Origin of the sequence: Cupriavidus agavae (assembly GCF_004217045.1) — a bacterium.
Classification (GTDB): Bacteria; Pseudomonadota; Gammaproteobacteria; order Burkholderiales; family Burkholderiaceae; genus Cupriavidus; species Cupriavidus agavae.
In genome coordinates, this window is the sequence record NZ_SGXM01000001.1 from 224108 (window position 1) to 449038 (window position 224931).

The 224931-nt window shown below is 66.9% G+C and carries 207 protein-coding genes, 3 tRNA genes, 1 other RNA gene and 2 riboswitches (2 of these 213 only partly in view); of the genes, 116 read left to right on the forward strand and 95 right to left on the reverse strand.

The window, feature by feature from the left end; genetic code table 11:
- The 4 genes from EV147_RS01050 to nadC all read left to right on the forward strand — a co-directional run.
- A protein-coding gene (locus EV147_RS01050) for a mechanosensitive ion channel family protein (protein ID WP_130389283.1) crosses the window boundary here: on the forward strand, positions 1-425 show its 3' portion. 928 nt of this gene lie to the left of the window's left edge; the window shows 425 of its 1353 coding nt (coding positions 929-1353); its start codon lies beyond the left edge, outside the window; its stop codon occupies positions 423-425.
- Between the two features lie 304 nt (positions 426-729).
- The gene (locus tag EV147_RS01055) at positions 730-1920 is read left to right on the forward strand and encodes a DesA family fatty acid desaturase (protein WP_130389284.1); all 1191 of its coding nucleotides are present in this window, start codon (positions 730-732) and stop codon (positions 1918-1920) included.
- Positions 1921-2067: 147 nt separating this feature from the next.
- A complete protein-coding gene (nadA, locus tag EV147_RS01060) occupies positions 2068-3222 on the forward strand; it encodes a quinolinate synthase NadA (RefSeq protein WP_130389285.1) in 1155 nt (384 codons plus the stop codon).
- Positions 3219-4082, forward strand: coding sequence for a carboxylating nicotinate-nucleotide diphosphorylase (gene nadC / locus EV147_RS01065; protein ID WP_130389286.1), 864 nt, complete (start codon positions 3219-3221; stop codon positions 4080-4082). The genes nadA and nadC overlap by 4 nt, the downstream gene beginning before the upstream one ends.
- A 13-nt stretch (positions 4083-4095) precedes the next feature.
- Here nadC and nadB read toward each other — a convergent pair whose 3' ends face one another.
- From nadB to rpmB, 3 genes are all read right to left on the reverse strand, one after another.
- Positions 4096-5685: an L-aspartate oxidase gene (gene nadB, locus EV147_RS01070; protein ID WP_130389287.1), complete on the reverse strand. Its 1590-nt coding sequence runs from the start codon at positions 5683-5685 to the stop codon at positions 4096-4098.
- A gap of 181 nt (positions 5686-5866) precedes the next feature.
- The gene (gene rpmG, locus EV147_RS01075) at positions 5867-6037 is read right to left on the reverse strand and encodes a 50S ribosomal protein L33 (RefSeq protein WP_008644909.1); all 171 of its coding nucleotides are present in this window, start codon (positions 6035-6037) and stop codon (positions 5867-5869) included.
- A gap of 13 nt (positions 6038-6050) precedes the next feature.
- A complete protein-coding gene (rpmB, locus tag EV147_RS01080) occupies positions 6051-6284 on the reverse strand; it encodes a 50S ribosomal protein L28 (RefSeq protein ID WP_006575661.1) in 234 nt (77 codons plus the stop codon).
- A 329-nt stretch (positions 6285-6613) separates the two neighbouring features.
- Between rpmB and EV147_RS01085 the strand changes: the two genes are divergently transcribed.
- The 7 genes from EV147_RS01085 (at position 6614) to EV147_RS01115 (ending at position 13776) form a co-directional block, all read left to right on the forward strand.
- Positions 6614-7090 carry an FKBP-type peptidyl-prolyl cis-trans isomerase gene (locus EV147_RS01085; RefSeq protein ID WP_130389288.1) on the forward strand — a complete coding sequence of 159 codons (477 nt, stop codon included), beginning with the start codon at positions 6614-6616 and terminating at the stop codon, positions 7088-7090.
- A complete protein-coding gene (gene ispH / locus EV147_RS01090) occupies positions 7090-8076 on the forward strand; it encodes a 4-hydroxy-3-methylbut-2-enyl diphosphate reductase (RefSeq protein WP_130389289.1) in 987 nt (328 codons plus the stop codon). Before EV147_RS01085 ends, ispH begins: the two co-directional genes overlap by 1 nt.
- 641 nt (positions 8077-8717) lie before the next feature.
- The gene (locus EV147_RS01095; protein ID WP_130389290.1) at positions 8718-9920 is read left to right on the forward strand and encodes a branched-chain amino acid ABC transporter substrate-binding protein; all 1203 of its coding nucleotides are present in this window, start codon (positions 8718-8720) and stop codon (positions 9918-9920) included.
- A gap of 216 nt (positions 9921-10136) precedes the next feature.
- Complete coding sequence (locus EV147_RS01100) at positions 10137-11072, forward strand: branched-chain amino acid ABC transporter permease (RefSeq protein ID WP_130389291.1); 936 nt, start codon at positions 10137-10139, stop codon at positions 11070-11072.
- A 17-nt stretch (positions 11073-11089) separates the two neighbouring features.
- Entirely contained in the window at positions 11090-12244 is a 1155-nt protein-coding gene (locus EV147_RS01105) for an ABC transporter permease subunit (protein WP_130389292.1), read from the forward strand.
- Positions 12245-12257: 13 nt separating this feature from the next.
- Entirely contained in the window at positions 12258-13034 is a 777-nt protein-coding gene (locus EV147_RS01110; protein ID WP_130389293.1) for an ABC transporter ATP-binding protein, read from the forward strand.
- 25 nt (positions 13035-13059) lie between these two features.
- Positions 13060-13776, forward strand: coding sequence for an ABC transporter ATP-binding protein (locus tag EV147_RS01115; RefSeq protein WP_130389294.1), 717 nt, complete (start codon positions 13060-13062; stop codon positions 13774-13776).
- 112 nt (positions 13777-13888) lie between these two features.
- On the opposite strand, the gene EV147_RS01120 is transcribed toward EV147_RS01115, so the two are convergent.
- Both EV147_RS01120 and EV147_RS01125 read right to left on the reverse strand, forming a co-directional pair.
- On the reverse strand, positions 13889-15076 hold the full coding sequence (locus EV147_RS01120) for an acetylornithine transaminase (protein ID WP_130389295.1): 1188 nt from the start codon (positions 15074-15076) through the stop codon (positions 13889-13891).
- A 274-nt stretch (positions 15077-15350) separates the two neighbouring features.
- Positions 15351-16406, reverse strand: coding sequence for a CDP-6-deoxy-delta-3,4-glucoseen reductase (locus tag EV147_RS01125; protein ID WP_130389296.1), 1056 nt, complete (start codon positions 16404-16406; stop codon positions 15351-15353).
- Positions 16407-16416: 10 nt separating this feature from the next.
- Here EV147_RS01125 and EV147_RS01130 point away from each other — a divergent pair, with 10 nt between their 5' ends.
- The 11 genes from EV147_RS01130 (at position 16417) to hutG (ending at position 28612) form a co-directional block, all read left to right on the forward strand.
- Positions 16417-17451: an NAD-dependent epimerase/dehydratase family protein gene (locus EV147_RS01130; RefSeq protein WP_130389297.1), complete on the forward strand. Its 1035-nt coding sequence runs from the start codon at positions 16417-16419 to the stop codon at positions 17449-17451.
- 273 nt (positions 17452-17724) lie between these two features.
- Entirely contained in the window at positions 17725-18672 is a 948-nt protein-coding gene (locus EV147_RS01135; RefSeq protein ID WP_130389298.1) for an ABC transporter substrate-binding protein, read from the forward strand.
- Positions 18673-18685: 13 nt separating this feature from the next.
- Positions 18686-19564: an ABC transporter permease gene (locus EV147_RS01140; protein WP_130389299.1), complete on the forward strand. Its 879-nt coding sequence runs from the start codon at positions 18686-18688 to the stop codon at positions 19562-19564.
- Positions 19561-20340 (forward strand): ABC transporter ATP-binding protein, encoded by a 780-nt coding sequence (locus tag EV147_RS01145; protein ID WP_130389300.1) that lies wholly within the window; start codon positions 19561-19563, stop codon positions 20338-20340. Before EV147_RS01140 ends, EV147_RS01145 begins: the two co-directional genes overlap by 4 nt.
- Before the next feature lie 20 nt (positions 20341-20360).
- Positions 20361-21122: a histidine utilization repressor gene (gene hutC, locus EV147_RS01150; RefSeq protein ID WP_130389301.1), complete on the forward strand. Its 762-nt coding sequence runs from the start codon at positions 20361-20363 to the stop codon at positions 21120-21122.
- A gap of 86 nt (positions 21123-21208) precedes the next feature.
- On the forward strand, positions 21209-22771 hold the full coding sequence (gene hutH / locus EV147_RS01155) for a histidine ammonia-lyase (RefSeq protein WP_130389302.1): 1563 nt from the start codon (positions 21209-21211) through the stop codon (positions 22769-22771).
- 85 nt (positions 22772-22856) lie between these two features.
- On the forward strand, positions 22857-24554 hold the full coding sequence (hutU, locus tag EV147_RS01160; protein ID WP_130389303.1) for a urocanate hydratase: 1698 nt from the start codon (positions 22857-22859) through the stop codon (positions 24552-24554).
- A complete protein-coding gene (locus EV147_RS01165; protein WP_130389304.1) occupies positions 24551-25129 on the forward strand; it encodes a HutD/Ves family protein in 579 nt (192 codons plus the stop codon). Before hutU ends, EV147_RS01165 begins: the two co-directional genes overlap by 4 nt.
- Positions 25126-26352 carry an imidazolonepropionase gene (gene hutI / locus EV147_RS01170; RefSeq protein ID WP_130389305.1) on the forward strand — a complete coding sequence of 409 codons (1227 nt, stop codon included), beginning with the start codon at positions 25126-25128 and terminating at the stop codon, positions 26350-26352. Before EV147_RS01165 ends, hutI begins: the two co-directional genes overlap by 4 nt.
- On the forward strand, positions 26349-27764 hold the full coding sequence (locus EV147_RS01175) for a formimidoylglutamate deiminase (RefSeq protein WP_130389306.1): 1416 nt from the start codon (positions 26349-26351) through the stop codon (positions 27762-27764). The genes hutI and EV147_RS01175 overlap by 4 nt, the downstream gene beginning before the upstream one ends.
- A 29-nt stretch (positions 27765-27793) precedes the next feature.
- Positions 27794-28612, forward strand: coding sequence for an N-formylglutamate deformylase (gene hutG / locus EV147_RS01180; protein WP_130389307.1), 819 nt, complete (start codon positions 27794-27796; stop codon positions 28610-28612).
- Between the two features lie 10 nt (positions 28613-28622).
- Here the strand turns inward: hutG and EV147_RS01185 are convergent, their stop codons facing one another.
- The 7 genes from EV147_RS01185 to loiP form a co-directional block, all read right to left on the reverse strand.
- On the reverse strand, positions 28623-29642 hold the full coding sequence (locus tag EV147_RS01185; protein ID WP_130389308.1) for a fimbrial protein: 1020 nt from the start codon (positions 29640-29642) through the stop codon (positions 28623-28625).
- Between the two features lie 71 nt (positions 29643-29713).
- On the reverse strand, positions 29714-32284 hold the full coding sequence (locus tag EV147_RS01190; protein ID WP_130389309.1) for a fimbria/pilus outer membrane usher protein: 2571 nt from the start codon (positions 32282-32284) through the stop codon (positions 29714-29716).
- A gap of 4 nt (positions 32285-32288) precedes the next feature.
- On the reverse strand, positions 32289-33056 hold the full coding sequence (locus tag EV147_RS01195; protein WP_130389310.1) for a fimbrial biogenesis chaperone: 768 nt from the start codon (positions 33054-33056) through the stop codon (positions 32289-32291).
- Between the two features lie 75 nt (positions 33057-33131).
- Positions 33132-33683 (reverse strand): fimbrial protein, encoded by a 552-nt coding sequence (locus tag EV147_RS01200; protein ID WP_130389311.1) that lies wholly within the window; start codon positions 33681-33683, stop codon positions 33132-33134.
- Positions 33684-34178: 495 nt separating this feature from the next.
- Positions 34179-35807, reverse strand: coding sequence for a bifunctional aspartate transaminase/aspartate 4-decarboxylase (locus EV147_RS01205; RefSeq protein WP_130389312.1), 1629 nt, complete (start codon positions 35805-35807; stop codon positions 34179-34181).
- A 46-nt stretch (positions 35808-35853) separates the two neighbouring features.
- On the reverse strand, positions 35854-37539 hold the full coding sequence (gene aspT, locus EV147_RS01210) for an aspartate-alanine antiporter (RefSeq protein WP_130389313.1): 1686 nt from the start codon (positions 37537-37539) through the stop codon (positions 35854-35856).
- 449 nt (positions 37540-37988) lie between these two features.
- Positions 37989-38738 carry a metalloprotease LoiP gene (loiP, locus tag EV147_RS01215; protein ID WP_130389314.1) on the reverse strand — a complete coding sequence of 250 codons (750 nt, stop codon included), beginning with the start codon at positions 38736-38738 and terminating at the stop codon, positions 37989-37991.
- 206 nt (positions 38739-38944) lie between these two features.
- On the opposite strand from loiP, the gene EV147_RS01220 reads away from it, so the two are divergent.
- Both EV147_RS01220 and EV147_RS01225 read left to right on the forward strand, forming a co-directional pair.
- Positions 38945-39259: a hypothetical protein gene (locus EV147_RS01220; protein WP_130389315.1), complete on the forward strand. Its 315-nt coding sequence runs from the start codon at positions 38945-38947 to the stop codon at positions 39257-39259.
- 332 nt (positions 39260-39591) lie between these two features.
- On the forward strand, positions 39592-40362 hold the full coding sequence (locus EV147_RS01225) for a ChbG/HpnK family deacetylase (RefSeq protein WP_130389316.1): 771 nt from the start codon (positions 39592-39594) through the stop codon (positions 40360-40362).
- A 67-nt stretch (positions 40363-40429) separates the two neighbouring features.
- Here the strand turns inward: EV147_RS01225 and EV147_RS01230 are convergent.
- Positions 40430-40514 (reverse strand) — tRNA-Leu (locus EV147_RS01230).
- 197 nt (positions 40515-40711) lie between these two features.
- Between EV147_RS01230 and EV147_RS01235 the strand changes: the two genes are divergently transcribed.
- Positions 40712-41638 carry an alpha/beta hydrolase gene (locus tag EV147_RS01235; protein ID WP_130389317.1) on the forward strand — a complete coding sequence of 309 codons (927 nt, stop codon included), beginning with the start codon at positions 40712-40714 and terminating at the stop codon, positions 41636-41638.
- Positions 41639-41721: 83 nt separating this feature from the next.
- Here EV147_RS01235 and EV147_RS01240 read toward each other — a convergent pair whose 3' ends face one another.
- The 3 genes from EV147_RS01240 to EV147_RS01250 are packed head-to-tail and all read right to left on the reverse strand — an operon-like array spanning position 41722 to position 44740.
- Positions 41722-42591 carry an NAD(P)-dependent oxidoreductase gene (locus EV147_RS01240; RefSeq protein ID WP_130389318.1) on the reverse strand — a complete coding sequence of 290 codons (870 nt, stop codon included), beginning with the start codon at positions 42589-42591 and terminating at the stop codon, positions 41722-41724.
- 29 nt (positions 42592-42620) lie between these two features.
- Positions 42621-43772 (reverse strand): methyltransferase, encoded by a 1152-nt coding sequence (locus tag EV147_RS01245; RefSeq protein WP_130389319.1) that lies wholly within the window; start codon positions 43770-43772, stop codon positions 42621-42623.
- Between the two features lie 26 nt (positions 43773-43798).
- The gene (locus EV147_RS01250) at positions 43799-44740 is read right to left on the reverse strand and encodes a CysB family HTH-type transcriptional regulator (RefSeq protein WP_130389320.1); all 942 of its coding nucleotides are present in this window, start codon (positions 44738-44740) and stop codon (positions 43799-43801) included.
- 171 nt (positions 44741-44911) lie between these two features.
- On the opposite strand from EV147_RS01250, the gene EV147_RS01255 reads away from it, so the two are divergent.
- The 7 genes from EV147_RS01255 to cobA are packed head-to-tail and all read left to right on the forward strand — an operon-like array spanning position 44912 to position 51935.
- Positions 44912-45685, forward strand: coding sequence for a sulfite exporter TauE/SafE family protein (locus tag EV147_RS01255; RefSeq protein ID WP_130389321.1), 774 nt, complete (start codon positions 44912-44914; stop codon positions 45683-45685).
- A 31-nt stretch (positions 45686-45716) separates the two neighbouring features.
- Entirely contained in the window at positions 45717-47399 is a 1683-nt protein-coding gene (locus EV147_RS01260) for a nitrite/sulfite reductase (protein ID WP_130389322.1), read from the forward strand.
- Between the two features lie 19 nt (positions 47400-47418).
- Positions 47419-47997 carry a DUF934 domain-containing protein gene (locus EV147_RS01265; protein WP_130389323.1) on the forward strand — a complete coding sequence of 193 codons (579 nt, stop codon included), beginning with the start codon at positions 47419-47421 and terminating at the stop codon, positions 47995-47997.
- Positions 47994-48803: a phosphoadenylyl-sulfate reductase gene (locus EV147_RS01270; protein WP_130389324.1), complete on the forward strand. Its 810-nt coding sequence runs from the start codon at positions 47994-47996 to the stop codon at positions 48801-48803. The genes EV147_RS01265 and EV147_RS01270 overlap by 4 nt, the downstream gene beginning before the upstream one ends.
- A gap of 26 nt (positions 48804-48829) precedes the next feature.
- Positions 48830-49801 carry a sulfate adenylyltransferase subunit CysD gene (gene cysD, locus EV147_RS01275; protein WP_130391148.1) on the forward strand — a complete coding sequence of 324 codons (972 nt, stop codon included), beginning with the start codon at positions 48830-48832 and terminating at the stop codon, positions 49799-49801.
- Between the two features lie 25 nt (positions 49802-49826).
- A complete protein-coding gene (locus EV147_RS01280; RefSeq protein ID WP_130389325.1) occupies positions 49827-51131 on the forward strand; it encodes a sulfate adenylyltransferase subunit 1 in 1305 nt (434 codons plus the stop codon).
- Positions 51132-51170: 39 nt separating this feature from the next.
- Positions 51171-51935: a uroporphyrinogen-III C-methyltransferase gene (cobA, locus tag EV147_RS01285; RefSeq protein WP_130389326.1), complete on the forward strand. Its 765-nt coding sequence runs from the start codon at positions 51171-51173 to the stop codon at positions 51933-51935.
- A gap of 52 nt (positions 51936-51987) precedes the next feature.
- Here cobA and EV147_RS01290 read toward each other — a convergent pair whose 3' ends face one another.
- Genes EV147_RS01290 through lptF form a run of 3 tightly spaced genes read right to left on the reverse strand, consistent with a single transcriptional unit; the run spans position 51988 to position 54652 of the window.
- Entirely contained in the window at positions 51988-52371 is a 384-nt protein-coding gene (locus EV147_RS01290; RefSeq protein ID WP_130389327.1) for a sirohydrochlorin chelatase, read from the reverse strand.
- A complete protein-coding gene (lptG, locus tag EV147_RS01295; protein WP_130389328.1) occupies positions 52371-53534 on the reverse strand; it encodes an LPS export ABC transporter permease LptG in 1164 nt (387 codons plus the stop codon). Before lptG ends, EV147_RS01290 begins: the two co-directional genes overlap by 1 nt.
- Entirely contained in the window at positions 53531-54652 is a 1122-nt protein-coding gene (gene lptF / locus EV147_RS01300) for an LPS export ABC transporter permease LptF (protein ID WP_130389329.1), read from the reverse strand. The genes lptG and lptF overlap by 4 nt, the downstream gene beginning before the upstream one ends.
- Before the next feature lie 164 nt (positions 54653-54816).
- Here lptF and EV147_RS01305 point away from each other — a divergent pair, with 164 nt between their 5' ends.
- From EV147_RS01305 to EV147_RS01315, 3 genes are read left to right on the forward strand one after another with little or no spacing between them, the layout of a single operon-like run.
- On the forward strand, positions 54817-56343 hold the full coding sequence (locus EV147_RS01305; RefSeq protein WP_130389330.1) for a leucyl aminopeptidase: 1527 nt from the start codon (positions 54817-54819) through the stop codon (positions 56341-56343).
- A gap of 34 nt (positions 56344-56377) precedes the next feature.
- Complete coding sequence (locus EV147_RS01310) at positions 56378-56812, forward strand: DNA polymerase III subunit chi (protein WP_130389331.1); 435 nt, start codon at positions 56378-56380, stop codon at positions 56810-56812.
- The gene (locus tag EV147_RS01315; protein ID WP_130389332.1) at positions 56809-57306 is read left to right on the forward strand and encodes a DUF2486 family protein; all 498 of its coding nucleotides are present in this window, start codon (positions 56809-56811) and stop codon (positions 57304-57306) included. Before EV147_RS01310 ends, EV147_RS01315 begins: the two co-directional genes overlap by 4 nt.
- Before the next feature lie 63 nt (positions 57307-57369).
- On the opposite strand, the gene ilvD is transcribed toward EV147_RS01315, so the two are convergent.
- Complete coding sequence (gene ilvD / locus EV147_RS01320; RefSeq protein WP_130389333.1) at positions 57370-59043, reverse strand: dihydroxy-acid dehydratase; 1674 nt, start codon at positions 59041-59043, stop codon at positions 57370-57372.
- Positions 59044-59227: 184 nt separating this feature from the next.
- On the opposite strand from ilvD, the gene lgt reads away from it, so the two are divergent.
- Complete coding sequence (gene lgt, locus EV147_RS01325) at positions 59228-60043, forward strand: prolipoprotein diacylglyceryl transferase (protein ID WP_130391149.1); 816 nt, start codon at positions 59228-59230, stop codon at positions 60041-60043.
- A gap of 92 nt (positions 60044-60135) precedes the next feature.
- Here lgt and EV147_RS01330 read toward each other — a convergent pair whose 3' ends face one another.
- Both EV147_RS01330 and EV147_RS01335 read right to left on the reverse strand, forming a co-directional pair.
- Positions 60136-61185, reverse strand: coding sequence for a M48 family metallopeptidase (locus tag EV147_RS01330; protein WP_130389334.1), 1050 nt, complete (start codon positions 61183-61185; stop codon positions 60136-60138).
- 2 nt (positions 61186-61187) lie between these two features.
- On the reverse strand, positions 61188-62288 hold the full coding sequence (locus EV147_RS01335; RefSeq protein WP_130389335.1) for a YjgN family protein: 1101 nt from the start codon (positions 62286-62288) through the stop codon (positions 61188-61190).
- 746 nt (positions 62289-63034) lie between these two features.
- On the opposite strand from EV147_RS01335, the gene EV147_RS01340 reads away from it, so the two are divergent.
- The 5 genes from EV147_RS01340 (at position 63035) to EV147_RS01360 (ending at position 68684) form a co-directional block, all read left to right on the forward strand.
- Positions 63035-63712 (forward strand): GntR family transcriptional regulator, encoded by a 678-nt coding sequence (locus tag EV147_RS01340; protein ID WP_130389336.1) that lies wholly within the window; start codon positions 63035-63037, stop codon positions 63710-63712.
- Between the two features lie 39 nt (positions 63713-63751).
- Positions 63752-65170, forward strand: a complete 1419-nt coding sequence (locus tag EV147_RS01345) for a malonyl-CoA decarboxylase domain-containing protein (protein ID WP_130389337.1) — start codon at positions 63752-63754, stop codon at positions 65168-65170.
- 123 nt (positions 65171-65293) lie between these two features.
- On the forward strand, positions 65294-66304 hold the full coding sequence (locus tag EV147_RS01350; RefSeq protein ID WP_130389338.1) for a Bug family tripartite tricarboxylate transporter substrate binding protein: 1011 nt from the start codon (positions 65294-65296) through the stop codon (positions 66302-66304).
- Entirely contained in the window at positions 66304-67086 is a 783-nt protein-coding gene (locus EV147_RS01355) for an enoyl-CoA hydratase/isomerase family protein (RefSeq protein WP_130389339.1), read from the forward strand. The genes EV147_RS01350 and EV147_RS01355 overlap by 1 nt, the downstream gene beginning before the upstream one ends.
- Positions 67087-67142: 56 nt before the next feature.
- Positions 67143-68684 (forward strand): malonate--CoA ligase, encoded by a 1542-nt coding sequence (locus EV147_RS01360; protein ID WP_130389340.1) that lies wholly within the window; start codon positions 67143-67145, stop codon positions 68682-68684.
- A gap of 48 nt (positions 68685-68732) precedes the next feature.
- On the opposite strand, the gene EV147_RS01365 is transcribed toward EV147_RS01360, so the two are convergent.
- The 5 genes from EV147_RS01365 to EV147_RS01380 all read right to left on the reverse strand — a co-directional run bounded on the left by EV147_RS01365 (position 68733) and on the right by EV147_RS01380 (position 71239).
- The gene (locus EV147_RS01365) at positions 68733-69425 is read right to left on the reverse strand and encodes an SIMPL domain-containing protein (protein ID WP_130389341.1); all 693 of its coding nucleotides are present in this window, start codon (positions 69423-69425) and stop codon (positions 68733-68735) included.
- A 68-nt stretch (positions 69426-69493) separates the two neighbouring features.
- Entirely contained in the window at positions 69494-69967 is a 474-nt protein-coding gene (locus EV147_RS01370) for an EVE domain-containing protein (RefSeq protein WP_130389342.1), read from the reverse strand.
- Positions 69968-70038: 71 nt separating this feature from the next.
- Positions 70039-70257, reverse strand: a non-coding RNA gene (gene ssrS / locus EV147_RS26535) — 6S RNA.
- A 338-nt stretch (positions 70258-70595) separates the two neighbouring features.
- On the reverse strand, positions 70596-70919 hold the full coding sequence (locus tag EV147_RS01375; protein WP_130389343.1) for a cell division protein ZapA: 324 nt from the start codon (positions 70917-70919) through the stop codon (positions 70596-70598).
- Positions 70916-71239 (reverse strand): hypothetical protein, encoded by a 324-nt coding sequence (locus EV147_RS01380; RefSeq protein WP_130389344.1) that lies wholly within the window; start codon positions 71237-71239, stop codon positions 70916-70918. Before EV147_RS01380 ends, EV147_RS01375 begins: the two co-directional genes overlap by 4 nt.
- Positions 71240-71514: 275 nt before the next feature.
- Positions 71515-71725: riboswitch (cobalamin riboswitch) on the forward strand.
- Positions 71726-71818: 93 nt separating this feature from the next.
- Here EV147_RS01380 and EV147_RS01385 point away from each other — a divergent pair.
- Genes EV147_RS01385 through EV147_RS01415 form a run of 7 tightly spaced genes read left to right on the forward strand, consistent with a single transcriptional unit; the run spans position 71819 to position 78630 of the window.
- Positions 71819-73741, forward strand: a complete 1923-nt coding sequence (locus tag EV147_RS01385; protein WP_130389345.1) for a TonB-dependent receptor domain-containing protein — start codon at positions 71819-71821, stop codon at positions 73739-73741.
- Positions 73742-73744: 3 nt separating this feature from the next.
- Positions 73745-74752, forward strand: a complete 1008-nt coding sequence (locus tag EV147_RS01390) for a FecCD family ABC transporter permease (RefSeq protein ID WP_130389346.1) — start codon at positions 73745-73747, stop codon at positions 74750-74752.
- A complete protein-coding gene (locus EV147_RS01395) occupies positions 74749-75576 on the forward strand; it encodes an ABC transporter ATP-binding protein (RefSeq protein ID WP_130389347.1) in 828 nt (275 codons plus the stop codon). The genes EV147_RS01390 and EV147_RS01395 overlap by 4 nt, the downstream gene beginning before the upstream one ends.
- Positions 75563-76198 (forward strand): cob(I)yrinic acid a,c-diamide adenosyltransferase, encoded by a 636-nt coding sequence (gene cobO, locus EV147_RS01400; RefSeq protein ID WP_130389348.1) that lies wholly within the window; start codon positions 75563-75565, stop codon positions 76196-76198. Before EV147_RS01395 ends, cobO begins: the two co-directional genes overlap by 14 nt.
- A 20-nt stretch (positions 76199-76218) precedes the next feature.
- Positions 76219-77283 carry a nicotinate-nucleotide--dimethylbenzimidazole phosphoribosyltransferase gene (gene cobT / locus EV147_RS01405; RefSeq protein WP_130389349.1) on the forward strand — a complete coding sequence of 355 codons (1065 nt, stop codon included), beginning with the start codon at positions 76219-76221 and terminating at the stop codon, positions 77281-77283.
- A gap of 4 nt (positions 77284-77287) precedes the next feature.
- Positions 77288-78064 carry an adenosylcobinamide-GDP ribazoletransferase gene (locus tag EV147_RS01410; protein WP_130389350.1) on the forward strand — a complete coding sequence of 259 codons (777 nt, stop codon included), beginning with the start codon at positions 77288-77290 and terminating at the stop codon, positions 78062-78064.
- A complete protein-coding gene (locus EV147_RS01415) occupies positions 78049-78630 on the forward strand; it encodes a histidine phosphatase family protein (RefSeq protein ID WP_130389351.1) in 582 nt (193 codons plus the stop codon). Before EV147_RS01410 ends, EV147_RS01415 begins: the two co-directional genes overlap by 16 nt.
- 11 nt (positions 78631-78641) lie before the next feature.
- Here the strand turns inward: EV147_RS01415 and EV147_RS01420 are convergent, their stop codons facing one another.
- From EV147_RS01420 to cobU, 4 genes are read right to left on the reverse strand one after another with little or no spacing between them, the layout of a single operon-like run.
- Positions 78642-79532 (reverse strand): cobalamin-binding protein, encoded by an 891-nt coding sequence (locus EV147_RS01420; RefSeq protein ID WP_130389352.1) that lies wholly within the window; start codon positions 79530-79532, stop codon positions 78642-78644.
- Positions 79529-80563, reverse strand: coding sequence for a threonine-phosphate decarboxylase CobD (gene cobD / locus EV147_RS01425; protein ID WP_130389353.1), 1035 nt, complete (start codon positions 80561-80563; stop codon positions 79529-79531). Before cobD ends, EV147_RS01420 begins: the two co-directional genes overlap by 4 nt.
- On the reverse strand, positions 80560-81519 hold the full coding sequence (cbiB, locus tag EV147_RS01430) for an adenosylcobinamide-phosphate synthase CbiB (protein ID WP_130389354.1): 960 nt from the start codon (positions 81517-81519) through the stop codon (positions 80560-80562). The genes cobD and cbiB overlap by 4 nt, the downstream gene beginning before the upstream one ends.
- Entirely contained in the window at positions 81516-82265 is a 750-nt protein-coding gene (gene cobU, locus EV147_RS01435) for a bifunctional adenosylcobinamide kinase/adenosylcobinamide-phosphate guanylyltransferase (RefSeq protein WP_130389355.1), read from the reverse strand. Before cobU ends, cbiB begins: the two co-directional genes overlap by 4 nt.
- Positions 82266-82435: 170 nt before the next feature.
- Here cobU and EV147_RS01440 point away from each other — a divergent pair, with 170 nt between their 5' ends.
- Positions 82436-83917: a cobyric acid synthase gene (locus tag EV147_RS01440; protein WP_130391150.1), complete on the forward strand. Its 1482-nt coding sequence runs from the start codon at positions 82436-82438 to the stop codon at positions 83915-83917.
- A 1-nt stretch (position 83918) separates the two neighbouring features.
- On the opposite strand, the gene EV147_RS01445 is transcribed toward EV147_RS01440, so the two are convergent.
- Positions 83919-84473 carry a GNAT family N-acetyltransferase gene (locus EV147_RS01445; RefSeq protein ID WP_130389356.1) on the reverse strand — a complete coding sequence of 185 codons (555 nt, stop codon included), beginning with the start codon at positions 84471-84473 and terminating at the stop codon, positions 83919-83921.
- Between the two features lie 189 nt (positions 84474-84662).
- Here EV147_RS01445 and EV147_RS01450 point away from each other — a divergent pair, with 189 nt between their 5' ends.
- Entirely contained in the window at positions 84663-85892 is a 1230-nt protein-coding gene (locus EV147_RS01450; RefSeq protein ID WP_130389357.1) for a PepSY-associated TM helix domain-containing protein, read from the forward strand.
- Here the strand turns inward: EV147_RS01450 and panC are convergent.
- The 3 genes from panC to EV147_RS01465 all read right to left on the reverse strand — a co-directional run bounded on the left by panC (position 85889) and on the right by EV147_RS01465 (position 88036).
- Entirely contained in the window at positions 85889-86731 is an 843-nt protein-coding gene (panC, locus tag EV147_RS01455) for a pantoate--beta-alanine ligase (RefSeq protein ID WP_130389358.1), read from the reverse strand. The genes EV147_RS01450 and panC overlap by 4 nt on opposite strands.
- Positions 86732-86902: 171 nt before the next feature.
- Positions 86903-87799, reverse strand: coding sequence for a segregation and condensation protein A (locus tag EV147_RS01460; protein ID WP_130389359.1), 897 nt, complete (start codon positions 87797-87799; stop codon positions 86903-86905).
- Between the two features lie 45 nt (positions 87800-87844).
- Positions 87845-88036: a DUF3460 family protein gene (locus tag EV147_RS01465; RefSeq protein WP_130391151.1), complete on the reverse strand. Its 192-nt coding sequence runs from the start codon at positions 88034-88036 to the stop codon at positions 87845-87847.
- Positions 88037-88211: 175 nt separating this feature from the next.
- Between EV147_RS01465 and EV147_RS01470 the strand changes: the two genes are divergently transcribed.
- Genes EV147_RS01470 through bamE form a run of 3 tightly spaced genes read left to right on the forward strand, consistent with a single transcriptional unit; the run spans position 88212 to position 94827 of the window.
- On the forward strand, positions 88212-90074 hold the full coding sequence (locus EV147_RS01470) for an autotransporter assembly complex protein TamA (protein WP_130389360.1): 1863 nt from the start codon (positions 88212-88214) through the stop codon (positions 90072-90074).
- Positions 90074-94222, forward strand: a complete 4149-nt coding sequence (locus tag EV147_RS01475) for a translocation/assembly module TamB domain-containing protein (protein ID WP_130389361.1) — start codon at positions 90074-90076, stop codon at positions 94220-94222. The genes EV147_RS01470 and EV147_RS01475 overlap by 1 nt, the downstream gene beginning before the upstream one ends.
- A gap of 56 nt (positions 94223-94278) precedes the next feature.
- Positions 94279-94827 (forward strand): outer membrane protein assembly factor BamE domain-containing protein, encoded by a 549-nt coding sequence (bamE, locus tag EV147_RS01480; protein ID WP_130391152.1) that lies wholly within the window; start codon positions 94279-94281, stop codon positions 94825-94827.
- Between the two features lie 79 nt (positions 94828-94906).
- Here the strand turns inward: bamE and metG are convergent, their stop codons facing one another.
- Together metG and EV147_RS01490 are read right to left on the reverse strand one after the other, a co-directional pair.
- A complete protein-coding gene (metG, locus tag EV147_RS01485; protein ID WP_130389362.1) occupies positions 94907-96976 on the reverse strand; it encodes a methionine--tRNA ligase in 2070 nt (689 codons plus the stop codon).
- Positions 96977-97284: 308 nt separating this feature from the next.
- Positions 97285-97920, reverse strand: a complete 636-nt coding sequence (locus EV147_RS01490; protein WP_130389363.1) for an OmpA family protein — start codon at positions 97918-97920, stop codon at positions 97285-97287.
- Between the two features lie 373 nt (positions 97921-98293).
- Here EV147_RS01490 and apbC point away from each other — a divergent pair, with 373 nt between their 5' ends.
- From apbC to EV147_RS01510, 4 genes are all read left to right on the forward strand, one after another.
- Positions 98294-99382 (forward strand): iron-sulfur cluster carrier protein ApbC, encoded by a 1089-nt coding sequence (gene apbC / locus EV147_RS01495; RefSeq protein WP_130389364.1) that lies wholly within the window; start codon positions 98294-98296, stop codon positions 99380-99382.
- 95 nt (positions 99383-99477) lie between these two features.
- Entirely contained in the window at positions 99478-100053 is a 576-nt protein-coding gene (locus EV147_RS01500) for a superoxide dismutase family protein (RefSeq protein WP_130389365.1), read from the forward strand.
- A gap of 129 nt (positions 100054-100182) precedes the next feature.
- Positions 100183-100749 carry a dCTP deaminase gene (gene dcd / locus EV147_RS01505; RefSeq protein ID WP_130389366.1) on the forward strand — a complete coding sequence of 189 codons (567 nt, stop codon included), beginning with the start codon at positions 100183-100185 and terminating at the stop codon, positions 100747-100749.
- Positions 100750-100929: 180 nt separating this feature from the next.
- A complete protein-coding gene (locus EV147_RS01510; RefSeq protein ID WP_130389367.1) occupies positions 100930-103194 on the forward strand; it encodes an arginine/lysine/ornithine decarboxylase in 2265 nt (754 codons plus the stop codon).
- Positions 103195-103268: 74 nt separating this feature from the next.
- Here the strand turns inward: EV147_RS01510 and EV147_RS01515 are convergent, their stop codons facing one another.
- From EV147_RS01515 to ppc, 4 genes are all read right to left on the reverse strand, one after another.
- Complete coding sequence (locus tag EV147_RS01515; protein WP_130389368.1) at positions 103269-104999, reverse strand: TRAP transporter large permease; 1731 nt, start codon at positions 104997-104999, stop codon at positions 103269-103271.
- Positions 104999-105541 carry a TRAP transporter small permease subunit gene (locus EV147_RS01520; RefSeq protein WP_130389369.1) on the reverse strand — a complete coding sequence of 181 codons (543 nt, stop codon included), beginning with the start codon at positions 105539-105541 and terminating at the stop codon, positions 104999-105001. Before EV147_RS01520 ends, EV147_RS01515 begins: the two co-directional genes overlap by 1 nt.
- 222 nt (positions 105542-105763) lie before the next feature.
- Positions 105764-107173 (reverse strand): argininosuccinate lyase, encoded by a 1410-nt coding sequence (gene argH / locus EV147_RS01525; RefSeq protein WP_130389370.1) that lies wholly within the window; start codon positions 107171-107173, stop codon positions 105764-105766.
- A 130-nt stretch (positions 107174-107303) separates the two neighbouring features.
- Entirely contained in the window at positions 107304-110339 is a 3036-nt protein-coding gene (gene ppc, locus EV147_RS01530) for a phosphoenolpyruvate carboxylase (protein WP_130389371.1), read from the reverse strand.
- 164 nt (positions 110340-110503) lie between these two features.
- Between ppc and hemC the strand changes: the two genes are divergently transcribed.
- Genes hemC through EV147_RS01545 form a run of 3 tightly spaced genes read left to right on the forward strand, consistent with a single transcriptional unit; the run spans position 110504 to position 114831 of the window.
- A complete protein-coding gene (gene hemC / locus EV147_RS01535; RefSeq protein ID WP_130389372.1) occupies positions 110504-111517 on the forward strand; it encodes a hydroxymethylbilane synthase in 1014 nt (337 codons plus the stop codon).
- Between the two features lie 10 nt (positions 111518-111527).
- A complete protein-coding gene (gene hemDX, locus EV147_RS01540) occupies positions 111528-113636 on the forward strand; it encodes a fused uroporphyrinogen-III synthase HemD/membrane protein HemX (RefSeq protein ID WP_130389373.1) in 2109 nt (702 codons plus the stop codon).
- Between the two features lie 4 nt (positions 113637-113640).
- Complete coding sequence (locus tag EV147_RS01545; RefSeq protein WP_130389374.1) at positions 113641-114831, forward strand: heme biosynthesis protein HemY; 1191 nt, start codon at positions 113641-113643, stop codon at positions 114829-114831.
- A gap of 7 nt (positions 114832-114838) precedes the next feature.
- Here the strand turns inward: EV147_RS01545 and EV147_RS01550 are convergent, their stop codons facing one another.
- Positions 114839-116395, reverse strand: a complete 1557-nt coding sequence (locus EV147_RS01550; RefSeq protein ID WP_130389375.1) for a cryptochrome/photolyase family protein — start codon at positions 116393-116395, stop codon at positions 114839-114841.
- Between the two features lie 58 nt (positions 116396-116453).
- Between EV147_RS01550 and EV147_RS01555 the strand changes: the two genes are divergently transcribed.
- From EV147_RS01555 to EV147_RS01585, 7 genes are all read left to right on the forward strand, one after another.
- The gene (locus EV147_RS01555) at positions 116454-117170 is read left to right on the forward strand and encodes a pseudouridine synthase (protein ID WP_130389376.1); all 717 of its coding nucleotides are present in this window, start codon (positions 116454-116456) and stop codon (positions 117168-117170) included.
- Positions 117171-117268: 98 nt separating this feature from the next.
- Positions 117269-117841: a YqgE/AlgH family protein gene (locus EV147_RS01560; RefSeq protein ID WP_130389377.1), complete on the forward strand. Its 573-nt coding sequence runs from the start codon at positions 117269-117271 to the stop codon at positions 117839-117841.
- Positions 117834-118271: a Holliday junction resolvase RuvX gene (gene ruvX, locus EV147_RS01565; protein ID WP_130389378.1), complete on the forward strand. Its 438-nt coding sequence runs from the start codon at positions 117834-117836 to the stop codon at positions 118269-118271. The genes EV147_RS01560 and ruvX overlap by 8 nt, the downstream gene beginning before the upstream one ends.
- Positions 118268-118792: a bifunctional pyr operon transcriptional regulator/uracil phosphoribosyltransferase PyrR gene (gene pyrR, locus EV147_RS01570; protein ID WP_130389379.1), complete on the forward strand. Its 525-nt coding sequence runs from the start codon at positions 118268-118270 to the stop codon at positions 118790-118792. Before ruvX ends, pyrR begins: the two co-directional genes overlap by 4 nt.
- Positions 118793-118881: 89 nt before the next feature.
- Positions 118882-119853: an aspartate carbamoyltransferase catalytic subunit gene (locus tag EV147_RS01575; RefSeq protein ID WP_130389380.1), complete on the forward strand. Its 972-nt coding sequence runs from the start codon at positions 118882-118884 to the stop codon at positions 119851-119853.
- 142 nt (positions 119854-119995) lie between these two features.
- Positions 119996-121270 carry a dihydroorotase gene (locus tag EV147_RS01580; RefSeq protein ID WP_130389381.1) on the forward strand — a complete coding sequence of 425 codons (1275 nt, stop codon included), beginning with the start codon at positions 119996-119998 and terminating at the stop codon, positions 121268-121270.
- A 26-nt stretch (positions 121271-121296) separates the two neighbouring features.
- Positions 121297-122112, forward strand: coding sequence for a lysophospholipid acyltransferase family protein (locus tag EV147_RS01585; RefSeq protein ID WP_130389382.1), 816 nt, complete (start codon positions 121297-121299; stop codon positions 122110-122112).
- 37 nt (positions 122113-122149) lie between these two features.
- On the opposite strand, the gene EV147_RS01590 is transcribed toward EV147_RS01585, so the two are convergent.
- Entirely contained in the window at positions 122150-122998 is an 849-nt protein-coding gene (locus tag EV147_RS01590; protein WP_130391153.1) for a symmetrical bis(5'-nucleosyl)-tetraphosphatase, read from the reverse strand.
- Between the two features lie 256 nt (positions 122999-123254).
- Between EV147_RS01590 and rfbB the strand changes: the two genes are divergently transcribed.
- The 20 genes from rfbB to EV147_RS01690 all read left to right on the forward strand — a co-directional run bounded on the left by rfbB (position 123255) and on the right by EV147_RS01690 (position 145462).
- Positions 123255-124319 carry a dTDP-glucose 4,6-dehydratase gene (rfbB, locus tag EV147_RS01595; RefSeq protein ID WP_130389383.1) on the forward strand — a complete coding sequence of 355 codons (1065 nt, stop codon included), beginning with the start codon at positions 123255-123257 and terminating at the stop codon, positions 124317-124319.
- A complete protein-coding gene (rfbD, locus tag EV147_RS01600; RefSeq protein WP_130389384.1) occupies positions 124309-125226 on the forward strand; it encodes a dTDP-4-dehydrorhamnose reductase in 918 nt (305 codons plus the stop codon). Before rfbB ends, rfbD begins: the two co-directional genes overlap by 11 nt.
- Before the next feature lie 8 nt (positions 125227-125234).
- Positions 125235-126113, forward strand: coding sequence for a glucose-1-phosphate thymidylyltransferase RfbA (rfbA, locus tag EV147_RS01605; protein WP_130389385.1), 879 nt, complete (start codon positions 125235-125237; stop codon positions 126111-126113).
- Positions 126110-126655: a dTDP-4-dehydrorhamnose 3,5-epimerase gene (gene rfbC, locus EV147_RS01610; protein ID WP_268907401.1), complete on the forward strand. Its 546-nt coding sequence runs from the start codon at positions 126110-126112 to the stop codon at positions 126653-126655. The genes rfbA and rfbC overlap by 4 nt, the downstream gene beginning before the upstream one ends.
- A gap of 11 nt (positions 126656-126666) precedes the next feature.
- Positions 126667-127482 (forward strand): ABC transporter permease, encoded by an 816-nt coding sequence (locus tag EV147_RS01615; RefSeq protein ID WP_130391154.1) that lies wholly within the window; start codon positions 126667-126669, stop codon positions 127480-127482.
- Positions 127483-127486: 4 nt separating this feature from the next.
- Positions 127487-128764 carry an ABC transporter ATP-binding protein gene (locus tag EV147_RS01620; RefSeq protein ID WP_235844573.1) on the forward strand — a complete coding sequence of 426 codons (1278 nt, stop codon included), beginning with the start codon at positions 127487-127489 and terminating at the stop codon, positions 128762-128764.
- Positions 128765-128883: 119 nt separating this feature from the next.
- The gene (locus tag EV147_RS01625; protein WP_198680156.1) at positions 128884-131826 is read left to right on the forward strand and encodes a glycosyltransferase; all 2943 of its coding nucleotides are present in this window, start codon (positions 128884-128886) and stop codon (positions 131824-131826) included.
- A gap of 28 nt (positions 131827-131854) precedes the next feature.
- Positions 131855-132229 (forward strand): GtrA family protein, encoded by a 375-nt coding sequence (locus EV147_RS01630; protein ID WP_130389388.1) that lies wholly within the window; start codon positions 131855-131857, stop codon positions 132227-132229.
- 34 nt (positions 132230-132263) lie between these two features.
- The gene (locus EV147_RS01635) at positions 132264-134522 is read left to right on the forward strand and encodes a YfhO family protein (RefSeq protein ID WP_130389389.1); all 2259 of its coding nucleotides are present in this window, start codon (positions 132264-132266) and stop codon (positions 134520-134522) included.
- Positions 134523-134554: 32 nt separating this feature from the next.
- Positions 134555-135655: a non-hydrolyzing UDP-N-acetylglucosamine 2-epimerase gene (wecB, locus tag EV147_RS01640; protein WP_130389390.1), complete on the forward strand. Its 1101-nt coding sequence runs from the start codon at positions 134555-134557 to the stop codon at positions 135653-135655.
- Positions 135652-136788: a glycosyltransferase gene (locus EV147_RS01645; protein WP_130389391.1), complete on the forward strand. Its 1137-nt coding sequence runs from the start codon at positions 135652-135654 to the stop codon at positions 136786-136788. Before wecB ends, EV147_RS01645 begins: the two co-directional genes overlap by 4 nt.
- A complete protein-coding gene (locus EV147_RS01650) occupies positions 136785-137549 on the forward strand; it encodes a glycosyltransferase (protein ID WP_235844574.1) in 765 nt (254 codons plus the stop codon). The genes EV147_RS01645 and EV147_RS01650 overlap by 4 nt, the downstream gene beginning before the upstream one ends.
- 12 nt (positions 137550-137561) lie before the next feature.
- The gene (locus EV147_RS01655; RefSeq protein ID WP_130389392.1) at positions 137562-138635 is read left to right on the forward strand and encodes an MraY family glycosyltransferase; all 1074 of its coding nucleotides are present in this window, start codon (positions 137562-137564) and stop codon (positions 138633-138635) included.
- Positions 138636-138767: 132 nt separating this feature from the next.
- Positions 138768-139151, forward strand: coding sequence for a GtrA family protein (locus tag EV147_RS01660; protein ID WP_130389393.1), 384 nt, complete (start codon positions 138768-138770; stop codon positions 139149-139151).
- Between the two features lie 39 nt (positions 139152-139190).
- Positions 139191-140225: a glycosyltransferase family 2 protein gene (locus EV147_RS01665; RefSeq protein WP_130391157.1), complete on the forward strand. Its 1035-nt coding sequence runs from the start codon at positions 139191-139193 to the stop codon at positions 140223-140225.
- Complete coding sequence (locus EV147_RS01670; protein ID WP_130389394.1) at positions 140218-141078, forward strand: GNAT family N-acetyltransferase; 861 nt, start codon at positions 140218-140220, stop codon at positions 141076-141078. The genes EV147_RS01665 and EV147_RS01670 overlap by 8 nt, the downstream gene beginning before the upstream one ends.
- Before the next feature lie 22 nt (positions 141079-141100).
- On the forward strand, positions 141101-141850 hold the full coding sequence (locus EV147_RS01675; protein ID WP_235844575.1) for a PIG-L deacetylase family protein: 750 nt from the start codon (positions 141101-141103) through the stop codon (positions 141848-141850).
- A gap of 58 nt (positions 141851-141908) precedes the next feature.
- Positions 141909-144011, forward strand: a complete 2103-nt coding sequence (locus EV147_RS01680; protein WP_130389396.1) for a hypothetical protein — start codon at positions 141909-141911, stop codon at positions 144009-144011.
- Positions 144008-144457 carry a hypothetical protein gene (locus tag EV147_RS01685; protein WP_130389397.1) on the forward strand — a complete coding sequence of 150 codons (450 nt, stop codon included), beginning with the start codon at positions 144008-144010 and terminating at the stop codon, positions 144455-144457. The genes EV147_RS01680 and EV147_RS01685 overlap by 4 nt, the downstream gene beginning before the upstream one ends.
- A gap of 54 nt (positions 144458-144511) precedes the next feature.
- The gene (locus EV147_RS01690) at positions 144512-145462 is read left to right on the forward strand and encodes a glycosyltransferase family 2 protein (protein ID WP_130389398.1); all 951 of its coding nucleotides are present in this window, start codon (positions 144512-144514) and stop codon (positions 145460-145462) included.
- Between the two features lie 26 nt (positions 145463-145488).
- Here the strand turns inward: EV147_RS01690 and EV147_RS01695 are convergent, their stop codons facing one another.
- From EV147_RS01695 to EV147_RS01720, 6 genes are all read right to left on the reverse strand, one after another.
- Positions 145489-146313 carry a class I SAM-dependent methyltransferase gene (locus EV147_RS01695; protein WP_130389399.1) on the reverse strand — a complete coding sequence of 275 codons (825 nt, stop codon included), beginning with the start codon at positions 146311-146313 and terminating at the stop codon, positions 145489-145491.
- Between the two features lie 134 nt (positions 146314-146447).
- Complete coding sequence (locus tag EV147_RS01700; protein WP_130389400.1) at positions 146448-147527, reverse strand: glycosyltransferase family 4 protein; 1080 nt, start codon at positions 147525-147527, stop codon at positions 146448-146450.
- Positions 147524-148777, reverse strand: coding sequence for a lipopolysaccharide biosynthesis protein (locus EV147_RS01705; protein ID WP_130389401.1), 1254 nt, complete (start codon positions 148775-148777; stop codon positions 147524-147526). The genes EV147_RS01700 and EV147_RS01705 overlap by 4 nt, the downstream gene beginning before the upstream one ends.
- A complete protein-coding gene (locus EV147_RS01710) occupies positions 148777-149937 on the reverse strand; it encodes a glycosyltransferase (RefSeq protein WP_130389402.1) in 1161 nt (386 codons plus the stop codon). The genes EV147_RS01705 and EV147_RS01710 overlap by 1 nt, the downstream gene beginning before the upstream one ends.
- A complete protein-coding gene (locus EV147_RS01715; RefSeq protein WP_235844576.1) occupies positions 149934-151253 on the reverse strand; it encodes an exopolysaccharide biosynthesis polyprenyl glycosylphosphotransferase in 1320 nt (439 codons plus the stop codon). The genes EV147_RS01710 and EV147_RS01715 overlap by 4 nt, the downstream gene beginning before the upstream one ends.
- A complete protein-coding gene (locus tag EV147_RS01720) occupies positions 151250-152422 on the reverse strand; it encodes a glycosyltransferase family 4 protein (RefSeq protein WP_130389403.1) in 1173 nt (390 codons plus the stop codon). Before EV147_RS01720 ends, EV147_RS01715 begins: the two co-directional genes overlap by 4 nt.
- A gap of 245 nt (positions 152423-152667) precedes the next feature.
- Between EV147_RS01720 and EV147_RS01725 the strand changes: the two genes are divergently transcribed.
- The 5 genes from EV147_RS01725 (at position 152668) to EV147_RS01745 (ending at position 158769) form a co-directional block, all read left to right on the forward strand.
- A complete protein-coding gene (locus tag EV147_RS01725) occupies positions 152668-154053 on the forward strand; it encodes a phosphomannomutase/phosphoglucomutase (protein WP_130389404.1) in 1386 nt (461 codons plus the stop codon).
- Positions 154034-155125, forward strand: coding sequence for a lipopolysaccharide heptosyltransferase I (waaC, locus tag EV147_RS01730; RefSeq protein ID WP_130389405.1), 1092 nt, complete (start codon positions 154034-154036; stop codon positions 155123-155125). Before EV147_RS01725 ends, waaC begins: the two co-directional genes overlap by 20 nt.
- Positions 155125-156399, forward strand: coding sequence for a lipid IV(A) 3-deoxy-D-manno-octulosonic acid transferase (gene waaA, locus EV147_RS01735; protein WP_130389406.1), 1275 nt, complete (start codon positions 155125-155127; stop codon positions 156397-156399). The genes waaC and waaA overlap by 1 nt, the downstream gene beginning before the upstream one ends.
- Before the next feature lie 125 nt (positions 156400-156524).
- Positions 156525-157355, forward strand: coding sequence for an META and DUF4377 domain-containing protein (locus EV147_RS01740; RefSeq protein WP_130389407.1), 831 nt, complete (start codon positions 156525-156527; stop codon positions 157353-157355).
- A gap of 121 nt (positions 157356-157476) precedes the next feature.
- Positions 157477-158769, forward strand: a complete 1293-nt coding sequence (locus tag EV147_RS01745) for an O-antigen ligase family protein (protein ID WP_130389408.1) — start codon at positions 157477-157479, stop codon at positions 158767-158769.
- Positions 158770-158793: 24 nt separating this feature from the next.
- Here the strand turns inward: EV147_RS01745 and EV147_RS01750 are convergent, their stop codons facing one another.
- The 4 genes from EV147_RS01750 to EV147_RS01765 form a co-directional block, all read right to left on the reverse strand.
- Positions 158794-160251, reverse strand: a complete 1458-nt coding sequence (locus tag EV147_RS01750) for a TolC family outer membrane protein (RefSeq protein ID WP_130389409.1) — start codon at positions 160249-160251, stop codon at positions 158794-158796.
- A gap of 110 nt (positions 160252-160361) precedes the next feature.
- Positions 160362-160685, reverse strand: coding sequence for a rhodanese-like domain-containing protein (locus EV147_RS01755; protein ID WP_130389410.1), 324 nt, complete (start codon positions 160683-160685; stop codon positions 160362-160364).
- Positions 160686-160698: 13 nt separating this feature from the next.
- Entirely contained in the window at positions 160699-161352 is a 654-nt protein-coding gene (locus EV147_RS01760) for a protein-L-isoaspartate O-methyltransferase family protein (protein ID WP_130389411.1), read from the reverse strand.
- 238 nt (positions 161353-161590) lie between these two features.
- Positions 161591-162361, reverse strand: coding sequence for a TetR/AcrR family transcriptional regulator (locus tag EV147_RS01765; protein WP_130389412.1), 771 nt, complete (start codon positions 162359-162361; stop codon positions 161591-161593).
- Positions 162362-162617: 256 nt separating this feature from the next.
- Here EV147_RS01765 and EV147_RS01770 point away from each other — a divergent pair, with 256 nt between their 5' ends.
- The 3 genes from EV147_RS01770 to EV147_RS01780 all read left to right on the forward strand — a co-directional run bounded on the left by EV147_RS01770 (position 162618) and on the right by EV147_RS01780 (position 164453).
- The gene (locus tag EV147_RS01770; RefSeq protein WP_130391159.1) at positions 162618-162902 is read left to right on the forward strand and encodes a YkgJ family cysteine cluster protein; all 285 of its coding nucleotides are present in this window, start codon (positions 162618-162620) and stop codon (positions 162900-162902) included.
- Positions 162903-162915: 13 nt separating this feature from the next.
- Positions 162916-163482, forward strand: a complete 567-nt coding sequence (locus tag EV147_RS01775) for a DUF1439 domain-containing protein (RefSeq protein ID WP_130389413.1) — start codon at positions 162916-162918, stop codon at positions 163480-163482.
- Between the two features lie 89 nt (positions 163483-163571).
- The gene (locus EV147_RS01780) at positions 163572-164453 is read left to right on the forward strand and encodes an undecaprenyl-diphosphate phosphatase (RefSeq protein ID WP_130389414.1); all 882 of its coding nucleotides are present in this window, start codon (positions 163572-163574) and stop codon (positions 164451-164453) included.
- Positions 164454-164498: 45 nt separating this feature from the next.
- Here the strand turns inward: EV147_RS01780 and trmB are convergent, their stop codons facing one another.
- From trmB to EV147_RS01795, 3 genes are all read right to left on the reverse strand, one after another.
- Positions 164499-165287, reverse strand: coding sequence for a tRNA (guanosine(46)-N7)-methyltransferase TrmB (gene trmB, locus EV147_RS01785; protein WP_130389415.1), 789 nt, complete (start codon positions 165285-165287; stop codon positions 164499-164501).
- 83 nt (positions 165288-165370) lie between these two features.
- A tRNA-Gly gene (locus EV147_RS01790) sits at positions 165371-165445 on the reverse strand.
- A 57-nt stretch (positions 165446-165502) separates the two neighbouring features.
- Positions 165503-165913 carry a hypothetical protein gene (locus tag EV147_RS01795; RefSeq protein WP_130389416.1) on the reverse strand — a complete coding sequence of 137 codons (411 nt, stop codon included), beginning with the start codon at positions 165911-165913 and terminating at the stop codon, positions 165503-165505.
- Positions 165914-165993: 80 nt separating this feature from the next.
- On the opposite strand from EV147_RS01795, the gene EV147_RS01800 reads away from it, so the two are divergent.
- Positions 165994-166383 (forward strand): DUF5594 family protein, encoded by a 390-nt coding sequence (locus EV147_RS01800; protein ID WP_130389417.1) that lies wholly within the window; start codon positions 165994-165996, stop codon positions 166381-166383.
- A gap of 37 nt (positions 166384-166420) precedes the next feature.
- Here EV147_RS01800 and EV147_RS01805 read toward each other — a convergent pair whose 3' ends face one another.
- Positions 166421-167317 (reverse strand): aldose epimerase family protein, encoded by an 897-nt coding sequence (locus EV147_RS01805; protein ID WP_235844578.1) that lies wholly within the window; start codon positions 167315-167317, stop codon positions 166421-166423.
- A 269-nt stretch (positions 167318-167586) separates the two neighbouring features.
- Here EV147_RS01805 and EV147_RS01810 point away from each other — a divergent pair, with 269 nt between their 5' ends.
- Positions 167587-168243 (forward strand): glutathione S-transferase family protein, encoded by a 657-nt coding sequence (locus EV147_RS01810; protein WP_130389418.1) that lies wholly within the window; start codon positions 167587-167589, stop codon positions 168241-168243.
- An 11-nt stretch (positions 168244-168254) separates the two neighbouring features.
- On the opposite strand, the gene EV147_RS01815 is transcribed toward EV147_RS01810, so the two are convergent.
- On the reverse strand, positions 168255-170261 hold the full coding sequence (locus EV147_RS01815; RefSeq protein ID WP_130389419.1) for an acetoacetate--CoA ligase: 2007 nt from the start codon (positions 170259-170261) through the stop codon (positions 168255-168257).
- Between the two features lie 93 nt (positions 170262-170354).
- Complete coding sequence (ubiD, locus tag EV147_RS01820) at positions 170355-171872, reverse strand: 4-hydroxy-3-polyprenylbenzoate decarboxylase (RefSeq protein ID WP_130389420.1); 1518 nt, start codon at positions 171870-171872, stop codon at positions 170355-170357.
- A 639-nt stretch (positions 171873-172511) separates the two neighbouring features.
- Between ubiD and EV147_RS01825 the strand changes: the two genes are divergently transcribed.
- On the forward strand, positions 172512-173594 hold the full coding sequence (locus tag EV147_RS01825; protein WP_130389421.1) for a transglycosylase SLT domain-containing protein: 1083 nt from the start codon (positions 172512-172514) through the stop codon (positions 173592-173594).
- 81 nt (positions 173595-173675) lie between these two features.
- Here EV147_RS01825 and EV147_RS01830 read toward each other — a convergent pair whose 3' ends face one another.
- The 4 genes from EV147_RS01830 to ribBA form a co-directional block, all read right to left on the reverse strand.
- A complete protein-coding gene (locus EV147_RS01830; protein WP_130389422.1) occupies positions 173676-174857 on the reverse strand; it encodes a pyridoxal phosphate-dependent aminotransferase in 1182 nt (393 codons plus the stop codon).
- A gap of 131 nt (positions 174858-174988) precedes the next feature.
- On the reverse strand, positions 174989-175510 hold the full coding sequence (nusB, locus tag EV147_RS01835; RefSeq protein ID WP_130391161.1) for a transcription antitermination factor NusB: 522 nt from the start codon (positions 175508-175510) through the stop codon (positions 174989-174991).
- Entirely contained in the window at positions 175503-176006 is a 504-nt protein-coding gene (ribH, locus tag EV147_RS01840; RefSeq protein ID WP_130389423.1) for a 6,7-dimethyl-8-ribityllumazine synthase, read from the reverse strand. Before ribH ends, nusB begins: the two co-directional genes overlap by 8 nt.
- 82 nt (positions 176007-176088) lie before the next feature.
- Entirely contained in the window at positions 176089-177204 is a 1116-nt protein-coding gene (gene ribBA / locus EV147_RS01845) for a bifunctional 3,4-dihydroxy-2-butanone-4-phosphate synthase/GTP cyclohydrolase II (RefSeq protein WP_130389424.1), read from the reverse strand.
- 210 nt (positions 177205-177414) lie between these two features.
- Between ribBA and EV147_RS01850 the strand changes: the two genes are divergently transcribed.
- Positions 177415-178440 carry a CaiB/BaiF CoA transferase family protein gene (locus EV147_RS01850; RefSeq protein ID WP_130389425.1) on the forward strand — a complete coding sequence of 342 codons (1026 nt, stop codon included), beginning with the start codon at positions 177415-177417 and terminating at the stop codon, positions 178438-178440.
- On the opposite strand, the gene EV147_RS01855 is transcribed toward EV147_RS01850, so the two are convergent.
- From EV147_RS01855 to glyA, 16 genes are all read right to left on the reverse strand, one after another.
- The gene (locus EV147_RS01855) at positions 178437-179057 is read right to left on the reverse strand and encodes a riboflavin synthase (protein ID WP_130389426.1); all 621 of its coding nucleotides are present in this window, start codon (positions 179055-179057) and stop codon (positions 178437-178439) included. The two genes, EV147_RS01850 and EV147_RS01855, sit on opposite strands and share 4 nt — an antisense overlap.
- A 51-nt stretch (positions 179058-179108) precedes the next feature.
- On the reverse strand, positions 179109-180230 hold the full coding sequence (ribD, locus tag EV147_RS01860) for a bifunctional diaminohydroxyphosphoribosylaminopyrimidine deaminase/5-amino-6-(5-phosphoribosylamino)uracil reductase RibD (RefSeq protein ID WP_130389427.1): 1122 nt from the start codon (positions 180228-180230) through the stop codon (positions 179109-179111).
- Positions 180231-180263: 33 nt separating this feature from the next.
- A complete protein-coding gene (locus EV147_RS01865) occupies positions 180264-180857 on the reverse strand; it encodes a GspH/FimT family pseudopilin (protein WP_130389428.1) in 594 nt (197 codons plus the stop codon).
- Between the two features lies 1 nt (position 180858).
- On the reverse strand, positions 180859-181323 hold the full coding sequence (locus tag EV147_RS01870; protein WP_130389429.1) for a type IV pilin protein: 465 nt from the start codon (positions 181321-181323) through the stop codon (positions 180859-180861).
- Complete coding sequence (locus tag EV147_RS01875; RefSeq protein WP_157994657.1) at positions 181320-183176, reverse strand: pilus assembly protein; 1857 nt, start codon at positions 183174-183176, stop codon at positions 181320-181322. Before EV147_RS01875 ends, EV147_RS01870 begins: the two co-directional genes overlap by 4 nt.
- Positions 183173-183727: a pilus assembly PilX family protein gene (locus tag EV147_RS01880; RefSeq protein WP_130389430.1), complete on the reverse strand. Its 555-nt coding sequence runs from the start codon at positions 183725-183727 to the stop codon at positions 183173-183175. Before EV147_RS01880 ends, EV147_RS01875 begins: the two co-directional genes overlap by 4 nt.
- Entirely contained in the window at positions 183721-184665 is a 945-nt protein-coding gene (locus EV147_RS01885; RefSeq protein ID WP_235844579.1) for a PilW family protein, read from the reverse strand. Before EV147_RS01885 ends, EV147_RS01880 begins: the two co-directional genes overlap by 7 nt.
- Positions 184662-185069: a hypothetical protein gene (locus tag EV147_RS01890; protein ID WP_130389431.1), complete on the reverse strand. Its 408-nt coding sequence runs from the start codon at positions 185067-185069 to the stop codon at positions 184662-184664. The genes EV147_RS01885 and EV147_RS01890 overlap by 4 nt, the downstream gene beginning before the upstream one ends.
- A gap of 141 nt (positions 185070-185210) precedes the next feature.
- Positions 185211-185777: a GspH/FimT family pseudopilin gene (locus EV147_RS01895; RefSeq protein WP_130389432.1), complete on the reverse strand. Its 567-nt coding sequence runs from the start codon at positions 185775-185777 to the stop codon at positions 185211-185213.
- 5 nt (positions 185778-185782) lie between these two features.
- Positions 185783-186238, reverse strand: a complete 456-nt coding sequence (locus tag EV147_RS01900; RefSeq protein WP_130389433.1) for a type IV pilin protein — start codon at positions 186236-186238, stop codon at positions 185783-185785.
- A gap of 14 nt (positions 186239-186252) precedes the next feature.
- Positions 186253-190128 (reverse strand): pilus assembly protein, encoded by a 3876-nt coding sequence (locus EV147_RS01905; RefSeq protein ID WP_130389434.1) that lies wholly within the window; start codon positions 190126-190128, stop codon positions 186253-186255.
- A 61-nt stretch (positions 190129-190189) separates the two neighbouring features.
- A complete protein-coding gene (locus EV147_RS01910; RefSeq protein ID WP_130389435.1) occupies positions 190190-190831 on the reverse strand; it encodes a pilus assembly PilX family protein in 642 nt (213 codons plus the stop codon).
- Positions 190819-191784, reverse strand: a complete 966-nt coding sequence (locus EV147_RS01915) for a PilW family protein (protein WP_130389436.1) — start codon at positions 191782-191784, stop codon at positions 190819-190821. Before EV147_RS01915 ends, EV147_RS01910 begins: the two co-directional genes overlap by 13 nt.
- Complete coding sequence (pilV, locus tag EV147_RS01920) at positions 191784-192395, reverse strand: type IV pilus modification protein PilV (RefSeq protein WP_130389437.1); 612 nt, start codon at positions 192393-192395, stop codon at positions 191784-191786. Before pilV ends, EV147_RS01915 begins: the two co-directional genes overlap by 1 nt.
- A 201-nt stretch (positions 192396-192596) precedes the next feature.
- Positions 192597-193064: a transcriptional regulator NrdR gene (nrdR, locus tag EV147_RS01925; RefSeq protein WP_130389438.1), complete on the reverse strand. Its 468-nt coding sequence runs from the start codon at positions 193062-193064 to the stop codon at positions 192597-192599.
- 153 nt (positions 193065-193217) lie between these two features.
- Positions 193218-194465, reverse strand: a complete 1248-nt coding sequence (gene glyA, locus EV147_RS01930; RefSeq protein ID WP_130389439.1) for a serine hydroxymethyltransferase — start codon at positions 194463-194465, stop codon at positions 193218-193220.
- A gap of 190 nt (positions 194466-194655) precedes the next feature.
- Positions 194656-194759, reverse strand: a riboswitch (ZMP/ZTP riboswitch).
- Positions 194760-194928: 169 nt separating this feature from the next.
- On the opposite strand from glyA, the gene ybgC reads away from it, so the two are divergent.
- From ybgC to EV147_RS01980, 10 genes are all read left to right on the forward strand, one after another.
- Positions 194929-195333 carry a tol-pal system-associated acyl-CoA thioesterase gene (ybgC, locus tag EV147_RS01935; RefSeq protein WP_130389440.1) on the forward strand — a complete coding sequence of 135 codons (405 nt, stop codon included), beginning with the start codon at positions 194929-194931 and terminating at the stop codon, positions 195331-195333.
- The gene (gene tolQ / locus EV147_RS01940) at positions 195330-196013 is read left to right on the forward strand and encodes a protein TolQ (protein ID WP_198680157.1); all 684 of its coding nucleotides are present in this window, start codon (positions 195330-195332) and stop codon (positions 196011-196013) included. Before ybgC ends, tolQ begins: the two co-directional genes overlap by 4 nt.
- Positions 196014-196033: 20 nt before the next feature.
- A complete protein-coding gene (gene tolR, locus EV147_RS01945) occupies positions 196034-196471 on the forward strand; it encodes a protein TolR (RefSeq protein ID WP_130389441.1) in 438 nt (145 codons plus the stop codon).
- A 26-nt stretch (positions 196472-196497) separates the two neighbouring features.
- Entirely contained in the window at positions 196498-197565 is a 1068-nt protein-coding gene (gene tolA, locus EV147_RS01950) for a cell envelope integrity protein TolA (RefSeq protein WP_130389442.1), read from the forward strand.
- Positions 197566-197780: 215 nt separating this feature from the next.
- On the forward strand, positions 197781-199121 hold the full coding sequence (tolB, locus tag EV147_RS01955) for a Tol-Pal system beta propeller repeat protein TolB (protein ID WP_130389443.1): 1341 nt from the start codon (positions 197781-197783) through the stop codon (positions 199119-199121).
- A gap of 35 nt (positions 199122-199156) precedes the next feature.
- The gene (gene pal, locus EV147_RS01960) at positions 199157-199666 is read left to right on the forward strand and encodes a peptidoglycan-associated lipoprotein Pal (RefSeq protein ID WP_198680158.1); all 510 of its coding nucleotides are present in this window, start codon (positions 199157-199159) and stop codon (positions 199664-199666) included.
- A 29-nt stretch (positions 199667-199695) separates the two neighbouring features.
- Positions 199696-200454 (forward strand): tol-pal system protein YbgF, encoded by a 759-nt coding sequence (gene ybgF, locus EV147_RS01965; RefSeq protein WP_130389444.1) that lies wholly within the window; start codon positions 199696-199698, stop codon positions 200452-200454.
- A gap of 126 nt (positions 200455-200580) precedes the next feature.
- Positions 200581-201264, forward strand: a complete 684-nt coding sequence (gene queC, locus EV147_RS01970) for a 7-cyano-7-deazaguanine synthase QueC (protein WP_130389445.1) — start codon at positions 200581-200583, stop codon at positions 201262-201264.
- 54 nt (positions 201265-201318) lie between these two features.
- Positions 201319-202434 (forward strand): YeeE/YedE family protein, encoded by a 1116-nt coding sequence (locus tag EV147_RS01975; RefSeq protein WP_130389446.1) that lies wholly within the window; start codon positions 201319-201321, stop codon positions 202432-202434.
- A gap of 61 nt (positions 202435-202495) precedes the next feature.
- A tRNA-Lys gene (locus EV147_RS01980) sits at positions 202496-202571 on the forward strand.
- A gap of 65 nt (positions 202572-202636) precedes the next feature.
- Here the strand turns inward: EV147_RS01980 and EV147_RS01985 are convergent.
- The 3 genes from EV147_RS01985 to EV147_RS01995 form a co-directional block, all read right to left on the reverse strand.
- Positions 202637-203164, reverse strand: a complete 528-nt coding sequence (locus tag EV147_RS01985; protein ID WP_130389447.1) for a DUF3318 domain-containing protein — start codon at positions 203162-203164, stop codon at positions 202637-202639.
- On the reverse strand, positions 203161-203538 hold the full coding sequence (locus EV147_RS01990) for a phage holin family protein (protein ID WP_130389448.1): 378 nt from the start codon (positions 203536-203538) through the stop codon (positions 203161-203163). Before EV147_RS01990 ends, EV147_RS01985 begins: the two co-directional genes overlap by 4 nt.
- 152 nt (positions 203539-203690) lie before the next feature.
- Positions 203691-204008 carry a DUF883 family protein gene (locus tag EV147_RS01995; RefSeq protein WP_315594863.1) on the reverse strand — a complete coding sequence of 106 codons (318 nt, stop codon included), beginning with the start codon at positions 204006-204008 and terminating at the stop codon, positions 203691-203693.
- Between the two features lie 257 nt (positions 204009-204265).
- Between EV147_RS01995 and EV147_RS02000 the strand changes: the two genes are divergently transcribed.
- Positions 204266-204904: a peroxiredoxin gene (locus EV147_RS02000; RefSeq protein WP_130389449.1), complete on the forward strand. Its 639-nt coding sequence runs from the start codon at positions 204266-204268 to the stop codon at positions 204902-204904.
- 164 nt (positions 204905-205068) lie between these two features.
- Here EV147_RS02000 and EV147_RS02005 read toward each other — a convergent pair whose 3' ends face one another.
- Positions 205069-206262 (reverse strand): acyl-CoA dehydrogenase, encoded by a 1194-nt coding sequence (locus tag EV147_RS02005; RefSeq protein ID WP_130389450.1) that lies wholly within the window; start codon positions 206260-206262, stop codon positions 205069-205071.
- A gap of 222 nt (positions 206263-206484) precedes the next feature.
- On the opposite strand from EV147_RS02005, the gene EV147_RS02010 reads away from it, so the two are divergent.
- Positions 206485-207309, forward strand: coding sequence for an IclR family transcriptional regulator (locus EV147_RS02010; RefSeq protein ID WP_130389451.1), 825 nt, complete (start codon positions 206485-206487; stop codon positions 207307-207309).
- 55 nt (positions 207310-207364) lie between these two features.
- Here the strand turns inward: EV147_RS02010 and kynA are convergent, their stop codons facing one another.
- Genes kynA through kynB form a run of 3 tightly spaced genes read right to left on the reverse strand, consistent with a single transcriptional unit; the run spans position 207365 to position 210190 of the window.
- Positions 207365-208240, reverse strand: coding sequence for a tryptophan 2,3-dioxygenase (kynA, locus tag EV147_RS02015; protein ID WP_130389452.1), 876 nt, complete (start codon positions 208238-208240; stop codon positions 207365-207367).
- Positions 208241-208252: 12 nt separating this feature from the next.
- Complete coding sequence (gene kynU / locus EV147_RS02020) at positions 208253-209509, reverse strand: kynureninase (RefSeq protein ID WP_130389453.1); 1257 nt, start codon at positions 209507-209509, stop codon at positions 208253-208255.
- A 33-nt stretch (positions 209510-209542) separates the two neighbouring features.
- The gene (gene kynB / locus EV147_RS02025; RefSeq protein ID WP_130389454.1) at positions 209543-210190 is read right to left on the reverse strand and encodes an arylformamidase; all 648 of its coding nucleotides are present in this window, start codon (positions 210188-210190) and stop codon (positions 209543-209545) included.
- Between the two features lie 153 nt (positions 210191-210343).
- Here kynB and EV147_RS02030 point away from each other — a divergent pair, with 153 nt between their 5' ends.
- Positions 210344-210826: an Lrp/AsnC family transcriptional regulator gene (locus EV147_RS02030; RefSeq protein ID WP_130389455.1), complete on the forward strand. Its 483-nt coding sequence runs from the start codon at positions 210344-210346 to the stop codon at positions 210824-210826.
- Here EV147_RS02030 and EV147_RS02035 read toward each other — a convergent pair.
- The 5 genes from EV147_RS02035 to EV147_RS02055 all read right to left on the reverse strand — a co-directional run bounded on the left by EV147_RS02035 (position 210823) and on the right by EV147_RS02055 (position 217742).
- On the reverse strand, positions 210823-211392 hold the full coding sequence (locus EV147_RS02035) for a flavin reductase family protein (RefSeq protein WP_198680159.1): 570 nt from the start codon (positions 211390-211392) through the stop codon (positions 210823-210825). The genes EV147_RS02030 and EV147_RS02035 overlap by 4 nt on opposite strands.
- Positions 211393-211639: 247 nt before the next feature.
- The gene (locus EV147_RS02040) at positions 211640-212881 is read right to left on the reverse strand and encodes an SAM-dependent methyltransferase (RefSeq protein WP_130389457.1); all 1242 of its coding nucleotides are present in this window, start codon (positions 212879-212881) and stop codon (positions 211640-211642) included.
- Between the two features lie 259 nt (positions 212882-213140).
- Positions 213141-213779, reverse strand: coding sequence for a pyridoxamine 5'-phosphate oxidase (gene pdxH, locus EV147_RS02045; RefSeq protein ID WP_130389458.1), 639 nt, complete (start codon positions 213777-213779; stop codon positions 213141-213143).
- Positions 213780-213900: 121 nt separating this feature from the next.
- Positions 213901-215112, reverse strand: a complete 1212-nt coding sequence (locus tag EV147_RS02050) for an MFS transporter (protein ID WP_130389459.1) — start codon at positions 215110-215112, stop codon at positions 213901-213903.
- Positions 215113-215402: 290 nt separating this feature from the next.
- Complete coding sequence (locus EV147_RS02055) at positions 215403-217742, reverse strand: AsmA family protein (RefSeq protein ID WP_130389460.1); 2340 nt, start codon at positions 217740-217742, stop codon at positions 215403-215405.
- A gap of 205 nt (positions 217743-217947) precedes the next feature.
- Here EV147_RS02055 and tcdA point away from each other — a divergent pair, with 205 nt between their 5' ends.
- Positions 217948-218808 carry a tRNA cyclic N6-threonylcarbamoyladenosine(37) synthase TcdA gene (gene tcdA, locus EV147_RS02060; RefSeq protein ID WP_235844581.1) on the forward strand — a complete coding sequence of 287 codons (861 nt, stop codon included), beginning with the start codon at positions 217948-217950 and terminating at the stop codon, positions 218806-218808.
- Positions 218809-218811: 3 nt separating this feature from the next.
- On the opposite strand, the gene EV147_RS02065 is transcribed toward tcdA, so the two are convergent.
- Positions 218812-219390, reverse strand: coding sequence for an AAA family ATPase (locus EV147_RS02065; protein ID WP_130389461.1), 579 nt, complete (start codon positions 219388-219390; stop codon positions 218812-218814).
- 120 nt (positions 219391-219510) lie between these two features.
- On the opposite strand from EV147_RS02065, the gene EV147_RS02070 reads away from it, so the two are divergent.
- Positions 219511-219984: a bacteriohemerythrin gene (locus EV147_RS02070; protein ID WP_130389462.1), complete on the forward strand. Its 474-nt coding sequence runs from the start codon at positions 219511-219513 to the stop codon at positions 219982-219984.
- 26 nt (positions 219985-220010) lie between these two features.
- On the opposite strand, the gene trxA is transcribed toward EV147_RS02070, so the two are convergent.
- Positions 220011-220865 (reverse strand): thioredoxin, encoded by an 855-nt coding sequence (gene trxA / locus EV147_RS02075; RefSeq protein ID WP_130389463.1) that lies wholly within the window; start codon positions 220863-220865, stop codon positions 220011-220013.
- A 236-nt stretch (positions 220866-221101) separates the two neighbouring features.
- Between trxA and EV147_RS02080 the strand changes: the two genes are divergently transcribed.
- Complete coding sequence (locus EV147_RS02080) at positions 221102-222805, forward strand: long-chain fatty acid--CoA ligase (protein WP_130389464.1); 1704 nt, start codon at positions 221102-221104, stop codon at positions 222803-222805.
- A gap of 81 nt (positions 222806-222886) precedes the next feature.
- Here EV147_RS02080 and EV147_RS02085 read toward each other — a convergent pair whose 3' ends face one another.
- Positions 222887-223696 carry an ankyrin repeat domain-containing protein gene (locus EV147_RS02085; protein ID WP_130389465.1) on the reverse strand — a complete coding sequence of 270 codons (810 nt, stop codon included), beginning with the start codon at positions 223694-223696 and terminating at the stop codon, positions 222887-222889.
- Positions 223697-223717: 21 nt separating this feature from the next.
- A complete protein-coding gene (locus EV147_RS02090) occupies positions 223718-224515 on the reverse strand; it encodes a gamma-glutamylcyclotransferase (RefSeq protein WP_130389466.1) in 798 nt (265 codons plus the stop codon).
- A 188-nt stretch (positions 224516-224703) separates the two neighbouring features.
- On the opposite strand from EV147_RS02090, the gene EV147_RS02095 reads away from it, so the two are divergent.
- On the forward strand, positions 224704-224931 hold the 5' portion of the coding sequence (locus EV147_RS02095) for a hypothetical protein (protein ID WP_130389467.1). It continues 93 nt past the right edge of the window; 228 of the gene's 321 nt are visible here — the first part of the coding sequence; it begins with the start codon at positions 224704-224706; the stop codon falls past the right edge of the window.

The window sequence follows — 224931 nt, forward strand, 5'->3', positions numbered from 1 at the left end:
TGGTGCGCAACGGCGACGGCGAGACACTGGTGCCGAACGAGCAGCTCGTGGCGCAGGCGGTGCAGAACCATTCGTTCTCGGGTACCAACGTGCGCGTGGCGGTGCGGGTGCAGGCCGACTACGCTGCCGACCCGGAGACGGTGATCGAACTGCTGCAGCGCTGTGTGCGCGATATTCCACGTGTGCTGGCCGATCCGGTGCCAACGGCGTTCCTGGTGGCGTTCGCGGACAGCGGCATCGAGTACGAAGTGGCCGTCAACATCGCCGATCCCCAGAATGGCAAGCTCGGCGTCCAGTCGGCGATGAACCGGGCGATCTGGCGCACGTTCCAGGAACATGGCATCTCGATCCCGTATCCGCAGCGCGAACTGCGTGTGCTGAACGCCGCTTCGGTGCCGGCCGGCGCCGTGGCGGCCCCCGACTAGATGGCGTTGGCGGCACCTCGGGAACGTTTGCTCCGGCAGACAATCAGAGTCGGGGAAATAGCGGATGTCCCTTCCGCGCCGATCCGGTAGAATGACGGGTTGTCGCGGGTAACGCTACCCGCCGTCCCACACCAGACAACCGCCAGATTGCAGCGGTTCGTGCCTCGGCCAGGCGCCCCTCAGGGTCAAGCCCGCGCCAGAAAGCTATCGCAATCGACTTCTTTGCAGTCTTTTTTCTGCGCGACAGGTGCGCCGCACGGTGGTGCCGCGCTGCAAACACTCGTTTTACGACGGAGAACATAGTTTGTTCGACTCAATTCTTGACTGGGCCGCCAACGGCCTTGCCAACTGGTCCTGGTGGGAGATCGTGATCTACACGCTCGTGATGACGCACATCACGATCGCGGGCGTGACCATCTTCCTGCACCGCTGCATGGCGCACCGGTCGCTGGACCTCCATCCGATCGCCCAGCACTTCTTCCGCTTCTGGCTCTGGATGACCACGGGCATGGTGACCAAGGAATGGACCGCCATCCACCGCAAGCACCACGCCAAGTGCGAGACCGAGGACGATCCGCACAGCCCGCAGACCCGCGGCATCCGCAAGGTGCTGCTGGAAGGCGCCGAGCTGTACCGCGCGGAGTCCAAGAACAAGGAAACCATCGCCAAGTTCGGCCATGGCACACCCAATGACTGGGTCGAGCGCAATGTGTACTCGCGCTTCGGCTGGCAGGGCGTGGGCCTGATGCTGATCATCGACCTGGCACTGTTCGGCGTGATCGGCATGACCGTGTGGGCCGTGCAGATGCTGTGGATTCCGATCCATGCCGCCGGCATCATCAATGGCCTGGGCCACTGGTGGGGGTATCGCAACTACGATTGCGAGGATGCTTCGACCAATGTCTCGCCGTGGGGCTTCATCATCGGTGGCGAGGAACTGCACAACAACCACCACACGTATCCGACGTCGGCCAAGTTCTCGATCAAGTGGTACGAGATCGACGTGGGCTGGTGGTACATCCGCGCCATGCAGGCGGTAGGCCTGGCCAAGGTCAAGAAGACCCCGCCCAAGGCACGCCTGGTGGAAGCCCGCGAGGTCGACCACAACACGCTGGAAGCGATCATCGCCAACCGGTATGACGTGATGGCCCGCTACGCCAAGGCGCTGAAGGCCGCGTACCGCGAGGAAATGCTCAAGCACAAGGAAGGCGGCTCGCCGGAATACACGCACTACAAGCCGGCGCGCAAGTGGTTCCACCGCGAGGAAATGAAGCTGGGCGCGCCGCAGCGCCAACAGCTCGCCACGATCACCGAGCAGAACAAGATGCTGCACACGTTCGTGGAAATGCGCCGCGAGCTGGCCGTGATCTGGGGCCGCTCGAACATGACGCGCGAGCAACTGCTGGCCCAGTTGCAGGCATGGTGCCATCGCGCCGAAGCCAGTGGCATCCAGGCGCTGCAGGAGTTTTCGCTGCGCCTGCGCCGGTACGCCTGATACAATCGGCGACACGCCCGTCATGGCTACAAAGCCCCGCCCCGTGCGGGGCTTTTTGTTGTTGGCTTTCGCTCCCCATGTTGCTGGCAATAGACCGCGTGAGGCAAAGCGCGGCGGCACTGGGTGCCCCGAGGAGTACGTGAAGAGATGACCCCACAGACCATCAAGACCGTCGAGTTCGAGAAGCCGAACCTGACGGATGCCCAGAGCGCCGCCGGCGGAAGCTGCGTGGCGCATGCGTGGGCCAAGGTGCCCCCGGCACTGACCCCCGACGAACGATCGGCGCTCAAGGATCGCATCCGCAGGCTGCTCAAGGAGCGCAACGCGGTGCTGGTGGCGCACTACTACGTCGATGCCGACCTGCAGGACCTGGCCGAGGAAACGGGCGGATGCGTGTCCGACTCGCTCGAAATGGCCCGCTTTGGCCGCGATCACGCGGCGCAGACGCTGGTGGTGGCCGGGGTGCGCTTCATGGGCGAGACCGCCAAGATCCTGAGCCCCGAGAAGACGATCCTGATGCCCGATCTCGACGCGACCTGCTCGCTCGACCTGGGCTGCCCGGCTGACGACTTCTCGGCATTCTGCGATGCCCACCCGGACCGCACCGTGGTGGTCTACGCCAATACCAGCGCCGCCGTGAAGGCACGCGCGGACTGGATGGTGACATCGAGCATCGGCCTGAAGATCGTCCAGCACCTGCACGCGCAGGGCAAGAAGATCCTGTGGGCGCCGGACAAACACCTTGGCAGCTACATCCAGAAGGAAACCGGCGCCGACATGCTGCTGTGGCAGGGCTCCTGCCTGGTGCACGACGAGTTCAAGGGCATCGAACTCGACCTGCTGCGCCGCGAGCATCCGAAGGCGAAAATCCTGGTGCATCCGGAATCGCCCGCCAACGTGGTGGAGCAGGCCGACGTGATCGGCTCGACCAGCCAGCTGATCGCCGCCGCCCAGGAACTGGACGCCAACGAATTCATCGTGGCCACCGACAACGGCATCCTGCACAAGATGCGGATGGCCGCGCCGGGCAAGGTATTCATTGAGGCGCCTACCGCCGGCAACAGCGCCACCTGCAAGAGCTGCGCGCACTGCCCGTGGATGGCCATGAACGCGCTGACCAACCTGGCCGAAGTGCTGGAGACGGGCCGCAACGAAATCCACGTCGATCCCGTCATCGGCCGGCAGGCCGTGGTCTGCATCGACCGCATGCTTGACTTCGCCGCGCAGCAGAAAGCCAGGGTGCGCCCCGCCGCCGACCTCGCCGCCGAGGGCGCGCTGTTCCAGGGAGTGGGTCCGGCATGAGCGTGAACGCGATTTTCGACAGCTACGGCCCCGCGCTGGCGGCAGCGCTGGAAGCGAACGTCAAGGCGGCGATTGCCGAGGATGTGGGCACCGGCGACCTGACCGGCCTGCTGGTGCCGGCCGACAAGCCGGTGCAGGCGCGCGTGATCGTGCGCGAGTCGGCGGTGCTGTGCGGGCGGCCATGGTTCGAGGCCTCGATGCGCGCCGTGGACGAACAGCTACGTGTGACGTGGCGCCAGCAAGAAGGCGCGCGGATACAGGCCGACGACGTGGTGTGCGAGATCGCCGGCCCGGCGCGCGCACTGCTGACGGCGGAGCGGCCGTCGCTGAACTTCCTGCAGTTGCTCTCGGGCGTGGCCACGGCCACGCGCCGCTACGCCGACCTGATCGCCGACACCCGGGCGCGCGTGCTCGATACGCGCAAGACGCTGCCCGGTCTGCGGCTGGCGCAGAAGTACGCGGTCAGGGTGGGCGGCGGCGAGAACCAGCGGCTGGCGCTCTATGACGGCATCCTGATCAAGGAAAACCATATCGCCGCCGCGGGCAGCATCACCGCCGCCGTGCAGGCGGCGCTGGCGCTGGGCACCGACGCGTCGATCCAGGTCGAGGTCGAGTCGATCGCCGAGTTGCGCGAAGCGCTGGAGGCGGGTGCAAAGTCCATCCTGATCGATAACTTCACCGTGCCGATGATGCGCGAAGCCGTGGCGGTCAACGCCGGGCGCGCGCTGCTGGAGGTATCGGGCGGCGTGAACTCCGAGACGATCCGCGAGTTCGCCGAGACCGGTGTGGACCGGATCTCGGTGGGCGCGCTGACGAAGGATGTCAGGGCGACCGATTATTCGCTGCGGGTGATCGGGTAGGGGGCTGCGGCGCCTACCGCCTGGCGCGGGCCGGCCGCAGCACGGTCGGCAGCGCCTTCGGCAGTGTTTCCGGATAGTCGCGGCTGAAATGCAGTCCGCGGCTCTCATGCCTGGAATAGGCGCTTTCCACGATCATCGACGCCACTTCCACGAGGTTGCGCAGTTCCAACAGGTCGCGCGTGACACGGAAGTTCGCGTAGTACTCGGCGATTTCCTCGCGTAGCAGGCCGATTCGATGCTGGGCGCGTTCCAGCCGCTTGTCGGTGCGTACGATCCCGACGTAATTCCACATCATCCGGCGCAACTCGTCCCAGTTGTGCGACACCACCACTTCCTCGTCGGCATCGGACACGCGGCTTTCGTCCCACGCGGGCAGGCGGATGTCTGGCGCGCCGGCCTTGCCATGGGCAGCGATGTCGGCGGCGGCCGCCTGGCCGATCACCATGCATTCGAGCAGCGAGTTCGACGCCAGCCGGTTGGCGCCGTGCAGGCCCGTGCAGCCGGTCTCGCCCACCGCATACAGGTTGCCGATGTCGGTGCGTCCGGCCGTGTCGGTGACCACGCCGCCGCAGGTGTAGTGCGCGGCCGGTACCACCGGAATTGGCTGTTTTGTGATGTCGATGCCGAGTTCCAGGCAGCGCGCATGGATTGTCGGGAAGTGTTCCCTGAGGAAGGCTTCGGGCTGGTGCGTGATGTCGAGATAGACGCAGTCGAGGCCGCGCTTCTTCATCTCGAAATCGATTGCACGTGCCACCACATCGCGCGGCGCCAGCTCGGCGCGCTCGTCGTGGGCCGGCATGAAACGCGTGCCGTCCGGCAGCTTGAGCAGGCCGCCTTCGCCGCGCACGGCTTCGGAAATCAGGAAAGACTTGGCGTAGGGGTGGTAGAGGCAGGTCGGGTGGAACTGGATGAATTCCATGTTGGCCACCCGGCAGCCGGCGCGCCACGCCATGGCGATGCCGTCGCCGGTGGCCGTGTCGGGGTTGGTCGTATACAGGTAGACCTTGCCGGCGCCGCCAGCGGCAAGCACGGTCTGCGTGGCCGTCATCGTGCGGACTTCGTCGGTGGCGGCGTCGAGCACGTAGAGGCCGTAGCAACGGTGGCCGGGCAGCCCCAGCTTGGCCGACGTGATCAGGTCGATGGCGAACTGGTCTTCAAGGATCGTGATGTTCGGATGCTGGCGTGCCTGCTCGGCCAGCGTGGTCACCACGGCATGGCCCGTCGCGTCGGCGGCATGGATGATGCGCCGGCGGCTGTGGCCACCTTCGCGGGTCAGGTGGAAGCCCAGTTCGGCCTCGGCGTCGCGGGTAAATGGCACGCCCCGGTCGATCAGCCACTGGATCGCCTCGCGGCCGTGCTCGACAATGTAGCGCGTGGCTTCCTCGTCACAGAGCCCGGCGCCGGCAACCAGGGTGTCCTGCGTGTGTTCGTCGTGGCTGTCGCCCGAGTCGAGCACCGCTGCGATGCCGCCCTGTGCCCAGTCGCTCGCCCCGGCGGTCATGCTGCGTTTGCTGAGGATGACCACCTTGTGGGTATCGGCCAACTGCAGCGCGACGGTAAGGCCGGCCAGACCGCTGCCGACGATCGCGACATCGAAGTTCATGGTGCAGGGGGTCGCCAGAAGGCGAGGGGGCGTGTGGGGACCGGGAAGTCTACACCCGACTGCCACAATCCTGACATCTTTCCCTTGTACGACAAGGGTCTGCGGGGCGGAAGACCTGCGGGCGCCCCAAAAGCAAAAAGCCTCGCAAAGGCGAGGCTTTCGGCTGAAATCCAGGGATCAATTACTTGATCTTGGTTTCCTTGTAAGGCACGTGCTTGCGGGCGACGGGATCGAACTTCGAGATCTCCATCTTTTCCGGCATGGTGCGCTTGTTCTTGGTGGTCGTGTAGAAATGACCCGTACCTGCGGTCGATTCCAGCTTGATCTTGTCGCGTCCGCCTTTGCTGGCCATAACGTACTCCTAATTAGACTTCGCCACGTGCGCGCAGGTCTGCGAGCACGGAGTCGATGCCTTTCTTGTCGATCAGGCGCAGACCGGCGTTCGAGACGCGCAGGCTCACCCAGCGGTTTTCCGATTCAACGAAGAAGCGGCGGTTCTGCAGATTGGGCAGAAAGCGGCGCTTGGTCTTGTTGTTTGCGTGGGAAACGTTGTTGCCGACCATCGGCGCTTTCCCGGTCACTTGACAGACGCGTGCCATGAAGCACTCCTAAATCTTATTCGTGGACAATGTTCGCAACAGATCAACAAAAGGCGCGCGGGCCCGGACTGCAGCGGATTGGTATTTCAGCAAGACGAACATTATAGACCGGAAACGAGCGGCGAATCAATGCCTTCCGAGAGGATCGGAAGGGTGATGTTGCGCGGTGCCGCCTGCGTCACGTGGTATTGACGCGTCGGAAGCCGGTCCTGCTCAGGCTTGTCGCGGATGCTGCGATGCGGGCCACACTGTAATGGGGCGGACGGCCGATGTCCAGCGCGGGGTCACCGGAGTCGCATACAATGGCGGCTGTTGACCGGTTGACTCACATGACTCTGCAAACTTCTGCGCCCGCCTTGACCGGGCGCAAGACCGTCCAGGCCGATTCCTTCCTGACGCTTCATTACAGCATCGCCCTCGAGAACGGCACCGAGGTCGTCAGTACCTTCGAGGAGAAGCCGGCCACGCTGCTGCTGGGCCAGGGCCAGATGGCGCCCACGCTCGAACAGGCGCTGCTCGGCATGCCCGAGGGCGAGCGCATGACCTACCGCCTGGCGCCGGAACTGGCGTTCGGCCCGCGCAATCCCGAACTGCTGCAGTGGGTCTCGCTGGCCACGCTGCGCGAGAACAGCTCGTTCGAAGAGGAATACACGCCCGGCGATCTCGTCGAATTCAATGCGCCCGGCGGCGGCAAGTACGCCGGCGTGCTCAAGGAATACGGCGACACCGCGGCACTCTTCGACTTCAACCACCCCCTGGCCGGACAGACAATCCTGTTCGACGTCCAGTTGATCGGAATTCTCTGATGTCCGCCGTGGCGATGGAACGCAGCATGACCGATATCACTACCTCCGCCGACGCGGAGATCCTGATGGCCCAGCCGCGCGGGTTCTGCGCGGGCGTGGATCGCGCCATCGAGATCGTCGAGCGGGCGCTGACGCTGTTCGGCGCGCCGATCTACGTGCGCCACGAGATCGTGCACAACGCCTACGTGGTGGCCGACCTGCGCAAGAAGGGTGCGATCTTCATCGACGAGCTCGAGGAAGTGCCCGCCGGCTCGACCGTCATCTTCAGCGCGCACGGCGTGTCGAAGGAGGTGCGCGCCGATGCGACGCAGCGCGGCCTGACCGTGTTCGACGCCACCTGCCCGCTGGTGACCAAGGTGCACGTCGAGGTGGGCAAGATGCGCGCCGAAGGCTGCGAGATCATCATGATCGGCCACAAGGGCCACCCCGAGGTGGAAGGCACCATGGGGCAGTCCGAAGCCGGCATGCTGCTGGTGGAATCGGTCGAGGATGTGCAGACGCTGGTCGTGGCCGATCCGGCCCAGCTGGCCTATGTCACGCAGACCACGCTGTCGGTGGACGAGACCGCCGAGATCGTGGCCGCGCTCAAGGCGCGCTTCCCGCTGATCCGCGAGCCCAAGAAGCAGGACATCTGCTATGCCACGCAGAACCGCCAGGATGCCGTGAAGTTCATGGTGCCGCAGGTGGAGGTGGTGATCGTGGTGGGCAGCCCGAACAGTTCGAACTCGAACCGGCTGCGCGAACTGGCGGACCGCCTGGGCGTGCCGGCCTACATGGTCGACGATCCGGACCAGCTCAAGCCCGAGTGGGTGGCCGGCAAGCGCCGCATCGGCCTGACGGCTGGCGCGTCGGCGCCCGAGGCGCTGGCGCAGGCCATCGTCGAGCGGCTGCGCACCTTCGGCGTGAAGTCGGTGCGCGCGCTCGAAGGCGTCGAGGAGAACATGTCGTTCCCGCTGCCGCGCGGCCTGGCCAACGTGACGGCCTGACGCCTGCCACCCTCGGCAGGACCCCGAACGCCGCTGGCTCGCCCCAGCGGCGTTTTTCTTTGGTGCCGCACCGCCCTGGTGCGCGGCCGGAATACCCCTTCAGCAAGTATGGCCGTGCGTTGGAAACGTGCGTCCGACCCTCCCGCTGCCCGCCAACCCGCATGCCAATGCGAGGCTTTCCAGATAATCAAGGGAATTACCATGTGCTACGCCGGAGAAAATCAGGGTAATCCCGGAGAGTGGGGTTTTCCCTATTATGGTGCGGCGTAACATTCTGCACATTAGAGTTAGTGCTCGGGATTTGAAATGAAATGCCTAATTAATAGCGTGGCATTAAGGGTGGCGCCGGAGAGCCTTATGCCGTGGCGTAAGCGCCTCTGCAGGCGCTGCGGGCACGATTCTTGAAAGGGAAGGAGACGGGTCCGCCAATTGGGCTTTGATTGCCCCAATCTGTGCATTGGGGAAATTCCCTAGCTCAATTGGTGGGTAAAAGGTTCAGGTTGTTGCGTCGCGTATTGCATCCGCAAAGAAAGGGGATACAATGCGCGCGTTTCAAATTGAAACTAAACAAAGGCGGTCCAGGGATTACGTCCGGGAGGCGTAACTAAAACCCTGTTTTTGTGAATCCTAGGAGATCACTCATGCAATTCACGTTTGCCAAGATTCTGCCGATCGCGGCCGCTGTGGCGCTGGTCGCTGCATGTGGCAAGAAAGAAGAAAAGCCGGCGGATACGGCAGCATCCGCACCGGCAGCCGCGGCGCCCGCCGCCGCCGGTGGTGACGTCGTCGTCAAGATCGGCCACGCTGCGCCGCTGACCGGCGGCATCGCCCACCTTGGCAAGGACAACGAGAACGGCGCTCGCCTGGCCGTCGAGGAAGTGAACAAGGCCGGCCTTGAGGTCGGTGGCAAGAAGATCAAGCTGGAACTGGTTGGCGAAGACGACGCCGCCGATCCGAAGACGGGTACCGCCGTGGCCCAGAAGCTCGTGGACGCCAAGGTCGTGGCCGTGGTGGGTCACCTGAACTCGGGCGTCTCGATCCCGGCCTCGAAGATCTACAGCGATGCCGGCATCGTGCAGATCTCGCCGTCGTCGACCAACCCCGACTACACGAAGCAGGGCTTCAAGACCACGTACCGCGTGGTGGCCACCGACGCCCAGCAGGGTCCGGCACTGGCCAACTACGCCGCCAAGAGCCTGAACGCCAAGAGCGTGGCCATCGTCGACGATGCCACCGCCTACGGCAAGGGCCTGGCCGACGAGTTCGAGAAGACCGCCAAGGCGGCCGGCGTGAACGTGGTGGCGCGTGAAGCCACCAACGACAAGGCCACCGACTTCAAGGCCATTCTGACCAAGATCAAGGGCAAGAAGCCGGACGTCATCATGTTCGGCGGCATGGACGCCACTGGCGGCCCGTTCACCAAGCAGGCCAAGGAACTGGGCATCGGCTCGAAGATCGTGGGCGGCGACGGCGTCTGCACGGACAAGGTGGCCGAACTGGCCGGCGACGCCGTGACGAACCTGATCTGCTCGGAAGCAGGCCTGGCCCTGTCGAAGATGGAGAACGGCGCCGACTTCCAGAAGCGCTACCAGGCTCGCTTCAACGCCCCGGTGCAGATCTACGCACCGTTCACCTATGACGCCGTCATGGTGATCGTGGATGCCATGAAGCGCGCCAACTCGGCCGAACCGGCAGCCATCCTGGCCGAAATGCCCAAGACGAACTACAAGGGCGTGATCGGCAACATCGCCTTCGACGAGAAGGGCGACATGAAGGAAGGCACCATCACGCTGTACGAGTACAAGGACAAGAAGAAGTCCGTCCTCGACGTCGTGAAGATGTAATCCGGGCTTACCGGCCCACCTGAACGGCACCGTGATGACATTGCGGTGCCGTTCTTTTTAGTCTCGCCAACGTGTCATCGGCATCCTTACCATGGATGGAACAGGGCGGGCAGCACACCAGCAACTGACTACCAACCTACCCTTACCATTCACATTACGTCCCTTCCACGGCATCCACACCATGCCGGCCGGACTGGGGCCGAAGCAGGAGTTTTCATGGATATCTTTATCCAGCAGATCGTGAACGGTCTGGTGCTCGGCAGCATCTACGCGCTGATCGCACTGGGCTACACCATGGTCTACGGCATTCTGGGCATCATCAACTTCGCCCACGGCGACGTGCTGATGATTGGCGCGCTGACCGCCCTGTCGGCAATCCTTGGGCTGCAGAAATTCGCGCCCGGCCTGCCCGAATGGCTGACGCTGGTGATCGCCACGCTGATCGCCATGCCCGTCTGCGCAGTGCTCTCGTACACCATCGAACGCGTCGCCTACCGGCCGTTGCGCAATGCGCCGCGCCTGGCGCCGCTGATTACCGCGATCGGCGTCTCGATCATCCTCCAGACCGTGGGGATGCTGATCTGGTCGCGCAACCCGCTGACGTTCCCGCAACTGCTGCCCTCGGAGCCGATCGACATCGGCACCACCGGCGCCACCATCACCGGCAAGGAAATGGTCATCATCGGCATGGCCGTGATGGTCATGGCCGGCCTGCTGGCCCTGGTGAACCGCACCAAGCTCGGCCGCGCCATGCGCGCCACCGCCGAGAACCAGAAGGTGGCGGGCCTGATGGGCGTGAACCCCAACTTCGTGATCTCGGCCACGTTCATGATCGGCGCCGCGCTGGCGGCGCTGGCAGGCGTGATGATGGCCACGAACTACGGTAACGCCCACTTCTACATGGGCTTCATCCCGGGCCTGAAGGCGTTCACCGCCGCAGTGCTGGGCGGCATCGGCAACCTGGCGGGCGCCATGGTGGGCGGCATGCTGCTGGGGCTGATCGAGGCGCTCGGCGCCGGCTATATCGGCGACCTGACCAATGGCGTGTTCGGCTCGAACTACCAGGACGTCTTCGCGTTCATCGTGCTGATCATCGTGCTCGTCTTCCGTCCGTCCGGCATCATGGGCGAACGCGTGGCCGACCGCGCCTGAGGAAGGAGACTGCAATCATGAACGCTCCGATCCAAACCGCAGCCGTGACCGCGCCGTCGCGCGTGCCGGCCAAGACCCTGGCGGCCCTGCTGGGCTTCCTCGTCATCGCGCTCTGCGCACCGTTCTTCGTCCAGAGCTTTGGCGGCAACTACTGGGTGCGCGTGCTGGACTTCGCGCTGCTCTACATCATGCTGGCGCTGGGCCTGAACATCGTGGTGGGCTTTGCCGGCCTGCTCGACCTGGGCTACATCGCGTTCTACGCGGTGGGCGCCTACTGCATGGCGCTGCTCGGCTCGCCGCACCTGGCAAACCAGTTCGAGTGGATCCAGCAGATCTTCCCGAACGGCATCCACCTCACAATGTGGCTGGTACTGCCCATAGCGATCCTCGTGGCGGCCACCTTCGGCGTGTTGCTGGGGGCGCCGACGCTGAAACTGCGCGGCGACTACCTGGCCATCGTGACGCTGGGCTTCGGCGAAATCATCCGTATCTTCATGAACAACCTGGACCGTCCGGTGAACATCACCAACGGGCCCAAGGGCATCACGGCGGTGGACCCGGTGCACATCTTCGGCTTCGATTTCTCGAAGTCGCACGAGATCTTCGGGATGAAGTTCACGCCGGTGTTCATGTATTACTACCTGCTGGTGTTCCTGGTCATCGTGATCGTGTTCATCTGCCTGCGCCTGCAGAACTCGCGGATCGGACGCGCCTGGGTGGCCATCCGTGAAGACGAGATCGCGGCCAAGGCCATGGGCATCAACACCCGCAACATGAAGCTGCTGGCGTTTGCCATGGGCGCTTCGTTCGGAGGTGCTTCGGGTGCTGTATTCGGCGCTTTTCAGGGCTTCGTATCGCCGGAATCGTTCACGCTGTGGGAATCGATCTACATCCTCGCCATCGTGGTGCTGGGCGGCATGGGCCATATCCCGGGCGTGATTCTGGGCGGCATCCTGCTGGTGGGCTTCCAGGAACTGCTGCGCGTGGTGGCGGAGCCGATGCAGACCGGCCTGTTCGGCCATGTGATCGTCGATGCCGAAGTGCTGCGCCAGCTGCTGTTCGGCCTGGCGCTGGTGGGCGTGATGCTGTATCGCCCGGCCGGTATCTGGCCGTCGCCGCGCAAGGAAGACCGTCCGGTGGTACGCCGCGCGGGTTCCGTGGGCCGTTTCTGAACAGGGGGATAACATGAGCAATTCCGATTTCCTCCTGTCCGTACAGGGGGTCAACAAGCGTTTCGGCGGCCTGCAGGCGCTGTCCGATGTGGGCCTGCAGATCAAGCCCGGCGAGATCTACGGCCTGATCGGTCCGAACGGCGCCGGCAAGACCACGTTCTTCAACGTGATCACGGGCCTCTACACGCCCGATTCGGGCGAGTTCGTGCTGGGCGGCAAGCCGTACCAGCCCACGGCCGTGCACGAGGTGGCCAAGACCGGCATCGCGCGCACGTTCCAGAACATCCGCCTGTTCGGCGACATGACCGCGCTGGAGAACGTGATGGTGGGTCGCCACGTGCGGACCAAGGCCGGCATTTTCGGCGCCGTCTTCCGTCCGCCCTCGGTGCGCCGCGAAGAAGAGGGCATCGAGGACATGGCCCACGACCTGCTGGACTACGTGGGCATTGGCAAGTACGCCAATTTCACGTCGCGCAACCTGTCGTACGGCCACCAGCGCCGCCTGGAGATCGCCCGTGCGCTGGCCACCGAGCCGAAGCTGCTGGCGCTGGACGAGCCCGCCGCCGGCATGAACGCCACCGAGAAGGTGGAGCTGCGCGGCCTGCTGGAGAAGATCAAGAACGATGGCAAGACCATCCTGCTGATCGAGCACGACGTGAAGCTCGTGATGGGCCTGTGCAACCGGCTGACCGTGCTCGACTACGGCAAGGTCATCGCCCAGGGCCTGCCGCACGAAGTCCAGAACAATCCTGCCGTGATCGAGGCTTACCTCGGCGCGTCGGCGCACTAAGGCCAGAAAGGCGGGAGCGAAGCAAATGACACAGACGATCCTGAAGATTTCCGGCCTGAAGGTGGCCTACGGCGGCATCCAGGCCGTCAAGGGCGTGGACCTGGAAATCCATGATGGCGAACTGGTGACGCTGATCGGCGCCAATGGTGCCGGCAAGACCACGACCATGAAGGCCATCACCGGCCTGCAGGGCTGGGCGGCCGGCGACGTGGAGTACATGGGCAAGTCCATCAAGGGCGTGCCCAGCTACAAGCTGCTCAAGCAGGGGCTGGCGATGGTGCCGGAAGGCCGCGGCGTGTTCGCGCGCATGACGATCACCGAGAACCTGCAGATGGGTGCGTACACGCGCAACGACGAGGCCGGCATCAAGGCCGACATCGATCGCATGTTCGAGACCTTCCCGCGCCTGAAGGAGCGCGCCAACCAGCTGGCCGGCACGATGTCGGGCGGCGAGCAGCAGATGCTGGCCATGGCGCGCGCGCTGATGAGCCAGCCCAAGCTGCTGCTGCTGGACGAGCCGTCGATGGGTCTCTCGCCGATCATGGTCGAGAAGATCTTCGAGGTGGTGCGCACGGTGTCGGGGCAGGGCGTGACGGTGCTGCTGGTGGAGCAGAACGCGCGCCTGGCGCTGCAGGCCGCGCACCGCGGCTACGTGATGGAATCGGGGCTGATCACCATGAGCGGCGACGCGAAGGCGATGCTGGACGACCCGAAGGTGCGGGCGGCGTATCTGGGGGAGTGAGCTCCCTGCCGCTGGGTTTCTCCCCTCTCCCACAAAGTGCGAGAGGGGAGCCAACAATCGGTCGGCCGCTCAGCAAAGAAAAAACCCGCTTCGCAGCGGGTTTTTTTCCTTCTTACCCCAGCTTCTTCAGCAGCTCGCGCAGCATCCCGATCATCTGGTCGATCTCCTCGCGCGTGACGTTCAGGGCCGGCATGAAGCGCAGCAGGTTGGGGCGCGGGGCGTTCAGCAGCAGGCCGGTGGGGTTCATCTCGCGGGCTTCTTCCACGATCTGCGGGCCGATGTCCTTGCCCAGCACCAGCGCGCGCAGCAGCCCTTCGCCACGCTCGCCGCCCAGGCCGAATTCCTCCGACAGTTTCAGCAGTTGCTCGCGCAGGTACTGGCCCTTGGCCTTGACGTCGTCCAGGAAGCCCGGTGCCGTGAGCTGCGCGATCACCGAGCTGCCCACGGCGGTCATCAGCGGGTTGCCGTTGTAGGTGCCGCCCTGGTCGCCGGCCTCGAAGCTGGCCACGTCGGCCTTGCACAGCAGCGCGGAGAGCGGCACACCGCCGCCGATGCCCTTGCCCAGCGTCATGATGTCCGGCTCCACGCCCGACAGCTCGTAGGCGAACAGCGTGCCGCAGCGGCCGCAGCCGGTCTGCACCTCGTCCACGATGAACAGCAGCTTGTGCTTGTCGGCCAGCGCACGCAGGCCCTGCATGAACTCGCGCGTGGCGGGAATCACGCCGCCTTCACCCTGCACCGGCTCCAGCATGATGCCCACGGTCTTGTCCGTGATCAACTTCTCGACCGAAGCCAGGTTGTTCAGCTCGGCCTTCGGGAAGCCCGGCACCTGCGGCGCGAAAATCGTGTCCCAGCCGGCCTTGCCCGACGCGCTCATGGTCGCCAGCGTGCGGCCGTGGAAGCTGTGGTCCATCGTGATGATCTCGAACGCGCCGTTCTTGTGCTTGCGGCCCCACTTGCGCGCCAGCTTGATGGCGCCTTCGTTGGCCTCGGCGCCGCTGTTGGCGAAGAAGACCTTGTCGAAGCAGCTGTTGTCGGTCAGTTGCCGGGCCAGCTTCAGCATCGGCTCGTTGTAGAACGCCGGGCTCGGGTTCAGCAGCTTGCGCGCCTGCTTCTCCAGCGCCTCGATCATGCCCTCGTTCGAGTGGCCCAGCGAATTGACCGCCCAGCCCTGGACGAAGTCCAGGTAGCGCTTGCCGTTATGGTCCGTCAGCCACGAGCCCCTGCCTTCGGTGAAGACCAGCTCGGGACGGTTGGTGATGTACATCAGGGACTGGACGGGAAACTCAGCAAATGCCATGGCGGACTCCTGGGATCGGCATGAAACGATGGACGGAAAAACTGGCTGGAAAAAGCAAAAAGCCACGGGGGTTGCCCGTGGCTTGTCGACCTGAACAGACGCAATCTGCGGTCAGCCGCGCGGCACCCCGGAAGGGAGCAACGTACGTGCGCGGCGTCGGATGATGGCGGTGTTCATGGGGGCCAATATAAGGCGCATGCGCCGGGCTGTCAAAGCGAAATATGGCAGGCCCGGGTGGCATTGTTGTGTCGGCGGAACGCGCAGCGGGCCTGGATCAGGCCGCGCCGGCCGGGTGCAGGTCGGCCTCTGATGTGAACGAATCGGCGAAGAAGGCGTCCTCGTGGAGCCGGCACTGCGCCGTGAAATCGGTGCGGGCCGCGTTGACCATGACCGGCGCGCCGCAGGCGTAGACCTCGTGGTTCGACAGGTCGGGGTGGTCGGCCATCACGGCCTGGTGCACGAAGCCGGTACGGCCGGCCCAGTTGTCAGCGTCCTGCGCGTTGGAGACCACGGGCACGTACTTGAAGTTAGGCAGCTCGCGCGCCCACTGCTCGCACAGCGCGTGCATGTAGAGGTCCTGCGGGCGGCGGCCGCCCCAGTACAGCGTCATCGGGCGCGTGATGCCGGTGTAGGCCGCGTGCTCGACGATGGCCTTGATCGGCGCGAAGCCGGTGCCCGACGCCAGCAGCACGATTGGCTTGTCCGAATCCTCGCGCAGGAAGAAGCTGCCCAGCGGGCCCTCGAAACGCAGGATGTCGCGCTCCTTCATGGCCGGCATGCCTTCCCGGGCGCCGAACACGTAGTCCGTGAACGCGCCGCCGGGCATGTGGCGGATGTGCAGTTCGATCGGGCCTTCCTCGTGCGGCGGCGTGGCGATCGAGTAGCTGCGGCGCTTGCCGTCGCGCAGCAGGAATTCCACGTACTGGCCGGCCAGGAACTGCATGCGCTCGGTGGCGGGCAACTGCAGCTTGATGGCGATGACGTCGTCCGCCAGGCGTTCCATGGTGCTCACGCGGCAGGGCACCTTCTTGATGGGGATGTCGCCGGCGCCGTGCACTTCGCGGCACTCGATGGTGATGTCCGAGGTGGCGTTGGCGCAGCAGAACAGTGCGCGGCCTTCGGTCTTTTCCTGCGCCGTCAGCGCCGAGGCGGCATGGTCGCCCTGTTGGATCGTGCCCTCGGTGACGCGGCCCTTGCAGGAGCCGCAGGCGCCGTTCTTGCAGCCATAGGGCAGGCCGATGCTATGGCGCAGCGCGGCGCCAAGGATGGTTTCGTCCGCGGCCACTTCGAACTTGTGGCCACTCGGCATGACGGTAACTTGATAAGCCATAATCGGGTCTATGAACCAAATCCTGTCGCCGCAAGCGGCGTTGTCTTCCCCTGGTGGCATCCGGCAGGGACGCCGGCTGGGCCGCCCGCGCCTGCTGATCGTGGGCTGCGGCGACGTCGGGTCGCGCGTCCTTCGGCTGCTGGCGTCGCGCCTGCGCGTCTTTGCCGTCACTTCCCAGCCATCGCGCCGCGACGAGCTGCGCGCGGCCGGGGCCGTGCCGCTGGTGGCCGATCTCGACCGGCCCGGCTCGCTGGCGCGGCTGGCCCACCTCGCCGATCGCGTGATGGACCTCGCGCCGCCGCCCGGCCTGGGCGATGGCGATCCACGTACGCGCGCCTTGCTGGGGACGTTGCGACGCGCGGCATGGCGCCGGGCGCGGACCATGCGTTTCGGCGCCAGTCCCGGCGAGGCCGCCATTCTACCCGAGCGGGGCTGGCACCGCGCGTTTGAGGCGTCGGCCCGGTACCGTGCCAACGGTGCGTTCATCTACGCCAGCACCACCGGCGTCTATGGCGACCGGGGCGGCGCGCGCGTGCGGGAATTCGATAGCGTGCGCCCGCAGACCGCCCGAGCCCGGCGGCGCGTGGCGGCGGAGTCGGCGGTGCGCCAGTTCGGACGCGACGCCGGCTGGCGCGCCAGCATCGTCCGCATTCCCGGCATCTATGCCGAAGACCGCCTGCCGGTGGCCCGGCTGAACAAGGGCACGCCGGCGCTGGCGCCGCAGGACGATGTCTACACCAGCCACATCCACGCCGACGACCTGGCCCGCGCGATGATCGCCTCGCTCTGGCGCGGCCGGCCCCAGCGCGTGGTCCATGCCAGCGACGACACCGAACTGCGCATGGCCGATTACTTCGACCTCGTGGCCGACCGCAAGGGTCTGCCACGCCCGCCCCGCATCAGCCGCCAGCAGGCGCGCGAGACGATCGACGCCAACCTGCTGAGCTTCATGAGCGAATCGCGCCGGCTGGACAACGGGCGGTTGAAGCGCGAGCTGCGGGTACGGCTCAGATATCCGACTGTGGCGGCGTTTTTTGATCGGTAGGCGCTAACACTCGGGTCGGTTTTCTCCTCTCTCCCTCTCTCCCGTGGCGGGAGAGGGGAGAAAGCCGCCGAGAAGGCATGGCTCTTGCAGCGTAGTGCGCCCAGCTTCCCTGTCTATACAACCGTGGTGCATCCGGTGCCGAAATGTCCATTTTCAGTGCACCGCTAAGGTAAACCCCGGGTTTGACTTGTCTATACAGGCTGGCTACATTGCCCGTCAGGTCCAGGAGACGGGACCCTCAAACCAGAACGACGCCCACAGGGAGCCGACAGCATGAAGCTGCACCGCCGCGCCGCATTGACCCTCATTTCCACCGTGCTGGCCACCGCGGCCCACGCCCAGAACACGCCGGTGACCATCGGCATGAGCGGCTGGACCGGCTTTGCGCCGCTGACGCTGGCCGACAAGGCCGGCATCTTCAAGAAGAACGGCGTCGATGTGGAGATCAAGATGATTCCGCAGAAGGACCGGCACCTGGCGCTGGCGTCGGGCGCGATCCAGTGCGCGGCCACCACCGTGGAGACCCACGTCGCCTGGAACGCCAACGGCGTGCCCATCACGCAGATCGTGCAGCTCGACAAGAGCTATGGCGCGGACGGGCTGGCCGTGCGGGCCGACGTCAAGTCGTTCGCGGACCTCAAGGGCAAGACCATCGGCGTCGATGCGCCGGGCACCGCGCCGTACTTCGGCCTGGCCTGGATGCTCAAGAAGAACGGCATGACGCTCAAGGACGTGAAACTGACCACGCTGTCGCCGCAGGCCGCCGCGCAGGCGTTCGTGGCGGGGCAGAACGATGGGGCGATGACCTACGAGCCGTACCTGTCGACGGTGCGCGCCAACCCAGACAAGGGCAAGATCCTGGCCACCACGCTCGACTACCCGATGGTGACCGATACCCTGGGCTGCGCTCCGAAATGGCTCAAGGACAACCCCAAGGCCGCGCAGGCGCTGGTGGACAGCTACTTCGAGGCGCTGGAGATGATCCGCAAGGACCCGGCGAAGTCGAACGAGATCATGGGCGCCGCCGTGAAGCAGACCGGCGAGCAGTTCGCCAAGTCGTCGGCCTACCTGCGCTGGCAGGACAAGGCGGCCAACAAGGCGTTCTTTGCCGGCGAGCTGGCCAGCTTCAGCAAGGAGGCCGCCGACGTGCTCAAGGATATCGGCGTTATCCGCCAGGTGCCCGACGTGACGGCGCTCTATGACGCCCGCTTCCTCAAGTAAGCCGGAGGCCGGCATGTCGCAAGCCACCACCTCCGCCGCGCCGGGCGCCGCCGCCCGCGCCCCGGCGCCGATCCAGCAGGCTCCCGGCCACGCCACGCGCGCGCGCCACCCGTGGCTGTCGCCGCTGGTGCCGGTCTCGGCGCGGGCCCGCTGGGTGCTGGGCCTGGCGTTCTTCGTGCTGTTCTTCGCGGTCTGGGCCGCGGCCACGCTGGGCGGCTTCGTGTCGCGCACGTTCCTGGCCGATCCGCTGACGATGGCGCGCGAAGGCTGGGCGCTGTTTGCCGAGTACGGCTTCATCGGCGATATCGGCATGACGGTCTGGCGCGTGCTGGGCGGCTTCATCCTGGCCGCCGTGCTGGCCGTGCCGCTGGGCATCCTCATGGGCGCGTACAAGGCGGCCGAGGCGTTCTTCGAGCCGTTCGTGTCGTTCTGCCGCTACCTGCCGGCCTCGGCGTTCATCCCGCTGCTGATCCTGTGGGCCGGCATCGGCGAGACGCAGAAGCTGCTGGTCATCTTCATCGGCTCGTTCTTCCAGATCGTGCTGATGGTGGCCGTGACCGTGGGCGGCGCCCGCAAGGACCTGGTGGAGGCCGCCTACACGCTGGGCGCCACGCCGCGCGGCATCGTGCGGCGTGTGCTGATTCCGGGCGCGGCGCCGGAAATCGCCGAGATCCTGCGCCTGGTGCTGGGCTGGGCGTGGACCTACGTGATCGTGGCCGAGCTGATCGGCTCGTCGTCGGGTATCGGGCACATGATCACGGACAGCCAGGCGCTGCTCAACACCGGGCAGATCATCTTCGGCATCATCGTCATCGGCTGCATCGGGCTGGTGTCGGACCTCGTGTTCAAGCTGGCCAACCAGCGGCTGTTTCCGTGGAGTTCGATCAAATGAGCGCGCTGTCGATCCAGCAGGTATCTCGTACTTTCGCCAATCCGAACGGTGGCAGCACGCAGGCGCTGCTGCCTGTGGACTTCGAGGTGCGCGACAACGATTTCGTGACGATCCTGGGGCCTTCGGGCTGCGGCAAGTCCACGCTGCTGCGCATCGTGGCCGGCCTCGACACGCCGAGCGGTGGCCGGGTGCTGCTCGACGGACAAGCCGTGGCCGGCCCCGGCGCCGATCGCGGCATGGTGTTCCAGTCGTACACGCTCTTTCCGTGGCTGACGATCGAGCAGAACGTGCGTTTCGGGCTGCGCGAACGCGGCATGAGCGTCGCCGAGCAGAAGGAACGTAGCGATTTCTTTATTTCTCGCGTCGGGCTGCGTGGCTTCGAGCAGCATTTCCCGAAGCAGTTGTCGGGCGGCATGCAGCAGCGCACCGCCATTGCCCGGGCGCTGGCCAACGATCCCAAGATCCTGCTGCTCGACGAACCGTTCGGCGCGCTCGACAACCAGACCCGCGTGCTGATGCAGGAACTGCTGCTCGGCATCTGGGAGTCGCACCGCAAGACGGTATTATTCGTCACGCACGATATCGACGAGGCCATCTTCATGGCCAACCGCGTGGCGGTGTTCTCCGCGCGGCCCGGTCGGATCAAGAGCGAGATCGCGGTGGAGTTTCCCCATCCGCGCCATTACACGATCAAGACGTCGCCCGAATTCTCCGTGCTCAAGGCGCGGCTGACCGAAGAGATCCGCGCCGAGGCGATGGCCTCGGCCGAGCATTGACGGGCACCTTCCAACGCATCATGAACGCACCGGCCGCACCTGCCCCTTCGTCGTCCACCACGCCTGCCGCGCTCTACCAGCAGGTCAAGGCATATATCGCGCGCCAGATCCAGAGCGGCGCGTGGCAGCCCGGCGACCGCGTGCCGTCCGAGCAGGAGCTGGTGAACCGCTTCTCGGTGTCGCGCATGACGGTCAACCGGGCGCTGCGCGAGTTGTCGGAGCAGGGCCGCGTGGTGCGCGTGGCCGGCGTGGGCACGTTCGTGGCCGAGCACAAGCCGCAGTCCACGCTGCTGTCGGTGGTGAACCTGCAGGACGAGATCCGGCTGCGCGGCCATGACTATGCGTGCGACGTGATACTCGTGGAGCGCGTGTCGGCGTCGATCGAGGTGGCGGCCGCGCTGGAGCTGCGCACCGGGGAGTCGGTCTACCACTCGCTGTGCATCCACCGCGAGGACGGCGTGCCGGTGCAACTGGAAGACCGCTACGTGAACCCGCGCGCCGCGCCCGACTTCATCACCCAGGATTTTTCGGACACCCAGCCGGGCGAGTACCTGCTGCGCAACGTGCCGTTCGACCAGGTGGAACACGTGGTGGACGCCATTGCCGCCACGCCCGAGCAGGCCACGCAACTGGAAATGCCGCCGAGCCAGCCTTGTCTGCTGCTGACGCGCCGCACCTGGACGCACGGCATGCCCGTGACGTTCGTGCGTTGCCTGCACCCGGGCAACCGCTACCGGCTGGGCAGCCGCTTTCGCGCCGACGGCAATCCCGCCTTCGGCTAGGAATCTGTCCCGGGGGCTGACCAAAAGCCAGCCCGCGGGCAATATTTTCGACTAACCTGTATAGACAGGCGCATACAAGGATATCCATGACCGACGATTCCCAACCTCTCCTCACACTGACCCCCGGCGAAGTGACGCTCGACCAGCTTCGCCAGATCCACCGTGGCGCGGTCCGGCTGGCGATGGCTGACGCCGCCTGGGCCGGCGTGCGGGCGGCGCAGGTCACGGTGCAGGACATCATCGACGCCGACGCCGTGGTCTACGGCATCAATACCGGCTTCGGCAAGCTGGCCCAGTCCCGCATTCCCCACGACAAGCTGGCCGAGCTGCAGCGCAACCTGGTGCTGTCGCACAGCGTAGGCACCGGCCCGGACCTCGCCGCCGACACCGTGCGGCTGATCCTGGCGATCAAGGCGGTGAGCCTGGCGCGCGGGCACTCGGGCGTGCGGCCGGAACTGATCGAGGCATTGCTGGCGCTGGCCAACCATGGCGTGACGCCGTGCATCCCGGCCAAGGGCTCGGTGGGTGCCTCGGGCGATCTGGCGCCGCTGGCGCACATGTCGTGCACGCTGCTCGGCGTGGGCGAGGTCATGATCGACGGCCAGCGCCGCAGCGCCGCCGAGGGGCTGGAATACGCCGGGCTCAAGCCATTCACGCTGGGTCCCAAAGAGGGGCTGGCGCTGCTCAACGGCACGCAGGTGTCCACGGCGCTGGCACTGGCCGGACTGTTCGCCGCCGAGGACGCGTTCGCGGCCGGGCTGGTGGCGGGCGCGCTGTCGCTCGAAGCGATCAAGGGTTCGGTCAGGCCGTTCGACGCCCGCATCCATGCGGCACGCGGCCAGGCCGGGCAGATCGCCGTGGCCGGCGCGGTGCGGGCGATGCTCGACGGCAGCGAGATCGTCGATTCGCACAAGTCGTGCGGCCGGGTGCAGGACCCGTACTCAATCCGCTGCCAGCCGCAGGTGATGGGCGCCTGCCTCGACAACCTGACGCACGCTGCGCGCATCCTGCGCATCGAGGCCAACGCCGCGTCAGACAATCCGCTGGTCTTCTCCGAAGCCGGCGACGTGGTGTCGGGCGGCAACTTCCACGCCGAGCCGGTGGCGTTTGCCGCCGACATCCTGGCGCTGGCCGTTGCCGAGATCGGCGCGATCTCCGAGCGCCGGCTGGCGCTGCTGCTCGATACGGGGCTCTCTGGCCTGCCGCCGTTCCTGGTGCGCGACGGCGGGCTGAACTCGGGCTTCATGATCGCGCAGGTCACGGCGGCGGCGCTGGCGTCCGAGAACAAGTGCCTGGCGCACCCGTCGAGCGTGGACAGCCTGCCGACTTCGGCCAACCAGGAGGATCACGTGTCCATGGCCACCTACGGCGCGCGGCGCCTGGGCGAGATGGCGGCCAACACGGCCGTGATCGTCGGCATCGAGGCCATGGCCGCCGCGCAGGGTATCGAGTTCCAGCGCCCGCTGGAGTCGTCGCCGCTGATCGAGCAGGAACTGGCGCGCATCCGCAGCCGCGTGGCATTCGTCGATACCGACCGCTACCTTGCCCCCGATATCGAGGCGATGAAGCAGTGGGTGGTGCAGGGCGACGCTGGCGCGGGCTGGCCGGCGGCGGTGCGCGCGATCCTGCCGACGAATACCGGCGTCTGATGCGCTGGCCCTCTCCCCCGGCCCCTCTCCCGCCTGCGGGGGAGGGGAGCAAGCCGAACCAGACATAATCGAGAACGAGACAACCATGAACGCCAACGAAACCCAATTCACCGCCCGCGGCCAGCGTGAGATCCGTGCCCCGCGCGGCACCCAGCTCCATTGCAAGAACTGGTTGATCGAAGCGGCCTACCGCATGATCCAGAACAACCTGGACCCCGATGTGGCGGAACGTCCGCAGGATCTGGTGGTCTACGGCGGCATCGGCAAGGCCGCGCGCAACTGGGAGTGCTTCGACGCCATCCTCGACAGCCTGCGCCGGCTGGGCGAGGAAGAATCGCTGCTGGTGCAGTCGGGCAAGCCGGTGGGCGTGTTCCGCACCCATGCCGACGCGCCGCGCGTGCTGATCGCCAACTCGAACCTCGTGCCGCACTGGGCCAACTGGGACCATTTCAGCGAACTCGACCGCGCCGGGTTGATGATGTACGGCCAGATGACGGCGGGTTCCTGGATCTATATCGGCACGCAGGGCATCGTGCAGGGCACGTTCGAGACCTTTGTCGAGGCCGGCAACCAGCACTTTGGCGGCGACCTGACCGGCAAGTGGATTCTCACGGCCGGGCTGGGCGGCATGGGCGGCGCGCAGCCGCTGGCCGGCGTGCTGGCCGGGGCGTGCGTGCTGGCGATCGAGTGCCAGGAGTCGCGCATCGACTTCCGCATCCGCACGCGCTATCTCGACAAGAAGGCGACCACGCTGGACGAGGCGCTGGCGATGATCGACACCGCCACGAAGGCTGGCGAGGCGATTTCCGTGGGCCTGCTCGGCAACGCGGCCGAGATCGTGCCGGAACTGGTGCGCCGCGCGCAGGCCGGCGGCATTCGTCCGGACATCGTCACCGACCAGACCTCGGCGCACGACCTCGTCAACGGCTACCTGCCCGAGGGCTGGACCGTGGCGCAGTGGGAAGACCTGCGCCAGCGCGACCCCAAGGCGGTCGAGGCGGCGGCGCGCAGCTCGATCGTCAGGCACGTCAACGCCATGCTGGCGTTCCAGCAGATGGGCGTGCCGACGCTCGACTACGGCAACAACATCCGCCAGGTGGCGTTCGACGAAGGCGTGGAAAACGCGTTCGACTTCCCGGGCTTCGTGCCGGCGTACATCCGCCCGCTGTTCTGCCGGGGCAAGGGGCCGTTCCGCTGGGTGGCGCTGTCGGGCGACCCCGAGGATATCTACAAGACCGATGCCAAGATGAAGGAGCTGTTCCCCGAGGACAAGCACCTGCACCGCTGGCTCGACATGGCGCGCGACCGTATCGCGTTCCAGGGGCTGCCGGCGCGCATCTGCTGGGTGGGGCTGGACGAGCGCCACCGCGCCGGGCTGGCGTTCAACGAGATGGTGAAGTCCGGCGAACTGAAGGCGCCGGTCGTGATCGGCCGCGACCACCTGGACTGCGGCTCGGTGGCGTCGCCGAACCGCGAGACCGAGGCGATGCGCGATGGCTCCGATGCCGTGTCCGACTGGCCGCTGCTCAACGCGCTGCTGAACACGGCCGGCGGCGCCACGTGGGTCAGCCTGCACCACGGCGGCGGCGTGGGCATGGGCTTCTCGCAGCATGCCGGCGTGGTGATCGTCTGCGACGGCACCGACGCGGCCGCTAAGCGCATCGAGCGCGTGCTCTGGAATGACCCCGCCACCGGCGTGATGCGCCATGCCGACGCGGGCTACGAGACCGCCATCGACTGCGCGAAGGAGAAGGGCCTCGACCTGCCGATGGTGAAACGATGACCCGCAGGTTTGCCCTGGCCGAGATCGCCGCCACGCCGTGGAAGAACGGCGGCGGCACCACGCGCGAAATTGCCGTCTGGCCGCCCGGCGCGGGCATGGACGCCTTCGCGTGGCGCGTGAGCGTGGCCGATATCGCGACCGATGGCCCGTTCTCGGCGTTTCCGGGCATCGACCGCCAGATCGTGCTGCTGGACGGCGCCGGCGTGCATCTGCAGGCTCACGACGATTCGTTCTGCCACAAGCTGCTGAAGGTGGGCGAGCCGTTTGCGTTTTCCGGCGACACCGCCGTGCATGCCACGCTGGTCGATGGCGCCACGCGCGACTTCAACGTGATGACGCGGCGGGGCGTGTGCCGCGCCGAGGTGCGGCCGATGCGCGAGCCATTCGACGCCGGTTCCGACGAGGCCACCGTGCTGCTGCTGGCCGTGCGCGGCGCATGGCAGGGCGACGGCGCGCGGCTGGCCGAAGGCGAGGGCGTGGTGCTGGAAGCCGGTGTGCCGGCCGTCACGCTGCGCCCCGCCGATCCCGACGCGCTCTGCCTGCGCGTGACCCTGAACCTGGAGCCCGAACGATGACACCCCACGACGCGCCGTCCGCCGATGGCATCTGGCACCACTGCCACCTGCTGCCCGATGCCGATCCCGAACGGGCCATCCGCGACGGCGCCCTGGTGGTCGTGGATGGCCGCATCGCGTGGCTCGGGCCGCTCGCGTCGCTGCCGGAGTCGTTCGCCACGCTGCCGCGCCATGACGCCGGCGGGCTGTGGATCACGCCAGGACTGGTCGATTGCCATACGCACCTGGTCTACGGCGGCCAGCGCGCCGACGAGTTCGCCATGCGGCTGGCCGGGGCCAGCTACGAGGAGATCGCCCGCGCCGGCGGCGGCATCGTGTCGACCGTGCGCGCCACGCGCGAGGCCGACGAAGCCACCCTGTTCGCGCAGGCCGCGCCCCGGCTCGAAGCCTTGCTGGCCGAGGGCGTCACGGCCATCGAGATCAAGTCCGGCTACGGGCTCTCGCTCGATGCCGAGCGCAAGCAGTTGCGGGTGGCACGGCGACTGGGCGAGACCTGCCGCGTGGCGGTCCACACCACCTTCCTCGGCGCCCACGCGCTCCCGCCCGAGTACGCCGGGCGGGCCGACGACTATATCGATCTGGTGTGCGGCACGATGCTGCCGGCGCTGGCCGAGGAGAAACTGGTCGATGCCGTCGATGCGTTCTGCGAAGGCATCGGATTTTCTCCAGAACAGACCGCCCGCGTGTTCGACGCCGCCGCACGCCATGGCCTGCCGGTCAAGCTGCACGCCGAACAGTTGAGCAACCTCGGCGGCGCGGCACTGGCGGCGCGGCACGGGGCGCTGTCCGCCGACCACCTCGAACACCTCGACGAGGCCGGCGTGGCGGCGATGGCCGAGGCCGGCACGGTGGCGGTGCTGCTGCCGGGCGCCTACTATTTCCTGAGGGATACGCACCTGCCGCCGCTTGCGCTGCTGCGCCAGTACGGCGTGCCGGTGGCGATCTCGACCGACCACAATCCGGGCACGTCGCCCACCACCTCGCTGCTGCTGATGATGAACATGGCCTGTACGCTGTTCCGCATGACCGTGCCCGAAGTGCTGGCCGGCGTGACCACCCATGCGGCGCGCGCGCTCGGCGCGGCGCAACGCCACGGCACGCTGGCGGTGGGACGCGCCGCCGACTTCGCGTTGTGGCGGGTGCAGTCGCCGGCCGAGCTGGCTTACTGGTTCGGCCGCAACCCGTGTGCCGGCGTGGTGCGGCAGGGCAGGGTGATCCGATGAGCGCCGGGCAACTGTTCGCGCCCTGGGCGCTGCTGCCCGAAGGCTGGGCGAAGGACGTGCGGCTGGCGTGGGACGCGCAGGGGGTGTTCACGGCGGTCGAGGCCGGCGTGGCCCCCGATCCTGCCCATGCCGGGATATCGCACGCGGCCGGCCCGGTGCTGCCCGGCATGCCGAACCTGCACTCCCACGCGTTCCAGCGCGGGTTTGCCGGGCTGACCGAGTATCGCAGCGTGGCGCCCGGCGACGATCCGGCCGGTGGCGATTCGTTCTGGAGCTGGCGCACGCTGATGTACCGCTTCGCGCTGCGGCTCTCGCCCGACACGCTCGAAGCCATCGCCACGCAGCTCTATATCGAGATGCTGCGCGCCGGCTACACCAGCGTCTGCGAGTTCCACTACGTCCATCACGATACCGACGGCACGCCGTACGCGGACCGCGCCGAGATGTCGCTGCGGCTGCTGCGCGCGGCGCAGGCCGCCGGCATCGGCATGACGCTGCTGCCGGTGCTCTACCAGACCGCCGGCTTCGGCGACAAGCCGGCGCAGGCCGACCAGCGCCGTTTTCTCAACGACGTGGACGCCATGCACGCGCTGCTGGAGCGGCTGGCCCCGCACTGCGCGGCGTTTGGCGCCCGGCTCGGGTTGGCGCCGCACTCGCTGCGCGCGGTGCCGCCGCACAGCCTGGCGCACGCCGTGGCGGCGCTGTACGCGGTGGACGCCACCGCGCCGGTGCACATCCATATCGCCGAGCAGCAGAAGGAGGTGGACGACTGCCTGGCGTGGTGCGGCGTGCGCCCGGTGCAATGGCTGCTCGACCACCTGCCCGTGGATGCGCGCTGGTGCCTGGTGCACGCCACCCACATGGACTGGGACGAGCGCCGCCGGCTGGCCCAGAGCGGCGCCGTGGCCGGGATCTGCCCGACCACGGAGGCCAACCTTGGCGATGGCGTGTTCGAGGCGGCGCCGTACCTGGCGCTCGGCGGGGCGTGGGGCGTGGGCTCGGACAGCCACGCGAGCGTGAGCGCGGCCGAGGAACTGCGCACCTTCGAGTATGGGCAGCGGCTGGGCCTGCAGCGCCGCAACGTACTGGCCTCGGAGCGCCATGCGCAGGTGGCGGACCGGCTCTGGCTCGATGCCGTGGCCGGCGGCGCCCGCGCGGCGGCGCGCGACGTGGCCGGACTGGCCACCGGGCAGCGGGCCGATTTTCTCGTGCTCGACGGCCGGCATCCGACGCTGGCGGGGCTGGACGGCCCCCGCGCGCTGGCCAGCCACGTGTTCGCCAGCCACGGGCATGAGACACTTGCGGAAGTCCGCACGGCCGGCGTGTGCCGCGTGCAGCATGGCGCGCATCCGCTGCAGGCCGACGCCGGCCAGCGGTTTGCCGCTGCGCGCGCCCACCTGCTGGCCGATTGACACCCTCCCGAAGCCGCCCCTGAAATACGATGTCCCAGTTCCAGACCGAAATTCCCGCTTTCACCCTGCACCGTGGCACGCGCCCGCTGCTGGTGTCGATGCCGCACGTCGGCACCCATGTTCCGGCCGGCCTGGCCGCGCGCCTGACGCCCGAGGCCCGCACCGTGCCCGACACCGACTGGCACATGGACCGGCTCTACGATTTCGCACGCGAACTCGGCGCCTCGATCCTGATGGCCACGCACTCGCGCTACGTGGTGGACCTGAACCGCCCGCCCGACAACGCCAATCTCTACCCCGGCCAGGACACCACGGGCCTGTGCCCGGTTGACACGTTCGACAAGACCCCGGTCTACGGCGATGGCACGACTGGCCCGGACGACGCCGAGATTGCGCTGCGCCGCGACGCCGTCTGGCACCCGTACCACAACGCGCTGCAGGGAGAACTGCAGCGCCTGCGCGCCGCGCACGGCACGATCGCGCTGTGGGACGCCCATTCGATCCGCTCGGTGCTGCCGCGCTTTTTCGAAGGCAAGCTGCCCGATTTCAACCTCGGCACCGCCGATGGCAAGAGCTGCGATGCCGGACTGGCCGCGCGCCTGTTCGAGATCGCCGGCGGCGTGCCGGCGCACACGGCGGCGCTGAACGGCCGCTTCAAGGGCGGCTATATCACGCGCCAGTACGGCAACCCGGCCGACGGCGTCCACGCCATCCAGCTGGAGCAGACGCAGTCCTCGTACATGGAAGAGGTGCATCCGTTCGCCTACGACGAGGGCAAGGCCGCCAACATCCGCCCGGCAATCCGCCAGATGCTGGAGACGGTGCTGGCCTTCGTCGAGGCGCGCTGAGCGCCGGCCGCTACTGGTAGCTCATCGTGAAGGTGGCCAGCGCGTTGACCGTGCCGGGCGTGACCTCGCCCGTGGAGATGTAGCGCACGCGCAGCGGGATGGCGCTGGTGCTGTCCGAGGGACCGACCAGGATCTGGTTCACGGTTCCGGCGAGGGCCGAGTCGGGGCCGAAGCTGATCGATTCGCCGGTGGGACGCGTGATGCGCAGTTGCACGCCGCGCGCGGTGGAGCCGCTGGTCAGCGTGAGCTGGTCGGTGCGGTTGCCGGGCGTGGTGGCGTCGCTCAGCGTGACATAGACCGTGGCGCCCACATCGCAGGTCAGGCCGATCTGGAAGCCGGTCTCGCCGGCCGTGGCGCCGACCGGCGACAGCAGCGACCGGACCACGGTGGGCAGCGTCACGGCGATGCTCGGCGTGCTGACGCTGCAGGACCTGGCCGTGACGGTGGTGTTGCCGATGCCGACCTGCGACAACGGAGGCGAGGTGACGTTGGCCGGCACGTTGTGGCTCACCAGGGTGAACATGTGGGGGACCACCACCGTGCCGGTGGTGGTGGCCTGCCCGGTCTTGATCAGTTGGTAGGTGAAGGTGTAGCTGCCGGTGAAGGGGGACGCCGAGGTGATGTCGGGCGCGAAGGCGCCCCAGCTGCCGGAGCCGACCCTCGACAGATCCCGGTTGTTGTAGTCCACGTTCAGCACCCGCACGCCAATGCCCGGCAGCCCGGTCTCCCAGACGTCCGGCACGACCGACGAAACCGGCACGGCGGGATAGTACTGGAGCAGGAAGCCGTTGTTGGTTGGCCCGGGATTGGCGGGACAGTTGACCGAGGTGGAGGTACTGACTACCTCGCTGAGCGGCGTGCCCGCCGCGACATCGCGTGCCACGGAAACGTCGTTGAACCAGATCGTGGCGGGCGAGGTCTGCATCGTGCACTGGAGCGTCGTCTGCCCCTGCACCGCCGGGGCCAGCGCCAGGCAGGCCATGGCGAGCGCTGCCGCCCGGATGCGGTGAATCCAATCGAAGCGTGTCATCGTCATGTCGTCATGGTCCGGGCTTGGCGTTCAGGGATGCCATTCAGGGATGGGCGTGCGGGGATGGGCATTCAGTTCACGGCACGGCGTGCCGCGCTGCCCGATACGGTGGCGTCGAGCGGTTCGCAGGGCGCCTCCACGAGGACATGGCGCTTGAGCACGGTGTCATGCGGCGGCAGTGCGTAGGAGATCTGGCACTGGCGCAACCCCGGCGCACCCCAGCGGACCACCAGCCGGCCGCTGTCTTCCACACCCCGCACGAAGATCCGGCCGCCCTGGCCGACGATTCCCACATCCACGCCGGCCTCGTTGGACACGGTGGCGCCGAACGGCAGCGCCGAGCCATCGGGCGCCCGGCTCACCACGATGGCCGAGCGGCCAGTCAGCGTTTCGAAGCGCACCTTTACCACCGAATTCGCGCGTGGCACCACCTGGGTGCTGGTGGCGCGGAACTCCATGTCGGCCGGCATGCCGCGCGGATCGATCTCGATCGTGTTCAACCCGTAGGGCACCAGATAGGGCACCACGGCGTAGCCGAAGCGGTCCACGCGCACGCCCGGCACGTTGAGGATGTGCGCGCCGCGCGCCGACTTGGCCTCGACCACGGCCACCGTGTCGGCCACGTAGTTTGCCAGGGTCACGCCGCCGCTGTGCGCCACCAGCGCGCCCTGCAGGCCCACCGAGAACTGCGAGGTGTGCTCGCCGGCGGAGGCCGAGGCGGAGAGCGTGGCGTAGGGGCTGCGGTACTGGACGTTGCCGCTCCCGGTAGCGGTGTCGTTGGAGCGGGTGCCGCCGATCCCGTAGCTGAGCGAACTGTCGGCCAGCGCCGTGCCGGTGACCAGCAGTTGCTGCGAATCGCCGTTGGCGCTGTCCTCGGTGTAGCCGAACGACAGCATCGGGGCGCGCGGGCTGCGGCCCAGCGGCACGGTAAAGCCCGCAAACACCTGCGTGCTGAGCCGGCCCGTGGTGCCGTCTATCAGGCGCGAGGCGGCCAGGTTGTAGGTGAACGGCAGCCGGAAGAGGCGGGCCACGTTGTTGTAGCCGATCTGGAACTGGTTCGCGGTGCCCTCGCGGTCCCAGTAGCTCAGCGAACTGCCCGTGGCATATAGGCTGCCCCAGCCGTCGGGCAGCCGCTGGTTGACCGTGAGCTGGAACTGGTTGCGCCGGCGCAGCACGACCGGGCCGTTCTCGGCGTTGGCGTAGGAGCGCGCCAGGAACGCGTCGCCCATCTGCCAGAAGCCGCTCGACGCATAGCGGTAGGCCGCCACGGTGATGTTGGTGCGGGTGGACGGCACCACGTTGCTGTAGCTGGCGCGATAGCTCTGGCCCGTGTTGTCGGCGGAGCCGGGCACGTCGGCATGGGCCTGCGTGATGTCCAGCGCGAAGGCGCCCACGGGCGAGTTCAGCGCCATGCCGACCAGCCCGGCCTGGTAGCTGTTGGCGTAGACCAGCCCGCCGTAGCCCGTGATCAGGTTCGAGAGGCCGTGCTGGAACGTGGCCTGCATGAGCTTCTCGCTCTGCGTCACGCGCGAGTTGCGGTATTCGCCGGCCGTGAACGAGTAGCGCGATATGCCGGGCCGCAGCAGTTGCACCACCGACGCATACGGCACCGTGAACGTGTGCGACGAGCCATCGGCCTCGGTCACGGTCACCAGCAGCTCGCCGCCGTAGCCGGTGGCGTAGAGATCGTTGATCTCGAACGGGCCCGGCGCCACGGTGGTCTCGCGCAGCCGGTTGCCGTTCTGGGTGATCGTGACCCGCGCGTTGCTGCGCGCCACGCCGCGCACCACCGGCGCATAGCCACGGTACGAATCGGGCAGCATGCGGTCGTCGCTGGACAGGTTCAGGCCGCGGATCGAGTAGCTGTCGAAAATCGCCCCGTCGGTGAAGGCATCGCCCAGCGTCAGCTGGCTGCGCCACGACGGGATGTCGTGCTGCAGGTAGGTGGCGATGTTCTGGTAGTCGTAGCCGCCGCGGTCGGCGGGCATCCAGGTCATCGACGAGCGCTGGCGCAGGTGCCACGAGCCGACGTTCACGCCGGCGTCGATGCCGAGAAAGCTTGTCGTGCCGCCATAGCTGCCCGTGGTGTGGTACGAGTTGAAGGTGTAGCCGGCCGTGGCAGACGGGATGCCGGCATCCCAGAATTCGGGCGGTACGTAGCCCTGGGGCGTGCGGCGCAGCAGCGCCTGGGGCACGCTCAGGTTCAGGCGCAGGTCGTTGACGTTGAACGACCAGCCGGCGTCGCTGGCCACGGCGGCCAGCGGTGTGCAGGTGCCGTCGCCGGTGCCGGCCAGCACAGCGCGACCCTGCGGCGACAGTGCCTCGAGGTCGAGCTTCATGCGGGTGGCCAGCGAGCGCGTGATGCACGGCGCCACGCCGGCGCTGCCGGCCTCGAAACGCACGGTCTCGCGGCCAGACCACTCGCCATTCACGAAGATGTCGGTGACGTAGTCACCCGGAACGATGGCGTTGGCGCGCGAGAAGGGCGTCACGTCGATGCGGTTGCCGCCAGAGCGGCGCAGCAGTTCCTCGTGGAACTGGATTTCGGCGTTGTCCTGGGCCAGGGCCGTGGCGGCCGGCAGCAGGCTGGCAAGGGCCCACCAGAGGCGGGCGCGGCGGGGCCGCGTGTCCAGTGGCGTCATGTCGTCAGTGCCCGGTCGTGGCGCGCGTGTCCACGAACCCATCCGTGGCGCCGCCGTAGTCGTTCACGAAACTGAAATCCACGCGGTCGGGCGTGGCGGCAGGCACGCTGGCGGGCTTGCCGATGTCGAGTTCGAGCGTGCCGCCCGGCGCCACCATGCCGCCGTCGCCGTTGGCGTATGTCCGGCTGCCTACCCTGGGCTTCACGCGCACGAACGTGATGTGGTACGGAGTGGGATTGCTGCCTTCCAGCGCATAGCCGCCGTCCTTCCTGACGAAGCGCCAGGCCACCTTGCCGGCCGCCTGCGAGGCGCCGTCGGCGTCGAGCGGGGCCGGGCGGTAGAACAGCTTGATACGGGTGCGGAACGCGAACTGCAGGGTGTTGGGCGGCCCCTCGCCCGGTGCCGCGGTGGGTGGCACTTCCAGGACGTTGAGCCAGTACAGGGTCTCCCGCTCGCCCGGCGGCGGCTCGCCGGCCAGGATGATCCGCATCGTCTGCCCGTTGCCGGGATCGATCCGGAACAGCGGTGGCGTGAGCAGGAAGGGCACGTTGGCGTCGTCGGGCGGCGCGTCCGGGTTGCCAGCGTCGATCCAGGCCTGCACCAGTGACGGCGTGGTGCCGTCATTCGTGGCCCGCAGGGCCACCTCGCGCTGCGGCTCCTGGTAGACCACGCGCGTGCCGTTGAGCACCACCGAGGCCAGGGCGGGGCTGATTCCGGCCAGCAGGCACAACACCGCCGCAATGGCGCGGCAGGCGGGCTGGATGTTCGACATAGGCACTCCCCAGGCAATGTGGAACAACCGGAGAGCGGCAGCCGGCTCTCCGTGACGCAACCAGCGTGCGGCCGGTCAGGGGTAGACGATCGAGTAGACGACGGAGGTGGAGACGTTGCCTGAGGCTGGCGTGCCGGTGGCCACGTATTCCGCGTTGTAGTTCAGCGTCGCGGCGCCGGCAGCCAGTGCCACCTGCTGCGAGTTCTGCGAATCGAAACCGGCGCCGAGCATGATCGGCGACATGTCGGCGTTGAGAATGCCCACCTGGACATTGCTGGCCGGCGAGGCGGTGGCTACGTTGATCAGGCGTCCGGTGGCGGCGTCGATGGTGGCGCCCGGTTCGAAGTAGACGGCCGCATTGCCCGAATCCGTGGTGCAGCCCGTCAGGCGGATGCTGAAGGGCGTGCGCCCGGCCGTGGTACCGGCCGTGGCCAGCGCGGAGGTGGATACCGATGGCAGCGTCACCGTGAACGTGCTGGAGCCGCCGCCGTTGCCGCCGATCGTGCAGGTCTGCGACGAGATCTGGCCCGTGAAGGTAATGGTGCCGTCCGAGGCCGAGGCGGCAAGCGGCAGCGCGGCGGCAACGGCAATCAGGCCGAACAACAGGGTTTGGCGAATGGGTTTCATTTGGACTTCTCTCTTCGGTTAGTGGATGAAACCGCCATCAAGAATGACGGGGGCGGGCAGATCGACATGGGCCGGTCGGTATCCATAATGAAGTTCGCGGCTTTGTATCAATCTGTTACGCCTGAAGTCTATGAATTCGAGCAATGCCTGTTTAATAGCTGTTTTACGAATTTGAGAAATTTGAGAGTGTCGCACCGCACCCAGTGGCGGTAATGTCCGCCTTTTCCGCCATGCGGCGTGTAAGGCGAAATAGCATTTTCTTTAGAAATATTGTGGTGAATGGGGCGACATGCCGCATCGCCCGAATGGGTGCGGCGTGTGGATATTATGCGGATGGCGTTGCGCCTATTATCTGGATCGGATAAATCGCCGATTATCTAAATGACAAACGGAGAATGATCGTTTGCAGAATGGGAGCGCAGGGGGAGGAAGTCGGAGGGAGGGCAAGGCGGGGGTGGTGCGGAGCGTGCGCCCCGCACCGTACTGCGCAGGAGATTACTTCTTCGTTACCTTGGTGTTGGCCTTGCTGCCCGTGGCCTTGTTGTACTGCTCGACGTATTCCTCGAACAGCTTGCGGATCGACTTGCCGATCTTCTGGTAGTCCGACTCGTTGAGATTTGCCAGCGAGACCCGGCCCGACGGATGGCGCGTGCCGAAGCCGCGGCCCGGCAGCAGCACCACGCCGGCTTCCTCGGCCAGCCGGAACAGCAGTTCGGCGGGCTCGGCCGACGCCAGCACCCATTTCACGAACTCGGGCCCCACGGCCTTGCCGCCGAGCTGTTCGATATCGAGCAGCGTGTAGTAGTCCACCACGTTCGGATCTTCCGCACCGTCGGGCGCGATGCCGATCTCGCGGTACAGCGCCGCCTTGCGGCTGCGGATCAGCCGCTTCATCGCCTGCTTGTAGGCGTCGGGCGTGTCCATCAGCGAGAACAGCGAGAACAGCACCATCTGTACCTGCTGGGGCGTGGACAGGCCCGCCGTGTGGTTCAGCGCCACGGTGCGGCTGTCGGCCACGATGCGGTCGATGAACGGGAGCTGGTCCGGCGTGGTGGTGATCGAGTGGTAGCGCTTGTGCAGTTGCTGGCGCTGGTCGTCCGGCAGCTTTGCGAGCTTCTCGTCGAAGATGTTCTCGCGGTGCGTGGCAATCACGCCCAGCCGCCAGCCCGTGGCGCCGAAGTACTTCGAGAACGAATAGACCAGGATGGTGTTGCGCGGGCAGAGGGCGAACAGCGAGACGAAGTTGTCGGCGAAGGTGCCGTAGACGTCGTCGGTCAGGATGATCAGGTCCGGGCGCTCCTCGATGATCGACGCCAGGTACTCCAGGCTCTCGTCGCTCATCCGCACCGACGGCGGGTTGCTCGGATTGACCAGGAAGAACGCCTTGACCGAAGGATCGCGTAGTTTGTCCAGTTCCTTGTTCGAATACTGCCAGCGCGATTCGGGGTCGGCGTCGATCGACAGTTCCACGAGCTGGTAGTCGTTCAGTTCCGGGATCTCGATGTAGGGCGTGAAGATCGGCATGCCCAGCGCGATCTTGTCGCCGGCCTTGAGCAGGTGGTTCTCGCGCATCGAGTTGAACAGGTAGGTCATGGCGGCCGTGCCGCCCTCCACCGCGAACAGGTCGAACTCGCCGATGAACGGATGGCTGCCGATCATCTCGCGGCGGATGTACTGCCCCACGATGACCTCGCTGAGCTTCAGCATGCGGTCCGGCACCGGGTAGTTGCACGCCAGGATGCCCTCGCACATCTCGTACAGGAAATCGCTGGCGTCGAGGCCGAGTTGATCGCGCACATACGAGACCGCGCCGGCCAGGAACTTCACGCCCGGCACCTCGTGGAACTCCCGGGCGAACAGGTCGAAGCGCTCTTCGATGCCCTCGCGGCGCGGAAAGCCGCCCACGCCCTCGGGCATGTACTGGAACGAGCGCTCCGACTCGCGCATCGCAAAAAGTCCAAGTTGCCAGAAGCCGTGGCGCGGCACCGTGGCGAGGAAGTTGGGGTTGCCGCGCCCGGCGTTGAGCATCAGGCGGTTGGCGTCGCTGCTGGCCAGCTTGATCAGTTCGTCCTTGAGTTCGAACGGCGACAGGCTCGACAGCTTGGAGAGATCCGGTTTGCTCATGGTGTAGCTCCTCCTGGGAATCCGATCGGTGGGTGGGGCGGGGCGGTCAGACGAAGCCGACCACCAGCGGGCCAAGCAGTGTCAGCAGCACGTTGGCCAGGGCATAGGTAATGGCGAAGGGCACGGTCGGCACGGGGCTTTCGGCCTTGTCGAGAATGCCGCCGAAGGCCGGGTTGGCGCTGCGCGAGCCCGACAGCGCGCCGGCCAGCAGCGCGGCGTTGTCGTACCTGAGCACGTAGCGGCCGAACAGCATCGTCAGGAACAGCGGCAGCAGCGTGACCACGGCGCCCAGCAGGAAGATCGTCAGCCCGCTCTGGCGCAGCGTGTCCACCGCCTGCAGCCCCGAGTTCAGGCCCACGATGGCCACGAACGCGGCAAGTCCGAAATCCTTGAGCAACTGGCAGGCCGGGGTGGGCATCGCGCCGTACATCGGATGCTTGGACCGCATCCAGCCGAACACCAGCCCCGAGAGCAGTGCGCCGCCGCCCGAACCCAGCGTGAGCGGGATCGAGCCGATACGTACCACCAGCAGGCCGATCAGCAGGCCCACCAGCACGCCCGTCCCGAAGTAGACGAAATCGGTCTTCTCGCTCGGCACCAGCTCGTAGCCGGCCAGCTTGGCGGCGCGCTTGGTGTCCTCGGGGGTGCCGTAGAAGGTCAGGATGTCGCCGTGCTGCAGTTTCACGTCGGGCAGGATCGGCAGCGGGTGGTCGTAGCGCTCGATCCGTTCCAGATAGACGCCGTGGCGCATCTCGCGGCCCACCTCGGCGACGATCTCGGTGACGGACTTGTTGTTCATGCCCTTGAGCGTGAACACCGCGCGGCGGGTCTGCATGACCATGCCCATGCCTTCGGCGTCGGCCACTTCCTCGCCGATCACGAGCGCCGTGGGCACCATGGCGTCGCGCCGGCCCACGAGCAGCACCAGATCGCCGGCTTCGAGCGCGGTGTCCTGGTCGAAGGCGAACGGCTTGCCGCCGCGCTGGATCTTCTCCACCGTGATCAGGTCCTCGCCGCCTACCTCGATGTCCTTGACAGACTTGCCCGCGCCAGTGGTAACGCGGAACAGCCGCCCCACCAGCCGCGGCAGCGCGCCCGCCTGGCCCGGCCCGAACTGCGGCAGGCCGCCATGCATCGCCGCCTCCACCTTCTTGGCATCGGTCTTGAGGTCCGAGCCCATGAAGCGCGGCAGGATATTCACGCAGACGATGATCGCGCCCAGCGAACCGAACACGTAGGTCACGGCATAGCCGATGGCCACGTTGGCCTGCATGGTCTTGACCACGTCAGGCGGCAGGCCGAGCTTGGTGATGGCGTCGCCGGCGGTGCCGATGATGGCCGACTGCGTCATGCCACCCGCTGCCAGCCCGGCGGCCAGGCCCTTGTCGAGGTGGAACAGCTTGGCCAGCACCACCACGGTGACCAGCCCTGCCACGGCCATGAACACGGCCATGGCGATCTCGCGCAGCGAACTGCGGTTCAGCGAGTTGAAGAACTGCGGCCCGCTCTCGTAGCCCACGGCGTAGATGAAGACCGCGAACATCACGGCCTTCACGCCATTGTCGATCTCCACGCCCACCTGGCTGATGACCACGGCCGCCAGCAGCGACCCGGCCACCCCGCCCAGCTGGAACTTGCCGAACGTGATCTTGCCGAGGGCGTAGCCGACGGCCAGCGACAGGAACAGCGCCGATTCGGGCGACTTCTGGAAAATGGTGTGCAACCAATCCATGGAACCTCCTTTGAAGCGTCACGCGATGAGAGGCGCATGTCCCGGCAGCTTGGCGCCGGGACACGCCGGACAGCGACTGCGGCGCCATGGCAGGGCGCCTGCCACGGCGGCGGCCGTCAGCGCCGGTCGCAGTGGCGAAAGGCAGGGGAGTTGGACTTGGGAGGCATTCGGCCGCACGCCGGCGGAACCGGTGCACGGGGCGGTGTTGGTGCCATGACGCGGCGCGGGCCTCCCTGGCGCATGGCAAGCCCGCGCGGCCAGGCCGCGGGGCGTGAGGCATTATCAGCGTCGGGCCGGGCGGCGCGTACTGAAAGGTTTTGGCACCGTATTAAACGGGATCGTAAAACCTTTAGATTCTTGGGATGTGCGATATGCGATATCGGCGCACCAAAGCAGACGCCCCGCGCGGGGCGGGGCGTCCGAGGATCAGGCGGGCAGGGTGCCGGCGCTTACTTGCCGCTGTTGAGACGGTCCTGGATGTGCTTGGCGCGCGCCTCCGAGCCCGGGTGCGAACTCAGCATGCTCGACTTGCCGCCGTCGAGCTTGGCCAGTTTCTGGAACGCGGTGACCAGCGCCTGGCGATTCGCGCCGTTCCTGGTCAGCAGGTCGAACGAATAATCGTCGGCCGCCGATTCCTGGCGCTGCGAGAACTGTGCGTTGACGAAGGTCTCGCCCAGCTCGCCGATCTGCGATGACGACAGCGCCGTCAGCGTGGCATTGCCCGTGGCACCCAGCAGGCCGCGCGCGGCCGCCGTGGTGTACGCCACCTGCATGGCAGCCTTGGTGTGCCCCAGCGCCACGTGGCCGATCTCGTGGCCCAGCACGCCGCGCACCTCGTCGTCGGTCATCAGGTCCATCAGCCCGCTGTAGACGCGCACGCACCCGTTGGCCATGGCCCAGGCGTTGATGTCCTTGGTCATGTAGACCTTGGCGTCGAGCGGCAGGCCGGTGTTCTTGAGGCCGCCCATGATGTTGACGAGCCGTTTGGCATAGGTGCTGTCGGCCGGGGCGACCGTGTTCTTCTTGTCCATCTCCGCGCAGGACTGGTCGGAGAGCTGCTTGACGCTGGCATCGCTGAGCGTGGCGGCCGTGAACAGGCTGCCGCCGGCCTGGCTCAGGCTGTCCATGTTCGCGCCGGCGCAGCCGGCAAGCAGGGCGGCGCAGCCGAAGGCCGCGGCGGTGGCGGAAAAACGCTTCATAGTCGGGTTCCCTGGGTCGATGTCGAGTGATTGGCAGGCCGGACGGGCGCCGCGCGGCGGGCCGTCCGGTTGCAGCCTGCAAGCTTATGCAACCGGCCGGGCACACGCCAGCGGATTGTGTCTGACATGCCGGCTGTTTGACTTGACCCCGCTATTTTGCGAATCGTCTCATTGAGTGGGCGCCCGGAATACGGCGCAATGGTGGGATGCGACACGATCCCTTGCCCTTCGACCTGGCCATGGTCGACGACAGCCACACCCTCGACGCGCGCGCCATGCTGGCGGGGCGCCTTTGCGCCCTGCTCGACGAGCGCCATGCCGCCGCGCTGCCGGCGGCCGTGCCACGCGCGCTGCCCTACGCGATGTCGCTGGTGCGCCGCTACCGGCTGCGCCGGCTGCCCATCGACATCCTGATCCGTGCGCTGGCCGCGCTGGACCAGCGCGTCGACATCGTCGTCCGGCCCCGCGAGCCGGGCGGCACTTGCCTGGTGACGGCCGCCGCCGACCCGCCCGTGCCTTAGCGTGGGATGGACCACATACCGGGTGCGCCGGCTGTGCCATGGTCTGTGAAAAGCGTTCCCGTACGGGACGCTGCAACGAGCGGAACCGCACATAGGCGGCAACCCTTACGGGGCATGATGCAGTCATGGCAGCGGCTGAATGTCTGCCACATAAAACAAAGAACAAAAGCATTGTCGACACTGGAACGGGGCTTAGTGCGGGCGCAGGACAGCGGTCTGGCTTGGATGTGCTTCACGCTCCATTTCTTCGAGTTGATCACCGTGCAGGCTGCGGCAGGTTTGCCGTGGCCGGAACGATTCGAACCAGCAAGTGGACGACCGGAGTCTCTGACATGCGAAGCCTGATCATCAATGCCGACGATTTCGGTTTCGATACCGAAACCTGCAACACCACCGTGGACTGCTTTGAAGCGGGCCTGTTGACCAGCGCCACGATCATGGTCGGCTGCGAAGCCTCGCAGCAGGCCTACGAGTACGCGCGCGCCAACGCCAGGCGTTTCTCGTTCGGACTCCATTTCAATATCGTCGACGGCTTTGCGCCCGCCGCCGAGGAATGCCCGAAATCGCTGTGCGACGAAACCGGCAGCTTCCGCGAAAGCGACGACCAGCGCATGGCCGCCATGCTCGGCAAGCTGACCGTGGCCGACATCCGCCGCGAATTCCGCGTGCAACTGGAGGAACTGCGCGACAACCACGTGCAGGTGACCCATATCGACAGCCACGGCCACCTGCACAAGTTCCCGACCATCATCTATTCGCTGCGCTCGGAAATGCGCCGCGCCGGCGTGAGCTGGGTGCGCCGGCCGCAGAACGTGTTCCTGCGCCCCAACGGCAAACGCCGTGTGATCAACAACGTGTTCTCGATCCCGTTCTGGGGCCTGATGCGCACCGACTACTACTGCGCCGTGGACAGCGGCGACGAGATGTGGGCCAAGCGCCTGCCCGAGATGGTGCCCGAGGGCCTGACCGAGGTCTCGGTCCACCCGGGCCGCAAGGAGTCATGGCGCTTCAACGAGGCCCGCCCGCTGCTGGCGCCCGAGGAGTTCCGCAAGGCACTGACGGCGGCCGGGATCGAGCTGACCCGGTATGGGGCGGAGGGGTGAAGAACCTGGCTTGAGCTGGCCTGAGGCGGAGTGAAGCGGGGGGAAGGGAAGAAGGGAAGAGGAATTCTGGTGCCCGGGGTCGGACTCGAACCGACACGCCTTGCGGCGGGGGATTTTGAGTCCCCTGCGTCTACCTGTTTCACCACCCGGGCCTGGGTTCGGCAACGGACCAGAATGGCCGTCGCGCGACGATGAAACGCGGATTATGCCGGATTTCGGGGGCTGTAACAACCGGCGGGGCGCTGGGGCGGTGCGGGTGCCCGGCAGGGTGTCCGTGGCAGTTGCGGTAGGATAGCGCGCAACCGCGCCACGCGGTGCCGCCGCGCTTTTCCCACCGGAGCCGAGAGCCATGTCCGCCGAGCCGACCCTCGACCTGTCTGCCGCCGCCAGCCTTGCGTCGCTGGCCGCCCTGCCATCGCAGGAGCCTGCGTTTTACGCCCAGGCCTACGACAATCGCGCCAACGTGCCGGACAACGCCGTGCACATGGCGCGCTGGGCCGCGGATTCGGCGCTGGTGCGCGCCGGGGCGGTCACCTATTTCGAGAACCTGGCGTATGGGGAAGCCGCCAGCGAGACGCTCGACTATTTCCCGGCCAGTTCCATTGACGATGACACCCCGCCGCCGCTGCTGGTATTCGTGCACGGCGGCTACTTCCGGGCGCTCGACAAGCGCGACCACAGCTTCGTGGCCAGCGTGCCGACGCGGCGCGGGGTCTCGGTGGCCGTCATCAACTACGCGCTGTGTCCCGCCGTCAGCGTGGAGACGATCGTGCGTCAGGTGTTGCAGTCGGTGGCCTGGCTCTACCGGGAGTCCGAGCGGCTGGGGCACGACCGCCGGCGCATCTTCGTAGCCGGCCACTCGGTAGGCGGCCATCTGGTGGCGATGCTGCTGGCGGCGCAATGGCCGAAACTCGATCCCGATCTGCCGGCGGACGTCATCAAGGGCGGCCTGTCGATCAGCGGGCTGTATGACCTCGAACCGCTGCGCCGTACCGGCTTCCTGCAGTCCGACCTGCAACTGACCGAGGCCGATGTGGCGCGCCTGTCGCCGGCCTACATGCCACCGGCCACGCGCGCGCCGCTGATCACGGCCGTGGGTGAACTGGAATCGTCCGAATACCACCGCCACAACGCGCTGATCCGCGCCGCCTGGCCCGACAACGTGCGCGAGGACATCGCGCTGCCGGGCCGGCACCATTTCAATGTCATGGATGATCTGATGCGGGACGACAGCGCGCTGTCACGCGCGCTGTTGGGGATGATTGCGGGGGTGTGAATCCTCGACTCCCCCGGATGGTTTGTTCCCCTCTCCCGCTCGCGGGAGAGAGGAGAAAGACACAGCGGGAAGGGCGCGGATAACTACCCTTTCAACTCCAGCACCTTCAACAACGACGACGTATCGTCTCGTCCCCAGTCCTGCCGCATCAACTCGACCAGTTGCGCCGAAGTCGCGCGCATCGCCGGCAGGTCGATACCCAGCTCTCCGGCCAGATCCGCTGCCAGCCCGAAGTCCTTGGCATGCAGCCGTGACTCGATGCCGGCCGCGAAGTCGCGGGCGACCATTTTCGGGCCCATCATGTCGAGCATGCGGCTGCCGGCCAGGCCGGTGGACATGGCCTGGAAGACCTTGCCGGTGTCCACGCCCTGCGCGCCGGCAAAGCGCATCGCCTCGGCAATACCTTCGATGTTCACCACCTGCGCAATCTGGTTGCAGAGCTTGGCCACCTGACCGGCGCCGTTCTCGCCGATGTGCGTGATGGTCTTGCCGAGACACTCCAGCAGCGGCCGCACTTTTTCAAGATTTTCCGATTTACCGCCGACCATGATGGTCAGCGTGGCGGCCTGCGCGCCCACGGTGCCGCCCGAGACCGGGCAGTCGAGCGCCTCGATGCCCTTTGCCGCCAGCGCCTGGGCGATCTCGCGCGTGACGATTGGCGAGATCGTGCTGTGGTCGATGCAGATGGTGCCCGGCGCGGCGCCTTCCACCACGCCGTCCCGGCCCAGCAGCACCTCGCGCACATCGTCGGACGAGGTCACGTTGGTGAACACCACGGCGGCGCCGCGTGCGGCCTCGGCGGGTGTGAAGAACGGTTCGGCGCCGAGTTGGCGCGCGGCGTCGGCTGCCTCGGGGCGGCGTACGTAGGCGCGCACCGTGTGGCCGGCGCGGATCAGGTGGCCGACCATCGGGGCGCCCATCGCGCCCAGGCCGATAAATGCAACGGTGGTCATCGGAATTCTCTCAATGGATCGGAAAAACGCTACTTCGCGGCGAGTCGCCACAGCGACGTGACTTCGGCCTTGCGCGCGGCGTGCAGCGGATCGTCGGCGTCGGCCGCCTTGGGATGGCGCGGGCGGATGTCCAGGCGGCCCAGCACCTTCAGGCCCGCCGCCTCGATCCAGCCCAGCAGTTCGTCGCGCGAACGCAGGCCCAGGTGCTCGGCAAAGTCCGACAGGATCAGCCAGCCTTCGCCGCCCGGCTCCAGATGCGCCGCCAGCCCGCTCAGGAAGCCGCGCAGCATGCGGCTGTCGGGGTCGAACACCGCGTGCTCGATCGGCGAACTGGGCCGGCCCGGCACCCAGGGCGGGTTGCAGACGATCAGCGGCGCGCGGCCTTTGGGGAACAGGTTGGCGTCCACGATCTCCACGTCGCCGTCCAGGCCCAGCCGCTCGATGTTCTCACGCGCGCAGCCCAGTGCGCGCACGTCCTGGTCGGTGCCCACCACGCGGCGCACGCCGCGCTGGGCCAGCAGGGCGGCCAGCACGCCGGTGCCGGTGCCGATGTCGAAGGCCAGCGTGTCGGACGGCAGCGGCGCCTTGGCGACCAGTTCCAGATACTCGCCGCGCACCGGCGAGAACACGCCGTACCACGCGTGGATGCGCTCGCCGAGCATCGGGATCTCGACGCCCTTCTTGCGCCACTCGTAGGCGCCGATCAGGCCGAGCAGCTCGCGCATCGACGCCACATAGGGCGCGTCGGCCGTGCCGTAGACCTGTTCGCAGGCCTCGCTCACGTCCGGTGCGCGCCGCAGCGGCACCACGTGGCCAGCCTCGAACGGCAGCAGCAGCATGCCGAGCGTGCGCGCGCGCTGCGACTGGGCCAGCCGGTGCTTGTGGAACGCCTCGGTCAGGCTGGCCGGGGCCTTGTCCGCGCCGCGCGCCTTGCGTTGTGGCTTCTTGTCCACGCGTCGCGCCATGGCCTGCAGCAGTTGCCGGGCATTCTGGAAATCGCCGCGCCAGAGCAGGGCGGTGCCTTCGCTGGCAAGCCGGTAGGCGGTGTCGGCCGGCGTCTGGTCATCGGCAATCACCACGCGCCGGGGCGGCGGCACGCCGGCCTCGGAGCGCCAGACGGCGCTGTGGTCGGCGCCGTCTTCGGTCCAGTGGATCGTCGGGAGGGGTTGGGCAGGTGACATCTATATATATATATGTGTGGTGTGGCTTACAACTCGTACGCTTCGTGGTCGCCGGACATGGCTTGTTCGACGAGCTTGCGGTTCAGCGTGGGCGAGAACAGTTCGATGAAGGTGTAGACGAAGCTGCGCAGGTAGGCGCCCTGCTTGACCGCCAGATGGGTGACATTGGTGCCGAACAGGTGGCCCACCGGGATCGCGCGCAGGTTGCGGTCACGTTCGGGGTCGAAGGCCAGCCCCGCGACGATGCCGATGCCGAGCCCGATCTCGACATAGGTCTTGATCACGTCGGCGTCGATCGCTTCGAGGATGATGTCCGGCTCAAGCTGGCGCAGTTCGAATGCCTTGTCGATCTTGGGCCGCCCGGCAAAGTTCACGTCATAGGTGATCAGCGGGTAAGCAGCCAGATCGTCCAGCGTCAGGTGTTTCTTCTCCAGCAGCGGATGGTCGGCTGGCGTAATCGCCACATGTTGCCATTGGTAGCCGGGCAGGGACACCAGCGCCTTGTCGCGCGAAATACCCTCGGTGGCAATGCCGATGTCGGCCTGGTCGTGCAGGATCATGTCGGCGATCTGCGTCGGCGTGCCCTGCTGGATCGACAGCCGCACCTTCGGATAGCGCTTGGTGAACTCGGCGATCACCCTGGGCAGGGCGTAGCGGGCCTGCGTGTGGGTCGTGGCGATCGTGAAGTTGCCCTGATCCTGCGCGGCGTAGTCCTTGCCGACGCGCTTCAGGCTCTCAACCTCCTGCAGGATCTTCTCGACCGATACCAGAATGCGCCGGCCGGGCTCCGTCAGGCTGCGAATGCGCTTGCCGTGGCGAGTGAAGATATCGACACCCAGCTCTTCTTCCAGCTCGATGATCGCCTTGGACACGCCGGGTTGTGATGTATAGAGCGCTTTAGCGGCTTCGGTCAGGTTGTAGTTCTGCCGGACGGCCTCGCGCACGAAGCGAAACTGGTGGAGATTCATATAACTTCGCTCGTATAAACAAACAACTTCTTATTAGTTTGAGATATGAGGCGAGTTTATTACGATTCTCGAACTTTGTTAAACGCCCGCCTGCCCGAATTGCGTCCGCCGTCTGCCTGATCCAGGTGCAGCGGGCGCCGCCGGCGGGCCCAAGTCGAGAATAACGCCCCGATGTCCCTTGCCTTCACCGTCTCCGGTCTGCTGGTAGGTATCCTGGTCGGCCTGACCGGGGTAGGCGGGGGCTCGCTCATGACGCCGCTGCTGACGCTGCTGTTCGGCTTTTCGCCGGCCACCGCCGTGGGCACCGACCTGGCTTTCGCGGCCATCACCAAGGGTTTCGGCACGATTGCCCACCGCGCGCACGGCCATGTGCAGTGGGCGGTGGTGCGGCGCCTCTGCCTCGGCAGCCTGCCCACCGCCGTCATCGCCATCCTGGTGCTCAAGAGCGCGGGTGAGCTGAACGCCCAGTGGCTGCATGCGATCCGGCTGACGATTGGCGTCTCGGTGCTGCTGACCGTGGCGTCGCTGCTGTTCCGCAAGCAGATGCTGGCCTGGCTCGAACGCAACCCGCGCTACCAGCTCGAAGGCCGCCGGCAGGTGGTGGCAACCGTGGCCGTGGGCGCCGTGATCGGCGTGCTGGTCACGGTGTCGTCGATCGGTGCCGGCGCCGTGGGCGCGACGCTGATCCTGCTGCTGTACCCCCATATGAAGCCGGCCGAAGTGGCGGGCACCGATATCGCTTACGCCGTGCCGCTCACGGCCGTGGCCGGGCTGGGCCACGTGTGGCTTGGCACCGTGGACTGGAATTTGTTGCTGGCGCTGCTGGTGGGCTCGATCCCCGGCATCTGGCTCGGCGCGCAACTCTCGCGCAAGCTGCCCGAGCGGCTCGTGCGCGCCGCACTGGCGACCACGCTGACGCTGGTCGCCATCAAGCTCGTTTCCTAAGCATTCAACGAATACTGAACGGACCCACACCATGTATCAGTACGATCAATACGACCAGCGCATTGTCCAGGAACGTGTCGCCCAGTTCCGCGACCAGGTTCGCCGCCGCGTGGCGGGTGAGCTGCCTGAAGAGGAATTCCTGCCGCTGCGCCTGCAGAATGGCCTGTACATGCAGCGCCATGCCTACATGCTGCGCGTGGCCATTCCGTACGGCCTGCTGGCGTCGAAGCAACTGCGCATGCTGGCCCATATCGCCCGCGAGTACGACCGCGGCTATGGCCATTTCTCCACGCGCCAGAACATCCAGTACAACTGGATGGAACTGGAACGCGTGCCCGACGTGCTGGCTGACCTGGCCAGCGTGGAAATGCACGGCATCCAGACCTCGGGCAACTGCGTGCGCAACATCACGACCGACCAGTTCGCCGGCGTGACCCCGGACGAGTCGGTGGACCCGCGCGTGCTGGCCGAACTGCTGCGCCAGTGGAGCACGTTCCAGCCCGAGTTCGCCTTCCTGCCGCGCAAGTTCAAGATTGCGATCTCGGCCACCAAGGACGACCGCGCCGTGGTGCAGATGCATGACATCGGCATCTACGCCTACCAGAACGAGCAGGGCGAGACGCGCCTGCGCATCCTGGCCGGCGGCGGCCTGGGCCGCACGCCGATCCTGGGCACGATCATCAAGGAAGACCTGCCGTGGCAGCACATGCTGACCTACGTGGAATCCGCGATCCGCGTGTACAACCGCTATGGCCGCCGCGACAACAAGTACAAGGCCCGCATCAAGATCCTGGTGAAGGCCATCGGCGCCGAGAAGTTCGCCGCCGAGGTCGAGGAAGAGTGGCAGTTCAGCAAGGACGGCCCCGGCACGCTGACGCAGGCCGAGTTCGACCGCGTGGCGCAGTACTTCCAGCCGCCCGCCTATGAAAAGCTGGCCGACACCGATGCCTCGTACGAAAAGCACCTGCTGGAGAGCAAGGCGTTCGCGCGCTGGGTAAGCCGCAACGTGCGCGCCCACAAGGTGCCGGGCTACGCCTCGGTCACGCTGTCGACCAAGCCGGGTCCGGTCTCGCCTCCGGGCGACGCCACCGATGCCCAGATGGATACCGTGGCCGACCTGGCCGACCGCTACGGGTTTGGCGAGCTGCGCGTGGCGCACGAGCAGAACCTGGTGCTGCCGGACGTGCGCAAGAAAGACTTGTTCGCGCTGTGGGAAGAAGCGAAGCTGGCTGGCCTGGCCACGGCCAACATCGGCCTGCTGACCGACATCATCGCCTGCCCGGGCGGCGATTTCTGCTCGCTGGCCAACGCCAAGTCGATTCCGATCGCGCTGGCGATCCAGGAGCGCTTCGACGACCTCGACTACGTCTACGACCTGGGCGAGGTTTCGCTGAACATCTCGGGCTGCATCAACGCCTGCGGCCACCACCACGTCGGCAACATCGGCGTGCTGGGCGTCGACAAGGACGGTTCCGAGTGGTACCAGGTCACGCTGGGCGGCGCCCAGGGCAATGACTCGGCCATCGGCAAGGTGATCGGACCTTCGTTCAGCGCCGAGGAAATGCCCGAAGTGGTGGCGCGCATCATCGACACGTTCGTGGCGCACCGCGCCGGCGACGAGCGCTTCATCGACACGTTCGCCCGCATCGGCATTGCGCCGTTCAAGGAGCGCGTGTACGCCGACAAGCAGCGCGAAGAGCGCGCCACGGCCTGACGAACGGGAGAGACTGAACATGGCAAAGATCATTCAACTGCAACGCGACGACGCGGGCCAATTCCGTCCGGTCATCGTGGAAGACCATTGGACCGTGCTGCGCGGCACCGAAGAGCATCCGCTGGACGAGGCCCGCATCGCCGCCGCGGCGCAGGGCGGCAATGCCGTGCTGTTCCCGCTGGCCGTCTGGAAGGCCAACGAGGCCCTGCTGGCCGGCCGCGAGGCCGCCATCACCGGCGTCTGGCTGGCCCCGGAAGACGAACCGGGCGATGCCGAGGCGTTCTTCGGCCGCGTCTCGCTGGTGGCGGTGGACTTCCCGGTGTTCCGCGATGGCCGCGGCTTCTCGTCGGCCTACCTGCTGCGCACGCGCTACCACTGGGCCGGCCAGCTGCGCGCCATCGGCGACGTGCTGCGCGACCAGCTGAACTTCATGAAACGCTGCGGTTTCGACGCGTTCGCCGTGCGGGCAGACCGCAACATCGACGACGCGATCAAGGGCTTCACCGAGTTCACGGTGGCGTACCAGGCATCCGTGGACGAGCCGCTGCCGCTGTTCCGCCGTGCCCGCGCCGATGTGACCGCGCAAGGTTCCGCATGAGCACGATTTCCGAGATCCCTGTCATCGAGGCCGAGGCTGTGCCCCAGGTGTCGCCACTGCGCCCCCCAGCGCTGTGGACGATGCCGCTCTATACGGGCTCGATCGAGGCGCTCGAAGCCAAGGAGCGCGCGCTGGCCGAACGGCTGGCGGGCATCGCCGCGCGGTTCTACCGGGCGCGCTTTGCCACCAGCCTGGCGGCCGAAGACATGGTGCTGACCGACGCGATCCTGCGCGGCGGCGACGCCGTACGGGCCGGCATCCGCGTTTTCACGCTGAACACGGGCCGCCTGCACGCCGAGACGCTGGCCGTGCTGGACGACGTGCAGGCCCACTACGGCTACACCGTCGAGCAATTCACGCCGGACGCCGAGGCGGTGGAGAACTACCTCCACAACCACGGCCTGAACGCGATGTACGACAGCGTGGACCTGCGCAAGAGCTGCTGCGGCATCCGCAAGGTGGAGCCGCTGAACCGCGCGCTCTCGCACGCCGACGCCTGGATGACCGGCCAGCGCCGCGAGCAGGCCGTGACGCGCGCCGAGCTGCCGTTCGAAGAGCTGGACGAGGCGCGCGGCATCCCCAAGTTCAATCCGCTGGCGGACTGGACCGAGCCCGAGGTGTGGGCCTACCTGACGCGCCACAACGTGCCGGTCAATGCGCTGCACGCCAAGGGCTACCCGAGCATCGGCTGCGAGCCGTGCACGCGGGCAGTCAAAGCCGGTGAGGACGTGCGAGCCGGCAGATGGTGGTGGGAGAGCAAGGATTCGAAAGAGTGCGGGCTCCACGAGCAGAACATCAAGCATTGAACGAAATACCAGAGGCCGATAACGACATGGGCATCATGAACGACATCGCAGACGCAGGCGTGGCCGCCAACGTGGAACACCTGCTGCAGGTCCAGAACGACCACCTCGACCGGCTCGAAGCCGAATCGATCTACATCATCCGCGAGGTGGTGGCCGAGTGCCGCAACCCGGCGCTGCTGTTCTCGGGCGGCAAGGACTCGATCGTCATGCTGCACCTGGCGCTGAAGGCGTTCCGCCTGGGCGAGCGCAAGGTTGAGCTGCCGTTCCCGCTGGTCCATATCGACACCGGCCACAACTACCCCGAGGTGATCGCCTTCCGCGACCAGCGCGTGGCCGAACTGGGCGCGCGCCTGGTGGTGGGCCACGTGGAGGATTCGATCAAGCGCGGCACGGTGCGCCTGCGCAAGGAAACCGATTCGCGCAACGCCGCGCAGGCCGTGACGCTGCTGGAGACCATCGAGGCGCACAAGTACGACGCGCTGATGGGCGGTGCCCGCCGCGACGAAGAGAAGGCCCGCGCCAAGGAGCGCATCTTCTCGTTCCGCGACGAGTTCGGCCAGTGGGACCCGAAGGCCCAGCGCCCGGAACTGTGGAGCCTCTATAACGCCCGCATGGCCCCCGGCGAGCAGATGCGCGTGTTCCCGATCTCGAACTGGACCGAGCTCGACGTGTGGCAGTACATCGCCCGCGAGAACCTGGCCCTGCCGCCGATCTACTACGCCCACCAGCGCGAAGTGGTGCGCAAGAACGGCCTGCTGGTGCCGGTCACGCCGATCACGCCGAAGCAGGACGGCGATGTCAGCGAAGTGATGTCGGTCCGCTTCCGTACCGTGGGTGACATCAGCTGCACCTGCCCGGTGGCCAGCGTTGCCGCGTCGCCGGTGGAAATCATCGCCGAGACGGCCGTGACCGAGATTACCGAGCGCGGTGCCACGCGCATGGACGACCAGACGTCCGAGGCGTCGATGGAACGCCGCAAGAAGGAAGGCTATTTCTGAGCCGCCGCAGCCAAGGAAACCGAACATGACACACCAATCCGCACACCAGGGCCTGCTGCGTTTCATCACCGCCGGGTCCGTCGATGACGGCAAGAGCACGCTGATCGGCCGCCTGCTGTTCGACAGCAAGGCCGTGCTGTCCGACCAACTGACCGCGCTGGCCAACGCCAAGAACAAGCGCACCGCCGGCGAGCAGATCGACTTCTCGCTGCTGACCGACGGCCTGGAGGCCGAGCGCGAGCAGGGCATCACGATCGACGTGGCGTATCGCTATTTCTCCACGGCGAGCCGCAAGTTCATCATTGCCGACACGCCGGGCCACGAGCAGTACACGCGCAACATGGTCACGGGCGCCTCCACGGCCCACGCGGCCATCGTGCTGGTGGACGCCACGCGCGTCACGGTCACCAACGGCCGTGCCGAACTGCTGGCCCAGACCAAGCGCCACTCGGCGATCCTGAAGCTGCTGGAGATCCAGCACGTGATCGTCGCCGTGAACAAGATGGACCTGGTCGACTACAGCGAGCAGCGTTTCAACGAGATCCGCACCGCCTACGCAGAACTGGCCGCGCAGCTGGGCCTCAAGGACGTGCTGTACGTGCCGGTGTCGGCGCTGCGTGGCGACAATATCGTGCATGCCAGCGACGCCATGCCGTGGTACCAGGGTGAGTCTTTGCTGCCGGTGCTCGAAGCGCTGCCGGTCGAAGACCTGGCCCCCGAGGGCGATGCCGCGCTGCGCTTCCCGGTGCAGCTCGTGGTGCGCCAGGACGGCGCTGCGGCCGACGATTTCCGTGGCTATGCCGGCCGCCTGGAAGCGGGCACGGTGCGCGTGGGCCAGAAGCTGCGCGTGCTGCCGGCCAACCGCGAAGCCGTGGTGGCCGAGGTGCTCACGCCGAACGGCTCGGCCGAGTCGGCCAACGCGGGCGATACGGTCACGGTGCGGTTGTCGGAAGACGTGGATGTGTCACGCGGTGACATGTTCGTGGCGGCAGACGCCACGGCGGCGTCGGCGAAGAAGCTGACGGCTGACCTGTGCTGGTTCGACGACGAATCGCTGAACCCGGCGCGCAAGTACGTGCTCAAGCACACCACGGCCAGCGTGTTCGCCAAGGTGGCGGCCGTGGATCGCGTGCTCGACGTGCACACGCTGTCGCAGGAGACCGGCCGCCACGAGATCCGCCTGAACGATATCGGCTCGGTGCAGATCTCGCTGCAGAAGCCGATCGTCTGCGACACCTACGGCGATAACCCCGCGACGGGCGCGTTCGTGCTGATCGACGAAGCCACCAACCACACGGTGGCGGCGGGCATGATCCGTGCGTATGCCTGATATCGTCCGGAACGGACAGCGAGCGTGATGGTGATGGACATGGACAGGCAGCAGGGCAGGTCGGCGGGCAAGGTGTACCTGATTGGTGCAGGCCCCGGTGCGGCGGACCTCATTACGGTGCGCGGTGCACGGTTGCTGGGCGAAGCCCAGGTCGTGCTGCACGACGCGCTGGTGTCGCCCGAGATGCTCGCCTGGTGCCCCCAGGCCGAGCTGATCGAGGTGGGCAAGCGCTGCGGCCAGCGCTCCACGGCGCAACTGTTCATCAACCGCCAGATCGTGGATCTGGCGACCAAGCACGAACGGGTGGTGCGCCTGAAGGGCGGCGATCCGATGCTGTTCGGCCGCGCCGACGAAGAACTGCAGGCGCTGGAAGCGGCCGGTATCGAGTACGAGGTGGTGCCGGGCATCACGGCGGCGCTCGCCGCCGCCAGCGCCATCGGCCGCCCGCTGACCAAGCGCGGCGTGTCGCGCAGCGTGGCGTTTGCCACGCAGGCCAAGGCCGCCGACGCCATCGACGTGGAAGCCGACGTGAAGGCGGACACGATCGTCTATTACATGGGCCGCGACCAGGCCGCCAATATCGCCGCGCAACTGATCGCACGCGGCAAACCGGCCTCGACGCCCGCGTGGGTGGTGGAAGCCGCCACGACAGCGAAGCAACGCAGCCACCAGTTCACATTGAGCCAGATGGCCGCAGGCGAGGCGGCGCGTTGGATGGACCCGGTGCAACCGAGCCTGCTGATGATCGGGGAAGCGCTGGGGACAAGGGCGACGGAATTGGTGGAGTCGGAACGGGCGGCTTGATGGTTTGCTCCCCTCTCCCGCAAGGTGGGAGAGGGGAGCAGACCGCAGCAGTTCAAGCGTGACGGCTCATCGCCCCCACACAAAACCCCGCAATCGCATCCAGCACGCTATCCACCTCGCCGACCGCGCCAGTCGCCTGAATCTCGACGCCCGGATGCTTCGCCCGGCAATCCTCCACCAGTACCGGAAAATCGCGCCGCAGATGGCCGCCGACGCCGAAGAACACCGGCACCACGGTGATCCGCTGCGCCCCGGCGCTCGCCAGCTCATCCACCGCCTCGGCCAGCGACGGCGCCATCAGTTCCAGGAACGCCACCCGCACCGCCACATCAGGCTGCAGCGCCACCAGCCGCGCCTGGAGCCGGTCGAACGGCTCACGCCAGCGTGCATCGCGCGCGCCGTGGCCGAACAGGACGATGGCCCGGGCGGCGCCCATCAGTGACGATCCACCCAGCGCAGCGCCACCAGCGCCAGCGTCAGGTACAGCGTGCCGGGGACCAGCGCCGAGACGATCGGCGGCCACGTGTGCAGCAGGCCCACGTGCGAGAACAGCGTGTTCGACAGGTGGAACGACAGGCCCAGCATGATGCCGCCAAACACCTTCACACCCACCGCACCGGCGCGGGCGTGCAGGTAGGCGAACGGCAGCGCCAGCGCCACCATCACGAACAGCGTCAGCGGATAGACCACCTTCTTCCAGAACGCGATCTCGTAGCGCTGCGTGTCCTGCTTGTTGTCGCGCAGATGGCGGATATAGCGGAACAGGTCGAGCGTGGACATGCGCTCCGGCGTCACCAGCAGCACCGACAGGATCTGCGGCGTCAGTTCCGAGTGCATCACCATGTTCGGGAACAGCGCCTGCTCGGCGCGGAAGTCTGGCGCCAGCGCGTCGGGCTGCTTCGTTGCCTGGCCGTCGCGCAGCTCGATGAAACGGGTCTCGTTCACGTCATTGAGCTGCCACGCCTGGCCGCCCTGGTAGCGGCCTTCCTTGGCCACGCGGATCACGCGCAGGCGGTAGTCCTTGTCGAATTCGTAGATCGTGATGCCGTTGATCGACTGGTCCGGCTTCAGGCCCTGAACGTTGATGAAGCGCGTGATCTCGCCGGCGCCGCCGGGTGTGTTGTCGCGGTCGCGGTCCTTGACCCAGACGCCCGAACGGAAGCCCGACGACACCGTGGCCCCCACCGCCTCCAGCTTGATCTTCTGGGCGTACTGCTCGCCGGCCGGGCTGATGAACTCCCCGAACAGGAACGTGACGATCACCAGCGGGATGGCCAGCTTGAACAGCGAGAACAGCGCCTGCCGGGTGTTGAGGCCCGCCACGCGGAAGATCGTGTACTCGGACTGGCTGGCCAGTTGCGAGAACACGTAGATCGCACTGATCAGCAGCGCGATCGGCAGCACCTCGTAGATCCGTGTGGGTGCCTGTAGCATCACATGGATAAAGGCGATCAGCGACGTGTAGCCACCCTGCACGCTCTCCAGCTCGTTGAGCATGTCGAAGAATACGAACAGCGCCAGCACCGCGAACAAGATGAACGCGAACACGCCATAGATCAGCCGCGCGAAATAGCGCTCGTAGACGGCCAGTATCCTCATGCCTGGCCCCCGTTGCCGCCCTTGCGCTTGAGGCCGAACACGGCGCGCCAGCCGCCCAGGCTGCGGTTCTGGCGGTAGCGGAACAGCATCAGCGCGCACAGGAACACGAAGACGTGCAGCGGTACCAGGGCCGTCCAGAACGAGATCGAGCCCGAACGCACCCACGCCTGCGCCAGATTGATGGTGTTGCTATAGGTCAGGTAGATCAGCACGGCAAAGACCAGCGGCGTGTAGCGGCCCAGGCGCGGATTCACATACGCCAGCGGGATCGCGATCATCACGAAATTGAAGGCCAGGATTGGCAGCGACACCCGCCATAGCAATTCGGCCAGATTGTCGCGCGTGGGATTGCGCAGCAGTTCGATCGTGTCGCGGCTCTTGGCAGGCAGGTTGGCTTCGGCTTCAGGTGGAGAGTTATCCACTTTGACGGCGTACTTATCGAATTCGAGAATCCGATAGTCGAGCTGGCCCGGCACCCCGGCGTAGCGGCGGCCGTTTTCCATGATCACGAGCCGGTCGCCGTTGGGCTGGGTCTCGAACTGGCCCTGGTGCGACAGCGCCACGCCGATCTTGCCGGCCTCGGCATTGGCCACGAACACGTTGCGGGCGTGCTTCATGTCGGCGTCGATGCCTTCGATGAACAGCACGTAGTTGCCGTTGGCCGGCTCGATGAAGCGCCCCGAGGCGATCATCGACAGTACGCCGCGCTGCTGGAAGCGGTCGCGGAACGCCGCGCTCTGCTGGTTGGCCCACGGCCAGGCGAACATGCCCAGCAGCAGCGCCATGACGAAGAACGGCGTGGCGAACTGGAGTACCGGCTTGACGAGGTCGCGCAGCGAGATGCCGGCCGAGAACCACACCACCATCTCCGAATCCTTGTACCAGCGGGTCAGGACGATCAGCGTGGAAATGAACAGCGTGGCCGACAGCAGGATCGACAAGTAGCCAATGGTGGCCAGGCCGATCAGCATCAGCACGTCGTTGGGGCTGGCCTTGCCGTTGGCGGCCATGCCCAGGATGCGGATCACGAGCGACGTGAGCATGAACGTCAGCATCACCAGGAACACCGCACCGGCGGTGTAGGCGAGTTCGCGTCGCAGGGCTTGTTGAAAGATCATGCGGAATCGCTTCCGGCTTCCGGCCGGAACGGGCGATGTACCGGGGGCCGAGGGACTGGCAGGACCGCGTGCTGTCAGCTTGCAGGATCGGCGGCGGCAGATCGCGGATGAAAATCGCGGATAATGGGGGCTTTCTTTTCGACGAGCCCCTGGAAGGAAGCGCGATGGAATTTAGCACAAAAGCCCTGGATCTGAGCAAAGCCGGCCAAAATGGTTTCCTGGCCACGAAGTCCGACTGCCTCGTGGTGGGTCTGTTCGAGGGGCAGAACCTGGCCGGCGTGGCCAAGGCGCTGGATGTCGCCACCAAGGGGCTGGTGGCCCGCCTGGTCAAGCTGGGCGACTTCGAAGGCAAGCGCGGCACCCACCTGATGCTGCACGAGGTGGCCGGCATCGGCGCCGCCCGCGTGCTGCTGGTGGGCCTGGGCAAGGAAGCCGAGTTCGGCGACCGCGCCTTTGCCGAATCGGTGCGCACGGCCATGCGTGCCCTGGGCGGCACGCGTGCCGCCTCGGCCCTGTGGTGCCTGACCCAGCCGCCGGCCCAGCGCGACATGGCCTGGGCCGTGATCACCACGATCACCCTCGTGCGCGACGCCGGCTACCGCCTGCTGGAACGCCATCCCGAGCTCAAGCGCGCCCCGCGCGGCCCGGCGGCCGAGAAGCCCGCGCTGCGCAAGATCGTGCTGGCCGTGGAATCGAGCGACGCCAAGGCCGCCACGCAAGGCGTGGTGCGCGGCATCGCCATCGCCAACGGCATGGAACTGTCGCGCGACCTGGGCAACCTGCCGTCGAACATCTGCACCCCGACCTACCTGGCCAACGCCGCGCGCGGCATTGCCAAGCGCCACAAGCTCAAGGTGGAGATCCTGGGCCGCAAGCAGATCGAGGCGCTGAACATGGGCGCCTTCCTGGCCGTGACCCAGGGCAGCGTCGAGCCGCCGCAGTTCATCGTGCTGCGCTACGACGGCGCCGCCGCCAAGGCCGCGCCCGTGGTGCTGGTGGGCAAGGGCATCACCTTCGATACGGGCGGCATCTCGCTGAAGCCGGGCGAGGGCATGGACGAGATGAAGTACGACATGTGCGGCGCCGCCTCGGTGCTCGGCACCATCCAGGCAGTGGCCGAAATGGGCCTGAAGCTCAACGTGGTGGCCGTGGTGCCCACCTGCGAGAACATGCCGGCCGGCAACGCCACCAAGCCGGGCGACGTGGTGGTCAGCATGTCCGGCCAGACCATCGAGATCCTGAATACCGACGCCGAGGGCCGCCTGATCCTGTGCGACGCGCTGACTTACGTGGAGCGCTTCAAGCCGGCCGCCGTGGTGGACGTGGCGACGCTGACCGGCGCCTGCATCATCGCGCTGGGCCACGTGAACTCGGGCCTCTACGCGCGCAGCGACGTGCTGGCGGACCAGTTGCTCGACGCCGGCCGCAAGGCCATGGATACCGCCTGGCGCATGCCGCTGGACGAGGATTACCAGGACCAGCTCAAGTCGAACTTCGCCGACATGGCCAACATCGGCGGCCGTCCGGCGGGCAGCGTCACGGCGGCCTGCTTCCTGGCGCGCTACACCGAGAAGTACGACTGGGCCCACCTGGACATCGCCGGCACGGCCTGGAAGAGCGGCGCGGCCAAGGGCGCCACGGGCCGTCCGGTGCCGCTGCTGACGCAGTTCCTGATGGACCGCGCGGCGTAAGCCGCGAGGCCCGTTGCAAGCAAGGCAGCCCGGAATGACGCGCATCGATTTTCACAGCAACGTGCCGGACACCCTGGCCTACGTCTGCCGCCTGGTCCGCAAGGCCTACGGGGCAGGGCAGAAGGTGGTGGTGTATGGCGCGCCGCAGCAGTTGTCGCAGCTCGATGCGCGGCTGTGGTCATTCTCGCCGCTCGACTTCCTGCCGCATTGCGGGCTCGACAACCCCAATGCGGCGGTGACGCCGATCATCCTGGCCGCCTCGCTGGAACGCGTGCCGCACCACCAGCTGCTGGTCAACCTGACGCCCGAGGCGCCGGCGCAGTTCGCCAGTTTCGAGCGCATGATCGAGGTGATCGGCGCCTCGGCCGAGGCGCTGGAGGCGGGGCGCGAACGGTATCGCTTCTACCGCGAACGCGGCTATCCGCTTTCGCATCACGACATCGGGCAGGCCAAAGGAGAATCGGCATGAGCGAACGCACCACTTCGCGGGTCATTCCGCGGCTGGGCCCCCACGACAGCGTGCCGCTGCTGACCGAAGTGGTGGACCTGCCAGACGAGGTCTTCACGCCGCCTGCCGAGGCGCCGCGCCCGGAAGCGCCGGTCATCGACACGGCCGGCATGCCCGACTCGGGGCTGGTGACCAACGTGGGCGATACCGGTCCGGAGCCAATCCTGGATCTGCCGGAATCCGAACCGCCGGGGCTGTCCGAGGTGGAGCCTTACCTGGCCGGCGACGACGACATGCGCGCCATGCGCACCGAGCTGCTGACGCGCGTGATGATGCGCTTTCGCACCGAATGGCCGCAGGTGGTTGAGGCACACACCGAAGCCACGCTGCAAGCGCGCCTGGCGCCTTTGACGGCCCAGTTGGCAAGCGAGCTGACCCAGGCGCTGGAGGCCCGGCTGGTGGAATGGCTGGATGCGACGCTCGAAGAGATTGAAAGGGATCCGGGCGGGGTTTGATCTTTCCGTTTCCCTATGGTTTTGCTCCCCGCTCCCGCTTTGCGGGAGCGGGGAGAAACCCCCCTAATCCGTCACCGCTCCCTTGCTCGCCGTTGACGCCAGCCTGGCAAACTTTGCCAGCACTCCACGCGTGTAGCGCGGCCCGGGCTGCTTCCAGCCGGCGCGGCGGCGTGCCAGCTCGTCTTCCGGCACGTTCAGCTGCAGCAGCAGCTGCAATGCGTCGATCGTGATCGAATCGCCTTCCTGCACCAGCGCGATCGTGCCGCCCACGTACGCTTCGGGCGCGACGTGGCCGACCACCATGCCCCAGGTGCCACCCGAGAACCGCCCGTCGGTGATGAAGCCGACCGATTCCCCCAGACCCTTGCCGATGATCGCCGAGGTGGGTGCGAGCATTTCCGGCATGCCCGGGCCACCCTTCGGCCCCAGATAGCGCAGCACCAGCACGTCGCCGGGGCGGATGCGGTCCGCCAGGATGGCTTCCATCGCGCTGGCCTCGTCCTCGAACACGCGCGCGGGGCCGGTGATGACCGGGTTCTTGAGGCCGGTGATCTTGGCCACGGCGCCTTCCTCGGCCAGGTTGCCCTTGAGGATGGCCAGGTGGCCCTGCTTGTAGAGGGCGCGGTCCAGCGGCATGATCACGTCCTGGTCGGCGCGCGGCTGGTCGGCCACGTGCTCCAGTTCCTCGGCCAGCGTGCGGCCGGTGATGGTCATGCAGTCGCCGTGCAGCAGGCCGGCGTTCAGCAGGATCTTCATGACCTGCGGGATGCCGCCCGCGCGGTGCAGGTCGGTCGCCACGTATTCGCCAGACGGTTTGAGGTTGCAGATCACCGGCACGCGGCGGCGGATGCGCTCGAAATCGTCGATGGTCCATTCCACCTCGGCCGAGTGGGCGATGGCCAGGTAGTGCAGCACCGCGTTGGTGGAGCCCCCTGTGGCCATGATCAGCGACACGGCGTTCTCGATCGACTTGCGCGTGATGATGTCGCGCGGCTTGAGGTCCTTCTTGATGGCTTCCACGAGCACGCGGGCCGATTCGGCGGCACTGTCCACCTTCTCCTGGTCCGGGTTGGCCATGGTCGAGGAGTACAGCAGCGACATGCCGAGCGCCTCGAACGACGAACTCATCGTGTTGGCCGTGTACATGCCGCCGCACGAGCCGGTGCTGGGGCAGGCGTTGCGCTCCACGCCCTCGAAGTCTTCCTCGCTCATGCGCCCGGCCGTGAACTCGCCCACGGCCTCGAACGACGAGACGATGGTCAGGTCCTTGCCCTTCCAGTTGCCGGGCCGGATCGTGCCGCCATAGACATAGATGCCCGGCACGTTGATGCGGGCCAGCGCGATCATGCCGCCCGGCATGTTCTTGTCGCAGCCGCCGATCACGACCACCCCGTCCATCCACTGGCCCTGGGCGGCGGTCTCGATGCAGTCGGCAATCACCTCGCGCGAGATCAGCGAGTATTTCATGCCCTCGGTGCCCATCGACATGCCGTCCGAGATGGTGGGCGTGCCGAAAATCTGCGGATTGGCGTCGGCCGCGCGGATGGCGTCCACGGCGGCGTCGGCCAGGCGCTGCAGGCCGGCGTTGCAGGGCGTGATCGTCGAGTGGCCGTTGGCGACGCCCACCATCGGCTTGTCGAAGTCTTCCTTGCGATAGCCGAGCGCGTAATACATGGAGCGGTTGGGGGAGCGCGCCACGCCTTGGGTGATGTGCCGCGAACGCTTGTTGAACGCCATGGGACTGTCTCCGGGGGGTCGTTGTTGTGCCGGAAAGCATGCGCCCGGCGTCCGGGGGTGTCAAATGGTTCGCGGGACGGGGCCGGGGCGATTTGTGACATCATTACGCATCATCCGGCGCGCACAATGCCGGCGCGCGGCCCGTCCGCGCATGCCAACGATCTCAATCTCTTTCGTCTCGCCCATGCTCGTTCATCCGCAGTTCGACCCGATCGCCCTCCACCTCGGGCCGCTGGCCATCCGCTGGTACGGCCTGATGTACCTGGCCGGTTTCATCATGTTCCTGTGGTTCGGCCGGCTGCGGATCAAACAGCCGCATATCGCCGCGCGCGGCTGGGTCACGCGCGACCTCGACGACATGCTGTTCTACGGCGTGCTGGGCGTGATCCTGGGCGGCCGGCTCGGCTACGTGCTGTTCTACAAGCCGAGCTACTACCTGTTGCACCCGCTGGAGATCTTCAAGGTCTGGGAAGGCGGCATGGCCTTCCACGGCGGCTTCCTGGGCGTGCTGGTGGCGATGTGGGTGTTCGCCAAGGTACGGCGCCGGCACTGGATGGAAGTGACCGATTTCATCGCGCCGATGATTCCCTGCGGGCTGGCCGCCGGCCGGATCGGCAACTTCATCAACGGCGAACTGTGGGGCCGCCCGACCGACCTGCCGTGGGGCATGATCTTCCCGCAGGCCGGCGACAACATCCCGCGCCACCCGTCGCAGCTGTACCAGTTTGCGGGCGAAGGCGTGGCGCTGTTCATCATCCTGTGGCTGTTCTCGCGCAAGCCCCGCCCGATGGGTGCGGTGTCGGGCGTCTTCCTGATCGGCTACGGCTTCTTCCGCTTCATCGTCGAGTTCGCCCGCGAGCCCGATACCTTCCTGGGCCTGCTGGCGCTCAAGCTGTCGATGGGCCAGTGGCTGAGCCTGCCGATGATCCTGGCTGGCGTGCTGATGCTGGTCTGGGCCTACCGCCGCCAGGCCAACGGCGCCGCGGCTGGCGCCCGGTAAGTCTGCTTTGGTTTGCTCCCCTCTCCCTCCTGGAGAGGGGCCGGGGGAGAGGGCGGGCAGTTCAAATAGCCCCAGACGCCTGCCCCTACGCTTCAGCCGCCACCCCGGATCGCCTCGATCCGCTCCTTCGTCAGCGGATGGGTCGAGAAGAATCCCGCCTCCTCGTCGCCGGCAGCGTCCGCCGCCTGCCCGCCGCGCTTCGGGCCGTGCGCATCTTCCAGCGCCTGCAGCGCATCGGCCAGCGCGCCCACCGGCAGCCGGTTGTCCCGCATCACCTCCACTGCAAACGCGTCTGCTTCGCGTTCGTGTTCGCGCGAGTAATGCATCGACAGCACCGCCGCCGGCACCGTGGCGAGCAGCGCCGAGACATCGCCAAGCAGGTAGGTGGCCATGGCGCCCACCACGGAAGCCTGGAATACCTGCTGCAGCCCGTGCCGCTGGGACACGTGGCCGGCTTCGTGAGCCAGCACCCCCATCATCCCGGCGCCCGTGCCCACCAGCCTGACCAGTTCATCGGTCACGACGATGGTGCCGCCGGGCAGCGCCAGCGCGTTGGGGCCGATAGGCCCGCCCTGGCGGAACAGGATGCGGTAGTCGTGCGCGGGATCGTCGGGCCGGCGCAGCGCCGCGAAGTTGTCGCGGATACGCTGCTGATCGGCGGGCGGCAGCGCGCTGGGCTTGACCAGTCCTTCGTCGAGACTTTTCAGCGTGGCCTCGCCGAGCCGGGCTTCCAGCGAGGACGGTATCGTCCGTGCAACCAAAGCGGCGGTCCAGGGCAGCAGGTAGAAATAGGCAAGGACGACGAACGTGCCAATCCCGGCCAGCGACAGCAGCGCCAGCCGCCAGCTGTTCTGGGCGCGCGACACCAGCCCCTCGCGGTAGCCCGTGGCGGCCAGCATGGCGTCGAAGGGGGCGTGATCGGTGATTTCGCAGTACGCGCCGTCGTCGAACGTGACCAGCCGGGGGCCGCGCCGGATGCGCTCGGACACCCGCAGCGAGGCCAGTGCCGCGCGGCGCAGGACCGCGCCATCGGCGCCGCGCAGTTCGGCGTGGCCGTCGCCCACCGACACGGTCACCGGATGGGCACGCGACGAGTGCCCGTCGAAATAGCGCGCCGCCACGCCGGTTTGTGCCGAATCCATGGTCACAGTGCGATGTCGATGTCGTACCAGTCCACGGCGGCGTCGCCGAGCGCGCCAACCTGCTGCTGCTCGCCGGCCACGAACGCGTCGAGCGGGCCCGCGGCCAGCATGGTCATCGATTCCACGCGATAGCGGGCGGTCCGGACGCGGGCAAAGGGGTAGAAGAGGCCGAGCGTCAGGGCGGTCAGGATCAGGTTGGTCAGCACGATGCCGAACAGCCGGCCCACGCCCACGCTGCTCCGGAAGCGGTGCGGCGCCAGCGTGGTGTGATTCCAGACCAGGTTCTGCATCAGCGCCTGGAAGACCGGCGCCACCAGCAGCAGGCCGGCGTAGAGGCCAATCGTGATCGCGGCAAGGATCAGCACGATCACGCTGCCCGAAGTGCCGGTGGCGACCGAAGCAAATACGCTCACCAGCACGCTGCTTCCCAGCAGGCACAGCAGCGACAGGCCGGCGGTGACCAGATAAACCTGATAGAACTGTCCCACCCTGGCCTCGAACGCGAACGGCGCCGTGCCGAAGCGCGTGTTGTCGTGCTGGTACTGCTTGAGCCGCTGGTGTGCAAGCGGCCCGAGCAGCATCAGCGTCAGGCCGGTCAGGATCGGCCAGACCAGAAACACCATGTAGCCGCCCTTGTCGTCGCCCGTGAAGGCGAAGCGCAGGCCGCGATAGCTCGAATTGGCCATGCGGAAGCGCAGCGAGCGGACCAGCAGGAACGGGAACACCAGCGCGAGCGCCAGGGCCAGCAGCGCGCTCAGCCCCGCAGACACGGCGGCCACCGCCTGGTAGCCGATGAACAGGCCAAACACGATGGCGCGGCCCTTGAGGATCGCCGACGGCTTGCCGTGATAGTCAAACGTCGCGCCGTCGAGCCGCGTGCTGCGGTAGAAGTATTGCAGCGTGCGCACCTTGGCCCAGGCCGAATAGACGCCGAGCGTCACCACGGTCAGCAGCGTGTTGACGATCCAGATCCGGAAGAACTCCGAGCCCGATCCGGTGAAGGAGAACCGCAGCGGCTGCGGTTGGGGTTGCCGCGCGGCCGGTGTGGCGAAGCCGTTGTCGAACGTGTCGGCCGGCGTGGCGAAGGGATCTTCCGAATGCATGGACTTGACCTTTTACTGGTTAGGCGCGCTCTTGGATGACTGGACTGGCGCGTGTTTCAGATTTGCAACCGATTGGTCCGGCAATTTTATGCTTCCTGCCGCACATAAAAGCGTCGGAAAGTGTTGCAAGCGGCATAAATAACGGCAGTGTGGCTTGCAGACACTGTTCACCGCAGAAACTGTCTCGTAACGGATGAGAAACATCCTGTTACATGCGCTGCCAACTGTAACAAGTTCCTGTTCGTCCGCCTCAATGAAATCAACAGCTTAGCTGCCATGGCACGGTCCTCGCTATTAAGCCTGTTACAAGAATGGTCGGGACGCGCAAAGAGCGTCCGGCGAGCGGCAGACTGGGGAGGATGCCGCCGCACGACCGAAACAGGCCGAACGGGAAAGGCACGGGAAGATCCGCATCCTGAGATGGGTGCTTCAACGGGGTAGGCGCTGGGTCCGGCGCCGGCATCGACTACCGACCCACGCGTGCCAGGCACATCTTGCCGGGCACCGATGACCAGCGCCACTGTGGTTTCTTTCATGCGCGGGCAATCTTCTGCAGGGGAGGCAGGAGTTTGCCCGCCGCACCTCTTGGCTCCAATCGCCGAATCTCCAGAATCACCATACCAAGGCACCGCGCGAGGGGTTAACCCCGCTTGTGGTGGACGCGGCCTTCTCCATAATTATGAATTATTGAGGCGTATGCGCCTCTCCCCCAGATCCAGGTGGCAGCAGGCGGCCAGGAGTCGTTGATGCGTATCGTGCGGCAGGCGATGTACCTAGAAGTGGCCGATCGGCTTCGCGCCATGATCGACGACCGCACGCTCTCGCCGGGCGCGTGGATCGACGAGGTGGCGCTCGCCGGGTCGCTTGGCACCTCGCGTACGCCGCTGCGCGAGGCCCTGAAACTGCTGGCGGCCGAAGGGCTGGTACGGCTGGAACCGCGCCGGGGGTGCTTCGTCAACGCGCTGACCGAGCAGGATCTGGACGAGATCTTCCCGCTGATGGCGCTGCTCGAAGGCCGCTGCGCCTTCGAGGCCGCGCGCAACGCCTCGCAGGCCGATCTCGACGCCCTCGAAGGGCTGCATGCCCAGCTGGCGCGCTTTGCCCAGGCTGGCGACATCGACGCGTACTACGAAACCAACTACCAGATCCACGAGGCGATCCAGCGGCTGGCCGGCAACCGTTGGCTGTCGGGCGTGGTCAGCGACTTGCGCAAGGTGCTGCGGCTGTCGCGCCACAAGAGCCTCAAGCTGCCGGGCCGGATCCATGAATCGTGCGCCGAGCACCTGTCGGTGTTTTCGGCGCTCAAGGCTCACGATTCCGAAGGCGCCGAAGCGCTGATGAAGACCCACGTCCTGCGCCAGCGCGGCGCGCTGCGCACGCTGGACCGCGCCGAGACTGTGCCCCCCATCCCGAAGTTCGGATAAATCCCTGAAGACCCGACGATCCCGCGCCAGGAACGACCCATGACCGCCCTCGATCCCGCAGACCAGAAGACTGTCAGTGCGCCGCTGGAAGCCAGCGAGCCGGTCAGCGATACGCTGTTCACGCGCTTCGGCCGGTGGTGGGGCCGCAAGGGCGACGACAACCCGGCCCCGGCCGCCACGGCGCCGCAGCTCGAGCCGACGTTGTCGACGCGCGCCATCAAGCGCCAGCGCGACCAGTTGCGCCAGTGTTTCGATGCCCGGCTGACCGACGGCGCCGCCAACAGCGCCGCGCAGGCGTGGCAGGACGAGTACCAGGCCGCTTCCGAGCCGCTGCGCCAGGCCATGCTCGGCGTGCTGGCCGAAGTGGCGGCCGGGCGCGATGCCGCCGGCGTGCCGCCGGCCAGCGCCTCGGGCCTCTCGGCCGCGCTCTCGAACGCGCGCATCCGCTTCTTCAAGCGCTTTGCCGCGCAGCACGGCCAGCGCGGGACCAGTGCCTGCGGGCTGCACTTCCTGATCCAGTTGCGCGCCGACATGCTGCGCTGGCACAAGCGCATTCCGGGCCTGCGCGAACTCGACGAAGACCTTGAGGCGCTGTTCTCGAACTGGTTCGACGTGGGCCTGCTGGAACTGCAGCCGATCACGTGGGATTCGCCGGCCTCGCTGCTCGAAAAGCTGATCCGCTACGAGGCGGTGCACGAGATCTCGTCGTGGACCGACATGCGCAACCGGCTCGATTCAGACCGCCGCTGCTACGCGTTCTTCCACCCGCGCATTCCGCGCGAGCCGCTGATCTTCGTCGAGGTGGCGTTCGTGCCCGAAATGGCCGCCAACGTGCAGGCGCTGCTCGACGAGGCCGCGCCGCTCGAAGACCTGCGCCGCGTGAAGTGGGCCATCTTCTATTCGATCTCGAACACGCAGGCCGGGCTGCGCGGCGTCAGCTTCGGCAACTTCCTGCTCAAGCGCGTGATCGAGGAACTGCAGCGCGAGTTCCCCAAGCTCAAGCAGTTCGCCACGCTGTCGCCCATCCCCGGCTTTGCCGACTGGCTGCGCAAGCAGGACGGCGACGCGGTGGCACGCATCCTGGGTGACAAGCGGCTGGCCCGCTGGCGTGAACGCCACGGCGACGTGCCGGCCGACGGTGCCGCGTGGCTTGGCGCGCTGCCGGCCGACTCGGGCGACGCCGTGGTGCGCGACAGCGCGCTGACGCTGGCCGCGCACTTCCTGGTCAAAGCCGGCGCGAAGGGCGCGCCGGCCGACCCCGTGGCGCGCTTCCACCTCGGCAACGGCGCGTGTGTCGAACGTGTGAACTGGGGCGCCGACCTGTCGCGAAAAGGCCGCGCCCAGGCGTGCGGGATGATGGTGAATTATCTTTACGTGCCCGAGGCGCTGGATGACAATCTGGCTCGCCTCGGCGACGGCAACCCGCGCATCAGCCGCGCGGTGGCCAAGCTGTTGTGAGCCTTGGGTCGGGCACGAGGAATGCGCCAGGCAACGGTTTTTGTCGGGTGTTGTGCAGTGGTGTTGGGTAGCAGTACTTCGATTGACTTTCCGCAGTAAGTAGAGAGAAAGAGGAGACAGTACATGTATCGTCAGCGCAGCCTGACCGCGTTCGCACGCGTGTTGGCACTCACCGGCCTCATGGCCGGCATCGGGGCGGCAAGCCTCCACGCCTCCGTTGCCCATGCGGCGGACCCCTGGCCGGCCAAGCCCGTGACCGTGATCGTGCCGTTCCCGGCCGGCGGCGGCACCGACGCGTTTGCCCGCCCGTTGACCGCGCAGCTGTCCAAGCAGCTCGGCAAGCAGTTCGTGATCGACAACCGCGGCGGCGCCGGCGGCACCGTGGGCGCCAGCCTGGCCGCCAAGGCCACGCCGGACGGCTACACGATCTTCATCGGCGGCGCGCACCACGCCATTGCCCCGTCGTTCTACAAGAAGCTCGACTACGACATCGAGAAGGACTTCATTCCCATCACCGTGATCGCCCAGCCGCCGCAGGTGATCGTGGTCAACCCGACCAAGGTGCAGGCCAACACGGTCAAGGAACTGATTGCCTACGCCAAGCAGCACCCGGGGCAACTGAACTACGCCTCGGCGGGCAACGGCTCGGCGCACCACCTGGCGGGCGAACTGTTCAAGCTGGAAACGAAGACCGACCTCGCGCACGTGCCGTACAAGGGCGCCGGCCCGGCCCTGAGCGACCTGATCGCCGGGCAGGTGGACCTGATGTTCGACGGCCTGGGCTCGTCGGCGCAGCATATCCGCGCCGGCCGCATCAAGGCGCTGGCGGTGGCGGCCAAGACCCGCTCGGCGGCGTTCCCGAACGTGCCGACCGCGGCCGAGGCGGGCGTGCCGAACTACGAGGTGTCCACCTGGTACGCCCTGTGGGCGCCCAAGGGCACGCCGAAGGATGTGGTCGACAAGCTCTACGCCGAGACCGCCAAGGCGCTGAACAGCCCCGAGATGAAGGCGATCTGGCTGCAGAACGGCTCGGACATCCCGCAGTTCACGCCGGAGCAGTTCGCGCAGTTCCAGCGCGCCGAGATCAAGCGCTGGGCCGAAGTGGTGCAGCGCTCGGGCGCGAAGATCGACTGATGGGCGGCGCCGTCACGTTTGCGCGCGACGGGGCCGTGGCCCTGGTCACGCTGTCGCATCCGGGCAAGCTCAACGCGATCTCGGCCGGCATGTGGCAGGCGCTGGCGCAGGGGTTTGCCGGGCTGGCCGCCGATACGTCGCTGCGCTGCGTGGTGGTGCGCGGCGCCGACGGCAACTTTGCCGCCGGCGCCGATATCGCTGAATTCCCCACCGTGCGGGGCGATGCGGCGGCCGTGCGGCACTACCACACGCAGACCATCGCACCGGCGCTGCAGGCCATCGCCAACTGCCCCCATCCGACGCTGGCCGCCATCGAGGGCGTCTGCGTGGGCGGCGGGCTGGAAATCGCCTGCCATTGCGACCTGCGCATCGCCGCCACGGGCAGCCGCTTCGGCGTGCCGATCAACCGGCTGGGCTTTCCGATGGCGCCGGGCGAGCTGGGCGGGCTGCTGGCGCTGGCCGGGCGTGCCGTGGCGCTGGAAATCCTGCTCGAAGGACGCGTCTTCGATGCCGACGAGGCGGCCCGCAAGGGCCTGCTGACGCGCGTGGTGCCCGAGGCGGCGCTGCACGACGAGGTGGCCGCCACGGTGCAGCGCCTGTGCGCGGGCGCGCCGCTGGCCGCGCGCATCAACAAGGCCACGATCCGCCGGCTCTCGCCGGCGCCCGCGCCGCTGACGGCGGCCGAGCTCGACGCGCATTTCTCCTACGCCACCAGCCGCGACCATGCCGAAGGCGTGGCCGCGTTCCTGGCGCACCGTCCTCCGGATTTCACCGGGGAGTAATATGTCGGCCGGCCGGCTATCATGGCCGGCTGCACGCCATATTCCTTCTAGCATCCATGAACGCCAATCTGTTCGCCCTGTTCGAATCCCGCTTTCCCGCCGACCGCACCGCCTGCTGCATCGAGACGCACGACGGGCTCTACTACACGTGGGACGACCTGGACCGCGCCACGGCGAAGATCGCCAACCTGCTGACCGCGCTGACGCTGCCCGCCGGCGCCCGCGTGGCGGTGCAGGTCGAGAAGTCGGTCGAGGCGCTGTGCCTGTACCTGGCCACGCTGCGCGCCGGACTGGTCTACCTGCCGCTGAACACGGCCTACCAGGAAGCCGAGATCGACTATTTCGTCGGCGACGCCGAGCCGGCCGTGGTGGTCTGCAGCAGCGCGAACTTCGGCTGGGTGTCGAAGGTGGCGTTCAAGCACAACACGCACCATGTGTTCACGCTCGACGAGAACCGCACCGGCTCGCTGCTGCAACGCGCCGCCATGCAGCCGGACCAGTTCACGACCGTGGCGCGCCAGGACGACGATCTCGCCGCCATCCTGTACACCTCGGGCACCACGGGCCGCAGCAAGGGCGCGATGCTGACGCACCGCAACCTGGCGTCGAACGCGCAGACGCTGCACGAGGCCTGGGGCTGGCGCAGCGACGACGTGCTGCTGCACATGCTGCCGATCTTCCACGTGCACGGCCTGTTCGTGGCGTCGCACGGCGCGCTGCTGGCCGGCGCCAAGATGATCTGGGCGCCGAAGCTCGACATGGCGCAGATCCTGAAATTCATCCCGCGCGCCACGGTCATGATGGGCGTGCCGACGTACTACGTGCGCATGGTGCAGGAGCCGCGCTTCGACCGCGAGGTCTGCGCCAACATGCGGCTGTTCGTGTCGGGCTCGGCGCCGCTGCTGCTGGAGACGTTCGACGCCTTCCGCGAACGTACCGGCCACACGATCCTGGAACGCTATGGCATGAGCGAGACCGTGATGCTGGTCTCGAACCCGTACGATCCGGCGCAGGGCGAGCGCATCGGCGGCACGGTGGGCCTGCCGCTGCCGGGTGTGTCGGTTCGGGTGATGGATGGCGAGGGCCGCGCCTGCGAGCCGGGCGTGATCGGCAACGTCGAGGTCAAGGGCCCGAACGTGTTCAAGGGCTACTGGCGCATGCCGGAGAAGACCGCCCAGGAATTTACCGCTGACGGCTGGTTCCGCACCGGCGACGTGGGCCGCTTTGGCGCAGAGGTGGCGGGCCGCGCCGTGCCGGACAGCTACCTGACAATCGTCGGCCGCAGCAAGGACCTGATCATCTCGGGCGGCTACAACGTCTACCCGAAGGAAATCGAGAGCTTTATCGACGAAATGCCGGGCGTGGCGGAATCGGCCGTGATTGGCGTGCCCCACGCGGATTTCGGCGAGGCCGTGGTGGCCGTGGTGGTCCGCAAGCCCGGCGCCGAGATCGACGAAGCCGGCCTGATCGGCACGCTCAAGGGCCGCATCGCCAACTTCAAGGTGCCCAAGCGCGTTCACGTGGTGGAAGAACTGCCGCGCAACACGATGGGGAAGGTACAGAAGAATGTGTTGCGGGAGCAGTACAACACGCTCTGATGTTGTTTTCTCCCCTCTCCCATGAAGCGGGAGAGGGGAGAAACCCTTTTACTTCACCATCTGCACGGCCCCATTCACCGACACCGTCACCTGCGTCTTGCCGCCCTCGACCGGGATTGGCGCGCCGGCGTCGGCGGACATGGCCTTCGCGGCGTACATGCGCGGCATCGGCGGCACCATGCCGCCGCCTTCATTGACCGAGACCTCGCGGATCGTGTAGCCCGTGTAGCCGAACAGCTTCGCGGTGGCCTGGGCCTTGTCGCGGAACGCGGCCACTGCCTGATCGGTCAGTTTCTGCTGCACGGCCTGGCGCGCCTCGCGCGAGAGCGAGAACGACACGTTCTGCACCTGCATCTGGTTCGACAACTCGCCGGCCAGCTTCGAGATCGCCGCGAAATCCTTCGACTTCAGGATCACCTCCGAGCGGCCGCGCCAGGCGCTGATCTTGCCGTTGCGGTCGGTGGTCGGGTGAATCGTAAAACCGCCAGATTGGGCTTCCACGCCCGAGGTGCGCTTGGCCTGCGCCAGCACGGCCTGGGTGCGGGTCGACAGCGCGTTGGAGATGGCCGACGGCTCCTGGCCTTCCTGCTCCACTGCCAGCGTCAGCTGCACGACATCGGTCGGCACTTCGGTCACCGCCTCGGCGTTCAGCGACAGCACGCCCGAAGGCGGCGGCACGGTCTGGGCGGTGGCCATGGCGGCCGTGGTCGTCAGCAGCGAAGCAAGCAAGAGTTTCTTCATATTGTTCTCCACGAATGTGATGCCCTTCAGACGCGCGCGCCGCGAAAATGTTCCGGCGTGCCGATGGTTCACTTCATCAGCTTGCCGGTGATGAAACGCCACTCCGCGGCGGTGACCGGCGTGATCGACAGCCGGTTGCCGCGCCGGAGCACCACCATGTCGGCCAGCGCCTCATGCTCGCGCAGCGCCGGCAACGCAATCAGTGCCGACTTGCCGACGAAGCGCACGTCCACCAGCGACCAGCGGGGGTCTTCGGGCTTCGATGCCTTGTCGAAATAGTCGCTTTCAGGGTCGAACTGGGTGGGGTCGGGGTAGGGCTGCGAGCAGACTTCGGCCAGCCCGGCAATGCCCGGCTCGGGGCAGGACGAGTGGTAGAACAGCACGCCGTCGCCAATGCGCATCTGGTCGCGCATGAAGTTGCGCGCCTGGTAGTTGCGCACGCCGGTCCAGGGCAGGGTGCCCTTTTCGGCAAGGTCGTCGATGCTGGCTTCGTCCGGTTCGGACTTCATGAGCCAGTACTGGCGCGCGCGCGTAGTGGACATGGGATGTCGGCGGAAGCCGCAAATGAAAAAGGCGGTGGTTCATCAAACCACCGCCTCTTCATCACTTGAAGGGGGTCCCCGCCTCGGCCGCTGGATCGGCATCCTGAACCCAAGTGAGGTTCAGAGTGGCTGCGGAAGTCGCATTTCGGGTACATCACCCACTCAGGGAGTCCAGGGCAGAACCCAGAACTTTGAGTGCGGTGACGCGCTCGCCCACACGACATAATCCCGCACCATGCAATGCATATCGGTTCAAGGAGTTATGATCCTCACGAACCAGGCAGGGAAACTGTCAAACGTCTGACTTTGCTTTCCTTCGCGCAAACTGCAACTGCGTGCGCTGGGGATGTCAGACGTTTGCCGTTTCAATTGGGATGGGTGGAAACGGCGGCCAGGCACGATAACCCGGCCATTTTGCTGCATCGGACGCTGGGCGCCGCGCAGTGGCTCCACTATACACCGCGCATTGGCGCATACCAAGCCGGACGTGTCGCGTCGTTACATTTTCCACCACACCATCCATCCCGCGCCGCCGACGCGCCGCGCAGGGCGCGGCACCGGCTTCACATGCACGTCATATTGTGGCCCCGCCGCGCAATTCAAGCGTAGCCGGCAGGGTTTTTTCACCCTACCGCGTGCCCACGTGCGCGTACTGGCGCAGTGCCTCGTCGGCGCGGTCGTTCAGTTCGCGGATGCGCGCGCGCACGGCCTCCACGGGAATCGCGCCTTCCTCCTCCTGCTTGTGGCGCATGGCCAGCAGGTCCGAGGCCAGGCTGATCGCGGCCATTACGGCCACGCGCTCGACCCCCTTCGTGGAAACGGTGCCCTTGAGCTTGTTCATCTTGTCGTCGACCAGGGCCACGGCTTCGAGCAGCGCGGCCTCGTTGTCGGGGGCGATGGCGAAGCGATAGGGCTGGCCGGCGATGTTCACTTCCACTTGCTTGTTGCTCATGCGTGTTCTCCGGGGGCTTGCTGCGAACCTTCCGAGGCGTTGCGCGGGGTGCCGTCGCCGAGCAGGTCGAGCTGGCGTGCGTCGCTGGCGGTGGGCAGCTTGTCCAGGATCGACTGGATGCGCAGCTGCGCTTCCTCGATCTTGATATTGAGCAGTTCGCGGTCGGCCGCCATGGCTTCGCGGTCCGCGCGCAACTGGTTGGCCTCGGCCTGCAGGCGGTCGATTTCCGCGCGCAACCGCTGGTTTTCCGCCGCCAGGGTGTCTGCATGATGCAGCACGCGCCCGATCTTGGCGGCCAGTTGTTCGAGTTCGTTGAGCATAGTGCCTGTCGTGTCCGGTAGGAGTAGTGGTCAGGTTTCGGAATTCTAGCCGATGCACGCGCGGGGGCTACCGCACAACGCGCCCGATCAGACCGGCGTGCCGCTCCGAAGTTGCAGCGAACGGCCGTACGAGGGACCACATACGGGTCCGGGCCGGGCGCCATCGGGGGCATCGCACCATGGTTAACGGCAGCTTGATCCATCGCATTGACGCCCGGATTGAAACTCCCTACACTCGCGCCGTTCCAGGTGCTCGCGGCACCCGCGCACGTCGGGGTCGCAGTTCAACGGGAAACAGGGAGCGGGGCGCCGACGCCATGTCGGAACCGGCCAACCTGTGCTGCCCCCGCAACGGTAAGCGACCGCGAACCCAGTGTCCTCGCTGTTTTACGAGTTCCAGAGTCCTTCGCAGGGCTGGCCAAGCGCCACTGACCCATACCGGTCGGGAAGGCGGCCTGCCTGATGTCGCCAGCCCGGATACCGGCCTGCCGAACGCGGGCGTCCGCCTCCACGCGGCACGCCTCATCGCCACATGGTCCGCGGGGGAACGGACCTGGCCGTTCTCTTCCACCCTGACTCATGCGTTTCACGCCATCCAGGTCGACCGCCGCGGCTCATCCGCCGGTTCGTCCTTGCGCGCCTGCCATCCTGGCGGCCGCAGCCGTTGTTTCCACATCGTCCCTTCCCGCCTTCGCGCAGTCTGCTGCCGAGGGGCAGAGTCTTGCCCCGGTGGTCGTCACTGCCTCGCGCACCGCGCAGAGCGTGACCGAGGCGCTGCCGCACACCACCGTGGTCACCCATGACGACATCGTCAACTCCCAGGCGCCGGACCTGCGCACGCTGCTGCGCGGCCAGGCCGGGGTCGAGTTTTCCGCCAACGGCGGCATGGGCGCCAATACCACGCTGTTCCTGCGCGGCGCCAACTCGAACCAGGTGCTGATCCTGATCGATGGCGTGCGCGTGGCCGGCGTGAGCGGCGGCACGGCCCAGCTGGCCAATATCCTGCCCGACCAGATCGAGCGGATCGAGGTGGTGCGCGGCAATGTCTCGGCGCTGTACGGATCGGACGCGATCGGCGGCGTGGTGCAGATCTTCACCAGGAATGGCGCCGGCAAGCCGCCCGCGGCCAACGCGCAGGTGGAGTACGGCAGCAACAACACGCGCCAGGGCACGGTGGGCTACGGCGGGCAGGTGGGCGACACCTCGTTCAACGTGACCGGTTCCATCTTCAAGACCGACGGTTTCTCGTCGGTCAACTACCAGCAGTGGGCCGCCGCCAACCCGGCGGCGGTGCGGCGCGGCACGGGCCCGAACCCGGCCGACAACCCGTACGAGAACAAGAGCGTCTCGGGCCAGGTGCGCCACCAGTTCACGCAGGACTGGGACGCCGGGTTCGCGGCGTACTACTCGAACAGCCAGCTGTCGTACGACAGCACCAGCGGCCGCCCGACCGACGACTACCGCATGGACAGCGAGCTGTACACGCTGTCGGCGTTCGTCAACGGCAAGGTGACGCGCGACTGGACCACGCATTTCAAGCTGGCGCAGAGCGAGGACCGCGCCGAGACCACGAAGAACCGCCTGTTCGACAGCCTGTTCAGCACCCGCTCCCGCCAGTTCAACTGGCAGAACGAGTACGCGCTGACGGCAGACCACAAGCTGCTGTTCGGCACAGACTGGCTGCAGCAGGAACTGGCATCCAGCTCCTACGCGGCGCCCACGCGCAACGTGTTCTCGGTCTATGGCGGCTACGAGGGGCGTATCGGCCGCCATCAGCTGCAGCTGAACGCGCGCAACGACCACTATTCCGATTTTGGCAACCAGGGCAGCTTCTTCGCGGGCTATGGCTTCAACGTGACCGGGCAGGTCAAGCTGATCGCCAACCTCAGCAACGCGTTCCGCGCGCCCACGTTCAACGAGCTGTACTACCCGAACTACGGCCAGCCGAACCTGAGCCCCGAGCGCGCCAAGTCCGCCGAGGTGGGCGTGCAGGTGGATACGGCCAGCGCCGGCCTGCTGCGCGTGACGGCGTTCGAGACGCGCTACAACGACCTGATCGTCTCCACGCTGCAGCCGGGCGGCCTGTACCTGGCGCAGAACGTGGCCAAGGCCAAGGTGCAGGGCATCGAGGCGTCGTGGCGCGCCACGGTCTACGGCACGGACCTGGGCGCCAGCGTCACGTTCCAGAATCCGGTCGACGAGGAGAGCAACACGCAGCTGATCCGCCGCGCCCGCCGGCATGCATCGTTCGACGTGGGCCGCAACTTCGGCAGCTGGCGCCTTGGTGGCGAGTGGCTGGTGTCGTCGTCGCGGCTCGACAACGGCTCGCGCACGCTGGGCGGATACGGTATCGTCAGCCTCAACGCCCGCTACAACATCGACAAGCAATGGTTCGTGGCCGCCCGAGTGGAAAACCTGTTCGACAAGCAATACATGCTCGCCTTCCCGTACAACACGCAGGGCCGGGCCGGGTTTGTCACGCTGGGCTGGCGCCAGAAGTAAGCCATGGCTGAGCTGCGCCGCGCGCTGACCGTCTGGAGTGTCCTGGCCGTGGCCGGGGCGGCGGTGTTCGCGCTGTCGCTGGCCGTGGGCAGCGTGGCGCTGGACGCCGGCCAGCTCTGGCAGGCGCTGACCGGGGCCGATACCGGCACCGCCGGCGCCATCGTGCGCGAACTGCGCCTGCCGCGCGCCGCCGCGGCGTTTGCCTGCGGCGGCCTGCTGGCGCTGTCTGGCGCGCTGATGCAGGTGCTGCTGCGCAACCCGCTGGCCGAGCCGTACGTGCTGGGTGTCTCCGGCGGGGCCTCCACCGGCGCGCTGCTGGCCATGCTGCTGACGCTGCCGCTCTGGACCATCCAGGCCGGCGCGGCGGCCGGCGCGCTGTGCTCGATGCTGCTGGTGGCCACGCTGGCCCGGCGCGACCTGCTGCATCCGCAGGTGCAGGGCGGCCATCACGAGGCCGGCGCGCGGCTGCTGCTGACCGGGGTCATCCTGGCGGCGGGGTGGGGCGCGCTGATCACGCTGATCCTGGCCGTGGCGCCGGAATCGCGGCTGCGCGGCATGCTGTTCTGGCTGACCGGCGATCTCGGCGGCACGTCGAGCTACGGCTGGGCGCTCGGCATGCTCGGCGCCGCGCTGGCGCTGACACTGCCCATGGCCCGGGCGCTGAACGTGATGCTGCTCGGCGAGACCGTGGCGCAGGCGCTGGGCGTGCGCGTGGGCCGGGTGCGGCTGGCCACCTTCCTGATTGCGTCGTTCTCGATCGCGGCGGCGATCACCACGGCGGGGTCGATCGGCTTTGTCGGCCTGGTGGTGCCGCACATGGTGCGGCTGGCCTGGGGCAACGACCAGCGCCTGCTGCTGCCGGCCGCCGTGCTGCTGGGGGGCACGCTGCTGATGGCGGCCGACCTGATCGCCCGCACGGTGATTGCCCCGGCGCAACTGCCGGTGGGCGTGATCACGGCGCTGCTGGGCGTGCCGACCTTCCTCTACCTGCTGCTGCGGAGGCCGCGATGACAGTGCCGAGCCATTGGTCCGAACCGCTGGCGGCCTGCCCCGAGCTGGCGCTGCGCGACGTCGGCCTGCGCGCCGGGCCGCGCGTGTTGCTCGAACGGCTGTCGATGTCGATTGGCGCCGGGCAGCTATGGTGCATCGTCGGGCCCAACGGCGTGGGCAAGTCTACGCTGATGGGCGTGCTGGCCGGCCTGCGCGCGCCTGATGGCGGCGGCATCGTGATCGATGGCGCCGACCTTGCCCAGGTGCCGCCGGCCATGCTGGCGCGGCAGCGCGCGTACCTGCCGCAGGCGGTGCATGACACGTTCTCGATGCGCGTCGAGGACGCCGTGCGCATCGGCCGCCACCCGCACCTGAGCGGCTGGGGCTGGGGCCGGCGCGACGACGACGGCGTGGTGCGCGACGTGATGGCCGCGCTCGACCTCGATCCGCTGGCCGGCCGCGACGTGCTGACGCTGTCCGGCGGCGAGCGCCAGCGCGTGTCGCTGGCCGCCGCGCTGGCGCAGCAGGCGCCGCTGCTGCTGCTCGACGAACCCGTGGCGCACCTCGACCTGCGCCACCAGATCCAGGTGCTGGACCTGCTCCAGCGCCTGACCCGCGCCGGGCGGCACGCCGCCGTGGTCATCGTCCACGACCTGACGCTGGCGCAGCGCTACGCGAGCCATGCGCTGCTGATGTCCGAAGACGGCCAGGCGCTGCACGGCCCGGCGCCGGACGTGCTGACTCCCGCGCAGTGCTCCCGGGCGCTGCGCACCCCGATTATCCGCATCAGCGACGGCACGCACGCCGCGCTGATCCCCGATGGAAACCGCAATGAGCGACACTGAAAACACCGTCCCGGACGGCAGCGAAGGCCGCGACGAGCGCCACAAGGCGCGCATGGTCCGCAAGAAGGAAGTCGTGGACGCCAAGATCGCCTCGGCGCAGGCCGAGCGCGGCGTGATCGTGATCACCACCGGCAACGGCAAGGGCAAATCAAGTTCCGGCTTCGGCATGGTGGTGCGCGCGATGGGGCACGGCATGCGCACCGGCGTGGTCCAGTTCATCAAGGGCGCCATCCCGAGCGGCGAGGAGATGTTCCTGCAGCGCTTTCCGGAGCAGTGCGAGTTCCACGTGATGGGCGAGGGCTATACCTGGGAGACCCAGGACCGCGCCCGCGACGTGGCCAAGGCCGAAGCCGCCTGGGAAGTGGCGCGCCGCATGCTGCGCGACCCCGGGATCGGGCTGGTGCTGTTCGACGAACTGAACATTGCGCTGAAGCTGCACTATCTGGACGTGGAAACGGTGATCGCCGACCTGCGCGCCCGCCCGCCGATGCAGCACGTGGTCATCACGGGCCGTGGCGCGCCCCCGGCGCTGGTGGAGGCGGCCGATACGGTGACGGACATGACGCCGGTCAAGCACGCCTTCCAGCAGGGGATCAAGGCCCAACGCGGCGTTGAAATGTGACACGAGGACCGACTGACAGCATGACCCATTACTCCGACTACGCCCTGACCCTCCCGCCGATCGACGCGCCCGACGAGGCGCTGCGCGCCGCGCTGCAGGCGGCGATCGACGACAAGACCAAGCCGCTGGGCTCGCTGGGCCGGCTCGAATCGCTGGCGCTGCGGATCGGCATGATCCGGGGCGAGACGGTGCCCGAACTGAACCGCCCGGCGATTATCGTGTTCGCGGGCGACCACGGCGTGGCCGACGCCGGCGTCAGTGCCTTTCCGGCCGAAGTGACGGCGCAGATGGTGCTGAACTTCCTGAACGGCGGTGCGGCGATCAACGTGTTCACGCGGCTGCACGGCATGGCGCTCGAAGTGGTGGACGTGGGCGTGCGCGCGCCGCTGCCGGCCTCGGCCGGGCTGGTCAACTGCCGGGTGGCCAACGGGACGCGCAACTTCGTCGAACAGGCCGCAATGACGCCGGCCGAAACCGGCGCGGCCATCAATGTCGGCATCGCCCGCGTGCTGCGCCACGCGCAGCAGGGCACCAACGTGATCGGCTTCGGCGAGATGGGCATTGCCAATACCTCGGCGGCGGCCTGCGTGATGAGCCGGCTGACCGGCCTGCCGCTGGATGCCTGCACGGGGCGCGGCACGGGGCTCGACGATGCCGGCGTGGCGCGCAAGCGCGACATCCTGGCCCGTGCGCTGGCGGCACATCCCGGCGCCAGCGCGCCGCTCGACGTGCTGGCCACGTTCGGCGGCTTCGAGATTGCGGCCATGACGGGCGCCTTCCTGGCTGCGGCCGCCAGCCGCATGGTGATCCTGGTCGATGGTTTCATCGCCTCGGCGGCGCTGCTGGTGGCCGCGCGCATCGACCCGAACGTGCTGCATTACTGCGTGTACTCGCACTGCTCGCACGAACAGGGCCACCGCGCGCTGCTGGCCGAGTTCGGCGGCGAGCCGCTGCTGGCCCTGGACCTGCGCCTGGGCGAGGGCACCGGCGCCGCGCTGGCCTGGCCGCTGGTGGCGTCGGCGGCCGCGTTCCTGCGGGAGATGGCCACGTTCAGCGGCGCGGGCGTGACCAACGCCTCCGCCTAGCGCCATGGCCAACGAACTCCGATTCTTCCTGACCGCCCTCGGCTACTTCACGCGCGTGCCGCTGCCGCAGCGGCTGGCCGGGTGGGTGGGGTTCGAACCGCACTACCTGAACGCCGCCGCGCGCTACTTTGCACTGGTGGGCCTGCTGGTCGGCGCGGTGGCGGCGCTGGTGACCTGGGGTGCGTGGCAGCTCTGGACCCCTTCGGTGGCGATCGTGCTCGGCATGGCGGCCACGCTGCTGCTGACCGGCGCGTTCCACGAGGATGGGCTGGCCGATTGCGTCGATGCGTTCGGCGGCGGCTACCGCCGTGAGGACGTGCTGGCGATCATGCATGACTCGCGCGTGGGGGCGTTTGGCGCCATTGCCATCGTCGTGGCGCTGCTGCTCAAGTGGCAGTTGCTGGTAGCCGTGGGCGAGGCAGGCGGGCTGGCGTTGCTGCTCGCCACGCTGGTAGCGGCGCACGGCGCGAGCCGGGCGATGGCGATCACGTTTCTGGCCACGCACGAGTACGTGCGGCCCGAGGGCAAGGCCAAACCGGTGGCGCAGCGGCTGGCCGGCGCGGGGCTGCTGTTCGCGCTGGCGTGCGGCGTGCTGCCGCTGCTGTGGCTGTCGCCCTGGTTTGCGGCGGCGGCCATCGTCGCGCTGGCCGGGCTGCGGACGGCGCTCGGCGCCTACTTCGTGCGGCGGCTCGGTGGCTATACCGGCGACTGCCTCGGCATGGCGCAGCAGCTTGCCGAACTGACCCTCTACCTCGTGGCGGCCGCATGGAAGTGGTCCTGATCCGCCACGCGCAGCCCGCGGTCGAGGCCGGTATCTGCTACGGCAGCCTGGAACTGGCGCTGGCCCTGCCGATGCAGCCGGCGGCCGCGGCGATCGCGGCCGGCATCGGTGCGCCGGACCGCATCGTCACCAGCCCGGCGGCGCGGGCGCGCGATACGGCGGCGGCGCTGGCCGGCTGTCTCGACGCACCCCCTGCCTGCGAGATCGAGCCGCGCCTGCGCGAGATGGATTTCGGCAACTGGGAAGGGCGGCGCTGGGACGATATTCCGCGCGACGCGCTCGACGGGTGGGCGGCCAACCTGATGGATGGGCGCCCCCACGGCGGCGAGAGCCCGGCACAGGTCATGGCGCGCATCGGCGCCTGGGTAGAGACGCTCGACGTGGCCTCGGACGAACGGATCTGGGTGGTCACCCACGCGGGCCCGATGCGGATGCTGGCTGCGCGATGGCTCGGGCTGCCGCTGGCGCAGACGCTGGAATGGTCGCTGGGATTCGGGGCGACGTGCCGGTTCCGGGTGGGAGCGGGCGGGGTGAGCCTGGGGTGGTGGAACCGGGTGGTGGTATAGCGCCGGCGTGCCTACCGCCGTGACCTTGCCACCTCCAGATCCTTGCAGATCTGCGCCGCCCCCTTCACCACCCTCGGGCCCGCGCGGTTCACCAGGTCGCCGTCGATGATGAACAGGTTGTTGCGGGCCACCGCCGTGACCTGTTTCCACTTCGCCCATGTCGAGAAATCCGCGAGCGGCTTGTCCGGGCGGGTGGCGCCCATGCCGGCGGTGAACATTGCCTCGGGGTTGCCGGCCACCACGGCTTCGACCGAGACCGTGGGCACCAGCGGGGTCTCCTTCTCGAACATGTTGCGGCCGCCGCACAGGGCCAGCAGGTCGCTGACCAGATGCTGGCCGTTCAGCGTCATCAGCGGCTGCTGCCAGACCTGATAGAACACCGGGACGGGCGGCCGCGCCGCGTAGGTCTTGCGCAGCGTCTCCACCTGCTGGCGGAAATCGGTGGCGGCGCGGCTGGCCACCGGCTCGGTGCCGAGCAGCGTGCCGAGCTTCTCGATGTTCTCGGGGATCGATTCGAGCCGGCGCGGTTCGCTGAAGAACAGCGGCATGCCGAGCGCGCGCAGGCGGTCGGTCTGTTTCTGGGCGTTGCCGTGGCGCCAGACCACGATCAGGTCGGGCTTGAGCGCGGCGATACGTTCGAGGTCCAGCGCCTTGTTGTCGCCCACGCGCGGGATGTCGCGGGCCTGCGGCGGATAATCGCTGTAGCTGACCGTGCCGACGATGCGGTCACCGCCGCCGGCCGCGAAGATCAGCTCGGTCACGTGCGGCGCCAGCGACACGATACGGCGCGCGGGCTGGTTCAGCGTGACGGGCTGGCCGCTGTCGTCGGTGACGGTGATGGCGGCGTGGGCGGAAAATGTTGTCGCGGCGAGCGCGGCAAGCGGCAGGAAGCGTGACTTCATCGCGTCTTGTCGGTATCGGTATCGGTGTCGGTGAGGGCGTGGCCCAGCGCGGCATCGAGCCGCTGCCAGGCCGGTTCGTGATCGGGCGGCAGCCCGAGCCGCAGGCTGGCCGGACAACCGCCCGCCGCGTCGAACAGCCGCGTCCAGACGCCTTGCCGCGCCAGCGCTTCATGCAGTGCCGGGGCGCGGGCGTCGGGCACCCAGTGGAACAGTGGCTGCGAGGCCGGCGCCAGGCCATGGGCGCATAGCAATTTCGCCAATCGCTGGCCTTGCCGGACCAGGGCGGTACGCGTGGCGTCCTGCCATGCGGTGTCGGCCAGGGCACGGCGCGCCACGGCGCGGGCTGGCCCCGAGACGGTCCAGTGGCCGAGCCGGTCCGCCAGGGTGTCGAGCAATGCCGGCGCGGCCAGTACGAATCCGCAGCGGATGCCGGCCAGCCCGTAGAACTTGCCGATCGAGCGCAGCACGACGAGTCCCGGCGTGCCCGTGTGCGGCGCCAGCGACGACGCTGCCATGCTGTCGAGGAACGCCTCGTCGACGATCAGCGTATCCAGCGCCGCGCGCCAGTGGAGCAGCGTGTCGGCGGACAACAGTCGGGCAGTGGGATTGTTCGGATTCACCACCACCAGGTGGTCGAGGCCATCCGCAAGATCGCGCCGCGCGAAATCGGCTTCGTCGAGCGGCACCACGGTATGGCCGGCGCCGGCGAAGGCCGGGGCGTACTCGCTGTAGCCCAGCGCGGCGATGCCCACGCGCCCGGGGCGCAGCAGTGCCGGCAGCGTGCGGATGGCGGCCTGCGAGCCGGCCACGGGCAGCGCGTGCGGTGCGCCGTAGGCTTGCGCGGCCATCTCGGCAAGGCCGTCGTCGTCCTGCGGCAGCCGTTGCCAGATATCGGCGGGCAGTGCCGGGACCGGATAGCCGGCCGGATTGATGCCGGTGGACAGGTCGAGCCAGTCTTCGACGGGCCGCGCGTAGCGGCGCACCGCGGCCAGCAGATTGCCGCCGTGCCGGATCGGGGCGATGGCCGTCATGACAGCAGCGTGAACACGGGCACGCTCAGCATGGCGACCCCCAGCCACAGCCACAGCGTGCGGTGCACCAGCCGCAGGCACGCCTGCACATGGGCGGCGGCCGGCGCGGCGCCGGTGCCGAGCGGCGGGCGCTCCTCCCACTCGCCGTGATAGCGCGCACCGCCGCCAAGCGCCACGCCCACCGCACCGGCGCCGGCGGCCATCACCGGGCCGGCGTTCGGGCTCGACCACGCACCCGCCTGCGTGCGCCAGCAGCGCAGCGCCTGTCCGGTGGCGCCGAGCAGCGCGTACGACAGCGCGGTGAGCCGGGCGGGAACCAGGTTCAGCAGATCGTCGATGCGGGCGGCGGCCCAGCCGAACATTTCCCAGCGCGGCGTGCGGTAGCCCCACATCGCGTCCAGCGTATTGGCCAGCCGGAAGGCGATCACGGCCGGCGCGCCGCCGATCAGGAACCAGAACAACGCGCCGAAGATCGCGTCGTTGCCGTTTTCGAGCGCCGATTCGCAGGCCGCCCGCGCCAGCGCTTCGGCATCGGCATCGGCGGTGTCGCGCGAGACGATGCGCGCGGTCAGCGTGCGTGCCAGCGCCAGGTCATGCCGGCGCAGCGCCTCGGCGATCGGGGCAATGTGCTGGCTCAGGCTGCGCGCGCCCAGCGCAAAGTACAGCGCCACCGCGTGCAGCGCCCAGCCGAGCAGCGGGTGAACGGTGGTGGCCAGCGTGACGAGCCACCACGCAAGGGCGGCGGGGCCAAGCACGACCAGCGCCCACGCCAGCAGCCCGGCCGCGCGCTGGCGCGGCGCGCTGCGCCCGGGGCGGTTCAGGGCATTGGCGACGAGCGTGGCGATCCGGCCGAAGCCGACCAGCGGATGCCACCGGCGCGGCTCGCCGAGCCAGCGGTCCAGCAGCACGCCGGCAAGTGCGGCCGCCACGCAGGCGGCCCAGGACAGCATGATCATCGCGCGGGGTGGGACGTCGACGGGGACGAGGCAGGGTCCTTGATGGCCACCGGGATGCCGGCCACCAGCAGCCGCACGCGGTCGGCGGCGGCCGCGAGCTTCTGGTTCAGGCGGCCCAGTTCGTCGACGTAGAAGCGCGTGATGGCGCCCATCGGCACCACGCCGAAGCCGATCTCGTTGGAGACCAGGATCACGTGGCCGGGCAGCATCGGCAGCGCGGTCATCAGCGCGTCGATTTCCTCGGTGAACGGGGGTGGCGGGGTGATGACGCCGTGGTCGGGGTAGTCGCGGTTGTCGCCAAAGATCAGGTTGTTGAGCCACAGCGTGGCGCAGTCCACCAGGATGCAGCCGTCATGGCGCGCGTGCGCGTAGAGGGCGTCGGCCAGGTGCACGGGTTCCTCGACCAGCGTCCAGTCCGCCGGCCGGCGCGCCCGGTGCAGCGCGATGCGCACCTCCATCTCCTCGTCGGCCGGTTCGGCGTCATGGCGCGCCGTGGCGATGTAGGTGACCGGCCCGCCCGTCAGCGCGGCGTGGTCGGTGGCAAGCTGCTCGGCGAAGTGGCTCTTGCCCGAGCGCGCCCCGCCCAGCACCAGCGTAAGCTGGCGCGCCGGCGCGGGGCCGGCCGGCTTCGGTTGCACGGCGGTCTCCGGCTCGGGCGCGGCGGCCTGCGCCGCGCCGGCCGCGGCCGGTTCGGCAGCGGCGGCCAGGTTCAGCGCCTGCGGTTGGGGGGTGGCCTCGGTCTTCATCCGGCGTATTGTAGCCGCCGCATCCGGCGGCCGTATGCACGGATCTTGCAGGCCGGCGCGTATTTTGGCGCGCCCTGGGGCGGGGCTGCTGCGATAATCTCGCGATGCGAAACGAACCCGCCGCCAACTTCCCGATTCCCGATGCCGCGCGTGCCCTGCGCGGCACGCTGATGGTCCAGGGCACCACGTCCGACGCCGGCAAGAGCACGGTGGTGGCGGGGCTGTGCCGCGTGCTGCTGCGGGCCGGCGTGGCCGTGGCGCCGTTCAAGCCGCAGAACATGGCGCTCAACAGCGCGGTGACGGCCGATGGCGGCGAAATCGGCCGTGCGCAGGCGCTGCAGGCGCAGGCGGCGGGGCTGGTGCCGCATACCGACATGAACCCCGTGCTGCTCAAGCCCAGCAGTGACATTGGCGCGCAGGTCATCATCCACGGCCGCGCCCGCATGGACCTCGATGCGCGCGCCTATCACGCCTACAAGCCGCAGGCGATGGCGGCCGTGCTCGACAGCCACGCGCGGCTGGCGGCGGCCTACGGCGTGGTGCTGGTGGAGGGCGCGGGCAGCCCGGCCGAAGTCAACCTGCGGGATCGTGATATCGCCAACATGGGTTTTGCCGAGCGCGTGGACTGCCCGGTGGTAATCGTGGCCGATATCGACCGGGGCGGCGTCTTCGCCCATCTGGTGGGTACGCTCGACTGCCTGTCGGCGTCGGAACGGGCGCGCGTGGCCGGCTTCATCATCAACCGTTTCCGGGGCGATATCGGCCTGCTGCAACCGGGGCTGGACTGGCTCACGGCGCGCACGGGCAAGCCGGTGTTCGGCGTGCTGCCCTACCTGCACGGCCTGCACCTCGACGCCGAGGATGCGATTGCCAGCGGACAGGTGGCGCGCGGCGCCGATGGTGACATCCTGCGCGTGATCGTGCCGGTGCTGCCGCGCATCTCGAACCATACCGATTTCGATGCCCTGCGCGCCCATCCGCAGGTAGACCTGCGCTTTATCGGGCCCGGCATGCCGATACCGCCGGCGGACCTCGTGATCCTGCCCGGCAGCAAGAGCGTGCGTGCCGACCTGGCCTTCCTGCGCGCCAACGGCTGGGACGATGCATTGCGGCGCCACCTGCGCTACGGCGGCAAGCTGGCCGGCATCTGCGGCGGCATGCAGATGCTGGGGCGACGGATTCACGATCCGGACGGCCGGGAAGGGCTGGCCGGCAGCAGCGCGGGGCTTGGCCTGCTCGATTTCGAGACCACGCTGGCGTCTGACAAGCAGTTGCGGCGCGTGAGCGGGCGGCTGGCGCTGGACGAAGCAGGCGGACCGGGGAATGGCGCGGCCGTGGAAGGCTACGAGATCCACCTCGGCGTGACCGCTGGCGCCGCGCTCGACCGTCCGGCGCTCTGGCTCGACGATGGCGCGGGCGGCAGCCGCCCCGACGGCGCGGTGTCCGATGACGGCCAGGTGCTGGCCACCTATGTCCACGGCCTGTTCGACCAGCCGGACGGCTGCGGCGCGCTGCTGCGCTGGGCCGGGCTGGCGGGGGCCGCGGGCGTGGATCTCGATGCGCTGCGCGAGGCGTCGATCGACCGGCTGGCCGACAGCATGGCCGCCAGCCTGGACCTTGCGGCGATGTTCGCGCCGCTGGCGCAGCGGTAGCTCAGGGGCCCGGTGCGAGGCGCGCCACCAGCGCGTCGACGTCGTGCCAGGTCACGCGCCGCACGGCCATCATCAGGTCGGTGCCGGGGAAGGGGTCATGGAACGGATCGGATTCCTCGCCGCCGAGCCGCCTGTAGAACTCGCGCGCCTGCACGTTGCCATCGAGCACATAGAGGAACAGCGCCTTGCCCGGCCACTGGCTGGCCGCGCGGCAGGCGCAATGAGACATCAGTGTCTTGCCATACCCCCGGCCGTGATACTGCTGCATCACATGTAGGTTGTCGACGTAGACCCCGTAGCCCGGCTCGGCCAGCGGCATCAGGCACGAGAAGCCGGCCGGCTGGCCGTCCACGCGCAGAATCGTCGCTTCGAGTGGCGCCTCGGACCCTTCGAGCATGCGGGCGCGCCACGTGGCCAGGCGCTCGTCGAGGGCGTGGACGTCGAGGTATTCGGCGGGCACCAGGCCGGCGTAGGCATGGCGCCAGCTTTCGACATGGAGGTGGGCAAGCAGGTCGGCGTCGGCCGCGGTGGCAGGAATCAGTTCAATCAGGGGCATGGCGGGGCAATGGACAGCGGGGGTGCGCAGCCATCTTAACGTCGCACTGTTAGAATCGCGAATTCTTCGCATTTGCATTTGCGCGCTGCCGCACAGATGCGACGCCGGATGCACCCGCTGGAGTCAAGGCGGGCTCGCCTGATCGCGCCGCGCCGCCAGAACACGCTTTTTCAAAAACGCCCTCGCCCCATGGTTTCCGGCCGCCTCCGCATCGTTCTCGTCAAGCTCCACCTCTATCTGGGCCTGGTCTTCGGCCTGCTGTTCGTCATGCTGGGCCTGACCGGAACGGTATTGTCGTGGCGCGACGAGATCGACAAGTGGCTGAATCCAGACTTGTTGCAGGCCACCTCGGCGACGCGGGTTCCGGTGGGCGCGGCAACGGTCGAGACGGTCACGGCGAAGCTGCTCGCCGACCCGCAGTACGGCAAGCCGAACCTGCTGATGCTGCCCATCGAGGAGCATGACGTCTTCATCGCCTACTACCCGATCAAGGGCCCGCAGGCGTCGGCGGGGCGCTCGCGGCAGGTGATGGTCGACCCGATCACGCTGGCGGTGAAGGGCGAGCGGCTGTGGGGCGTGCCGGGCCTGTCGCGCCAGCAGTTGATCCCGACGCTGTTCCATCTGCACCGCTACCTGCTGTCGGGCGATACCGGCAAGACCATCATCGGCGTGACCGGCATGACGCTGCTGCTGACGGTGCTGCTGGGCGTCGGGCTGTGGTGGCCCAAGTCGAACCGGCGCGCCTGGAAGCAGTCGGTGCGAATCACCCACGGCGGCTCGTGGCCGCGCTTCAACTACTCGTTCCATCGTGCGGCCGGCATCTTCGTGGCGCCGGTGCTGGCCGTGACCGCGTTCTCGGGCTGGTACCTGAACCTGCCGAAATGGGTCACGCCGATCATCGCCAGCGTGGCGACGGTCAGCCCGGCCGTGAAGCACCAGTCAGACCCGCCGCCTGCCGGCACCCACGCGATCACGCCCGCGCAGGCCATGACGGCGGCGCAACGCCAGTATCCCGGTGCGCTGGTGACGCGTGTGGGCCTGCCGCGCAAGCCCGGCGACGCCTACGAAATCCGGCTGCGCCAGGAAGGCGAGATCCGTGGCGGCAGCGGGGCCACGCGGCTCTGGCTCGACGCCTATTCCGGGCGCCCGCTCGGTGCGCGCGACCCGCTCGATGCGGCGCCGGGCGACACCATCATCAACTGGCTGTTCCCGCTCCACACCGGCGAGGCGTTCGGCACGTACGGACGCGTGTTCATCACCGTCTTCGGCCTGGCGCCGCTGGCGTTCGCGATGACTGGGGTACTGATCTGGTGGAAACGCCGCAGCGGACACCGGCGGCATGTGGAGAGGGAGAGGGGGAGGATCGTTCCCCTCTCCCGCCTTGCGGGAGAGGGAAGAAAACAATCGGATAAACCTTAAATTTCGAGGTTATCGATCAACCGCGTGTTCCCGAGCTTGGCCGCCGTCAGTATTACCAGCGGTTCGCCGGCTGCCAGTTCCTCGCGGGTCGGGGCCTGCAGGTTCTCGCGCTTGCGGATCGCCACATAGTCGGGCTGCCAGCCGCGGCCCTGCAGGCGGGCCAGCGCGTCGGCCTCGACCTTGAGCAGGTCCACGCTGCCATCGCCCAGCACGGTGTCGCGCACCTCGTGCAGCGTCTTGTAGAGCATCGGCGCCTCGGCGCGCTCGGCCTCGGCCAGATAGCGGTTGCGCGACGACAGCGCCAGGCCGTCTTCGGCGCGGATCGTCTCGGCGGGGATGATGTCCACCGGCAACGCGAATTGCTTGGCCATGCGGCGCACGATCATCAACTGCTGGTAGTCCTTCTTGCCGAACACGGCCACGCGCGGCTGCACGCAGCAGAACAGCTTCATGACCACGGTGCAGACGCCCTTGAAGAAGCCGGGGCGGAACTCGCCTTCGAGGATATCGCCCAGGTCGTGCGGCGGCTCGACGCGGTATTCCTGCGGCACCGGGTACATGTCGCTCTCGGTCGGCGCGAACAGCACGTACACGCCTTCGCTCTGCAGCTTCTCGATATCGTCCTGCAGCGTACGCGGGTACTTGTCGAAATCCTCGTTCGGGCCGAACTGCAGGCGGTTGACGAAGATCGATGCCACCACCGGGTCGCCATGCTGGCGCGCCAGCCGCATCAGCGACAGGTGGCCTTCATGCAGGTTGCCCATGGTGGGGACGAAGGCCACGCGGTTCTGGCCGCGCAACTGGTCCCGCAGCGCCTGGATCGAAGAAATGACTTTCATGAATATGGTGAGCGGTCGTGGTAGGAGCGTCCCGGCTGCCGTGCTTCGGGGCGGCGCCGGCGCGTGCCGGTCTCTCTGTGACATGCTTGGGCCGGCTGTCGGCGGATTGTAGAGCATCCGCGCCGGTTCGGGCCCGGGGATGGGCCGGATGGGTCTGCCTGGCGGTGGCGCTCAGGCCGGCGTGTACGCCAATCGCACATAAACGGGTGCGAATGGCTCGGCCTGGGTGATCTCCACGAGCGCCTCGCGCGACAGTTCGAGCATGGCGATGAAGTTCACCACCACCACCGGTACGCCCTTGCCGGAGCGGATGGCGTCCTCGAACAACTCGCTGAACTCCATGAAGCGGGCGTGCTGCAGCCGCCGCAGGATCTGGCTCATGTGCTCGCGCACGGACAGTTCCTCGCGCGAAATCTTGTGATGCTGGTTCAGCTTGGCGCGCTTGAGCACGTCGGCCCAGGCGGATTGCAGGTCCACCGTCTCCACGTCCGGGAAGCGCGGCGCCAGGCTCTGCTCGATATAGACCTGCGAGCGCAGGAAATCGCGGCCCAGTTGGGGAACCGTGTCCAGCCGCTGCGCGGCCAGCTTCATCTGCTCGTATTCCAGCAGGCGGCGTACCAGTTCGGCGCGCGGATCCTCGGCTTCCTCGTCGCTGTCGGCCTTCTTGACCGGCAGCAGCATGCGCGACTTGATCTCGATCAGCATCGCGGCCATCAGCAGGTATTCGGCCGCCAGTTCCAGATTGGTGCGGCGGATCTGGTCTACGTACGAAAGGTACTGGCGCGTCACCTGGGCCATCGGAATGTCCAGGACGTTGAAGTTCTGCTTGCGGATCAGGTACAGCAGCAGGTCCAGCGGCCCTTCGAATGCTTCCAGGAAGACTTCGAGCGCGTCCGGCGGGATGTAGAGGTCCTGCGGCAGCTTGAACAGCGGCTCGCCGTACAGGCGCGCGAACGCCATGCCGTCGACCATGTCGGCGGGATTGGCGGCGCCGGCCACGCTGGGCAGCTCCACGGGCAGGCTCAGTTTGTCCTGCGGATTGGGTGCCAGCGGGTCGCCAGGTTGCATCGGGGAATCTGAACGGTCAGACAGTGCTGAGCGGCGCGCGGCCGATCAGTTGTCCGACGAGTAGACGTACGGGCGCTGGGCCACGCGCGATTCGTTGGCGCGGGCGCGTTCTTCCAGGTCGATCGGCGCCTTGTCCCACAGCAGGTTGCGGCCTTCGCGCTGCTCGGCTTCGAGCGCGGGGCGCTCCTGCTTGAGCGTCTTCAGGAACTGGGTGATATCCGATTCGTACATGGCCATGGCGAAACCTGAGCCCTTCAGGGGCAGCATTGGGGGTGACGGGGCGAGATTTTACCGTATCGGCACGGGCCGCTGCCGGCGCGGGCCCGGATTCTTTATCTTTGGCTCGGGGAAATGCCATGAACCCGCCGGCGGTGTGGTCAAATAGCGACTTGTTTCTGGACCCCATGGACGGATGAGCCTGGTTTTTGGCCGGATGGCCGGACTGATCGCCGCACGCAGGACGCGACACCCGGTCACAGGTGGCGGTGCCATCACGCGCGTGGCCTGCCGGCTGGCGGCCACCGTGGCGCTGCTGGGCGCCGCCTGGCTGCCCGATGCCGTGGCGGCCAAGGACGTCTACAAGGTCGAGATCGACGCTCCCGGTCCGCTCGAGGACATCCTCAAGGAACACCTCGACCTCTCGCGCTACCGCACCCGCACCGATATTTCCGACGACCAGTTCCGCTACATGGTGGAGACCGTGGGCGACCAGGTGCGCCAGTTTGCCTCGACCGAGGGCTGGTTCGACCCCGAGACCACGGCCACCGTGGAGGGCGAGGGCGACCACCGCGTGGTGAAGATCAAGGTCGACCCGGGCGCCCGCACCGAGATCCGCCGCGTGGACCTTGATGTGACCGGCCCGGCCGCCACGCGCTCTCCGGTGCAGGTGGCCGAGATGCGCCGCAAGTGGGGCCTGCCCGTGGGCGATCCGTTCCGCCAGGCAGACTGGGACAAGGCCAAGGAGGACGCGCTGGTCCAGTTGCAGAGCCACACGTACTACGGCGCGAAGATGACGGCATCCGAGGCGCGCGTGGAGCCCGAGGAGCATGCCGCCGACCTGTCGGCCAGGTTCGAGAGCGGCCCCGAATACCTGCTCGGCCCGCTTGAGATCGAAGGCACGCGCCGCTACCCGGCCCAGATCATCCGCAACGTCAATCCGCTGGTCGAGGGCGAGCCGTATCGCGTGGAGCGCCTGCTCGAATTCCAGCGCGCCGTGCAGAACCAGCCGTATTTCTCGAACGTGCAGGTCGACCTGGAGGAACCGCCGGCCGTGACCTCGGCCGAGGCCGCCGCGCAGCAGGCCACCGTGACGGCGCCGGTGCGCGTGCGGGTGCGCGAGTATCCGACCCACCGGCTCAGCTCCGGCGTGGGCTACACCACCGATACCGGCGCCCAGGTGGAAGGCCGCTACTCGTACTACAACCTGTTCAATCGCGCGTGGGTGTTCGATTCGCAGGCGCGCATCGAGCAGAAGCGCCAGTACGCGTTCCTGGAAACGGCCATGCCGCCGGATTCGCGCACCTACCGCAACAGCATCTATGGCAGCTACGAGCGCACCATCGACATCGAGAGCACCGACCTGACCAGCTGGCGCGGCGGCCTGAAGCGGTCCCGCTCGCGCGAGAAGTACGACACCACGGTGTCGCTCGATTTCTACTACGACAACCTGACCCCGTACGGTCAGCCGTCGCAGATCTCCAAGGCGCTGGTGCCGGCCTTCGCCTGGACCCGCCGCGACGTGGACAACCCCGTCTTCCCGCGCCGGGGCAACGTGATCAACACCCAGATTGGCGTGGCGGCCAAGGGCGTGCTCAGCGATGCCACGTTCCTGCGCATGTACGGCCGCATCCGGCAATACGTGCCGGTGGGCAACCGTGACCTGTTCATCGCGCGGCTGGAACTGGGCGCCAACCTGACCTCGAACGATCCGGCCCTGATCCCGGCCTCGCTGCGCTTCCGCGCGGGCGGCACCGACTCGATCCGCGGCTATACGTACCAGTCGATCGGCACGCCCAACGGCGCCAGCGTGCTGCCGGCGCGCTACCTGGGCACGGGCAGCCTCGAATACCAGTACTGGTTCAAGCCCGACTGGGGCGCGGCGGTGTTCTGGGACATGGGCACGGCCACCAACAACCTGTCCGGCGTGAAGATCTATCACGGCGTGGGCGTGGGCGCGCGCTGGCGCAGCCCGGTGGGACCGGTGCAGCTCGATATCGGCTACGGCATCCAGGAAAAGCAGTTCCGGCCGCATATCTCGCTCGGGGTGGCGTTCTGATGAACATGCCGGACATGCCCTCGGTGCCGCACGACGACGGCAACACCCCGCGCCCGCCCCGGCCGCGCCGGCGCCGCGTCTGGCGCGTGCTGGCGTGGCTGGCGGGCCTGCTGGTGCTGCTGCTGGTGGCGCTGGGGGTGACGGTGGTGGCCGCGCTGCGCACCGAGGCCGGCACGCGCCATGTGTGGAACCTTGCCACGCGGCTGTCGGCGGGCATGCTGGCGGGCCAGTTCGATGGCGGCACCGTGGCCAGCGGCCTGCGGCTGCACGACGTGGTGTTCGCCAGCGGCGGCACGCGCGTGGCCATCGACCGCATCGACGGCAAGTGGCAGACGTCGTGGTCGCCCCGGCGCCTGCATGTGGCATGGCTCAAGCTCGGCAAGATCGACGCCCGGCTGGAGCCGTCGCCGCCGAGTACCGAGCCGGCCAGGATGCCGGAATCGCTGGAACTGCCGCTGGCCGTGGACATCGACACGCTGACGGTGGACGAATTGTCGCTGCTGCAGGGGCCGCCGGCCACGTCAAGCCCGCTCGTGCTGTCGGATCTCTCCGGCGCGGTACACAGCGACGGCCAGCGGCACCGCGTGACCATCGACCGGCTGGGCACGCCGTACGGCAAGCTGCAGGCCAACGCCCAGATCGCCGGCCAGAAGCCGTTCGCGCTGTCGGCCGAGGCGCTGCTCGAAGGCAAGTGGAAGGAAGAAGCCTACGCGGTGTCCGCCACGGCCAATGGTTCGCTCGACCAACTGCGCGCGGATCTCGACGCCACCGGCGACCGTATCCGTGCGCGGGCCAATGCCGACCTGACACCGTTCGGCCGCGTGCCGTTCACGCACCTGCTGATCGATGGCGAGCGGATCAACCCGCGCCTGTTCAGCCCCACGGCACCGCAGGCCAACCTGACCGTCCACGCCGAACTGCGTCCGGTGGAGTCCGTGGCGCCGCCGCCACGCGTGGCCGCGCGGAAGCCCGGCGAATCGACGGCGAGCGCGGTGGAAGCGGCGTCGGCCGCGTCGGCCTCGGCGCCGGTGCCGGTGCCGGTGCCGGTGCCCGCCGCGCCCACCGCCAACCCGCTGGCCGTGGCTGGCGAAATCACCATCCGCAACCTCGACCCGGGACCGCTCGACCGCGAGCGGCTGCCGGTCCACGGCGTGCAGGCGCGCGTGGAGCTGAGCGAGAAGACCCAGACGCTGCGCGACCTGCGCATTGCGCTGCCGGGGCGGGCCGAGATCGTCGGGCAGGGCGCGCTGCAGGAGGGCCGGGGCGGTTTCGATCTGGACGTGCGGCGGCTCGACGTGGCCGCGCTGCACACCTCGCTGGTGCGGACCAACCTGTCAGGGCCGGTGATCCTGCGGCTCGAACCGGGGCGCCAGAGCGTGGCGCTCGATGTGGCCGGGGGCGAGATCAAGCTGTTCGCCGATGCGAAGATCGACGAGGACGCCGTGACGGTATCGGCGCTGCGCGCCGGACTGGGCAGCGGCACGCTGACCGCCGACGGCAAGCTGGGCCTCAAGGACGAGCAGGCGTTCGAGTTCAAGGGCAAGCTGGCCAACTTCGACCCGTCGCGGCTGGCCAAGGTGGCGCCGGGCCGCATCAACGCCGATTTCTCCACGCGGGGCTCGCTGGCCAACGTGCTGCGCGTGGCGCTCGACTTCGCGCTGGGCGAGAGCGAGTACGCCGGGCTGCCGATGACCGGCAAGGGCCGCGTGCGGCTGGAAGGCGAGCGGCTGCTGCCGAGCGAGGCGTCGCTGCTGATGGCCGGCAACCAGGTGAACCTGAGCGGCAGCTTCGGCGCGCGGGGCGACCGGCTCAAGGTCAACGTCGATGCGCCGCAGCTCGACCGCCTCAAGTTCGGCGTGGCCGGCAAGGCGAAGCTCGACGCCGAGATCACCGGCACGCTGAAAAAGCCCGAGATCGTCGGCGACTACAGCGCGCAGTCGCTCGTGGTTGGTCCGCACAAGGTGGCAACCGCCAGCGGCCACGCCGAGCTGCGCGGCGGGCTCGACGGCACCGTGAACGTGCAGCTGGCCGTGCGCGACTACCAGGGCCCGCAGGCCACGGTCCGTACGCTCGACGCCAGCCTCAGGGGCACGCAGGCCAGCCACGGCTTCGATGCGAAGGCCGCTGGGTCGATGAACGGCCGGCCGCTGCAGGTGACGCTGGCCGGGCAGGGCGCGTGGCAGGGCGACAAGGGCTGGAACGGCACGATCCAGACACTCGACGAGCGCGGCACGGTCAATGTCCGGCTGGCCGCCCCGGCGCAACTGCTGGTGGCAGACCAGCGTATCCGGCTCGGCCAGACCCGCCTGTTGTTGGACCGCGCGACGATGAATATCGAGGGGTTCGAGTTCGACCATGGCCGCATTCGCACGCAGGGGCGCTTCGACGGCGTGGAAGTGGCCAATGTGCTCAAGCTGCTGGAAGCGGCCACGGGCGAGGCACCGCCGCTGCGCTCGGACCTCGTGCTCGATGCCAACTGGAACCTGAATCTGGCGGAGGCCGCCACCGGGTTTGCCGAAATCCGGCGCCGCAGCGGCGACGCGTCGATCAACGCGGGCCGGGGCTGGACGTCGCTGGGACTCGGCGAAACCGCGCTGCGCGCCGATTTCTCGGGCAACCGCGTGACGCTGCGCGGCGGCACCACGGCCGAGCGGCTTGGCAAGCTCGTGGTCGATGCCTCGGCGGGGCTCGTCAGCCAGGCCGGCCTGCTGACCGTGGGCCCGGCCTCGACGCTCGGCGGGACGGTCACGGCCGACATGCCGCGCCTGAAATCGCTCGAAGCACTGGCCGGGCCGCAGTACGCGCTCGACGGGCGCCTGGCGGCGGCGCTGCAACTGGCCGGCACCGTGGGCAGCCCGCTGCTGACCGGCTCGGTCGATGGCAGCGGCATCGGCATCACGCTCTATGACCTGGGTATCCGGCTGACCGACGGCGTGGTGCAGGTGGTGCTGGACCAGAACACGGTGGAACTGAAGCGGGTGCACTTCCGCGGCGGCGACGGCACGCTGACGGCCACCGGCGCGGTCAAGCTCGGCGAGACCGATCCCAACCTGACCGGCAAGATCATCGCGGACAAGCTGCAGTTGTTCGCCAGCCCCGAGCGCACGCTGATCGTGTCGGGCGAGGCCGGCATTGCCAACGAGAACCGCCAGATTGCGATCCGGGGCAAGTTCCGCGTGGACCGGGGGCTGTTCGACCTGCCCAAGGCCGGCGCGCCGGTGCTCGGCGACGACGTGGTGGTGGTGCGCCGGAAAGACCAGCGCGAGGTCAAGACCGCCGCCACGCCGGTGGTGCCCGAGTCGAAGCCGGCCAGCCGCTTCAGCCCGGTGATCGACGTGGCCATCGACCTCGGCAACAACTTCCGCTTCCGGGGCGCGGGCGCCGACATCCTGCTGGCCGGCACGCTGGGCATCAAGAGCGAGCCGCTGTCGCCGATGCGCGCCACGGGCACGGTGCGCGTGGTGGATGGCACGTACGAGGCGTTCGGGCGCAAGCTCGACATCGAACGCGGCATCATCAATTTCAACGGTCCGGTGGACAACCCGAACCTGAACATCCGCGCGCTGCGCCGCAACCAGGAGGTGGAGGCCGGCGTGGAAGTGACCGGCACGGTGCGGATTCCGCGCGTGCGGCTGGTGTCCGAGCCCAACGTGCCCGACGAGGACAAGCTGTCATGGCTGATGTTCGGCTACGGCGCCGAAAGCGCGGGGTCGAGCCAGCAGCGGCAGTTGAGCGGCGGCGCGCTGGGCGGCGCGGCGCTGGGCATGATCGGCGGCAAGGCGGGCAAGAGCGTGGTGTCGCACTTCGGCATCGATGAATTCTCGATCGGGCCCAGCACGGCGGGCCTGAACGACCAGCAGGTGGTCAGCATCGGCAAGGCGGTCTCCGAGCAGATCTCGGTGGGCTATGAACAGAGTCTGACTTCGGCGTCGAACGTGGTGAAACTGACCTGGGCGTTCTCGCGGCGCTGGTCATTGATCGCCAAGGGGGGTTCGATCAATGGCCTGTCGGTTTTGTTCAACCGCCGGTTCAACAACTGGAGTACGCTGTTCGCGGGCGGCTCGGGCCGGCGCGCCGCCGACACCGATCCGGCCGCGCAGGGCGCCAGCGCCCCGGCCGGCGATCCGGTCGAAGCGATCAAACGGTAGAGGCAGGACCGATGACAAACCGATTCACTGATGCGTCCGCGCGACGCCTGGCCGCCATGGGACTGATTGCCAGTGTTCTCGCCCTGTTCGGCTGCGACCAGCAGAAGGTCGACGAAGCGATGAAGAAGGCCGGCGACGTGGCCCGCAACACCTGGGACAGCGTCAAGCCGGACAGCCAGCTGTTCAAAGGCATCGAGATCGGCAAATCCACCGAGGACGACGTACGGCGCCAGGCCGGCAAGCCGGAAATCGTCTGGGAGGAGCCGGACGGCGGGCGCCGCCTGGAATACCCGCGCGGGCCGGAAGGCACCACGACGTGGATGGTGACGACCAACGCCGACGGCACCGTGCGTTCGATCGAACAGGCGCTGACGGCCGAGAATTTCGCCAGGGTGCGGCCCGGCATGACCAAGGACGAAATCCGCCGCATGCTCGGCAAGCCGACCAAGGTGGAGGCGTTCCGGCTGAAACAGGAAGAGGTCTGGGGCTATCGCTGGATGGAAACGAGCATCGACCGGGCGTTTTTCAACGTGCACTTCCACCCCGATGGCACGGTGAGCACGACATCGAGGAGCGATGATCCGTCGAGGCGGCAGGGGGGGTAAGCGTCAGATGATTTGCTGAGGGTTTTCTCCCCTCTCCCGCACGCGGGAGAGGGGAACAAGACAGTGAGGGGAAAGCAAATCAACGAATCCGCATCCCCGGCACGGCGCCGCTGTGCGGTTCCAGAATCCACAGTCCCGGATTGGCCTTCTCGTCGGCAGCCGAGGCCGCCAGCACCATCCCCTCCGACATCCCGAACTTCATCTTGCGCGGGGCCAGGTTGGCCACCACGACCGTGAGCTTGCCCTTGAGCTGCTCCGGCGTGTAGGCCGACTGGATGCCCGAGAACACGTTGCGGGTCTGGGCTTCGCCGACGTCCAGCGTCAGTTGCAGCAGCTTGTTCGAACCTTCCACCTTCACGCAATCGACGATCTTCGCCACGCGCAGGTCGATCCGGGCGAAATCGTCGATCGTGATCGTGTCCGCGACCGGCTCGATCGCGGCGGGGCCAGCCGGGGCGGCCACGGCCGGCGCGGCGGCCTGCAGCGAATCGCGGTTGGCGGCCAGCAGCGCGTCGATCTGCTTGGCGTCCACGCGGGTCATCAGGTGCTGGTAGGGCTGGATCGGGCGGTCGGCCGACAACTGGGTGTCGATCGCGCGCCAGTCCATCGGCTCGACGTTCAGGAAGCGCTCCACGCCGGCGGCCATGGTCGGCACGACCGGCTTCAGGTAGACCGTCAGCAGGCGGAACGCTTCGAGCGACACCGAGCAGGCGGCGTGCAGCGCCTCGCGCTTGCTCTCGTCCTTGGCCAGTTCCCACGGCTTGTTGGTATCGACGAACGCGTTGACGGCGTCGGTCAGTTCCATCACCAGGCGCAGCGCCTTGCTGTACTCGCGGCCCTCGTAGTAGGCGGCGACCTGCGGCGCGGCCTGGCGCAGCTGTTCCAGCAGCGGGTTGGCCAGCGCGGCCTCGCTGACCTTGCCGTCGAAGCGCTTGACCAGGAAACCGGCCGCGCGGCTGGCAATGTTGACGTACTTGCCCACCAGGTCGCTGTTCACCCGGGCGATGAAGTCGTCCAGGTTCAGGTCCAGGTCTTCCATGCTGGCATTGAGCTTGGCGGCGAAGTAGTAACGCAGCCACTCCGGGTTCATGCCGGTGTCGATATAGCTCTGCGCGGTGATGAACGTGCCGCGCGACTTGCTCATCTTGGCACCATCGACGGTCAGGAAGCCGTGCGCGAACACGTTGGTCGGCGTGCGGTGCCCCGAGAACCTGAGCATCGCCGGCCAGAACAGCGTGTGGAAGTACAGGATGTCCTTGCCGATGAAATGGTACTGCTCGGCGGTCGAATGCGGGCCGACCCAGGCGTCGAAATCGATGCCCCGCCTGGCGGCCAGGTTCTTGAAGCTGGCGTAGTAGCCGATCGGGGCGTCCAGCCAGACGTAGAAATACTTGCCCGGCGCGCCGGGGATTTCGAAGCCGAAGTAGGGCGCGTCGCGCGAAATGTCCCAATCGGACAGCGTCGAGGCCTCGCCTTCGGCGCCGAGCCATTCCTGCATCTTGTTGGTGGCTTCGGGCTGGGCCAGGTCGCCGACCCACTCGCGCAGGAAGGTCTCGCAGCGCGGATCGGACAGGCGGAAGAAGAAGTGCGTCGACGATTTGCGCACCGGCGTGGCGCCGGACACCACCGAATACGGGTTCTTCAGGTCGGTCGGCACGTAAGTTGTGCCGCATACTTCACATGAGTCGCCGTACTGGTCCTTGGCGTGGCACTTCGGGCACTCGCCCTTGATGAAGCGGTCCGGCAGGAACATTTCCTTGACCGGGTCATAGAACTGCTCGACATCGCGCTCGGCGATCAGGTCCTGGTCCTTCAGCGACAGGTAGATCTTCTCGCACAGCTCGCGGTTTTCGTCGGCGTCGGTGCTGTAATAGTTGTCGAACGACACCAGGAAGCTGTCGAAATCGCGCTTGTGCTCGGTCCAGACGCGGTCGATCAGCTGCTTGGGCGTGATGCCTTCCTTCTCGGCCCGCAGCATGACCGGCGTGCCGTGGGTATCGTCAGCGCCGACGTAGTAGACCTCGTTGCCCATCATTCGCTGGAAGCGCACCCAGATGTCGGTCTGGATGTACTCCACCAGGTGGCCGATATGGATCTGGCCGTTGGCGTAAGGCAGGGCAGAAGTAACGAGGATGCGGCGTGCGGTCATGAAAAGGCCGTTGGAGTGGGGTGGGAATGCAGGACCGGCTATTTTAGCAACTGCGCGGGGGGCGTGCGCCGGTTGTGGGCCAGTTGTGGGCCGGAAGGGGACGGATCTGGCCGGAATTCCGTCCAGAAGCGGCAGGAAGGCCCCGTAAACGGGGGATCGCGCGGCGCTCGGCCAAAAAAAAGCGCCGGTTAGTCACCGGCGCAGCTTTCCACAACGGAAAAGGAGGAGAAATCAGGTACCGCCCGGGAGGTCAGCCACCCATCGCGAGCCAGCAACGGTGGCAAGCGGTACCTGAACTCTATGACTGCTTACCCCGAAATTGGTTTCAAGAAAATTTCGACTCGACGATTTTGTGCACGTCCCTGCTCGGTGGCGTTGTCCGCCACGGGCTGGCTCTGGCCCCGGCCTTCGGCCGTCAGGCGGTTGCGCGCCACGCCGCGGTCGCCCAGATAGGCGGCCACGCTCTGGGCGCGGCGCTGCGACAGCTGCATGTTGTAGCTCGGGTTGCCGGTGCTGTCGGTGTGGCCCACGACATTGGCCACCACGTCCTGGTGCTGGCCCAGCGTCTGGGAGACCTGGTCGAGCACGCTGCGGAACGACGGCTTGATGGTCGAGCTGTCGGTATCGAACGTCACCTGGCTCGGGATATTGACCTTGAGCGAGCCGTCCGGCTGCTCGGTGATCGTCGTGCCCGTGCCGGCCGTGTCCTTGTTCAGCTTGCCGCGGATGGCATTCCAGTTGTAGCCGGTGGCGCCCCCGACGGTGCCGCCCACGGCCGCGCCGATCAGCGTGCCGGTGGTGTTGCCGCCGATCAGGTTGCCGAGCCCGGCGCCCACGGCCGCGCCCACGCCGGTGCCGACAGCGGTGTTGGTGCCCTGTTCGGTGGCGCAGCCGGCCAGTGCCGCGGCGGCGATGATCGAGACGGTGACGAGCTTGAAGTTCATGCGTTCTCCTTCTGGAAATTCCCGTAAAAGTTCTGCCAACGGCATCTCGCATGGTACCGCCTGGTGCCATGCGGAGGGCGAGCCGCAACAAGTTTCAACATTGTGTTTGAAAACCCGCATGTCGCGGTATCGGAGGGCGTCCGATAGCGTCGGCGTCCGTGCGGTGCTACGCGCGGCAGGCCCCGGTTGGCGCCCTACAATAGGGACATGGCGGCAGGCGCACAAGCGCGAGAGTGTGAGAGATGTAAATGTCTGTAATCCCCCACATGCCGCAGGGGTGGCGCCGCCCTGCTACATTACCCCCACATTCCGAAATCCCACGTTTTCCACGTTTCCCACAATTTCCACAATCCCCACCAGAGCGGAGCCCGAATTGAGCCTCACCACTGAACAGGTAACCGAAACCCTGCGTACCGTGATCGATCCCAACACGGGCAAGGACCTCGTCTCCACGCGCTCGGCGCGCAACGTGCGCGTGGACGGCGGCAATGTCTCCGTGGAAGTCGAGCTTGGCTATCCGGGGCGCAGCCAGTTCGACCTGATCCGCCAGAAGGTCGTCGACGCCGTGCGCGCCTTGCCCGGCGTGACCCATGTCAGCGTGGCGGTCTCGATGAAGATCGTCGCCCACGCGGTGCAGCGCGGCGTAAAGCTGCTGCCCGGCGTGCGCAACGTGATCGCCGTGGCGTCGGGCAAGGGCGGGGTGGGCAAGTCCACCACGGCCGTGAACCTGGCGCTGGCGCTGGCCTCCGAGGGCGCGCGCGTGGGCATGCTCGACGCCGATATCTACGGGCCGAGCCTGCCGATGATGCTGGGCATCAGCGGCCGCCCGGAGTCGTCGGACGGCCAGACCATGGAGCCGCTGCAGGGCCATGGCCTGCAGGCCAACTCGATCGGTTTCCTGATCGACCAGGACAACCCGATGGTCTGGCGCGGGCCGATGGTGACCTCGGCGCTGGAACAACTGCTGCGGCAGACCAACTGGAACGACCTCGACTACCTGATCGTCGACATGCCGCCGGGCACCGGCGATATCCAGCTGACGCTGTCGCAGAAGGTGCCGGTCACCGGCGCCGTGATCGTGACCACGCCGCAGGACATCGCGCTGCTGGACGCCCGCAAGGGCCTGAAAATGTTCGAGAAAGTGGGCATCCCGATCCTCGGCATCGTCGAGAACATGGCGGTCTACTGCTGCCCGAACTGCGGCCATGCCGAGCATATCTTCGGCGCCGGCGGCGCCGCGAAGATGAGCGCCGACTATGGCGTGGACGTGCTGGGCAGCCTGCCGCTGAACCTGTCGATCCGCGAGCAGGCCGACGCGGGCCGCCCGACCGTGGTGGCCGAGCCTGACGGCCAGATCGCCGGGATCTACCGCGAGATGGCCCGCAAGGTGGCGATCAAGGTCGCCGACAAGGCGCGCGACATGACCAACAAGTTTCCGAGCATCGTGGTCCAGAACACCTGAACCCGAGAATTGGACTTTGTCCGACATTGCCGTGGCGATCACCTGACCTACAATCCACACGGCACACCACCAAATACACCAAGGGAGGAAGCGGCATGAAACGGGCACTGTTTGGACTGGCAATTGGCGCATCGGCCATCGCACTGGCGGGTTGCGCGGGTTCGGACCGCGGCGCGACGGCGGCCATGGCCGCCCCGGCCTCGGCTTCGGCGGGCGGCGCCACCAAGGCGGCGGCCACGCTGGCGCCCAAGAGCGGCACCAATACCGCCGGGCGCGTCACGTTCGACCAGCAGTCGGGCGGCGTGCTGGTGGGGGTGCTCGTGACCGGCCTGGCGCCGGGCAGCGTGCACGGCTTCCACGTCCACGAGAAGGGTGACTGCTCGGCGCCGGACGCCATGAGCGCGGGCGGCCACTTCAACCCGAACAGCAAGCCCCACGGCCAGATGACCGGCGGCGGGGACCACCATGCCGGCGACATGAACAACCTGACGGCCGATTCCAGCGGCAACGCCCGCGTGCAGTTCCTGATGCCGGCGGTGACGGTGGCGGCGGGCCCGAACAGCGTGGTGGGCAAGGCGGTGATCGTCCACAAGGACCCGGACGATTACCGCACGCAGCCCACCGGCAACGCCGGCGGGCGGATCGCCTGCGGCGTGATCGCGGCAAGCTGATGGCCATGCCCCTTTGCCGCAGTGCGGCAGAGGGGCAGCCCGCGCCGGGATTGGTTGTACAATGCGCCCCAATTCGCATGCGGCGCCCGGTTTGGCCGGCCAGCCGTCCGTCCATCCTGCCACTTCCTTATGAGCATCAAATCCGACAAGTGGATCCGCCGCATGGCGGAGCAGCAAGGCATGATCGAACCGTTCGAGCCCGGCCAGGTACGGGAATCGGAGGGTCGCAAGATCGTGTCGTACGGCACTTCGAGCTACGGCTACGACATCCGCTGCGCCAACGAATTCAAGATCTTCACCAATATCAACAGCACGATCGTCGATCCGAAGAACTTCGACGAGAAGTCGTTCGTCGATTTCAAGGGCGATGTCTGCATCATCCCGCCGAACTCGTTCGCGCTGGCCCGGACCATGGAATATTTCCGGATTCCGCGCAGCGTGCTGACGATCTGCCTGGGCAAGAGCACCTACGCGCGCTGCGGCATCATCGTCAACGTGACGCCGTTCGAGCCCGAGTGGGAAGGCTATGTGACGCTGGAGTTCTCGAACACCACGCCGCTGCCGGCCAAGATCTACGCCGGCGAGGGCTGCGCGCAGGTGCTGTTCTTCGAGTCCGACGAGGTCTGCGAGACGTCGTACAAGGACCGGGGCGGCAAGTACCAGGGCCAGCACGGCGTCACGCTGCCGAAGACCTGACGGCCTGTCATCTTCCCGAACTAGAATGCCGGCGTCTCATCCGCGCCGGCGGCGTCTCCGGCCATGAACCGGCAGGACGCCAGACCTGACGAACGAGCCACATGCCGCCGCCGCGGGGAACCTTCCGGCGGCCATGTGGCTCAAGTCTTTCCAAGCACGCTCATCACCCAAGGATTTCCGATGAAATTCCGCTTCCCCGTCATCATCATCGATGAAGACTTCCGTTCCGAGAACATTTCGGGCTCGGGCATTCGCGCACTGGCTGAAGCCATCGAGCGCGAAGGCATGGAGGTGATGGGCCTGACCAGTTATGGCGACCTGACGTCGTTCGCCCAGCAGGCCAGCCGCGCCTCCACGTTCATCGTGTCGATCGACGACGACGAGTTCGTGCGCGCCGATGACCAGCCCGAAGCCGCCGCCATCGAGAAGCTGCGCGCGTTCGTGAGCGAGGTGCGCCGCCGCAATACCGACCTGCCGATCTTCCTGTATGGCGAAACGCGCACTTCTCGTCACATTCCGAACGATATCCTGCGCGAGCTGCACGGCTTCATCCACATGTTCGAGGACACCCCCGAATTCGTGGCGCGCCATATCATCCGCGAAGCCAAGGTCTATCTGGACACGCTGGCGCCGCCGTTCTTCAAGGCGCTGATCGACTACGCGCAGGACAGCTCCTACTCGTGGCACTGCCCGGGGCACTCGGGCGGCGTGGCGTTCCTGAAGAGCCCGGTGGGGCAGGTGTTCCACCAGTTCTTCGGCGAGAACATGCTGCGCGCCGACGTCTGCAACGCCGTGGAGGAACTGGGCCAGCTGCTGGACCATACCGGTCCGGTGGCGGCATCCGAGCGCAACGCGGCACGGATCTTCAATTCGGACCATATGTTCTTCGTGACCAACGGCACGTCGACGTCGAACAAGATGGTCTGGCACGCCAACGTGGCGCCGGGCGATATCGTGGTGGTGGACCGCAACTGCCACAAGTCGATCCTGCACGCGATCATGATGACCGGCGCGATCCCGGTGTTCCTGATGCCGACGCGCAACCACTACGGCATCATCGGCCCGATCCCGAAGAGCGAGTTCGACCCCGAGACGATCCGCCGCAAGATCGACGCCCACCCGTTCGCCAGCAAGGCCAGGAACCAGAAGCCGCGCATCCTGACGATCACGCAGGGTACGTACGACGGCGTGCTGTACAACGCCGAGCAGATCAAGGAAATGCTGGCCTCCGAGATCGACACGCTGCACTTTGACGAGGCGTGGCTGCCGCACGCCGCGTTCCACGAGTTCTACCGCGAGATGCACGCGATCGGCCGCGACCGCCCGCGCAGCAAGGACGCGCTGGTGTTTGCCACCCAATCCACGCACAAGCTGCTGGCCGGCCTGTCGCAGGCGTCGCAGATCCTCGTGCAGGATTCGGAAACGCGCAAGCTGGACCGCTACCGGTTCAACGAGGCGTACCTGATGCACACCTCGACCAGCCCGCAATACTCGATCATCGCTTCGTGCGACGTGGCGGCGGCCATGATGGAAGCCCCCGGCGGCACCGCGCTGGTGGAGGAGAGCATCCAGGAAGCGCTGGACTTCCGCCGCGCCGTGCGCAAGGTGGAAGCCGACTACGACGTGGCCAACAACGGCGACTGGTGGTTCAAGGTCTGGGGCCCGGACACGCTCAACGAGGACGGCATGCCCGACCGCGAAGAGTGGATGCTCAAGGCCAACGAGCGCTGGCACGGCTTCGGCGACCTGGCCGACGGCTTCAACCTGCTGGACCCGATCAAGGCCACGATCATCACCCCGGGCCTGGACGTGGACGGTGAATTCAGCGAGCGCGGCATTCCGGCCGCCATCGTCACCAAGTACCTGGCCGAGCACGGCATCATCATCGAGAAGACGGGCCTGTACTCGTTCTTCATCATGTTCACGATCGGCATCACCAAGGGCCGCTGGAACTCGCTGGTAACCGAGCTGCAGCAGTTCAAGGACGACTACGACCAGAACCAGCCGCTGTGGCGCGTACTGCCCGAGTTCGTCGGCAAGTACCCGCAGTACGAGCGGATGGGCCTGCGTGACCTGTGCGACGCGATCCACAGCGTCTACAAGGCCAACGACGTGGCCCGCGTGACCACCGAGATGTACCTGTCGGACATGGAACCGGCAATGAAGCCGTCTGACGCCTGGGCGATGATGGCCCACCGCGAGATCGAGCGCGTGCCCGTGGACGAACTGGAAGGCCGCGTGACGGCCATCCTGCTGACGCCGTACCCGCCGGGCATCCCGCTGCTGATTCCGGGCGAGCGTTTCAACCGGATCATCGTCCAGTACCTGCGCTTCGCCCGCGAGTTCAACAAGCTGTTCCCGGGGTTCGAAACCGACATCCACGGGCTGGTGGAGGACGAGGTGGACGGCCAGAAGGCGTACTTCGTGGACTGCGTGAAGCAGTAACGACGTAGTAGTTTCGCCAAAGAAAAACCCCCGCGACCGAAAGGCGCGGGGGTTTTTTCATTCCAATTCCACCACTACTTGCTCTTCTCGAACTGGAACTGCGGCGCCGCCGGCTCGCTGGATTCGCTGCCGCTGCCCGGCAACTCCAGCGTGCCCGGCGAGGATGCTGGCCCCCCGGGCTTGCTATCGGTATCCCCGCCCAGCGGGATACTGATTTCGGCGGAATTACTATGTTTCAGCGATCCCTTGTCGAGCAGCCCGGTGACCATGCCCGGCCAGAACATCACCAGCAGCACCATGACCATCTGCAGGCCCACCCAGGGCAGGGCGCCCCAGTAGATGTCCGAGCTTTTCACTTCCTTCGGGGCGATGCCGCGCAGGTAGAACAGCGCAAAGCCGAATGGCGGGTGCATGAACGAGGTCTGCATGTTCACGCACAGCATGACGCCAAACCAGACCAGCGCGGCCGTGGCCGCCGCCTCGGGGTTGCCGCCCATCGAATCGAGCACGACCGGCGTCAGCACCTTGACCGCCACCGGGGCCAGCATCGGCACCACGATGAATGCGATCTCGAAGAAGTCGAGGAAGAACGCCAGGAAGAAGATGAACAGGTTGACCACGATCAGGAAACCGATCCAGCCGCCCGGCAGCGAGGTGAACAGGTGCTCCACCCATGCCCCGCCGTCCACGCCCTGGAACACCACCGAGAAGCAGGTGGAGCCGATCAGGATGAACACCACCATGGCGGTGATGCGCGCCGTGGACTGGTAGGCGTCGACGATCAGCAGCCGCAGGTCGGTCAGCTGGCCGGCGCGGATCAGCAGCCACAGCACCACGAGGTAGGCCACGGCCAGCGGAATCCGGAACGCGTGCGAGCCGAACGCGAACACGCCCACCGCCGCCGCCACCGCCGTGGCGGCGATGCCCACGCGGTAGATGTTGCGGTCGATCGTGTTGAAGCCCTTGTCGCGGATCACGGCCAGCACCAGCGCGCCAACGGCGCCCATCGCGCCCGATTCGGTCGGGGTGGCGATGCCCAGCATGATCGTGCCCAGCACCAGGAAGATCAGCACCGCGCACGGAATGATGCCGCGCAGGCACTTGGCCCACAGCGCCCAGCCGCGCAACGTGCGCGCCTCGGGGGGCACCGGCGGCAGCCAGTCCGGTTTGATGCGGGTCAAGACGAAGGTGTAGAGCGCAAACAGGGCGATCTGGACGATCGACGGGCCCCAGGCGCCCAGGTACATGCTGCCCACGTCGGCGCTGCCCATCGGCGTCTTGAGCTGGTCGGCCAGCACCACGAGCACCAGTGACGGCGGCACCAGCTGCGTGATCGTGCCCGACGCCGCCAGCACGCCAGTGGCGTACTTCATGTTGTAGCGGTAGCGCATCATCACGGGCAGCGAGATCATTGCCATGGCAATCACCTGCGCGGCCACCGTGCCGGTGATCGCGCCCAGGATGAAGCCGACGATGATCACCGAATAGCCAAGCCCGCCGCGCACCGGGCCGAACAGCTGGCCCATGGAGTCGAGCATGTCCTCGGCCAGCCCGCATTTCTCCAGGATGGCGCCCATGAAGGTGAAGAACGGGATCGCCAGCAGCAGCTCGTTGCCCAGCACGCTGCCAAACACGCGGCTCGGCACGGCCTGCAGGAACTGCATCGGGAAATAGCCCCATTCGATGGCCAGGAAGCCGAAGGCCAGGCCCACCGCGGAGAGCGAGAATGCGACCGGGAACCCGATCAGCATGAATACCACCAGGCCGCCGAACATCAGCGGCGGCATATATTCCAACGGAATCATTATTGCACCGGCCTTTCGTATTTCGATTCGATGCGCACCAGGCCCTGCAGGGCGGCGAAGCGCTTGATCAGTTCGGAAATCCCCTGCAGCGTCAGCAGGGCAAAGCCGAGCGGCACCACGAGCTTGATCGGATACCGGGGCAGGCCGCCCGAGTTGCCCGACTGTTCGAGAATGCGCCACGAAGGCAGGAACAGCGATTCCCACGACAGCCACGTGAACAGGATCGTGGACGGCAGCAGGAATACGAGGATGCCGAAGATGTCGATCCAGTGCTGGGCGCGCTCGGACACGTTGCCGTAGATCAGGTCCACGCGCACGTGTTCGTTGCGCTGGAACGTGTACGACGCGCCAAACATCACGGCCACGGCGAACATGTACCACTGGAGTTCGAGCGGCCAGTTGTCGCTCAGGTTGAAGCCGTACCGCAGCAGGGCGTTACCTGCACTGACCAGGCACGACAGCAGGATCATGATGTTTGCAAGCCTGCCCGTGTGCTGGTTCAACCTGTCGATCTGTCGTGACAGACCAAGCAAGTAATTCATGGGTGTCTCCCCCTTTTCTAATGCGCCGGCTAGTTTATCTGTAACAAATTCCCGGGGGGCTAGGGGATTGTCCTAGAAGGCTTGGTGGTTTGTTCCCCTCTGCCGCGTGCGGGAGAGGGGCCAGGGGAGAAAGCCGGGGATGCCCCAGATACAAAAAAGCCGCTGGCCTGTCGGCGCAGCGGCTTTTTTACGACGCAGTCTTACGGAAAACTTACAGTTCGGTCACAGCGTCTTGCGGGCGGCGGCGATGGCGGCGCGGACCTGGTCCGGCGCGGTGCCGCCGATGTGGTTGCGCGAGGCCACGGAGCCTTCGAGCGTCAGCACCGTGTGCACGTCGTCGCCGATCAGCGCGGCCTTGTCGCCCAGCCCCGACACCTCACGCAGCTCGGCCACGGTCAGGTCGGCCAGGTCGCAGCGGCGGTCGTCGCAGGCGCGCACGGCGTGGGCCACGGCTTCGTGGGCGTCACGGAACGGCAGGCCGCGCTTGACCAGGTAGTCGGCCAGGTCAGTCGCGGTGGCGTAGCCCTGCAGCGCGGCGGCGCGCATGGCGTCCGGCTTGACGCTGATGCCCGGCACCATGTCGGCAAAGATCCGCAGCGTGTCGACGATGGTGTCCACGGTGTCGAACAGCGGTTCCTTGTCTTCCTGGTTGTCCTTGTTGTAGGCCAGCGGCTGGCCCTTCATCAGCACCAGCAGGCCGCTCAGGTGGCCGAACACCCGGCCGGTCTTGCCGCGTGCCAGTTCGGGCACGTCAGGGTTCTTCTTCTGCGGCATGATCGAGCTGCCCGTGCAGAAGCGGTCGGCGATGTCGATGAAGCCGACGCGCGGGCTCATCCAGATCACCAGTTCCTCGGAGAAGCGCGAGACGTGCGTCATCACCAGCGACGCGGCGGCCACGAATTCGATGGCGAAGTCGCGGTCGGACACGGCGTCGAGCGAGTTGCGGCACACGCCGTCGAAGCCCAGCTGCGCGGCCACGAACTCGCGGTCGATCGGGTAGCTCGTGCCGGCCAGCGCGGCGGCGCCCAGCGGCAGGCGGTTCACGCGGCGGCGGCAGTCGGCCATGCGCTCGGCGTCGCGCGTGAACATTTCCACGTAGGCCATCAGGTGGTGGCCGAACGTCACCGGCTGGGCCACCTGCAGGTGGGTGAAGCCGGGCAGGATCGTGTCGGCGTTCTTGTCCGCCAGATCCATCAGCGCGCCACGCAGGTCGCCCAGCAGGCCGATGATGTTGTCGATTTCGCTGCGCAGCCAGAGCCGGATGTCCGTGGCCACCTGGTCGTTACGCGAACGGCCGGTATGCAGGCGCTTGCCGGCGTCGCCGACCAGCGCGGTCAGGCGGGCTTCGATGTTCAGGTGGACGTCTTCGAGATCCAGCTTCCATTCGAACTGGCCAGCCTCGATCTCGCCACGGATCTGCGTCATGCCGCGCTCGATCTCGGCGCGGTCGGCCTCGGCGATGATGCCCTGCTTCGCCAGCATGGCCGCGTGGGCCAGCGAGCCCTGGATGTCGAACAGCGCCAGACGCTTGTCGAAGAACACCGACGCGGTGTAGCGCTTCACCAGATCGGACATCGGTTCGGAGAAGCGGGCGGACCAGGCTTCGCCTTTCTTGGCAAGTTGGGAGGTCATGACTGAGGCAGGGCGGAAAATCGGAAACGGCGATTATATCGCTTGGCGGACATATCAAATGCCGCAAGATGGTTCCCCTCTCCCGCAAGGCGGGAGAGGGGAACCAAATCAGGGGAAAGAGCACACGGCGTCACCCGCTGTTCCGCAACCCCGCCGCCACCCCGTTGATCGTCAAGTGAATCCCACGCCGCACGCGTACGTCGTCGGCGTCCTTGCCGGCCCGGTAGCGCTTGAGCAGTTCCACCTGCAGGTGGTTCAGCGGATCGAGGTACGCGAAGCGGTTCTTGATCGACCGCGCCAGCAGCGGATTCTCTGCCAGGCGCTCGGTACGGCCGGTGATCAGGCCGAGCATGTCGCAGGTCAGGTGCCATTCGGCGCTGATGCGCGAGAAGACCGTCTTGCGCAGCGCGGCGTCCTCGCACAGGCCGGCGTAGCGCGACGCCACGGCCAGGTCGGTCTTGGCCAGCACCATGTCCATGTTCGACAGCAGCGTGCGGAAGAACGGCCACGTCTTGACCATGCGCTTGAGCGTGGCGATTGCCGCCTTGCGCGCCTTGTCGTCGGGCGTGTCGTCGAGCATGGCCTGCACGGCGCTGCCGAAGCCGTACCAGCCCGGCAGCAGCAGGCGGCACTGGCCCCACGAGAAGCCCCACGGAATGGCGCGCAGATCCTCGATCTTGCGGTTCTTCTTGTCCATCAGCTTGCGCGAAGCGGGCCGCGATCCCAGGTTCAGGTCGGCAATTTCCGTGATCGGCGTGGTGGCGAAGAAGTAGTCCTTGAAGCCCGGCGTGTCGTAGACCAGGTGGCGGTAGCTCGTGAAAGCGCGGTCCGAGAGCTGCTGCATGATGGCCTCGAAGCCCTCCAGCCCGGCTGGCGCGTTCTGCGTGGGCAGCAGCGACGCCTCCAGCGTGGCCGCGATCACGGTCTCCAGGTTGCGGCGCCCGATCTCGGCATTGGCGAATTTACTATTGATGATCTCGCCCTGCTCGGTCAGCCGGATCTGGCCGTTCACGGTGCCCGGCGGCTGCGACAGGATGGCCTCGTAGGTGGGGCCACCGCCCCGGCCCACGGTGCCGCCGCGGCCATGGAACAGGCGCAGCTTGACGCGGCGGGCATCGAACAGCTTCACCAGCGCCAGTTCGGCCTTGTACAGCTCCCAGTTCGACGTCAGGAAGCCGCCGTCCTTGTTCGAATCCGAGTAGCCGAGCATCACTTCCTGCTCGACGCCATGGTGTCTGATCACCGAATCGAAGCCCGGCAGGTCCAGCAGCGATTCCATGATGCCGGCGGCGTTGCGCAGATCCTCGATGGTTTCGAACAGCGGAATGACCATCAGCTCCATGCGCGCCGGGTCGGTCTTGCTGCCCAGCGTGCCGCGCAGCATGCCGGCCTCCTTCTGCAGCAGCATGACTTCTACCAGATCCGACAGCGTCTCGGTGTGCGAGATGATGTAGTTGCGCGCCACGCGGTTGCCGTAGCGGGCGCGCAGGTCGCGCGCCATGCGGAAAATGGCCAGTTCGTTGCGCGTCTGCTCCGAATAGTCGTGCCACGGCAGCGTCAGCAGGCGCGGCTGGCGCAGCTCGGCCAGCAGCAGTTCCAGCTTCTTCGCCTCGGGCAGCGCCGCGTAGTCGCGTGCGATGCCGGCGGCCTGGAACAGCTCGGCAATCACGGCCTCGTGGACGTCCGACACCTGGCGCATGTCCACCGAGGCCAGATGGAAGCCGAAGATGGCGATGGCGCGGATCAGCGCGTCGATCCGGCCGCGCGCCAGCGATTCGCCGTGGTGCGAGCGCAGCGAATCGACCACGATCTGCACGTCGGCGGCAAATGCCTCGGCATTGTCATAGGCCGCCACGTCGGCTACCGGGTGGCGCTGGGCCACGTGGCCAGTCAGGTTCGCGGTGGTCGCGGCCAGCCGCGCGTAGATGCCGATCAGCGCGCGCCGGTAGGGCTCGTCGGCGCGATGCTCGGAATGGTCGGGCGAGGCCTCGGCCAGCGCCAGCAGTTCGGGGCTGGCATCGACCATCAGCGACGACAACGGCAATTCGGCGCCCAGCGCGTGCACCTCGTCCAGATACCACTGCATGATCAGCGTCGACTGGTGCCGCGCGGCATACTCCAGTGTCTCAGCCGTCACATTGGGATTGCCGTCGCGGTCGCCGCCGATCCAGGAGCCCATCTGCAGGAACGGCGCCAGCGGGGCGGGCGTGCTACCGGCCTTGCTCTTGCGCGGAAATACCGCGGCAATGTCTTCCTCCAGGTCGGCCATCAGGCGCGGAATGCCATGCAGGAAGGTGGTGCGGTAATAGGAAAGCGCGTTCTCGATCTCATCGACCACCATCAGGCGCGTATTGCGCAGCATCCGGGTCTGCCAGAGCGTGGTCACGCGGGCGCGCAACTGGGCCGTGTTGTGGTCGCGTTCGCGGGCAGTCATCGGCAGGTCGCGCTCGGCCAGCAGGCGCGCGATCTCGCGTTCGGCGTCGAGAATCGACTTGCGCTGGACTTCGGTCGGGTGCGCGGTGAGTACCGGCATGATCAGCGAGTTGTCGAGGAAGTCGCGCAACTGCTTGCCGGTCACGCCGGCCGCATCGATAGCTTCCAGCGCACGGGCCAGGCTGCCCGGCTGGGGCGGCGAGCCGGCCAGCGCGTGGACGCGGCGGCGGCGGTTGTGGTGCTGATCCTCGGCGATGTTCGCCAGATGCGAGAAGTAGCTGAAGGCGCGCACGACCGAGTTGGTCTGGTCGCGCGACAGGCGCTTGAGCAGGCGGTCCAGTTCGGCGCCGGCGGCTCGGTCGTTCTCGCGGCGGAAGCGCACGGCGGTCTGGCGGATCGTTTCCACCAGTTCGAAAGCGGCCTCGCCCTCCTGCTCGCGCACCGCGTCGCCGAGCAGGCGGCCCAGGAAGCGGATGTCGTCACGCAGCGGCAGGTCCTTGTCGGCGGCGCGGCGGGCGGGGGCGGCAGGCGTGACGGTGTTGCCGTCGGGCGTCACCACGGCCAGCGCAGGCCGGGCAGGCGCCTTGCGGGCGGGGGATTTCGGGGTCCGGGGCGCGGTGGCCGGGTTGACTGCGGGGGTGTCATGCGCGTCATGCTGGCCTGAGGCTGGCGTAACTGACTTGCGGCCGGTGGAACGGGATCGGCCGGTGGGGCGCGCAGCAGGCTGCGTCATCAACTATCTCCTCGTGTCACTACGTTATATAGACGGTATCGAACGCCGGGCTGGAATTCCCGGTTTCGACCGGCGTCAACTCCCGGCCGGAAACGTCACTTCGGGACGCTCCATCCGGCCAGTCGGGCGCCGGTCCGGCAGGGGGTGCGTGCTAACATGCGCGCATGCAAGCACCCGCCAATTCACCCTTGACCTCTGCGTCTTCTTCGTCCGCTGCAGCCGTGGCGCGCAGCACACCGTCCAGACTCGTCATCGCGTCGCGCGAAAGCCGGCTAGCGATGTGGCAGGCTGAACATGTGCGTGCTGCGTTGCAACAATACTATCCCGCGTGCGATGTGTCCATTATGGGAATGACGACAAGGGGTGATCAGATTCTCGACAGGACCTTGTCGAAAGTCGGCGGCAAGGGCCTGTTTGTCAAGGAACTCGAGGTGGCGATGGCCGAGGGCCGCGCCGATCTGGCCGTCCACTCGCTCAAGGACGTGCCGATGGAACTGCCCGAAGGCTTCGCGCTCGCGGCGGTGATGGAGCGGGAAGACCCGCGCGACGCGCTGGTCTCGGCGCAGTTCGGCTCGCTGGAGGAGATGCCTGCGGGCACCGTGGTCGGCACGTCGAGCCTGCGCCGCGAGGCCGCGCTGCGCTGCCGGTTCCCCCATCTGGTGATCAAGCCGCTGCGGGGCAACCTCGACACCCGGCTCGGCAAGCTCGACCGCGGCGAGTACGGCGCCATCATCCTGGCCGCCGCCGGCCTGAAGCGCCTGGGCCTGGGCGACCGTATCCGCGCGCTGATCGGCGCCGAGACCTCGCTCCCGGCCGCAGGGCAGGGCGCGCTTGGTATCGAAATTCCCGCCAACCGTCCCGAACTGGCCGAATGGCTGGCCCCGTTGAACCACCTTCCCACGTTGCTGGCCGTGTCCGCCGAGCGCATGGTGTCGCGCCGCCTCGGCGGCTCGTGCCAGGTGCCGCTGGCCGCCCACGCGCGCTGGCAGGATGCCACGCTGCGCCTCGACGCCTTCGTGGCGCTGCCCGATGGCACGCGCCAGGTGCACGCGGAATCCGCCGGGTCGGTGGACTCGCTGGCCGGTGCCGAGGCACTTGGCTCGGCCGTGGCCGACGACCTGCTCGCCCAGGGTGCCGACGCCGTGCTGGCCGCGCTGGCCACGGCCGGGCCTGCCTGAGGACGCCCCGATGCCTCGCCCGACCGTCGTCGTGACGCGACCCGCCGGGCAGTCCCGGCAACTGACCGAGGCGTTGCAGGCCGCCGGGCTGGACGTGCTCGGCTTTCCGTTGCTCGCCATCGGCCCCACGGCCGACGACACCGCGCTGCGCGACGCGCTGGCCCGGCTGGCCGACTATGCGCTGGTGGTCTTCGTCAGCCCCAACGCGGTTTCGTTCGCTTTCGACGCGCTGGCGCAGGTCCAGCAGACCGCCGGCGCGGCCCAGTGGCCAGCCGGCGTGCCGGTGGCCGTGGTGGGGCCGTCGAGCGTGACGGCACTGGCCGAGCGCGGGGTGGCGCCGCCCACCCATCGCGTGATCGCCCCGGCCGGCGCGCAGCCTGACGCAGCGTCCGCCGACGAGGCCCCGCGTTTCGACTCCGAGGCGCTCTGGTCTGAACTGGACACCTCGCCCGGCGCCTTCGCCGGCCAGCGTGTGCTGATCATCCGTGGCAACGGCGGCCGGGACTGGCTCGGCGAGCGCCTGCGCGAAGCCGGCGCCACCGTGGAGGCCGTGGAGGCCTATAGCCGCACGCTGCCCGAGCCCAGCGCGATGCAGTGGCAGGCCGTGCGCGACAGCCTCCGGCCCGACGCGCCGCCGTATGGCTGGCTGCTGACCAGTTCCGAAGCGGTGCGCAACCTCGACGCGCTGGCGCGCCTGCATCTGTCGCCCCAGGAACACGAACGCCTGAAGCAGGTGCAGTGCATTGCGCCCCATGCGAGAATTGCCGCGCAGGCCCAGGCGCTCGGTTTTGCACACGTGCTGCCTGCCGCGCCCGGCGATGCCGGGTTGCTGGCCGCGTGCACGCAGTGGGGCAATGCCCACGCCGGACCGGCCGCGCCGGCGCCCACGCTGGTGGCGCCCGCCGCGACGGTGCCGGATGCGCTGCCCCCCGTGCCCGTGCCGGCGCCTGCTGCCCCCGAACCAACCGGATCGCCACGATCCACCACAACCAAGGCCGAACGCGTGACGCCAGACTCTACGTCCACCTCGTCCAGCAATGCCGCCTCGTCCGCCTCCGCGCAATCGGCGGGGATGCCGGGCGCCGCTGCCCATCCGATCCAGCCTCCGTCCCGCCGGATGTCGCCCTGGTGGCCGGTTGCCGTGCTGCTGGTGCTGGCCATTGCCGGCGGTTTCTGGTGGCTCCAGATGCGGGTCGAGCACCTGACCGAGGAGCTGGCGCGCCGCCAGCAGAGCAACGACGTGCTGGTGCAGGAGACGCGCGTGTTGTCGAAGAACGCGCAGGACATCGTCAAGGAGCTGCAGGCCAAGGTGGGCGCGCTCGACGGCCAGGTGGTGGAGGCCCGCGACAAGCAGGCCGCGCTCGAACAGGTGTACCAGGACCTGATGCGCAACCGCGACGACTGGGAAATCGCCGAGATCCAGCAACTGCTGACCAACGCCGGCCAGCAACTGCAGCTCACCGGCAACATCCAGGTGGCGCTGGCCGCGCTGCAGAGCGCCGACGCGCGCCTGGCACGCGCCGACAAGCCCCAGTACAACCAGCTGCGCCGGGCACTGGCCCGCGACATCGCGCGCATGAAAGCCGTGCCCGATACCGACCTGACCGGCGCCGCGATCAAGCTCGACGAGTCGATCAACCAGATCGACGCGCTGCCGCTGCTGTCCGGCGAGCACATGCTCGACCGCACGCCGGGCGAGCGCCGCAACCCGGCGAAGGGCGCCTCGGCACCGGCTGCCGCGTCCGCGCCGGCCGGCGGCAACGTGCTGACGCGCACCTGGGACTACGTCGTGGCGGAACTGGGCCACGTGATCCGCGTGCGCAAGGTGGACGACACCAATGCGCTGCTGTTGTCGGGCGACCAGGGCTGGTTCCTGCGCGAGAACGTCAAGCTGCGGCTGCTCAACGCGCGGCTGGCGCTGCTGTCGCGCAACGAGCCCGTCTTCCGCAACGACCTGGCCGCCGCGCAGGCGATGATCGGGCGTTACTTCGATACGCGCTCGCGCCGTGTGCAGGGCGTGCTGACGCTGCTCAAGCAGTCGCAGGCCAGCGCGGTCACGGTCTCGCTGCCGACGATGGCCGAAAGCCTTGGCGCGCTGCGGGCGCTGAAGAAGGAGTAAGCGCATGCGACTCCTGTTCTGGGTGGCCGTACTTTTCGGCGGCGCGGTTGGGCTGGCACTGTTCACGCAGTTCAACCAGAGCAACGTGGTGCTGTTCTACCCGCCGTACCGGGTGGAAATGTCGCTGAACCTGACGGTGGCGCTGCTGCTGCTGGTCTTCTTCGTGATCTGGACCATCATGTCGGCGTTCCGCCATCTGGCGGAAATGCCACGCCGCGCTGCCGCCTACCGCGAGCGCAGCCGCATGGGCAAGGCCCAGGCCGCGCTGCGCGAATCGATCGAGAACCTGTTCGCGGGCCGTTTCGCACGGGCCGAACGGGCCGCCAAGGAGGCCCAGGTCTGGCCCGAGCAGGCCCAGACCGCCGCGCTGGTGGGCGCCCGGGCCGCGCACCGGATGCAGGAATCGGGACGCCGCGACGCCTGGATGGCGCAGGTGACGGACCCCGAGCGCGAGCAGGCCCGGCTGGTCTCGATGGCCGAATTGCTGGTGGACGCCCGCGACGCCGAGGGCGCGCTGGAAACCATCGCCCAGTTGCAGGAGAAGGGCGGCCGGCAGATCCACGTACAGCGCATCGCGCTGCGCGCGCACCAGCATCTGAAGAACTGGACCGAAGTGCTGCGGCTGGCGCGCTCGCTCGAAAAGCGCAACGCGCTGCATCCGGTGCTGGCGCTGCGGCTCAAGCAGATGGCCGTGGAGGCAATGCTGGAGGAGCGCCGCCACGACGCCGAATCGCTCTACCACTTCTGGCGTTCGCTGTCGGCCGATGAGCGCCATGCGGTGCGCATCGCCGAGCAGGCCGCCCGCTACTTCTCGGCGCTGAACCGCCAGACCGAGGCGCGCCGCATCATCGAGGAAGCGCTCAAGGTCAATTGGGACAGCCGCCTGGTGCAGCGTTACGCCGACTGTGCCGAGCCCGGCCGCGCGCTGCCGCAGATCCAGCAGGCCGAGCGCTGGCTCGCCGATCATCCGAACGACGCGGACCTGTTCTACACGCTCGGGGTGCTGTGCCTCGGCGAGCAGCTATGGGGCAAGGCGCAGTCGAACTTCGAACGCTGCCTGAAGTACGCCGACCGCGACGCGCAGCGCCGCATTTGCGTGCGCGCGCATCTGGCGCTGGCGCGGCTGTTCGAGGAAACGGAGCGGCCGGAAGAGGCGCAGAAGCATTATCGGGAAAGTGCGATGCTGGCGGCTTGAGCCAGCGTCAGGTGTCCTTGACCTTCGACCCCTTCACCGCCCCATACCTTTCCAGCGCCTCCATCCGCGCCACGCTGTGCTGTACGACAGGGCGCGGATAGTTCTCGCCAAGCCTGACTCCCGCCGCCTCCAGCACCTTCTCCGGCGCCAGCCACGGCGCATGGATATACCGATCTGGCAGATTCTCCAGAACCGGCAGGTATTTGCGGATGAATGCCCCTTTCGGATCGAATCTTTCCGATTGCGTGACCGGGTTGAAGATCCGGAAATACGGCTGGGCGTCGCAGCCGGTGGACGCCGCCCATTGCCAGCCACCGTTGTTTGACGAAAACTCGAAGTCGTTGAGCTGGTCGGCGAAGTACTGCTCGCCCAGACGCCAGTCCACGCCCAGGTCCTTGACCAGAAAACTCGCGGTCACCATGCGCAGCCGGTTGTGCATGTAGCCGCTCTGGTTGATCTGCAGCATGGCCGCGTCCACGAGGGGGTAGCCGGTCTGGCCTCGGCACCAGGCGTCGAAATACTCGCCCGAGGTGTCGGCATCGACCCAGCGCAGCGCATCGTATTCGGGGTGGTAGCACTTGCCCTCGGCCACGCGCGGGTGATGGTGCAGGATCATGAAATAGAAATCGCGCCAGATCAGTTCCGAAAGCCAGATGGCCGCGCCACCACTGCGCGGGCCGCCATCCTGCACGATCCGGTGCGCGGCGCCGGCGAGGGCACGGATCGAGATCGTGCCGAAACGCAGATGGACCGAGAGATAGCTCGGACCGCGCTGCGCCGGAAAATCGCGGCGGTCGCCGTAGTCGCCAATCCGTTTCAGGAAGTCATCGAGCAGCGAGCGGGCGCCCTCGCTGCCGGTCGGCATCGCAATTTCGCCAAGATTGGTCGGCGCGAAGCCGAGTGATGCCAGGGTGGGCAGGGCGTGGCGATGGGCGGCAGGCACGGGTGCCAGCGATTTCAGATATTTCTCAACCGGATAGGGGCGCAGGTCGAACGGCTGGACCGTCTTCAGCCAGGCATTCTTGTAGGGCGTGAACACGCTGAAGGGCTTGCCCTGGCCGGTCAGGACCTCGCCGGCCTCGAAGATCGCCTGGTCCTTGAAGGTCAGGAAGGCGCGGGAATCGGGTGCAAGCGCCTCGCGCACCGCCGCGTCGCGGTCGTTGGCGGACGGCTCGTAGTCGTGGTTGGCAAAGACCGCCTGCACGTCGAGTTCGGCGGCCAGCTTCGGGATGGCCTGGCGGGCGACGCCGTCGAGCACGATCAGGCCGCCGCCGGCCTCGGCCAGCGTCTTGCGCAGCGATTCGAGCGACGCCAGGATGAATTCGACGCGGCGGTCATGCTTCAGGCCGCGTTCGCGCAGCGGATCGAGGATCTCGCGGTCGAGCACGAACACGCACCATACCTGCCGGCAATGCTTGAGGGCATAATGCAGCCCCGCGTGGTCGTCGGCGCGCAGGTCGCGCCGGAACCAGACCAGTCCGCGGTCGAACTCCCGGTCGATCCGGTACGGCAGGCGCCCCGTGGCTGCGCCCGCATCCTGCTTGGAAAGAGGTGTTTTCGGCATCGCCGTAACCTAACATAGCCACACGTTTCCCCGTCATCCCGCTTTTCAGAAGATTCCCATGGCTACGACTCTCGACCGCATCCTCCAATCCCAGGGCTTCGGCACGCGCCGGTACTGCGGCGATCTTGTCGCCGCCGGGCTGGTCGAGGTCAACGGCGAGCTTTGCGAGGACCCGGGTGCACGCTTCGAGGTTGACGGCCTGCGGCTGAGCGTGGATGGCGAGGAATGGCTGGCGTGCACCAAGGCCTACCTGATGCTGCACAAGCCCACCGGCTACGAGTGCTCGCAGAAGCCGCGCCACCACCCGAGCGTCTACAACCTGCTGCCGGTGCCGCTGCGCCAGCGCGAGGTGCAGGCCGTGGGCCGGCTCGACCACGACACCACCGGCCTGCTGCTGCTGACCGACGATGGCCAGTTCATCCACGCCCAGACCTCGCCCAAGAAGCAGGTGCCCAAGGTCTACGAGGTGACGACCTTCGATCCGGTCACGCCGGAGCAGGTCGAGATGCTGCGTACCGGGGTCAAGCTCGATGACGAGCCCGCGCCGATTGCGGCGGAGGGCTGCGAGGCCGTGGGCGAGCGCACGCTGCGCCTGACGCTGATGCAGGGCAAATATCACCAGGTGAAACGCATGGTGGCCGCCGCGGGCAACCATGTGACGGCGCTGCACCGGAGCGCCATCGGCAAGCTGGTGCTCGATCCGGCGCTGAAGCCCGGCGACTGGCGCTGGCTGACCGCCGAGGATCTGGCCGCGCTGAAGCCGTCGGCCGGCTGAGACGGGCCGCCGGCCGGCGCGCCCGGCGTGCCGCCGGAAGCGCCCGGACACAGAAGTTTTACGCAGGACCCCGGCCCTGTTTTGGTAGAATGCAAGCCATGGCGACGCCCGAAGCTCACATCAATCTCACCAATCAGTTCCTGATTGCCATGCCCGGCATGGCCGATCCGACGTTTTCGGGTTCCGTTGTCTACCTTTGCGAGCATAACGCGCGCGGCGCGCTCGGGCTGGTGATCAACCGGCCGATCGACATCGACATGGCGACGCTGTTCGACAAGATCGATCTCAAGCTCGAAATCCAGCCTGTTGCCCACCAGCCGGTCTACTTCGGTGGCCCGGTCCAGACCGAGCGCGGCTTTGTGCTGCATGATCCGGTTGGCATCTACGTATCGTCGCTGGCGGTGCCCGGCGGGCTGGAAATGACCACCTCCAAGGACGTGCTCGAAGCCGTGGCGGCCGGCAGCGGCCCGCACCGCTTCCTGCTGACGCTCGGCTACGCCGGGTGGGGTGCCGGCCAGCTCGAGGAAGAACTGAGCCGCAATGGCTGGCTGACCGTCCAGGCCGATCCCGAGATCATCTTCAGCGTGCCGCCCGAGGAGCGTTTCGCGGCGGCCGTGCGCCTGCTGGGCATCGATGTGGCGATGCTGTCGGGCGAGGCGGGGCATGCCTGAGTTGCCGGGGCGCGGGACGCCCCATGACGGCACGATCCTCGCGTTCGACTACGGCGAGAAAAAAATTGGCGTGGCGCTCGGCAACTTCATCACCCGGCAGGCGCGCGCCCTCACCATCGTTCCCAATCTCTCGGTGGAAGGCCGCTTCGCGGCGGTTGGCGCGCTGATCGACGAATGGACGCCCGTGCGCCTGGTGGTCGGCATGCCGGTCAACCCGGACGCCGCGCCCGGCGAGCCGGAACAGCCTTCGATCAAGCTGGCGCGCCGCTTCGGCAACCAGTTGAACGGCCGCTTCGACCTGCCCGTGGAATGGGTGGACGAGCGCTATTCCTCGCGTGCGGCGTCCATGGCCGGCGCGAAGCGCGGTGCGCTCGACGCCGAGGCCGCCCGGATCATCCTGCAACAGTATTTCGACGAACTCCCGCTATGAACCAGACCTCCACACCCGACGCCGAGGCGCTGTACCACGCGCTGCGCGACCAGGCCCAGGCCCTGATGCCGTCCAGCGACCGTGCGCGCTGGTCGGTGGCGGGCATCCATTCGGGCGGAGCCTGGATCGCTGAACGGCTGGCGGCCGATCTCAAGCTCGGCGGGCATGGCGTGATCAACGTTGCGTTTCACCGCGATGACTATGCAAAGAAGGGTCTTCATAGTCAGGCGCAATCGACAACGCTGCCGTTCGACGTGCAGGACCGCAACGTGCTGCTGATCGACGACGTGCTGGCCACCGGCCGCACGATCCGCGCCGCGGTCAACGAACTGTTCGACTACGGCCGTCCGGCGCGCGTGGCGCTGGCCGTGCTGGCGGACCGGGGCGGCCGCGAGTTGCCGTTCGCCGCCGACTATGCCGCCGCGACTGTCGACCTGCCGCAGGACAAGACCCTGGTGCTGTCGCGCCAGGGCGAGGGTGCCGCCACGCGCTTCGCCTTCGCCACCGAAGCGCGCGCCTGAGCGCCGTGCCGGTGTCAACCGGCAACGCCCGCCGCGCGTGAAGCACCCCAGCCATACCAAGACCGAACCCAGCGCCCGAACCACCTGCCATGACCAAGACGTTCCGCAACCCGCAGCTCACCAAGAACGGCGAGCTCAAGCATCTGTTGTCGATCGAGGGGTTGTCGCGTGACATGATCACGCACATCCTCGACACCGCCAGCCAGTTCGTTTCGCTGTCGGATTCCGACCGCGAGGTCAAGAAGGTGCCGCTGCTGCGCGGCAAGAGTGTGTTCAACCTGTTCTTCGAGAACTCGACGCGCACCCGCACCACGTTCGAGATCGCCGCCAAGCGGCTGTCGGCCGACGTGCTGAACCTGAACATCAACGCGTCGTCCACCAGCAAGGGCGAATCGCTGCTCGACACGATCAACAACCTGTCGGCCATGTCGGCCGACATGTTCGTGGTGCGCCACGCCAGCTCGGGCGCGCCGTACCTGATCGCCGAACACGTGGCGCCGCATGTGCACGTGATCAATGCTGGCGACGGCCGCCACGCGCACCCGACGCAGGGCCTGCTGGATATGTATACGATCCGGCACTTCAAGAAGGATTTCACAAACCTGACGGTGGCAATCGTCGGCGACATCCTGCACTCGCGGGTGGCCCGCTCCGATATCCACGCGCTGACCACGCTCGGCGTGCCCGAAGTGCGTGCCATCGGCCCCCGCACGCTGCTGCCCTCGGGGCTCGAACAGATGGGCGTGCGCGTCTTCCACAACATGGAAGAGGGCCTCCGGGGCGTGGACGTGGTGATCATGCTGCGCCTGCAGAACGAGCGGATGAGCGGTGCGCTGCTGCCGTCGGCGCAGGAATACTTCAAGGCATACGGCCTGACGCCCGAGCGCATGGCGCTGGCCAGGCCCGACGCCATCGTGATGCACCCGGGCCCGATGAACCGCGGCGTCGAGATCGATTCGGCGGTGGCTGATGGCCCGCAATCGGTGATCCTGAACCAGGTGACGTTCGGCATCGCGGTACGCATGGCCGTCATGGGCATCGTGGCCGGCAACAACGACTAGGAGGCACTATCAAAATGATTCTGGCGTCGTTGCGCGACCTTGCCGTACCACTTGTACTGTCTGCGGTCGCGCGCCTAGCCAGAACCGCTTCGCTTCCTTTTGATAGCGCCTCCCAAGGCGGGCAACGAAAAAAGAACCAGACATGAAGATTCACATCCAGGGTGGCCGCCTGATCGATCCGGCCGCGAACCTCGACGCCGAACAAGATCTGTTCATCGCCGCCGGCAAGGTGGTGGGCGTGGGCCGCGCGCCCGCAGATTTCAACGCGAACAAGACCATCGACGCACGCGGCATGATCGTGTGCCCGGGGCTGGTGGACCTCTCGGCGCGGCTGCGCGAGCCGGGCTTCGAACACAAGGCGACGCTGGAATCGGAAGTGGCCGCGGCCTCGGCGGGTGGTGTCACGAGCCTGATCTGCCCGCCCGACACCGACCCCGTGCTCGACGAGCCGGGCCTGGTCGAGATGCTCAAGTACCGCGCCCGCAAGCTGAACCAGACGCACGTGCACCCGCTGGGCGCGCTGACCGTGGGCCTGAAGGGCACCACGCTGACCGAGATGGGTCAGTTGACCGAGGCTGGCTGCGTTGGCTTCAGCCAGGCCGAGGAGCCGATCAAGGACACCAAGGTGCTGCAGCGGGCCATGCAGTACGCGCAGACCTTCGGCTTCACGCTCTGGCTGCGCCCGGAAGATCCGTTCCTGGGCGGCGGCGTGGCGGCCAGCGGCGCGGTGGCGTCGCGGCTTGGGCTGTCGGGCGTGTCGGTGATTTCCGAGACGGTGCGCCTGCATACGATCTTCGAACTGATGCGCAGCACCGGCGCGCGCGTGCACCTGTGCCGCCTGTCGTCGGCCGCCGGCCTCGAACTGGTGCGCCAGGCGCGCAAGGAAGGGCTGCCGGTGACGTGCGACGTGAACATCCACCACGTGTCGCTGACCGACATGGACATCGGCTTCTTCAACAGCCAGATGCGCTTCACGCCGCCGCTGCGCAGCGGCCGCGACCGCGACGCCATCGTGGCCGCGCTGGCGGACGGAACCATTGACGCGTTGTGTTCGGACCACACTCCGGTGGACGACGACGAGAAGCTGCTGCCGTTCGCCGAGGCCACGCCCGGCGCCACCGGCCTGGAGCTGCTGCTGCCGCTGACGCTGCGCTGGGCCGCCGAGCACAACGTGCCGCTGGTCAAGGCGCTGGCCCGCATCACCAGCGAGCCGGCCCGCGTGGCCAGCCTGCAGGCCGGCTCGCTGGCCGCCGGCAGTGCCGCCGATATCTGCGTGTTCGACCCGAAACACGTCTGGAAGGTGGAACGCAACGTGCTGAAGAGCCAGGGCAAGAACTCGCCGTGGCTCGGCTACGAGATGCAAGGCCGCGTGCGCGCGACGCTGGTGGGCGGCCAGGTCGTGTACGAGCAGCGCTGAGCGCCGCAACGGCTAGCGGGGTGACGATGATCTGGTTACGCAAGCTGCGGCTCGGTTTCCACCTGTTGCGCGGGATGTTGGTCTGCGCCACGGTCTTCCCGTGGGCGAGCGCTCACCTCCGCGAGCGGCTGATCCGCGCCTGGTCGCGCAGGCTGCTGGCGATCTGCGGCATTACCGTGGACGTGCAAGGGCTGCCGCCGGGCGGAGCCGCGCCGCGCGGCGCCATGCTGGTGTCGAACCATATCTCGTGGCTCGACATCTACGTGATCCACAGCTGGCAACCGGTGCGCTTCGTCGCCAAATCGGAAATCCGTAGCTGGCCCGTGGTGGGCTGGCTGTGCGACAAGACTGGCACGATCTTCATCGAGCGGGGCCGCAAGCGCGATGCCCACCGCGTGCTCCACCACATTACCGAGGTGATGCAGCAGGGCGACCTGGTCTGCGTGTTCCCCGAGGGCACGACCACCGACGGCAGCCAGGTGTTGCCGTTCCATGCCAACCTGATGCAGGCACCGGTCTCGGGCGGCCTGCCGGTGCAGCCGGTGGGCCTGAGCTATGTGGACGCGGCAACGGGCAAGCCAACGCTGGCGCCAGCCTATATCGGCGATATCTCGCTGGTGGAATGCCTCGACGCCATCCTGAAATCCCCGCCGATCAGGGTCCGGCTGACGTTGGGCCCCCAACTGATGCCGCAGTCGGCCAGCCGGCGGGAACTGGCGGAGGCGGCGCGCGAAGTGGTGGTTCACCTCTCTGCCGGCGCGCCGGAGGCGGCCCGCGAGGCTGCCGCGACGTTCGCCCGGTCGCCCCTCGACGACGGGCTGCCCACGGCGGCCATGTCCTGACATTTCCGCAATCCCGCTCGCGCGGGGGTGCGCCGGGTCAGGCTAGTGGATCACAATACTGCGGGCAATCGACCTGGATCACCGTGCGCGCGGCCGGTTCGCGGGCCAGGCGGGCAGCGGTGAGCTGGCCGCCCCAGACACAGCCGGTATCGAGCGCCATCAGGTCCGGCCGCATGACGAGGCCGAGCGTCGACCAGTGGCCGCAAACCATGGTGACACCGGCAGTGCGTCGACCCGGAACGTCGAACCAGGGCATGACCCCGGCCGGCGCATCGCCGAGACCTTCCTTGGTTTTCAGGTCCATCTCGCCATCCGCAGAGCAGTAGCGCAAGCGGGTGAGTGCGTTGACGATCACACGATGCCGTTCGATGCCGCGCAGATCGTCACGCCAGCGGGTGGCCTTGTTGCCAAAGACATCGGCCAGGAACCCCTGCCAGTTCGAACCCTGCAGTTCGGCCTCGACCTCCTGCGCCAGATCGACCACCTGTTCCGGCGACCATTGCGGCAGCACCCCGGCATGGACGATCAGGAAGTCATCTTCCCGAATCGCCAGTGGCTGATGGCGTAGCCATGTGAGTAAGTCTTCACAATCCGAGGCGGCGAGGATGTCGTCGAGCGTGTCCGACTTGCCCTTCTTCCGCACGCCAGCGGCGACGGCCAGCAGGTGGATGTCGTGGTTGCCAAGGACGGTGCGGGCGCCTTCGCCCAGGTTCCTGACGGTGCGCAGCGTCTCCAGCGAGGCCGGGCCGCGGTTGACCAGATCGCCGACGAAGCGGAGGGCGGCATCAGAGGGAAGTCGAGCCTGAAGATCGATGAGCGAGGGTGCGCAACCCTGAAGATCACCGATGGCAAAGAGGTTCGTGGAGTGGGACGGATTACCAGCCATTGATAAGTTGCCGAAAATAGTGCCGCAGAGCGGAAATGTGCCACCCATGCATTCTCATGCGCACATAATTGATTTGGCAATCCGTTACAAGGCGCTACAAAAAGTTAGGTTTTACACCAAGGATGGGGTGCGGCGTCAGATAGAATAGCGCCACTTCCAAGAGGACTGAAAAAGGGCCGCTATTCCCCACTGGAACAGGCGGACACCCGACTATTGTCGGGAAGTCGAAACATATCGATAAGCAGGGAGCAAAGATTTGTCGCACATTCTTGTCACAGGCGGGGCTGGGTTCATCGGGGCGAATTTCGTCCTCGACTGGCTGTCCCAGCCGGGCGCAGACAGCGTTGTCAACGTAGACAAGCTGACTTATGCCGGCAATCTGAAGACGCTCGCCTCGCTCGACGGCGATAGCCGGCACCTGTTTTCCCAGACCGACATCTGCGACCGCGCCGCCCTGGACCGTCTGCTGGCCGAACACACGCCGCGCGCCGTGGTGCATTTTGCCGCCGAGAGCCACGTAGACCGCTCCATCCATGGACCGGGCGACTTCATCCAGACCAATATCGTCGGCACTTTCACGCTGCTCGAGGCCGTGCGCGCCTACTGGAACGGCCTGGACGCCGAAGCGAAGGCCAACTTCCGGTTCCTGCACGTCTCCACGGACGAGGTCTTCGGCTCGCTCGGACCGTCGGACCCGCAGTTTTCGGAAACCACCGCCTACGCGCCCAACAGCCCGTATTCGGCCTCGAAGGCCGCGTCCGACCACCTGGTGCGCGCCTACCACCACACGTACGGGCTGCCCGTCGTCACGACGAACTGCTCGAACAACTACGGCCCGTATCACTTCCCCGAGAAGCTGATCCCGCTGATGATCACCAATGCCCTAGCCGGCAAGCCGCTGCCGGTGTACGGCGACGGCCAGAATGTCCGCGACTGGCTCTACGTGCGCGATCACTGCAGCGCGATCCGCGAGGTGCTGGCAAAGGGCCGGCTCGGCGAGACGTACAACGTGGGCGGCTGGAACGAGAAGTCGAATCTCGACGTCGTGCACACGCTTTGCGACCTGCTCGACGAACTGAGCCCGAAGACAGCCGGTTCCTACCGTGACCAGATCACGTTCGTGAAGGACCGCCCGGGCCATGATCGGCGGTACGCCATCGACGCCCGCAAGCTCGAGCGCGAACTTGGCTGGAAGCCGGCGGAAACCTTCGAGACCGGCCTGCGCAAGACCGTGCAGTGGTACCTCGACAACCAGGCGTGGGTGCAGGACGTGATCTCGGGGGATTATCGGAACTGGGTGGCGAAGCAATATGCAGCCTAAGGCGTCGACCCTCCCCACAATCCTTGTAACAGGAAGCAACGGCCAGGTTGGTTTCGAATTGCGCCGCAGCCTGGCGCCACTCGGACGCGTGGTGGCGCTGGATCGGACGCAATGTGATCTGTCGAATCCGGACGCGGTACGCGAAGTGCTTCGCAGCGTGCGTCCGGCGGTAATCGTCAACGCCGGCGCCTACACGGCCGTCGACAAGGCGGAAACCGAGCGGGACCTGGCGTTCGCCATCAATGGTACGGCGCCGGGCGTCATGGCCGAAGTGGCGCGAGAAACGGAAAGCCTGCTCGTCCATTATTCGACGGATTACGTTTTCGCCGGCGAAGGGAGCGCGCCTTACACGGAAGCCGATGCGGTGGGCCCGCTCTCGGTCTACGGCCAGAGCAAGCTGGCGGGCGAGGAGGCAATTGCTGCTGCCGGCGCCCAGGCCATCGTGCTCCGTACCTGCTGGGTAGCGGGCGCGCATGGCGGCAATTTCGCCAAGACCATGCTCAAACTCGGTCGCGAGCGCGATAGCCTGCGAGTCATCGCAGACCAGTTTGGCGCGCCGACGACGGCGGCATTGATCGCGGATGTGACCGCGCAGATCGTGAGCCGCGCCTGGCTGCATGGCAACCGTGCGGCGTTTCCCGTCGGGGTCTATCACCTTGCGGCTTCCGGCGAGACCTCGTGGCATGGCTATGCAACGGAAGTCCTGCGCTACGCCGCCAGCAAGGGCGTCAACCTGAAGGTCGACCCGGCTGCCATCGAGGCCATTCCTGCCACGGCCTATCCGCTGCCGGCGCCCCGGCCTTCCAATTCGCGGTTGGACACGCGCAAGCTGCGCGAAACGTTCGACATCCATCTTCCGGACTGGCGAGAGGGGGTTCACCACCTGCTCGACCAGATCATTTCCTGACATCGCCCATGCGTAAAGGCATTATCCTGGCCGGGGGCTCCGGGACGCGGCTGTATCCGATTACCCGATCGGTATCGAAACAGCTGCTTCCGGTGTACGACAAGCCAATGATCTACTATCCCTTGTCCACGCTCATGCTGGCAGGGATTCGTGACATCCTTATTATTTCCACTCCGGAAGATACACCGCGCTTCGCCGAGATGCTCGGCGACGGCAGCAACTGGGGTGTGAATCTGCAGTATGCCGTGCAGCCGTCGCCGGACGGCCTGGCGCAGGCATTCGTCATTGGCCGCGATTTCGTGGGCAACGACCCCTCCACGCTGATCCTGGGCGACAACATCTTCCACGGGCACGACCTCGTGGCCCAGCTGCACCGGGCGTCTGACAAGGACGAGGGCGCAACGGTATTCGCCTACCATGTGCACGATCCCGAGCGCTATGGCGTCGTGGAATTCGATGCCGATTTTCGTGCGCTGTCGCTCGAGGAAAAGCCTGCGCAACCGCGCTCGAATTATGCGGTTACCGGCCTGTATTTCTACGACAACCAGGTATGCGACATTGCAGCTGAGATAAAGCCCTCCGCGCGCGGCGAGCTGGAAATCACCGATGTCAACAAGCATTATCTGGAGCAGGCGCAGCTCGAGGTGGAAATCATGGGGCGCGGTTATGCGTGGCTCGACACGGGCACGCATGATTCACTGCTGGAAGCGGCAACGTTCATTGCTACCCTGCAGAACCGGCAGGGCCTGATGGTCGCGTGTCCGGAAGAAATTGCCTACCGCAGCAAGTGGATCAGCGCCGAACAGGTTGAAGCGCTGGCCCAGCCCTTGTTGAAAAACGGCTACGGCAAATACTTGCAGCAGATTATCTCGGGAGCAATCAAGTGAAGGCAATTCCAACCGCGCTGCCCGAGGTGATGATTCTCGAACCCAAGGTGTTCGGGGACGATCGCGGATTCTTCTTCGAGAGTTTCCAGGCCAAGGGTTTTCAGGAGGCCACCGGCGTGGATGGCCACTTCGTCCAGGATAATCATTCGCGTTCGGTGGGTAATGTCCTGCGCGGCCTGCATTTCCAGGTCGAGCATCCGCAGGGCAAGCTGGTGCGCGTGGTGGCCGGCGAGATTTTTGACGTCGCCGTCGATATCCGCAAGGGCTCGCCGAATTTCGGCAAATGGGTGGGCGTGGCGCTTTCCGCGGAGAACAAGCGCCAGTTGTGGGTGCCAGCAGGCTTCGCGCACGGCTTTGTCGTGACGTCGGCGCACGCGGAGGTTCTCTACAAGACCACCGACTACTGGTATCCGGAACACGAGCGCAGCCTGGCCTGGAACGATCCGGAAATCGCCATCGAATGGCCCATCAGCGGTGAGCCGGTTCTTTCTGCCAAGGACCAGGTGGGGATGTCGCTCGCCCAGTGGCGGGACCAGCTGTGAGCAGAACGGGGATGGCGGTACTGTCGGATTTCGGAGGGCCCTTCGGCGCCCTGCTTCGCCATCGCGGGCTGGTCTACCAGCTCACGCGGCGCGAAGTGGTGGGCCGGTACCGGGGATCGGTCATGGGACTGCTCTGGTCCCTGTTCCACCCGGTGCTGATGCTGTCGGTGTACACCTTTGTCTTCGGACACGTATTCAAGTCCCGCTGGGGCAGCGGTTTCGGTTCCACGACGAGCTTCGCGCTGATGGCGTTTGCCGGCATGATCGTCTACGGCCTTTTTTCGGAATGCGTGACGCGTGCGCCCGGCCTGATCGTGGGCAATGCCAATTTTGTCAAACGCGTGGTGTTTCCGTTGGAACTGCTGCCCTGGGTAACGCTGTTCGCGGCCATGTTCCACGCACTGATCGGGCTGGCCGTGCTGATCCTGTTCAGCATTTTCCTGGGCAATATGCCCACCCTGACCATGCTGTTCTTTCCGCTGGTGCTGCTTCCCTTCGCATGCTTCGTGGTAGGCGCGACGTGGGCATTGGCGGCGCTGGGCGTGTATCTGCGGGATCTGGCGCAAGTCACCGGCGTTGCGGTGACGGTGGCCATGTTCCTGTCCCCGATGTTTTATCCGGTATCGGCGTTGCCGGCTGCGCTGCAGAGCGTGATGCAGTTCAATCCACTCACTTTTCCGATGGAACAGTTGCGGGCCGTCATGATCATGGGACAGTTCCCCGATTGGCGCGGCCTGGCTGTCTACACCTGCTGCGCGGTGGTGGCGGCCTGGGTGGGCTTTACCATGTTCCAGCGCTTGCGACGAGGCTTTGCCGATGTGCTCTGACGTTGTGATCCGCGCGGAGGGCCTGGGGAAATGCTTCCGCATCTATGACAAGCCGCGCGATCGTCTGATGCAGGCCGTGCGGGGCCGGCTGGCCCGTCTGGGCGGCGGCCCGGCGCCCCGGCTCTACCGCGAGCATTGGGCCCTGCGGGATATTTCCTTCGAGATTCGCAAGGGCGAGTGCATCGGGTTTCTCGGGCGCAACGGCTCCGGCAAGTCGACACTGCTGCAGATCATCTGCGGAACGCTGGCCGAGACGAACGGCGCTGTCAACGTGGAAGGGCGCATTGCCGCGTTGCTCGAACTGGGGGCGGGGTTCAATGTGGAGTTCAGCGGACGGGAGAACGTCTACCTGAATGCGGCGATCCTGGGCCTGTCACGGGCCGAGATCGACGCCGTGTTTCCCCAGATCGAGGCGTTCGCGGAGATCGGCGATTTCATCGACCAGCCCGTCAAGACCTATTCCAGCGGGATGTTCGTGCGCCTGGCGTTTTCTGTGGCCGTCCATGTGCATCCGCAACTGCTCGTCGTCGATGAGGCGCTGGCCGTGGGCGACGCGCGGTTCCAGTCGAAATGCCTGGATCGCATCAAGGCGCTGAAGGCCGACGGCGCGACGATTCTGTTCGTCAGCCATGACGTCGGGGCGGTTCGCACGCTATGCGACCGTGCGATCTGGCTGGACAAGGGCGAGAAGCGCCTGGAGGGCGACGTACTGAGCGTCACCGCGGCCTACATGAAGTTCCTGTTCGATGACGAGGAACCCGAGGCCGGGCCGGCGGGCGGGAACAAGGCTGCGCCGCCGCGTCACAAGCAGGCCATCGCACATTGGGGCGAAGCCCAGGGAAGTATCCTGGAAACCACTCTTGTCGATGGAGCGGGCGAGGCGATGTCCGTGGTCCAGGGCGGCGAGGATTTCACGGTCCGCATCCGCTGCAGCCTGCCATCCGATGTCGACGTGACCTCCGTCAGCATCGCGTGGTCCATCAAGAACCTCGCTGGCTCGGATCTGATCGTCGCCACCACGTGGGACAACGGATTCCGTTTCGAACCTGGCATGGACGGTGAAGTTCTGGCGGAATTCCGGCTGAACAACCACCTTGCCCCAGGTAGCTACATGCTCGCGGTTGCACTGGAAGACAAAGCCAGTGCGACGGTCCGGTATCTGGAATATATCGAAGGCAGCTTGTATTTTTCGTCGATCTGGCCTGGAACCGTGCATGGCATGTTCGTACCGCACGTGAAGCAGGCCATATCCATCAATTCGCAAATAGTTGCCACCCTGTGATGGACTCTGAAATCAACAGCAAGAGTTATTGGGACAATCGCTTCGAGAGCGATTGGGCCGAAGCGTCTGGACGCGAGCAAACGACTTTCTTCTGCGAGCTTGCTGTCAGGCATATGCCCGTGTGGCTCAAGCGCGCGATCCGCGAGGAAAACCTGACGGTCTGCGATTGGGGCTGCGCCGAAGGCGACGGCACGCGGGTCCTGGCCGAGGCACTGACGCCAGCGAAAGTGGTGGGGGTCGATTTCTCCGATGCGGCCATCCGCAAGGCCGCCGCGCACTATCCGGGCGTGGAGTTCCGCACGGCCGATTACCTGGCCGATCACGCGGCGTCCGACGACAAGTTCGACGTCGTGTTCACGTCCAACACGCTGGAGCACTTCGACAATCCGTTCGGGGTGCTGCAGAAGCTGACGCCGCGCATCGGCCAGTGGCTGGTCATGCTCGTACCTTACCGCGAGTACGAGCGGATTTCGGAGCACGAGTTCACGTTCGAGTTTTCCAACACCCCGCTGCAGTTGCCCGACGGCATGGTGCTGGCGCACGCCGAACTCATGGACGTGAGCGATCATCAGCCCTGCTACTGGCCCGGCGAGCAGATGCTGCTCGTCTATGGGCGTCCAGAGGCCGTGGCACGCCACAAGCTTACCCTCGCCGAAAGCGTGCTGACCTGCGCCACGGTGCACCGCCAGCATGACGGCGACGTCGGCCTCCAGCGCGAGCTGCGCTCGGATGCCGAGGCGGTCGCCGCCCGGCTGGACGCCGTCACGTCGCGGCTGAAGAATGTCCTGGCCGAGCGCGATGCACTGCGCCAGGCCCGGATCCAGCTGGATGCCGAATGGGCCGCGACGCAGCGCGAGCTGTCGAAAACCGACGAGCTGCGCCGCAACGCGGTCACGCTGCTGGAACAGCGCGACAAGGACATTGCGATGATCTACGCATCGCTGTCCTGGCGCGTGACCAAGCCGCTCCGTTATTTCTGGAGCCCGATCGTGAAGTCGCGCCGCGCCATGGGCCGGGCCCGGCGATTCGTCGCACGGCAGGGCGGGGTGGTCAACACGGCGCGCAAGCTGGTCGACATGTACCGCCGGGACGGTGCATCGGGCGTGAAGACGGCACTCCGCCGCAAGATCGGCGCGCCGCTCGTGAGCGCCGACCGGCCGTACAACCAGGAAGTCCCCGTGCCGCCGCCCGTGGCGCCCGGCGCGGGCGAGGACGTCATCTTCTGGGGCGTGATCGACTGGCACTTCCGTTTCCAGCGGCCCCAGCAGCTCGCGTTGGGTTTCGCGGCGCGCGGCCATCGGGTCTTCTACGTCAGTGCGCAACTGGTGGATGAGCCCACGCCGGGCTTCACCATCGAGCCGATCGCCGGGCAGTCGCTGGTCTACCAGGTATGTTTCCATGCGCGCGGCGCGCAGCCGATCTACAACCAGTTGCCGCCGGAAGACATCCGCAAGCAGATCCAGTCGGGCGTCAGCGCGTTCGTGCGCTGGGCCGATGCCGAGCGCTACATCACGCTGGTCCAGCATCCGTTCTGGCTCGATAGCGCCCGCAGCATCCCGCGCAGCCGGATGGTCTACGACTGCATGGACCATCACGAAGGCTTCGGCAATGTTGCGCCGGACATCCTGGAAGCCGAGAAAGGGCTGATCAGCCAGAGCGATGTGCTGGTCGTCACGTCGGACTGGCTGCGTGACGCATGCCACGGCAAGAGCCGCAATATCTTCACGATCCGCAACGCCTGCGACTTCACGCATTTCAACACGCGGCCGGCGGAGCAATACAAGGACCGGAACGGGCGCCAGATCATCGGCTACTACGGGGCCATTGCGGAGTGGTTCGATGTGGAACTCGTCCGCAAGGTCGCGCTGGCCTTTCCGGAGGCGCTGGTCCTGCTCATCGGCGCGGATACCTGCGATGCACGGGGCAAGCTTGCCGATGTCGGCAACGTGGAGTTCCTGGGCGAGGTGCCTTACACGAAGCTGCCGTACTACCTGTACGCCTTCGATGTCTGCCTGCTGCCGTTCCGGGTCATCGATCTGACGCTGGCGACCAACCCCGTCAAGGTGTACGAGTACCTGTGCTCGGGCAAGCCTGTGGTCTCCGTCGATCTGCCCGAGATGCGGCAGTTCGGGGAACTGGTGCGTACTGCCACCAACGGCGACGATTTCGTCGAACAGTGCCGTCAGGCACTCACGGCGCCTGATGCCCAGGAACTGGTGGACCGCCGCATCGCCTTTGCCTCGGACCAGACGTGGCGGCACCGTGCGCTGGAGCTGGAGGAATCGCTGGCCAAGGTCGAGCAGCCTCTCGTCAGCATCGTGGTGCTCACGTACAACAATCTGGAGCTGACCCGCAAGTGCCTGGCCAGTATCGATCGCTGCACGCAGGATGTGCGGTACGAGATTGTCATCGTCGACAATGCATCGACCGATGGCAGCCCCGAGTACCTGCGCTCGTTCGCCGCCGGCCGTGACGATGTGAAGCTGCTGCTCAACACCGACAACAAGGGCTTTGCCGCTGGCAACAACCAGGGCCTGGCCATGGCCTCCGGTGAGTACCTGGTCATCCTGAACAACGACACCGTGGTGTCGCCGGGCTGGGCCAGCGGGTTCATCCGGCACCTGCGCGCGGACCCTTCGATCGGATTGATCGGTCCGGTGACCAACAATATCGGCAACGAAGCGAAGATCCAGATCGACTATCCCTCCACCGACGACATGCCGGCGGTGGCGCGCAAGTACACGGTGGCGCATCTGGGCATGTCGTTCGACATTCGTACGGCGGCCTTCTTCTGCGTGATGATCCCGCGCCCGGTCTATGAAGCCGTGGGCGGGCTCGACGAGGCGTTCGGACTGGGCTTCTTCGAGGATGACGACTACTGCCGCAGGGTCGAGCAGAACGGTAACCGCTGCGTATGCGCGGAGGATGTCTTTGTCCATCATCACCTTTCGGCATCGTTCAGCAAGCTCGGTACCGAGCGGCGTAACGCGTTGATGGAGAAGAACCGGGCCATCTACGAAGCGAAATGGGGACCATGGTCGCCGCACCGCTACCGTGACTGACAGGGCGCAGACACGGCATCGATCCGGGATGGCGACGTTTGCGCGTTTTCTCGTCGTCGGTGCTTCTGCAACCGGTGCCCAGTATCTGGTGCTCTGGGCCGGGGCCGGTGTCTACGGACTGCGGCCGTCGGTGGCTTCCGGCATGGGCTACGTGGTTGGCGCGCTGATCAACTACGTCCTCAACTACTTCTTTACCTTCGGCAGCAACCGGTCGCACGTCTCGGCCTTGCCTCGTTTCTACGCCATGGCGCTGATCGGCTGGTGCCTCAATACGGGCCTCATGCTGTTGTTGGCGGACTGGCTCGGCCTGAACAAGTGGCTGGCGCAAATGCTGGCTACGGCGGTCTGTCTGGGCTGGAATTTCACGGCTGCGAAACTTTGGGTGTACGCCCCGGTGCGATGACGGCGGGGCGCGCCCTTTCGACAGAGGGGGAAAAATGCGCGTGCTGGCCAGGTTTGGTCTGACCATGCAGTCGGGGGCAGGGTATCGCTCCGATCGGAAACAGTTGGCGGCAGTCCTGGGGGTGGTGGCCATCCTCTGGGCGCTGATCTGCTGGAGGTGGCTCTCCGGACGCATCGTGATTCCTTTCGATGCCATGGACGAGTTCTATCCGCAGATGCTGTTCAACGTGCGCGCGTATCTTGCCGGCGAACTGCCGCTGTGGAATCCGTACCTGTTTGCCGGCTTCGCCAACATCGCCGATCCGCAAGGCATGGCATTTTCGCCATTCATGAATCTCATCATGATGGCGTTGGCGCCCCACTATCTGTATGGCTTCACCCTGGCAGTGCTGCTGCACGTGCTGGTGGGCGGCATTGGCGTGATCCTGTGCGGCCGTGACCGGTCTACCCCGGCTGTCATCGCCATCATTGCGGCGCTTGTCTACATGTTCGGAGGCGTGGCGATCAGTCGGCTTCAGCATACGCCGATGATCGTCGGCTACGCCTTCCTGCCATATTGCTACCTCTTCCTCGGGCGCATCCTGAGAAGCGGCTCCGTCGGTGCTGGTGTCGGTGCCGGGGTCGGTGCCGGGATCTTCGGTGGCCTGATGCTGCTGCACGGCACGCAGGTGACTTATCTTTCCGGACTCTTCCTGGTGGGCTATACCGTGGCGCACCTGCCACGGCTACGTGCTCCTGGCAGGCTGGTCGCGCTGGGCGTGGCAGCGGTCATCGCTCTCGTCATCGCATTCCCGTTCCTGTATTCGGTGAAGGTGGCGCTGGGTATCTCGAACCGGCCCGAGATTTCCTACGACTACCTGATGGCCAACCCGGGCGGGGCGGCGGTTCAGACGTTTCTGACCTACCTGATTGCAGGATTCTCGGGCTCGAACAACGGAAATCCGTGGGTTGGCGAGCTGACGTCGAACTATTTCTATATCGGCCTGCTGCCGCTGGCACTGGTGATCGGCGTACTCTGCGGGCGGCCGGCAAGCCAGGCGCAACGGTACGAGAAGCGCGTACTCGCCGTCATGCTGGTCTTTTTCGTGCTCTATGCGCTTGGCCCCGAGGCGCGTGTCTACCGGCTGTTCTATGAATTCCTGCCCGGGGTGAAGCTGTTCCGCCGTCCCAACGACGCGATGTTCCTCGTCAACGCCTTGCTGGCGCTGCTGCTGTTATGCGCCGATGACCGGTGGCTCGATGCCGCGCGGCAGTTTCTGTCGCGGCATGCCCGGTGGGCCATCGGGGCAGGTTTGGGGGTGGCGGCGCTGGCCGCGGCGGGCGGATGGTTCGTCTATGGCGGGGAGTTCTCGTACGCCAAGCTGATGTTGCGGTTCGGCCTTGCCATCGGTGCCTACCTGGTCGCCCTGGCGATATTCCGGCGGACCCGCTTCCTGGCGCTGGCGATGGTCGCTGTCGTGGCATTGGACCTGGGCTTCTCCGGTGCATCGAAGTCGTTCAATTCGGTCGGGACGGATTTCGTGGCGTCCTTCTTCCCGGCGCCGGGCAAGAATCAGGTGGCCGAATGGCTGAGACCGCGGCTGGCCGATGGCGACCGTTTCCCCTACCGCGTGGAACAGATCGAAGCGTTGAAGATGTGGCGGAACGTGCCGAGCGCCGAGCGCCTGCACGCGTCGCTCGGCTACAACCCCATGGTTCTCGCTTCGTACAAGAATTTCTACGGGGCGCCCGAATCGCTGAGCCAGCCCCGTCTGCCGGGGCAGGCCGACGCCTATGGTTCGGCTCGGTTCCGCTCGCTTGGGGTGAAATACATCGTGACCAGCGGGGACCTCGCGCCGCAGGATGCCAACTACCGGGCCGCGGTATCGGGTCCGGTGGCAACGTTCGAGGAGACCAGAATATGGGAGGTCACGAAGCCGTTGCCGCGGGTCACGAACCCCAGGCGTTCCGAGATCGTGCAGCCTGACCGTGCCGCCGAGAACTTCCATCCCGAGAACTTTGTGGAAATTACCGACGACGGGACGCTGACGGCCCAGCGGAGGGCCGAACTACAGGGATGCGTCGGCAACCTAAGTTACACTCTCGTGGATTATCAAAATAATCGGGTCCAGGTCGATTATGTGGCGGATAGACCGGCTTGGTTTGTCCTGTCGGATGCATACCACCCGTGGTGGAAGGCGTCGGTCAACGGCAAAGCCGTGCCGCTTTACCGGGCAAACCAGGCTTTCCGGGCAGTGTGTGTACCTGCCGGCAAGGGACGGCTATCCCTGGACTTCAGATTCATGGGCTATTGAGCAGTAGAAATCAGGCAAAGGCAATTCCATAGATGAGCAAGAAGATTATTTGCGTCGTGGGCACGAGGCCCGAAGCGATCAAGATGGCCCCGCTGATCAACGCGCTGAAGCGCGAGCCATGGGTCGACTGTCGCGTTCTGGCGACAGCCCAGCACCGCCATATGCTCGACCAGGTGCTCGGGCTGTTCGGCATCCAGCCGGATATCGACTTGAACATCATGCGTCCGAACCAGTCGCTGGTGGAACTGACGTCCCGCCTGCTGGTGGAAGTCGACGCCGTGCTGGAGGCGGAGCGCCCGGACGCCGTGATCGCGCAAGGCGACACCACGACCGTCATGACGGTGGCGCTGGCCTGCTTCTACCGCCGCATTCCGTTCGGCCACGTGGAAGCGGGCCTTCGTACGTGGGACATGCAGAACCCGTTCCCCGAGGAGATGAACCGCGTCATCGCCGGCCGTATCGCGGCGTGGCACTTTGCGCCGACCGCGTCGTCGCGGGACAACCTGCTGCGAGAAGGCGTGCGCGACGAGGAAATCGTCCAGACCGGCAATACGGTGATCGACGCGCTGCTGGATGTGGTGCAGCGTTGTGACCACATGATGCCCGCCGTTGGCGACGGAAAGCGTCTCGTTCTGGTCACTTCGCATCGCCGCGAGAATTTTGGCGCGCCGTTTGAAGAGGTCTGCCGTGCCATCCGGCATCTGGTCGAGACCAACGAGGACATCGAGGTTCTCTATCCGGTGCATCCGAATCCCAATGTCCGCGATACGGCCCATCGCATGCTGGGCGGGATGCCGCGCGTGACGCTGACCGAACCGCTGGATTACCTGCCGTTCGTTGCCGCGATGAAGCGTGCCTACCTGATCCTGAGCGATTCCGGCGGGGTCCAGGAAGAGGCGCCGGCGCTGGGCAAGCCGGTGCTGGTCCTGCGTCGTGAAACCGAGCGTCCAGAGGCCGTGGATGCGGGCGTGGTGAAGCTGGTGGGTCCGGATTTCGATCGGATCGTCGCCGAGGCGCAGCGCCTGCTCGACGATGAGGCGGCATACCGCGAGATGGCGCGGGGGGTGTCGCCCTACGGCGACGGCCATGCTTCGGAGCGCATCGTCGACGTGCTGCGCAGGCATTTTGTATGACCCAGCTGGTTTACCTGTCGCCGGTCCCGTGGTTCTCGTTTTCCCAGCGGCCCCACAAGTTCGTGGAGTGGTTCCGTGCCATGGGCGGCGACAAGGTTATCTGGGTCGATCCTTATCCCACCCGACTGCCGAAGCTCAGTGATGTCCGCCGGCTGAAGCAGAAAAATGACCACGGCACGCAGCAGGGCCTCCCGCCGGCATGGATGCAGCTGATCCGCCCGAAGGCGCTTCCGGTCGAGCCATTGCCGGTGGCAGGATGGGCCAATCGCCTGCTCTGGCAGCAGAACCTGGCGGCCATCGGGTCCTTCGCTGGCAAGGCGCCGACCTTGCTGGTCATCGGCAAGCCGTCGCTGCTGGCGCTGTCGCTGCTCTCCACGCGCTGGTTCAAGGGATCGGTCTATGACTCCATGGACCATTTCGCCGCGTTCTACAGTGGCATCTCGCGGTACGTGATGTCGCAGCGCGAGCGCGCCGTGGGCAGCCGGGTGGAGGCGCTGATGGCTTCCTCCACATGCCTGCAGGAATACTGGAGGTCGATCCGGGCGGACGTGGCGCTCGTGCGCAATGCCTGCGATCCCGCGGTGCTGCCTGCGCCCCGCGAGCCCTCGCGCTCGCGCGACCAACGCCCGGTGCTTGGCTATGTCGGCACCATCGGGGGCTGGTTCGACTGGGACGCGGTCAGGGATCTGGCGCGCGCCCGTCCCGATGCCCTGGTGCGGCTGGTCGGACCGATGGCGGTTGCGGTGCCGCATGACCTGCCCGCCAACGTGGAGATGCTGCCGCCTTGCGCGCACGATGCCGCCATGCGGGCGGTGGCGGAATTCGATGTCGGGCTGATCCCGTTCAAGCGGAACCAGTTGACGGAATCCGTCGATCCCATCAAGTACTACGAGTATCGCGCGATGGGCCTGCCGGTGATTTCGACCCGCTTCGGCGAGATGCGATATCGGGCAGGCGAGGCCGGGGTATTCCTGGCCGATACCGCGGACGAACAGCGCGCTGCGGCGCAATTGGCGCTGACGTTCCAGGACGGCGCGCATGCGCCGATGCACTTCCGCGAGAACGAGGGCTGGACGCACCGTTTCAGCGATAGTCCGGTGGCCGCCATGATGCGGTCAGGAGGCGGGTCGTGACGGAAACGCCCCTGCTGTCGATCTCGGTCGTCAGCCACGGACATCGTGCCTTGCTGCCGCCGCTGCTGGAGGACATCGCCCGGCTCGGCCGCGAGATTCCGCTGGAACTGGTGCTGACCGAAAACATTCCGGAGAACCTCGAAGAGATCGTCCGTGATTCCGGCATTCCTTATCGGCTGATCCGCAATGGCCAGCCGCAGGGGTTTGGCGCCAATCACAATGCGGCATTCGCGGTCAGCCGGGCGCCGTACTTTGCGGTGCTGAATCCGGATCTTCGTCTTCCCGACAATCGGTCGCTGCTGGCCCTGGTCGAGCGCGTCAAGGCTGCGCCCGGTGTGGCAGGCCCGTGTGTGCTCGCGCCAGGCGGCACGATCGAGGACAGCGCGCGCCATGTGCCATCCGTGCCCAGGTTGTTTTCCCGGGCGGTGCTGGGCAGGCGCCACCCCGACTACGATGCTTCTGTTCCCGTACAGACAGTGGCATGGCTGGCCGGCATGTGCCTGGTGTTCGATCGGGCAACGTTCGAGCGGGTGGGGGGCTTCGACGAGCGTTTCCACCTGTATTGCGAGGACGTCGATATCTGCCTGCGTGTGCATCTGGCCGGGAAAGCCGTCACCTGGGATCAGGCGGCCAGCGTGATTCACGATGCCCGGCGCCGTACGACGCTGGATGGCCGCCATTTCCGCTGGCACGTCAGCAGCCTGTTGAAACTGCTGACCTCGTCGGCCTATTGGCGATACAAACTTAACGCTGTCGGATAGACAGGCCATTTCATGTTCGATTTCTTCTGGGTCCCGGTGATTGTGGCCCTGTTCACCGCTGTCGCAGTCCGGATGCTGCGCCCGCTGGCGTTCCGGGGAGAGTTGCTCGATCGGCCTGGTGGCCGCAAGCGGCATAGCGGCGCGGTGCCGCTGGTTGGCGGCATTGCCATCACGTTCGCGGTCTGGGCCGGTTCGTTCGCGTTCGTGCGGGTGGCCGACTACCACGTGGCGCTGCTGGCGGGGGTGACGATGCTGGCCGTCGTGGGCGTGGTAGACGACATGCGCGGCATGTCGCCGCTGGCCAAGCTGTGCGCGCAGCTGTTCGCAGCCATCCTGATGACGTCCTGGGGCGGGGTCTTCCTCAGCTCCCTGGGCGACGTGCTGGGGAAGCGGGAAATCGAGCTGACCAACTGGGGCATTCCGCTGACGCTGTTCGCAGTGGTCACGGTGGTCAACGCCACGAACATGATGGACGGGCTCGACGGCCTGGCCGGCGGCCTGGCGTTGACGGTATTCGGCTGGCTGACCTACCTCTCGGGCGATGTCGGCAATACCACGGCGCAGCGCTATTGCGTCATCTTCGTCGGCGCCCTGGTAGGTTTTCTCGTGTTCAACCTCCCGAATCCGCTGCGGGGCAGGAACCGGGTGTTCCTGGGGGACGCGGGAAGCCTGATGCTCGGTTTTGCAATCGTCTGGTTCACGGTCGAACTGTCGCAGCCGGCCTACAACTATGGCCGCCATGTGCCACCGGTGGTGATGCTCTGGCTGCTGGGCGTGCTGCTGATCGACCTGCTGGCCGTGACGGTCCGGCGGGCGATGGCGGGCCGCAACCCGCTCTCGGCGGACCGGACGCACCTGCACCATATTCTGGTCCGCCTGGACCTGCCTCCGGCGATCGTCGTCTGGGCCATCCTGCTGATCAATGCGGGATTTGGCGCGATTGGCGTGATTGCATGGAAAAGCGGCGTGCCTGAGTACCTGATGTTCCTGGGATTCCTCATGGTCGCGGCGGCGCATCTTGCCATCATGCAATCGGCGCCGCGCTTCGTGCGCCGCGCGCGCCGGATGCTGTCGCGCCGGCGATAGGCAATTGACGCAGCATTGTTTTCCGCCACGTCGGGCCTGATACAATTCTTGCCCGAGTTTTTTGGAACATCGAGGCAAGTGGCGGGCCACCGTTACCGCCGGCCGCGCGGTGTGTGATATCTGGAGTAGCGCATGAGTATGCTCAGGCAAGGCGCGTCCTACGGCATAGTTGGCGCGCTCCAACTGGGCGTGGACTGGGCCTGTTTCGTATTGCTGTCGGCGTTGGGCTTGCCCGCCGTGCCCGCCAATGTGGCAGGCCGCATTATCGGTGCGATGCTCGGATTCTGGCTCAATGGCAAGGCTACCTTTTCGTCGGCGCTTGCCGACGGCCTGCGCTGGCGCCACCTTGCCCGCTTCCTGTGTTCCTGGGCGGCGATGACGGTACTGAGTACCATCGCCATAGCATTGGCGGACCACGCCAAAGGCCTGCAGTTTGCCTGGATAATCAAGCCGCTTGCCGATGCGGTTCTGGCTCTCTGCGGCTTTGTTATCTCGAAATACTGGATTTATCGCTGAGGCCCTGTCTTGAATAATCTCGAAAACGATGTCCAGGCCATGGAGGACGGTTATACCGAAGCGCCGCTGCAAGGGCGCCGGGTAGCGGTTGTCATTCCCAGCTACAAGGTTACCGACCATATCTTGTCCGTTATCGGGAAGATGCCTGACTATGTGTGGCGCATCTATGCGGTGGACGATGCCTGTCCGAATGGCAGCGGTGATTTTGTCGAGCAGAACTGCACCGATCCGCGGGTGGTCGTTCTCCGGCACGCGCAGAACAAGGGCGTGGGCGGTGCCGTAATGACCGGTTATCGCGCCGCCATCGACGATGGCGCGACGGTCATCGTCAAGGTCGATGGCGATGGACAGATGGACCCCGAGCTTCTGCCCGATTTCATCATGCCCATCCTCGCGGGCGATGCCGACTATACGAAGGGCAATCGCTTCTACGACCTGACCAAGATCGGCCGCATGCCGCCGGTACGCATTTTTGGCAATGCCGTACTGTCGTTGCTCGCCAAACTGTCGACCGGCTACTGGGATGTCTTCGATCCCACCAACGGCTATACCGCCATTCACGCCGATGTGGCGCGCCGCCTGCCCTTTGATCGCATCAGCGAGCGCTATTTCTTCGAAACCGACGTGCTGTTCCGCCTTGGCACCTACCGCGCGGTGGTCGTCGACGTGCCAATGGATGCGGTGTACGGCGACGAAGTCAGCAATCTCAAGATTTCCCGGATTCTCGGCGAGTTCTTGCGCAAGCATGTGCGGAACTTCGGCAAGCGCATTTTCTACAATTACTTCCTTCGCGACGTTTCGCTGGCCAGCATCGAACTGCTGGTGGGCACGACCGTGATGATCTTCGGCGTCTTGTTCGGGGGCTACCACTGGTATTTGTCTTCGGTCCACGAAACAGCCACGCCCGTGGGTACGGTGATGGTCGCAGCGCTGTCGTTCCTGGCGGGTCTGCAACTGCTGCTGGCATTCGTGGGGTATGACATTGCGAGTGTGCCAAGGCGTCCCATTCACCGTTACTTCCCCGCCGGCCTGCGCGCACGGCGAAAACGCAAGCGGGAGTCTGACGATGTTTGACTTTGTTCCAACGCGTTCGGATGGTGATGCTTTGCGGGAGTACGCGGAGCTCTTTCGTGCGAGCTTTCCCGATGCCGGCCATCTGAATGAGACGTATCTGAAGTGGCTTTATAGTGAGAATCCGTCCGGAAAGGTAGTTGGCTTCGATGCCTACGCTGAGGGCCGGCTCGCGGCGCACTACGTGACCGTTCCGGCAGACGTCTTTATCCAGGGAGTCAGGCAGCGGGGCCTTTTGTCGCTGAATACGGCGACGCATCCGGATTTCCAGGGCAAGGGGCTGTTCACCGAACTGGCGCGCCGGACTTACGAGCGGGGCGCCGAACTCGGGTTCAATTTCGTGTATGGCGTGGCCAACGCCAACAGCACCCCGGGGTTCATCCGGAAGCTCGGATTCCAACTGGTGCGCCCGCTGGACGCAAAGATATCGCTCGGACACGTGGCGAAGGTCGACTGGCCCGCCGTCTGCCGCACGGCGGCTTTTCGGAGGCAGTGGACCGAGGCACATCTGGCCTGGCGAGCCCGGAATCCGCAGAATGCCATTCGTTTCGCCAGCAACCGGGATGGAGTGTTGACCGCTTTTGCCAGCACCGACAAGCCGGGTGTCGTCGTGGCGGGAGAATTCAGCCCTGACGGTCCCGTGACGGCATTGCCCTGCGCATCCGTGCCGATTCTCCCCAGGCTGTTCATCGGCCTGCTTCCCGAAGCGAGCCGTCGACGGGGCCTGGCAATCGACGTGCCGAAGGCACTCCGCCCGTCGCCGCTGAACCTGATCTACCTCTCGCTTGATCAGAAGCAGAAAACCCTGCCGGCGGACCAGATAGCCTTGAGCTTTCTCGATTTCGATGCCTACTAGCCCGCGCAGCGAGCCGGCAACGTTGTTCCTGCTGGCACATCCCGATGACGAGTTCGGCTGCTTCGAATCGATCCGACGGATCGTTGGAACGGGCCGCCGCGTGGCGATCGTCTATCTGACCGATGGCGGCTCGGACCCTGCGATGGTGTCGCGTCGCATGACGGAAAGCCGGCAAGTGCTGGCGCGGCTCGGAGTCTGCGCCGACGATCTCCATTTCATTGGCGCGCTCGCGCGCTTTCCTGACGGAGGATTGCACAGGCACCTGAAAGCGGCATGGCTGGCATGCCAGTCGTTCTGCGACGCGCACGGCCCCTTCGATGCCATCTACGTGCCCGCATGGGAGGGTGGTCATCCCGATCACGATGCCACCCACGCCCTGGCGGTGCTGCTGGCGCGCAAGCAGGGTATCCCGGACGTATTCCAGTTCTCGCTGTACAACGCGAACGCGGTGCCGAAGCCGTTCTTCCGTGTGCTCAGCCCGCTGGCGGAGAATGGCGAGCGGATCAGACTCCCGATTCCGTGGCGGGCAAGATTTCACTACCTGCGGTTATGTCTGTCGTATCCGTCGCAATGGAAAACCTGGGTCGGCCTGCTTCCTTTCGTTGCTCCCAAGCTGCTCATCGGCGGTAACTATTGCCTCCAGCGCACGAACATGGCGCGGCTGGAACAGCGACCGCACGGCGGCGCCCTTCTCTACGAGAGCAGGGGATGGCTCACCTGGCCGGCTTTCGAAAGCGAATTGCGACATTTCCTCGATTCCGTATCTGTTTAACGGGGCCCGGGCGGGCGGCATTCTCCGCCTTGGCCGCCCTTACTGAACTGTCTGTTCCATGGTATTTCTCAAATCGAACTGGTGGCTTGCGGGGCTGCTGATGCTCGCGGGTTGTCTCCTGGTTGGCCTGGGCTTCTTCCAGACATCCATCTGGGATTCCGTGCCCGACGCGCGGATGCAGGAACTCGCCTGGCTGGCAGTCATGGCCATCGGCGTCACCGTGCCGCTGGCCTGGATCTTCCGCATCCGCGCCAGCTCCATCGTGCTGGCCATCGGTGCCATATTGCTGTGGCGGCATGCCGGGACGGCGCCGGTCATTGCCACGATCTTCTTTGCCGGGGCAGCACTCGGGGTTGGCACCCTCTACGTGCCGGAAGCCGGCAACCGCCGCTGGGCGCTGGCGTTGCTGATCGGCATGCTGATCCTGGCCGGGTTCTTCGGATGGCTGCTGCCCTACCCGATTCACGATCGCCTGGTCTACGCCTTGGTCATGGGCGCCATCTGGATCATCCGTTTCCCGGTGATCCGGCAGGCTGTCACACGGTCTGTGACGGCATGGCGCGGGGCAACGCGGCGCTCGCCGCTCTGGTCGCTGTTTTTCGCCGTCGTCTTCCTGCTGGGGTCGATGGCCCTGTGGCTGCCGACCGTCCAGTTCGACGATCTCGCCGGCCATCTGGCCATCACGTACCAACTGCTCGAACTCAGGTATTACCGGCTCGACGCGGCATCGCAGGTCTGGGCCATGACGCCCTGGGCCACGGACGTGATGCAGGCCGTCGTCGCCGTCCTGGCCAGGGAAGAAGCGCGAAGCGCGTTCAACGCCCTGTGGTACGGGCTGGCCGCGTACTTCCTGTGGGACATCGCGCGCAGCCTGGGCCTGCCCGTGGCGCTGCGATGGCTGGTTGCCGCCGCGTTCGCCAGCCAGCCTCTGGTCATGCCATTGCTGGGCGGCATGCAGGTCGAGGCCGCGCTGACCGCCATTACTGCGGCAGCGATCGCCACGGCCCTGCACGTCAAGGTGAAGGGCAATGTCCGCTCGCTGATGCCACTGGTCCTGGTCTGCAGCGGCTTGCTGGCGATCAAGGCGACACAGATCATGATCGTCGCGCCATTGGCAGTCTGGGCCCTTGCCGGCCGCCGCATCGGCAGAGAACTCCTCGCCATCGGCAAGTTGCTGCCGCTGATCTTCGTGATCACCGGGTCAAGCTACTTCTACGCCGGGGTGATCACCGGCAATCCGGTACTGCCGGTCTTCAACGATATCTTCCGTTCGCCGTACTTCGGCGTGGAGCGATTCAGCGATTCCCATTGGCACGGCGGCATGCAGTGGATGCTGCCCTGGCACCTGACGTTCTCGACCGCGCGTTACATGGAAGCGTACGAAGGCGCCGCCGGCTTCCTGATGCTCGCCTTGCTGGGCGGCGTCTTGCTGGCGCTGATCGCGCCGCGGAGCCGCGCGCCGATGCTGGTGGCGCTGATCGCGTTTCTTGGAACGTTCTACAACATCCAGTATCTCCGCTACATCTTTCCGATGCTGACGGTCGCCATTCCGCTGACCGTGGCGGGCTTCTACTACGCCATGGGACGGCACCGCATCATTGCGGCCGTGCTGGCCGCGCTGGTGGTCCTGAACCTGTGTTTCTATCCAAACTCCTTCTACCGGCTCAGGGGCGATGACCTGATCTGGGATGTCGCCATGCTGCAGCGGACCGGCGCCGAGGTCGATGCCGCATTCGCGCCCGAAAAAGTGATCGCGAACTACGTGCGTGCCGTGGGCAACGGTGGCGGGGTGCTGCTGGCGGAGAATGGCCGTCCGTATGGCGCGCCGTTCGCCGGTCTCGCGCTGACACCTATCTGGTATGACCACACCATCATGGCGGCGGCGCACGAGGCGGACGCGGACCCCGAGGGCGAAGTCTGGCAACGCCTGCTGCGCGATCTGGGTATCGGCTATGTCGTGACCGGAGCGACCGAGCGGCCCTCGTTGGCGGCTGCGCTCGACGCGCTGGACGCCAGGCCGGTGCTGACCCTGAGCGGAATGACGGCGTGGCAGCTCAGCCCGGAGGCGGGCTCCAGGGTCCCCCCGACGCTTGCCCAGACGCGCGACTATGCCCGTCAATACCTCTGGCCGGAATGGCTGCGTGCCTGGATGCAAAAATGACACGACGACGCTCTACAATTACCGCGTTGGCGCTGTGCGGTTTCCTGGCCGTTACGGCCGCATGGGCGCTGAGTTCGCGCCTGACGCCGCATCTCGGCCGCGTTCCGGGTGACCTGCTCATTGCCGCCTCGCTGGATCGTCCGCAGGCAGATGGGGCGCGTCTGGCGCTGGAAGCTGCGTCGCCGGCACGCATCTGTGGATCGGCTGCGCCGTTCGCGCTGACGGCGCGCTGGCAGGTGGATCCTGCCGTAGCGCCCTGGACCCAGCTCTGGCTGCTTGGCGAAGATGGCAACCCGGTGCTGTGGCATGCCGGGGCGACGCCCTCGGGCGAAAAACAGACGGGCCCGTGGGTCGGCCCGCACACGATGTTCCTGTTGGTCGCCGGAAATACCGGAGAATTGATTGCTGCAGTTCGCGCGGAGGAGTTGCCTTGCGTTAAAGGTTGAAGACCGTATTCGTTGACGTTTTTTCGCCCCCAATCACGTTCGACCAAGAATTCCATGACGCCCCCCAACCGCCTGGTTTCGATCGTTGTACCGTTTTATAACGAAGGACAGGGAGCCGACGCGTTCTACGCGGCGATTACCCCCGTCTTCGATCGCGTCCCCGATTGCGATTTCGAAGTTGTCTGCGTCGATGACGGCAGCCGGGATGACACGCTGCAGCGTCTGATTGGCCTGGTAGAACGCGACAAGCGGTTTCGCACCATCGAATTGTCCCGGAACTTCGGCAAGGAAGCGGCGTTGACCGCCGGTATCGACGCCGCGCGCGGGGACGCCGTCATTCCCATCGATGCCGATCTGCAGGATCCGCCGATGCTGATTCCCGAACTGATCGCGGAGTGGCAGCGCGGCAGCGAGGTCGTGCTGGCGCGCCGCGCCGACCGCACCTCGGATTCGTTCATCAAGCGGAAGTCGGCGGAATTTTTCTACCGCTCGCACAACCACCTTTCGACCATCAAGATCCCCGAGAACGTCGGGGATTTCCGCCTGATGGACCGCGTGGCCGTCGATGCGCTGAAAGCCCTTCCCGAACAGCAGCGTTTCATGAAGGGACTTTTCGCCTGGATTGGTTTTCGGACGTCGGTCGTTGACTACACCCGCCATCAGCGTGCGGTCGGTGACACGAAATTCTCGGGCTGGAAGCTGTGGAACCTGGCGCTGGAAGGCATTACCAGCTTCAGTACCGCGCCGCTCAAGCTGTGGACCTATGTCGGCCTGGCAGGGGCCATGCTGACCTTGCTGTACGGCGCATACATCGTGTTCCGCACGATCGTGCATGGCGTCGACGTACCCGGCTACGCGTCACTGCTGGTGGCCGTGCTGTTTCTCGGCAGCGTGCAGCTGATCGGGATCGGCGTGCTCGGCGAGTATGTCGGCCGGATCTACATGGAGTCGAAGCGCCGCCCGTCCTATATCGTCCGCAAACGGCACGAGCGCGACGAAAACTGACTGAGCCGGCGCCTTGTGCCGATGCGTCAGCGATGCCTGATCGTCGCGCCCATTTGCCAGAAGCGCTTGTTCTGCGACACGCGCGCCGCCACGGGCAGCGAGTGTTGCAGAGGCCAGTAGACCCCGTACTTCCAATCCGGCTGACTATAGATGGTCAGGTCGTCGAAGCCGGCACGGCGCAGTTCCTTGAGCATCGACCACTCCGAGAACACGCGCATTTCGAGTGTCGTGCCCGGCCCGCCATGGAACACGAGATCGTCGAATAGCTGCACGTCACCGGAGCGCGTGACGTTTTTCATGCGGAAGCGGCTGCCCAGGTTCTGTAGTTCGTAGTCGTGCAGATCGGGAAAGTGCTCGATCGTCTTCACGCGTTTCTTGCCGGGACTGAAGTACGGTACGGTGAAGACGAAGACACCGTCCGGTTTCAGCAGGCGACGTGCATTATCGAAAGCAATCGATACCGGGGGCGCAACGTGCTCGTAGACATCGGTGGAAACGATGAAATCGAGCGTCTCTTCCTGCTCCGGCTCGATATCCGTAATGTCGAGCCTCGGTTCCTGGTGGTAGTAGGTGTTCTTGAAGGCGATACGATGCGCCAGCGGTATCGCATAGCCGTCCCAGCAGCTCATGCCGATACCCACGATGTCCGGACGAGGCGGTGCGATATCCGCTATCGCCATGCTTTCGCCAAACAGCTCGGACGTCAGTACCTGAATGATGGAGCGCATTCTGACCGTGGAACCGCAGCCGCAGCTCGGCTCTTCGCGGCTCAACTGTCCAAGGGGGACGGTGTTGTCCGCGCCACAAATATTGCATTGGAACGCAATCGGCTTTTCAGCTTCCGCAAGCACTATCTTTCTCCTCGGGGGCAAAGGTCGATAGGAACTTCTGCTGGGGTAAAGCACTGACTGGTGGATTCTAGGGTTTGTTGTCGATCCGTTGCAAGCGCCGCTTCAGCCGTGGAAAACCCTCGGACCGGCCTGGCTCAATGCTGACAGAGCAGTTGCTGCCACTGGTCGACGATGCGGCCCAACTCGAAATCGCGGGCTTTCTGTCGCCCTGCGAGGGCCATGTCGTTGGCGACCGCGGTGTTGTCCATCAGTGCCGTGATGGCACTGGCGAGTGCTTCGGGATTCTCCGTGGGCACAAGCAGGGCTTCGCGGTCGCTCAACAGCGCGCGCGGTCCGGCTTCGCAGTCGGTCGACACGACAGGTAACCCGTGCGACATGGCTTCGAGCAACACCAGCCCGAATCCTTCATATCGGGAACTCAGGCAGAAGACCGACGCCCCCTGGTACAGGCTCGACACATCCTCGCGTGCGCCGGGCAGTTCGACGGATTCTGCAAGCCCAAGCTGGGCCCGCAGGCGCTCCAGTTCAGGACGCGATTCGCCCTCGCCGGCGATGATCAGGCGCCAGTCCGGCGCGCGTTCGGCGACCATCGCCCAGGCCCGCAGCAGGATGTCGAAACCCTTGGCATGGGTCAGCCGTCCGACGGCCAGCACGACCTTGGCCTTGCGGGTCGCCGCGTCGGGCGGAAACGCGAAGGGCAGGGGGTTCGGCACAGTGAGCACGTTGGCGCGAGGCTGGAGCGCCTCTTCCCACCGCGCGTGATCGCGGTCTGTCAGTACCACGATGTCGTCGTGGAATCGCGCCGCCAGACGGCGTGCCACGCGGCGCATGGGCCTGCCGAGGTCCTGGTCGAAGAAACAGTGCTCCCAGGCAATCTTGCGGACAGGCAGGCCCACCGATGCCGGCAGCGTGAACAGGGCCAGCATCGTATCGACCTCGACCAGGATGTCGATCCGATGGGCCTTGAGGAACCTGCGGATACCCGCCACGGTGGCCGGGTATGCCCGCTTGAACGAGGGGCGCCGAGCGAACAGTGCATGGTGGCTGACGCCATCCACCAGGGGAAAGCAGCTGTGCCGATCCCAGAGGCTGAGCACGAACGTCGGAAAGCCACGCTCCGCCAGTGCGTTCGCCATGACGGCGGTCATGCGCTCGGCGCCGGCATAGGCATTGAGCGTGCCCGTCAGAAAGCATATCCGGGGCGTGCCGCTCATGCCGTGGCCATTTGTACCGACCGGCCTGTGCGCCACCACAGCACGAGCCCGAAGCAGACCGCCATCGCGTTGGATACCGCATAGCCGGCGATGGCGCCCATCGCGCCGTAGCGGGGAACGGCGATCAGGTCGAACACGATGGTGACGGACAGCACCAGGCCCCATTTCATGGCTATCCACTTCGGGCGGCGCAGATAGACAGCCAGCAGGCTCAGCCCCACATCCGCGAACACGGGGATGGATGCCAGCGCGGCTACCTGCAGCAGCCTGCTGGCTGATGAGAATTCGCTGCCGTACAGCAGGTGGATGATCCATTCGGCGCTGGAGGCGATCATCACGGCGCCCACCAATCCGATCAGCCCCAGTCCCAGCGCCGTGTAGGCAACGTTCTGGCGCGCCACGGACAGTGCATTCTTGCTGTAGATGTACATGGGAGCAATGCCCCCGGCCAGGATGGTGGCGACAATCGTGAAGTTGTCGAGGATCTGCATGCTGGCCGCGTAGGCACTGAATTCCGTCAGCGGCACCGACGGCTGAAGGATCAGCTGGTCCGCACGGCGCGCGCCCATCATCAGGATGAAGCCGATCCAGAACAGCGTGCCAGCCGAGACCAACTGGCGGCACAGTGCCGGCTCGAGTTGCACGCGACGGCCGCCGGGGGTGCGCGACAGATAGTAGATGAACAGCAGGCTGGCCAGCACGATCGGCTCGACGGCGAACGTGGCGGCAAACAGCGGAACATTGTGGGTCCCCGCCAGGAACAGGCTGGCGACCAGACCTGCCTTCGCGATCAGGGCCACAAGGCTGAAGATCGTGCCCGGCCGGTTGTTGGTATGGGCCTGCATCCACGCCACGACGACGCCTGCCGGTTCGCGCAGGAGGATCGATATGCCAAGCAACAGCGCGGCAATCCAGGTCTCGGGTGGCGGCCGCGTGACCAGCAGGAACGTGCACATCAGCAGATAGCCGAGTGCCGCGCCCCCGATGCGCAGCACGAGCGCATGCATCATCAGCCGGTGCTGTCCTGCAGCAGTGGGCGTCACCACGAGCCGGGGCACCACGACTTCCCCGCCGCAGATCAGCGCCAGCGACGCTGCGATGAGCACGATCGCCTGCGCGTACTGGAAATGGGCGAAACCCTCGGGGCCCAGCGCCCGCGCCAGCATCGCCACCACACCGATGCCGGTAGCCACCTGGAGCCCGCGCTCGATCAGCATCCACAACAGGTTTGTGGCAACGCGGCGCCGCATCAGGTGCTCCCCCGGTGCATCAGACGGGGAGCCTGAATCAGTTGATGGTAAATGTCGATCCAGCGGGCGGCCGTCGCCTGCAAGCCGAATTGGGATACGACGCGCTCCCGGCGCGCAGCGGCCTGCCCGGCCTCGTGCGGGTCTTCCCGGAGCGCGGCGCAGATTGCCTCGGCCAGTGCCTGCGCGTCGCCGGTCGGCACGATGCGGGCAAGGCTGCCGCACAGTTCCTTCACACCGGGCGCGTCGGTGGACACCACGCTGGTGCCGCATGCCATGGCCTCGCCCACCACCAGCGGCATCCCCTCGATACGCGACGACAGCACAAAGACATCCGCCGCAGTCATCAGTTCTGCAACGTCAGCGCGTCGGCCCAGCAGCCAGGCAGCATCGTCCAGGCCCAGCGAGTGAATTTTCTGTTCCAGCGACTGGCGACGGGGACCGTCCCCGGCGATTGCCAGCCGGACGTCGAAACCTTGCTGGCGGACACGGGCGAATGCTTCGATCAACGTCGCCTGATCCTTCTCTTCGACCAGCCGTCCCACATTCAGCAGCAACCGGGCATCCGGAGAGAGAGGGAGCGCGGCGCGCGTGGCATGGCGCCTTGCGGCGTCGGGATGGAACGCCGCCGTATCGATACCGTTGGCGACCACCGCGAGCCGTGATGGCCGCGCCGCGCCGACATCGATCATCTGCTGGCGCCCGGCCGCACTCACATGCGTGGTCAGGGCGCACCAGCTGTCGGTGATGCGGTAGAGCGCCATGCGCAGCCGGCCACCCTCGCGCATGCTGTGCGCCGTGCAGACCAGCGGGGGCGCGGCAACGATGCGGGTCAGCATCCGGGCGAACAGGTTTGCATGCACCATGTGCGAATGGATCACATCAGGACGCCACGCCTTCACGAACGTGCGGACCTCAAGAAGTGACCGCAGCATCGACCAGGGCGTCTTCCGCATGTCGACGGCCCGATACTCGGCAGCCGGCGCCAGCGTCACCTCTCGTCCCGTCGTCAGGCTGACCACGGCGACGGCATGCCCCATCGCGCTGAACGCCCGCGACAGCGCGGCAACCTGCTGCTCGGCGCCGCCCAGCCTGAGGCCGGTGACAAGCAGCAGGATTCGCAATGGCCCGGAGCCATCGGTTCTGGGGAGGCGCTGGGTCATCGCGCCCCATACCCGGTCAACAACGTCCGCACCGTCTTCACCGCGATCAGCAGATCCAGCGCAAACGAGCAGTGCTTGACGTAGTACAGGTCATAGCTGAGCTTGGTCACCGTCTCGGCGTGGGTACCCACGTAACCCTGCTGCACCTGGGCCCAGCCCGAGAGGCCCGGCCGCACCAGATGGCGGTACGGGTAGTAGGCGATCGATTCGGTGAACTCGTCGACCATCGGCACCTGTTCCGGACGCGGCCCGATAAAGCTCATGTCGCCAACCAGCACGTTCCACAGTTGCGGGATTTCGTCGAGCCGGTACTTGCGGATCACGCGGCCCACCCGCGTGACGCGCGGGTCCTGGCGCGCCGCGAACTGGGCCGGCGCATGCTTGTCCACGCCCATGCTGCGGAACTTGAGCATCGTGAACGGCTTGCCGAACAGGCCCACGCGGCGCTGGCGGAACAATGCGCCCCCCGGGGTTTCCAGGCTGACCGTCAGCGCCACGACGAGCCCCACGGGCAGCGCCAGCGGCGCAAGCACGACCACGCCTGCGATATCGATCAGCCGCTTGGCATAGTCGAACAGGTAGTGGTTGGCGTAGTCGTCGAAGAAGTTCTCGTCGATATGGTCCAGGCCCACCCGGCCGGTCAGCATCTCGCCGATCCGCTCGACGGAATACATGCGCAGGTGGCCCATCTTGTACTGGGTCAGCAGGCGGGTGCGGGCGGGGTCGGCGGTCATGCCGCGCTCCACCAGGATGCCGTCGCAGTGCAGCGCGTCCTCGATCGAATTGATCTGTTCGAAGCGCGTGGCGCCGGGCGGCGTGGCGCCGGGCATCTCGATGATGCGGTTCAGGTGCTGCAGCGTTTCAGGTTCCATGTAGCCGAACACCGGCACGTACTTCTGCACGTAGCGCCGGTAGCCGAACCAGATCCACGCCAGCGTGGTGATGTAGCCCACCAGCACGGCGCCGCGCGAATACTCGACATGGAACCCGGCGTAGGCGATCAGCAGCATGGCGAAGGGCAGGGTGGTGGCCACGCCGACGATGCTGGCGCCTTCCATGGCCGGCAGGTGCAACGCGCGCAGCAGCAGCACGAAGGCGGCCAGGTAGGGCACGATCGACCAGAGCAGGGTGCGGGGGAAGACGTGGGTGACCAGGCCCGCGTGGTGCGCGATTTCGGATAACGCAGTATTGATGCCGAACAGGACCAGCCCGATCGCGGCCCAGCCGATCATCCGGCTGGCGCGCCGGATCGTTTCCGAGCGCGCCGCCGTGCCCAGCCCATTGCGCCGCATCGATGCGCCGTGCAGCGTACTCATGATGCGGAAGCCCGCACGGCCAGCGGGCGGCTGCCGGCCAGCACTCGCTGGTAGACGGCCCAGGTGGCCTGGATCATGGGCTCCAGGCCGTAGGCCTGTTGCCAGCGCGCCCGGGCGGCGTCGCCCAGGGCGATGCGATGCGGCGCGTCGGAAGCCAGCCGGTCGATGCTCGCCGCAAACGCCGTGGGATCGTTGCCGGGCACCAGCACGCCGCTGCGTCCGTCTTCCAGTTGCTCGCGGATGCCGGGCAGGTCGCTGGCAACGATGGGCAAGCCGGCCCGCATGGCTTCGAGGATCGAAATCGGCAGGCCCTCATGGTCCGAGGCAAGCACGAAAGCCTGTGCCGTCGCCAGCAGGGCCGCAATGTCGTCGACGTTGCCGGCAAAGCGCACACGTCCGGGCGCCAGTTGCGCGGCCAGTTGCGTGAGACTGTCGCGCTGCGGCCCGTCGCCGGCGATGACCAGTTCGCCCTCGGGCAGCGCCTTCGCAAACGCGCGAATGACGATGTCGGGCCGCTTGGGCTGGGCCAGGCGCATCACGGTGACGATTCGCCGCAACGGCCCGGCGGGACTGGCCGCCCGCGGGGCGTCCGCAATGCCGTTGGGAATCACGCTGATCCGGCTCGCGGGGATGGGCAGGGCCTGCGCCATCGCCCGCTCGGCCCCGGCCACGCAGATCATCTGGGCGGTGAGCGGCGCCAGCGCCCACTCCACCAGCCGGCCCACGGCGCGCCGCTTCCACGGCGCGGCAGGCTTGAAGGCAAAGCCGTGGACGGTATAGACCACGGGGAGGTTCAGGATGCGGCCGGCGATGCGTCCGAGCGCGCTGGCCTTGGCGCTATGGGTGTGGATGACGTCTGGTGCGGCGCCGCGCAGCGCGGCCGTCAGCTCGCGCAGTGCGTGCACGGCCCGGAGCGGCGAGAGCGCGTTATCCATCTGCGCCAGGCGTACCGCCGGGATGCCCAGATCCCCGGCCAGTGCAAACAACGGCCCGTCGCCGCCGGCAAGCAGCATGACGTCCGCCCGCTCGCGCATGGCGCGGAGCAGGTGGGCAACATGGGTCTGGGCGCCGCCGATTTCCGAGTTGGTGATCAGATAGGCGATGCGCGGCCGGTGGGGCAACGTGGGCAAGGGCAAAGGCGGATCAATCCAGGGCAAGCCGGCGGACATCTGCCCGGCTTCTCGTCAACCGCCTGCCGGCTCGGACAAGGCGTGGGCAAACGTGCTCCGCCAGACCGATGGCAGCCGAAAAGGGCTTGAAAATCCCTCCGCGGGCGGCTGACGGCGATTATAGCGCCTGCGCCACGCGCAATCCGGCACAATACGTCTTTTTGGCGCCCTGCCCGCGCCCCGTCCCCTGCACGTTTCTTGCGGCGGACGGACTCGCACGATGAACTCTGTCCTCGGGAAGCCACATGCAAATTGAACCCTCGATCTTCAAGGCCTATGACATCCGCGGTATTGTCGGCAAGACGCTGACCCCGGAAGTGGCCCGTTACATCGGCCTGTCGTTCGGCTCGGCCGCCGTCGAAATCGGCGAGAAAACCGTGGTGGTCGGCCGTGACGGCCGCCTGTCCGGCCCCGACCTGCTGGGCGGCCTCGTGGAAGGCCTGCGCGCGGCCGGGCTCGATGTGATCGATCTCGGCATGGTTGCCACGCCGATGGTGTACTTCGGCACCAATATCGAGCTCGATGGCCGGCGCGCCACGTCCGGCATCATGGTCACGGGCAGCCACAATCCGCCCGACTACAACGGTTTCAAGATGGTGCTGGGCGGCAAGGCCATCTATGGCGACCAGATCCAGGCACTGCGCCAGCGCATCGGGGCCGGCAACTTCGCCAAGGGTGGCGGCAGCTACAAGCTCGTGGATATCCGCCAGCAGTATCTCGACCGGATCATTGGCGATGTGAAGCTGGCCCGCCCGATGAAGATCGCGCTCGACGCCGGCAACGGCGTGGCCGGCGCCTTCGTTGGCGACCTGTTCCGCGGCCTGGGCTGCGAGGTGGTCGAACTGTTCTGCGACGTGGACGGCCACTTCCCGAACCACCATCCGGACCCCGCCCACATCGAGAATCTGCAGGATCTGATGCAATGCCTGCGTGATACCGACTGCGAACTGGGCCTGGCCTTCGACGGCGACGGCGACCGCCTGGGCGTGGTGACCAAGGACGGCCAGGTCATCTTCCCGGACCGCCAGCTGATGCTGTTCGCCGAGGAAATCCTGTCGCGCAACCCCGGCCAGCAGGTGATCTACGACGTCAAGTGCACCGGCAAGCTGGCGCCGTGGATTCGGGAGCATGGCGGCGAGCCGCTGATGTGGAAGACCGGCCACTCGCTGGTCAAGGCCAAGCTCAAGGAAACCGGCGCACCGATCGCCGGCGAGATGAGCGGCCACGTGTTCTTCAAGGACCGCTGGTATGGCTTCGACGATGGTCTCTACACGGGCGCGCGCCTGCTGGAGATCGTGTCGCGGCACGACGACCCGAGCGCCGTCCTGAACGCGCTGCCGAACTCGAACTGCACCCCCGAGCTGCAGCTCAAGGTGGCCGAGGGCGAAGCCTTCACGCTGCTCGACAAGATCCGCGCCAACGCGAAGTTCGAGGGTGCGAAGGAAGTGATCACGATCGACGGTGTACGTGTGGAGTACCCCGATGGCTTCGGCCTGGCGCGCCCGTCCAACACCACGCCCGTGGTGGTGATGCGCTTCGAGGCCGACAACGACGCCGCGCTGGCCCGTATCCAAGCCGAATTCAAGCGCGTGATTCTTGCAGAAAAGCCGGATGCAAAGCTCCCGTTCTGAAGCGGATCGACGGTCAGCAGTGACGACGCCGGCGCCAGTGGCGCCGGCGTCGTCATTCGCGCTGCCGGCCCGGCCCCGCATCCTGATCGTCAAGGTGTCGTCGCTGGGCGACGTGGTGCACAACATGCCGCTCGTCCACGATCTGCGCGCCCGCTGGCCCGAGGCCGAGATCGACTGGGTGGTGGAAGAGGGCTACGTCGACCTGGTCAGGCTGCTGCCCGAGGTGCGCCACGTCATTCCGTTCGCGCTGCGCCGCTGGCGCAAGGGGTTCTGGAAGTCCGGAACCTGGGACGAAATCGGCGCCCTGCGCGCCGCCATCCGCGAACACGCCTACGACGCCGTCCTGGAGACCCAGGGCCTGCTGAAGACGGCCATCGTCGCGCGCAGCGCGGCACGGGCCAGTGGCGCGCCGATCGTCGGGCTCGGCAATGCCACGCAAGGGTCCGGCTACGAGCCGGCCGCGCGCCTGTTCTACACCGCGCCGGTCAAGGTGCCGCGCCAGACCCATTCGGTACGGCGCTCGCGCCTGCTTGGCGCGGCGCTGACAGGCACCACCCCGCCCGAGCCGCCGCGCTTCTTCGGCCCGGCTGCCCGGACCCTGCACGCCGACGATCCGCTGTGGGCCGACCTTCCGGCCCGCCATGCGGTCTGCTTCCACGCCACGGCCGGCGCGAAAAAGCGCTGGCCCGTGGCGCACTGGCACGAACTCGGCCGCAGGCTGCACGCGGAGGGTCTGAGCGTGCTGCTGCCGTGGGGCAGCGAGTCGGAAAAGCGCGATGCCGAGGCGCTTGCCGCCGGCATGCCGGGCGCGCGGGTCCTGCCGCGCTTCTCGGTCATGCAGGGGTTTGGCCTGATCAATCGGGCCGAGGTGGTGATCGGCGTGGATACCGGCCTGGTCCATATCGCGGCCGCGCTGTGCCGGCCGACTGTCGAGATCTATACGGCCACGTGGCGCTGGAAGACCGAGGGGTACTGGTCCGACCGCATCGCCAACGTGGGCGACGACGGCCAGGTGCCGTCGGTCGATGACGTCTACGCCGCTGCGCGGCGGGTGCGCGGAGTGTCTGTCTGATGTTGCGGTTGATTTATACCCTGCTGTGGCTACTGATCCTGCCCGTGGCGCTGCTGCGCCTGGTCTGGCGTTCGCGCAAGGAGCCCGGCTACGTCCAGAACATTGGCGAGCGGCTGGGCCGGTACGACGATATCCCGCGCGAGGGGCCCTGGCTCTGGGTGCACGCGGTATCGGTGGGCGAAACGCGGGCCGCCCAGCCACTGATCGATTCGCTGCTCGCCGCCTACCCGGGGCACCGGCTGCTGCTGACGCACATGACGCCCACCGGCCGCCAGACTGGCGCGCAGCTCTACGGCGGCAACCCCCGCATCCAGCAGTGCTACCTGCCTTACGACATGCCCTGGCTGGTGCGCCGTTTCCTGGCGTATTTCCGGCCCGAGGCGGGGTTGATCATGGAAACCGAGGTCTGGCCGAATCTCGTCCACGTGACCCGGCGCGCCGGCGTGCCGCTGTTCCTGGTCAACGCCCGGCTGTCGCCGCGCAGCTACCGGCGCACGGCGCGCTTCGGCAGTGCGGCCGCCTCGCTCTACAACGATTTCACGATGGTGCTGGCGCAGACCGCCGGCGATGCCGAGCGCTACCGGGCGCTGGGCGTGCGGGCGGTGCAGGTCACCGGCAACCTGAAATTCGACATGCAAGCGCCCGAGGCCGGCATGGCGCGGGGGCAGGCGTTGCGGCGCGCCTTTGGCGGCCGGCAGGTGCTGGCGGCCGCCAGCACGCGCGAAGGCGAGGAGCCGCTGATTCTCGAAGCGTTCTCGCGCTGGCCGGGCGCGCAGCGGCCGCTGCTGCTGCTGGTGCCGCGCCATCCGCAGCGCTTCGACGAGGTAGCGGGCATGGCCACGCGCTCGGGCTTCTCGGTGCAGCGCCGCAGCGCGCTAGATCTGGACGGCCCGGAGGCAGAAGTCAGCGCTGACATCCTGCTCGGCGACTCGATGGGCGAGATGGCAATGTATTACGCGGCTTCGGACATCGCCTATATCGGCGGGAGCCTGATCCCGCTCGGCGGACAGAACCTGATCGAAGCCTGCGCAATCGGCACGCCGGTACTGATGGGACTCCATACGTTCAACTTCGCGCAGGCGACCGAGGACGCCATCGCCGCTGGTGCGTGCCTGCGGGTAGCCAATGCCGACGAACTGATGCGCGCGGCAGCCGAGGTACTTGCGGACCGCTCTCGCCTGGCCGAGATGCGCGCCAATGCGCTGACCTTCGCCGGACTTCATCGCGGAGCGACGGTTAGGACACTTGGCGCGCTCGCGCCAGTGTTGCGCTGACATACACCAGCCAAACCGGGGGCTAGACTGCCAGTTGAGTGGATTTCCGTGCGCTTGCCGGGTCACGTTTCGATTTCGGCGGCGCTGGAGTTTAATCCGACGCTTCACGACAAAGGAGCCCCTCCATGCCCCGATTCTCCCGTCCGCGTCTCTGGGTCGCCGCGCTGAGCCTCGGCGCGGCCACCGTGTTCTCCGCCTGCAGTTCGACCGGGCTGCCCCCGAACAATCCCTCGGCCAGCCCGAGCCTCAACGAAACGCGCTCGGCGGGGCCCAGCCGCTGGGAACTGGTGCGCTGGACCCGCGCGGACGGAACGCAGCGCGAGCTGCCGCACGGCGACAACGGCGAGCCCATCGTCTTCAACTTCAGTGACGGCATTGACTCCGGTCAAGGGACGGTCAGCGGCACGAGCGGTTGCAACCGGTTCACCGGCGGCTACGGCAAGACCGACTCAGGCATCCGCTTCGACCGGCTGGCGGGCACCCGCATGGCCTGCCCCGGCGCGCGGATGGAAACCGAAACGGCCTTGCTGAAGGCGATGCAGACGCCGTTCACCACGGTGGGCACCCAGCCCTCGGCGGGTTCCACCGGCCGCCAGGTGGTCTGGAAGACCGCCGATGGCGAACTGCTCCAGTTCGTCGAGCGCGAAGGCGTGGGCCGGCGCGGCGACAAGGTCGATCCTGCCACCGGCAGCACGGGCGGCACCGAAAAGATCGTCTACATCGATTCCCAGCGCGTGGAGTGCACCGGCGTCGGCAAGATGCAGTGCTACCGCTGGCGCGACGCGGCCGACAAGCCGTGGCAGTTCTGGTACGGACCGATCGAAGGACTCGATTTCGAGCCCGGGGTGGCCTACAAGCTGCGGGTCAAGGAGTACCAGGTACCGAATCCGCCGGCCGATGCGTCGGCGATCCGATGGCAGGTGCTGGAAATTGTCGAGCGAAAACGTGGCGGATAAGCGGCTTTGATACCTGTTGGTGACAATTTTCCGCAAGTCAATCGTTTAGAATGGTGCCGCTTATTTTCCGGATTCGCCGCGCCATGACCGGTTGCGGCGGACGTGTGCCTTACCGCTGCCTATGACGAACCGCAACACCCGGCTGTCCACTGTCGCCGACTTCCTGGTCTTTGCCTTTCCCATCCTCGTCCTGTGCGTGCCGCGTGGGGCGGGCGTGTTTCTGGCGGGCGTCGTGGTGCTGCTGCTGGCCGGGTGGCGCGGCATGGGGCGCGAATGGCGGCATCATGCCGACACGCTGCTGCCGCTGGCGATTGCCGTGTTCGGCTTCCTCGTGGTCTGCATCGCGTCAAAGTTCTACCACCACACGCCCTGGAACGTCATCGACAACCCCTCCCGGGCGCTGCTGGCCATCCTGACCTGCTGGGCCATCGTGCGGGCGGCGCCCAACGCCTCGCGCCTGTGGTCCGGTATCACCTGGGGTCTGTGTCTGGCACTGCTGATCGTGCTGTATCAGCGTTTCGGCCTGCACGTTGACCGTCCCTCGGCGTGGATCCAGCCCATTGCGTTTGCCAACATGGTGGCTGCCCTGGCGCTGGTCGGTTTTGCCCGGCCTGGGCAGGACGCCAGGACGCATGCGGTCGCCTGGTTCAATGTCCTGTGCGCCGTGCCGATCCTGATGATGAATGGCACCCGGGGCGCGATGGTGGCGATGCTCGTCACGCTGTTCCCGCTGCTGCTTGTCCGGTACCGGGCGTTCAGCGCACGCATGTTCGTGGCCTCCTGTGGCGGCATCGCGGTCCTGGTGGCTGGCCTGTACCTGTTGCCCGGAAGTCCCGTGGCCGAGCGTGTGGACAAGGCCGTCTCGGAGGTGCAGCAGTTCGAGCAAGGCAATGCGGAATCGTCGGTCGGCGCGCGCCTGCAGATGTGGGAGATCGGCATGGGCTATTTCGCCCAGCACCCGTGGTCGGGTGCCGGGGTCGGGCAGTTTGCGACCATTCTGCATTCGGCGCCGTACTGCTCGGAGCGTACGGAATCGATGGTCTGCGTCCTGGAGCACGCCCACAACGATGTCGTGGAGGCTGCTTCGACGACCGGCCTGCCCGGGGTGCTGGTCCTGCTGGGATTGTTCCTGGTGCCTGCCGTACTGTTCTGGCGCGCATTGCGCGTCTGCCGCGCTGCCGGCAATGAGCGCGGAGAGAGCCTCGGCGGGGCAGGGCTGGCGGTGGTCATGGCCTCGCTGGTCTGTGGGCTGACCCAGGTGACCATGGCCCATCAGGCCAATATCGTCTTCTACGCAGGAGCGGTGGGCCTGTTGCTCGGCATGGCGGCGCGGGAAGCGCGCGGCGCCCATGGCCTGGGCGATCGCGGTTCCTTCAAGCCGATGCGGCCAGTCGGCGTCACGCGCAGCGCCTGACCGTCATGGATGCCGCACAGCGGATCAGCTGCGCGGCGTCAGGCTGGCTCGCCGTCCACCGGCGCCGCGTGCCGGCGCCGCCCCCATCCTCGCCTTCTCCGGCAGCCGGTACATCGCCCCGGCCTGTTCCGTCAGCAGCGTATTGATCCGCACCACGTCCTCTTCCGACAGCACGCCGGTCGTGGCCTTCAGCCGCATCCCGTTCATGATCGTGTCGTAGCGCGCCTTGGCCAGGTCCCGGCGCGTGGAGAACAGCTGGGCCTCGGCGTTCAGCACGTCGATGTTGATGCGCACGCCCACTTCATACCCGAGCTGGTTCGATTCCACCGCGCTCTGGGCCGAGCGTTCGGCCGCTTCGAGCGCCTTGACCTGGGCCAGGCCGTTGAAGACACCCGAGTAGGTCTGGCGGGCCTGCTGGGCGGCGGTGCGGCGGGCGAATTCGAGGTCGCTGCCGGCCTTGTCGGCCAGGGCGATGGTCTCGCGTACCCGTGACTGGATCTGGCCGCCGGCGTACAGCGGGATGCTCAGTTGCACGCCGACCACGCCGGAGTTGTAGCGGCTGCCCACGTTGCTGAGCTGCGTGGCGGTGCCCTGGGCGTTGGTATAGCCATAGGACGCCACGAGGTCGACCGAGGGCAGGTGGCCGGCCTTCGCCTTGCTGGTCTCGCGTTGGGCGATCTCGAAGTTGTAGCCGGCCAGCCCGACCTGCGGGTTCGTCTGCTCGGCCTGTGCTGCCCAGGCGTTCACGTCCGCCGGCATCGGGCCGGGGATGGCGGCCTCGGGACGCAGGCCCATCAGTTCGTCCACCGGCTTGCCGGTAATCTGCTGCAGCGTGGCGCGCACCACTTCGAGCGCGCTCTGGGCGGCGATTTCGGTCGAGGTAGCCAGGTCGTAGCGTGCCTGGGCGTCGTTGGCGTCGGTGATGGTCGCCGTGCCGACCTCGAAATTGCGCTTGGCCTGTTCCAGCTGTTCGCCGATGGCCTTCTTCTGGGCGCCGGCCAGGTACAGGTTGTCCTGGGCCGCCAGCACGTCGAAGTAGGCTTGCGAGGCCCGCGTGATCAGGTCGAGCTGCGCCTGCTGGAACGTCACGTCACCCGCCAGCGCGGCCAGTTCGCCCTGCTTGTAGGTTTCCCAGCGGTCCCAGCGGAACAGCGGCTGCGTCAGTTGCAGCGACCAGGTGTTGGCATTGAAGTAGCGATTGGTGTCGACCGGCGAGCTGTAGTCCGCCATGGTCCGCTGCGCCCCGGCCGTGCCGGCAACCTGCGGCAGCAGCCCGGCCCGAGCCTGCGGCAACCGTTCGCGCGTGGCCAGCAGTTGCGAGCGGGCGCTGGCGAACTGGGCGTCATTGGCTTGCGCGTCGTGATAGACCTGCAACAGGTCCGCCGCCGAGGCAAATGGCATGGGAAGCCAGGTCAGCAAGGCAGCCGCCAGTACCAGGGGTTTCCTGGCCGCGGCGGGCACGGCGGAAAGCGCAAGACTCATGACATCTCCAGCACGGCGGCGCGTTACGCGGCCAATGTTCGGTTACTGCAACAAGTGATACGACAGCGGCGACTGGCGACGGGTCCGGCGCTGGCCGGACCCCGGGACAACTAGTATTGCGGGACGGACGGATCGACCTGGGTCGCCCAGGCGTGGATGCCGCCGGTCAGGTTGTAGACCTTCGCGTATCCCTGGCGCTCCAGGAACGCGGCCACCTGCATGCTGCGCGCGCCGTGGTGGCAGATGCACACGATCTCGGCGTCCTCGTCGATATCGTTCAGGCGGGCCGGAATCTGGCCCATCGGGATATGCGTGATGCCGGGCATGGCGGCGGTGCGGATCTCGAGATCCTCGCGCACGTCGAGCAGCACCGGCCTGGCGCGGCCGGCGTCGGCCAGCCACTGTGCCAGTTCGGGAGCGGTAATTACCTGCATGGCCGTTTCCCGATCAGAACTTGAAGCGCGACGGCTGGGAGGCGCCCTGCAGCGGGCGGGCCAGCGTTTCGAACAGGTTCACCACCTTGTAGTCGGTCTCCGACACGCGCGTGATCAGGCGCGCTTCCATCACCGGCGCGGTGCCGACGATGGCCACGATGCGCCCGCCCACCTTGACCTGCGACAGGATCGAAGCGGGCAGCTCGGGCACCGATGCCGACACGCAGATCACGTCATAGGGCGCCGCCACGGCCCAGCCGTCGGCCGCGTTGCCTTCGGCAACCTCGACATTGGTCACGCCGGCATTGGCCAGGTTCTGGCGCGCCAGTTCCACGAGTTCGGGGCGGATTTCCACGCTCAGCACGTGGCGGGCGCGGTTGGCCAGCAGGGCGGCCATGTAGCCGGAACCGGCGCCGATTTCCAGCACGTTCTCGTGCTTGCGCACGTTCAGGTCCTGCAGCAGGCGGGCCTCGACGCGCGGGGGCAGCATGTTCTCGCCGCCGGGCAGCGGAATCTCCATATCCACGAAGGCGAGCGCGGCGTAAGCCTGCGGCACGAACTGCTCGCGCTTGACCACGGCCAGCAGGTCCAGGATTTCCTGGTCCAGCACGTCCCATGGGCGGATTTGCTGTTCGATCATGTTGAATCGGGCTTGTTCGAGGTCCATCTTGCCTTTCCTTCCAGATACTTGCGGGGGTGCGATGCCGCGCGAGTGTTGCCTCGCCGCCAGCGCTGTCATTCGTTCCATGCCGGGCGCGCCCCGTCCGGGCTGGCCGCCAGGGCGGCGATCGGCCGGGAAGTTGCGCAAAAGCCCGCTATTTTACTCCGACGCGCCGCGCCGGCAGCCAAGTCCGTGAGCGGCGTTGCGCGGTGGCACGCCGCCCGGCCAAAAAACGCTCCGGCTGTCATGCCTGGCCGTCCTCGGGGTCGTCTTGTGACGATTGCGCCGCACGTTCGGCCATCAGTTCGTCGCGGATGCGTTCCCAGACGTAGGGACCCTGCTGCGCAGGCAGCGGGGTGTCGCGTGCAGGGCCGGTAGTCAGGCCGAACAGCAGCATTTGCAACAACTGGTCGATGAATGCATCGGGGTCGATCGCCGGCATGTTGACCTGGCTGAACGACTGGCGCCAGAGCATCAGGAACACGAGGGGCGCGCAGAGCAGCGTGGTGGACGGATTGGCCGGCACGTCGCGGAACTCGCCGCGCGCCACGCCACGCGCCAGTACACGCGCAAAAATGGCGTCGCCGGGGCCCATGACCTCGTCCTGGTAGAACTGGGCGATATCGGGAAAATTGCCGGATTCGGCGATGATCAGCTTGGTCAGGCCAGCCACGCGGGTGGAGCCAATCAGCCCCCACCAGCCCAGCAGCAGTTCGCGCAGCAGTTCCGGCGTGGTCCCCTCGTAGGTATCGACGAGGTCGGTACCGCGCGCCAGCGCCGGCACCATGTTCTCGCGGACCACTGACTTGAACAGCTCTTCCTTGTTGGCGAAGTACAGGTAGACCGTGCCTTTAGACACCCCGGCGGCGGCGGCCACGTCTTCGAGACGGGTGGCCGCGTAGCCGCGCTCCACGAACAGGTCCAGCGCGGCCGCCACCAGTTCCTGCGGACGCGCGGCCTTGCGCCGGCTCCAGCGCCGGGTGTCGGATTCGTTCTTGGGCAGGGCAGGGGTCACTGGATGACGGTGCGGCGCCAGGCAGGCGCGCAATGCGTTAATAACTGGTCGGTCAGTAATGTAGAGGACAGCCCGCACGCGGTCAAGCCGCCACAGCCGCCGGACTTGCGCCGTCCTGATTCTCTGGCGCCTGTGACGCAACTGTGACGCACGTGTTGCGCTTTGTTTCAGGTCGGCCATACCGGGTCAGGCACAATGGGCGCCTGCTTTTTGCGGGCGTGACGTGATTGACGGCGTCCGACGATGAACCTTGATGATGTCCTGCGAGTCTGATTCCACTTGCCGCCCCGGATGTGGCGCGTGCTGCATAGCGCCCTCGATTACTTCCGCCCTGCCCGGCATGCCGCACGGCAAGGCGGCCGGCGAGCCCTGCGCGCAGTTGCTGCCTGACATGCGTTGCGGCGTCTTCGGGCAGCCGCAGCGCCCGGGCTTCTGCGGCGGGCTGCGGCCCTCGGCCGAGATGTGCGGGGAGTCGCGCGAGGCGGCCCTGGTCTGGCTGACCCGGCTCGAGCACGCCACCGCGCCGGCCCCTGTTCCTTGATGGAGATCGATGCATGATCGTTCTGACGCGCCGGCGCTGGCTGGCCGTGGCCGCGGCAAGTGCCGCGGCGGCCGGGCTGGGCCTGGCCGGTTGCAGCGCATTGCGCAGCGAGTACACGTTTTCCCAGGACCAGCTCCAATCGGCGCTCGAACGCAAGTTCCCGTTCAACAAGCGCTATATGGAACTGTTCGATATCCAGCTGGCCAATCCGCGTCTGGCGCTCGATTCCACCCGGAACCGCGTGACGGTGACATTTGACGCCACGGTGGATAACCGGTTGTTCTTCCGCCAGCCGCTGACCGGACGCTTCGCGCTGGACAGTGCACTGCGCTATGACCCGCCGAGCCATTCGCTCGTGCTGCAGGACCCCGAAGTGCGGCAGTTCGACGTCCAGGGATTGCCGGGCCAGTTCGCCCGGCAGCTCAACGCGCTGGGCGGCATTCTGTCGGAACAGTTGCTGCAGGATTATCCGCTCTATACATTCAAGCCTGAACAGCTGCGGCTGGCGGGCAGCAGCGTGGAGCCCGGTACAATCACGGTCCTGCCTGACGGTATCAACGTCAAGATCAACCGGCCGTAATTCCAGACGAACAATAATGGCGATGCGCCAATGGTGTATCGCTGGCGGAGTTCCGCTTCGCCTTTTCGCGCCTACTTTTTAGAGTCCATATGGATATTGCCCTCGCACTCAAGGCTGTCATTCTCGGGATCGTCGAAGGTCTGACTGAATTCCTGCCCATTTCCAGCACCGGCCACCTGATTCTCGCGGGCCAGTTGCTTGATTTCAACGACGAAAAGGGCAAGATTTTCGAGATCGTGATCCAGTTCGGTGCGATCCTCGCCGTCTGCTGGGAATTCCGCAAGCGCATCGCCACGGCAGTGGGCGGGCTGGCTTCCGATCCGCTCCAGCAACGTTTTGCCATCAACGTGGTCATCGCCACGCTGCCGGCCATCGTGCTGGCATTCGTGTTCGGCAAATGGATCAAGGCCCATCTGTTCAACCCGATCTCGGTCGCCCTGGCCTTTATCGTCGGTGGCGTGGTGATCCTCTGGGCCGAATGGCGCGAGGCACGGCGCGGCATGGTGTCGCATCCGCAGGGCAATGCGCTGCTCGAAGCCGCCAAGGCTGGCGCGCCGCGCATCGAATCGATCGACGACCTGAACTGGCGCGATGCGCTGAAAGTGGGTTTTGCCCAGTGTTTCGCGCTGGTGCCGGGTACGTCGCGCTCGGGCGCGACGATTATCGGCGGCATGCTGTTTGGCCTGTCGCGCCAGGTGGCCACGGAGTTTTCGTTCTTCCTGGCGATTCCCGTGATTTTCGGGGCAACGGTCTACGAACTGTACAAGGCCCGCGCGCTGCTTTCCGCCGACGATTTTGGCATTTTCGGCATCGGCTTCGTCTTCGCGTTCCTGTCGGCGTTCCTGTGCGTGCGCTGGCTGCTGCGATTTGTCGCCACGCACGATTTCAAGCCGTTCGCGTGGTACCGCATCGCATTTGGCCTGATCGTGCTGGTGACGGCCTGGACCGGCATGGTGGCGTGGCACGCCTGATTCCCTGACCCGGAATAAACGAAGGGGGCCGGTTGGCCCCCTTTGTCATTGTTTGCGGAACACCACGTCCCAGACTCCGTGACCGAGCCGTAATCCGCGTTTCTCGAACTTGGTGACCGGCCGATAATCGGGACGCTCGGCAAAACCGCCGTCAGCCTGCGACGTGTTCTTCAGCGTCGGCTCGCCCGACAGCACCTCGACCATCTGGTGGGCGTATTCCTCCCAGTCGGTGGCGCAATGGATATAGCCGCCCGGCTTGAGCCGGCTGGCCAGCAGCTTGACCAGCGGCGGCTGCACCAGCCGGCGCTTGTTGTGCCGTTTCTTGTGCCACGGATCGGGGAAGAAGATATGCACGCCGTCGAGGCATTCCTCGGTCAGCATGTGGGCGATGACCTCGACCGCGTCGTGGTTCATGATCCGCACATTCTCCAGCGACCGCTCGCCGATCAGCTTCAGCAGCGCGCCAACACCGGGTTCGTGCACCTCGCAGCCCAGGAAATTGTCGTCGGGCCGCACCCCGGCGATATGCGCCGTGGTCTCGCCCATGCCGAAGCCGATTTCCAGGATCGACGGCGCCTGGCGGCCGAAGGTAGCCGCCCAGTCAAGCGGCTGCGGCTGGTAGGGCACGATGAACTTCGGCCCCAGATCGTCAATGGCCCGCTGCTGCCCCGTGGAGGTACGACCCGCGCGCCGCACGAACGAGCGGATTCGCCGCGGATGCGCGACATCCTTGCCGGCGCCGGCCTCGGCGTGGGCCGCGTCTGGAGTCTGTTGCGGGTCGCCGTCGGCGTCATCGCCCGGCAGCGTGTCGGAATGGGTATCTTGGGGAAGCATGGCAACAAAAAACCGCCGGGCGATTGCCGGTCATCGGTCGACCGGGTGCCAGAGGCGGTTTGTGGCGATTTGTCAGTGGAAGGTGGAGCGGGCGATGGGAATCGAACCCACGTCTTTAGCTTGGGAAGCTAAGGTAATGGCCATTATACGACGCCCGCTATGGCTTACTGGGGGCGGATTGTAGCATGGCTGCGCCGGGATGCCCCCCGCCCCCCTCACAGCACGCTGCGCGCGAGAAAGAACGTTGCGGCCACCAGTGCCGAGCCGAATCCCGTGACGAAAGTCACCAGGCGCCAGGTCTGGCCGTTCAGTGCCGCGTGGAGGTCGGCCTTGGTGGCGGTGTCGTCGAGCCGCGCCTCGATGCGCGCCACCTTGTTCTCGATATTGCCGAGCCGGGTGTCGATCTGGTCGACCTTGGCCTTGACGCGGTCCAGCCGGTGGTCCAGCCCGTCGGTGCGGGTCTCGACGCCGGCGAGACGCCGGTCGAGGATGCCAAACCGTTCCAGCATCTGTTCGCGCACCGCGCAGAGCTTCGCGTCGAGCGCGCCGAACTGGCGGCCGATCGATTCGGCCCAGCCGTTGGTTGTGGCCGGTGCGCCGAGCGCGCCGCCGCCCCGAATGTCCATGCTCTTTTCCATTCTCATCTGACCCCTCAAGTCTTTTCCGGGCGCACAATGGTTGTCGCCGATCAACAATCGCCCCCATCGTGCATCCCATCCCTGCCCAACAATTCAATGCCGAGTGGCTTCCGCGCATCGTGGAACGCCTGCTCCGGCTCTCCCATGGCACGCTGCAAGCCGAGATACTGGCGCCGCCGCGGCCCGATCTTCCGGCCTGCCTGCGTATCTGGGCCGCGCCGCGGTCCAGTCCGGGGCGCTATCCGCATCCGCTCGACATCACCCTGTCCTGGGATAACCGCGAGGTCGACCGCCTGTTCGATGCCGGCGGCAGTGCCCGGTTTGCCGAATATCTCGACGCATTGCCCGGCAAGCTCGACGCGTGGCAGGAACCGCGTCAGATCGATCTCGGCACCCGCACCCAGGCCGATCCCGTGGTGCTGATCGGCGGGCTCGATTTCGAGCATCTGATGCGCTAGCCGGGGGCAAGGCGCCGTCCACGATTCTCGCGCAACGCTAGCGGACCGTCACCGTGCAGACGGCCGTTTCCGCGTCTCCGGGCTTGATCCATCGCAAGCCATGTCCGTGATCGATGGCGTTCGGCAATCCCAGCCAGGGTTCGACGCAATAGAAGTCGGCGTCGTCACGTTCGGTCCAGGTCGTCACGGCGTACCAGGGGGCTGAGGTGGCGGGTCCGTCCATGGCGATCTCGATCGTGCGCGCGGTGGTTTGCAGCCGGGCTGTGCCGGGCGCATGGAGCACGTGGAAGGTGTCCTGCAGCCGGGCGTCGTCGAGCGCGTACTCCGCCTCGCCCGGCTCGGCCCGTGTCAGCGTGCCGTCTGCCGCTTGCCGGACCCGTGACGCCGGCGGCAGGGCAAGGCGGCTGCGCGGCCGGTCGCCATGGGGCAGGGCGAAGTAGAAGTGATGTCCGGCGTAACAGGGCAGGGCTGCGGTGCCGGTATTGCGGGTGTGCAGCGTGGCTTCGAGCCCGTCTGGCACCAGCCGGTAGGTGGCCGTGAAAACGAAGTCGAACGGATAGCCGGTGCGCGTGGCATCGGACGAAGCGAGCGACAGCCTCACGCGGTCTTCGGCAACCTCCGAAACGACGAACGGCAGGTCGCGGGCAAAGCCGTGCTGGGGGAGGTCGAGCACCGCGCCATCGCTGTTTCGCCATTTCCCCGGTTCGCCCGAGACAAAGTGCCGGCCGATGAACGGGAACAGCAGCGGATTGCCGCCGCGCACCTTGGCCGGGCGGGACCAGTCGGCCGTCTCCGGCCAGTAGAGGATGTCCCGGCCGTCGAGTACCCAACGCACCAGCCGCCCCCCGAAGGCCGGGGCCACCAGCAGGTAGTTGTCTTCATGGCCGATGCGGAGCAGGTCCTGATCCTGGAAGCGCTGGGTCGTGGTCATCATGAAAGAGGTGAGGAGCAGCGGGAACCCAGAGCGTAGCGCAACTTGGCATGGCGCTTGCGCAAGGGTTGCTCAAAGCGGCAGTGAGACGTTTGAGCAAAAAAATAGCGGTTTTCTGGCTCAAACGTCTCACCGGTTCCAGCCGCCCCGGTTGCCGGGCGCTGCCGCGTGCACCGCCCCGGTGCGGCAGGCGGCGCAAACTGGCGGAATCGGCCAGCGCCGCCGATACTGCAAGCGAACATGACGCCCGCCACAGGCGGAGGGAGGGACGTGTGGCCGAGACAACCCTGACCATCAGCGTGAAGACCTACTCGTCGTGGTCGCTGCGCGGCTGGCTGCTGGCACGTTTTGCGGGGCTGGAGTTCCGCGAGGTGCTGGTGCCGCCCGACGATCCCGCCGTGCGCGCCGAAATCCTGCTGCTGTCGCCGTCGTTCCTGGTGCCGTGCCTGCGCCACGAAGGCGTGACGGTCTGGGATACGCTGGCGATCGGCGAATACCTCAACGAGATCCGGCCGCAGGCCGGGCTGCTGCCGGCCGACCTGGCCACCCGCGCGCACTGCCGCGCCGTTTGCGGCGAGATGCATTCGGGCTTCGGCGCCATGCGGGCCGCGCTGCCGATGAACCTGAAAGGGCATTTCCCCGGCATCAAGGTCTGGTCGCGGGCGCAGGCCGACATCGACCGCATCGCCGCCATCTGGACCGATTGCCTGACGCGCTATGGCGGCCCCTACCTGTTCGGCGCGCAGCGCACGATGGCCGATGCCATGTACGCGCCGGTGGTGACCCGTTTCATCACCTACGGCGTCCAGCTCGACCCGCCGCTGATGGCGTTCTGCCGCACCATCCTGGCCATGCCCGAATTGCAGGAATGGATTCGCGCGGCGCGCGAGGAGCGCGACGAGATCAACGAGCTGGACGTGGACGCCTGACGCCTGACGCTTCAGGCCACGCGCGGCTGCCGGGCCAGGTAGGCCGCAGCGTAGTCGAAATACCAGTCGAGGCAGTCGGGGTTTGCCATCGCGTCGCGGTTGGCGATGCTCTCCGGTGCGTGCCCGAGCAGCAGCTTCTTGATCGGCACCTCCATCTTCTTGCCCGACAGCGTGCGCGGCACGCCCGGCACCTGCACGATCTCGTTGGGTACATGGCGCGATGACAGCGCGGTGCGGATGCGGCCGCGCATGGCGTCGCGCAGCCCCTCGTCCAGCGCCTGGCCGTCGCGCAGCACCACGAACAGCGGCATGTACGACTCCCGCCCCAGGTATTCGAGGTCGACCACCATGCTGTCGAGCACCTCGGGCAGTTCCTCCACCACGCGGTAGAGTTCGCTGGTGCCCATGCGGATGCCGTGCCGGTTGATCGTGGCGTCGGAGCGCCCGTAGATGACCGCGCCGCCGCGCGGCGTGATGCGGATCCAGTCGCCATGGCGCCAGGCGTGCGCATAGAAGTCGAAGTAGCTGTGCCGATAGCGCTGGCCGTCCGCATCGCCCCACAGGAACAGCGGCATCGACGGCATCGGCTCGGTGCACACCAGTTCGCCCACCGCGTCGATCAGCGGCTGGCCGTTGTCGTCGAACGCCTCGACCCTGGCGCCCAGGCAGCGGCACTGCATCTCGCCGGCATGCACCGGCAGCAGCGGGCAGCCCGCCACGAACGATCCGGCGAAGTCGGTGCCGCCCGACATCGGCGCCAGCCAGATGTCGCGCCGCACGTGTTCGTAGATCCAGCCATAGGCTTCCTCGGGCAGCGGCGAGCCCGTGGACCCGATGCCGCGCAGCCGCGACACATCGGCGATTTGCGCCGGCTCCACGCCGGCCTTCATCGCATTGGTGAAGAACGCCGCGCCGGCGCCGAACATCGTCACGCGCGCCGCGTCCACAAAGCGCCACAGCACCCCGGCATCGGGCCAGGCGGGGTTGCCGTCGTAAAGCGCGATCGTGGTGCCCAGCAGCAGGCCCGCCACCTGCGCGTTCCACATGATCCAGCCGCTGCTGCTGTACCAGTGGAAGACGTCGTCCCGGCCCAGGTTGTTGTGGAACGCCATGAGCTTCAGTTGCTCGATGACGATGCCGCCGTGGCCGTGCACGATCGGCTTGGGCATGCCCGTGGTGCCCGACGAGTAGACGATCCAGAGCGGATGGTCGAACGGTACCGGTTCCACGGCCAGCGGCACGTCGTGCGCGAGCATATCGGCCCATGTCTGGCGGCGCACCCGTGCGCCGGTCTCCACGGCCGTGCCGAGCGCCGGCACGATGACCACGTCGGTCAGCGAGGGCAGGGCCGCCACGAGATCGGCGATGACGGGCGCCCGGTCGTAGGCCCTGCCGCCGTACCGGTAGCCATCGACGGCGATCAGCACCCTGGGCTCGATCTGGCGGAAGCGGTCGATCACCGCCACCTGGCCCATGTCCGGCGCGCAGCCAGACCACACCGCGCCCAGGCTCGCGGTGGCCAGGAAGGCAATGACCGTGGCCGGGATGTTGGGCAGGTAGCCCGCCACGCGGTCGCCGCGCCGGACACCCATCTGGCGCAGCCCATGGGCCACCGAGGCCACCTGCCGTTCGAGATCGCCCCAGGAAATGTCGGCCAGCGGCTGGGCCTCGCCGGCATGGCGGATTGCCGGGCGCTGCGCGGCATCGCCGTCGCCGGCTGCGTGGCGGAAGACCTGCTGCACATAGTTGAGCGTGGCGCCTTCGAACCAGCGCGCGCCGGGCATCTGGCGGCTGGCCAGCACCTGGGCCGGCGGCGTGTCGAAACGCACGTCGAAGTAGTCGGCGATGGACTGCCAGAACGCCTCGATTTCGGTCACGGACCACTGCCAGAGGCTGCCGTAGCCGTCAAAATCGAGCGCGCGCTCGCGGCGCAGCCAGTCCATGTAGGCGGCGAGCTGGCTCGCCTGGGCGAACGCCGGCGAGGGCGTCCACATCAGCTTCCCTGCTTCGAGGGTCATGTTGTCTCCTCCGTGGCCCGTCTGACGCGGGCCATTAGAGATGGCGGGATGGATGGTCGGCAGATGATAGCCGACCCCCGGCCCGCCCGCCTGTCAGCGCGCCGGCTCGAACAGCGTGTCCCAGATCTCGTCCACGCGCGACTTGACCGCCGGGTCCATGCGGATCGGCGTGCCCCATTCGCGCGTGGTTTCGCCGGGCCACTTGTCGGTGGCGTCGATCCCCATCTTCGAGCCCAGGCCCGAGACCGGCGAGGCGAAGTCCAGGTAGTCGATCGGCGTGTTGTCCACCATCACGGTGTCGCGGCTCGGGTCCACGCGCGTGGTGATGGCCCAGATGACCTCCTTCCAGTCGCGCGCGTCGATGTCGTCGTCCACCACGATGATGAACTTCGTATACATGAACTGGCGCAGGAAGCTCCAGACCCCGAACATGACGCGCTTGGCATGGCCGGCATACTGCTTCTTCATGCGTACCACGGCCATCCGGTAGCTGCAGCCTTCGGGCGGCAGGTAGAAATCGGTGATTTCCGGGAACTGCTTCTGCAGCAGCGGCACGAACACCTCGTTGAGCGCCACGCCCAGCACGGCCGGCTCGTCGGGCGGCTTGCCGGTATAGGTGGAGTGGTAGATCGGGTCGCGGCGCATCGTGATGCGGTCGATCGTGAACACCGGGAACCAGTCCTGCTCGTTGTAGTAGCCGGTGTGGTCGCCGTACGGGCCTTCCAGCGCGTGCTCGTAGCCCGAGGGGTGGCCCGGATCGGGCTGGATATGGCCTTCGAGCACGAACTCGGCCGAAGCCGGCACCGACAGCTCGGACAGCGTGGGCGTCAGGCAGCCGGCCAGCGCCGTGCGGCTGCCGCGCAGCAGGCCGGCGAACTGGTATTCGGACAACGTGTCGGGTACCGGCGTGACCGCGCCGAGGATCGTGGCCGGGTCGGCGCCGAGCGCCACGGCGATCGGAAAGGGCTGGCCCGGATGCGCCAGCGCATGCTCGCGGAAATCCAGCGCGCCGCCCCGATGGGCCAGCCAGCGCATGATGACCTTGTTCCGGGCGATGACCTGCTGGCGGTAAATGCCGAGGTTCTGGCGCTTCTTGTGCGGGCCCTTGGTCACGACCAGGCCCCACGTGATCAGCGGCGCGGCATCGCCGGGCCAGCAGGTCTGGATCGGCAGGCGCGCCAGGTCCACGTCGTTGCCTTCCCAGACCACTTCCTGGCAGGCGGGGCTGCTCACGCGCCTGGGCGCCATGTCCCAGACCGATTTGGCCAGCGTGAACAGCTTGCCGGCCTCGCGTATGCCGCGCGGCGGCTCGGGCTCCTTGAGCGCCGAAAGCACGCGCCCGATGTCGCGCAGGTCTTCGAGCGACGCGGCGCCCATGCCGAGCGCCACCCTTTGTGTCGTGCCGAACAGATTTGCCAGCACTGGCACTTTATATATATCGCCATCGTCGCGGCGCGGCTGCTCGAACAGGATGGCCGGCCCTTCCGCGCGCAGCACGCGGTCGCAGATCTCCGTCATTTCGAGGTTGGGCGAGACCGGCGCGCGCACGCGCCTGAGGTCGCCCCGTTGTTCCAGCTGCCCGATGAAATCGCGCAAGTCTTTGTATTGCATGATGAAATCCGAACGAAATGTGGCGTCGCGCCAATCCCGGGCGCGTCGCGGCGATGTGTGTGACGATACACACCGGCCCTCAAAGGCGCAAAAAAATCGTGACAGTGCGAGGACGAAATTGTAAGCATTTTACGAGTTGACCCGAATGCGCATTGCTGCGCGAGGCCAGATGGGGCTTGCGATTGGGGGCTTCGCACCGGTCTCAAAGTGTCGTAAAAAGCTTAGTTACATATTTCTGAAAGTAGTGATTTGCTGATTTATTATTCTTGACGGGTTATAAAAGGGTTCCTACAATCCGGTCTGCTCTGTGGGGTGTTGCGCTGCAACATAGCTTCCTTGCCTCTGTCAAGAGGTGGCAGCGAAAAAAGTAGCGGCGACATTTCCACCCTGATCGTCATCAAGCGGCCCCGAGGAGGTGCCCGATGCACGGTCCCCTGGCGGGAGGCCAGGTCGTCATGAGTTTAGTAGCAGGGTATGGCTCCCCAAGCCGTACCCTGCATCCCGTTGGGCGCATGGGGAGCGCCCGCCAACAGATGCTGGACACCCCTGCTAGGTGGCGCAGCATCCTTACTTGAATACGTTGAGATCGGGCACGCGCAGTTTTCGGGCGCGCGCAGCGGGCAGCGGATGGAGGTAAGTATGAGCGGTTGGAAAACCCTTCATCTTCCCGGCATCGGGCGGGCATTGCAGGTCCGCGTACGACAGCCGGTACCCGGTGTGAGCCGCGCGCTTCAGGTGCGACTGGCCCATCCGGTGGCAGGTCGCGCCTTGCTGCGCGGCAGCCGTACGACCTTGAAGTACGCCCTGAACAGTCTCGGGGTGTTGTCGGTGGCCGCGGCGGTCACGCTGACGGTCAGCCCGCAATGGCGGACCTCGCTTGCTGGCGCGCTGGCAGGCAGTGAAGCGCCTGCCGTGCTGGTGGAAGCCGCCGTGAGCGAGGCCAAGGCCGAACTCCCGCTGGTGGCGGCGGCCATCGCCGCGCCGGCCACGTCGGCTGACGCTGCTGCTGCCCGCCTGCTGGCGACCGTCCCGGCAACGGGCAAGGGCCTGCCGACCGTGTCGGGCGTGGACGAATGGAGCCACACGCCGGCCGGCAAGGTTCCGTCGGTGGCACACCTGGCCGCACAGATCCCGGTGCAGCGCGTGGCGCTTGACGCCCGCTACACCAGCGCGCTCGGTTCCGCCCGCGAACAGGCGGCCGTGGCCGAGTACATCGCACGCAAGTACCGTGTGGCGTCGCAGGCGACGGCGCAGCTGGTCAAGGCCGCGTACATGACGGGCCGCGAGGTCGGCATCGATCCGCTGCTGATCCTGGGCGTGATTGCCATCGAGTCGAGCTTCAATCCGTATGCCGAGAGCGGCGTCGGGGCGCAGGGCCTGATGCAGGTCATGACCAAGGTTCACTCGGACAAGTACGAAGCCGTGGGCGGCGTGGCCGCAGCGCTGAACCCGTACGCCAACATCAAGATCGGTGCGCTGGTGCTGAAGGACTGCATCGCCCGCGCCGGCACGATCGAGGGCGGCCTGAAGTACTACGTGGGCGCCACGACGCAGACCGACGGCGGCTACGGCGCCAAGGTGCTGGCCGAACGCGGACGCCTGCGCGCGCTGCTGGGCCTGTCCAACGCCGCGACGGCCCAGGCCGCCGCGGATGCCAAGGCGCAGGACCACCAGAACGGCGAGAAGCTGGAAGCCGCGAGCGGTACCGCACAGGCGGCCTGATCGTCCGTACCGGCTGGTTGCAGCAAAAAGAAAGGGCACCCTACGGGGTGCCCTTTCTGCTTTCCGCGCGGCTGTCGGAAGTCAGCGCAGGAAGTGATGCATCCGGTCCATCGCCTCCTCGATATTGGCCATCGAGGTCGCGTACGAGATGCGGATGTAGTCGCGCGCCGTATGCGGACCGAAATCAGTGCCGGGCACCATGACCACGCCGGCATCGTGCAGGATGGCCTGGGTCAGCTTGTCGGCATCGCCGGCAGCGGGGTGGTTGACGTGGCGGCAGTCGGCGTAGACATAGAAGGCGCCGTCGGGCTTGACCGGTACGCGCAGGCCCAGCGCCTCCAGCGCGGGCAGGATGGCATCGCGCCGGCGGTGGAATTCGGCCTTGCGCTCGTCGTAGATCGCCAGCGCTTCCTTCGAGAAGCACGCCACCGCCGCGTGCTGGGCCACGGCCGAGGCGCAGATGAACAGGTTCTGCGCCACTTTTTCGAACGCCGGCACCAGTGCATCGGGCACCACCAGCCAGCCCAGGCGCCAGCCCGTCATGTTGAAGTACTTCGAGAAGCTGTTCACGGTCACCACGTTCTCGTCGAGCGAGAGCGCCGATACCGGTGGGGCGTCGTACGAGAGCCCCTGGTAGATCTCGTCGACGATCGCAAAACCGCGCCGTTCGCGGACTTCCGCAAGGATGGCTTTCAGCTCGTCCGGCAGGATCGAGGTGCCGGTCGGGTTGGACGGCGTCGCCAACAGCACGCCGCGCGTGGTCTCGCCCCAGTGCTGGACGACCTGCGCCGCCGTCAGCTGGAAGCGCTCCGCCGGACCGCTCGGGATCATCTTCGCCTGGCCGTCGAAGGCCGCCACGAAATGGCGGTTGCACGGGTAGCTCGGGTCAGGCATCAGCACTTCGGCACCGATATCGACCAGCACCGCGCAGGCCAGCAGCAGGGCGCCCGAGGCGCCGGCGGTCACGATCACGCGCCGCTCGGGGATGTCGAGGCCGTAGGCCGTCTTGTAGTAGCCGGCAATCGCCTCGCGCAGTGTGTGGATGCCGAGCGCACCGGTGTACTGCGTGACGCCGCGCCGCATGGCGACCTCGGCGGCGTGCACCACCGGGGCAGCCGCCGTGAAATCGGGCTCGCCGATCCCCATGTGGATGATGTGCCGCCCCGCGCGTTCGAGCTCGGCGGCCTGCTTGGCCAGCTCCATGACGTGGAAGGCTTCGATATTGGCCAGGCGCGACGCGGTGGCAAGGTGCTTGGGGTCCATGGCAGTCTGGGGTGGCAAGCGGTCAGGAAAGAGAGCGGGGAGGCGTCGCGCGGTGCGGCCACGCCTCAGAAGCATAGTCGGCGTAAAAAAACCCGCCGAGGCGGGTTGGGGTGCCGGGGCGGGCGGCGGCCTCAGCGGCGCGCAGCCACTTCGGGGGCGCGCACTTGCGCGGCCAGCTTGTCGAGCACGCCGTTCACGTACTTGTAGCCCTCCACGCCGCCGAAGGTCTTGGTCAGTTCCACGGCTTCGTTGATGACGACCTTGTACGGGATGTCCAGGCAGTGCACCAGTTCGTAGCTGCCTACCAGCAGCGCGGCACGCTCGACCGGCGACAGTTCGTTGACGGTACGGTCCAGGAACGGCTCGAACGCGGCGGTCAGCTTGTCTTCCTCGCGCACGGCGCCGTTCAGCAGCGCATCGAAATGCTCGCGGTCGGCCTTGTTGAAGCCCTGGGCGTCATGCAGGTGCGCCTGAATTGCACCAATATCGTTGCGATTCAGCAGCCACTGGTAGAGGCCCTGCAGCGCCAGTTCGCGCGAGCGGCGGCGTGCGCTCTTGGGCGGCGCCTTGGGCTCGGTGCGGGGCTTGGCGCCCGCCGGCTTGCCGGCCGCGTCCTTCTCGTCGCGGTCGCCGGTGTCGTTGACGTCACTCATCATCTTCCTCTTCGTCGTCGGCCTCGTTCTCGCGCAGCGAGTCGAGCGCCACCACCAGATTGGCCATTTCCACGGCGGTACGGGCGCAGTCGCGGCCCTTCTCGCGGGTGCGGGCATGGGCCTGCTCGTCGGTATCGACGGTCAGGATGCCGTTGGCCACCGGCACGTTGAAGTCCAGGCTGATGCGCGAGACACCGGCGCCGGCTTCGTTCGACACCAGCTCGAAGTGGTAGGTCTCGCCGCGTACGACGGCGCCCAGCGCCACGAGGGCGTCGAACTGGCCGCTCTCGGCCATCTTCTGCAGGGCCAGCGGCACTTCCAGCGCGCCGGGTACGGTCACCAGCAGCGTGTCCTCGCCTTCGACGCCGAGTTTTTCGAGTTCGGCCAGGCAGGCCTCGCGCAGTTCGTTGCAGACCGGCTCGTTGAAGCGGGCTTGCACAATCCCGATCCGCAGGCCTTCACCGTCGAGGTTGCTTTCGTAGAAGCCGTGATCCATTGTCAGTTCTCCGTTGTTTCGTTCCGGCACGGGCAGGCGCCAGTGCCGCATGATTTCGTGTTGCCGCGTGTCCGGCCTTGCCTCAATCGCAGGACGCCTCGCCTTCCATGGCCTCGCAGCCGACGATCTCCAGATCGTACCCGGTCATGCTCGGCATTTTTTGTGGCGATCCCAGCACTCGCATCTTGCCGACGCCAACGTCGCGCAGGATCTGCGCGCCCATGCCGTAGGTCCGCAGGTCGGGCTTGCGGCGCGGGCGGTCCTCGGGGGCGTCGAGCGCGGCAAACTGCGTGAACAGCTGGTCGGCCGAGTCGTCGCAGTTCAGCAGCACCATGACGCCGCTGTCGGCGCCGTGCAGCGCTTCCAGGGCGGCCGGCACGCTCCACGAGTGGGTGGTCCGGCCCGCTTCGAGCACGTCGAGTACCGAGAGGGGTTCGTGCACGCGCACCAGCGTCGGGCGTTCCGGATGCGGCTGGCCCTTGATCAGGGCCAGGTGCGCGCGGCCGGTGGGCTTGTCGCGGTACATCACGCTGCGGAACGTGCCCCAGGGCGTCTGCATGTCGCGCTCGCCCACGCGTTCGATGATGCTTTCGGTGCGGCTGCGGTAGTGGATCAGGTCGGCGATGGTGCCGATCTTGAGGTCGTGCTCGCGTGCGAACTCCACGAGGTCGGGCAGGCGGGCCATCGTGCCGTCGTCCTTCATGATCTCGCAGATCACGGCGGCGGGCGTCAGGCCGGCCAGGGCGCCGAGGTCGCAGCCGGCCTCGGTATGGCCGGCGCGGATCAGCACGCCGCCCGGCTGGGCCGTCAGCGGGAAGATGTGGCCCGGCTGGACGAGGTCCGAGGCGCGGGCGTCCTTCGCCACGGCCGCCTGCACGGTGCGCGAGCGGTCAGCGGCGGAAATGCCGGTGGTCACGCCCTCGGCGGCCTCGATCGAGACCGTGAAGTTGGTGCCGTGCACGGTGCCGTTGCGCGACACCATCGGATACAGCTCCAACTGGCGGCAGCGTTCGGCCGTCAGCGTCAGGCAGATCAGGCCGCGGCCGTACTTCGCCATGAAGTTGATCGCTTCAGGCGTCACGAAATCGGCCGCCAGTACCAGATCGCCCTCGTTTTCGCGGTCTTCCTCGTCAACGAGAATGACCATGCGGCCGGCGCGGATGTCGGCAATGATGTCTTCGGTACGGGCGATAGTCATGGCTGGGGCGACGTTTGATGACAGGCGGGTGCGGATGGCGGGCAGGGCCGGGGGCATGGCGCCACCGGCGAAATCAAGGCCGCTATTGTACGCCAAGGCGTGTGCCAGCGCCCTCGCCGCCGGGCAGGTTTCCCCGGGTTCGTCCCGGTTGCGCCCAAGTGCGGGGCGCGGCATATGGATAGGACAGATCTGAGACACCGGAGATATCGCATGACCCTACCGCTGCAGGGCGTTCGCATCGTCGAGTTCGAAGGGCTCGGGCCCGGGCCGCTGGCCGGCCGCATGCTGGCCGACATGGGCGCCGACGTGACCGTGGTCTCCCGCCGCCAGCTTGGCGCGGTGGCCGAACGGCTCGGCGGCGACAAGCCCAGCCCGCTGCGGCGCGGCAAGCGCATCGTGCCGCTCGATCTCAAGCAGCCGGATGGACTGGCGCAGGCGTGGCGCCTGCTGGCCGAAGCCGACGCCCTGATCGAGGGCAACCGGCCCGGCGTCATGGAGCGCCTGGGGCTGGGGCCGGCCGATTGCGCGGCGCGGCATCCGAAGCTGGTCTATGGCCGCATGACCGGCTGGGGGCAGACCGGCCCGCTGGCGCAGACCGCCGGGCACGACCTCAACTACGTGGCGCTGAGCGGCATGCTCTCGCTGGCGGCCCGCCCCGGCGAAGCGCCGATGACCCCGCCGACCGTGCTCGGAGATGCCGGTGGCGCGCTGGGACTGGCCTTCGGCCTGGTCTGCGCGATCCTCGAAGCCCGCTCGACCGGCCGGGGCCGGGTGGTGGACGCGGCAATCGTCGACACGGTGGCCATGCTCGGCGGCATCGCGCTGTGGGTCCGCAACAACGGGCAACTCGACGGACCCGAGCCGAGCCCGTTCCACGCATCGCCGTTCTACGATGTCTACGCGTGCGCAGATGGCCGGCACATCACGATCGGCGCGCTCGAACCCCAGTTCTACACTTTGCTGCTCGACAAGCTCGGCCTGTCCGACATCGATCCCGCACGGCAGTACGACACCGCAACCTGGCCCGCGCTCAAGCAGCGTTTTGCCGAAATCTTCCTGAGCCAGCCGCGCGCCCATTGGGACGCGCTGCTAGGCGGCACCGACGTCTGCTATGCCCCGGTGCTCAGCATTGCCGAGGCGGCGCGCCATCCGCACAACGTGGCGCGCGGGCTGTTCGTCGCGCATCCGGACGGCACGCTCGATACCGGGGGCGCGCCGAAATTCTCGTCGGACTAGGCGGCCTCGCCCGACGCCGAGAGCATGCGCTCCACGTAGCGCGCGATCAGGTCGATTTCCAGATTCACGCGCTTGCCGGCCGCCAGTTCGTTGAGCGTGGTGACTTCCACGGTGTGGGGAATCAGGTTGATCGAGAACACGCAGCCGTCGGCCTCGTCGCTGACGGTGTTCACGGTCAGCGAGACGCCGTTGACCACCACCGAACCCTTGTACGCCAGATAGCGCCCGAGTTCGCGCGGCGCCCGGATGCGCAGTTCGTGCGATTCGCCGACCGGTGCGAATCGCACCACCTCCCCGAGGCCGTCGACATGGCCCGACACGAGGTGGCCGCCGAGGCGGTCCGCCAGACGTAGCGCTTTCTCCAGATTGACGCGTCCCGGCTGGTCCAGGCCAACGGTCTTGTCCAGCGATTCACGTGAGACGTCCACGTCGAAATGGCCCGCCTCCAGCGTCACCACGGTCATGCAGGCGCCCTGGATGGCGATGCTGTCGCCGATGCCGACGTCGGACAGGTCCAGGCCACCGGCGGCTACGCGCAGCCGCACGCCGGCCTGGGCGTCACCCAGCGGGGAAACCGATTCGATGCGGCCCACGGCCGCCACAATGCCAGTAAACATGTCTTGCCTCTCGGAAATGCGGAAATGCGGAAATGCGGAAATACGTTGTGTTCAGTGCTGCGCCTCGGCGCGCCGCGCGATCAGCCGCAGGTCGTCGCCGATCTGCCGCACTTCGTGCCAGCGGAACGCCACGGCGTCGTCCAGCTTCGCCAGCGGCGGCAGGTTGAACATGCCCTGCGCGTCGCCGAGCAGGCGGGGCGCCAGATAGACCAGCAACTCGTCGGCGCAGCCCTCGCGGATCAGCGATCCGTTGAGCTTGAAACCGGCCTCGACATGTAGTTCGTTGATGCCGCGCTGGCCCAGTGCCTCCAGCATCCGGCGCAGTTCCACCTTGCCGTGCGGGTTCGGCAGGACCACCACCTCGGCACCGCGCGCTTCGAGCGCGCGCTGGCGCGCCGCGTCTTCCACGGCGCAGAAGACCAGCACGGGTTTGGCGAAATCGCCACTGTCGCGGTGCAGGATCTGGGCGTCGAGCGGTACTTCGAGCCGCGAATCCACCAGTACGCGCTGCGGCTGGCGCGGCGTGTCGATGGCGCGCACGGTCAGCGCGGGGTTGTCGTCGCGCACCGTGCCGATGCCGGTCAGGATGGCGCAGGCGCGCGCGCGCCAGGCGTGGCCATCGTCGCGCGCTGCCTGCCCGGTGATCCACTGGCTCGTGCCATCGTGGAGCGCGGTACCGCCGTCCAGCGATGCCGCCACCTTGACGCGCACCCAGGGCAGGCCGCGCGTCATGCGCGACACGAAGCCGATATTGAGGTCGCGCGCCTCTTTTTCCAGCAGGCCGCAGCGCACGTCGATGCCGGCATCGCGCAGCCGCTGCAGGCCGCGTCCCGACACCGACGGATTGGGGTCTTCCATGGCCGCCACCACGCGGGCGATGCCCGCGCGGACCAGCGCGTCGGCGCACGGCGGCGTGCGTCCGAAGTGACTGCACGGCTCCAGCGTGACGTAGGCCGTGGCGCCAGCGGGATCGTGGCCGCGCGCAATGGCGTCCTTCATCGCCTGGATCTCGGCGTGGTCCTGCCCGGCCGGCTGGGTGAAGCCCTGTCCGATGACCTGGCCGTCCTTCATCAGTACGCAGCCGACGCGCGGGTTGGGCGTGGTCGTGAACATGCCGCGCGCGGCAAGCGCCAGGGCCTGCTCCATGGCGGTGTAGTCGGAAGCGGAGAACATGGCTGGTGAGTCGGGTCCTGAGAAGGCTGGCAGTCAGCGTGCGGCGGGCACGGCCGGGTCGGTCGGGATCGTCGGCAACGGGTCGCAATCGGGGTCGACCGCGGGCCGGCATGTCCGGATGCGCCCTTGCGCGCCGAGCCTGACCTGGCGCTGCGCCGCGTGGCAACGCAAGTGGAACGTCGCGGCAAAGAAGCCGCCCCGTTCAGACCGTGAGTATCCCACAGCTGTCAAGCGCAGGCTTTGCGGGCCCCCGGCCCCGGCGGTGCCGCGCATCGCGACGCGCAGGCACCGGTCGGGCAACCGCACCACCGAGAACGGCGGCCGGTCAGGGCCGGCGCCGGGCGCCACTTCGGCCAGTTGCCAGCCCCGGTCGAGCGTGGCGGCGCTGGCTGCCGGCGAGAGCCGCACCTCGGTGCGGCGCGCGGCGGCGGTGGTGCGGGCCAGCGCCAGCGAGGCCGCCAGCCGGTCCGCCGCCTGGGACACCCGATACTCGTCCAGCAGCGCATCGAGCGCCGGCCAGGCGCTCAGCAGCAGGATGGCCGATATCGCCAGCGTCACGAGCAATTCGACCAGGCTCAGGCCGCCTGCCGTGCGGTTTGTCGTCGGGTTCGTCGTCGGGTGCGGCATGTCAGCACCCCTCCGGTAAAGGCACGGGTGCGGCGCCGGGCAAGGGCAGGGAAAGCCACTCGCCGCTGCTGCGCAGGAGCAACGTCCCGCACCGGTCGTCGCGGTACGTGGGCGTCGCCCGCAACTCGACACAATGGGTCAGGTCCGTTCCGGGGCACTTTGTTGCAGTCAGCCAGTACCGGGTGCGTGCGGGCTGCGGCGGCACCGGTGCCGGCCATTCGCCGGCCGGAATCGGGCTGGCCGGTGCGCTGGCGAACGATGACGAAATCAGTGCGTGCCGCTCCATCGACAACATCGCCGAGACCAGCGCCGCACGCCCCTGGACGCGCCAGCCCCGTTCCGCATGCCGCTGCCAGGCCGGCAACGCCACCGTGATCAGCAGCGCGGCGATGACCAGCACGACCATGACTTCGGCGAGGCTGAAGCCGGACCGGTTGACCGTCACACTAGATAGATAGGGCGTCATGGCGATGTCCCGATCAGTTCGCGCCAGCCGAGCCGCCCGCGCCGGCGGTGCCATCGGGCCTGCTGCATCGGGATGGCGGTTTCGCCATCGATACGCCATAGCGTCAGGTCGAACGTGTCGCGGGTGGCCGTACCCGGCGCGGGTGACGCGGCACCGGGGCTGGAGGATTCGGTCAGGACAGGCGCCGCAGTGCGCCCCTCCCACGGCAGGCCGGTGACGGCCGGCACAGGCGCGCCAGTTGCGTCCCGCACCGTGACCGATGTGCCGCTGGCGGCATCGACCAGATAACTGCGCCATTGCCCATCCGGCGTCAGCGTGGTGAAGCCCAGGTGCACCGGGCTCGGGCTGTACAGCGTGTCGATCTGCTCGCCGGGGTGCGGCAGTTGCAGGGTCCATCCGAGATCTCCGGCGCGGGTTTGGGATGAGCTGGCACCGAGCACGACGCCTTCACCTTTGGGCACCGCCTCGACGCGCACCGGCTCGTGGCGCCTGCCGGGCCGGTCGGGGATGGCGGACAGTTCGCCGTCGCTGCCGTACAGCACGAGCGGCCCGCTGCCCGTCTGCACCACGACCGGCGGCTCGGTCGATCCGGATTTGCTGGACGAAAGACGATGCATGCAGGTTGGCGGCGCCGCGTCGGCACCGCGCCACAGGTGTTCAAGCCCGAAGCGCCAGAGCCTGCCCCGGTCGTCGGTGGCATAGGCGGCGCGCGCCACGCCGCTGGCGTCCTGCTGCACGGTCGCGGCCAGCAGGCTGGCAGCGGTCGGGGAAGCAAGCCCGCAGCCGGACTTCGGCAGCGCGATCCGGGGCACCTTGCCCGATGCCTGCCAGAGGCGTGCGGAGCGATCGAGCGGCAGCAGGGCGAGCGCGGCCGGCGTGGCGCTGCGGGTGTCCGGCGCCAGCAATGCCACGGCGGCCCAGCGGCGCACCCCGTATTCCATCCACATCGCCGCCCGGACCGGTCCACTGCCGGACAGCGGGAGCGACGCACTGGCGCTGACTTCCCAGACCAGCCCGATGGGCGTGGCGTTATCCGGCGCCGAAATATCGAGCACGAAAAGCGTGGCCGACTGGCTCCCGGCCGGGGCCTTGCCGGCCGGAATCGCGCATAGCAGGAGCGTGCGCCAGGTGCCGGCGGGGTCCGCATCGATACTTTCTGGCCGGGGGCAGGGCGGTGTGAGCAGCGGCGTATCGGGCGTATCGGGCGTATCGGGCGTATCGGGCGTATCGGGCGAGGCGAGCGATGCAGCCGCAGCCAGCGACGCACGCGGCACGAAGCCAGCCAGTTCGCGGCCAGTCACCGCATCGAAGCCATGCAACATGCCGTCGCGCGTGCCAAGCCAGACCGTGGTGGCCCGCTGTGCATGGCGATTGCGGAATGGGGTATGGCCCGGCTGCATCGGCAGCCAGCGGGGTGGCGGCACCACGTGGACCCGGGCGCCTGTACCGCTGGCCAGCCGGGTGTCGCGCGGCCGCTGCGAGGGGTCGGGCGTTGCGCCTCGCAGCCACGCGAGGCGGGCCGTGCCGGTTCCGAAGGGCGGCAGGGCATCGAGCGCCGCCTGGGTTTCGCCATCGAGCGCATGCCAGCGCAGTGGATCGAGCCGGTCGCCGCCCAGATAGAGCCGGCGCTGGCCGATGTCGGTCTGGTCCAGCAGGGCACCGGCTTCCCATTGGGTGAGAACCGCGGGGTCCGGCAGCGGTGCTGTCCGGAACGCCAGCGCGTGAAGGCGGCCGGTCCACGGATACGCGCCAGCCGAAACCCGGTAACCGAGCGGTAGCTGGCCGGGGGTGGCCGATGCCGGCAAGGCAAGGCACGCGAGCAGGCAGAGGGTCAGGATCAACCTGGCGGTCATGGCTGGAACTCCGTCTGCAGCACCACGCGCACGGCGGGGTCGCGGCCGAAGCCCACGGCAGTGACCGTCATGCGCGGCCAGATGCCTGCCGCCGCGTCGACACCGTCTCGTAGTTCTACGAGATAGCGCGGGAGCGCCGTGGCGCCAATGACATCGTCGGGCAGCGCCGGCAGTTGTGCGCCGGTGAACGCCCCCAACGGGACACCCAGCCCATCGACCGCCGCGCCGTCGAGCCAGGGCTGCCAGTGGCGCCGATCGCCCTCCGCATGGCAGAGGCCCGCCTGCGCGCCGGTCCCGCAGGTCCCTCGCCCCGGCCATGCCGAAAGGCGCGCACCCCCGGCTGTGGCGGCGGCCAGCAGGTCGGACTCGGCATCGTGCAGGGCGGCTTCGGCGGCGCGAAAGGCGATCTCGCGGTCGAGCTGCTGGCTCGCAAGCTGCCGTCCGGTCAGCAGGAAATGGATGGCCGCCGTGCAGATGCCGCCCGCGAGCAGCAGCATCGTGGCGACGAACGCCAGCAGCGCCGCGCCCCTGTGCCTGCGACCGGTCAGCATAGCCGCTCCAGGCACGGCGACGCGTTGCGCAGCCGGATCGTGGTGACGAACGCGCGGCGCCGGAGCCGGGGATGGGTGGCGGGCTGGAACAGCGCGTCCTCGGCGCGGGCGGTGCCATCCTCGGGCGGCAGCAGCACGAGCCGCTGGACCATGCCGGGCGGCACGGTTGGCCGCTCGCCGCGCACCACCACGGCGACCTGTACCGCCCGCACGCGGTGCCAGACCCCGTCGCCCATGCTGCTGGCGGTGCGCGCGGAGACGAAGCGCTCGGCCATGCCGTCGCCGTCCGCATCGATGCCGTAGCGCAGTTGCAGGCTCTCGACGCCGCGCACCAGCGTGCCGGCGGTGTAGGCATCGGTGCGCACGCGGGTGTCGTGCCGGCGCGGATAGCGGCACAGCAGTTGCGGCACGCCATCGCCGGCGATGCCTATATAGAAGAGATTGGCCGCGGCGTGGTAGGGCAGGGCGCCGCCCTCGGATGGCATGGCGCGTGCCGGCAGCGCGTAGCCGCCACAGTCGCTCATGGTGCCATCGGGCAGGCCGGGGTCTGCCGCGACGCCGCTGCCGGACGTGCGCACCAGCAGCGCATCGCTGCGCAGCACGCCAACGCGGGCGCAGCGCAGTTGGGTGTCCACGGAAGGCTGGGCGCAGTCGTCGCGGCCTTCGATCGGCGGGACCGGCGCCGGGTGGGAAGGCGCCAGCGCGACATGGCCGGGAATCCAGCCCGCCTGCCGTATCGCATGGCCGATGATTGCCAGCGCGCGCTGGCCGCGCTCCTCGATCTCCACGCTGTCCGCCACGCTCGCATAGCTGTCGCGCGTGACGCGGAACGTCAGCAGCAGCGCCAGCGTGACCAGCATGCCAAGCGCCAGGCCGACCATCATGCCGGTCAGCGTGAAGCCATCGTCGTTTCTCCAATTTCGCCGGGCGCGTTTCATGGCGACACCCATAGCGCGATGCGCGTCGGCAAGACCGCGCCTGAGGCGATGCGGGGCGCCGCTTCGGCCGGGAGCGTGGCCACGGCCAGCCGCATACCGGGGAGGCAGCCGCGTACCGGTGTGGCAGCTTCGCACAGCGCCACGCGCGACGCGTCGCCGCTGACCAGCGGCCAGCCGGCGGTGCCCACCCCGGCGCCAACCTCGGCGCGCTCGGCCGCCAGCCGCAGCGTGCCGATCCAGCGCTCGTGCTCGCCGCTCCAGCGCAGCCAGCCGGCCGCCAGCGTGGCCAGCGGCACCATGGCCAGGCCCACCAGAGCGGTGCAGAGCAGGGACTCGAACAGCGTGAAGCCGGCGCGGCGGCTACGCCGGGTCAGCGGAGGAAGGCAGAGGGAAGTCGGAGACATCGGGCATCGGTTCGGAAGGAACGGATGCCCACGTTAGCGGCGGACCGGACCTGAAAACGTGTCCGGATGTTGTGGTTTTGTGGAAATGTGTGTCCGAAACGCGGAGATGCCGGCTCGGCTTGATCCTAGACAAACTCGGCGTTAATGCGCCTGGGTCGGCAGCGCGCAATAGGTCGCGTCCGGCACCGGATTGCAGACGCGCGAGCGGCCCAGCAGGCTGACTTCGACGATGCGCTGGCTTTTGGTCGAGTCGTCGGCCAGTTGCACCGACATGAACATCTGCGCCTTGTCCTTGGTCTGGGAATAGCCGACCGGCGAGAACGATATGTACAAGTTGTCGCCGGTGGAGGCGGTGGTCGCTTCGACCCCGGCCGGCAACGCGTCGTACACGGTCACCAGCGTGTCGACCCCCTCGGTGTACGTGCCGTCCGGCGCGGCATGCTCGTTGAACACCCGCCAGCCGTTCTTCCAGTCCCCGTCGACCGGCGCTACCGTCACATAGCTGTTGGTGGCCGCCGCCACGGTGCGCGCCTTGGTCATCGCGTTGTTGAGGCTGTCGGCGGCCGTCATCAGGCGCTGGTTCTTCATGAAGGCGGTCATGCCGGGCATGGCGAAGCCGATCAGCACCACGCCCACGGCCACCGTGACCAGCAGTTCGATCAGCGTGAAGCCGCGCGGGCGGGCCAGCCGGGGTCGGGCGAGGGTCATGGCGTTCACCAGCAGGTTGCGTCGGTCTTGGCGGCGGCCGTGCCGATGATGACGAGCTTCTCGCCGGTGCTGCGCAGCACCAGCGTGTCGCACGTGGGGTCGGGGAAGTTCGCGGCCGGGGTGGCGCGCAGTTCCACGCATTGGCCGTCGCTGCTGCCGCAGTTGATGTTCGCGGCGACGGTGTACTTGGCGCCGGCCTGGCTGTCGCCCGAATACTTCTTGTAGTCCTGCCACACCGTGGTCGTGCCGGCGCCGTAGTACGTATTCACTTGCGAGAAATGGCGCTCGAACAGCTGCATGTTCTCCATCAGGGCCACCTTGGCCTCGGTGCGCCGGCCCTTGCGCACGAACTCCTGGTACGACGGATAGGCGAACGCCGCCAGGATGCCGATGATGGCCACGGTGACCATCAGTTCGGCCAGGGTAAAGCCGGCCTGGCGCCCGCGTGGAGAGGTGTGCATGGTGGCCCTCGGCATCAGTTCATCTTGAAGTTGCGGACTTCGCGCCAGCCCTGGCGACCGTTGCGTTTCTGGGTCTCGACGCCGCCGCCGCCGGCAGTGGGATTGCCGCCGCTGCCTACCGAGAGCGTGCCGTCGGCCCCGAAGCTCAGTACGCGCGTCGTGGTGGTCTGGATGTTGCCGCCCACGGAGTCGCGTGCGTCGGAGGTGCGGGTCGTGACGATGATCGTCGGCGCCCCCAGCAGGCCCGTGGCCTTGACGCCGGTCGTACCGTTGACCGGCAGGCCAGTCAGCACATTGAGCGTGTACTCGCGGCTGCCGCCCGACGTGTTGCAGCTGTCGATCGACGTGTAGACCGAGTTGAAGTAGAGCAGCCCGCCCGAGAGCGCAGATGAGGTGATCTGGCGTTCGGTCTTGTCGAGGAAGTCCATCACCCAGCCCGGCTTGGCGCGGCCCGAGTAGCCGAGCGGCAGCGGGGTGCCGGTGTAGGTGATGGCGGAGCCGTTCGCCGTGTACTGCATCTTCAGTTCGTTCAGTTCGCTGCGCTGTCCGGCGTAGTCCGCCGTGTTGCCGTCGAAGATGCCGTAGAACGAGTTGCCCGAGGCCGGCGTGGGGTCGGCGTCGTTGATCTCGTAGTACTTGCCGGTGCCGAATGCCACGAGGAAGCCGCCCGGCGCGTAGGCCACCGAGGGTTGCATCGTGATCGGCTGGCGTGCCTTGGTGGCCTTGTCCGTGGCGATGAACATCGGTGTGCCGGCCACGCCGCCATAGGCGGGCAGGGCGCCGTCGTCGCCGGCGTGCCAGGTGGACTTGCCGCCCGACAGCAGGAACTTCCACAGGTTGCCTTGCAGGTCGCCGGCATAGGCGGCCAGCGCGGCGCCGGTGCTGCCGGCCACCACCACCGGCGTGCTCATGCCGTTGGCGGTGGTGTAGGGCGGCACGGCCTTCGGGCCCGGCGGCGTGATCTTCCAGTAGTTGGTGCCGAGCAGCCACTTCTCGGTGGCGCCCTTGTCCAGCGAGAGGATGAACAGCGTGGACGGTGCGTCGGCGTTGAAGCTCTTGTCCTCCAGGTTCGAATTCAGGCCGTTGCCGACGATCACGAACCAGCCGTACTGCGCCACGCCCTTGCTGTCCTTGCCGGTCATGAGCCTGGTGATGACGGGCTTGCCCATCAGGTTGCCCATGTCCTTGTCGTCCTGGTCGGTGAACTCCCACAGGACGTTGCCGGCGCCGAACGTGGCCGGATCGGTCACGTCGAGTGCGTACACGCCCTGCGCGCCGCCGCCGAAGCCGCCGGCCAGCACGGAGCGCCACCTGTCGTTGATCTGCGCCTCGGTCACGGTGGGCGTGGCATCGACATAGGCGCGGTGGTTGTAGGTCTGCGAGGTCAACTGGTTCAGCGTGCCGAACAGCGCGTTCGGCACGTAGGCCAGCACCTCGTCGCCGGTGGTGGCGTTGAAGCCGTGCAGCATGCCGTCGTTGGCGCCCACGTAGACGATGGGCGTGCGCGACTCGTAGGTGTTGAAGAACGTGCTGTAGCCCGTGCCGATGCGCGATGGCGCCGGGGCGCCGACATAGACCGGCGCCGAGTTGATGATGTCGCCCAGGCGGGTCTGGCGCTGGCGGAACACGCCGCCATTGCCCAGGCCGTCATTCTCGCTGCCCCGGTCGCCGCGCAGGAAGTCCAGCCGCTTGCTGCCCTGGCCGTCGTTGGCGCCGGTGTCGGGGTTGGTGTTCAGCAGTGCCTGCTGGTCCTTGGAGATGCCGTTCCACTGGAATGCCGTGCCGCCGGTCAGCGGGTTCAGCGTGTAGATGGCGCGCGAGGCGATGGTGCGGCCGGCCAGCCGCGAGCCGGCCTCCCACTTCTGCGTCGACGAGATCGAGACCGAGCCGTCCTTGCCGCGCACCAGCGGGTAGGCGGTCAGCTTGCCGTTCCACTGGCTGTCGTAGCCGGGGGTGTAGACGGTCTGGTCCGTGTAGACCGTGTTGCTGCTCAGCGCGATGCCAGCCAGCGTGCCGCCCGAGTTGGCCACCACGTCGAACACCTTGCGGATCGAGCGGATCATGTCGGCCGGCTGGCTGGCCAGGAACCAGTTGGTCGGCAGGTTGGAGCCGGGGGCGGTCTCCCACTCGGTGCCGCTCGTGGTCAGCTGGCCGTTGACCAGCGTCTTGAACGGGTTGCCGTCCTCGTTGCCGCCGTCCTTGATGGCGTTGGCGAAGCCGCCGTACTTGGCGCCGAGGTAGATCTGGCTGGTGCGCTTGCTGTCGACCGTGCCGTTGCCGCCTTCGTCCACGTCGATGCCGAAAGTCGTGACGCGGGCCTCGGGCATGTCCGGGCGGAAGGCCGAGGTGTGGGCCCAATACGCCACGCCGGCGAGGTAGTACGACGAGCCGTCGGCGGTCGGGTGGGTCTTCGAGCCGAGGCCCTTGAGCGACGTGTTGGGTCGGGCGTTGCCTACGTTCGGGTCGTTCGCCTCCAGCGCCCCGACGCGGTTGGTCCAGTCCATCACGTCGAAGCCGCTGTACGAATCCTTGGCGCGCGCCTGGTCGCCCCGGTTCGTGATGGTGTTGCCCGGGATGAAGTTGTCCTGGTGGGTGTTGATGTCGCCGATCGTCAGCACGTAGTTGCGCTGGCACCGGTTGAGCATCGGATCCGTCTTCCAGGTGTTGTAGACCGCGAAGTTGGCCGCGTTGGCCAGGCTCTCCACCGCCTGCGTGGTGGGCCCGCTCGGGTGGAACTGCAGGTAGCGGATCGATTCGTAGAACAGTTCGCTCAGCGGGTCATAGGTCTTGTAGACGCCCTTGGGGTTGTTGGTGGGCGCACCCATGTCGCCAAGCGTGGTACGGCCGAACTTGTTCAGGTAGTTGATTACGCCGCTGTTGCCGGTGCTGTCCGACAGCGGGTTGGTTGCCAGCACGCCGTAGGCATCCCACTCCTTGGCCGTGTTCGTGATCGTCTTCAGGTCGGTGTTGACCGCCGAATTGCCGAGGTACTTCATCGGCGCGCGCAGCACGCCGCCGTAGCGCTCCTGCGGCGCGTTGGAATTCTTGTAGTTGTCGTTCAGGTAGCCGAAGGCGGCAAAACGCACGCGCTCGGCGTTGCGCTGCATCTCGCCCACGGGCTTGTAGTTGGTGCCGTCGTAGCTGAAGCAGAGGTCGGTGCGGCTGGTGGCCTCGCTGCTGTCGCAAACCTGCACCTGGGCGCGGTAGCTGCGGCGCTCTGTAACGTTTTTGTTGCGATCTACCTTGTCGGCGTACTCGCCGGGGCTGTCGCAGTTCGAGCCGCTATCGGAGTCGGAGAAGAAGACATGGTTGCCGCACGACACTGTGTACAGTTTGTTGTACTTGTACGGGGTGACATCGCTCGGCGCCACGCCGTTGACCTTGTTCTCGATCGACTTGACCGGAAAGTTCTGGCCGTTGCGGAAGAAGTCGGCCTGTAGCACGGCGCGTTGCAGCACGGTCTGGGTGCGGGAATCGACCACGCGGTCGCCGCCGGTCATCGCCAGGCGCAGCATGTCGATGGCCGAGGATGCCGCCCAGTTCATGAAGTTGCCGCTGAACTGGCCCGAGCAGGTGCGCGTGGCCGACGCGTTGCCGGCAATCTTGAAGTAGCCGGCCGTCGCGTCGTAGGTGTAGCACTTCGCGCTATTGAAGTAACCCACGTACTCGGTGGACGGGCTGTAGGCGCTGCGGTAGGCCGCGCCCGTGGTCGGGTACTCCACCGACAGCGCCAGCAGCAGGTTCGGGTGCAGGTTCTGCACCTTGCCGTATAGCGGCGTGGTGGCGATGGAGACGGTCGGCACGGTCGGCGTGGGGGCCGCGAGGACCGTGGTGACCGTGGTGGCGAGGCATAGCGCTACCAGTGGCAGCAATCGTTGCAGGATCTTCATGACGTCGGTCCCGGTGCGTTGGCTGTTCTTGCGGAAGTTGAGGCTGGGCGGAGGGCGGACGTCAGTTGCTGTCCTTGAGGTAGTACATCTGCACCATTGCCCGCGTCGTGTCGTTGGGGCCGAAGCCGAGCGCCGTCACCCGATAGATATAGGTCGGCGGCGCCTCGCCCTGGCTCGCGTTCTCGCCGTTCACCTTGTTCTGGAAGAGCTCGATCAGGTAGCGAGGCTTGCGCGCCGGGGTCAGGCCGGTGCCGGTCGGAAAATCCAGCCCGGTGAACGTGCCGTACTCGACCGTGTTCGGCCCGACGGTGGCGGTCCAGTTGACCGTGTCCCAGATATTCGACGTGGTCCAGGTGGCGCTGGTGTCGCAGAGGCCCAGCGTCGGTGTGTCCTTGTCCTTGCTCGTGCCGCAGCCCACCGTGAAGCCCTCGGGCTTCTCGGGGTTGAATCGGGCGGCCCGGCTGCCTCGCTTGATGTCGATCTCCGCGTCCCGCAGCGCCGCCTCGGCGGCCTGGAACGCGATCTCGAAATCGCGGGCGTTGCGGGTGCTGCGCTTGGTGTCGAGTGCGGCCCGCGCGCCGGCCAGCGCCAGCAGCGTGATCACCAGCAGCATGATGACGGCCGTGATCAGCGCCACGCCGCGCTGGCTGCCGGGGCGGGGCAGGGCGCCGCCACATGCCTTCCGGGCGGTCAGAAGTAGCATGCCGGGTCTCCCTCGAAGCAGCTCAGGTAGTTGTGCAGCTGCACGGTGGCCGTGAACAGCTTGCGTGCGGATTTCAGGTCCTGGGCGGGCTGGAACGTGGCATCGGCAACGTTCGCGCCGAGCGTGCCGAACAGGCTGAAGCTGCCCGGACCGGCGGCGTCGGCGCTGGCGTTGTCCGCGCGGATCACCATCGCCACCTTCACCGTCACCACGTTCTTCCAGTCGGTGGCGTTCATGGCGGCGGCGGCCACGTACTTGTCAGGCACCATGTCGCCGTTGACCGTCACGCCGTAGAGCAGTTGGAAAGACTCCACGCCGGGCACCAGTTCCTCGTCGGCCAGCGGGTCGTCCAGCAACTCCTGTCCGGCCGCGTCGCGCGGGCGGTAGCGGCACTTCAACGCGGGCTTGCCGCTGGCGCCCGCGCCCACGTACAGCACGGCCAGGCCGCGCTGCCGGGCCGCCTGGCCCTGGTCGGTGTAGCCGGCGACGGCCTGCCCTGAGCAGTCGATCGTGGAGCCGTCAGGCTTGTTGGTATCGTCCGAGTTGCCGAAGAACCGGATCATCACCGCATCGCTGTTGTTGATCGCGGCACCCTGGCCGCAGGTCAACTGTTCGAGTTCGTTCGCATCCGGCGCGACGGTTGGCGCGGCGCAGCGGTCCAGCCCCGACAGCATCGGGTCCTGGACCACCATCAGGCCGCCACTGCCCTGTTCGTCCTTGCTCGGCGGCGTGAAGGCGGTCTGCCGCAGCAGCCGCGTGACCACCGACATGGCGAAATTGCCACGTTCCTGCAGGTTGGCGTTGTCGTCGATCGTGGCGTAGCTGCTGCGGCTCATCATGTAGAACGAGAAGCCGGCGGCCAGCAGCAACAGGGTCAGCACCAGCGTGACCATCAGCTCGACGAGCGTATAGCCGGCGGCGCGGTGCGGCCGGAAGGGGAGGGCGCGGCGCATCAGTTGCTCGCTCCGGGCAGGACCACCACGGCAATCTGGGGCTTGGCGTTGCCGCGCGCGTCGGTGGCGTCGGGCTGGTTGCTGCCGTTGGATTCGGTGAAGCGCGATACCCAGCCGATCTTGATCACGAGCGGCGTCGAGGCGGCACCGCCAGCGCCAGGCACGCAGTTCCAGCTGAAGCCGGTGTCGTTGTTGAACGAGGAGGCATCGCGGCAGATCACCGCGCGGCCTTTCGGCAGGTTGGACTGCACCTGGCGCGACAGTTCGGCCTGGTCGAACGCGGCCGTCAGCGGCGCGCAGGTGGCCGCGTTGCCGCCGCAGGCGACCCGGTAGGGATTGGCGTTGTCGGCCAGGTTGGGGATGCCGTTGTTGGTATCGAACGTGTCGTACCCGCCCGCGGTGTTCGTTACGGCGTCGTTGGCGCGCAGGCGGTCCGCCATCTCGTTGGCGAGCTGGAGCGCTACCACGTCGTACGACGATTGCTGGGCGAAGCGGAAAGACTTGATCAGCAGGTTGGCCACGCCCAGCACGCCCACGGCGAGCACGACGATGGCTACCAATGCTTCAAGCATGGTGAAGCCGGCTGCCTCCCGGCAGCGGTATTGACCCATTTTGACTCCCGTCCAATAAACGACAGTTCTTTTTGTTCTGTGCGCGACGCGCTGGCCTTCCGATGGCGTCCGGGCCTCTGTGGGTCCGGTAGTCGCCGGGCTGTTTTCGCCCTTGTTACTGCGTGGAAAGCGCGCGTTCGTTCGCCAACCTCCTACCCGAAGGAGGTTGGTGCAGATTAGACAGCTTTTTCTGTGAAGTGGCTACCCCTTTCGTGGGGTAGGTGTCGCAAACTCGTCGAGAACGTCGCGGAATTCAGACACGTCTTCGAAGCTGCGATAGACCGAGGCAAAGCGGATATAGGCGATCTTGTCGAGCTTGCGCAGCTCGCGCATGACCAGCTCGCCCACCTGGCTGCTGGGGATTTCCTTCTCGCCCAAAGCCAGCAGTTTTTCCTCGATGCGAGTGATCGCTTCGTCGATGGCCTCGGCGGAAACAGGCCGCTTGCGCAGCGCCAGCCGCATCGAATCCTGTAGCTTGCCGCGCGTGTAATCCACGCGGGAGCCGTTTTTCTTGACGATGGCCGGGAAGAACAGCTCGATGCGTTCGTAGGTGGTAAAGCGGCGGTCGCAGGTTTCGCAGCGCCGGCGGCGGCGCACGGTGTCGCCGTCCTCGGAGACGCGGCTATCGAGAACCTGGGTATTGGAGTGACCGCAGAACGGGCATTTCATGCCTGACCACCTGAAGAGAGAAGCCTGCCCGCATTTTGCATCGTTTGATTCGGTTGCGGACGTTTTGGCGAAACAACGGCGCCGCCCGGAACACGCGGCGGCGCCGTCAGTGCGCGCCCACTAACCTGCCGTGGGCGCGCGTCGGTCGCTGGCTCAGCCGTAGACCGGGAAGCGGCGGGTCAGGGCGGACACCTGCTCGCGCACCTTGGCGATGTTGGCTTCGTCGTGCGGGTTGTCCAGCACGTCGGCGATCAGGTTGGCCACCTGGCGGGCTTCTTCTTCCTTGAAGCCGCGCGTGGTCATGGCCGGCGAGCCAAGGCGCACGCCCGAGGTCACGAACGGCTTTTCCGGGTCGTTCGGGATGGCGTTCTTGTTGACGGTGATATGCGCGTCGCCCAGGATCTTCTCGGCTTCCTTGCCGGTAATCTTCTTGGCGCGCAGGTCAACCAGCATGACGTGGCTCTCGGTCTTGCCCGACACGATGCGCAGGCCGCGCGAGATCAGCGTCTCGGCCATGGCGGCGGCGTTCTTGACCACCTGTTCCTGGTAGGCCTTGAACTCGGGCTGCAGCGCTTCCTTGAAGGCCACGGCCTTGCCGGCGATCACGTGCATCAGCGGGCCACCCTGGATGCCGGGGAAGATCGCCGAGTTGATGGCCTTCTCGTGCTCGGCCTTCATCAGGATCACGCCGCCGCGCGGGCCGCGCAGGCTCTTGTGCGTGGTGGTGGTCACGAAGTCGGCGTGCGGCACCGGGTTCGGGTACACGCCGGCGGCGATCAGGCCGGCATAGTGGGCCATGTCGACCATGAAGTAGGCGCCGATCGACCGGGCGATCTTGCCGATGCGCTCGAAGTCGATGCGCAGCGAGAACGCCGAGGCGCCGGCGATGATCATCTTCGGCTTGGTTTCCTGGGCCTTCTTTTCCAGCGCGTCGTAGTCGATGTCTTCCTGCGCGTTGAGGCCGTAGCTGACCACGTTGAACCACTTGCCGCTCATGTTCAGCGCCATGCCGTGGGTCAGGTGGCCGCCTTCGGCCAGGCTCATGCCCATGATCGTGTCGCCCGGCTTGAGCATGGCGAAGAACACGCCCTGGTTGGCCTGCGAGCCCGAGTTGGGCTGCACGTTGGCGGCGTCGGCGCCGAACAGCTGCTTCACGCGGTCGATGGCCAGCTGCTCCACCACGTCGACATATTCGCAGCCGCCGTAGTAGCGCTTGCCGGGATAGCCCTCGGCGTACTTGTTGGTCAGCTGCGAGCCCTGCGCGGCCATCACGGCCGGCGAGGTGTAGTTCTCGGAAGCAATCAGTTCGATATGGTCTTCCTGGCGCTGGTTTTCCTTCTGGATGGCGGCGAAGACTTCGGGGTCGATCTGCTCGATCGTGAAACGGCTGCGTTCAAACATGGCGTGACTCGTCGGTAAAAAGGGGAGCGGATGGCACAAACGGTATGAAGTTCGTAGGCAACCGGCTGCTTGGGGGATACGTCGCAATGCTTCGCGACAGGTCTCGGGATAGGGCGCGCGGGGAAGGCACTGGCCGTCCATCTCCAGCTGGCGTATGCGGCCAGCCGGGGTTGGGGGCACCCTGCTTCCCATTCGCTGCCCAGGCGAGCGGCAGGCGCTGGAGAACTTCACGCCTAAAGATCTTGCGCTTCCTCGTGGTAGTACCCACTGACTTCGCCAGTCGCGCAAGGTGGAATGGTTGCCGCAGAGTTTATGCGAAGGCGCGCCTGGCTGCAAGACAGGGCACGGTGTGCCGCATGCCCGGCGCGGCCCGTGGCGTCAAGCCCTGGCAGGGCATGGCTCGCAACTTGCTGTTGCAAAGTCGCATGCGGGTTAACCAGTGCGCTCCGTTACAATGCCCGCCATGCCAAATTTCGTGTGGCCGCTACGTGTGTACTGGGAAGACACCGATGCGGGAGGCGTGGTGTTCTACGCCAACTATCTGAAGTTCTTCGAGCGGGCGCGGACCGAATGGCTGCGCTCGCTCGGCGTCGGACAACAGGCCCTCGCCGATACCTCCGGCGTGGTCTTCGTCGTTCGCAGTACCGCTGTGGAATACAATGCGCCCGCCCGGCTCGATGACCAGCTGGAGATCCGCACCGTGATTGAACGGGTCGGACCGGCGTCGGTTCATTTCGCCCAGGAAGCGTGGCGCGATGACCGCATGCTCGCCAGCGGCAAGATCCGTGTGGGATGTGTCGATAAAGTCACGTTCCGTCCGGCCCCGATTCCTGCTTCCGTTCTCGCCACTATTAAAGACGCCCGATGAATCCAGTGACCGTCACGCAAGACATGTCGATCATTACGCTGGTGCTGCATGCCAGCCTGCTGGCCCAGGCCGTGATGGCCCTGCTGCTGGTCATGTCGCTGTTCTCGTGGACCTACATCTTTCGCAAGCACATGGCGCTGCGCGCCGCGCGCACGCAGACCGAAGGGTTCGAACGCGATTTCTGGGCGGGCGGCGACCTGCAGGCGCTCTACAACAGCGCCGTGAACAATCGTCACAATACTGGCGCACTTGAGCGGATCTTCGAGTCGGGCATGGGCGAGTACCTGAAGGCCCGCGAGCGCAGCAACGACGCCAGCGCCTTGCTCGACGCCGCCCGCCGCGCCATGCGCGCCGCCTACCAGCGCGAGATGGACGTGCTCGAATCCCACCTGCCGTTCCTGGCCTCGGTTGGCTCGGTCAGCCCGTACATCGGCCTGTTCGGCACCGTCTGGGGCATCATGAATGCGTTCCGTGGCCTCTCGAATGTGCAGCAGGCGACGCTTGCGTCGGTGGCCCCTGGTATCGCCGAGGCGCTGGTCGCCACGGCCATCGGCCTGTTTGCTGCCATTCCCGCCGTGATTGCCTATAACCGCTATGCCACCGAGATCGATCGGCTGGCCATCCGGTTCGAGAGCTTCATGGAAGAATTCCAGAACATCCTGCAGCGTCAGAGCCGCTAAACAGTCGAGGAGCATCCCCCATGGCAGCCATTCAGCGCCGCGGCGGTTCGCGCCGCCGGGCCAGCGCCGAGATCAACGTCGTGCCGTACATCGACGTGATGCTTGTTCTGCTGGTGATCTTCATGGTGGCGGCTCCGATCGTGAGCCCGGCCGTGGTGGACCTGCCGTCCGTGGCCAATGCCACGCCGCAGCAGCAGACGCCGCCGATCGTGGTCACCGTGCATGAGGATGGCGCGCTGACGGCGCGCGGCAAGGACGCCTCGGGCGGCTCGTTCGAGCGCAAGCTCGACAAGCGCGGGCTGATCGATTTCGTGCACCAGCGCCAGAACGAGAATCCGGACCAGCCGGTGGTGATTGCCGCCGACCGTGCCGTCAAGTACGAAGCGGTGCTCGACGTGATGTCCGTGCTGAAGGCCGACGGCGTGAAGCGCGTCGGCCTGATGGTGAAGTCCAAGTAAGCGTTTCCAGCGTCCGACATCGCATAGTGGCCACCCTTTCGTCACGCCAACCGCAACCACGCGCCCCGCGCGCCCGGGCCGCCGCCTATCCGTACGAACCGGTGCGCGAGCGCGGCACCACGCGTGCGTTCGTCGCCGCGCTGTTCATGCACCTGCTGCTCGGCATCGTGCTGTACTTCGGCGTGCAGTGGCAGAGCAGCACGCCGGTAGGCGCCGAGGCCGAGCTGTGGGAGGAGATTCCCGACGTCACGCCGGCGCCGCCGCCGCGCCCCGTGGTGCAGCCGACGCCCGTGCCGCCGCAACCGGCCGTGCGCAGCAAGGTCGAGGAAGCCGCCGACATTGCGCTGGAGCAAAAGAAGCGCAAGGAAGCCCAGGAGGCGGCCGAAGCCGAGGAGCGCCGCGAGCAGCAGCGCAAGGAACAGGAGCGCAAGGACGCGCAGCGCAAGGAAGAACAGCGCCAGCAGCAGATCGAGGCGCAGCGCAAGGAAGACGCGAAGAAGAAGGCCGACAAGGACCGCGCCGACAAGGCCGCCCTGGCCGCGAAGGAAAAGGAAAAGGAAAAGGCCGAGCAGGATCGCAAGGAAGCCGACGCCAGGGCGAAGGCGGACGCCGACAAGCAGGCGAAAGCCAAGGCCGACGCCGAGAAGCAGGCCAAGGCGAAGGCCGATGCCGACGCCCGGGCCAAGCGCGAGGCTGCGGCCAACGCGCAGCGCAACAGCGAGCTGGCGCGCCTGAAGGCGCTGGCCGGTGGCGGCACCGCCGGTGCCACGGGCGGCGGCGTCGGCAATTCCGCGGGATCGGGCGCGGGGTCGGGCGGCAAGGCGTCGCCGGGCTATTCGGACAAGGTCCGTCGCCGGGTGAAGCCGAACATCATCTTCAGTGGTGATGTAGAGGGCAATCCGGCCGCCGTGGTGGCGGTGAGGCTGGCGCCGGACGGCTCGATCCTGTCCAAGCGGCTGGCGAAGTCGAGCGGCAACGCAGACTGGGACAATGCCGTGCTGCGTGGCGTCGACCGCTCCGACCCGCTGCCGCGCGACGAGGACGGCAAGGCGCCGTCGTTCGAGTTCACGATCACGGTCCGGCCCAAGGACTGATCGGGAAGCGGCGAAAAAGCCATGATTTGCAACATAATGCAACCTTCATCGTGGGGCTCCGGTCCCATCGCTACCATGAACGGTTGCCTGACGCGGCCGGCAAGCGTGCAAGACGCACGCGGAAATGGGGCATGCGCCAAGCCGCATGCCATCCGTGGTGCCGAACCTGCTGTGCCCGCCGTACCGATGAATCCTGATATCGACTGAGGAGCAGCATGCGAAAGCTTTGGGCCCCTAACTGGCTGTCCCGGCGCCAGAACGCCACCCCCACCCGTGACCAGAGCCGGCACGCGCTGATGGCGTGGCTGGCGGCGGCGCTGATGTCCGCCGGCGTGGCGCACGCGCAACTGAACGTGGAAATCACCGGCGTGGGTTCGAACCAGTACCCGGTGGCCACTGCCAACTTCCAGGGTGAAGGGCAGGGCGCGCAGAATCTGACCGCCGTGATCCGCAGCGACCTGCAGAACAGCGGACGCTTCAAGAACATCGACCCGGCCGGCGCCACCGTGGCCGAATCGGCCCAGGTCGATCTCGGCAGCTGGAAGGCCAAGGGCGCCGACGCCTTCGTGGCCGGCAGCGTGACCCCCGCAGCCAACGGCCAGTACGAAGTGCGCTTCCGCCTGTATGACACGGTCAAGGGCCAGAGCCTGGGCGGGCTGGCGTTCACGGTATCGCAGAGCCAGCTGCGCGTGACCGCGCACAAGATCGCCGACTACATCTACGAGAAGCTGCTCGGCGAGCGCGGCGTGTTCGCCACGCGCCTGTCGTACGTGTCGAAGGTTGGCAACCGCTACCAGTTGCTGATTTCCGATTCGGACGGCCAGAACGCCCAGGTGGCGCTGTCCAGCACCGAGCCGATCATCTCGCCGTCGTGGTCGCCCGATGGCCGCCGCGTGGCCTATGTCTCGTTCGAAGCCCGGAAGCCGGTGGTCTACGTGCATGACCTGGCCACGGGCAAGCGCACGCTGGTGTCGAACCAGAAGGGCAACAACAGCGCGCCGTCGTGGTCGCCGGACGGCCAGCGCCTGGCCGTGGCGCTCTCGCGCGACGGCAACACCCAGATCTACCTGGTCAATGCCGACGGTTCGGGCCTGCGCCGCATCTCGCGCAGCAGCGCCATCGACACCGAGCCGCAGTTCGCGCCGGATGGCCGCAGCATCTACTTCACGAGCGATCGCGGCGGTGCGCCGCAGATCTACCGCATGCCGGCTGGCGGCGAGGAATCGGGCGCCGCGCAGCGCGTGACGTTCAAGGGCGGCTACAACGTCAGCCCGCGCGTCTCGCCGGACGGCAAGTACCTGGCCTACATCTCGCGTTCGGGCGGCTTCCGCCTCCAGCTACAGGACCTGGCCAACGGTGACGTTACTTCGCTCACCGATACGTCGAACGACGAGGCCCCGAGCTTCGCCGCCAACGGCAAGTACATTCTTTACGCCACCCGCGTGGGCGGCCGCTCGGTACTGGCGGCGGTCTCGACGGACGGCCGTACGAAACAGGTTCTGTCGCTCCAGTCCGGCGAGGTTCGCGAGCCGTCCTGGGGCCCTTTCATGCAGTAATTGAGTCGTAGACAAAAAAGAGGAGTCTCTCAGCCATGACCAAAATGATGACGAAATCGCTCGCCCTCGCCGCCCTGCTGGCCCTGGGCGCCTGCAGCTCGGGCGTGAAGCTCGACGACGCCTCCAAGGCCGGTACCGGCACGGGCGGCGGCGCACAGACCGATCCGCGCGCCGTGGCGCCGGTGACCGTCGACCCGCTGAACGACCCGAACGGCCCGCTGGCCAAGCGCAGCGTGTACTTCGACTTCGACAGCTACACCGTCAAGTCGGACTACCAGAGCCTGCTGCAAGCCCACTCGCAGTACCTGGGCGCCAACAAGAGCCGCAAGATCCTGATCCAGGGCAACACCGACGAACGCGGCACGAGCGAGTACAACCTGGCACTGGGCCAGAAGCGTGCCGAGGCCGTGCGCCGTTCGCTGTCGTCGCTGGGCGTGCCCGAGTCGCAGATGGAAGCCGTGAGCCTGGGCAAGGAAAAGCCGAAGGCCACCGGCCACGACGAAGCCTCGTGGGCCGAGAACCGCCGCGCCGACATCGTCTACTGATCGACTGACTGATCCACGGAATAGCTTTCATGAATGCTCGTGTATCCACCCTGCTGTGGCTGGTCGCCGTCTCCGGCGGCGGCTTGCTGGCAGCCAGCTCCGCGCACGCCGGCGTGTTCGACGACGACGAGGCGCGCAAGGCCGTGATCCAGCTGCGGGACCAGTTCAACGGTTTCCAGGCGACGGCATCGCAGCGTATTGACCAGAACAGCCGCCAGCTGCTCGACATGCAGAACCAGATGGAAGGTCTGCGTCAGGAGGTGGCGCGGCTGCGCGGTCAGAACGAGGTGTTGCAGAACACGGTGGATACGCTGACGAAGCAGCAGAAGGACTATTACGCCGACCTCGACGCGCGCCTGAAGAAATTCGAGCCGCAGCAGGTCACCGTGGACGGCAAGGAAGGGCTGGCTCAGCCGACCGAGAAGCCCGAGTACGACGCCGCGCTCAAGCAGTTCCAGTCGGGCGATTTCAAGGGCGCGGGCAATGCCTTCTCGGCGTTCGCCAAGAAGTATCCGCAAAGCCCGTACCTGCCGCTGGCGCAGTTCTGGCTCGGCAATTCGCTCTACGCGCAGCGCGACTACAAGGGCTCGACGTTCGTCCTGCAGAACATGGTGCAGCAGTTCCCTTCGCACGCGAAGGTGCCTGACGCCATGATCGCCATCGCCAACAACCAGTTCGAATCCGGCCAGAAGGCGGCCGCGAAGAAGACGCTGGAGACGGTGGTGTCGAAGTATCCCGGCACCGAAGGCGCCCAGGCCGCCAGCAACCGGCTGAAGACGCTGAAGTAACCGGAACGATCCGGCAGGACAGGAAGAAACCCGCGATGTTGGCGGGTTTTTTCTTTTGGGGGGCTAAAATACGCGCTTCGCCCTTCGCGGCGTGACTACAGCGCGCTTGTGCCGCGCGCAACCCCGATGACCAAACGTGCAATCGTCCTGCTTTCCGGCGGCCTGGACTCCGCCACCGTACTCGCCATGGCCAACGCGGCCGGGTTTGAAACCTACGCGCTGTCGATGCGCTATGGCCAGCGCCATTCCTCCGAACTCGACGCGGCGAAGAAAGTTGCCGCCGCGCTGGGCGCCCGGCGCCACGAGATCATCGATCTCGACCTGCGCCGGTTCGGCGGCTCCGCGCTGACCGACGATGCGCTCGACGTGCCGACCGATGGCGAAACTGGCGGAATTCCGATTACCTACGTGCCGGCGCGGAACACGATCATGCTGTCGCTGGCGCTCGGCTGGGCCGAGGCCATCGGCGGGCGCGACCTGTTCTTCGGCGCCAACGCAGTGGACTATTCGGGCTATCCCGATTGCCGGCCCGAGTACGTGGCCGCCTACGAAGCGCTGGCCAACCTCGCCACCAAGGCCGGTGTCGAGGGCGATCGCTTCCGCGTGCATGCGCCGATCATCGACATGACCAAGGCCGAGATCATCCGCGCGGGCGTCAAGCTTGGCGTGGACTACGGCCTGACCGTATCGTGCTACAAGGCCGACGATGCGGGCCGCGCCTGCGGCGTCTGCGATTCGTGCCGCATCCGCCGGGCCGGCTTCGAGCAGGCCGGCGTGGCGGACCCCACGCAGTACCAGCCGGCCGCCTGAACGGCCGGCATCCACCATAAAAATAGTAGTCCTACGAGCCAAAGCCCCTGAGACATGCCTGAGATCGACATCCCCGCCATCACGCACACCGTGCTGCTGGGCACCTTCCTGCTGACCTTCCTGTTCGGTGCCGTGCTGCAGCGTACCCACTTCTGCACGATGGGCGCCGTGTCTGACATCGTCAACATCGGCGACTGGAGCCGCATGCGGATGTGGGTGCTGGCAATCGGCGTGGCGATGATCGGCACCGGCGTGCTGGCCTGGGCGGGGCTGATCGATCCGACCCGGACGATCTACACGTCGGCGAAGCTCGGCTGGCTCTCGGCGGCGGTGGGCGGCCTGATGTTCGGCTTCGGCATGGTGCTGGCGTCGGGCTGCGGCAGCAAGACGCTGGTGCGGATTGGCGCCGGCAACCTGAAGTCGCTGGTGGTGTTCGTGTTCCTCGGACTCTCGGCCTACATGACGCTGCGTGGCCTGTTCGGCGTGGTGCGTGTCAATACGGTCGATGCCGTGGCCGTGACGCTGCCATCGACGCAGGATCTGCCCTCGCTGGTGGCCCAGGCTACCGGCATGGCGCGCAGCACGCTGCAACTGGCGCTCGGGCTCGTGCTGGGCGGAGTGCTGGCGGTCTGGGCGCTGCTCGGCAACGGCTTCCGCACCTTCGACAACCTGCTCGGCGGCGTGGCCGTGGGCCTGATCATCGTCGGCATGTGGGTCGTGTCGGGCCATCTTGGCTATGTGCCGGAAGACCCGAACACGCTCGAAGAACTGTTCGTCGCCACCAACAGCGGCCGCATGGAGAGCCTGAGCTTCGTGGCGCCGTACGCGTACACGCTCGACTGGCTGATGATGTTCAGCGACAAGAGCAAGGTGCTGACCATCGGCATCGTCAGCGTGTTCGGCGTGATCGCCGGCGCCTGCGCCTATGCGCTGGTGTCGCGCACGTTCCGCTGGGAAGGCTTCGGCAATGCCGAGGACGTGGCCAACCACATGGTGGGCGGCATCCTGATGGGGGCGGGCGGCGTCACGGCGCTGGGCTGCACGATCGGCCAGGGGCTATCCGGCGTCTCGACGCTGGCGCTCGGCTCGTTCATCGTGCTGGCCACGATCATCGCCGGCGCCATCCTGGCGTTCAAATATCAGATGTGGCGTCTGGAGAGCATGGCCTGAAGGCGGCCTCCGGCTTGACACCCAGGGGGGCGCTCCCTATAATCGCGGATTCAGTTTTTCCGGGTCGTTAGCTCAGTCGGTAGAGCAGCGGACTTTTAATCCGTTGGTCGCGTGTTCGAGTCACGCACGACCCACCAGCATTACGAAGGGCCTGTGGCGCAAGTCACAGGCCCTTTTCGTTTTGGGCGAGTCAGAGGGAGAGTCAGACCGGCGGCGTCCGCACCAGCGGGTCCCGGAAGCCGGTGTCGAGTGCGACCGGTGCCGGCACGGCGACTTCGGGCGCTACATGCACCGGGCGGGTCCGTCCCGCGCGCTGCATCTCGTTCCAGGTCTTGTAGGCGAAATAGCCGGCGCCGGCCACGGCGCCGAGCTTCGACAGTTTCCAGGCGACACGGCCCACGGGCGTGCGGCGCAGCAGCGGCAGCGCCAGCGTGATGGCGGTGCTCAGCATCGGATAATCCTTGGTAATGCCGAGCATCTTGAGCCAGCCGCCCGGGCGGGCCAGGCTGGTGGCGCGCGGCAGCCAGGCGCCGAGGCTGGTCATGCGGCGGGCGCCGCCCTTGACCTGGTGCAGGGCCTGCACGGCGTCATAGCGTTCGAGCGCGGCGCGCGTGATCAGCAGTTCCTTGCGGACGGCCAGCGGCAAGCGGACCTCGCGCGTGAAACGCACGGGGCGGGGATGGTCGTGGCGCTGGCGGCCGTCGTTCGAGTCGTCTTCGGGCGTGGTCATTGGCGCAGCATCTCCCGGTCTTTGTCGAGTTCGGCCAGCGTGGCTTCGAACAACGGCGGTGCGTTGCGAACCTTGTTGCGGGCCACCAGCAGGCAGGCGCCGGCGCAGATCAGGTAGAACACCACGATGGCGCCAATCGCCTGCCAGCGATAGGTTTCCCAGAACAGGATGGCGATCAGCAGCGTGAAGGTCATCAGCGCCATGCCGAAGAACACCAGCCCGAAGCAGGCCAGCAGCGCCACCTTCATCAGCCGGCTACGCTCTTCGGCCAGCTCGACGCTGGCGAGTTCGAGGCGCGTCTGCAGCATCGACACGACCGAGCCGGTCAGGTTGCGCAGGGAGTCCAGGAACTTGGGGGAAGAAGAATCGCTCATGCGGCTCCGGGCGGAAAAACGATGCGCCGGCAGAGGCGGCATCTGCGTGGAAAGGACCGGTGGCGGCTGATGGGGCCGCACCGGTCCGTATTCGGACTGCGTGCCACCGGCACAGATGCGCAGCCGGTGGCCGTACTACGGGATGTCAGGCGTTACTTGCGGTTCAGCAGCAGGCCGACCAGCAAGCCGACACCGGCAGCCACGCCCACGGCGCGCCACGGGTGATCGTGCACATAATCGTCCGTCGCGCGTGCGGCTGCCTTGCTCTTGGTCACGACGGCGTCTTGCAGGTCCTGCGCCTTTTCCTTGGCTTGCTTCAGCAGGCCCATGCCACGCTCGCGCAGTTCGGCAGCTTTCTCGCCGGTGGTCGAGGCCGCTTGCTTAAGCAGTTCTTCGGCGTCGGACAGAACGGTCTTGACATCGCTCATCAGTTTCTCCTGTTTGCGGGCGGTTGGTTCAAGTGGTGACATTTTGCCTTGCTCGCCCTTGCTTGTGGCGTTTCTTGTCGTCCAAGTAGCATATGTGGCGGCCGGGCACGGTTTCAAGCTCGTCGCTACGTCATCGGCACGTCAGGCCGGAACCTTAGCCTGCTGGCGGAAGTCTTTATGACTTCGAGTGATTTTGTAGTGACTTTATATTCGTTTGGGTTGGATGGCAATCCAACTAAGCTGGTTCACCTCGTCTTACCTTTCCTTACTTTATCTCTCTTTTCCCGGAGACTTTTCTCATGGCACTGCGTCTTGGCGATATCGCACCTGACTTCGAGCAAGAATCGAGCGAGGGCCGCATCCGCTTCCATGACTGGCTCGGCGATGGCTGGGGCGTCCTGTTCTCGCACCCGGCCGACTACACCCCGGTGTGCACCACCGAACTGGGGCTGACGGCCAGGCTCAAGGGCGAGTTCGAGAAGCGCAACGTCAAGGCGATTGCCCTGTCCGTGGACAGCGTGGCGTCGCACCAGGGCTGGATTGGCGACATCAACGAGACCCAGTCGACCACGGTCAACTTCCCGATCCTGGCCGACGCCGACCGCAAGGTGTCCGAGCTCTACGACATGATTCATCCGAACGCCAACGAGACGCTGACCGTGCGCTCGCTGTTCGTGATCGACCCGAAGAAGAAGGTCCGCCTGATCATTACCTATCCTGCAAGCACCGGTAGAAATTTCAACGAAATCTTGCGCGTCATCGATTCGCTGCAACTGACCGACAGCCACAGCGTGGCGACGCCGGGCAACTGGCAGGACGGCGATGACGTGGTGATCGTGCCGTCGCTGAAGGACGAAGAGGTGATCCGCCAGAAATTCCCGAAGGGCTACAAGGCGGTGCGTCCGTACCTGCGCCTGACGCCGCAGCCGAACAAGTAAAGAAAAACCGGGTCCGAGGTGTTCACCCCGGCCCGGTCCAGTACTGCATGACTTTGTCGTGGAAGCGTTGTTTCAAGCGATGGGCAAGCCCGTCGTCTCCTTGGTAGTGTGCTTCCGCCCGGCCTCGCGCCGGGCGTTTTCTTGGGCGTTGCCGTCCGGCAGGATCAGAAGAACGCCTGCAGGCCGGTCTGGGCGCGGCCCAGGATCAGCGCGTGGATGTCGTGGGTGCCCTCGTAGGTGTTGACCACCTCCAGGTTCACCACGTGGCGGATCACGCCGAATTCGTCCGAAATACCGTTGCCGCCGAGCATGTCGCGGGCCACGCGGGCGATGTCGAGCGACTTGCCGCACGAGTTGCGCTTCATGATCGAGGTGATTTCCACCGCGGCGGTGCCTTCGTCCTTCATGCGGCCCAGGCGCAGGCAGCCCTGCAGGCCCAGCGTGATCTCGGTCTGCATGTCGGCCAGCTTCTTCTGCACCAGCTGCGTGGCGGCCAGCGGGCGGCCGAACTGCTTGCGGTCCAGCGTGTACTGGCGGGCGGTGTGCCAGCAGAACTCGGCGGCGCCCAGCGCGCCCCAGGCGATGCCGTAGCGGGCCGAGTTCAGGCACGTGAACGGGCCCTTCAGGCCGCTGACGCCCGGCATGATGTTCTCTTCGGGCACGAACACCTGGTCCATCACGATTTCGCCGGTGATCGACGTGCGCAGGCCCACCTTGCCGTGGATGGCCGGGGCGCTCAGGCCCTTCCAGCCCTTTTCCAGGATGAAGCCGCGGATCGCTTCCTTGCCGTCGTCGCCCATCAGCTTGGCCCAGACCACGAAAACGTCGGCGATCGGGGAGTTGGTGATCCACATCTTGGCGCCGGACAGCTCGTAGCCGCCATCCACCTTCTTGGCGCGGGTGACCATCGAGCCGGGGTCGGAGCCGTGGTTCGGCTCGGTCAGGCCGAAGCAGCCGATCCATTCGCCGGTGGCCAGCCTGGGCAGGTATTTCTGCTTCTGGGCTTCGGTGCCGAACTCGTTGATCGGCACCATGACCAGCGACGACTGCACGCTCATCATCGAGCGGTAGCCCGAATCCACGCGCTCCACTTCGCGGGCGATCAGGCCGTAGCTGACGTAGTTCAGGCCGGGGCCGCCGTACTGCTCCGGAATGGTCGGGCCGAGCAGGCCGAGTTCGCCCATTTCGCGGAAGATCTCGATATCGGTCTTCTCGTTGCGGAACGACTGGAGCACGCGCGGCATCAGCTTGTCCTGGCAATAGGCCGCGGCGGCGTCACGGATCATGCGCTCGTCGTCGGTCAGTTGCTGGTCCAGCAGCAGCGGGTCGGTCCAGTTGAATTCGGCGTTGGCAGCCATGGCGTGTCTCCTTCGTAGTTCGGCGATATTGGGGTCGATGCGGGCCTCGGGCCTGCACGAATCCGGGGTCAACCAGGGAATTTTGCAGTTCCGCATTGCGGAACCTTGTTCCGATGAGCTAGTATAGCCGAACCGGTTTTCGCTGCAACTGGCGTTTTTGCGGCGCCGGCGATTTGCGTTCGACAATCGACCAACCGCCTTTTTCCTGACTGGAGCGCCGTCTTGGCCACCAACACATCCGCTGCGTCCGCCGCCGCCCCCGACGCGGCCGCGCCGCGCGAGCGCGAGAGCGATCCGAACTTCGTCACGGCACTGGCCCGGGGGCTGGAACTGCTGCGCTGCTTCCGCACCGGCGAGGCGATGCTGGGCAACCAGGATTTCGTGCGCCGGACCGGATTCCCCAAGGCCACGGTCAGCCGGCTGGCCGGCACGCTGGTGCAACTGGGCTACCTGCGCTACGACGACAGCCTCGGCAAGTATGCGCTCGACGCCGGGGTGCTGGCGCTGGGGTTCTCGTATCTGGCGGCGTCCGACGTGGTGGCGCTGGCGCGGCCGCACATGCTGGCGTTCGCGCAGGCGCACGGGGTGTCGGTATCGCTGGGCAAACGCGAGCGGCTGGAAGTCATCTACCTCGACTCCATCCGCAACGACGCCGGCGCGATGCTGGGGCTGGGCGTGGGCTCGCGGCTCTCGCTGGTATCGAGTTCGATGGGGCGTGCCTACCTGGCCGCGTTGCCGGCCGGCAAGCGCGAGCGGGTGCTGGTGGAGTTCTCGCAGGCGTTTCCCGAGCAGTGGAAGCAGCAGGAGGCGCCCCTGCGCGCCGCGCTCGCCGAGGCCGGGCGCGACGGCTACGCCGCGTCGTTCCGCGACTGGCATCCGGCCATCCACGCCTGCGCGGTGGCGTTCCGGCCGGTGGGCGAGCGGGATCTGCACATGCTCAGTTGCAGCGCATCGTATGGCGCGGTCAGCGAGGAGGTGTTCCGGGAGAAGCTGGCCCCGGCGTTGCGGGTGCTGGGGGCGAGGTTGTCGGACCCGGCGGGGCGGTAGGTTTTCTCCCCTCTCCCTCTGGAGAGGGGAGAAAACAAGAGGGAGGATCGCGGGCTTACAAATCCGTGCGCAACCGCCACAATTCCGGAAACAGCACCACGTCGAGCATCTTGCGCAGGTAGCTGACCCCTTCCGTGCCGCCGCTGCCGCGCTTGAAGCCGATCACGCGTTCGACCGTCGTGACATGGCGGAAGCGCCATTGCCGGAACGCGTCTTCGAGGTCGACGAACTTCTCGCCGAGTTCGTACAGTTCCCAGTGCGCTGACGGATTCCGATAGATCTCAAGCCACGCGGCCTCTACCGATTCGTTGTAGGCCAGCGGCTGGGTCCAGTCGCGCTCCACCACGTCGGCGTCGAGGGTAAAGCCACGGCGCGCCATCAGGCGGATGGCTTCGTCATACATCGACGGCGTTTGCAGCGCCGTTTCCACGAGCTTCATATGCTCTGGCCGATGCGCGTGCGGACGCAGCATCGCGGCATTCTTGTTGCCGAGGATGAATTCGATCTCGCGGTACTGGTAGGACTGGAAGCCCGACGAGGCGCCCAGATAGGGCCGCATCGCCGAATACTCGGGCGGCGTCATCGTGGCCAGCACGTTCCACGCCTGTACCAGCTGGTCCATGATGCGCGAGACGCGCGCCAGCATCTTGAAGGCTGGCTGGAGCTGATCGGTCTTCACGGCGTCGCGCGCGGCGCGCAGTTCGTGCAGCATCAGCTTCATCCACAGCTCGGTGGTCTGGTGCTGGACGATGAACAGCATCTCGTTATGGTCGGGCGAGAGCGGGTGCTGGGCGCTCAGGATCTGGTCCAGCCCAAGGTAGTCGCCGTAGCTCATGTCGCGCGCGAAATCCATCTGCGCGCCGTGCCAGCCATCGCCGCCGGCGGCCGGAGCGGCGCCGTGGCCCATCGGGCATCCCTTGAATTCACTCATGATCGGCTCCGCTCAGGTCACCGCCGTCCGCACGGCAAAGCGCGGGTCGCGGTAGGCGCCGGTGTCGAGCACATCGCGCAGGATCTCCACGGCGTCCCAGACCTCGGTGAAGCTCGTGTAGAGCGGCGTGAAGCCGAAGCGCGCGATGGCGGGCTCGCGGTAGTCGCCAATCACGCCGCGTTCAATCAGCGCGGCCACCAGCGCGTAGCCGTCCGGATGCGCGAAGCTGACCTGGCTGCCGCGCTTCGCGTGTTCGCGCGGCGTGACCAGCGTCAGCGGATGCGTGGCGCAGCGGGCTTCCACGAGTTCGATGAAGAGGTCGGTCAGCTTCAGCGATTTCGCGCGCAGTGCGGTCATGCTGGTCTGGGCGAAGATGTCGAGGCCGCATTCCACCATCGCCAGCGACGTGATCGGCTGCGTGCCGCACAGGAAGCGGTCGATGCCGCTGGCCGGCGCGTACTGCGGCGCCATGGCGAACGGCGCCCGGTGGCCCCACCAGCCGGAGAGCGGCTGCCAGAACTGGTCGCGCAGCGCCGGCGCCACCCAGACGAAGGCCGGCGAGCCGGGGCCGCCGTTCAGGTACTTGTAGGTGCAGCCGATTGCGTAGTCGGCCCTGGCCGCGTTCAGTGCCACGGGCACGGCGCCGGCCGAGTGGGCCAGGTCCCAGACGGTCAGCGCGCCGCGGGCGTGCGCGAGTTCGGTCAGGCCGGCCATGTCGAGCATCTCGCCGGTCTTGTAGTTGACGTGGGTCAGCATCAGCACGGCGGTGTCGGCGCCCACGGCGGCGTCGATCTGGTCCGGGCTGTCCACCAGGCGTACCTCGTAGCCCTGCTGCAGCAGGTCGGCCAGGCCCTGGGCGATATAGAGATCGGTCGGGAAGTTGCTGGCTTCGGACACGATCACGCGGCGCGCCGGGTCGCGCTGCTGCTGCACGCGCAGCGCGGCAGCCAGCACCTTGAACAGGTTGATCGAGGTGGTATCGGTGACCACCACCTCGTCGTGGCCGGCGCCGACCAGCGGGGCCAGCAGGTTGCCGAGCCGCTGCGGCAGGTCGAACCAGCCGGCGGTGTTCCAGCTGCGGATCAGGCCGTTGCCCCATTCGGCATTGACCACCTCCGAGGCACGGGCCGCAGCGGCGCGCGGTCGGGCGCCGAGCGAGTTGCCATCGAGGTAGATCACGCCTTCGGGCAAGGCGAACTGTTCGCGCAGCGCGTGGAGCGGGTCGTCCCGGTCCATCGCCTGGCAGCGTTCACGCGTCAGGTTTGTCATGTTGGATGCAGCGTCCTGGAATAGGGAAGGGTGTCAAAGCGCGCGCAGCACGGCGCGGACCGGGCTGGCGTCGAGCGTGGCCAGCCGCAGCGGCAACGCAATCAGTTCGTAGTCGCCGGCCGGCACGTCGTCCAGCACGATGCCTTCGAGAATGGCCAGCCGGTGGTCGCGCACGGCATGGTGGGCGTCCATCGTCTTCGAGGTTTCGGGGTCCAGCGAGGGGGTGTCGATGCCGATCAGCTTCACGCCGTGCCGCGCCAGCAGCGCGATGGTGTCGGGCGCCACGGCGCAGAAGGCCGGATCCCAGCGGCCGAGCGGGGCCGCCTCGTAGGTGCGCAGCAGCACGCGCGGCGGCACGCCGGCCAGTGCCTGCCCGATATGGTGCGGCTTCACGCGCGGCGCGGCACCGATGCAGTGGATCACCCGGCACGGGCCCAGGTAGGCGTCGAGCGGCACCTCGCCAATCGGCGCGCCGTTGGCGGAGTAGTGGAGCGGGGCGTCGGCATGGGCGCCCGTGTGCGGCGACATCGTCATCCGGCCAACGTTGACCGGGCAGTGCTCGTCGAGTTGCCAGGCGGGTTCATGGCGGAACGGCGTGTCGCCGGGCCAGACCGGGGTGGCATCGGAAACCGGCGGGGTGATATCCCAGATGCGGCGGGATTCTGCGGGGGCGTTCGGCATGGGCGTGGAGTCTCGGGGGCGTTTCTGAAGACGCGGTGCGTGCTGGGATCATAGTCAAATCCCTTCAGAAGAGGCTTGCGAATTGCGGCGCTCCAACGCGGTGTCTTCGCATAGAATTGTGCGAATCCGACAAAAAAACGTGGATTCTGCGACATGACTCTCGATCCTATCGATTTGCGCATCCTGAGCGCCCTGCAGGCGAACGGCCGTATCAGCAATCAGGACCTGGCCGACAAGGTGGCGCTCTCGCCGTCAGCCTGCCTGCGGCGCGTGAGACTGCTGGAGGAGGGTGGGGTGATCGGGGGCTACCGCGCGTGGTTCGACGCGGAGCAGCTGGGGCTGGAGATCGAGGCCATCGTGCAGGTGTCGATGCGGCACGATGTGGAAGGCTGGCACGACACGTTCAACGCCGTGGTGCAGACGTGGCCGGAAGTGCTCACGGCCTATGTGATTACCGGCGACAGCAACTACATCCTGCGCGTGCAGGCGCGCAACCTGAAGCACTACTCGGATTTCATCGTGAACCGGCTCTACCGCACGCCGGGGGTCATGGACATCCGCTCCAACATCGTGTTGCAGCGGATCAAGACCGGAGGATCGCCGCTGGCGATCCTCAAGGGGAAGGAAACCGCCTAGCGGTCAGTGGGATCGAGCGGGCAGAGCGTGGAGAACTGGGCGCCCTGGAACACCAGCGGCTCGCCGCCTTCGTCGAGGATGCCGCAACGTTCCACTTCGCCAACGAAGATCACGTGGTCGCCTTCGTCGTAGCGGCTGCGGTTGTGGCACTCGAACCAGGCCAGTGCGCTGCCCAGGATTGGCAGGCCGGTGGCGGAGAGCCGGTAGTCCACGCCCGAGAAGCGGTCGCCCTTGAGCGTGGCAAAACGCTGGCACAAGTCCAGTTGCGACGCCGACAGCACATTGATGATGTAGTGCGAGCCATCGCGGAACATCGGCAGGCTGTTGGCGCGATGCGCCATGCTCCACAGCACCAGCGGCGGATCGAGCGAGACCGAGTTGAACGAGCTGGCGGTGATGCCGATGAACGGCGCGCCGTTGGCGTAGGGATGTCCGGCCGCCCGCGTGGTGATGACGGTCACGCCGGTAGCAAACTGCGACAGCGCCCGCTTGAAATGCTGGCTGTCAAAATCGGGGGCGGTAGCCTTGCGACCCATGACGGGTTCCTCGGCCTCTGGCATGCCCATGTCTCGGGCTCCACACAATTCCATGATCTTCATATCGGGTTGCCCAGCGCGCATTCAACACGCTCAAGCTAATCCGCGAGGGCGGCAACATCGGTGGCCTGCCGCACAAAAATCGTGCGACGGCGCAATGCCCCAATTGTAGCGGACATCGGACATGGGTTCCGGGGTGACGTTCGGGGCTGCTGCGGGAGCGGAAAACGACGCGGGCGCTGCCGGAGCAGCGCCCTGCGCGGGAGACGGGCCGGAATCAGCCGTTGGTGCCGATCGGCGCGTCGTAGATATAGCGGCGCGAGACGGGGAAGGTGTCTGCCGCGCGGTCGGCCTTCTGGCAGACCACCTGGTAGATCGACATCCTGCCGGTCGTGAACGCGTGGCCGCAGCCAGCCAGGTAAATGCGCCAGATCCGGTACTTTTTCTCGCCCACCATCGCGCGGATCGTCTCGGCGTTGCTTTCGAAGTTCTCGGCCCAGTGCCGCAGCGTCTGCGCGTAGTGGCGGCGCAGCAGTTCCACGTCGAACGCCTCCAGCCCACCTTTCTGCGCCGTGGTCAGCACCATGCCGATATGGGGCAGTTCGCCCTGCGGGAACACATAGCGATCCATGAAGCCCGAGCCATCCATCGGCACCTCGCCGCTGTCGGGGTCGGTGGCCGTGATGCCATGGTTCAGCGCCACGCCGTCGTCCCTGAGCAGGTCGCGGATGCGGCCGAAGTAGGCGGGCAGGTTTTCCTTGCCCACGTGCTCGAACATGCCGACGCTGGTGATGCGGTCGAACTGGCCCTGCATGTCGCGGTAGTCCTGCAGCCGGATCTCGATACGGTCCTGCAGCCCGGCGGCCTTCACGCGCTCGGTGGCCATGTCGAACTGGTTCTGGCTCAGCGTGATGCCCACGCAGCGCGCGCCGAACTTCTGCGCCGCGCGGATGACCAGCGCGCCCCAGCCACAGCCGATGTCGAGCAGCGTCTGGCCCGGCTGCACGCGCACCTTGGTCAGGATATGGTCGATCTTCTTGAGCTGCGCCGTGGCCAGGTCCTCGGTGCCGTCCTCGAAATAGGCGCAGGAATAGACCATGCGCGGATCGAGCCAGAGCTGGTAGAACGCGTTGGAGACGTCGTAGTGGTACTGGATCGACGCCTTGTCTTCTTCCTTGGTGTGCGTGAAGCGCTCGGCCACGCGGGCCAGCATGCCGCCGGCGCTGCGCGCGGCGGCAGCGGAGAAGCCGTAGCCGACCTGGATGATGTCGGCCAGTCGGCCGTCGAGGTCGATCTTCTCCTGGACGTAGGCTTCGCCAAGGTTGTCGAGGCTCGGCACGAGCAGCAGCGGCAGGGCCGAGGCTTCGCGCACCGTCAGCGTGACGTCGGGCTTTTCGAAATGTCCCAGCTGGTATTCGCTGCCGTTCCAGAGCCGCAGCCTGACGGGCAGGTTGGCGTGCTCGCGGACATCGGAAATCCAGCTGTCGAGCTGCTTGTCGAGGGCTTGTTTGAAGAACATGCGGCTTTCTCCCGATTGGTTGATGGATCAGATCCCCTCTCGAAACGAATGCCCCATGGTCGGCTGCGCCTACCGCGTCGACAACGCAGCGCTGGCCTGGGGGGCCGCACCGGTACCTGGCCGGTGCAGCGGCACACGAAACTTTACGCCAAATCCCCGGATTGTGCAGTGCGAGTCCCGCACCGTCAGTGGCTGTCTGGTCAAGCAGACATCGGCGTGCCAGCGGCCCCTGCGAGCCGGTGGCGCCGGACTGTGATCCTCAGGGCGAGAGCCGTACGATCTGCCAGCTGCCGTCGGCCTGCTTGCGGTAGCCGATGCGGTCATGCAGGCGCGACGGGCGGCCCTGCCAGAATTCCATCCATGTCGGGCTGACCCGGTAGCCGCCCCAGTGCGGGGGACGCGGCGGGTTCTCGCCGAATTTGTTGCGGAAGTCGGCTTCGCGGGCTTCGAGCACGTCGCGGCCGGACACTTCGCGGCTCTGTTCGGAGGCCCACGCCCCCACGCGGGAGCCAAGCGGGCGCGACGCGTAATAGGCGTCGCTTTCGGCATCGGGCACCTTCTCGACAATGCCTTCCACGCGCACCTGGCGCTCCAGTTGCACCCAGTGGAACAGCAGCGCGGCGCGCGGGTTGGCGCCGAGGTCGAGCCCCTTGCGGCTCTCGTAGTTGGTGAAGAACGTGAAGCCCTGCGCGTCCATGCCCTTGAGCAGCACGATGCGGGCCGATGGCTGGCCATCGGCGGCCACGGTGGCCAGCGTCATGGCGTTGGGTTCGGGCAGCTTGGCCTGCATGGCCTCGTCGAACCAGGTCTGGAACTGGCGGATCGGGTCGGCGGCGACGTCGGATTCGGAAAGCGCGCTCAGCATGTAGTTGCGGCGCAGGTCGGCGAGTTGGGTCATGTCGCGTGAGGGTCGCGGGTCGAAGGGGCAGGCGCGCACGAAAAACGCGCGCACGGATGCTTCGAGTATAGCCAATGCGCCGGACAGCGCATTTGCGCTGCCGCAAGTCGACGTGGCCGTTCTACGATTCCGCCGAGTCGGTCAGTGCCGGCGCGGCGGGTTTGCGGGTCTGCTTGCGCGAGTAGTAATTGGCCGCGCCCATGGCCCCGGCCATCGACAGGAAGATCGGCAGCATGCCCAGCGCGGTGCCAACCACGCCGAAGGTGAGCGGCCACACCACCTGGCTGGTGTTGAGCACGGCCGAACGCAGCCCCAGCGCCTCGCCGGCACGGCCCGAGGGCGATACCGTGTGGAGGATGTTCATGACGTTGGGCTGGGCGCTGCCGAGCGCCAGGCCGAGCACGAAGGCCAGCGCGCACATGAGCCAGAAATGCGCCACGAACGGGTAGACCAGGTAGGCCAGCCCGCCTACCAGCAGCGCCAGCCGGATGATCTTCCACTCCGAGAAGTGGCGCGACACCAGCGGCATGGCGATGCGGATCGCCAGCGTGGCCAGCGAGAACGCGCCGAGCACCCAGCCGATCATCGACGGCGACAGCCCGATGCGCGTGCCCTGGATCGGGATCAGGAACGCGTGCAGATCCCACGCGGCGGAGAGCACCGCGCTGGCGACGAAGACCGCGCGCAGTTCGGGGTATTGCAGCAGGTCGAGCGTGGAGCGGCGCGAGCCGTCCTCGATGGCCAGCCGCCCCGCGTTGCCGCCCGCGGCGGGCAGCCGGTGGCGCACGTGCTGCAGGCCGGCCAGCCCGGCCAGCGCCACGACCACCAGCAGGCAGAACGCGGTGCGGAAGCCCGCATGCTCGATCGTGTAGCCCATCGCCACCGGACCGAGCGTGCCGGACAGCGACAGCCCCAGCGCGTGCCACGTGTAGTTGCGCAGCCGCGTCTCGTTGGTGGAGATCTGGCCGATCAGCAACTGCATGGCCACCTGTACCAGCATGAAGCCCACGCCGATCAGCGCACAGGCGGCGTACAGCGAGGCAATGTCATGCCAGAGCGCCGGCAGCAGCGTCCCGGCGGCCACCATCAGCGACCCGGCCAGCATCGGCAGGCGCGGGCCGATCTCGTCGATACGCTTGCCGGCGCGGATCGCCAGGAACATCGGCAGCAGCGCGTAGAGCGACATCAGGATGCCCAGCGTGACCGTGGACGCCTTGAGCGAAATGGCAAATAGGGAAACGACGACGCGGCTGGCATTGAATGCCACGTGGTTGCACACCGTCAACGCGATCAGCCAGGTGATCGGAGGGACGGCAGCGTGAGGCAACGTCATGGGGGCGCGGGAGCAGGAATGTGGTTCGCGCCGCCGGCAAGGGTCTCCGCTCCGGTCTAGAGAATGCGCGAAAAAAGAAATGATGCGGCCGGAGCCGCACCGTACAAGGCGCCTGGGCCGGACTGGAACCCGGCAAAGGCGGCGATGCATGCCACTGTCGTTTAAATGCTTGATTAGTCAATGGCTGGAGGAATTATGATCCTCGAGAGGCCGGATGCACAACCGCGGCGAGGGGGGTGTGCGGAATAGCAACAGGTCGGGAAGCCAAACCGGCCGCACGAACGGGTTCTCTACCCTCCCTGATAGAGCTGCCGGTCATTCTCCGGCTTGTTGGGGTTCTGCACGGCGGCCGGCACGCGCGGCTTGGTAGGCGCCGGGCCGGGTTCGCCACGGGCGGCGTCCGACTTGGTGGGCGATGCCGGCACGGCGGGCCCGGCCTGCTGGCCCTTTGCGTCCGGGCCCTGATACGTCTTGCCCGGGGGCGGAGCGGTAGGCCGCTTCTTGAGTTCCGCCAGCAGCCTGGCGCACTGGGTCTCGTCGCCGCCGGAGGAGATGTCGAGCAGCGGGATCACGGCGGCCACCGGCGCGGTCAGCGCCAGCGCCAGGGCGCCGCCGGCCCGCAACGCCAGGATGGCGATGTTCGGGCTCACCGACGGGTCCTTGAACGTGCCGCCCACGTACAGCGGCGAGCGCAGCGAGATGATGCGCAGCCCCTTGGAGTCCGGATTGATCGTCAGCGCCAGTTGCTCGTCCTTGAGGTTGACGGCGCCCTCCACTTCGATCACGGCGTCCTGGGTGTCGAGCACGAAGGTCTGCGCACGCGCCATGCCGTCCTTGATGCCGAACGCGCTGACGCCGCAGTTGATCTGCACGGGCTTGTCGCCGAACAGCTTCGACACCACCACGCTGCCCACGTTGAGCCCCACGGCTTCGAGGATGAACTTGCTGACCGTGCCGTTCTCCACCAGCAGCTTGGCCTCGCCGTTCGACGTGCCCAGCAGCGCCGCCACCGAGTTGCCGGTGGCCGACAGCTTGGCGCTGCCGTTCAGCTCGCCCACGCTGGCGCGCGAACTCTCGGCCTGCGGAAACAACTGCTTGAGCTTCAGGTGCCGCGCGGTCATGTCGAGCATTGCGGTCATCGGCTCGCGCTTGCCATCGAGCTTGATCGTCGAGACCAGGTTGCCGCCCGCCATGCCGAAGTTGAGCGGATCGAGCAGCAGCACGCCATCGGTCAGCTTCAGGTGCGTGGTCAGGTTGGTGATCGGCAGGTCTTCGTCGCGCACGATGCGCTGGCCCGTGAACTTCACGTCGGCGTCGATCTCGTCCCAGCGCTCGGTGCGGAACGGCGCCACGGGCAGCGCCTTGTTGGCGGGCTGCTTGACCGGGCTCTCCTTGGCCGCCTGGCCGGGCTTGGCATCGGCGCCGATCAGCGGGGCGAGGTCGGCAAACAGCAGTTGCTTCGACACCAGTTCGCCAGACAGCAGCGGACGCGGCTCGCGCTGGGCGAAGGTCAGCGTGCCGCCCAGGTCGCTGCCGCCCACCTTGCCCGTGAAGTCGCGGTAGGTGTACGTGGAGGCGCCTTTCTTCAGCGTGGCCATGAGGCGGCCGCGCGTTTCATACGGCGGCGTGGACGGCAGCACGATACCGGTCAGCGGATAGAGCGACGCCATGTTGTCGCCCGACAGCCGCAGGTTCACGTCGAGCGCGCCGAGGTGGGCCGGGTTGGTGACCGTGCCCTCGATCACGGCGCGCGTGGCGCCCACGCGCACGTCGGCCTGGACCGGGTAGGGCGTGTTGGTATCGCGCAGGCTCAGCACCGTGCCGGCCTTGCCGCTGGCGTTGATGGTGGCCTTGTTGTAGTGGCCCACGGCTTTCCAGCGGATGCCGTAGCGCTCGTTGTCCCTGGCGTCGCGGCTGTCGTTGTCGGCCCTGCTGGCCGTCTTGTTGTCGGCGGCCTTCGCATCGGGCCCGGAGGCGGCATTTCCCTGCTGCGCAGCCACGGCCGAGGCGTCGGCGGGCATCAGCGCGCCGTCGCGGGCCTTGTCGTAGAGCGCCTGGTCGCCCACGGTATCGAGCGTGGCCTGCAGTTCGATCTTCTCGGCGGCGTCGTTCAGCGCCAGGTTGCCGCGCTGGAGCACCACCTCGCCGATATCGAGGTGCCACTTCGACTTGCCCGAATCGGTTTTCTCGCGGGTATCGAAGGTCCAGTTGTTGCGCTTGTCGGCCAGTCGTTCGAGCCAGACGGCCGGGCTGTCCACGACGATGGTGGGCACGTTGATCTCGTGCGCCAGCAGCGGCAGCGGGCGCAGGATGAAGATCAGTTCGCGCACCGTGCCCATGTTGGGCTCCTTGGCCCACTCGGCATTGCCGATCGTGATGTCCTTGGCGGAGAGCCGCGGCCAGGGCACCAACGTACGCCAGCCGGTTTCGCCCTGCGCGCGTTTCCAGGTGACCATGAGGTCGCCGTTGATGGCGAACGGGCGGCCGATGGCCTCCGACACCTTGTCGTTGAGCCACGGCTTGAGCCGGTTCCAGTCGAATGTCAGGATGACGATGACCAGGATCGCGATCAGCACCACTGGCGTGAGCGCGCTCCAAAGGATGATCTTGCTTCGACGCGAGGCGGGCATGAGGGAACTCCTGTAGTGCGGCCATGCGGCGGATGAACCACTGCAAATCTAATTTTAGGGAAGCTGGCGAAGTGAGGTTGTCGGCGGTCGGCTGACATTGCGGTCGCCCGGAAGCCTATTTTCGGCGCGCATGACATGGCCGTGGCTGGCTTAGAATGCGGGCAGCACGCAACGCAAGCGTCCCGAAGAATCCCCGGAAGCCCCCATGACCGCCCGCATGACCCCGCCCCCGCTGGCAGAGCAGGACCTGCCCGCGCCCCTCTCGCACGAATCCCCGGCCGATGACGACTACCACCGCCGTTTTGGTGGCGTGGCGCGGCTGTACGGCGCCGGCGGGCTGGCGCGGCTGGAGCAGGCCCGCGTCTGCGTGATCGGCATCGGCGGCGTGGGCAGCTGGGCTGCCGAGGCGCTGGCGCGCAACGCGGTGGGCCACATCACGCTGATCGATCTCGATCACATCGCGCCGTCCAACACCAACCGCCAGATCCATGCGCTGGGCGACGCCTACGGCCGCGCCAAGGTGGAGGCGATGGCCGAGCGCATCGTGGCCATCAATCCGCGCTGCCGGGTCACGGCCGTCGATGACTTCGTCACCGAAGAGAATGTGGCGGCACTGCTTTCAGGATTCGACTATGTCATCGACGCCATCGACGCGGTCAAGGTCAAGACCGCCATCCTGGGCTGGGCGCGCGGGGCAGGGGTCCGGGTGATGACCTGCGGCGGCGCCGGCGGCCAGCTCGATCCCACGCGCGTGCGGATCGAAGATCTGGCGCGCACGATCCAGGACCCGCTTCTGGCGAAAGTGCGAGGCAATCTGCGCCGGCAATGGCATTTCCCGCGCGACCCGAAGAAGAAGTTCGGCATCCAGGCCGTGTATTCGGACGAGCCGCTGAAGTATCCCGAGCCCGAGCAGCAGGCGTGCGAGATCGACGAGGTACCGCCCGCGCCACGCCAGGCGCCGCAAGGGCTGGCCTGCGCGGGGTTCGGTTCGTCGGTGGCGGTGACGGCGGTGTTTGGCTTCGTGGCGGCGTCGGCGGTGATTGGCGCGCTGGCCGCCGGGGACTGACGCTCAGGCGGCCAGCGTCCGTAGTAGTTTGTCCAGATCGGCCTCGTCCGGCGCCTGGTTGTCGAAGAAGATCAGTTCGGGATATTCGGACGGATCGGGCGAGAAGCGACGCGTCCGGTACGCGTCCCAGTGCGTGAGCTTGTACGCATCGTTAGGGTTGCCGCGGGCGATGATGCGCGCGTGCGCCACGTCTTCCGGCAGGTGCACCCAGACAATGCGCGTCTGCGTGCCTTCGGGTACCCGCAGCCACTGCGGGTCGACCAACTGGTGCGCGCGGATCTCGCGCGACAGCGGCCCGATCACGATCACGCTGATCCCGAGCATCAGGTTCTCGCGGGCGGTGTCGAGCAGGCCCTCGTATTCGGGGTCGCGCAGGTTGTCGAGATAGGCCGGGCTGTCGCGGTCGTTCGGGTCGCCGGTGATGGCGCGCATGGCGGCGGCGCTGTAGCGGCCGTAGAGGGTGTCCTTGTCGAGCACGCAGAACGGTTCGCCCGTGGCCTGCATCAGCGGGCCGATCAGCCGGTGCGAAAGCGAGGTCTTGCCGGTGCCGGCGTGGCCGCAGAAGAGGATCAGTCGTGGCATGGTGGAAGGCTTGCTGAAGGACGCGAAGGCCAAGCATACCGGGTCTTTGCGGCAGATCAGATGGGATCGCCGGGAAATCGGTATCCTTTGCGTCTATCTCAAAGAAAAATGTCCGGTCCTATGTCCGCTGAACCGAATCCCTACGAAGGCCTGTCCTCCGAGGGCCTGCCCGACCACCTGCGCCTGGGCGAGCCCGTCACCGATGCCACGCATGCCGAGTTCCTCGAACTGCTCGATCTGGTCGCCAAGGCCGACGACGCCGGCTTCCTGGCCGCCTTTGATGCGTGGATCGACCATACCCGCCACCATTTCGAGCAGGAAGAGCAGTGGATGACGGCCATGGACTTCGGACCGCGCTACTGCCACACCAACGAGCACAACGGCGTGCTGGCCGTCTGCCAGGCCGTGCGCGACAAGATCGTCCAGGAACACGCCGACCCCGAAGGGCCGGGCAAGGGCGGCCTGGTCCTGGGCCGCAAGCTTGCTGGCGAGCTGACGGACTGGTTCGACAATCATGTCCGGTCAATGGACACGATGATGGTCGAACACATGAAGGCCAACGGATTCTCGCTGGTGGAGGCGCCGGCCGCCTGATTGCCTTGCGAGCGGCGCCCGACGACTCAGTTCAACGCCGTCGCCAGCTGCCGGCGCCATTTCGACACCACCGCGGGCGCTTCCGTCGCCATCAGGTCGAACACCGACAGCATCGTCTTGCGGCCGATATCGTCGTCGAACGCGCGGTCGCGGCGCACGATTTCCATCAGTTGTTCCAGCGCCGGCTCGTATTCGCGCCGTGCAATCAGAATCTGCGCCAGTTCCAGCCGCGCGGCCAGGTTGGCCGGCTCGGCGGCGACCCGGGTCTTGAGGTCGGCGCCATCGGGCAGGTCGCTCAGGCCGGCCATGGCGGCCTTCATCGCTTCGAGCCGCGTGTGCAGCGCGGCGTAGCCATCTTCCTGCGGCGCACGCGGCGTCAGGCGGCCGAACTCGGCCTCGGCGGCGTCCAGCGCGTTGCCATCGAGCAGGAACCGGATGTATTCGAGCCGCGCCACGTCATGCTCCGCGTCGGCAGCCAGTACTGTCTGCCAGGCGGCCTCGGCGCCTGCGCGGTCGCCCGAGGCGGTCAGTTCCTGGGCGTGCCGCAGCGCCAGTTGGGATTCGTCGGGACCAAGCGTGGCGATGAACTCGCGCAGTTGCGACTCGGGCAGCACGCCGACGAACTGGTTCACGGCCTGGCCCTCGGCGAACGCCACCACGTGCGGAATGCTGCGCACGCCGAAGTGCGCCGCCAGTTGCTGGTTCTCGTCCACGTTGACCTTGACCAGCTTCCATTGCCCGCCGCCTTCGGCTTCGAGCTTTTCGAGCATCGGCCCCAACGTACGGCACGGACCGCACCACGGCGCCCAGAAATCCACCAGCACCGGTACCGGGCTGTTGATCACTTCGGCTTCAAAGTTCTGCAGTGTGACGTCGCTCATGTTCTGCACCTCGGAATCTGGATAGGCCAAAACCATGGCCGGATCCTTCCATTGTGAGGGCGACGCCGCAGAATGCAACCGGCCGGGTCAAGCCAGCCCTGCCAACGGGCGGGAAAACCACCGGTTGAAAATAGAACGGTCGTTCAGTTATATTGTTTGGCCAGTTCGCAGGCCCCGCCTTGCGATCCATGCGAATTCGAAAAACCGGTCGTAGAAGACCGTCCGCAGGAGACAACATGACCACCAAGCCCGCGCGTCCGCATTTCCAGTTCTGGCCCAAGCGTGCGCCGACCGAGATCGTGCTGCCGGAGACCTCTCTCTGGTACAACCTCGTCGTTTCGGCGCACCGCTATGCGGAAAAGCCGGCGATCCGGTATTTCGGCAATGCCATCACGTTCCGCGCGCTGCAGGAGCAGGCCACGGCGCTGGCCGGCTGGCTGCAGCAGACGGCGGGCGTGAAGAAGGGCGATCGCGTGCTGCTGTACATGCAGAACTGCCCGCAGTTCATGGTCAGCTACTACGCCATCCTGCGCGCCGACGCCGTGGTGGTGCCGGTCAACCCGATGAACCGGGCCGAGGAGTTCAAGCATTACGTGACCGATGCCCAGGCGCGCGTGGCGATCTGCACGGCGGACCTGGCGGGCGGCGTGATGCAGGCCGATGGCGAACTGCCGGCCGGGCAGCGGCTGGAGCACCTGCTGGTGACGCAATACGCCGACGCGCTGCCGCCTTCCCACGAATTCCCCGAAGATGCCCCGCCGGCCTGGCTGACCACCCGGCATCCGCTGCCGGCCAACGCCACGCCGTGGGCCGAGGCGCTCGGCGCCGGCCAGGAGCCGGGCCCGCATACCGCCGGCCCCGACGACATGGCGGTGATGCCGTACACCTCGGGCACCACGGGCTTTCCGAAGGGCTGCATCCATACGCACCGTTCGGTCATGCACAACGTGGTGGGTGGTTCGACGTGGTCCGGCAGCGGTGCCGAATCGGTGATCCTGTCGGTGCTGCCGCTGTTCCACGTGACCGGCATGCAGTACGGCATGAACGGCCCGATCTACACCGGCGCCACCGTGGTGATGCTGCCGCGCTGGGATCGCGAGGTGGCCGGCCGCCTGATCTCGCGCTATCAGGTCACGCACTGGACCAACATCCCGACCATGGTCATCGATTTCCTGGGCAGCCCGAACCTGGCCTCGTTCGACCTTGGCAGCCTGCGCTACATCGGCGGCGGCGGCGCGGCCATGCCGCAGGCCGTGGCGGAGCGGCTCAAGACGCAGTTCGGCCTGAGCTACCTGGAGGGTTACGGCCTGTCGGAGACGATGGCGCCCACGCACAGCAACCCGTCCGAACGGGCCAAGCTGCAATGCCTGGGCGTGCCGACGTTCAACACCGATGCGCGCGTCGTGGACCCGGTCACGCTGCAGGAGCTGCCGCCGAACGAGGTGGGCGAGATCATCGTGCGCGGCCCGCAGGTGTTCAAGGGCTACTGGGGCAAGGAAGACGCCACGCGCGACGCCTTCATCGAGTTCGAGGGGCAGACCTACTTCCGCACCGGCGACCTGGGCCGCATGGACGAGGAGGGCTACTACTTCATCACGGACCGGCTCAAGCGCATGATCAACGCGTCGGGCTTCAAGGTCTGGCCGGCCGAGGTGGAGAACCTGCTCTACAAGCACCCGGCCGTGCAGGAGGCGTGCATCATCGGCACGCGCGACCCGTACCGCGGCGAGACGGTCAAGGCCGTGGTCGTGCTGCGCGCCGACGCCAAGGGCAAGACCTCGCCCGACGAGATCATCGAATGGGCCAAGGAAAACATGGCCGCCTACAAATACCCGCGCGTGGTGGAGTTCGTCGACGCGCTGCCGAAATCGGGCACGGGCAAGGTGATGTGGCGGCAGTTGCAGGAAACGGAGAATGCTAAGCAGGGGGCTGCGGCGTAGTGGTTTGAGCTTGCTTCGGTTTTGCTCCCCTCTCCCACTGCGCGGGAGAGGGGAGCAAACCGGGTCGCAGGGGAGAGACCCTCAATGCCCGCGCGCCCGCATCAGCATCTTCACCATCGACTTGTAGCCCCGCTCGCGCGCATGCCGCGACGGGGTGATGCCTTCGCGGTCGGCCAGGTTGGCGTCGGCGCCGGCGTCCAGCAGCAACTGCACCACTTCCTCATAGCGCGCGCCGCCGTCGCCGAGCACGATGGCTTCGAGCAGCGCGGTCCAGCCCAGCTGGTTGACGCGATCCACGGGCACGCCCGACTTCAATAGTAGTTTTACGACTTCGACATTGCCGTGCTGGCTCGCGGCAATCAGCGCCGTGCCATCGTAGCGGTCGGTGCTGCGCACGTCGGCGCCGTGGGCGAGCGCCAGCCGCAGCGCGTCGAGCTGGTTGGTGGCCGAGGCCAGCAGGAAGGCGTTGTTCGACTCGTCGTCTTTCTGGTTCACGTCGGCGCCGGCCAGGATCAGTGCACGCGCCACGTCGCCCCGGCGGTTGTAGAGCGCCGCGAGCAGGGCGGAGCGGCCGCGTTCGTCAGCGGCGCGCAGCGAGGCGCCCGCGTTGAGCAGCCGCATGACCAGGTCCAGATCGCCGATGCTGGCCGCCGTGATCAGGTTGCGGTCGATGGCGGCCATGCCGTCGGTGCGCGGGATCGGGGCCGGGCTGGCAGGGGCCGGGCTGCGCGGCACGGGGGCGGGGGCCGAGGCGTCGCGCAGGGCGCCCATCGAGCGCGCCAGCGTCTGGCTGCCTTGTCCGGCCAGCAGACCGGCCGCCAGCAACAGGCCCGTCAGTCCGAGCAACTCGGCGAGTGCCTGGCGGCGGGGACGGGTCTGGGAGCGCGTCATGGTGTTGAGCAGGGGCGGCGGTCAGACGGTTTCGTGTGGATGCGTGGTGGCCGCGAGTGCGTCGTCGGGGCAGGTGGCGACGGTGGCGGAAACCGCACGCGGCGTGGCCACCGGGCACGCTGCCGCGCCGGCTTCGGCGGCATCGCAGTCCTGGAGCTGGCGCCAGAGCCGCGCCAGATAGGGGTCGTCCACCCCGTGGGTGGCCAGCCCGAGCAGGGTCTGGTGCAGGTATTCGCGCGCCGGGCCGTACAGGCCGCAGGCGTGCTGCAGGCACGCCACCACGCGCGCATCGGGCAGGCGCCCCGCGTAGCTGGCGTGGTCGCGGTTCATCACGAAGGCCAGCGCGCGCTGGGCCGGCGCGGCCGGGTCCTCGTCGAGCTTCACGCGCAGCCAGCGCGGGTGGTAGGCGCCCGTCATCATCTCGCGGCGCCAGAGCACGCGGAATTCCTGCTCCACCACGTGGGCCGGAATCCGGAACACCATGCCGGTGCAGCAGCCGCCCCGGTCCAGGCCGAGCACGAGCCCGGGGTTGTCCCACGTGCCGCGATTGATCCTGGAGTAGAGGTAGAAGCCGCGATGGTAGCCGTGCACCGTGGCCAGCCGGCTCTCGGTATGCACGACCATCGGGTTCCAGATCAGCGAGCCGTAGCCGAAGACCCAGACATCGCCGTCGAGGCCGGGCAGTTCGGGGCGGTGCGAGAGCGTCTGGCGCAGCGAGCGCTCCACATCGGCATCGGACAGCAGGGACGACGCGACCGGGGTGCTGCACAGCGTCGTGCGCAGCCTGTCCGCTTCGAGGTCCTGTCTGGTGATGGCCATGGATGAAAGAATAATCCAAAGCGCTTTGACGCGTCGCAAGCAAACAACGGTTTCTTGGGCGAGTGTGTGCAGCAGGCAACGGTCGGCGGCGGCGGGGTGGCGCGTGCGGCTGTCCGGATCGGGCGGCAAGTCACTACAATAGGGACCCTAACCTCGTGGAACAGTCACTGAACTTCGGAGAACCCAAGATGGCGCGTACCCTGACCGTGGTGTTTGGCAGCGGCAAGGAATTTGAATTCACGCTGGGAGACAGTGAGCTGTCGGCCGTGACCGAGGACGCCGCGTGGCGCTGGTTCGACCGGGAATATGCCGAACTGGACTGCCAGGCGTCGAGCCCGGTGGGCAAGGTGCTTGTGATCGACAAGATCCTCAACGTGGCCAAGTTCTCGGGCGAGGGCCGCTTCGCGGGCAATGCC

What these genes read in the sequence shown, in the direction of transcription:
- EV147_RS01355 (WP_130389339.1), top strand. Translation starts at nt 66,304, where the DNA reads ATGGGCGGCGCCGTCACGTTTGCGCGCGACGGGGCCGTGGCCCTGGTC.
- EV147_RS01145 (WP_130389300.1), top strand. Translation starts at nt 19,561, where the DNA reads ATGAGCGCGCTGTCGATCCAGCAGGTATCTCGTACTTTCGCCAATCCG.
- ribBA (WP_130389424.1), bottom strand. Translation starts at nt 177,204, where the DNA reads ATGACTATCGCCCGTACCGAAGACATCATTGCCGACATCCGCGCCGGC.
- panC (WP_130389358.1), bottom strand. Translation starts at nt 86,731, where the DNA reads ATGAAAGTCATTTCTTCGATCCAGGCGCTGCGGGACCAGTTGCGCGGC.
- EV147_RS01315 (WP_130389332.1), top strand. Translation starts at nt 56,809, where the DNA reads ATGAGCGAACGCACCACTTCGCGGGTCATTCCGCGGCTGGGCCCCCAC.
- EV147_RS01260 (WP_130389322.1), top strand. Translation starts at nt 45,717, where the DNA reads ATGTATCAGTACGATCAATACGACCAGCGCATTGTCCAGGAACGTGTC.
- ybgC (WP_130389440.1), top strand. Translation starts at nt 194,929, where the DNA reads ATGCCAAATTTCGTGTGGCCGCTACGTGTGTACTGGGAAGACACCGAT.
- EV147_RS01975 (WP_130389446.1), top strand. Translation starts at nt 201,319, where the DNA reads ATGCCTGAGATCGACATCCCCGCCATCACGCACACCGTGCTGCTGGGC.
- loiP (WP_130389314.1), bottom strand. Translation starts at nt 38,738, where the DNA reads ATGAAGCGTTTTTCCGCCACCGCCGCGGCCTTCGGCTGCGCCGCCCTG.
- lptF (WP_130389329.1), bottom strand. Translation starts at nt 54,652, where the DNA reads ATGATCTTTCAACAAGCCCTGCGACGCGAACTCGCCTACACCGCCGGT.
- EV147_RS01120 (WP_130389295.1), bottom strand. Translation starts at nt 15,076, where the DNA reads ATGGCATTTGCTGAGTTTCCCGTCCAGTCCCTGATGTACATCACCAAC.
- EV147_RS01440 (WP_130391150.1), top strand. Translation starts at nt 82,436, where the DNA reads ATGGTCCAGGGCACCACGTCCGACGCCGGCAAGAGCACGGTGGTGGCG.
- EV147_RS01420 (WP_130389352.1), bottom strand. Translation starts at nt 79,532, where the DNA reads ATGAAGTCACGCTTCCTGCCGCTTGCCGCGCTCGCCGCGACAACATTT.
- EV147_RS01250 (WP_130389320.1), bottom strand. Translation starts at nt 44,740, where the DNA reads ATGAATCTCCACCAGTTTCGCTTCGTGCGCGAGGCCGTCCGGCAGAAC.
- EV147_RS01460 (WP_130389359.1), bottom strand. Translation starts at nt 87,799, where the DNA reads ATGCAACCTGGCGACCCGCTGGCACCCAATCCGCAGGACAAACTGAGC.
- cobU (WP_130389355.1), bottom strand. Translation starts at nt 82,265, where the DNA reads ATGAAGACCGAGGCCACCCCCCAACCGCAGGCGCTGAACCTGGCCGCC.
- EV147_RS01390 (WP_130389346.1), top strand. Translation starts at nt 73,745, where the DNA reads ATGGCTGAGCTGCGCCGCGCGCTGACCGTCTGGAGTGTCCTGGCCGTG.
- EV147_RS01225 (WP_130389316.1), top strand. Translation starts at nt 39,592, where the DNA reads ATGCGAAGCCTGATCATCAATGCCGACGATTTCGGTTTCGATACCGAA.
- EV147_RS01220 (WP_130389315.1), top strand. Translation starts at nt 38,945, where the DNA reads ATGCGACACGATCCCTTGCCCTTCGACCTGGCCATGGTCGACGACAGC.
- pyrR (WP_130389379.1), top strand. Translation starts at nt 118,268, where the DNA reads ATGAACCAGACCTCCACACCCGACGCCGAGGCGCTGTACCACGCGCTG.
- EV147_RS01550 (WP_130389375.1), bottom strand. Translation starts at nt 116,395, where the DNA reads ATGCCGAAAACACCTCTTTCCAAGCAGGATGCGGGCGCAGCCACGGGG.
- EV147_RS01555 (WP_130389376.1), top strand. Translation starts at nt 116,454, where the DNA reads ATGGCTACGACTCTCGACCGCATCCTCCAATCCCAGGGCTTCGGCACG.
- EV147_RS01780 (WP_130389414.1), top strand. Translation starts at nt 163,572, where the DNA reads ATGGATATTGCCCTCGCACTCAAGGCTGTCATTCTCGGGATCGTCGAA.
- EV147_RS01660 (WP_130389393.1), top strand. Translation starts at nt 138,768, where the DNA reads ATGAGTATGCTCAGGCAAGGCGCGTCCTACGGCATAGTTGGCGCGCTC.
- tcdA (WP_235844581.1), top strand. Translation starts at nt 217,948, where the DNA reads ATGACCGCCCGCATGACCCCGCCCCCGCTGGCAGAGCAGGACCTGCCC.
- EV147_RS01205 (WP_130389312.1), bottom strand. Translation starts at nt 35,807, where the DNA reads ATGAGCAAACCGGATCTCTCCAAGCTGTCGAGCCTGTCGCCGTTCGAA.
- rfbA (WP_130389385.1), top strand. Translation starts at nt 125,235, where the DNA reads ATGCGTAAAGGCATTATCCTGGCCGGGGGCTCCGGGACGCGGCTGTAT.
- nusB (WP_130391161.1), bottom strand. Translation starts at nt 175,510, where the DNA reads ATGAGTGACGTCAACGACACCGGCGACCGCGACGAGAAGGACGCGGCC.
- EV147_RS01990 (WP_130389448.1), bottom strand. Translation starts at nt 203,538, where the DNA reads ATGAGCGATTCTTCTTCCCCCAAGTTCCTGGACTCCCTGCGCAACCTG.
- kynA (WP_130389452.1), bottom strand. Translation starts at nt 208,240, where the DNA reads ATGAGTGAATTCAAGGGATGCCCGATGGGCCACGGCGCCGCTCCGGCC.
- EV147_RS01830 (WP_130389422.1), bottom strand. Translation starts at nt 174,857, where the DNA reads ATGGACCCCAAGCACCTTGCCACCGCGTCGCGCCTGGCCAATATCGAA.
- EV147_RS02005 (WP_130389450.1), bottom strand. Translation starts at nt 206,262, where the DNA reads ATGGCTGCCAACGCCGAATTCAACTGGACCGACCCGCTGCTGCTGGAC.
- EV147_RS01775 (WP_130389413.1), top strand. Translation starts at nt 162,916, where the DNA reads ATGATCGTTCTGACGCGCCGGCGCTGGCTGGCCGTGGCCGCGGCAAGT.
- EV147_RS01900 (WP_130389433.1), bottom strand. Translation starts at nt 186,238, where the DNA reads ATGCACACCTCTCCACGCGGGCGCCAGGCCGGCTTTACCCTGGCCGAA.
- EV147_RS01345 (WP_130389337.1), top strand. Translation starts at nt 63,752, where the DNA reads ATGACCGCCCTCGATCCCGCAGACCAGAAGACTGTCAGTGCGCCGCTG.
- pal (WP_198680158.1), top strand. Translation starts at nt 199,157, where the DNA reads ATGACCAAAATGATGACGAAATCGCTCGCCCTCGCCGCCCTGCTGGCC.
- EV147_RS01690 (WP_130389398.1), top strand. Translation starts at nt 144,512, where the DNA reads ATGACGCCCCCCAACCGCCTGGTTTCGATCGTTGTACCGTTTTATAAC.
- EV147_RS01670 (WP_130389394.1), top strand. Translation starts at nt 140,218, where the DNA reads ATGTTTGACTTTGTTCCAACGCGTTCGGATGGTGATGCTTTGCGGGAG.
- trmB (WP_130389415.1), bottom strand. Translation starts at nt 165,287, where the DNA reads ATGCTTCCCCAAGATACCCATTCCGACACGCTGCCGGGCGATGACGCC.
- EV147_RS01760 (WP_130389411.1), bottom strand. Translation starts at nt 161,352, where the DNA reads ATGGACCTCGAACAAGCCCGATTCAACATGATCGAACAGCAAATCCGC.
- cobO (WP_130389348.1), top strand. Translation starts at nt 75,563, where the DNA reads ATGAGCGACACTGAAAACACCGTCCCGGACGGCAGCGAAGGCCGCGAC.
- cobD (WP_130389353.1), bottom strand. Translation starts at nt 80,563, where the DNA reads ATGACGGCCATCGCCCCGATCCGGCACGGCGGCAATCTGCTGGCCGCG.
- EV147_RS01125 (WP_130389296.1), bottom strand. Translation starts at nt 16,406, where the DNA reads ATGGCTTATCAAGTTACCGTCATGCCGAGTGGCCACAAGTTCGAAGTG.
- EV147_RS01655 (WP_130389392.1), top strand. Translation starts at nt 137,562, where the DNA reads ATGTTCGATTTCTTCTGGGTCCCGGTGATTGTGGCCCTGTTCACCGCT.
- glyA (WP_130389439.1), bottom strand. Translation starts at nt 194,465, where the DNA reads ATGTTTGAACGCAGCCGTTTCACGATCGAGCAGATCGACCCCGAAGTC.
- EV147_RS01560 (WP_130389377.1), top strand. Translation starts at nt 117,269, where the DNA reads ATGGCGACGCCCGAAGCTCACATCAATCTCACCAATCAGTTCCTGATT.
- EV147_RS01745 (WP_130389408.1), top strand. Translation starts at nt 157,477, where the DNA reads ATGACGAACCGCAACACCCGGCTGTCCACTGTCGCCGACTTCCTGGTC.
- EV147_RS01270 (WP_130389324.1), top strand. Translation starts at nt 47,994, where the DNA reads ATGAGCACGATTTCCGAGATCCCTGTCATCGAGGCCGAGGCTGTGCCC.
- EV147_RS01740 (WP_130389407.1), top strand. Translation starts at nt 156,525, where the DNA reads ATGCCCCGATTCTCCCGTCCGCGTCTCTGGGTCGCCGCGCTGAGCCTC.
- EV147_RS01850 (WP_130389425.1), top strand. Translation starts at nt 177,415, where the DNA reads ATGACCCTACCGCTGCAGGGCGTTCGCATCGTCGAGTTCGAAGGGCTC.
- EV147_RS01240 (WP_130389318.1), bottom strand. Translation starts at nt 42,591, where the DNA reads ATGACCACCGTTGCATTTATCGGCCTGGGCGCGATGGGCGCCCCGATG.
- waaC (WP_130389405.1), top strand. Translation starts at nt 154,034, where the DNA reads ATGCAAAGCTCCCGTTCTGAAGCGGATCGACGGTCAGCAGTGACGACG.
- EV147_RS01450 (WP_130389357.1), top strand. Translation starts at nt 84,663, where the DNA reads ATGGTTTCCGGCCGCCTCCGCATCGTTCTCGTCAAGCTCCACCTCTAT.
- EV147_RS01305 (WP_130389330.1), top strand. Translation starts at nt 54,817, where the DNA reads ATGGAATTTAGCACAAAAGCCCTGGATCTGAGCAAAGCCGGCCAAAAT.
- EV147_RS02070 (WP_130389462.1), top strand. Translation starts at nt 219,511, where the DNA reads ATGTCCGCTGAACCGAATCCCTACGAAGGCCTGTCCTCCGAGGGCCTG.
- EV147_RS01410 (WP_130389350.1), top strand. Translation starts at nt 77,288, where the DNA reads ATGGCCAACGAACTCCGATTCTTCCTGACCGCCCTCGGCTACTTCACG.
- nadB (WP_130389287.1), bottom strand. Translation starts at nt 5,685, where the DNA reads ATGAACTTCGATGTCGCGATCGTCGGCAGCGGTCTGGCCGGCCTTACC.
- ilvD (WP_130389333.1), bottom strand. Translation starts at nt 59,043, where the DNA reads ATGGCGTTCAACAAGCGTTCGCGGCACATCACCCAAGGCGTGGCGCGC.
- EV147_RS01130 (WP_130389297.1), top strand. Translation starts at nt 16,417, where the DNA reads ATGAACCAAATCCTGTCGCCGCAAGCGGCGTTGTCTTCCCCTGGTGGC.
- cysD (WP_130391148.1), top strand. Translation starts at nt 48,830, where the DNA reads ATGGGCATCATGAACGACATCGCAGACGCAGGCGTGGCCGCCAACGTG.
- EV147_RS01825 (WP_130389421.1), top strand. Translation starts at nt 172,512, where the DNA reads ATGAGCGGTTGGAAAACCCTTCATCTTCCCGGCATCGGGCGGGCATTG.
- ribD (WP_130389427.1), bottom strand. Translation starts at nt 180,230, where the DNA reads ATGTTCTCCGCTTCCGACTACACCGCCATGGAGCAGGCCCTGGCGCTT.
- EV147_RS01380 (WP_130389344.1), bottom strand. Translation starts at nt 71,239, where the DNA reads ATGCTCAACGAACTCGAACAACTGGCCGCCAAGATCGGGCGCGTGCTG.
- EV147_RS02035 (WP_198680159.1), bottom strand. Translation starts at nt 211,392, where the DNA reads ATGGGCATGCCAGAGGCCGAGGAACCCGTCATGGGTCGCAAGGCTACC.
- EV147_RS01175 (WP_130389306.1), top strand. Translation starts at nt 26,349, where the DNA reads ATGAGCGCCGGGCAACTGTTCGCGCCCTGGGCGCTGCTGCCCGAAGGC.
- EV147_RS01720 (WP_130389403.1), bottom strand. Translation starts at nt 152,422, where the DNA reads ATGTCCGCCGGCTTGCCCTGGATTGATCCGCCTTTGCCCTTGCCCACG.
- EV147_RS01585 (WP_130389382.1), top strand. Translation starts at nt 121,297, where the DNA reads ATGATCTGGTTACGCAAGCTGCGGCTCGGTTTCCACCTGTTGCGCGGG.
- pdxH (WP_130389458.1), bottom strand. Translation starts at nt 213,779, where the DNA reads ATGACCCAACTCGCCGACCTGCGCCGCAACTACATGCTGAGCGCGCTT.
- EV147_RS01510 (WP_130389367.1), top strand. Translation starts at nt 100,930, where the DNA reads ATGAAATTCCGCTTCCCCGTCATCATCATCGATGAAGACTTCCGTTCC.
- EV147_RS01575 (WP_130389380.1), top strand. Translation starts at nt 118,882, where the DNA reads ATGACCAAGACGTTCCGCAACCCGCAGCTCACCAAGAACGGCGAGCTC.
- EV147_RS01115 (WP_130389294.1), top strand. Translation starts at nt 13,060, where the DNA reads ATGACACAGACGATCCTGAAGATTTCCGGCCTGAAGGTGGCCTACGGC.
- EV147_RS01185 (WP_130389308.1), bottom strand. Translation starts at nt 29,642, where the DNA reads ATGACACGCTTCGATTGGATTCACCGCATCCGGGCGGCAGCGCTCGCC.
- EV147_RS01135 (WP_130389298.1), top strand. Translation starts at nt 17,725, where the DNA reads ATGAAGCTGCACCGCCGCGCCGCATTGACCCTCATTTCCACCGTGCTG.
- EV147_RS01190 (WP_130389309.1), bottom strand. Translation starts at nt 32,284, where the DNA reads ATGACGCCACTGGACACGCGGCCCCGCCGCGCCCGCCTCTGGTGGGCC.
- EV147_RS01865 (WP_130389428.1), bottom strand. Translation starts at nt 180,857, where the DNA reads ATGCCGCACCCGACGACGAACCCGACGACAAACCGCACGGCAGGCGGC.
- EV147_RS01245 (WP_130389319.1), bottom strand. Translation starts at nt 43,772, where the DNA reads ATGTCACCTGCCCAACCCCTCCCGACGATCCACTGGACCGAAGACGGC.
- EV147_RS01710 (WP_130389402.1), bottom strand. Translation starts at nt 149,937, where the DNA reads ATGACCCAGCGCCTCCCCAGAACCGATGGCTCCGGGCCATTGCGAATC.
- ruvX (WP_130389378.1), top strand. Translation starts at nt 117,834, where the DNA reads ATGCCTGAGTTGCCGGGGCGCGGGACGCCCCATGACGGCACGATCCTC.
- EV147_RS01705 (WP_130389401.1), bottom strand. Translation starts at nt 148,777, where the DNA reads ATGCGGCGCCGCGTTGCCACAAACCTGTTGTGGATGCTGATCGAGCGC.
- EV147_RS01445 (WP_130389356.1), bottom strand. Translation starts at nt 84,473, where the DNA reads ATGCCCCTGATTGAACTGATTCCTGCCACCGCGGCCGACGCCGACCTG.
- EV147_RS01885 (WP_235844579.1), bottom strand. Translation starts at nt 184,665, where the DNA reads ATGAAACGCGCCCGGCGAAATTGGAGAAACGACGATGGCTTCACGCTG.
- EV147_RS01645 (WP_130389391.1), top strand. Translation starts at nt 135,652, where the DNA reads ATGACCCAGCTGGTTTACCTGTCGCCGGTCCCGTGGTTCTCGTTTTCC.
- EV147_RS01195 (WP_130389310.1), bottom strand. Translation starts at nt 33,056, where the DNA reads ATGTCGAACATCCAGCCCGCCTGCCGCGCCATTGCGGCGGTGTTGTGC.
- EV147_RS01630 (WP_130389388.1), top strand. Translation starts at nt 131,855, where the DNA reads ATGGCGACGTTTGCGCGTTTTCTCGTCGTCGGTGCTTCTGCAACCGGT.
- EV147_RS01360 (WP_130389340.1), top strand. Translation starts at nt 67,143, where the DNA reads ATGAACGCCAATCTGTTCGCCCTGTTCGAATCCCGCTTTCCCGCCGAC.
- EV147_RS01340 (WP_130389336.1), top strand. Translation starts at nt 63,035, where the DNA reads ATGCGTATCGTGCGGCAGGCGATGTACCTAGAAGTGGCCGATCGGCTT.
- ubiD (WP_130389420.1), bottom strand. Translation starts at nt 171,872, where the DNA reads ATGCAATACAAAGACTTGCGCGATTTCATCGGGCAGCTGGAACAACGG.
- EV147_RS01515 (WP_130389368.1), bottom strand. Translation starts at nt 104,999, where the DNA reads ATGATTCCGTTGGAATATATGCCGCCGCTGATGTTCGGCGGCCTGGTG.
- aspT (WP_130389313.1), bottom strand. Translation starts at nt 37,539, where the DNA reads ATGGATTGGTTGCACACCATTTTCCAGAAGTCGCCCGAATCGGCGCTG.
- EV147_RS01140 (WP_130389299.1), top strand. Translation starts at nt 18,686, where the DNA reads ATGTCGCAAGCCACCACCTCCGCCGCGCCGGGCGCCGCCGCCCGCGCC.
- EV147_RS01880 (WP_130389430.1), bottom strand. Translation starts at nt 183,727, where the DNA reads ATGCTGACCGGTCGCAGGCACAGGGGCGCGGCGCTGCTGGCGTTCGTC.
- EV147_RS01280 (WP_130389325.1), top strand. Translation starts at nt 49,827, where the DNA reads ATGACACACCAATCCGCACACCAGGGCCTGCTGCGTTTCATCACCGCC.
- trxA (WP_130389463.1), bottom strand. Translation starts at nt 220,865, where the DNA reads ATGAGCGACGTCACACTGCAGAACTTTGAAGCCGAAGTGATCAACAGC.
- nrdR (WP_130389438.1), bottom strand. Translation starts at nt 193,064, where the DNA reads ATGAAATGCCCGTTCTGCGGTCACTCCAATACCCAGGTTCTCGATAGC.
- kynB (WP_130389454.1), bottom strand. Translation starts at nt 210,190, where the DNA reads ATGCCGAACGCCCCCGCAGAATCCCGCCGCATCTGGGATATCACCCCG.
- EV147_RS01350 (WP_130389338.1), top strand. Translation starts at nt 65,294, where the DNA reads ATGTATCGTCAGCGCAGCCTGACCGCGTTCGCACGCGTGTTGGCACTC.
- EV147_RS01755 (WP_130389410.1), bottom strand. Translation starts at nt 160,685, where the DNA reads ATGCAGGTAATTACCGCTCCCGAACTGGCACAGTGGCTGGCCGACGCC.
- EV147_RS01910 (WP_130389435.1), bottom strand. Translation starts at nt 190,831, where the DNA reads ATGCTACTTCTGACCGCCCGGAAGGCATGTGGCGGCGCCCTGCCCCGC.
- lgt (WP_130391149.1), top strand. Translation starts at nt 59,228, where the DNA reads ATGCTCGTTCATCCGCAGTTCGACCCGATCGCCCTCCACCTCGGGCCG.
- hutU (WP_130389303.1), top strand. Translation starts at nt 22,857, where the DNA reads ATGAACGCCAACGAAACCCAATTCACCGCCCGCGGCCAGCGTGAGATC.
- kynU (WP_130389453.1), bottom strand. Translation starts at nt 209,509, where the DNA reads ATGACAAACCTGACGCGTGAACGCTGCCAGGCGATGGACCGGGACGAC.
- EV147_RS01995 (WP_315594863.1), bottom strand. Translation starts at nt 204,008, where the DNA reads ATGTCACCACTTGAACCAACCGCCCGCAAACAGGAGAAACTGATGAGC.
- hutH (WP_130389302.1), top strand. Translation starts at nt 21,209, where the DNA reads ATGACCGACGATTCCCAACCTCTCCTCACACTGACCCCCGGCGAAGTG.
- EV147_RS01725 (WP_130389404.1), top strand. Translation starts at nt 152,668, where the DNA reads ATGCAAATTGAACCCTCGATCTTCAAGGCCTATGACATCCGCGGTATT.
- EV147_RS01465 (WP_130391151.1), bottom strand. Translation starts at nt 88,036, where the DNA reads ATGGCCATGTACGAATCGGATATCACCCAGTTCCTGAAGACGCTCAAG.
- EV147_RS01370 (WP_130389342.1), bottom strand. Translation starts at nt 69,967, where the DNA reads ATGTCCACTACGCGCGCGCGCCAGTACTGGCTCATGAAGTCCGAACCG.
- EV147_RS01635 (WP_130389389.1), top strand. Translation starts at nt 132,264, where the DNA reads ATGCGCGTGCTGGCCAGGTTTGGTCTGACCATGCAGTCGGGGGCAGGG.
- EV147_RS01815 (WP_130389419.1), bottom strand. Translation starts at nt 170,261, where the DNA reads ATGACCCTCGAAGCAGGGAAGCTGATGTGGACGCCCTCGCCGGCGTTC.
- EV147_RS01095 (WP_130389290.1), top strand. Translation starts at nt 8,718, where the DNA reads ATGCAATTCACGTTTGCCAAGATTCTGCCGATCGCGGCCGCTGTGGCG.
- EV147_RS01290 (WP_130389327.1), bottom strand. Translation starts at nt 52,371, where the DNA reads ATGGGCGCCGCCCGGGCCATCGTCCTGTTCGGCCACGGCGCGCGCGAT.
- EV147_RS01490 (WP_130389363.1), bottom strand. Translation starts at nt 97,920, where the DNA reads ATGAACTTCAAGCTCGTCACCGTCTCGATCATCGCCGCCGCGGCACTG.
- EV147_RS02090 (WP_130389466.1), bottom strand. Translation starts at nt 224,515, where the DNA reads ATGGCCATCACCAGACAGGACCTCGAAGCGGACAGGCTGCGCACGACG.
- EV147_RS01915 (WP_130389436.1), bottom strand. Translation starts at nt 191,784, where the DNA reads ATGCGCCGCGCCCTCCCCTTCCGGCCGCACCGCGCCGCCGGCTATACG.
- EV147_RS01475 (WP_130389361.1), top strand. Translation starts at nt 90,074, where the DNA reads ATGAACATGCCGGACATGCCCTCGGTGCCGCACGACGACGGCAACACC.
- nadC (WP_130389286.1), top strand. Translation starts at nt 3,219, where the DNA reads ATGAGCGTGAACGCGATTTTCGACAGCTACGGCCCCGCGCTGGCGGCA.
- EV147_RS01100 (WP_130389291.1), top strand. Translation starts at nt 10,137, where the DNA reads ATGGATATCTTTATCCAGCAGATCGTGAACGGTCTGGTGCTCGGCAGC.
- EV147_RS01770 (WP_130391159.1), top strand. Translation starts at nt 162,618, where the DNA reads ATGTCCTGCGAGTCTGATTCCACTTGCCGCCCCGGATGTGGCGCGTGC.
- EV147_RS01685 (WP_130389397.1), top strand. Translation starts at nt 144,008, where the DNA reads ATGACACGACGACGCTCTACAATTACCGCGTTGGCGCTGTGCGGTTTC.
- EV147_RS02000 (WP_130389449.1), top strand. Translation starts at nt 204,266, where the DNA reads ATGGCACTGCGTCTTGGCGATATCGCACCTGACTTCGAGCAAGAATCG.
- EV147_RS01805 (WP_235844578.1), bottom strand. Translation starts at nt 167,317, where the DNA reads ATGATGACCACGACCCAGCGCTTCCAGGATCAGGACCTGCTCCGCATC.
- hutI (WP_130389305.1), top strand. Translation starts at nt 25,126, where the DNA reads ATGACACCCCACGACGCGCCGTCCGCCGATGGCATCTGGCACCACTGC.
- rfbD (WP_130389384.1), top strand. Translation starts at nt 124,309, where the DNA reads ATGCAGCCTAAGGCGTCGACCCTCCCCACAATCCTTGTAACAGGAAGC.
- EV147_RS01520 (WP_130389369.1), bottom strand. Translation starts at nt 105,541, where the DNA reads ATGAATTACTTGCTTGGTCTGTCACGACAGATCGACAGGTTGAACCAG.
- EV147_RS01470 (WP_130389360.1), top strand. Translation starts at nt 88,212, where the DNA reads ATGAGCCTGGTTTTTGGCCGGATGGCCGGACTGATCGCCGCACGCAGG.
- hutG (WP_130389307.1), top strand. Translation starts at nt 27,794, where the DNA reads ATGTCCCAGTTCCAGACCGAAATTCCCGCTTTCACCCTGCACCGTGGC.
- EV147_RS02040 (WP_130389457.1), bottom strand. Translation starts at nt 212,881, where the DNA reads ATGTTCTTCAAACAAGCCCTCGACAAGCAGCTCGACAGCTGGATTTCC.
- tolB (WP_130389443.1), top strand. Translation starts at nt 197,781, where the DNA reads ATGCGAAAGCTTTGGGCCCCTAACTGGCTGTCCCGGCGCCAGAACGCC.
- queC (WP_130389445.1), top strand. Translation starts at nt 200,581, where the DNA reads ATGACCAAACGTGCAATCGTCCTGCTTTCCGGCGGCCTGGACTCCGCC.
- EV147_RS01715 (WP_235844576.1), bottom strand. Translation starts at nt 151,253, where the DNA reads ATGAGTACGCTGCACGGCGCATCGATGCGGCGCAATGGGCTGGGCACG.
- cbiB (WP_130389354.1), bottom strand. Translation starts at nt 81,519, where the DNA reads ATGATCATGCTGTCCTGGGCCGCCTGCGTGGCGGCCGCACTTGCCGGC.
- EV147_RS01895 (WP_130389432.1), bottom strand. Translation starts at nt 185,777, where the DNA reads ATGACCCTCGCCCGACCCCGGCTGGCCCGCCCGCGCGGCTTCACGCTG.
- EV147_RS01700 (WP_130389400.1), bottom strand. Translation starts at nt 147,527, where the DNA reads ATGAGCGGCACGCCCCGGATATGCTTTCTGACGGGCACGCTCAATGCC.
- ispH (WP_130389289.1), top strand. Translation starts at nt 7,090, where the DNA reads ATGTCCGCCGTGGCGATGGAACGCAGCATGACCGATATCACTACCTCC.
- bamE (WP_130391152.1), top strand. Translation starts at nt 94,279, where the DNA reads ATGGGACTGATTGCCAGTGTTCTCGCCCTGTTCGGCTGCGACCAGCAG.
- EV147_RS01890 (WP_130389431.1), bottom strand. Translation starts at nt 185,069, where the DNA reads ATGTCTCCGACTTCCCTCTGCCTTCCTCCGCTGACCCGGCGTAGCCGC.
- EV147_RS01110 (WP_130389293.1), top strand. Translation starts at nt 12,258, where the DNA reads ATGAGCAATTCCGATTTCCTCCTGTCCGTACAGGGGGTCAACAAGCGT.
- EV147_RS01310 (WP_130389331.1), top strand. Translation starts at nt 56,378, where the DNA reads ATGACGCGCATCGATTTTCACAGCAACGTGCCGGACACCCTGGCCTAC.
- hemC (WP_130389372.1), top strand. Translation starts at nt 110,504, where the DNA reads ATGCAAGCACCCGCCAATTCACCCTTGACCTCTGCGTCTTCTTCGTCC.
- EV147_RS01395 (WP_130389347.1), top strand. Translation starts at nt 74,749, where the DNA reads ATGACAGTGCCGAGCCATTGGTCCGAACCGCTGGCGGCCTGCCCCGAG.
- EV147_RS02085 (WP_130389465.1), bottom strand. Translation starts at nt 223,696, where the DNA reads ATGACGCGCTCCCAGACCCGTCCCCGCCGCCAGGCACTCGCCGAGTTG.
- EV147_RS01335 (WP_130389335.1), bottom strand. Translation starts at nt 62,288, where the DNA reads ATGCATTCGGAAGATCCCTTCGCCACGCCGGCCGACACGTTCGACAAC.
- dcd (WP_130389366.1), top strand. Translation starts at nt 100,183, where the DNA reads ATGAGCATCAAATCCGACAAGTGGATCCGCCGCATGGCGGAGCAGCAA.
- pilV (WP_130389437.1), bottom strand. Translation starts at nt 192,395, where the DNA reads ATGGGTCAATACCGCTGCCGGGAGGCAGCCGGCTTCACCATGCTTGAA.
- EV147_RS01750 (WP_130389409.1), bottom strand. Translation starts at nt 160,251, where the DNA reads ATGAGTCTTGCGCTTTCCGCCGTGCCCGCCGCGGCCAGGAAACCCCTG.
- EV147_RS01165 (WP_130389304.1), top strand. Translation starts at nt 24,551, where the DNA reads ATGACCCGCAGGTTTGCCCTGGCCGAGATCGCCGCCACGCCGTGGAAG.
- EV147_RS01870 (WP_130389429.1), bottom strand. Translation starts at nt 181,323, where the DNA reads ATGACGCCCTATCTATCTAGTGTGACGGTCAACCGGTCCGGCTTCAGC.
- EV147_RS01905 (WP_130389434.1), bottom strand. Translation starts at nt 190,128, where the DNA reads ATGAAGATCCTGCAACGATTGCTGCCACTGGTAGCGCTATGCCTCGCC.
- EV147_RS01265 (WP_130389323.1), top strand. Translation starts at nt 47,419, where the DNA reads ATGGCAAAGATCATTCAACTGCAACGCGACGACGCGGGCCAATTCCGT.
- EV147_RS01085 (WP_130389288.1), top strand. Translation starts at nt 6,614, where the DNA reads ATGACTCTGCAAACTTCTGCGCCCGCCTTGACCGGGCGCAAGACCGTC.
- EV147_RS01500 (WP_130389365.1), top strand. Translation starts at nt 99,478, where the DNA reads ATGAAACGGGCACTGTTTGGACTGGCAATTGGCGCATCGGCCATCGCA.
- EV147_RS01615 (WP_130391154.1), top strand. Translation starts at nt 126,667, where the DNA reads ATGGCGGTACTGTCGGATTTCGGAGGGCCCTTCGGCGCCCTGCTTCGC.
- waaA (WP_130389406.1), top strand. Translation starts at nt 155,125, where the DNA reads ATGTTGCGGTTGATTTATACCCTGCTGTGGCTACTGATCCTGCCCGTG.
- hutC (WP_130389301.1), top strand. Translation starts at nt 20,361, where the DNA reads ATGAACGCACCGGCCGCACCTGCCCCTTCGTCGTCCACCACGCCTGCC.
- EV147_RS01330 (WP_130389334.1), bottom strand. Translation starts at nt 61,185, where the DNA reads ATGGATTCGGCACAAACCGGCGTGGCGGCGCGCTATTTCGACGGGCAC.
- EV147_RS02050 (WP_130389459.1), bottom strand. Translation starts at nt 215,112, where the DNA reads ATGACGTTGCCTCACGCTGCCGTCCCTCCGATCACCTGGCTGATCGCG.
- EV147_RS01795 (WP_130389416.1), bottom strand. Translation starts at nt 165,913, where the DNA reads ATGGACATTCGGGGCGGCGGCGCGCTCGGCGCACCGGCCACAACCAAC.
- EV147_RS01665 (WP_130391157.1), top strand. Translation starts at nt 139,191, where the DNA reads ATGGAGGACGGTTATACCGAAGCGCCGCTGCAAGGGCGCCGGGTAGCG.
- rpmB (WP_006575661.1), bottom strand. Translation starts at nt 6,284, where the DNA reads ATGGCACGCGTCTGTCAAGTGACCGGGAAAGCGCCGATGGTCGGCAAC.
- EV147_RS01385 (WP_130389345.1), top strand. Translation starts at nt 71,819, where the DNA reads ATGCGTTTCACGCCATCCAGGTCGACCGCCGCGGCTCATCCGCCGGTT.
- EV147_RS01105 (WP_130389292.1), top strand. Translation starts at nt 11,090, where the DNA reads ATGAACGCTCCGATCCAAACCGCAGCCGTGACCGCGCCGTCGCGCGTG.
- EV147_RS02065 (WP_130389461.1), bottom strand. Translation starts at nt 219,390, where the DNA reads ATGCCACGACTGATCCTCTTCTGCGGCCACGCCGGCACCGGCAAGACC.
- EV147_RS01680 (WP_130389396.1), top strand. Translation starts at nt 141,909, where the DNA reads ATGGTATTTCTCAAATCGAACTGGTGGCTTGCGGGGCTGCTGATGCTC.
- EV147_RS01985 (WP_130389447.1), bottom strand. Translation starts at nt 203,164, where the DNA reads ATGACCACGCCCGAAGACGACTCGAACGACGGCCGCCAGCGCCACGAC.
- EV147_RS01375 (WP_130389343.1), bottom strand. Translation starts at nt 70,919, where the DNA reads ATGAGCAACAAGCAAGTGGAAGTGAACATCGCCGGCCAGCCCTATCGC.
- tolQ (WP_198680157.1), top strand. Translation starts at nt 195,330, where the DNA reads ATGAATCCAGTGACCGTCACGCAAGACATGTCGATCATTACGCTGGTG.
- argH (WP_130389370.1), bottom strand. Translation starts at nt 107,173, where the DNA reads ATGACCTCCCAACTTGCCAAGAAAGGCGAAGCCTGGTCCGCCCGCTTC.
- ribH (WP_130389423.1), bottom strand. Translation starts at nt 176,006, where the DNA reads ATGGATCACGGCTTCTACGAAAGCAACCTCGACGGTGAAGGCCTGCGG.
- cobT (WP_130389349.1), top strand. Translation starts at nt 76,219, where the DNA reads ATGACCCATTACTCCGACTACGCCCTGACCCTCCCGCCGATCGACGCG.
- wecB (WP_130389390.1), top strand. Translation starts at nt 134,555, where the DNA reads ATGAGCAAGAAGATTATTTGCGTCGTGGGCACGAGGCCCGAAGCGATC.
- EV147_RS01235 (WP_130389317.1), top strand. Translation starts at nt 40,712, where the DNA reads ATGTCCGCCGAGCCGACCCTCGACCTGTCTGCCGCCGCCAGCCTTGCG.
- cobA (WP_130389326.1), top strand. Translation starts at nt 51,171, where the DNA reads ATGGACAGGCAGCAGGGCAGGTCGGCGGGCAAGGTGTACCTGATTGGT.
- nadA (WP_130389285.1), top strand. Translation starts at nt 2,068, where the DNA reads ATGACCCCACAGACCATCAAGACCGTCGAGTTCGAGAAGCCGAACCTG.
- EV147_RS01875 (WP_157994657.1), bottom strand. Translation starts at nt 183,176, where the DNA reads ATGACCGCCAGGTTGATCCTGACCCTCTGCCTGCTCGCGTGCCTTGCC.
- EV147_RS01855 (WP_130389426.1), bottom strand. Translation starts at nt 179,057, where the DNA reads ATGTTTACTGGCATTGTGGCGGCCGTGGGCCGCATCGAATCGGTTTCC.
- ppc (WP_130389371.1), bottom strand. Translation starts at nt 110,339, where the DNA reads ATGACGCAGCCTGCTGCGCGCCCCACCGGCCGATCCCGTTCCACCGGC.
- EV147_RS02030 (WP_130389455.1), top strand. Translation starts at nt 210,344, where the DNA reads ATGACTCTCGATCCTATCGATTTGCGCATCCTGAGCGCCCTGCAGGCG.
- lptG (WP_130389328.1), bottom strand. Translation starts at nt 53,534, where the DNA reads ATGAGGATACTGGCCGTCTACGAGCGCTATTTCGCGCGGCTGATCTAT.
- EV147_RS01200 (WP_130389311.1), bottom strand. Translation starts at nt 33,683, where the DNA reads ATGAAACCCATTCGCCAAACCCTGTTGTTCGGCCTGATTGCCGTTGCC.
- EV147_RS01365 (WP_130389341.1), bottom strand. Translation starts at nt 69,425, where the DNA reads ATGAAGAAACTCTTGCTTGCTTCGCTGCTGACGACCACGGCCGCCATG.
- EV147_RS01545 (WP_130389374.1), top strand. Translation starts at nt 113,641, where the DNA reads ATGCGACTCCTGTTCTGGGTGGCCGTACTTTTCGGCGGCGCGGTTGGG.
- EV147_RS01580 (WP_130389381.1), top strand. Translation starts at nt 119,996, where the DNA reads ATGAAGATTCACATCCAGGGTGGCCGCCTGATCGATCCGGCCGCGAAC.
- EV147_RS01415 (WP_130389351.1), top strand. Translation starts at nt 78,049, where the DNA reads ATGGAAGTGGTCCTGATCCGCCACGCGCAGCCCGCGGTCGAGGCCGGT.
- metG (WP_130389362.1), bottom strand. Translation starts at nt 96,976, where the DNA reads ATGACCGCACGCCGCATCCTCGTTACTTCTGCCCTGCCTTACGCCAAC.
- EV147_RS01590 (WP_130391153.1), bottom strand. Translation starts at nt 122,998, where the DNA reads ATGGCTGGTAATCCGTCCCACTCCACGAACCTCTTTGCCATCGGTGAT.
- tolR (WP_130389441.1), top strand. Translation starts at nt 196,034, where the DNA reads ATGGCAGCCATTCAGCGCCGCGGCGGTTCGCGCCGCCGGGCCAGCGCC.
- ybgF (WP_130389444.1), top strand. Translation starts at nt 199,696, where the DNA reads ATGAATGCTCGTGTATCCACCCTGCTGTGGCTGGTCGCCGTCTCCGGC.
- rpmG (WP_008644909.1), bottom strand. Translation starts at nt 6,037, where the DNA reads ATGGCCAGCAAAGGCGGACGCGACAAGATCAAGCTGGAATCGACCGCA.
- EV147_RS02080 (WP_130389464.1), top strand. Translation starts at nt 221,102, where the DNA reads ATGACCACCAAGCCCGCGCGTCCGCATTTCCAGTTCTGGCCCAAGCGT.
- EV147_RS01255 (WP_130389321.1), top strand. Translation starts at nt 44,912, where the DNA reads ATGTCCCTTGCCTTCACCGTCTCCGGTCTGCTGGTAGGTATCCTGGTC.
- EV147_RS02055 (WP_130389460.1), bottom strand. Translation starts at nt 217,742, where the DNA reads ATGCCCGCCTCGCGTCGAAGCAAGATCATCCTTTGGAGCGCGCTCACG.
- hemDX (WP_130389373.1), top strand. Translation starts at nt 111,528, where the DNA reads ATGCCTCGCCCGACCGTCGTCGTGACGCGACCCGCCGGGCAGTCCCGG.